This is a genomic window from Acidovorax sp. NPDC077693, from assembly GCF_044542805.1.
Classification (GTDB): Bacteria; Pseudomonadota; Gammaproteobacteria; order Burkholderiales; family Burkholderiaceae_C; genus Acidovorax.
The window spans coordinates 123739-288378 of the sequence record NZ_JBITVD010000009.1 but is presented as its reverse complement, the minus strand read 5'-3'; the positions used below and the strand labels follow the sequence as shown (position 1 = coordinate 288378).

The following is a 164640-nucleotide window of genomic DNA, read 5'->3' as shown; positions in this document are numbered from 1 at the left end:
AGCCTTCATCACCAACCAACCTCCTGAACTTCAACATCTCCTGCAATCTGCAGCAGCCGTCTCAGTAGCGAAGCCCTCGACTATAGCACCGTTTTGGAGGTCATCGCAAGACTCATGAAGAATTTGCACCATCGGCGTGATTTTCCAAGGGCCATGCCGGCAATGCTTCTAATGGAGGCGTCGAGCAGTCCCTGGGGGGCGCAATGCGCCGGGAGGTCTCCAGCAGAGGCTCCGCAAGGCCAGGACCGCACGCCCGCAACACGGGACGAAGTGACGCAATGCGCCCTCCACCGATAATCGTGCCCCTATGGCACTTATCACCCTACTCGACGCCCAACTTGCTTTTGGGCACGTCGCACTGCTGGATCACGCCGGCTTTTCTCTCGAAACGGCGGAGCGCGTCGGTCTCATCGGCCGCAATGGCGCAGGCAAGTCTTCCATGTTGAAGATTCTGGGTGGCATGGCCAAACCAGACGATGGCTCGCTGCAAGTGCAGCAAGGTGTGCGCATTGCGTTCGTGGCGCAGGAGCCCTCGCTAGACCCGTCCGCCACCATCTTCAAGGCGGCCTCCGAAGGGCTGCAGCGTGTCATTGCGATCCGGGACCAGTACCTTTCAGGCGCCGAAGGGCTGGACCTGGATGCCCTGCAGTCCGAGATCGAGGCCTACGATGCCTGGAACTGGGAGCAACGCGTGGAAGAAACGCTGCAACGCCTGCACCTGGACCCGGACGCCGTGGTTGGCACGCTGTCCGGCGGTACCAAGAAGCGGGTGGCCCTGGCGCAAGCCTTGGTGGCGCGCCCTGATGTGTTGCTGCTGGACGAACCTACCAACCACCTGGACCTGGATTCGATCGAGTGGCTGGAAGAACTGCTGATCGACTTCCCCGGCAGCGTGGTCACGATCACCCACGACCGCTCGTTCCTGGACCGTGTGGCGACGCGCATCGTGGAACTGGACCGGGGGCAACTGCGTTCCTATCCCGGCAATTTCGCGCAGTACCTGCTGCAGAAGGAAGAGCAATTGGCCCAGGAGGCGGTCATTGCCGCCAAGGCCGACAAGCTGCTGGCACAGGAAGAAGTCTGGATCCGCAGAGGGGTGGAAGCGCGGCGCACACGCAGCCAGAGCCGCATCAGCCGGCTGGAACAATTGCGCTCCAAGCGGGAAGCCCGCCGGGATGTCGTGGGCAGCGTGCGGATGGACGTTGCTTCAGGCGGCTCCAACGGCTACCAAGGGAAGATCGTTGCCGAACTCACGGATGTGAGCAAGTCGTTCGGCGAACGGGCCATCGTGCGGGGCTTCACGGGCACCATCCTGCGGGGCGACAAGGTGGGCCTGATCGGCCCGAACGGCGCTGGCAAGACGACCTTGCTCAAGTTGATCCTCGGTGAATTGCAGCCCGACAAGGGCACCATCCGCCAGGGTGCCAACCTGCAGGTCGCCTACTTTGACCAGATGCGGCACGCCATCAACCTGGACGCGACGCTGGAGGATTTCATCAGCCCTGGCAGTGAATGGATCGAGATCGGCAACCAGCGCAAGCACGTGAAGAGCTACCTGAGCGACTTCCTGTTCTCTCCTGCGCGCGCCCACTCGCCCGTGCGTTCACTGTCTGGCGGGGAGCGCAACCGCCTCCTGCTGGCGCGGCTGTTCGCACGCCCCGCCAATGTGCTGGTGCTCGACGAGCCGACCAACGACCTGGACATTGACACCCTGGACCTGCTGGAAGAGCTGCTGGAGAACTACGACGGCACCGTGTTCCTGGTCAGCCACGACAGAACCTTCCTGGACAACGTCGTCACCAGCACCATTGCCTTTGAAGGTGACGGCCTCTGGCGCGAATACGAGGGCGGGGTTCAGGACTGGCTGCTGCAATCCAAACGCAGCCGCGCGTTGAACGCTTCCGCAGCGGCGTCGGCGGCCACAGCCGCCAAGGCCGACAGCGAAAGTCCCGACAAGAATCCGGCCCAGCGCGCTTCCGGCGAGCCTGCGGCAGCACCCAGGAAGAAGCTCAGCTACAAGGAGCAGCGCGAGCTCGAACAGCTGCCTGCCCGCATCGCTGCGCTGGAAGAAGAACAAAAGACGCTGCAGGACGGACTGGCAGATGGGCGCCTGTACAGCACGGACCCTGCCCGCGCTGCGGCCATGGGCGTGCGGTCGGGCGAGATCGACGATGAACTGATGGAAGCGCTGGAGCGCTGGACGGCTTTGTCCGCGTGATGCATGTCCGGGGGCTCTCGGAGCGGCGCAGTGCCCCAAGAACTGCGCCAGGGCTCCGCAGGCGGCGCCCCGGCCATCGCTCAGATGCGGTGGTGCAGCCGGTCGGTCGCCCCGCGCAGGCGGCTGATCAATGCGGGCGCGATCTGCCCCAGCGGCAGCACCTCGTCCGCGGCGCCGTGGGCAATGGCCTCGCGCGGCATGCCGAACACGATGCAGGTCGCTTCGTCCTGCACATAGTTGTAGCTGCCCGCGTCTTTCATCTCCCGCATGGCGGCGGCGCCGTCGTTGCCCATGCCGGTGAGCATGATGCCGAACGCATTGCGCCCCACCACCGCGGCGGCAGACTTGAACAACACCTCGACCGAAGGCTTGTGCCGGTTCACCGGCGGGCCGTCGTCCACCACCGCCACATAGTTGGCTCCACTGCGCGCGACATGGAACTGTGTCCCGCCGGGCGCAATGTAGGCATGGCCAGGCAGGATGCGCTCGCCGTTGACCGCCTCTTTCACCGTGATCTGGCACAGGCCGTTCAGGCGCGCGGCAAAGCTCGTGGTGAAACCCGGCGGCATGTGCTGCGTGATCACGATCGCCGGGGAGTCGGCGGGCATGTGCACCAGCACTTCCTTGATCGCCTCGGTACCGCCGGTCGACGCGCCGATGCAGATCAGCTTCTCGGTCGACAACCGGCCCAGCAGGGCCGATGACGACGACGGCGGCGCCACGGCACTGCCGGCATGGCCCGGCACCGCGGCCTCCCGGGCCGGGGCCCGGCGCACCTGTGCGACCGCTGCGACGCGGATCTTCTCCACAATCAACGACGCCAGATCATTGAGCCCGCTGGCCAGGCCGACACGCGGCTTGGCCACGAAGTCGACGGCGCCCAGTTCCAGCGCCTTCATCGTCACCTCGGCACCGCGCTCGGTCAGCGTCGAGATCATCACGACCGGCATCGGGCGCAGCCGCATCAGGCGGCCGAGAAAATCGATGCCGTCCATGCGGGGCATCTCGACGTCCAGCGTGATGACATCGGGATTGAGCTCGCGGATCATCTCGCGTGCGATCAAGGGGTCATTCGCGGTGCCGATGCACTCCATGTCCCGCTGCCGGTTGATGATCTCGGACAGCAGACTCCGGACCAGTGCCGAATCGTCCACCACGATCACCCGGATTTTCCTGCTCATTCACTCACGCTTTCTTTAAAACAGATCCACAGAGCCGCCGGAAGTGGTCTTGGCCACGTTGGCGGCATTGCCCTTGACTTCCTGGGCCACCAGAGCCTCCGGATGGGCATGTGCCAGTCGCTTGACCATGGCTTTCCCGGTCACGGGAAAGAAGACCACCTTGCGCGGGTAGATGTCCAGCACGTCTTCGGAGACGATGGGAATGCGCTCGGTGTGCAGATAATTCAGAACAAAATTGGTGTTGCGCTCGCCCACGTTCATCGTGGTGAAGTTGTGCATGACCTGCGCGCCACCGAAGATCTTGGCCTGCATGGTCTCCCGCCGGGCACCCTGCTTCATCATCTCGTTGATGAGCAGTTCCATGGCGTACGAGCCATAGCGACCCGATGCATCCGCCACATCGCCGTCGGGCAGCATGAAGTGGTTCATGCCGCCGATGCGCGCACGGCTGTCCCACAGGCAGGCGGCGATGCACGAGCCCAGGACCGTCATGATGACCATGTTTTCGTCGGCAACGAAGTACTCTCCGGGCAGGACCTTGACCGCGTTGTGCTGGAAGTGGTGGTCCAGATAGAAGAACGAGGCCTCGCCCGGCTTGCGCGAACGTGCCTTGAGGTCCTGGAGCGACGACTCCCGGGCGGGTGCATTTCCGGCTGAATAGATGTCCGCGCTCAGCGGTGCAATGCGCGGTGCGCGCCGCCGCTCCGCCGAGCCGCCCGCGGCGGCTGCCAGAGAGGGGGATGATCCTGCTTGAATGTTGGTCATGGTGCTAGGTGCGGTGCGACAACATGGACAGGTCAACGGCGCTCGTACACCGTCTTGCCACGCAGCGTAAACAGGTCTCGGGACTCACTGAAGTTCTCCGCGTGGCCCACGAACAGCATGCCGCCGGGCTTGAGCACCCGGTGGATTCTCTCCAGCACGCGCCGCTGCGTGGGTGCATCAAAGTAGATCATGACGTTGCGGCAGAAGACCACGTCGAATGGTTCCTTGAACGGCCAGTCGTCGCGGATCAGATTCACACTCATGAAGTCGATGGCGCGGCGCAGCTCGGGCTTGGCCCGCACCATGCCCGTGTTGCCGGCCTTGCCGCGAAGAAAGAACTTCTGCAGGCGCTCCGGGCTCAGGCCCTTGAGGCCGTCCAGCCGGTACACGCCCTGCGCCGCGGTCGCCAGCACCCGCGAATCGATGTCGCTGGCCGTGAGCTTGAACGAACCATTGGCCCCCAGCGCTTCGAAAGCGGTCATGACGATGGAATACGGCTCCTCACCCGTGGAGGCGGCATTGCACCAGACGCGCCAGTTGGTGCCCGGCTTGCCTCGCAGATGCGAGGCAAAGATTTCGAAATGGTGCTGCTCGCGAAAAAAGGCCGTGAGGTTGGTGGTGAGCGCATTGATGAATTCCTGCCATTCAGGCCCATCGTGCGTCTCCAGCCAACCCAGGTAGTCGTGAAAACTCGAGTGGCCGGTGTCCCGCAGACGGCGGGACAGGCGGCTGTACACCATCGCGTGCTTACCGTCGTGCAGGCTGATGCCGGCGCGCTGGTAGATCAGGGCTTGCACCCGGGCAAAATCGGCATTGGTCCAGACGAACTCCCGCCCTTGCGCCAAAGGCCCCGATGGCGCGGCGGCCATGGCGGGCTCCGCCCGGGACGCTGGGGATCGGGCTGAAGCTGATGCGCTGATGGGTTGGGCCATATTGATCATCCGACGGGAAGTTCTGTTCACTCCAAGAGATCTACAAGCCACAGTGGCGAGCCGGCACCGGGCCGGCATCGCCAGTCCATGCCGGTATGCCTTATTCGTTGGCGGCCACCAGCCCCATGTCCAGGCCGGACATGAGTTTCTCGATGTCCAGCAGGATCAGCATGCGCTCGCCGACCGAGCCCAGACCCAGGATGCAGCTGGCGTCGATCGCGCTCTCGATGTCGGGTGCGGAACGGATGCTTTCAGGCGTCAGCTCCATCACGTCGCTCACGGAGTCCACCACGATCCCGACCACGCGGTTGCGCAGATTCAGGATGATGACCACGGTGAAGCTGTTGTAGTCGGCCTGCGCGCAATTGAACTTGATGCGCATGTCCACGATGGGCACGATGGTGCCGCGCAGGTTGACCACGCCCTTGATGAAGCTGGGCGCGTTCGCAATCCGCGTCGGCGGCTCGTAGCCACGGATTTCCTGCACTTTGAGGATGTCGATGCCGTACTCTTCCTGATCGAGACGGAACGTGAGGTATTCCCGCGTACCGGTTGGCACCGCTTCTGCTGTCTTTCCAATCACACTCATGGTGCACACTCCTTTTTAAGCCGCGCCGCCCGCTGCGGGCTGGCGCGCTCGAATCGCTTGAAACTAGTGGCGCGCCCTGCGCACCAGACCGCCTGTATCCAGAATCAGGGCCACCGTGCCATCGCCCAGAATGGTCGCGCCAGACACGTTGGGCACCTTGCGGTAGTTCGATTCCAGGTTCTTGACCACCACCTGGTGCTGGCCCAGAAGCTCATCCACCAGCAAGGCCACACGGCTGCCATCGGCCTCCACCACCACCATGATGTTGCTGGACTTGTTGGGATCGAAACGCGGCACCTGGAAGATCTTCTCCAGCGCGATCACCGGCATGTACTCGTCGCGCACCTTCACCAGCTGGGAGCCTTGGGCCACGGTGCTCACATCGTCCGCGTTGACCTGGAAGGACTCGACCACCGACGACAGCGGCAGGATGTAGACCTCGTCGCTCACCCCGACCGACATGCCGTCCATGATGGCCAGCGTCAGCGGCAGGCGAACGGAAACCTTCATGCCGTAGCCTTCGGCGGAATCGATCTCGACCGAACCGTTCAAGGCGGCGATATTGCGCTTGACCACGTCCATGCCGACACCGCGGCCGGACACGTCGGTGACCTCGTCGGCCGTGGAGAAGCCCGGCGCGAAGATCAGCTGCCATACCTCGGCATCGCTCATCTGCTCGGACACGTCCAGGCCGCGCTCCTGCGCCTTCTTCAGGATCTTCTCGCGCGACAGCCCGCGCCCGTCGTCGCGCACCTCGATCACGATGGAGCCGCCCTGGTGGGAGGCCGACAAGGTGATGGTTCCGTGCTCCGACTTGCCCTTGGCCAGGCGGTCCGCCGGCATTTCGATGCCGTGGTCGCAGCTGTTGCGCACCAGGTGGGTCAGCGGATCGGTGATCTTCTCCACCAGGCCCTTATCCAGTTCGGTCGCTTCACCCAGCGTGACCAACTCCACCTTCTTGCCCAGCTTGTTGGCCAGGTCGCGCAGCATGCGCGGGAACCGGCTGAACACGATGGACATGGGGATCATGCGGATCGACATGACCGATTCCTGCAGATCGCGCGTGTTGCGGTCCAGATCGGCCAGGCCTGCCAGCAACTGCTGGTAGGCACCCGCATCCAGGCCACGGCTGTTCTGGGCCAGCATGGCCTGCGTGATCACCAGCTCGCCCACCAGGTTGATGAGCTGGTCGACCTTCTTGACGTCCACGCGGATGGTGGTGGACTCCATTTGCGCCTGCATGGCAGCCTTGGGCTCGGCGGCCTTGGGCGCAGCAGCCTTGGCGGGCACGGGTGCCTGCGCCGCGGCCTGGGGGGCGTCCGAAGGTGCGCCGGGCGCGTCGTTGAAGAAACCGTAGGGGGCCTCTGCGCCCGATCCATCCACAGCCACCAGGACTTCTTCGTCATCTGCCGCGGGCTGCGCGCTGTCCGGCGCGGCCGCATCACGGATGACCACCTGCTCCTTCGAGACATGGAATGCGAACAGGTCCAGCAGGTCGTCGTTGGTGGAGGTGGTCTCCACGGCGAACAGACGGGTGTTCGGCTGGGCCGTTTCGAGGTCCTGGATGGCGCCGAGCCCTGGAATATCGCGGAACAGTTCCTTGATGGCGTCCGCCTGCTGCAGACGCTCCAGCGGGCCGATCTGGATTTCGAGCTTGCGCGCCTGCCCTGCCACCGCAGGCGTGGCCGGCTTGGGTGCAGGCGCCGGAGCCACGGCGGCCGGTGCGGGCGCGGGTGGCGGCGGGGGGGGTGGCGGTGCCGCAGCGGCGGGAGCGTCGCCAGGCACCTGCCCTGCGGCCAGGTCGCTGATCCGGCGCACCAGCGATGCGGTGGACACCGCCTCGCCCTGCCCACCCGCCTGATGGCGGGCCAGCAGGCTGCGCGAGGCGTCGGCAGATTCGAGCAGCACGTCCACCATCTGCGGGATCGGCTGCAATTCGTGGCGGCGCAGCCGGTCCAGCAGCGACTCCATCTGGTGCGTCAGTTCCGCCACATCGGAAAAACCGAAGGTGGCAGAGCCACCCTTGATCGAGTGGGCGCAACGGAAGATGCCGTTGAGTTCCTCGTCATTGGCATTGACCAGATCCAGGTTGAGGAGCATGTGCTCCATCTGGTCCAGGTTCTCCCCGGCCTCTTCAAAGAAGATCTGATAGAACTGGCTCAGGTCGAAGTCAGCGCCCCCGCCCGATCCTTCTTGGTAGGTATCCGCCATCGTAGGCTCCTGCTGTGTACTGGGTGATCCGGGCCGGGTCGGCTCAGCGGATCACTTTCTGGATGACTTCGATCAGGCGATTGGGATCAAAGGGCTTGACCAGCCAGCCCGTCGCACCCGCAGTGCGCCCTGCCTGTTTCATCTGGTCGCTGGACTCGGTGGTCAGGATCAGAATGGGAATGGTCTTGAATTTCGGGTTTTCGCGCAGTTTGCGGGTCAGGCCAATGCCATCGAGCCGCGGCATGTTCTGGTCGGCCAGCACGAGATCGATGTCGTGGCTCTCGGCCTTTTCCAGGGCATCCTGCCCATCCACCGCCTCCACAACGTGATAGCCGGCACCTGTCAGGGTGAACGACACCATTTTCCGCATGGAGGGTGAATCATCTACGGCAAGGATCGATTGCATGTATGGCTCCAACTGACTTGAATATATAGGTTAACCAGCGGTGTAAAGGTCAGAACAGGTCCACCGAACCTGCATCCATCTCGCTCTGCGTGACCGGGTTCGGACGGTCCGGCGCCATTTCGGCAAAGGGCGCCGCTTCCTCTCCGTCCTCATGGCCCATGGCCTCCGAGGCCAGCCGGAAAGCGCATCCTTGGAGCACCTTGGTGGTGTGCCAGATCAATTGGGACGCCATGTCCTGGAACTGAAGCTCGGTCACTGCATTGCGCAACGCAGCCCGCGCCGCCACCAGTTCCGGTGAATGGGCCACGGTCTCATCGGTCAGCACGGCATTGGCCTCGCCAAAGCGCTCCATGAGGTTGTCGGTGGCATGGCTCAGCAGTCCCTCCAGCCGGTGGAGGTCATGCATGACGACCAGCAAGGAGTCTTGCAACTCCGCCGCCACCATGACGGGAACCTGGACAGCAGGTCCTCCAGAGGTTGTTAGCGTAGATTGCATCGTTTCTCCATCGCAGCACGCAGCAGCACAGCACGCAAAAAACACAGGACTACGATACACGTACAGCAGCCAAAACCGGTGCACGCACCGCGGCGTTATCGTCCCATTGGACGCGTACGCTGAAACCGCCCCAACCGGACAAACACCCTTGTTTGTTCCAATTTGTATCCTATGATAGCGCCCCTATGGTCACCATAGCATCAGACCAGACCCTGAACATCCTGCATCTTGAAGATTCACTGACGGATCACGACCTCACGGCCAGGATCTTGCGGCGCTCCGGTCTCCAATGCCACCTCCAGAGGGTAGATACGCTCCCCGAGTTTCAAAAGGCCACCGATCAGCAGCCTTTTGACATCATCCTGGCAGATTACCGCCTGCCCGGGTTCACCGCACTGGACGCCTGGTCGCATGTGGCGCAAAAGCCGCAACACCCCCCCTTTGTGCTGCTGTCGGGTGCCATTGGCGAAGCCGCTGCGGTCGATGCCATGCGCCTGGGCATTGCCGATTACCTGCTCAAAGACGATCTGCAGCGCCTGCCCCATGTGATTGCGCGGGCGCTGGAAGTGCACGAAGCACGCCGGGCCCGCGAACAGGCGGTCGCGGACCTGGCCGCCTCCGAACGCCGCCTGGCGGACCTCACCGAGCACCTGCAACTGTCGATCGAGCAGGAGCGGGCCTCCATCGCCCGCGAGATCCACGACGACATCGGCGGCGCACTGACAGCCGTGCGCTTTGATGTGGCGTGGATCGGACGCCACAGCGCCGATCCGGCCATGCAGGAGCACGCCGCATCGGCGGCCGACATGCTGCAGCACGCCATCGGGGCCAGCCAGCGCATCATGATGAATTTGCGCCCTCCGATCCTCGAGCAAGGCTTGGTGGCCGCGGTGCAGTGGCTGGCCGACGGTTTCGAGCGCCGCACGGGCGTCCCCGCCCGGGTGGTCAGCAGCAGCGACACTCTGCACACCACGCCCGAGATCCAGCTGGTGGCCTACCGCACCGCGCAAGAGGCCCTGACCAACATTTCCAAACACGCCCACCCCCGCAAGGTCCACATCGAGCTGTCGGACAGGGAGGAGGTGCTCACCCTCGAAGTCACCGACGACGGGCGCGGCATCGATGCGCAGATGCGCGACAAGCCCAAGGCCTTCGGCCTCAAGGGCCTGCACGAGCGTGCGCGCACCGTGGGCGGGTGGCTCGATATCAGCAGCCGGCCGGGCCATGGAACGTCCGTGATCCTGTCCGTACCGCTAACATCACAGGCCATACCACCCGATTCTGGAGATGCTCAGTGATTCATGTGGTCCTGTGTGATGACCATGCCGTGCTGCGGCGCGGGATTCGCGACACACTGGCCGACGCGCCCGACATCGAGGTCACTGGTGAGGCCGGGGGCTACTCCGAGCTCAGGGACGTGCTGCGCACGGCCACCTGCGATGTGCTGCTGCTGGACTTGAACATGCCGGGCCGCAGCGGCCTGGAGGTGCTCACCAGCCTGCGCGAAACCCACTCGGCCATCAAGGTTCTGGTGGTGTCGATGTACCCCGAGGACCAGTACGCGCTGCGCTGCCTGAAAGCGGGGGCGCAAGGCTATGCCAACAAGGCGGGCGATCCGGTCGAGTTGATCGCCGCCGTGCGCACCGTCATGCAGGGCCGCAAGTACCTCACGGCAGAGGTGGCCCAGATGCTGGCGGACAGCCTGGCGCAGCCGACGCCCGAGCTGCCCCACACCACGCTGTCCGAACGCGAGTTGCAGACCCTGGTCAAGATCGCGTCCGGCAGGCGCCTTTCGGACATTGCCGAAGAGCTGATGCTGAGCCCCAAGACCGTGAGCGTCTACCGCTCTCGCGTGCTCGAAAAACTCAAGCTCTCCAACAACGCGGAGCTGACGGTCTACGCCATCCGCAACGGACTGGTGTAGCGCGCCCGGCGCCGCCACCTAACGGGCGAACAGATCGACCGCCTGCTGCATCAGTGCCAGCACGGGCTGCTCCAGCAAAGGCAGCGTCGCCACGATGCCCAGCATCCCGACCGTCAGCGTGACCGGGAAACCCACCGAATAGATGTTCATCTGCGGGGCCACCCGGGAAATGATGCCCAGCGTCAGGTTGACGAAGAGCAGCAGCGCAATCATGGGCAACGCAATCCACAGCGCGCTTGAGAACAGCGATGCGCCCAGCTCATGCACCCGCATCTGGCCCAGCGCCTGCATGAAGTTCCCGTTGACCGGGAACCGCTCGAAGCTCTTCACCACGGCCATGAGGATCAGCAGGTGCCCGTTGATCACCACGAAGAGCAGCAAGGACATGTGTCCGAAGAACCGCGCCACGGCGCTGATCTGGGTGTTGGACGATGGGTCGAAGAACGACGCGAAATTGAGCCCCATCTGCAGGCCGATGAGTTCGCCCGCCAGCTCCACCGCGGCAAACACGAGCCGGATCGCAAAGCCGATGGCCAGCCCCACGATCACCTGCTGGGCCACAGCCGCCATCGCTTCGCGCCCATTGACGCTGATGACCGGCTGCTCGCCCAGCACCCCCTGCGCGCACAGCGCCACCAGGAACGCCAGGCCCACCTTCACCCGCATGGGAATGACGCGCATGGAGAACACCGGTGCGACCGAGAACACGGCCAGGACCCGCAGAAAGGGCCACAGGATGGGCGACAGCCACGCCATCAGCTGGGCTTCCGAGAAAGTGATCACGCGCAGTCCTCAGCGGGCAAAGATGGCAAGGGCCCGGCGTCGCTCCGTACCAGGGGCACAGGCTGGCGCCTAGCCGATCACCGACGGGATGGACTCGATCGTCCGGCGAATGAAGTCCACCAGCGTGCTGATCATCCAGGGACCGGCAATGGCAAACACCACCATCGCGGCGATCAGCTTGGGCACGAACGCCAGCGTGGCTTCATGGATCTGCGTGACGGCCTGGAAAATGCTCACCACCAGACCGACCGCCATCACCACGCCAAGCACGGGCATGGAGATCATCAGCAGCAGCGTCAGGGCATCGCGCCCGATGGTCAGCACCATTTGCGAGGTCATTGCAGGCTCCTTCAGGGTACGAAGCTGGCCGCCAGCGACCCGATCAGCAGGTTCCAGCCATCGGCCAGCACGAACAGCATGAGTTTGAACGGCAGCGCGACCAGCACGGGCGACAGCATCATCATGCCCAGCGACATGAGGATGCTGGACACCACCATGTCGATCACCAGAAACGGGATGAAGATCATGAAGCCGATTTGAAACGCCGACTTCAGCTCACTGGTGACAAACGCCGGCACCAGCACGCGCAACGGCGCCGTCTCGGCCGTGACCTTGGGGTCCAGGCGGGCCAGGCGTGAAAAGAGCGCAAAGTCGGACTGCCGGGTCTGCTTGAGCATGAAGCTGCGCATGGGCGCCTCGGCCTTCTCCAGCGCCTGCTCGAAGGTGATGGCGTTGGTGGTGTACGGCACGTAGGCGTCCTGGTACACCCGGTCGAGCGTGGGCCCCATGACGAAGAACGTCAGGAACAGCGACAGCCCGATGATGACCTGATTGGGCGGCGCCGACTGCGTGCCCAGCGCCTGCCGCAACAGCGACAGCACGATCACGATGCGCGTGAAGCCGGTCATCATGAGCAGGACCGCGGGCAGGAAGGACAGGGCCGTGAAGAACAGCAGTGTCTGGATGGGCACGGAATAACTCGTGCCTGCCGGGCCGCTGCCCACGACCAGCGGCAACGCGCCACCGGCAGCCTGCGCCAGCGCCGGGCCGTGCAGCGACATGCCCAGAGCCCCGAGGCCCCCGATGGCCACCAGGCGGCGCAACGCAAGCCTGTCAACCATGGGGCGGCTTCCCGGTGCCCGCCACAGCCATCGCGACTTCCTGTGCAAACGAGTTGTCCGTGCGCACGGTCCCGTTGACGGGGCTCGCGCCCCCCGCCGGCACACCCTGGCCCACGGCGGCAGGAGCGCTTGGCAACACATGCAGGCAGCTCACGTTCTGGGCGGTCACGCCCAGCACCAGCCAGGTGCGTGCATGTTCGGGCCCCACCTCCACCGTGACCACGCGCTGCTGCGGCCCCACCGCCACCACCGACAACACGCGGGACGCGGTGCCTGCAGCCATCGAGCTGGCAGCGTGGCGCTGCTGCAAGCGCTTGACCAGCCACGGCAGGCAGGCCATGGCGCCCACGAAGAGCACCACGACCAGCAAGGTCTGGGTCATGCCGCTGCTATCCACGGCTGACACGGCGCAAGCGCTCGGAAGGCGTCACCACATCGGTCAGGCGGATACCGAACTTGTCGTTCACGACCACCACCTCGCCTTGCGCGATGAGGTAGCCATTGACCAGCACATCCATGGGCTCGCCGGCCAGCGCATCCAATTCGACGACCGAGCCCTGCGCCAGCTGCAGGATGTATTTGATCGGCACCTTGGTGCGGCCCAGCTCCACCGACAGCTGCACCGGAATGTCCAGCACCATGTTGATGTCGTTGACGGTATCGCCGCCACCACCGGCCCCGGAGAAAGGCCGCACGGGCTCACCCGACAGGGGCCCGCCCTGCTCGCCATCGGACGGCTTGGCGTCCGTGCTCTTTTGCTCTTCCAGCGCCTCGGCCCAACCCGCAAACGGGTCTTCCGCGGCCGCGTCCTTGTTGTCTTCTTCAGTTGCCATCTTTTTCTCCCAGCCAGCTCATGTCCGAACTACGCAGGCACTCTTCAATGCGAATGGCGTACTTGGAATTGTGGGTTCCGTACTGGCATTCAAAAATTGGAACTCCGCCGATCGACGCACGGATGCGCGGCTCACGGTCGAGTTCGATGAAATCGCCGGGCTTCATGGCCAGCAATTGCTCCACGGTGGCATCGGCTTTCGCCAGCTCTGCCACCAGGGTCACCTCGGCCGCCTGGATCTCGCGTGTCAGCACCCGCACCCAGCGGCGGTCCACCTCGATGGAGTCGCCCTGCGTGGACGAATACAGCACATCGCGGATGGGCTCCAGCGTGGCATACGGCATGCAGATGTGGATCGCGCCGGAGAGGTCGCCGATTTCCAGCTGGAACGCCGTGGACACCACGATTTCGCTGGGCGTGGCGATGTTGGCGAACTGCGGCTGCATTTCCGAGCGCTGGTATTCGAGCTCCAGCGGGTAGATGCCCTGCCAGGCCTTCTTGTATTCCGTGCAGATCACGTCGACCAGCCGGTTGATGACCCGTTGCTCCGTGGGCGAGAAATCCCGACCTTCGATCCGCGTCTGGAACTTGCCCACGCCGCCGTACAGCGTGTCGATGATGCCGAACACCAGGGAGGGCTCGCACACGATCAGCCCGCTGCCGCGCAGCGGGCGGATGGCCACGATGTTGAAGTTGGTGGGCACCGCCAGCTCGCGCAGGAATGCGCTGTAGCGCTGCACCGACACCGTGCCCACCGAAATCTCGGGGCTGCGGCGGATGAAGTTGAACAGGCCGATGCGGAAGTTGCGCGCGAACCGCTCGTTGACGATTTCCATCGTCGGCATGCGGCCGCGGACGATGCGCTCCTGGCTGGAGATGTCGTAGGTGCGGACGGAGCCCGCCTCGGCCACTTCCTCGACCGACTTCTGGCTTTCGCCCGTCACCCCCTCCAGTAGGGCGTCGACCTCTTCCTGCGAAAGAAACGAATCACTCATGACGGCTGGTCCTTGCGCGTGTCATTGGATGATGAAGTTGGAAAAAAGCACGCGGCGCACCGGGTTGCGCGGCTCCGCCCGGCGGCGCGCGGGGCGCTCTTCCTCATCATCGGCGGACCCCTTCTCGCGGGCGCGCTCTCGTTCGCGTTCACGCTCGGTGGGCACCGAGTAGCCCAGGGGCCGCGAGACTTCGCGCAACACATCGGTCGCCAGCTTTTCCTTGCCCTCGCGCTGCAGCAGTTCGCTGGATGTGCGCTGCGACACCAGCATGAGGATGCCGCTGCGGATGGACGGCAGGTACTGCTTGACCTGCTCGGCGGTCTTCGCATCGTCCACTTCCAGGGTGATGCCGATCTGCGCGAACCGGTCGCCGCCAGGGTCGGCCAGGTTGACCACCATGTTCTCCAGCGGCAAAAAAGTGGGCGCGACCTTGGGCGTCTCTTTTTCCTTGTGGGCGACCTTTTCTTCGCCGTCCTCGGCATCGGCGTGCGACCGGCTGGAGATGAACCACGCCGCAGCACCGCCACCGATCACCAGCACGGCCACCACCACGCCGATGATGATGATCAGCATCTTCTTGCTTTTGGCCGGAGGTGCTGCTGCGGGGGTATTGGCTGACACGATGCGGGTTCCTTGCGGTAGTGAGCAAGCCGCGCCTGCGCCATCAGGGGGCGGGCAAAGCTGGATGGCCCATTATTGGGCGAAGAGGCAACCAATAATAGCCAGAATAAAAGCCATAAACCATGGCATTCAGCACGCTCCCCCCGCCCCGCGGCCAGACCCGGGGGCGGCGGGCGGCCAGCGCCCGGCCCCAGGGCGCGCGCTAGCGCCCTACACGAAGATGTCGACCGCGCGCTCCGGCGAGCCGCCGCTGCGCTGCAGCGATGCCGTGCCCGCTGGCGCGGCGGAGATCACCTGCCCCTGGCGGGCGCCCTCGCGCTGGCGCTGCTGTTCACCCGAGCCCGAGCCCGCGCCCTGGCCGGCCGATGTGCCGACCGACATGCCCGACAGCACCAGGCCCTCGCTGCGCAGCAGGTCGCTCAACTGCGCCATGCTGCGGTCCAGCATGTCACGGGTCTGCGCCTGGTCGCTGCGGAAGGACACGTGGGCTTCGTTGCCCGAGAGCGACACGGACACCTCGACCGGCTGCCCATCACGGGTGAGCGTGAGTTCGGCGTTTTGTGTTTTCTGGTGGACCCAGTAAGCCGCCTGGTCCGCCACCTGCTCTTCCAGACCGGCCTGGGCCGGGTCGGTGAACACGGTGCCATCGACGGCGCCCGCCTCCTGCGGTCCACCGGTCGACATGCCGTCGCCCCATGTGGTCGCACCCTGCTGTCCGTCACCCGCACGGCCCCCCGAGGACTCTGCGCTGCGCGCGGACGCGGTGGCCGCGAGCAGGCCATCGACGGCCGGCGCACCCGCTTCCCAAGCCCCGAGGCCAGGCGTACCGGCAGTGGAACGCTCGCCCGCCGCGGCGCCGGTCACGCGCTCGCCCACGGCCTGGAAGGCGGCTGCGACCGTGGGCGTGAAGGCCTGTGGCGACAGTTGCAGCTTGCCGCCGTCGACCGCCGCCGACCGGCTGCCCAGGGATTCGATGGATTCCGCCTTCTGCGCCAGCGCATTGCTCTGCATGCGCGAGAAGGCCCGCCCGAACCCTGGCGCCGCACCTGGCTGCTGGCCTCCCTTGAGGTCACCGGAGGTGTCCAGCATCGTGGTTTCAGCGACCAGGCCTTGGGGGACGCCGTCTGCACCCATCAGCGCACCCGCCAGCGGATTGGCGCGCCCGCCCCCCCCCAGCACGGCGTCCGCGGCTGCAAGGCTTGCCGTGTCGCTGGCTGCGTGTCCTTGGGCCGATGGCCCCCCCAGCAAGCCCTGCCACGCCGCCATCGCGGCAGCATCGACCGCCTCCTTGCCTGCGTCAGGCAGCAAGGCGGTGGCGTCCTGGTCCGCGCCCACCGTTCCCAGCGGAGCCCCTTCCAGCGGCCCATCCCCCAGCGCAGCCAGCAGCGCCAGGAACCCGCCCGAGCCTGCGGCGTCCGTGGTGTCGGTCCCCTGCGCGGCAGACCGGGGCCGTGCAGCGTGGGCCGGCTGCGTGCCTTGCGGTGAAGAAATTTTTGTCGGTTCCATGCTTGCTACTCCTGGCCCACCGAACTGCGGCTCGCGCTGCTGTACTGCAGCGCGGCCCGCTCGTCGGTCTGTTTCTGATCTCTTCGTGTCTGCGCCAGCTCCAGGTCGTGGCGGCGCTTGTCGATGACTTTGCGCAGGCTGGCGAGCCGCAGTTCGGCGTCCAGCAAGGCGCGCCGCGCGGCCTCCACCCGGCCTGCGTGGTCCCCCACCACGCCCGTCTGCATGCCCGCGGCATGGCCCAGGCGGTCCATGAACTGGTAGTGGTGGTACATCACCTCCGGCTGCATGGCCGTGTCGGCCTTCATGCCCCAGCGTGCTTCGGTCTCGCGGGCGTAATCTTCCAGCTGATCCAGTTGCGCGCGCGCGGCCTGCTGCGCCGCCAGCGTGTCCTGCAGCACCTTGCGGGCGTCGTCACGCTTGCGCTCGGCAACGTCGATGGCCACGGCGAGGGAGTGGAGGTTGGACATGGTGGGCTACGCAGGGTGAGGGCGCAATGCGGTCAACGGTCCAGCACCGACGCCATGCCGCCGACGCTCTCGTCCATGGAGGCGGCCTCGAACATGTCCTGCTGCAAGAAGGCGGCCATCTCCGGCTGCAGGCGAATGGCCTCGTCCAGCGCCGGGTCCGATCCGCTCATGTACGCGCCCACCTGCACCAGGTCGCGGCTCTTCTGGTAGCGCGAATACACGGCCCGGAACCGCCGGGCCAGGTCGAAGTGGTCGCGCGACACGACGTTGTGCATCACGCGCGATGCGGACTGCTCGATGTCGATGGCCGGGAAGTGCCCCGTCTCGGCCAGCGCGCGCGACAGCACGATGTGGCCGTCCAGAATGGCCCGGGCGGCATCGGCAATCGGGTCCTGCTGGTCGTCGCCCTCCGACAGCACGGTGTAGAACGCGGTGATGGAGCCCACGCCGTGCAGGCCATTGCCGCTGCGCTCCACCAGCTGGGGCAGCTTGGCAAAGCACGATGGCGGGTAGCCTTTGGTGGCCGGCGGCTCGCCGATGGCCAGCGCGATCTCCCGCTGGGCCATGGCATAGCGCGTGAGCGAATCCATGAGCAGCAGCACATGCTTGCCCTTGTCCCGAAAATGCTCGGCCACCGCGGTAGCATAGGCCGCGCCCTGCATGCGCAGCAGCGGCGGCGCATCCGCCGGAGCGGCCACCACGACCGAGCGTGCGCGGCCGTCCTCGCCCAGGATGTCCTCGACGAATTCCTTGACCTCGCGGCCCCGCTCGCCGATCAGCCCCACCACGATCACGTCGGCGCGGGTGTAGCGGGCCATCATGCCCAGCAGCACGCTCTTGCCCACGCCGGAGCCGGCAAACAGCCCCAGCCGCTGGCCGCGCCCCACGGTCAGCAGCGCATTGATGGCGCGAACGCCGGTGTCCAGCGACTCGCGCACGGGGTCGCGGTCCATGGCGTTGATCTGGCGGCGGCCCATGGGCTCGGCCACCACGTCCTGCACGGGCCCGCCATGGTCCAGCGGCAATCCTTGCGAATCCACCACCCGCCCCAGCAGGCCTTCGCCCATCGGCAGGCGCAGCACGCCGGCGCGCTGGATGACGCGTGCCGGCTCGCCCAGGCGGGGAATGGGCACATAGGGGGCCGCAGGCACCACGCTCGCACCGCTGGAGAGCCCATGGATGTCGCCCGCCGGCATCAGGAAGGCGCGGTCGGCAGAAAAGCCCACCACTTCGGCCAGCACCGGTTCATGCCCGGGCATCTGCACCATGCACTGGGAGCCCACCGGCACGCGGATGCCGACAGCCTCCAGCACCAGGCCCGTCAGGCGCGTGAGCGTGCCACGGGTCTCCAGGGGCGCCGGCTCGGCCACGCGCTCGCGCGCGTCGTCCATGAACCGCGTCCAGGCAGAAGGAGCGTCAACGCTCATCGCCGCCCTCCTTCTCCTGCTGGCTCTCCGGCTCCTGCCACGGCGACTGCAGGCCCAGCGCCGCAATGGCCCGCTGCCAGCGCTTGTCCAGGCTGCCGTCCACCACGGTGCCGGCGGACTCGACCACGCAGCCGCCAGGCGCCACGGCGGCATCCGCCACCCACTTCACGCCCGGCCCGTCCAGGTCTTCGCGCAGCGGCTGCTCGAGCGCCTGCATGTCGGCAGGGTTCAGGCGGACCATGGCCGGGCGGCCTTCCGTGACGAGCATGTTCACCGCTTCGCGCACCACGGGCTGCAGTGCGCTGGGGTTGACCGAAAGCTCCTGCCGCACCACCTGGCGTGCGATGTCGCAGGCCAGCTCCAGCAGTTGCTGCGCCATCTGCTGCTGCATGTCGATCAGGCTCGCGTCGAACGCCTGCTCCACGCCCTTGAGGCGCTGGGCGGTCTCCGCGCCCTGCTGCGCGATGTAGGCGTCCATGCGGCGCTGCCACTCGAGTGCCGTCTCGGCCTGGGCTTGCGCGAACCCTTCGGCATAGGCATCGTCGCACGCTTGCTGGACGAGGGCCTGCTGGGCCGCTTCGTCCACCTCGGGCGGCAGCTCCGCCACCGCTTCGGCGGGCTCGGGCTCGAGCAGGTCGGAGCCATCCACGGCACCGAACTTCCATTGGGTGAAGTCGCCCACCTCTTCGCTGGGGATGAAGCGGGAATAAGAGCGGCTAGACGAATGCATCATCACCACCGCCTCCGATCACGATCTGGCCTTCGTCGGACAGGCGACGCACGGTCTTCAGGATTTCCTTTTGCTGCGCCTCGACCTCGGACAGGCGCATGGGGCCGCGCGACTCGAGGTCTTCGCGCATGGCTTCGGACGCACGCGAGGACATGTTGGACAGGAACTTCTCGCGCAGCTCGGGCACCGCGCCCTTGAGCGCGACGATGAGCGTCTCGGACGCCACTTCCTTGAGCACGGTCTGGATCGCCTTGTCGTCGAGCTTGAGCACGTCCTCGAACACGAACATCTTGTCCATGATCTTCTGGGCGAGGTCCGGGTCGTAGCCGCGGATCGATTCGAGCACGACGGCGTCCATGTTGCCGCCCAGCAGGTTGATGATCTCGGCCGCGGCCTTGACGCCGCCCAGCGAGCTCTTGCGGATCTTGTCGCCGCCGGCCAGCACCTTGAACAGCACCTCGTTCAGGTCCTTGAGCGCCGTGGGCTGGATGCCCTCCAGCGTGGCCACGCGCAGCAGGATTTCACTGCGCTGGCGGTCCGTCAGGTGCATGAGGATGCCGGACGCCTGGTCGCTGTCCAGGTGCACCAGGATCGCCGCCACGATCTGCGGATGCTCGTTGCGCAGCAGTTCGGCCACGGACAGCGGGTCCATCCACTTGAGGCTTTCGATGCCCGAAACGTCGCCGCCCTGCAGAATGCGGTCGATGAGCAGCCCGGCCTTGTCGTCGCCCAGCGCGCGCTTGAGCACGGCCCGCACGTAGTTGCCGGTGTCGGACACCAGCAGGCTCTGCGCGGACGCGGCGTTGGAGAACTTGTTGATGACCTGATCGACCTTCTCGCGCGACACCGACCGCATGCGGGCGATGGTCTCGCCCAGCTTTTGCACCTCCTTGGGCGAGAAGTGCTTGAAGACCTCGGCAGCCTCTTCTTCGCCGAGGGACATCAGCATGATGGCGGCGTCGTTGAGTCCTTGCTCGTCCATGGTGGTCGTCCGGAATGAATGGGTTTATCAGGCGGGGTCGCCGTTGAGCCACGACTTCAGGATGTTGGCGACGGCCACAGGATTTTCCTTGGCCAGCACGCGTGCATCGTCCAGGCGCAACTGCTCGGGCGTTGCAGGCAGCACCTCGTCCTTCTTGTTCGGCGCCGGCAGCGCGGGGCGCTCGGGCGTCTCCGACTCCAGCGCATCGAGCTGGCCACCGGCCGCAGCGACGGGCTGGGGCTTGGCGGCAGTGCCGCTCTTGAGCGCAGGCCGCACCAGGCCCAGCAGCACCAGGGCCGCGAAGAGCACGGCACCCACCGGCCAGGCAAAGGTCTTGGCCAGGTCGATCACCTCGGGCTGCTTCCACAGCGGGGTGTCGTTGACCGGTGTGGCGTCGACCAGGAACGGCGTGTTCATGAGGTTGACCGAGTCGCCGCGCTCCTTGTTGAAGCCGATGGTCTCGCGCACCAGGGCGGTCATCTGCTCGAGCTGCTCGGGTGTCAGCGCCTTGGTGATCGGCTTGCCCTTGTCCTCGGCCGTCTGGTAGTTCACCACCACGGCGGCGCTCAGGCGCTTGACGTTGCCGGTGCTGCCGCGGGTGACGCGCACGGTCTTGTCCACCTCGAAGTTCGTGGTCGACTCGCGCTTGCTGGTCTGCTCTTCGGTGCCCTGCTGGCTATTGCCGGCTGTGGGTGCAGGGTTGGCGCCATTGACGGGCGCTGTGGTCGGGGCCGGTGGCTGGTTCGACACGGCACCGGGCACGCCCGTGGCGGTCTTGTTGGCGCTGCCCTTGCTCTCGAGCACCTGCTGGCTGCGGATGGCGGTGGAATCGGGGGTCTGGTTGGGCCGGAACTGCTCGGACGTGGACTCGGTCTGCGTGAAGTCCACTTCGGCCGTCACCTGCGCCTTCACGTTGTTGCGGCCGACCACGGGCTCCAGGATGTCCATGATGCGGCGGGTGTACTGCTGCTCGAGCTGCTGCACGTGCAGCAGTTGCTGCGCATTGACCTCGGTGCCCGTGCCGCCACCGTCTGGCGACTGCGACAGCAGCTTGCCGGTGTCGTCGAGCACGCTCACGGCAGAGGGCGACAGCTCGGGCACGCTGGACGCCACCAGGTGCACGATGCCCGCCAGCTGGGCCCGGTCCAGGATGCGGCCGGGGTGCAGGCTGACCAGCACCGATGCCGACGGCTTTTGCTGCTCGCGGAAGAAACCATTCTGATTGGGCAGCGCCAGGTGCACGCGGGCACCCTGCACCGAGGACAGCGCCTGGATGGAGCGGGTCAGCTCGCCTTCCAGCCCGCGCTGGAAGTTCAGGCGCTCCTGGAACTGGGTCATGCCGAACTTGCTGGACTCCATGAGTTCGAAGCCCGTCACCGAGCCCTTGGGCAGGCCCTGGGTGGCCAGGCGCAGGCGCACGTCGTGCACGCGGTCGGACGGGATCAGGATGGCGCCGCCGCCGTCCGCGTACTTGTAGGGCACGTTCATCTGCGATAGCTGGGCGACGATGGCGCCGCCATCCTTGTCGCTCAGGTTGGCGAACAGCACCCGGTAGTCGGGCTGGCGGCCCAGCACGATCGCAGCAATGGCCACCGCGACCAGCAGCGCCACACCCACGCCCAGCCGCATGCGCTTGGCCCTGTCCAGCGTGGACAGCCGCTGCAGCCAGTTCGGGCTGGCGGGAGGATTGAGGGGTATTTCAGCAACTGCAGACATCTTGCGTTCCAGTAAGGAAGGCCCGACGAGGGACCAAAGCGTGGGGTCGATTATTCGGTCCCGCCTCCGAAATGTTCGCTGAATAAGCCGCGCGTTTGGCCATCAATTCCCAGCGATGAACCCCGGCGCGATGGCTAGGATACGCAGCATACCCCTATTCCCCACGGAACCACAGCCATGGACCTTCGCATCTCCAGCTCTACCGCCCCCCTGACGGGCGCAGGCGTGGCGCGCCGTGCTGCAGCGCCGCAAAACGACGCCAACGACGTGGGTTTCTCGGGCGCGCTCAAGGGCGCGCTGCAGTCGGTCAGCGCCGCACAGAACAAGTCGTCCAACCTGCAGACCGAAGTGCAGATGGAAAATCCCTCGGTCAGCCTGGAAGAGACCATGGTGGCCATCCAGAAGGCGCAGATCGGCTTCCAGGCCACGCTGCACGTGCGCAACCGCATGGTGCAGGCGTATACCGACATCATGAACATGCAGGTATAGCAGGGGCACTCCCCTGAGGCGCTGCGCGCCTTCCCCTCGCTCTCACAGCGCTGCGCGCTGTGGGCAAGGGGACGATGCCCTCGCTGCGGGGCGGCCCTTGCTGGGCATCCCTCGCGGGGGAGCGCGCCGGTATCGAACCGTGGGGGCCTACTCCTGATTTCGTAGCTGCTTGCGCTGGTTGGATAAGCGCTGCGGGCACTTTTTACCTCCCAAAATACACGCCACGCTCTTGGTATCGGGGACTTCGTTGCCCGTGGAGCCTTCGCGCCAGGAGTCAGGAGCTAATTGCTCTTAATTTTATAGCTGCTTGCGCTTGATAGACAAGCGGTAGAACCCTATTTGGCCCATGAAAAAGCCGACCTCGTAGGGTCGGCTTTGTCTTGGGCTTCAGCGCAGGGCTCAGTGCATCATCTGCGGCTGGCCTTCGAACAGGTGTTCGAACTGGGCGAGCCAGGGTTCTGCCAGGCAGCGGATCTGGGCGTCGTTGCGCAGGATGCGCTGCATGATGCGGCTTTTTTCGCGGCGGTGCTCGGGGAGCAGCTCGTGCTCTTGCGACTTGAAGCGCAGTTGCTCGATCAGCACGGCACAGGCGCCTTCGTAGCGCACCACGCCGTCCCAGTCCTTGAGCTTGGCAGCCTCCAGCATCTTGGCACTGCTGTCTTCAATCGCCTTGTAGTAATCAATCAGCATGTGGGACATGACTCAAGCCTCCACCAGCACGGGCTGGCCAGCGGCAGGGGAATTGGCGGGAGACGCGGAAGCCGCGCCGGTTTTCTTGATCTCGCCCCAGCCCTGGGCCACGGGTTCGATCAGGCGCATCACTTCCAGCATGATGGCGTCGTCGTTGCGGGCGTTGGCCAGGATCAGGCGGCGCATGCAGTAGTCGTACAGCGCACCGAGGTTTTCGGCCAGCTCACCGCCGTCCACCTTGTCCAGCGACGTGCTCAGACCTTCTTCGAGGATCCGCACCGCCTTGCCGATGGCGTTGACCTTGCCCAGCACGTCGCCACGGGCCAGGGAGCCCCGCGCGGTGGCGATGGCGTTGAGGACACCTTCATACAGCAATGCGACCAGCTGGTGCTGGTCCATCGTGTGCATGCTGGTCTCCACATTGATGCGCTGATAAGCGTTGGCTGCACGAGGGCTGTAGGCGCTGAACATGCTGACAATCCTTCCGAGGTATTACTTGAGTTATCGGCCTGCGCCAGAAAAACTGAAGCCTCTTTAGCCCGTCGATTTGTTCCAGGCGGCCACCTGCTGCGAGATATAGGTGTTCAGGCCGTTCAAGCTGCTCAGCTGGGTATCGAGCGCGTTGTAGCGCCGCGTGATCCGCTTCTCGAAGGAGTCGACCTTCTCGCTCACGCGGGTCTGGTCCTGCGAGTTGCGCTTGAGGTTCAGCTGCAGCGTGTCGTCCTTGGATTTGAAGAATCCGTCGTTGGACAGCAGGTTGGTGGTCAGCGCCTTGAGCTGCACGGCAATGCCGTCCGCCGCGCCGCCGCCGGTATTGCGAAACAGGTTCTTCACATCGTCCGGATTTTCGGACAGTGCCTTGTTCAGCTTGGTGGTGTCCACCGCCAGGTTGCCGCCCAGCTGCTGGGTGATGCCCACATCGGCCAGGCGCTGGAAGGCGCCGCCGCCCGTGGTGACCGACTGGATCGCGTTGCGCAGCGAGTTCTGCAGCGCCACGGTCGTGGAGTCGCCCTGCAGCAGGCCGGCCGACTTGGTCTTGGCGTCGTACTTGGTCGCATCCTGCAGCAGTTCGTTGATGGCGTTGTACGCCTTCACGAAGCCGTCGATGTTGGACTGGATCGCCGACTGGTCCTTGCCCACGGTGATGTCGATCGGCGCGGTGGTGACCTGCTCGGCCTTGAAGGTCACGCCGGACACCGTGGACGCGAAGGTGTTCGTCGCGGACGACACGGCAATGCCGTTCACCGTCGCCTTGGCGTCGGCGGCCACGGCCGTCACGGTGGAGCCGGCCACCAGGCGCGACAGGCCCGAGGCATCGGTGTTGCCCGCGCTCAGCGGATCGGTGTCGGCGCCTTCCATCACGCTCAGGCGAAAGCCGAACTCCTCGCCCGTGCTCTTGCTGCGCAGCAGCAGACGCTCGCCCGAGGCGTCCGTGAGGATCGACGCCGTCACGCCCGCATTGGAGCCATTGATCTTGCTGGCCACGTCGGACAGCTTGTCGCTCGCACTGACGGTGATATCGACCGGCTGGCCGGACCCGGGCGTGAAAGACGCCGGAGAGACGCTCCACTTGCCCAGCTCCAGGCGCAGCGTACCGGCGCCCAGCGCACCGCCGACCGGCAGCAGTGCCGCGGAGGCGGTGGCCTGGGCCTTGGCCAGGCTCTGCACCTCCACGCTGAACGTGGTGGGCAAGGTGCCACCGACAGCGGTGGCGGATACGAATTTGGAATCGGACGAGGTGGTGGAGACACCATTCCAGCCCGTCACGCTGGTCAGCTTGCTCGCGGCATCCTGCAGCGTGGACACCATCGACTTGATCTGGCCGAAGGCGGAAATCTTGGTCTTGACCGTGGCGGCCTCGACACCCAGCTTGGTCAGTGGCGCTTTTTCCAGTTCGACCAACTTGGAAATGATGTCTTTGACATTCAGCCCATTCGTGCCGACACCTACGGATGAAATCGTGGCCATAACAACCTCCTGAACTGGTCCAACGGAAATTATGGCGCCGAATGGCCGCCAGCATCGTCCGTATTCACACCAGGAAACCCGTCTTATCCAGCGGTCCTGGCACCCACTGGCTTGAAGTGCCCGATGGCAGCGAAGCAATCTGCCGCCAAAAAGCCAAATGGCGGCGACAGAAATCTGCCGCCGCCTGGTCCCGCCGGGGCGCTGCAACGCCCCGACCGCCCTACCCGCCGCTTAACGCAGCAGGGCCAACACACCCTGTGGCAGCTGGTTGGCCTGGGCCACCATCGCCGTGCCGGCCTGTTGCAGGATCTGCGAGCGCGACAGGTTGGCCGTTTCTGCGGCGAAGTCGGCATCCAGGATGCGGCTGCGCGAAGAAGACAGGTTTTCCGACGTCACTTGCAGGTTGCTGATCGAGGTTTCGAAGCGCGATTGCAGAGCACCGAGCTTGGCGCGTTCGCCGTTGATGAAGGCCAGGGCGGAGTCCACGGTCTTCAGGGCGTTGGTGGCGTTGCCGAACGTGGTCACGTCCAGGTTGGCCACCGTTTGCAGTGCCGAGCCGCCTGCATCCAGCTGGTTGCTGGCCGAGGTGATGGCGAAGGACTTTTCCGAGTCCAGCGTGATGTAACCGCCGGTGGACACGTTTTCTGCCGTGGTGTCGGCCGTCAGCGTGCGGGCGGTGCCGTTGCTGGCGCCGGCAGCGTCGTAGCCCGTCACCGTCACGGCGGCAGCGTTGGCATTGGCGGTGTCGCCCACCACGATGTCATTGCCGGTGGCGTTGGTCAGGATCACTTGCGTGCCGTCGGAGCTCAGCGACGCATTGATACCGGTCTTGGCGGTCTGGTCGTTGATGGCGGACACAGCGGCCGACAGGCGGTCGGTGCCGGTGGCGGACGTCAGCGTGAACGACACGGTGCGGGGTGCGCCGGCGTTGTCGCCTTCCAGGGTCAGCGAGTAGGAGCCGGTCGATGCCATGCCGCCCAGACGCACTTCGGTGCGGGCCGTGGCGGTCACGCCAGTGCTGGCCTTGATACCGTTGATCTGGTCGGCCGTGGCCTTGGCGGTGGCGCTGGACGCCACGGTCAGGCTGCCGGTGCCCAGGTAGCCGCTGATGGACACAGCGCCGCTGGTCACGCCGTTGTTCACAGCCGTCGTGCCGCTGGCAGGGGCTTGTGCGCCGATGCCGGAGCCGTTGGAGGCCACGTTCTGGTTGTTGCCGTACACGCTGGTGCGCAGGTTGGCAGTGGCAGCCACGATGGTCTGGTTGGCGTTGGCGCCCACTTGGAACTGTTGCGTACCGAACGAGCCGTCCAGCAGCTTGGCGCCGTTGAATTCGGTGGTTTGCGAGATGCGGTCCAGTTCGGAGACCAGTTGGCCCACTTCCTGTTGCAGGGCTTGGCGGTCGCCAGCGCTGTTGGAGGCGTTGGCCGATTGCACAGCCAGTTCACGCACACGTTGCAGGATGTCGCCCGAAGCCTTCAGTGCGCCTTCAGCGGTCTGCGCCAGGGAGATACCGTCGTTGGCATTGCGAACCGCCTGGTTCAGGCCGCGGATCTGGCTGGTGAAACGCTCGGAAATCGCGAGGCCGGCCGCGTCGTCCTTGGCGCTGTTGATGCGCAGGCCCGAGGACAGGCGCTGGATGGACGTGTTCAGCGACGTTTGGCTGGTGCCGAGGTTGCGCTGAGCGGTGAGCGAGGCGATGTTGGTATTGATGGTGGAAGCCATTGCAAATCTCCAGAAAGAACTGACTGAATATGGCGTTGCCGCCGGCCGGGGTCGCCAGCACCACGCTGGCCTCCTGGGTTCTCCAGCGCTCCTTAGCCTCTGGTGAACGGCGGGCCGCTTACGGACCGTTGCAAATGTTTTCGGGTCGCCGCCGGAAAACTTGAGGGTCAAACGCACAAGTTGTGCGACTTTTTTGCCGCTTATCTCCCCAACGCCAAAAAGTGGCGTCTCCACAATTCGTCCATCGTTCCCTCATTGACAGCCGGACGGGTGCGCTTGAACCGGCAAACAGATCCGTCTTGCGACGTTAAGGAGTTTCGCCATGGCAGCAACCATCAATACCAACATCAGCTCGCTCACCGCGCAGCGCAATCTGGGCACCAGCCAGGCCTCGCTGAACACCGCCATCCAACGCCTCTCGTCGGGCTTGCGCATCAACAGCGCCAAGGACGACGCGGCGGGCCTGGCGATTTCCGAGCGCTTTACCAGCCAGATCCGTGGCCTGAACCAGGCTGTTCGCAATGCGAACGACGGGATTTCTCTCGCCCAGGTGGCCGAAGGCGCCATGGGCTCCGCCGGCAACATCCTGCAGCGGGTGCGTGAACTGGCCGTCCAGTCGGCCAACGCGTCCAACAGTGCCGGCGACCGCCAGGCCCTGCAACAGGAAGTCGGCCAATTGGTGGCAGAACTTGACCGGATTTCGCAAACCACCGAATTCAACGGCCAGAAATTGCTGGACGGCACATTTGGTACGCAGCAGTTCCAGGTCGGTGCCAACGCCAACCAGACCATTGTGGCGGCCACCGCCAACCTGCGCACCAGCGTGTACGGCAACAACCAGAACATCGCCTCCAACGGTTCCGGCATCGGCGCGCAGGCGCCGGTCAGCGGCACCACGGCCGTCTCCAACGGCGTGACCAGCGGCGCTGTGTCCATCAGCGGCTACCTGGGCACCGGCACCATGACGGTGGCCTCCAACGCCACCGCCAAGGCCACGGCCGACCAGATCAACTCCCTGCAGTCCACCACCGGCGTCACCGCCACGGCCCGCACCGAAGTGCGCCTGGCCGGCATGGCATCGGCCGGTTCGTACTCGCTGACGCTGGAAGGCGACAACATCGGGGCCGCCCGCACCGTGTCGTTCACGCTGACGTCCGCCACCGGCACCGACCGCCTGTCGCCCGCGGTGTCGGCCATCAACGAGCAATCGGCCAAGACGGGCATCAACGCCTCGCTGAGCTCGGACGGCACGCAGATCATCCTGACCAACGCGACCGGCAATGACATCGTGATCGGCGACACCGCCAACGCCAACGCGGCCGCTGTCACCGTGACGGGCTACGACGCCGCCGGCGCCAGCAACGGCACGGCCCGCACGCTGACCGCCGACACCACGGCAGAGAACGTCTCCACCGGTGGCTACATCACGCTCGACTCCGAAAAGTCGTTCGCCCTGACCTCGGCCAGCAACCAGCTGGACAACGGCGGCTCGTCGCTGCACACGGTGGCCAACCTGGATGTGACCACCTTCACCAACGCGACCGATGCCCTGAAGACCGTGGACTCGGCCCTGGCCTTCATCAGCGGCGAACGCGCCAAGCTGGGCGCCATGCAGTCGCGCTTCGAGACCAGCATCGCCAGCCTGCAGATCACGTCGGAGAACCTCTCCGCCTCGCGCAGCCGCATCCAGGACGCGGACTTCGCGGCGGAAACCGCCAACCTCTCGCGCGCCCAGATCCTGCAGCAGGCCGGCACGGCCATGGTGGCCCAGGCCAACCAGATCCCGCAGGGCGTGCTCTCGCTGCTCAAGTAATTCACCAGCAGCCTGGTGCCAGCCCCTCAGGTGGTGGAACGATGACGACGACAAAGGGGCCCCGACGGGCCCCTTTGCCTTTGTGCGTGGCACACTGCCCCATTGAAGCCCCTTTGCCCGGAGATCGGCCGCAACGTGCAACCCAAACACACCGAACAGGACGACGCCCGCCTGCATGCGGCGCTCACCGCCGCTGACTGGCCGCTCCTCACCCGCCTGTGCCGCCAGACGCTGCGCAAGAACGGGCGACACCTCACCGCGCACCGCCTGCTGGGCTTCTCGCTGAACAAGCAGCGTGATTTCGATGGCGCGCTCAAGGCCTACAAGCAGGCGCGGATCTACTGGCCGGACGATGCCGAGTTGCTCGTCAACTACGCCAACATCCTGATCGAGCACGCCTACAACATCGACGCCCTGCCGCTGCTGGAGAAGGTGTGCGCCCTGCGCCCCCTGCAGGCCATCGCCTGGATCAAGCTGGCCGAGTGCTGCTACCTGATCAACCTGCACGACAAGGGTTTTGCCGCCAGCCAGGAAGCCGCCAGGCTGGCGGACACGCTCCACGACCAGGTGGCGGCCCTGATGCAGAGCGCCATCCACCGGCGCGAGCTGGGCCAGGTGCGCGAGGCCGTGCACGACTGCGAGAAAGCCATCGCGCTGCGCCCCAACGACCCGGGCAACTACACCAACCGGCTGCTGTTCATGCTGGCGGACCCCCAGGTGGATGCGTCCCAGCTGTCGGTGGCGGCGCGGCACTTCGGCAGCGTGTTCGAGCCCCCGCTGCGGCCCGAGTGGCCCCATTTCGACGCGCACCGCGGCCCGCCGTGGCGGCGCCTCAAGATCGGGTTCCTGTCGCCCGACTTCCGGGTGCACGCGGTGATGTACTCGGTGGAAGGCCTGCTGGCACAGCTCGACCGGCGGCAATTCGAGGTCTATGCCTTCTTCCTGTTCCCCCGCTCCGACCATGTCACGGACCGCGTGGAGCGCCATGTCGACCATTTCGTGCGGCTGGCCGGGTTCACGCCGGAGCAGCAGGCAAAAGCCATCCATGCGCACGACATCGACATCCTGATCGACCTGGCCGGCCACACCGGCAACAACGGGCTGCTGGCCCTGGCCCACAAGCCCGCCCCCGTCCAGGTGTCCTGGCTCGGGTTTCCGGCCACGACCGGGCTGGAGGCGGTCGACTACAAGTTCTCCGACGAGATCACCGACCCGCCCGGGGCCGAGACGCAATACACCGAGCACCTCTACCGGTTGCCGACGCTGTTCGCCTGCTACCGGCCCATGAGCCGCAACCCCCTGTGGCGCTACCAGCCCCGCTACCAGGTGCGCACGTCGCCCGCGGTGAGCAACGGCTTCGTCACCTTCGGCAGCTGCAACAACCTGGGCAAGCTCACGGACGAGGTGCTGGCGCTGTGGGGCAGGATTCTTGCGGCCGTGCCTGATTCCCGATTGCTGATCGAAGGCAAGAACCTCGACCGCCCCGAGTTCGCGCAGGCCTACCGCGACCGGTGCGAGCGGCTGGGGCTGCCCCCGGCGCGCGTAGACCTGGTGGCGCTCAGCCACGACAACCAGTACCTCACCTACCACCGCATCGACATCGCGCTGGACCCGTTTCCGCTGACCGGCGGCACCACCACCTTCGACGTGCTGTGGATGGGCGTGCCCATCGTTTCCATGGTGGGCGAGAGCTTCAAGAGCCGCATGGGCGTGGGCATGCTCACCTACCTGGGCCGCACCGAGTGGCTGGCCGAGACGCCGGACGACTACGTGCGCATCGCGGCGGGCCTGGCGGCCGACGTGCCGGCGCTTAACGACCTGCGGCTCAGCCTGCGCGGCGAGACGGAGAACTCGCCCCTGATGCGCGAGGACCTGTACAACCAGTGCTTCGGCGAGGGCCTGCGGGTCATGTGGCTGCAGTGGCTGGCCCGGGCCGAGCACCCGGACGACCCCGAGGCGCAGGAGCAGGCCATCCAGACCTGGGTGCAGCAGTATCCGCAGGAGTGGACGCAGCCCCCTGTGCCCGGCGTGGGCCTGAAGCCCGGCCACCGGGTGAGCCTGCACGAAGCCCACCAGCTCCTGCAGGACCTGGTGGAAAAAGCCAAGGCGGCGCCCCCAACGCCTGCGGCGCCGGGACCGGCGCAAGGTGTCACGGGCCGCCACTGGGTGGCCGTGACGGAACTGGCGGAGCTGGTGCTCAGCGCCGTGCCACACGACCCTGTGGCCCTGGCCTGCCTGGCCGAGGTGGAGCATGCCCATGGACATACCGAGTTTGCGGTGACCTACCTGCAGCACGCCACGCAGGCGATGGGGATGGGCGTCGCGGCCGGCTGATCGATGAGTTGATTGACAGACGACGCGCGTAGGTTCGCCGTCGCCGTCGCCGTGGTCGCGTCAGAGCCGGAAGATGTCCTGCAAGGCGTCGCGCCGGGTGGGCTTGAAGCTCACCTTGCCGGCGTCGGCCGGGTACACGGTGCAGTGCCCCGGCGTGCTGGTGTTGACCAGGCTCGTGCCCTGCGACAGCACCGTGGCATCGCCCACCTGGCAGCCGCCGATGATGGCGGTGCCGGGGTACATCACGACCCCCTCTCCCAGCACCGGCGCCACGCCGTGGTTCTTGCCCACCGTGGAGTTCTGGTAGATCACCAGGTAGTTGCCGTAGGTGGCCTTGGCAAAGACGATGCCGACGGAATGGCCGATGAAGAACACCGGCGGCAGCTCGATTTCATAAAAGAGGTCGATGCCGTTCAGCGCCTTGTTCAGCAAGAAGAGTCGCGTGGGCGTGTCGGCGTTGCCCGTGCTGCGCCAGATGGTGTGTGCCAGCAAGTACAGAAAGCTGCAGTACTGCGTGGAGTGCAGCGGGTCGAAGCAGTCCTGCCGCCAGGGCCGAACTGCATTGATGCACGTGTGCAGCCGGTGCAGCGCCTCGTCCAGATGCGCATCGATGTCGGGGCGCGGGTCGAAGTCGTCGGGCAGGGTGTTGTGCAGCTGCTGCACCACGTAGCGCAGCAACCGGTCGCGGTCCATCCGCAAGATGTCCATGGTGGGGTCTCCCAAGGCGGTGCGCCGCAGCCGCTTAATCAGTCAATCGGTCAGTCAGTCATTCAGGCCGCGGGCAGCTGCAATTGCATGTACACCAGGCTGGCCGGCGCGCCGACCGCCGCGGGGTCTTCGTTCCAGTCCACGCCGCCCGGCACGGTGGTCGCGACGATGGGCACGCGCTGGTATTCCTGAAAACCCACCTTGCGGTAGAACTCGACCGCCGGGTTGTCCGACCGCACCCGCACCGCCAGGGTCTGCAGCCCCAGCGCGTCGCGGGCCCAGCGCATCAGCACCAGCAGCGAGGCCTTCATCAACCCCGGGGGCGACGCCCCGCCGCTCACGATGGCGTCGGCCTCGCCGTACCCCCGCTGCCAGTCGATGAAGCCCAGGCCCACATGCCCCACGCGCGCGCCGTCCAGGGTCTCCACCATGAACAGCATCTTGCCCGGGTTGCCATGGACCGCTCCGGCCAGCCAGGCCGCCGTGCGCTCGGGGGTGGAGACGAATTCGGTCAGGAAGGATTTGACGTGGCGATTGCGCCAGTCCGTCAGCAGCTGCGCGTCCAGGGCATCGGTGTGCCCGGGCACGGTGGCGATGGGCCGCACGACCGCCGCCAGCGGTTGCCCCACCGGCAGCACCAGGCCGGGCTCGCCGGCGCGGGCCGTCTGCTTGATCGCAGCGAAAAGCTGCTGTCCAGGAGTGGGTGCTTGCATGGCCGCCCCCCGTTCGTCAGGCTTGCTCGAAGTAGCGGCGCACCTGCTCGGCCACGGCGTCCACCGTGTCCAGCGACATGCGCGAGTGCAGGGGCAGCGAGAGAATGCCCTTGCCCACGCTGTCCGTCACCGACAGGTCGCCGGCGCGGCAGTCCTTCCACAGCGAGAACCAATGGCCCGGCTGCCAGTGGATGCCCGTGTCGGCGCCATTGGCCTTCAGAAAGTCGCGCAGCGCATCGCGGTGCTCCGCCGGCACGCGGATGTAGTACAGGAACGGGTTCACATCGGCAAAGTCGGTCGCGGGCGTGCGCACCTGTGCGATGCCCTGCAGCTTTTCGTTGTAGCGGCGCGATGCCGCCTGGCGGCTCGACTTGATCACGTCGAGCTTGCCCAGCTGCGCCAGGCCGATGGCGGCGTGCATGTTGAGCATGTGGTAGCGAAAGCCTACCCGCTCGACGTCGAACGTCCAGGCGCGCTTGTTCTGGTACATCACCTCGGCAGGCTGCTGCATGCCGAGCAGGCGCAGTTCGTGCACGCGGCGAAGCTCCTCTTCAGTGCGCACGACCACGGTGCCACCGTCCAGGCAGGTCACGGTCTTGACCGGGTCGTGGCTGAACACGCAGATGTCCGAAAAGCTGCCGACCATGCGGCCCTTGTAGCTGGAGCCGAACGAGTGGGCCGCGTCGTGGATGACGCGCAGTTTGTGGCGTTCTGCAAACGCGGCAATCTCCTCGTGGTTGCTGATGATGCAGTCGTAGTCCATCACGATGATGGCCTTGGTGCGCGGGCCCACCAGGGACTCGGCCTTGGCGAGGTCCAGCTCGAGCGTGTCGTCGGTGCAGTCGCAGAACACGATGTCCGCCCCCACCCAGGTGATGGCCTGGTAGTCGGCCGAGCAGTTGAAGGCCGACACGATCACCTCGTCACCCGGGCCCACGCCCGCCAGCAGCAGCGCGATGTGCAGGCCCGCAGTGCCGGTGCTCACCGCGGCCACATGGCGGTCGGGGGCCTGCAGGATCTCTTTTACCTTTTTCTCGAAACCCGACACGTAGCTGCCCATGCCGAGCCATCCCAGCTCCAGCGACTCTCGGCTGGCATCGATTTCTTCCTGTTCGATCAAGGGCTTGAACATTGGGATCATGGTGGTCTCCTTCGGTTGTGTACGGTTCAGATGGGGCGTGGCGGGTGCGTTGCTTTGCGTCGCGGATGCGTAGGGAGCGCGTGAGGCGGCTACCAGACTTCCAGGCGGGGAACGGCCGTGACAAACTGCCCTCCCCATTCCCGTATGCCGCTCAGCTGCGCGCTGACTTCGTCCCGCAGGTTCCACGGCAGGATCAGCACGCGCTGGGGCCGGTGGGCGTGCAGGTGCGCCTCGCCCACCACCGGGATGCGGCTGCCGGGCAGGTACTGGCCTTGCTTGGCGGGGTTCTTGTCCACCACGTAGGCCAGCAAATCGGGCCGCACACCCGCGAAGTTGAGCAGGGTGTTGCCCTTGGCGGCTGCGCCATAGGCACCCACGGTGATGCCATCGGCCTGGCATTGCAATAAAAAAGTGAGCAGCTCGCGCTTGATGCGCAAGGCCTGGGCCTGGAAATCGCCATAAAAATCGGCACCCAGCAGCCCTGCAGCGGCCTCGGTGGCCAGCACCTGCCGCACATGGCTGGCGCCCTCGGCCGTGGCGTGCGGGTGGCCGGCCGCGTCGGCCCGGCCCGCGAACACGCGCAGGCTGCCGCCGTGGGTAGGCAGCTCCTGCACGTCCAGCACCACAAGGCCGTTGGCCGCGAAGATGCGCTCCACGGCGGTGAGCGACAGGTACGAGTAGTGCTCGTGGTAGGCGGTGTCGAACTGGCAGCCCTGCACCATGCGCAGCAGGTGCGGAAACTCGAACGTGGCCACGCCGTGGGGCTTGAGCAGCCGCGCAAAACCACCTACGAAGTCGTTGATGTCGGGCACATGCGCCAGCACGTTGTTCGCGGCGATCAGGTCGGCCTGGCGGCCGGCGGCGGCCAGTTCGTCGGCCAGGGCCACGCCGAAGAAGCGCTCGACCACCTCGATGCCTTTGGCGCGGGCCGCGGCTGCGGTGCTGGCCGTGGGCTCCACGCCGTAGCAGGGGATGCCCGCGGCCTGCACGTACTGCAGCAGGTAGCCGTCGTTGGAGGCGACCTCGACCACGCAGCTGTCGGCATTCAGCGCCAGGCGCTCGCGCATCGCGCCGACGTACGCATCGGCATGGGCCAGCCAGGACGACGAGAACGAGCTGAAGTACGCGTAGTCGTCGGTGAACAGCGCCTCGCGCCCGGCGTGGTCTTCGGTCTGCACCAGCCAGCAGGTCTCGCACACCAGCACGCGCAGCGGGAACCAGGTCTCGGGCGCGCGCAGCGCGGCCTCGGGCAGGTAGGCGTTGGACGGGGGCGCGCTGCCCAGGTCCAGGAACGGCAGTTGCAGCGGGCTGCCGCAGTGTCGGCACTTCACAGGCGCACTCCTTCGAATTCGGGGCCGGGCCCGTCGGTCAGCCAGGGCTGGCCCGCGTCGCGCGGCGACAGGCCCGCGGGCGGCAACGGCCAGGCGATGGCCAGGCGCGGGTCCAGCGGGTTCAGGCCCGCCTCGGCCCCTTGCACATGGGCGGCCGAGTGGCAGTACAGCAGCTCGGCCTGGTCGGTCAGGGCCTGAAAGCCGTGCGCGAAGCCCGGCGGGATGAGCAGCGCCGTGCCGTTGTCCGCCGACAGGCGCTCGGCATGCCACTGCAAGAAGGTGGGCGAGCCGTGGCGCAGGTCCACGGCCACGTCCAGCACCTCGCCGCGCAGGCAGGTCACGAGCTTCATCTCGGCATGCGGCGGGCGCTGGTAGTGCAGGCCGCGCACGGTGCCGGCGCGCGCCGTGTGGCTGTGGTTGATCTGCGCGATGGGATGCGTCCAGCCGGCGGCGGCCAGTTCGTCCGCGCAGAACAGGCGGGCGAAGAAGCCGCGCTCGTCGGCCAGCGGCTGCCGCTCTATGCGGAACAGCCCGGCCAGGGGCAAGGGTGTGCGGCCAAGGCGGCTCACGCCTGCGCCTCCCAGGCGGCGATGTCGGCCAGGCACAGCGTGCGGGCATCGGCGCCGCCGTGCTGCTGGCGGTACCAGTTCATGGTGCGGGCGACGGACGTGGTCAGCGCCCAGCGCGGCGCCACGCCCAGGGCCTGGCGGGCGTGGGCGGTTTCCAGCGCCAGCCAACCGGCTTCGTGCGGGCCATCACTATCATTTTCACAGCTTACGGCGCTTACTGGATAAGCGCCAGAGGCCATTTCGATCACATTTTTGACACTGGCTGCCTCGTGCGGCAGCGGCCCGAAATTGTAGGGGCCCGCCAGCGACGGGGCATCCCACAGGCGCTGCGCCAGCCGCAGGTAGGCGGCCAGGGGTTCGAGCACATGCTGCCAGGGGCGCGTGGCGTCCGGGCGGCGGATGTGCAGCGTCTCGCCCTTTTCCCAGGCGCGCACGGCGTCGGGCAGCAGGCGGTCCTGCGCCCAGTCGCCGCCGCCGATCACGTTGCCCGCCCGGGCCGTGGCCACGGCCACGCCCTGCGGCGCCAAAAAGGCGTCGCGGTAGCTGGCGGTGACCAGTTCGGCCGCGGCCTTGCTGGCGCTGTAGGGGTCGTGCCCGCCCAGCGGGTCGTCCTCGCGATAGGGGTAGGCCCATTCGCGGTTGCGGTAGACCTTGTCGGTGGTGACGACCAGGGCCACGCGCGCCTCGGGCAGGCCGCGCAGGGCATCGAGCACGTGGGCCGTGCCCATGATGTTGGTGGCCAAGGTGGCCAGCGGGTCGGCATAGCTTGCACGCACCAGCGCCTGCGCGGCCAGGTGCAGCACCACGTCGGGCCGCGCGGCGCGGATGCGCATCGCCAGGGCCTGCGGGTTGCACACGTCGCAGAAATGGCTGTCCATGCCCTCGTCCACCCGCGCCAGCGTGAACAGGTTGGGGTCGGCCGGGGGCGGCAGGGCCACGCCGGTGACCTGTGCGCCCAGGCGCTGCAGCCACAGGGCCAGCCACGCGCCCTTGAAGCCGGTGTGGCCCGTCAGCAACACGCGCTTGCCGCGCCAGAAGTCGGGATCAGGACGCATGGTGCTGCTGCCTTGGGGTTGTCGTCGTCGGGACTGCCGCCATCACCAGCGCTTCCAGGGCGCCTGGCCGCTTTGCCACAGGTCTTCGAGCAGGTTCTTCTCGCGCAGCGTGTCCATGGGCTGCCAGAAGCCGTGGTGCTCGTAGGCCATCAGCTCGCCGTCGCGCGCCAGCGTGTCCATGGGCTCGGCCTCCCAGGGGGTGGCATCGCCCTCGATGCGGCTGAGCACCCGCGGGGACAGCACGAAGAACCCGCCGTTGATCCAGCCGCCGTCGCCCCGCGGCTTTTCGACAAAACCTTCGACCCGGTCGCCGTCGCGCATCAGCGCGCCGTAGCGGCCGGGGGGCAGCACGGCGGTGACGGTGGCCAGCTTGCCGTGCGCGCGGTGAAAGGCGAACTGGGCGGGCATGTCGATGTCCGCCACGCCGTCGCCGTAGGTGAAGCAGAAGGGCTCGTCGGGCTCGAGGTATTCACCCACGCGCTTGAGGCGCCCGCCGGTCAGCGTGCTTTCGCCGGTGTCCACCAGGGTCACGCGCCAGGGCTCGGCGTGGCGGTGGTGCACTTCCATGCGGTTGTTGGCCATGTCGAAGGTCACGTCGGACATGTGCAGGAAGTAGTTGGCGAAGTATTCCTTGATGACGTAGCCCTTGTAGCCCAGGCAGATGATGAAGTCGTTCACACCATGGGCGGCATACATCTTCATGATGTGCCAAAGGATGGGCCGCCCACCGATCTCGATCATGGGCTTGGGGCGCAGGTGCGACTCTTCCGAGATGCGGGTTCCCAGTCCCCCCGCGAGCAGTACGGCTTTCATGCCCGCAGCATAGTGCAGCCCCCGCGGCGCCAAAAGGCCCAGTGGGCGCGCAAAAGCGCCCCAAATGCAGCGATTGATGCTGCCGCGAGGCAGGCGTGCGGGGCGCCCGCCCTGGCAAATGCTATCAAATAGATAGCTGCTGGCGCTTGCCAGAAGAGCGGCGCAGGCATGTTTGACTCCAATCTGCCGCCACAATGCCATGCAGGGACGCCGCCATGCCCTGCTGTCCTTCGCCGCGCCCGGGAGCAGTGGCCTTCCATCGCCCAGCCTCTGCATGGGCCGCGCCGACGCCGCCTTCTTGTGGCCGGCCGGCGGCGTGCCGGGCCGCAGTGTGACCGGGCGGCGGCATCGCTGCGCTGTTACACATTTCCGCCCATCGCACCCATGGCGCCGTTGCGTTGCAGCGCCATTTCCCCAAGAAGCCCTGTGATCTCCGCTCTCTTGATGCCATTTGGCGCTCTTCAATCCGATACATTTGCAGTAACCTTCGGTAAGCTGCACCGCCAGCCGCCGTGCCCCATCCGCCGTTCCCGGCCTCATCGCAGTTGCCGCCCAACACGTCCACAGCATGTTTGTCATCATCGGTTACGTCGTCTGCCTCGGCTGCATCTTCGGCGTGTACATCGTGCACGGGGGAAACATCAGCGTGATCCTGAAGGCGCTGCCCTTCGAGATCATCACCATCCTGGGCGGCGCCCTGGGCGCCTTCGTGGTGAACAACCAGCCCAAGGTGATCAAGGCCACCATGGCCGCCATTCCGATGGCACTCAAGGGCTCCAAGTACACCAAGGAGCGCTATATGGAGCTCATGGCGATGCTCTACGACATCCTGCAAAAGGCCCGCAAGGAAGGCCTGATGGCGATCGAAAAGGATGTCGAGGCGCCCCATGAATCCGAGATCTTCAAGAAATACCCCACGGTGGGCAGCGACCACCACGTGATCGAGTTCACCACCGACTACCTGCGCATGATGGTGTCGGGCAACCTTAATTCCCACGAGATCGAGGCGCTGATGGACAGCGAGATCGACACCCACCACCAGGAGGCGCACGCCCCCGTGGCCGCGCTGGCCCGGCTGGCCGGCGCCCTGCCCGCCTTCGGCATCGTGGCCGCCGTGCTGGGCGTGGTGAACACCATGGGCTCGGTGGGCCAGCCGCCGTCGGTGCTGGGCGGCATGATCGGCTCGGCGCTGGTGGGTACGTTCCTCGGGATCTTGCTGGCCTACGGCGTGGTCGAGCCCCTGGGCGGCCTGGTCGAGCAAAAGACCGAGGACGCCGCCAAGGAACTGCTGTGCATCAAGTCCACCCTGCTGGCCAGCATGCAGGGCTACAACCCCGCCACGGCCATCGAGTTCGGCCGCAAGGTGCTGTTCTCCAACGTCCGCCCGAGCTTCTCCGAGCTCGAAGGGCATGTGAAAGGCAAGAAGTAGCAGGAGCGGCACGCCCCCTCCCCTGATTCCCGAGCGCCATGGCAGAAAAGAAGCTCCAGCCCATCATCATCAAGCGCATCAAGAAAGGCGGCCATGCGGTGCATGGCGGCGCCTGGAAGATCGCGTACGCCGACTTCGTGACGGCGATGATGGCGTTCTTTTTGCTGATGTGGCTGCTGGGCTCCACCGCCAAGGGCGAGCTGCAGGGGATCGCGGCGTACTTTTCTTCGCCGCTCAAGGTGGCCATGACCGGGGGCGACGGGTCGGGCAACAGCTCCAGCGTGATTCCTGGCGGCGGCAACGACCTGGCCAAGGTGCACGGCCAGGTGCGCCGCTCCGACGTGGAAGAGGCCAAACAGCGCCGCATGAGCATCGACGCCGCCCGGGCCGAGCGCGCCAAGCAGGACCTGGACCGCATCAAGGCCCTGGAGGCCAAGATCGACGCGCTCATCACCGAAAACCCGCGCCTGAACGAATACAAGTCGCAGATCCGCATCGACATCACCCCCGACGGCCTGCAGATCCAGATCATCGACGACCAGAACCGCCCCATGTTCGACAGCGGCAGTGCGTTGGTGAAACCCTACATGCGCGAAATTCTGCGCGAAATCGGCGCCGCCCTGAACAGCGTCGAAAACCGCATCAGCCTGGCCGGCCACACCGATGCCGTGCCGTATGGCAACAGCGACCGCGGCTACAGCAACTGGGAGCTGTCGGCCGACCGGGCCAACGCGTCGCGGCGCGAATTGGTCTCGGCCGGCATGCCAGACGCTAAACTGGGACGTGTGGTGGGCCTGGCGGCCAGCGATCTGCTGGAGCCAAAAAACCCGCGCGCTCCCGCCAACCGGCGCATCACCATCACGGTGCTGACCCGCGAAGCCGAAGAACGTCTCATGGGTAAAGGGATCCCCGAAATCACTTCCACAGAACTGTTGAATGAAAAGCGGGAAAATCCCCCCCCAGGCAGATGACGGTTACGACTTGTCACCAACGCTGCCGCCCATGACAATACTTACAGATACTTCCGACCGAAAGGGTCCCACGTGACCACAGCCCTTCGTTTTTTGATTGTTGACGACTTCTCCACCATGCGGCGCATCGTGCGCAACCTGCTCAAGGAAAGCGGTTTTGCCGATGCCGATGAAGCCGAGGATGGCGTTGCCGCGCTGAACAAGCTGCGCAACAGCAAGTTCGACTTCGTGGTCACCGACATCAACATGCCCAACATGAACGGGTTCCAGTTGCTGGCGGAGATCAAGAAGGACGACAAGCTCAAGCACTTGCCCGTCCTCATGGTCACCGCCGAAGCCCGCAAGGAAGACATCGTGGCCGCAGCCCAGGGTGGCGCAGCAGGCTACATCGTCAAGCCCTTTACCAAGGCCACGCTGGAAGAAAAGGTGACCTTGATTCTCAAGAAGATGGGGCTATGACATCATGGACGCCACACCGGACCACAGCCAACAGCCCGCCGAAGTCCATCAGAAGATCGGCCTGCTAACCCGGCAACTGCACGACTCGCTCAACGAACTGGGCTACGCCGACAAGCTGCGCGGCTCCATGGGCGAGCTGCCCGACGCGCAAAGCCGCCTGTCCTACATCGCCCGCCTGACCGGCGAAGCGGCGGAAAAGGTGCTCAACCGCGTGGAGCAGGCCAAGGCCCAGCACGACTACATCGCGGCGGAAACGCGCCGGGTGGTGACGTCCCTGGTCAAGGACCCCGTGGCCGCCGTGGCCAAGGGCGAGATCATGAACTTCCTGACCGACGTGGAGCGGGTGACCAAGGAAGCGGACACCCACCTCACCGAAATCATGATGGCCCAGGACTTCCACGACCTCACCGGCCAGGTGATCGCGCGCGTGGTGAACCTGGCGGCCAATATCGAAGAGCAGCTGGTGCAGCTGCTCATCCAGACGGCGCCGCCCAATGCCCAGGTGCCCGCCGTCGAGGCCAAGCCCGCGCACCTGCAGGGCCCGGTGGTCGACCCCGAAAACACGCCGGACGTGGTCACCGACCAGTCGCAGGTGGACGACCTGCTCGCCAGCCTCGGGTTCTGACCTCCCCCTGAGTCGCCTTCGGCGGCGTCCCTCTGTGGGGGGCGCACCCAGTGGCCTGGCAAAGCCAGTTGCACGGGTGCGCTGGCTTCGGACGCGCGGGTTTCGGAGGGCGCGCCTGTAGCTGGTCGCGCTGGCGCTTGGCGGGCCTGCAAAGGCCTCGCGGCACGGAAAAGCGGGCATCGACGCCCCCTTATCCACCTTTAGATTTCCGGGTCGCTCACGACAATGGCATGGCACCAGCCGTCATGCCATCATGGAATCCAGCCAAGAGAAAAACCTACCCGCGTCAGAGCGCAAACTGCAAAAAGCGCGCGAAGACGGCCAGGGTGCGCGCTCGCGCGACCTCTCGCACCTGGCGATCCTGGGTGCCGGCGCCGGTTGCATGCTGCTCCTGGCCCCGGCGCTGATGGAGCACATGCAGCTGGCCATGAGCCGCCAGCTGGCGTTCAACTCCGCCATCGTGATGGCGCCCGGCACCATGCTCAAGCGGCTGTCGGACATGGTGATCATCGGCATCATCGCCAGCGCGGTGTTCGCCATCCTCACCAGCGGCGCGGCCCTGATCAGCGCCATCGGCGCGGGCGGCTGGATCATGAGCAGCAAGCCCATCTCGCCCCAGTTCAACCGCCTGAACCCGATCTCGGGCGTGGCCAACCTCTTTTCCAAGCAGCAGATGGCCAACGTGGCCAAGATGGTGCTGATGACCGTGATCCTGAGCTACGTGGCCTGGAAGTTCATGGGCAACAGCATCGACACGGTCGCCATGCTGGTGCTGCAGCCCTCGCCCATGGCCATCCGCCAGCTGGCCGACTGGCTGACCTCCGGCATGAGCCTGCTGCTGCTGGTCGTGTTCCTGGCGGCGCTGGTGGACGTTCCGCTGCAGGCCTACTTCTTCAAGGCGCGCCTGAAGATGTCGCACGAGGAAATCAAGCAGGAGCACAAGGAGTCGGACGGCAACCCCCATATCAAGGGCCACATCCGCCAGAAGCAGCGCGAGATCGCCGAACGCGCCAGCGTCGGCGCCGTGCCCAAGGCCGACTTCGTGGTCATGAACCCCACCCACTACGCCGTGGCGCTCAAGTACGACGAAAAGACCATGGCCGCCCCCCAGGTGATCGCGCGCGGCACCGACCTCATCGCCCTGCGGATCCGCGACGTGGCCAAGGAGCACAACGTGCCCGTGCTGCAGTCGCCCATGCTGGCCCGCGCGCTGTATGCCCACGCCGAGCTCGACCAGGCCATCCCCGCCACGCTGTACACCGCCGTGGCGCAGGTGCTGGCCTACGTGTACCGCCTCAAGGCCGCGCTGCGCGGCGAAGGCCGCATGCCCGACAGCCTGGACGAGCCCTTCGTTCCGCCAGAGCTTGATCCGCTGAACCGCACCACCGTGCAAGGCACCGCCGTATGAATACCTCTGTAAAGTCTGTCCGGCTCTGGGCGGGCAACCACTCGAGCGCCCTTCAAGGCATGTCGGCGCCGCTGCTGGTGGTCGCCATCCTGGCGCTGATGGTGCTCCCGATCCCGCCGTGGCTGCTGGACGCATTCTTCACGCTGAACATCGCCGTCGCCCTGATGGTGATGATGGTGGCGGCGTACATGCTGCGCCCGCTGGATTTCGCGGCATTCCCCGCCGTCTTGCTGCTGACGACGCTGATGCGCCTGTCGCTCAACGTGGCCTCCACCCGGGTCGTGCTGCTGGAAGGCCACACCGGCCCCGGCGCGGCCGGTGCGGTGATCGAGGCCTTCGGGCACTTTCTGATCGGCGGCAATTTCGCCGTGGGCCTGATCGTGTTCGCCATCCTGGTGGTGATCAACTTCGTGGTGATCACCAAGGGCGCGGAGCGCATTGCCGAAGTGTCTGCCCGCTTTGCGCTCGACGCCATGCCGGGCAAGCAGATGGCGGTGGACGCCGACCTGAACGCCGGGATGATCGACGAAAAGGAAGCCAAGCGCCGGCGCGCCGAGGTCGCGGAAGAAGCGAACTTCTTCGGCTCCATGGACGGTGCATCCAAGTTCGTGCGCGGAGACGCCGTCGCCGGCATCCTGATCTTGCTGATCAACATCGTGGGCGGCTTTGCCATCGGCATGCTCCAGCACGGCCTGTCGGCCGGGCAGGCGGCCGACAGCTACATCCTGCTGGCCGTGGGCGATGCGCTGGTGGCGCAGATCCCCGGGCTGCTGATCTCGGTGGCCGCCGCGATGGTGATCTCGCGCGTGGGCAAGGACCAGGACATGGGCCGCCAGATCGTGGCGCAGCTGTTCATGTCGCCCCGCGTGGTGGGCGTGACGGCCGCCATCTTGCTGCTGCTGGGCATGATCCCCGGCATGCCGCACCTGGTGTTCCTGACCATGGGGGGCATGATGGCCTACGGCGCCTGGCTGCTGTACGAGCGCCAGAAGGTGCCGCCCGAAGTCGAGGCCCCGCCCGCCCCCGTGGCCGACGGCGAAGCCACCTGGGACGACCTGCAGCCCGTGGACCTGCTCGGCCTGGAGCTGGGCTACCGCCTGATCAGCCTGGTGGACAAGAGCCGCCAGGGCGATTTGCTCACCCGCATCAAGGGCGTGCGCCGCAAGTTCGCGCAGGAGGTGGGCTTCCTGCCCCCGGCCGTGCACGTGCGCGACAACCTGGAACTCAAGCCCAGCGGCTACCGCATCACCCTGCGCGGCGTGGTGGTGGGCGAAGGCGAAGCCTTCCCCGGCATGTTCCTGGCCATCAACCCCGGCGGCATCACCACGCCCCTGATCGGCACCCCCACGACCGACCCCGCGTTCGGCCTGCCCGCGCACTGGATCGACGACCGCCAGAAGGAAGCCGCACAAATGGCAGGTTTTACGGTCGTTGATTCCGAAACCGTGATGGCCACCCATTTGTCACACTTGATGCAAGTGCAAGCCGCCAAGCTCCTCAGTCGCACGGAAACGCAGCAACTGGTGGAACACGTGGCCAAGCTGGCCCCCAAGCTCATCGAAGAAGTGGTCCCCAAAATGGTCTCCATCGCAACGTTCCAGAAAGTCCTCCAGCTGCTGCTGGAGGAATCTGTGCACATCCGCGATATCCGCACCATCATCGAAACGCTGGCCGAGTTCGCCGGCGGCATCAGCGACCCCGTCGAGCTGGCCCGCCGCGTGCGCATTGCCCTGTCGCCCGCCATCGTCCAGCAGATCTACGGCCCGACGCGCGAGCTCAACGTCATCGCCATCGAGCCGGGCCTGGAGCGCCTCCTGGTGCAGGCACTGGGCAATGCCGCCGGCCCGGCCCTGGACCCCGGCGTCGCCGACATCCTGACCCAGAAGGCCGCCGAAGTGGCCCTCAAGCAGGAAGAAATGGGGCTGCCAGCCTGCCTGCTGGTGCCCGACCAGATCCGCAATGCCATCTCCCGCCTGGTGCGCCGCGTCGCGCCCCGCCTGCAGGTGCTGGCGCACAGTGAAATCCCCGAGACCCACACCATCCGCATTGGGCCGATCCTTAGAGGTGCATCAGCATGAACATCAAACGCTTTACCGCCCCCACGTCCCGGGAAGCTCTGGCCAAAGCACGCATGGCCTTTGGTGACGGCACCCTGATCCTGTCCAACCGCCCCACGGCCAATGGCGTCGAGGTGGTGGCCACGGCCGAGGACACGCTCTCGGCCCTGGATGGCAGCGGTGCGGGAGGCGGCGCGTCGCCTTCCTCCAACCCGCCCCTGCTGGCGCCCACGCCCCCCCGCAGCGCACCGCAGCGCGCCAGCCAGGGCGCAAGCCACAGCCAGGCCACCCTGTCCGCGCTGTCGGCCATGAACCGCAACCCCGTGGAAGAAGACACCGAGCAGCTCGCGATGAGCACTCTGTCCTTCCAGGACTATGTGCGCGAACGCATGCTGCGCCGCCGCCACGAAGCGCTGAACGGCCCGTCGGACCCGCCCACCCTGTCCGAGCGCAGCCGTGACGAAGCGCCCGAGCGCGAGCGCATCAGCAGCGCACCGGCCGTGGCGCGCCACAACCCGCTGCGCAGCATCCCCATGGACCTGCCGCCCGAGCAGCCCCGCCGCCGCCCCGAGCCCGCCGTGAGCCACGCCGTGCAGTCCGCCGCCAACCAGCAAAGCGTGATGACCGAGCTGCACGCGATGAAGGAGCTGATCGAAGACCGCTTCAACACGCTGGCGTGGCTGGGGCAGGCGCGCCAGAACCCCATCCAGTCCAACCTGATGCTCAAGATGATCCGCGCCGGCTACTCGCCCTCGCTGGCCCGTGCCGTGCTGGAGCGCATGCCCGAAGAGCTGTCGGCCGCCGAATCGGTGCGCTGGCTGATGGAAGTGCTGGAGCGCAACCTCAAGACCGACCTGGCCGAGACCCCGCTGTACGAGCAGGGCGGCATCTTCGCGCTGGTGGGCTCCACCGGCGTGGGCAAGACCACCACCACCGCCAAGCTCGCGGCCATGTGCGCCCGCATCCACGGCCCCGGCAGCGTCGGCCTGATCACGCTGGACACCTACCGCGTGGGCGCCCACGAACAGCTGCGCACCTACGGCCGCATGCTGGGCATCGTGGCCCACCTGGCCCACGACCGCGCCGCGCTGCAGGACCTGCTGGGCCTGCTGTCGGGCAAGAAGATGGTGCTCATCGACACCACCGGCGTCGCCCCGCGCGACCCGCGCAAGCGCGACATGCTCGACGTGCTGGACCTGCCGCACGTCAACCGCCTGCTGGTGCTCAACGCCGGCTGCCATGGCGACACGCTGGACGACGTGCTCACCGCCTTCAAGACCGACGGCTCGCAGCAGGCCATCCTGTCCAAGGTGGACGAAGCCGTCAAACTCGGCCCCGCGATCGACGCGCTCATCCGCCACCAGATGGTGCTGCGCGGCGTGACCAACGGCCAGCGCGTGCCCGAGGACTGGGAGCGCGCCGATGCCCACAAGCTCATCAACACCTCGATGCGCGCACCGGTGAAGTCGGCGTTCGACCCCAAGGCCAGCGACCTGAACTTCTTCTTCTCGCACTCGCCGGACGGCATCAACGAGCGAGGGCTGGTCGATGCTTGATATCGGATTCCACCAGGGCGCAAGCCTGCACAGCTTCACGCCGCAGTCCGAACTGCGCGTGGTGGCGGTCGCCAGCCAGGACAACGCCGGCACGGGCCTCGAAGCCCTGTGGCAGGTCTGCGCCATCCTGCAGCGCCTGGGCCACCAGGTCGTGGTGCTGGACGGCACGGCGCACGAGACCGACGACAGCCCCGGCTTGCTGCACCTGCTGCAGCAGGCGCCGTGGAACGACGGCGCGCACCTGAACATGGGCGCCGCGGCCTCGTCGCTGGCCGTGATACCGGCCGCCAAGGGCCTGCAGCTCGCGGCCCGCCGCGCCCAGGCCAACGAGACCGCGCCGCTGCACGGCCTGCTGCCGTACTTCAGGACGTATGGCCTGATGGTGCTGCACGCTCCCGCGTCCACGCTCGGCCCATTGCTCACGCACACGGCGACCATTCCGCTCGTCGTGATGGGCAACGATGCCGCGGGCGTGCTCAAGAGCTACAAGAGCCTCAAGCAGATCGCGGTGCACACCGGCCTGCCCTGCATGGTGGCCGGCCTGCTGCACGGCAACACCGCCGCCGAGCGCAGAAAGACCCAGGGCGCCCTGCAGACCCTGCAGGAGTGCGCCGAACAGCACCTGTGCGGCCCCGTGCGCACCACGACCATCGCCACGCAAAGCCCGCAGGACCTGCAGCGCCTGGCCTTGCAACTGCTGGAAAATGCGGGCACTATCAGTGAATCGATGACCGCGCTCCCGCACCACAATCCGACAGGCATGCCTGCGCATTTCTTTGCTCGGAGCCACTGATCAGATGTACACCGCCAAAGGCCAGCTCGATCGTGACGCGATGATCCGCCAGCATGTTCCGCTGGTTCGCAGGATCGCGCACCACATGATCGCCAAGCTGCCCCCCAATGTGGAGCTGGACGACCTGATCCAGGTCGGCATGATGGGCCTGGCGGAGGCGCTGTCGCGCTACGAGGTGGCGCAGGGCGTGCAGTTCGAGACCTTTGCCACCCAGCGCATCCGCGGCGCCATGCTCGACGAGCTGCGCGAGGGCGACTGGATGAGCCGCAGCTCGCGCAAGAGCCAGAAAGACATCGAGCACGCGGTGCACCGCCTGGAGCAAAAGCTCGGCCGCAGCCCGCTCGAATCCGAGATCGCCGACGAAATGGGCATGGAACTGCCCGAGTACCAGACCCTGCTGGGCAAGGTCCGGGGCACCCAGCTGGTGTACCTGGAGGACATGACCCACAACGAGGACGACGACGGTTTCCTCGACCGCCACGTGGCGGACGGCGACGCCGACCCCATGGAGATGCTGCGCGACCAGCGGCTCAAGGTGTCCCTGGTCAACGCCATCAAGAGCCTGCCCGAGCGCGAGCAGCACATCATGGGCATGTACTACGAGCACGACATGAATCTCAAGGAGATCGCGGCCGTGCTGGGCGTGACCGAGTCACGGGTGTGCCAGCTGCACAGCCAGTCCATCGCCCGGCTGCGGGCGAAGATGAGGGCGCACTAGCCGCTCCCCCCTGAGCGGCTGCGCCGTTTCCCCCCTGAGGGGGACGCCACCCGTGGACTGGCGCGGAGCCAGATCCACGGTGGCACTGGTATTTGGGCTGCGACCGTATTTACGGGCATTGCGCAACGCCGAACTCCCACGTACTGAGCACCGGTTTGCTATCGATAAAATAGCTGCTGGCGCTTGGCTGGCGTTGGATTGAACCGGTTTTTCTTTTCAAACGCAGGCGCAGCAAGCGCGGGCAGCTATCTTGTTTGAGTTACGGCTCGACTCAACCCGCCGATTTGTAGATGCGTGCCACGCCAGCCTTGCCGGGCTGGGCGGCGCGGCCGTCGCCGTAGGTGGCGGGGGTGCCGGCCTGGGGGATCATGCTGGCGACCTGGCGGTCGGCATTGGCGGACAGGCGGGCGAGGCCGTCGCGGTGGTTGGCCAGCCTGTCGCTGATGGCGTCCACCCGTTTTTTCAATTGTGCAGGCAGGGGCAGGCCGCGCTGCGCGGACTGCTCCAGCGCATAGGTGAACTGCGCCGCTGCGTCCCGCAGGGCGATGCTGTGCTTTTCCAGGGTTTGGGGATCTGCCGCCAGGAGCGCGGCGGAGACTTTTTCGATCAGCTGTTCAACAGCCGAGAGGGATTCTTCCAGCGACATGGCGCATTGTGCGATGAACCGTGCTGGTATGCCAAGTGATGTTCAGTGCGCTCGTTGAACCCCGGCGTTCGTGGTGGGGTTCAACCGCGCGAGCGGGACAGGATCTCCTGGGCGTTGGAGAGCATCTTGTCGGCAATGGCTTCGGCATCCACCGAGAACGTGCCTTTTTCGATCGCCGTGCGCACGGCCTTCACCTTGCTGGCATCGAAATCGGCCGTGGTGCGGGCCGTCTGGTCGAGGGCACGGGCCGCGGTCGACACCGTGACAGGCACGCCGACGGCCGACGCCGTCAGTGCGTCTTTCGTGGCTCCTTCCGCAGCGGTTGCCGGCGGCTTGGCTTGCTTGGCAAGCCCTGTCTGCAGCAACCCGCCCGGGAGTTCCGGTTTTTGACCAATCTTCATCGCTCTCTCCACCACCCCGTTCGATGTGGGGCACAGTAGCAATGTTTTCGACCCATTTGGCGGGGACTTTAGCGATTTATCGCGGTCCGGTCATCAAAGAGTGACATCGATTGTCCCGTTTTCGCTCACAGTGCCACTGACTATTCGGCCATTGTCCATGCGGATACGGACAATCTGCCCCACCGACCCCGCCGACATGGCCTGCCCCGCGGACGTGACCGCATAACCCGGCCCCTGGGCCACCACCTTCACCTGGGCGCCTGCGCGAAACAGGTTGGGGGCACGCACCATGCTCTGGCGCAGCGCCTGCCCGGGCACCAGCTGGCGCGCCGCAATCTGCCCCACCCACAGGTCCGGGTTGGCCATGACCGGGGCGGACTCCGCCGCCCAGTCCACTTCCGCCTCGGTCGCGTCGGCAGCGGTCAGGACGGCGCCCGGCGCCACGGCGCTGGTCAGCACCCACGCGGGGCCGAAGGCCTTGACTGTAACCGGAAGATACACGTTCCAGGCCGTCTGGCCTTCCACGCACCGCAGCCCCAGGCGCGTGCGCCCCCACAGGCGCGAGCCCACCGGCAGATAGGGCTCGACCCGCGCACAGGGCGCCAGCCGCAGCCGGGAATCCAGCGAGCCCACGCTCACTTCCATGCGCAGCGGCAAGCCGGCGGGCTGGTTGCGCGCGAGGGCATCGTCCAGCCAGCGCTGGGTCAGCGGCCCCAGGTCCGCCGCAGGATCTGCCGCCGCCTGGGCGCGGGCCGAGCCCACGGAGCACAGCGCCGCGCCCAGCAGCACCGCAGCGGCCAGGGCGCCCCGCAGGGCGGAGCGCGCAGGCCGTGCCGGCACCGGGTGCAGGGCGGCGAATGAAAGGGAGGGAAAGCGGGGGGACGGTGTCGATGGCATGGGGGCCTCCTGGGCATCGCGGGGGGTCTTCGCGAGTCTTCACGGGTCTTCTCGCAGAGGGCGGCAAAGACTATTTCACGACTGGAACTATAGGCAGGCCCGGCCGGTGCAAAACCCGAAACTGCGCGCCCATTTCCGCGTTCTTCGCGCTTTAGAAAAAACCCACGCTCTCCACAATCGAGCCACGCCGGAAAACCCCCTGGACCGGCGTCTTTGCACTCCAGGGCCCGAGGCAAACATGCTCGACAAGATGACCAACCGGCTGGACTTCCACGGCAACGCACTGATCCTGCGTTCCGAGCGCCAGCGTGCCATCGCCAGCAACATTGCGAATTCGGACACCCCCGGCTACGTGGCGCGCGACTTCAAGTTCAGCGAAGCGCTGAAAGAAGCCACGGGCGAGAGCAGCACGGGCACCGGCTCGGGCTTCACCACCCGGCTCACCGCGGGTTCCGTGGGTACCGCCGGCACCACCGACGCGCGCCACATGCCCCTGCCCACCAGCCGCATGAGCGGCGAGCTGGGCGCCAAAGGCACGCTGGGCTATGCGGTGCAGACCCAACCCGCGCTGGACAACAACACGGTCGACCTGGACCGCGAACGCGCCAATTTCGTCGACAACGCCGTGCGCTACGAAGCCACGCTGCGGTTCATCAACGGCAACGCCAAAACCATGCTCAGTGCCATCCAGGGCCAATAAGCAGACGCCCCCCGCACCGAGCGCAGAAAGCGAGTCACCCCATGTCCATGTTCTCCATCTTCAATGTGTCGGGCAGCGCCGTCAGTGCGCAGTCGCAACGGCTCAACGTGGTGGCCAGCAACCTGGCCAACGTCGATGCGGTGGCCGGCCCCGACGGCAAGGCCTACAAGGCCCGCCAGGTGATGTTCCAGACGGAGCCCATGGGCGCGGACAGCTCGGCCGGCGTGCGCGTGACGGGCATCAACGAAAGCAACACCCCTGGCCGCAAGGTGCACGACCCGAGCCACCCGTCCGCCGACGAGCAGGGCTACGTCACGCACTCCAACGTCAACGCCGTGGAGGAGATGGTCAACATGATCTCCGCCTCCCGCTCCTACCAGAACAACGTCGAGGTCATGAACACGGCCAAGTCGCTGCTCCTCAAGACCCTGCAGATGGGCCAGTAACCCTAGGACGCCACCATGATCCTCAACTCCACCACCAGCGCACCCACGGTCACCGACGCGACCGGCGGCACCAAGGCGAACGCCGCCACCGACCCGGCGGCCGCGCAGGACCGGTTCCTCAAGCTGCTCGTCGCGCAGCTGAACAACCAGGACCCGATGAACCCGCTGGACAACGCCCAGATGACGTCGCAGATCGCGCAGATCAACACCGTCACCGGCATCCAGCAGCTCAACCAGACCATGCAGAGCATGTCCGAGCAGTTCAACTCGCTGCAGGTCATGCAGGGCACCACGCTCATCGGCCGCAACGTGATGACCGAGGGCTCGACCATCGCCGTGGCCGACAAGGTCGGCAAGGGCGGCTTCGAGCTGCCCTCGGCCGCCACGAACGTGAAGATCGAGGTCACCACCGCCGGTGGCCAGGTGGTGGACACGATCGACCTGGGCGCCAAGGGCGCAGGCCGCCACACCTTCGAGTGGGACGCCAGCAAGTACACCGGCGCAACCGACGCGCTGCAGTTCCGCGTCAGCGCCGTCAATGGCTCGGCCAAGCTGTCGAGCACGCCGCTGGCGCTGTCCAAGGTCACGGCTGCGGGCGCCGAGGACGGCCAGCTCATGCTGACCCTGGCCAACGGCAAGTCCATCAGCTACAGCCAGATCAAGGCCCTGGTGTAACGCCGGCCCGTCCCCCCTCTTTTTCTTCGCGTCCATAGGAGAACACCATGAGTTTCCAGCAAGGCCTGTCGGGCTTGAACGCCGCCAGCAAAAACCTCGATGTCATCGGGCACAACATCGCCAACTCCAACACCGTGGGCTTCAAGGCCTCGCGGGCCGAGTTCGCCGAGATGGTCGCGTCGGCGATCGGCTCGGCCGGTGGCACCAACGCCGGCATCGGTGTGGAAGTCGCCGCGGTGTCGCAGCAGTTCACGCAGGGCAACCTCACGATCACCGGCAACAGCCTCGATGTAGCCATCAACGGCAACGGCTTCTTCACGCTGACCATGCCCGATGGCACGCCTGCCTACACCCGCTCCGGCAACTTCAAGCTGGACAAGGAAGGCAACATGATCACCAACGACAACGCCAAGGTGATGGGCTACCCGGTGGACCCGACCACCGGCCTGCGGTCGGGCACCGACCCGATCCCGATGGTCTTCCCCACGGCCGAGCCGATTCCGGCCAAGCAGACCACCAAGATCACCGCCGCGTTCAACCTGCCGGCCACCGCCACCGACGCTGCCGGCGACCCGGCCGCCACGCCGCCCGTTCCGGCCACGCCGCGCGCCACCTACGGCACGTCGATCAACGTGTTCGACAGCCAGGGCGTGCCCAAGCCGGTCAACCTGTACTTCCAGAAGACCGCGACCGACAACACCTGGGACGTGTACGACGCGCTCGACGACCCCACGGCCGTGCCGCCGGTGGTGGCCACGCCGATCGGCCAGATCACGTTCGACAACAACGGCGCCATCACCGGCCCCGCCGCCACGCCGCCCGCCACCGGCTTCTCGCTGCCGCTGACCGTCAACCCCACGCCACCGAACCCCAACAACCTGCCCACCTTCACCGTGGACGTGGGCCTCGACAAGGTGTCCCAGAGCGGCAACAAGTTCGCGGTGTCCAACCTCAGCCAGGACGGCTACACCACGGGCGAGCTCACCGGCATCAATATCGAGAACAACGGGATGATCATGACCCGTTACTCCAACGGCGTGACCCGTGCCGAAGGCCAGGTCGCCCTGTCGAGCTTCCGCAACACGCAGGGCCTGGCCTCGGTGGGCGGCAACAACTGGGTGGCCACGTTCGAATCCGGCCAGCCGGTGGCGGGCACCGCGACCGACGGCAACTTCGGCTCGCTGCGCTCGGGGGCCCTGGAAGACTCCAACGTCGACCTGACCGCAGAGCTCGTGAACATGATGACCGCGCAGCGGGCCTACCAGGCCAACGCGCAGACGATCAAGACGCAAGACCAGGTGATGTCCACCCTGGTGAATTTGCGCTGATCGACCTGATCGACCTGATCACCCGCCACTGACCCTGCACTGGACTTCGGAAAGCACCTATGGACCGCATCATCTACACCTCGATGACAGGCGCCAACGCGGCCGCCCACCGGCAGTCCGTGCTGTCCAACAACCTGGCCAACGCGTCCACGCAGGGTTTTCGCGCGGAGATGTCCACCTTCCGCTCGGTGCCCATGCAGGGCGACGGCTCCAAGACCCGCGTCTTCGCGCTCGAAGCCACCTCGGGCTACGTGAACACACCCGGCCCGGTGCAGCGCACGGGCCGCAACCTCGATGCCATGGCCGCCGGCAACGCCTGGTTCGCGGTGCAGGGTCTGGATGGCACCGAGGCCTACACCCGCGCGGGCAGCTTCGAAGTCTCGGCCACGGGCCAGCTGCTCACGCCCACCGGGCTGCCCGTGCTGTCCGACGGCGGCGCGCCCATCGACGTGCCACCCGGGGCGGATGTCTCGCTGGGCAGCGACGGCACCATCACCGCCAAGATCGCAGGCCAGGCCGCGCAGAACATCGGCCGCCTGAAGCTGGCCACGCCCACGGCGGAAGACCCGCTCAAGCGCGGCGACGACGGGCTGTTTCGCGCCGCGTCGGGCGACCCCCTGCCCAACGACGCCAATGCCCGCATGCTGTCCGGCGCGCTCGAAGGCTCCAACGTGAACCCGGTGGAGAGCATGGTCGGAATGATTGCCGCATCGCGCCAGTTCGAGCAGCAGATGCGCCTCTTGCAGACCGCCGAGGCCAACGACAAGACCGCCAGCCAGTTGCTGAGCATGAACGGCTGAAGCGGCTCTGACCGCCGCCACGCCATAAGGAAGCACCATGATCAACTCCCTCTGGATCGCCAAGACCGGCATGTCTGCCCAGCAGACCCAGCTCGACGTCATCTCGCACAACCTGGCCAACGTCTCCACCACCGGCTACAAGCGCAACAACGCGGTGTTAAGACCTGATCTACCAGAACCTGCGCCAGGTGGGCGCCGCCACCACCGAGCAGAACCAGCTGCCCACCGGCCTGCACCTGGGCCTGGGCGTGCGCACCGTGGCCACCAGCCGCAACTTCGTGCAGGGCAGCCTGCAGGAGTCGAAGAACAACCTGGATGTGGCCATCAACGGCAACGGCTTCTTCGAAGTGACCATGCCCGACGGCACCATCGGCTACACCCGCGACGGCTCGTTCCAGGTCGATGCGCAGGGCCGCATGGTCACCTCCAGCGGCCTGCCCGTGGCCAACGGCATCACCGTGCCCGCCAACGCCACCAGCATCACCATCAGCGCCGACGGCGTGGTGTCCGCCACCGTGCAGGGCAACACCCAGCCCCAGCCCCTGGGCAACCTGGCGATGGCCGCATTCATCAACCCGGCAGGCCTGGAGCCCATCGGCCAGAACCTGTTCAAGGAATCCGCCGCCTCGGGCCAGCCCCAGCAGGGCACGCCCGGCACCAACGGCCTGGGCATCCTGAAGCAGGGCTTTCTGGAAGCCTCTAACGTGAACGTGGTGGAAGAACTGGTGACCATGATCCAGACCCAGCGCGCCTACGAAATGAATTCCAAGGCCATCCAGACCTCCGACCAGATGCTGGCCAAGCTCGCACAGCTGTGACGATGAAGATGAAGATGACGACAGGAGCCTTTGCCATGCTGCAGTTCAACCGCCTTCTCGCCCTGCCCGCCGCCCTCGGTGCGCTGGTGCTCACCGGCTGCGCCACCATGTCGCCGCCCCCGCCTGTGGACATCCTGCCCACCACGCCGCCGCCCATCGCCGCAGTGCAGCGCACACCAGCGCCGGTGACCGGCAGCCTGTTCCACAACGCCAGCTACCGGCCTGCGTTCGAAGACCGCCGCGCGCGCCTGGTGGGCGACAACGTGACGATCATGATCGTGGAGAACGTGACGGCCAGCCAGAAGTCGTCGTCCACGGTGGACCGCACCTCCGAAGCCAAGGCCGGCATCACCAACCTGCCCTTCGTGAAGAAGTCGCTCAGCGACGTGACCACGCTGGGCGCGGGCTCGGAGAACACCTTCTCCGGAAAGGGCGGCACGGAAAGCGCCAACACCTTCACCGGCTCGATCACCGCCACCGTGGTGGACGTGCTGCCCAACGGCCACCTGGTCGTGACGGGCGAAAAGCAGATCGGCGTGAACCAGAACGTGGATGTGCTGCGCTTCTCCGGCACCATCGATCCGCGCGCCCTGCAGCCCGGCAGCATCGTGAACTCGACCCAGGTGGCCAACGTGCGCGTCGAGTCGCGCGGCCGCGGGGCGCAGAACGAAGCCCAGGCCATGGGGTGGATGAACCGGATCTTCAATACCATCACGCCGTTCTAGAGTTCCACCCCCTGAGGCGCTGCGCGCCTTCCCCCTCTCTCTACGCGCTGCGCGCTCCGGGAGGGGGACGCCGCCAGCGCGGCGGGGCGGCCCTTGCGCGGCGGCCCTCGCCTGGGGCGCGCCAGTTTTTACGAGCGTTGTTTCTGGACGCGCCCGGGCTCCAATACCGGGGGCATGGAGACTTCGTACGTCTGGGCGCTGTAGCGCTCCCACTCCATCATTGCTACACAATTCATAGCTACTGGCGCTTATCCATCAAGCGGCAGAGGCTATTTTTATTCATATCCACCTCCCTCGTGCGGCACCGGCGCCTGCCTGGATTTCCGCGCGCCGCTGGCCGTTCCCCACCCATCCGGGAACGCACGCAATAAGCCGGTGAACCTGCTTCTTTTTGGGTTTTAGTTCCTGGCGGGGCCGACCACAATCGATGCCATGAAAGCCTTGTCCCATTCCCTCCTGCCACGCTCTGCGCGCGCGCTGTGGCTGCTGCTGGCCTTTGTGGCTGCTGGTGTGGCGCTGCCCGCCCATGCGCTGCGCATCAAGGAAGTGGCCGCGGTGCAAGGCGTGCGCAGCAACCAGTTGACGGGCTACGGCCTGATCGTGGGCCTGGACGGCACCGGCGACCAGACCACGCAGATGCCCTACACCACGCAGGCGATGTCGAACTACCTGCAGCAGATGGGCATCAGTCTGCCGCCCGGCTCGGCCAATCAACTGCAGCTCAAGAACGTGGCGGCGGTGATCGTCACGGCGCAGCTGCCCGCGTTTGCGCAGCCCGGGCAGATGATCGACATCAACGTGTCTTCCATGGGCAACGCCAAGTCGCTCAAGGGCGGCACGCTGATCGTCACGCCCCTGCGCGGTGCCGACGGCGAGATCTACGCGCTGGCCCAGGGCAACGTGGTCGTCGGTGGCGCAGGCGCCTCCGCCGGCGGCAGCAAGGTCCAGATCAACCACCTGAGCGCCGGCCGCGTGCCGCAGGGCGCGCAGGTCGAGCGGGCGGTGCCCACGCCGCTGAACGAGGGTGCCACCATCAACCTGGGGCTCAACGCCTCCGACTTCCAGGTGGCCCGCCGCGTGGCGCAGGCCATCAACACCAAGCTGGGCAACGGCCTGGCCACGGCGCTGGACGGCCGCACGGTGCAGGTGCGCGCCCCCATCGACCCGGGCGCCCGCGTCGGCTTCATCGCCGACCTCGAAGAGCTGCAGCTCGAAGCCATGACACCGGCCGCCAAGGTGGTCATCAATGCCCGCACCGGCTCCGTGGTGCTCAACCAGGCGGTCACCCTGGGCCCCTGCGCCATCGCGCACGGCAACCTGTCGATCACCATCAGCTCCACGCCCGTCATCAGCCAGCCCAACCCGCTCTCGCAAGGGCAGACCGTGGTGGCGCAGCAAAGCGACATCCGCATCAACCAGGAGCCGGGCAACATCATCCAGATGCCCCCGTCGCCCCAGTTGGCAGACGTGGTCAAGGCGCTGAACACGCTGGGCGCCACGCCCGGCGACCTGCTGGCCATCCTGCAGGCCATCAAGGCCGCCGGCGCCCTGAACGCCGAACTGGAAGTCATATGACCCCCCCTGAGCCGCTTCGCGTCTTCCCCCCAGGGGGACACCGCCAGCAGCCTGGCAAAGCCAGTTCTGCGGCGGTCGCTGGCCTGGGCCGTGCCTGTGCGACGCGCAACGGGCAAGAGACACCGCGCCAAGGAGCTTGACCATGGCCATGACCCTGCCCTCCTCCGGTAGCACCACCAGCACGTCGAACGCGCTGGCGGTGGACATCCGCTCGCTGAACTCGCTCAAATACGACGCGGGCACGGCCAACAACGCGCAGACCACGCGCGAGGTGGCCAAGCAGTTCGAATCGCTGTTCATGCGCGAGCTGATCAAGAGCATGCGCGACGCGACGATGAAGTCCGGCCTGATGGAAGGCGAGCAGGCCAACCTCGGCCAGGACATGCTGGACCAGCAGCTGTCGGTGAACATGGCCGGCATGCAGGGCGGCCTGTCCGAAGCCATCGCGCGCCAGCTGTCGCGCCAGATGGGCGGGGCCGACACCACCTTCTCCGTGCCGTCCACGCTGAGCCTGCAGCGCTCCCTGCCCGGCGCGGGCGCGGCTTCGGGCAGCGCGCCCGCAGAGGCCACCATGCAGGCGCCCAAGGGCCGCGAAGGCTTCGTGCAGCACCTCTCGGGCACGGCGGAGCGCGTGGCCCAGGACAGCGGCATACCGGCGAGCTTCATGCTCGGCCAGGCCGGCCATGAAACCGGCTGGGGCAAGAGCGAGATCCGCCACAAGGACGGCTCCAACTCGTTCAACCTGTTCGGCATCAAGGCCGGCAAGGGCTGGACGGGCAAGGTCGCCGAGATCACGACCACCGAATTCATCAACGGCAAGCCCCAGAAGGTGACGGCCAAGTTCCGCGCCTACGACTCGTACGAGGATTCGTTCCGCGACTACGCACGACTGATCAACGACAACCCCCGCTACGAAAAGGCCCAGGCCACGGCCAAGACCGGCTCGGCCGTGGCCTACGCCGCCGAGCTGCAAAAGGCCGGGTACGCGACGGACCCGGACTACGCCAAGAAGCTCAGCGGCGCCATCAACAGCGCGCTGCGCACTCAACGTGCCCAGGCATGAGAACGCGAGGTAAGCCATGAGCCTGCTCAACGTCGGCGCCCGCGCACTGCTGGCCAACCAGGTCGCCCTGCAGACCGCAGGCCACAACATCGCCAACGTCAACACGCCCGGCTATTCGCGCCAGACCGTGGTGCTGCAGACGGTGCAGGGCCAGTTCACCGGTGGCGGCTACATCGGCCAGGGCGTGGACGTGCAGACCATCCTGCGCAACCAGAGCGAGCTGCTCACGCGCCAGTCGGCCACGGCCGGCTCGGTGCAATCGGCCGACATCGTGCGCGCCGAGCGCCTGCGCCAGCTGCAGGAGGTCTTCAGCGGCGGCACCGCCGGCCTGGGCGCGGCCATCAACGACATGATGAACGCGTTCTCCGACGTGGTGAGCGCCCCCACCGACATCACCGCCCGCACGGTGGTCCTCACCCGCATGGACGAGACCGCCGCACGCATGCGCTCGGCCGCCGACCGGCTCAACGAGATTCAGTACACCGTCAGCGAGCAGCTGGGCAGCAGCGTCACCGCGGTGAACAGCCTGGCCAAGCAAATGGCCAGCATCAACGAGCAGATCGCCCGCGCCAAGGGCAACGGCCAGACACCCAACGACCTGCTGGACCAGCGCGACCAGGTCATCCGCGACATCAACCAGTACATCCAGACCACGCAGATCCCGGCCGACGACGGCACCGTGGGCCTGTTCGTGGCCGGCAGCCAGCCGCTGGTGCTGGGCACCACCGCCACCAGCCTCTCGGTGGACGACGCCACCGCCTTCCCGGGCAGCGGTCAGATCAAGCTGTTCTTCAACCGCCCCGGCTCGCCCGCCATCGAGATGGACGAGAACGTGCTGGGCGGCGGCTCCATGTCGGGCCTGCTGCGCTTCAACAACACCGACCTGGCGGAAGGCCGCAACCTGCTGGGCCGCATGGCGATGGCCATCGGCACGACGATGAACGACCAGCACAACCTGGGCCTCACGCTCGACGGCGCGCTGGGCAAGGACCTTTTCTCGCTGCCCGCCAGCATGCCCGGCCACACCAACGGCGCGGGCGTGGGCACCGTCTCCTTCACCGGCCCCACGCAGTTCGCCGCATCGGACTACGAGATCCGCTTCACCACCGGCACCGCTGGCCAGGTGGTGCGTCTGTCGGACGGCAAGTCCACCGCATTCACCAGCGCCGCCAACCTGGCCACGCTGCAGATCGACGGGCTCAACTTCAACCTGACCACGCCGGGCAACCCGGGCGAGCGCATGCTGTTCAAGCCGTTCAGCACGGCCGCCAGCAACATCCAGGCGCTGGTGTATTCGCCGCGCGACCTGGCCGTGGCCAACCCGGTCAACGCCGCCATGGGCACGTCCAACGGCGGCACCATGCAGCTGGCGGGCCTCAAGGCCACCGGTCTGCCCAACCCGCCCGGGCTGGTGCTGCCGCCCAACGCCAACCCTGCAGCCGTGCCCCCCATCCTGGGCGGCATCCAGCTGCAGTTCACCGCCGGCCCGCCCACCACGTACGACGTGCTCAACCGCGGCACCGCGCCGCCCACCACCGTGGCCACCGCGCAGCCCTACACCCCGGGCGCACCCATCAGCATCAACGGCTGGGAGATCAAGCTGCAGGGCACGCCCAACACGGGCGACACGGTGGTCATCGGCAATGCGTCGGACCCGCAGTACGGCGACACCTTCACCCGCAACTCGGGCAACGCCAGCGCGCTGATGGGCCTGCGCGACGTGAAGATGTTCGACGAATCCACACTCTCCGACGGCTACGCCGGCGCCATCGCGCAGGTGGGCACCCGCACGCAGAGCTCGCTGTTCGCGGCGGAGCTGTCCACCACCATCGCCTCCAACCTGGAGCGCGACCGCACTGCGATCTCGGGCGTGAACCTGGACGAAGAGGCCGCCCGCCTGATCCAGTACCAGCAGGCCTACCAGGCATCGTCCAAAATGATCCAGATCGCGCAGAACATCTTCGACTCGCTGATCCAGGGCCTGGGCCGCTGATGCCCGCACCGCACAGAGCTAGGAGCCTCCCATGAGCAGCAGCATCTACCGCATTGGCACCGCCAACATGTACGACAACGCCCTGCGCAACCTGGGCACGCGGCAGACCAACCTGTCCAACCTGCAGGAGAACCTCACCTCCGGCAAACGCGTGGTGCGCGCGAGCGACGACCCCGTGTCGGCCGCGCAGGCCGAACGCGCCATCAACCGCCTGGCCCGCATCCAGACCGAGCAGCGCGCGCTGGAAACCCAGCGCAACGCCGTCGCGCAGGCCGAGTCCGCGCTGGGCGATGCGGTCGACCTGGTGCAGAACTTCCGCGAACTGGTGGTGAACGCCGGCAGCGCCGCCCTGACCCCGAACGACCGCGCCACCATCGCCAACCAGCTGCAGGGACTGCGCGAGCAGCTGGTGGAGGTGGCCAACCGCAAGGACACCAACGGCATCCCGCTGCTCGGCGCACTGGGCAGCGCGCTGGCGCCGTTCCTCGGACCCCTGAGCAGCTCGCCCGACTACAACTTCAACGGCCTGCCCGGCCAGGCTGCCAGCTCCGGCGTGACCATCCCCGGCACACTCGACGGCGAAGCCGCCTTCATGTTCGACCCGCAGCGCGACGGCGTGTACACGGCCGGCGTGAGCACCATCCCGAGCAGCCGCTTCCTCAACACCACGGCCATCAAGCCCGTGGACGCGAGCCTGGTGACGGGCGACAACTACTCGATCGCCTTCAGCGCGGTCGGGCCCGGCGCCACGGCCGGCACCACCACGGCCACCTACACCATCACCAACACCACCACGGGTGCCGTGTCGGCCCCGGTGACGGTGCCCGATTTCCCGTCGGACAAGCCCATGAACGTCACGGTCGCCGGCATCCCCGGGTTGACCTTCGACATCAAGGGCACGCCGGCCAACGGCGACACCATCACGCTGCAGCCCAGCCCCAGCATGTTCAGCACCATGGACGCCGCGATCCGCGACATCCGCAACGCGCCGGACAGCAATGCGGCGGCGCAGGCCGTGGGCCAGGCGCTGGGCAACATGGACATCGGCCTCGAACGCATCCACAACATGCGCGGCTATGCGGGCGAGCTGCTCAACCGCGCGGACCGCATCACCGGCGACCAGGAGAAACGCTCCGTGCAGCTCGAAGGCGACCGGTCGCGGGCGGAGGATCTCGATATGATCCAGGGGATCTCGGACTTCCAGAACCAGCAGGTGGGCTACGAGGCCGCCCTCAAGTCCTACGCGCAGGTTCAGAAACTGTCCCTGTTCAACTTCATCAGCTAACGCGGGTCTGCCCACGGCTCACTGCGCCCCCAGCCGGGGAACGGACCCCACGAGACAACGCCTGAGAGCACATGGTCCAATCTGTCCTTGGCAGCCTGATTCTGGGCTACCGCCCCCTGTGGAGCCGGGCCCGCAAGCTCGCGGGCATCCAGCTCTATGCCCACAACGATGCATCGGTGGTGGTCGACGCCGCGCATTTGCTGCGCACGCTGCAGGAGCTGTGGTCCGCCAGCTCCCCGCCTATCCTGCTGTCGCCCCAGAACCGCCAGTTGCTGTGCGACATGCTCGAACACGCGCCGCGCGGCGCTCCGTGGATCGAGGTGCGCGGCGAATGGCTCGCCGACTCGGCCATCTACACCCGCGTGAAGGCAGCGCACCAGCGCGGCCTGCGGCTGGTGTGGCGCGGCGAGCTGGGCAAGCTGCCCGAGCCCGATGTGGCCCAGTGCTTTGACAACAGCCTGCTGAGCCTGCGGCCCGAAGACGCGGTGGCAGCCCTGAAGCCACCCGCCCCCGGCCGCCCCGGCGCCGCGGGCGCGCGCTCCGGCCCGCCCATCCTGGCCGGGCAGATGTACGAAGGCATCGCCAGCCGCGCGCTGATGGAGCGCTGCCTGGACGAGCACAACGCCATGGCGCTGGCCGGCTGGCCCGCCGAAGACGTGCTCTACAGCCTGCGCCACCACCCGCAGCAGCCGTCGCACGCAGTGATCTTCAAGCTCATGAAGGCCATCGACGCGGAGCAGTCGCTCGAGACCTTCGAAGCCATCATGGGCGAGGACCCGCTGCTGGCCTACCGCTTCATGGTCTACACCAACTCGGCGGCGCTGGGCCTGCGCACGGGCATCGACTCGCTGCGCCGGGGCCTGGTGATGATGGGCTACGGCTCCATCAAGCGCTGGCTGTCCGACCAGCTGCCGCACGCCAGCACCGACCCCAACATGCAGCCCGTGCGCGAATCCATGGTGATGCGCGCCGAGCTCACCGCCCACCTGCTGGACGCAGGCATCGAGAACGACCTGCGCCGCGAGATCTATCTGTGCGGCCTGCTGTCGCAGATCGACGACCTGATGGGCGAGCCCCTGGGCACCATCCTGCGCCGCCTGCCGCTGTCCGAACGCATCTACGACGCCACCGTGCTGCACACCGGCCCGTACGCCGCCGGCCTGCAGATGGCCTGCGCGCTGGAGACGGACGACGCCAGCGCCATCCGCCAGCTGTGCGAGACGCACGAGATGGACCTGGAAGAAGTCAACCGCGCGCTGCTGCGCGTGCTGTCCGACCTCGAAGTCGAGAGGAAATAAGTTTCCCCTCTGCGCCGCTTCGCGCCATCCCCCGAAGGTGACGCCACGGGTGCCCGGCAAAGCCGCATTCTCGGTGGTACTGGCCGTGGCAGCGCCCATGCACACGATGGCCGGGTTCCGGGTTTCGGGTTCCGGCTTCTTAACTCGTTGGTGGTGCGGTGGGGCCTCGCGCCAGCCCTCTCTACCGGCTCAGCGCCCCTGGTCATCGCGCACGCGCGCAAACGTCTTCCAGAACGCCGCCTCCTGCGTGGTCGCGAAGTTGATGCGCATAAGTGTGCTCGGCTTGCGCTCGGCATGGAACAGCGCGCCGGGCGCCAGCAGGTAGCCCTCGTCCAGCATGCGCTGCGCGAGCGCGTCGGTGTCCACGCCGGTCTCCACCCAGCCGAACAGGCCCACAGGCTCGGCGGCGAAGGTGCAGCCTGCGCCGAGCGCCAGCTTCACGCTGCGTGCACGGGCGGCGTCCAGGCGGGTGCGGATGCGCTCGGCGTGGCGGCGCAGCTGGCCTTGTTCGATGCACAGCGCCAGGGCTTTTTCCAACAGCGCGGGCGTGGTCAGCGTGGCCAGCAGCTTGGTGTCCAGCAGTTGCTCGATGAGTGACGACGGCGCGGCCAGAAAGCCGATGCGCCAGTTGGGCGCGAGGATCTTGGCGAAGCCGCTCACGTAGATGGTGCGCTGCAGGCCGTCGAGCGCGGTGAGGCGCGTCGCGTGCTCGGGTGCGATGTGGCTGTAGGTGTCGTCCTCGACGATGTGGAAGTTGTGCTGGTTGGCCAGCTGCAGGATGCGGTGCGCGCTGCCCGGCGACAGGCAGTAGCCGGTAGGGTTGTGGAACACGCTCACGCTCACATACAGCTTGGGCTGGTGCACCTCGCAGTACCGGGCCATGACCTCCAGGTCGGGCCCGTCGGCGCGGCGCGGCACGGGCAGGATGTGCATGCCCAGGGCCGCCAGCCGCGCAAACTCCACGGCCCAGCCGGGCTCCTCCACCATCACCGGGTCACCCGGACGCAGCAGCGTGCGGCTCACGATGTCGAGCGCGTGCGTCGCGCCCACGGTGGTGATGATGTTCTCGGGCGCGGCATGCACGTTCAGCGTGGCGAGCTTCTTGGACAGCACCCTGCGCAGCCCCGTGTCGCCCAGCGGCTCGCCGTACTGCAGCGAAAAGTCGTTCAGCGCGCGGGTGCTGGTCACCTTGCGCACGGCCGCGGGCATGAAGGTCGATTCGAGCCAGTCGGGCGGGAACACGCCCATGCCGGGCTGGGGCTTGTCGCTGATCTTGTGGAACATGCCGCGGATCAGCGCCGTGGCATTGACCGGCGGCGCCCCGCGCGCAGCGCCGCGCCCGGCGCTGCGGGCCGCAAACCAGTGGGCGGTGCTCCAGTTGCCCATGCCGCGCTCGGCCTCGGGGGTGTCGGCCTCGTCCTCGGGCGCGCGCTCGGCCAGGCCCGTGGCCATTTCGCGCACGAAGAACCCGCGGTTCTTGCGCGCCTCCACCAGGCCCTGCGCAAGCAGTTGGTCGTACGCCGCGACCACGGTCGACGGGCTCACGCCGTGCTGCTGCGCACACTGACGCACCGACGGCAGGCGCGCGCCCGGTGCCAGCAGCCGGTTGCGGATGCGCTCGCCAAAGCGCGCCGACAGCTGCTCGGTCAGCGACTGGGTGGTGGTTTTCATCAGCATGGCGGGGTCCTTGCGGTGTGCATGCGCAGTTCCTGCGGTGGGCTTGCAGGGCGCTTGTGTACTGTTATCGCGGCCAATACAGATTGCGAACTGCGTTGCTGAACTGTATTGGTTGTGTACTGACGCACAAGATTACATTGAAGCCTGATCGTTGACAAGTTTCCCCACCCGGAACACCGCCCCTCCCGCACCATGAGCGCCCCCGAACTGACTGCCCTGCTGCTGTTCTGCACCGCGATGAGCTTCTCGCCGGGGCCCAACACCACGCTGTCCACGGCCCTCGCGGCCAACCTGGGCCTGCGGCGCGCGCTGCGCTTTTGCTTTGCGGTGCCCACGGGATGGACGCTGCTCATGCTCGCCAGCGGCCTGGGCCTGGGTGCACTGATCACCGGCGTGCCCGCCCTGCGCTGGGGCGTGACGCTGCTGGGCGTGGCCTACATGCTGTGGCTCGCCTACAAGCTCAGCCGTGCCGGCCAACTGGCCGAAGTGGACAGTGCCCGCCTGAACGTGACCTTCTGGCAGGGCGTGGGCTTGCAGTTCGTGAACATCAAGGCCTGGATGCTGGCGCTCACGCTCAGCGCGGGCTGGGTGGTCAACGCGGCCGGGCAGCCGGCCGCCAACCCGGGCGAGCGCCTGGCGATCATCTGCGTGGTGATGATGCTGTTCGCCTTCGCCAGCAATTTCGTGTACGCCCTGGTCGGCTCGCTGCTGCGCCAGTGGCTGGCCCAGGGCACCCGCCTGCTCTGGTTCAACCGCGCCCTGGCCCTGGTGCTGGTGATCACCGCCGTGTGGATGCTCACCCTATGAACCACGCCCAGGAACGCGAAGCATTGGTCTGGGGCTTGGTGGGCGTGACCCTGTTCGCGGCCACGCTGCCGATGACGCGCCTGGCCGTGGGCCCGGTGGACGCACCGCAGCTGTCGCCATGGTTCGTCACCTTCGGCCGTGCTGCGGTGGCCGGGCTGCTGTCCGTTGCGTATCTCGCGTGGCAACGCGGCCGGGGGCAACTGAACGTGCCGCGGCGCGCAGAGTGGCCGCTGCTGGGCGTGACCGCGTTCGGCGTGATCGTCGGGTTCCCGCTGTTCCTGGCGCTGGCGCTGCGCCACGTTCCCAGCACGCACGGCGCGGTGGTCACGGCGCTGCTGCCCTTGTCCACGGCGGTGCTGGGCGCGCTGTGGTACCGCCAGCGGCCCTCGGCGGGCTTCTGGGTGTGCGCGGTGGTGGGCAGCGGCCTGGTGCTGGGCTTCATGGCCTGGCGTGCGGGCGGCTTCTACCTGGGCGCGGCGAACATCTACCTCATCATCGCGATGACCACGGGCGCCTTCGGCTACATCGGCGGTGCGCGCCTCACGCCCAGCCTGGGCGCCGAGCAGGTGATCTGCTGGGTGCTGGCCTTGAGCCTGCCGCTCACGCTGCCGGTGGCCTGGTGGTTCGCACCCGCCGTGCCTGGCGCGGTCAGCACAATGGCCTGGACGGGGTTTGCCTACGTGGCGCTGTTCTCGATGTGGATCGGCTTCTTTGCCTGGTACCGCGCGCTGGCGCTGGGCGCCGTGCGGGTCAGCCAGATCCAGCTGGTGCAGCCCTTTTTGAGCCTGCTGTTCGCCGTGCCGCTGCTGGGCGAGCGGCTGGACCTGATGACCGCCTGCTTCGCACTGGCCGTGATCGCCACCGTTTTTGTGGGCAAGAAGATGCCCGTCCACCAGGGAGCCGCCGCATGACCGCCAGCACCCCCTGTGCGCCGCGATCCAGGCCGCGGCGCGTTTGAAGGAGTCCAGAAGATGCAGATGCACAACATCCCGTTCGCCACCACCGACTGGTCGGCCCTGCCCCGCGAGGAAAAGAGCGCGCAGGCCGGCCAGGCGTTCTGGCGCACCCAGCAGCTCGGCGACCTGCGCGTGCGCATGGTCGAGTACACGCCGGGCTATGTGTCGGACCACTGGTGCGTGAAGGGCCACGTGCTGCTGTGCCTGAGCGGAGAATTGCACACCGAGCTGGAAGACGGCCGCACCTTCACGCTGACCCCCGGCATGAGCTACCAGGTGGCGGACAATGCGGAACCACACCGTTCCACCGCGCCGAACGGGGCCACGCTGTTCATCGTGGACTGACTGATTTTTTGAAGACGACCTAGCAACCTGGGCGGCCGCTGCGAGGCTGCCCGAAGGAGAACAACAGTGAAACTGAACGACCTTCCCACCACCGGCACCTGGACGCTGGCGCGCCGCGCCGAGCGCATGAACCCTTCGGTCATCCGCGAGATCCTCAAGGTCACCGAGAAGCCCGGCATCATCAGCCTGGCGGGCGGCCTGCCCTCGCCCAAGACCTTCCCGGTCTCGGCCTTTGCCGAAGCCTCGGCCGCCGTGCTGGCCAACGACGGCCCCGCCGCGCTGCAGTACGCCGCCAGCGAAGGCTACGCCCCGCTGCGCCAGGCCATCGCCGACTTCCTGCCCTGGGACGTGGATGCCGACCAGGTGCTGATCACCACCGGCTCGCAGCAGGCGCTGGATTTGATCGCCAAGGTGCTCATCGACGAAGGCAGCCGCGTGCTGGTCGAAACACCCACCTACCTGGGCGCCCTGCAGGCCTTCACGCCCATGGAGCCCACCGTGGTGTCCGTGGCCAGCGACGATGAAGGCGTGCTGGTCGACGACCTCAAGGCCAAGGTGGGCACCGGTGCCGACAAGGCCCGCTTCCTGTATGTGCTGCCCAACTTCCAGAACCCCACCGGCCGCACCATGAGCGATGCGCGCCGCGCCGAACTGGTGACGGCCGCGGCCGAGCTGAACCTGCCCCTGGTCGAAGACAACCCCTACGGCGACCTGTGGTTCGACAACCCGCCGCCCGCACCGCTCACGGCCCGCAACCCCGATGGCTGCATCTACATGGGCTCGTTCTCCAAGGTGCTGGCCCCCGGCCTGCGCCTGGGCTTCGTCGTGGCCCCGAAGGCGGTGTACCCCAAGCTGCTGCAGGCCAAGCAGGCGGCCGACCTGCACACCCCCGGCTACAACCAGCGCCTGGTGGCCGAGGTGATGAAGGGCAACTTCCTGGACCGCCACGTGCCCACCATCCGCGCGCTGTACAAGCAGCAGTGCGAAGCCATGCTGGCTGCGCTGACGAAGGAGATGCAGGGCCTGGACGTGCACTGGAACCGCCCGGACGGCGGCATGTTCCTGTGGGTGCGCCTGCCCGACGGCATGAGCGCGGTGGAGCTGCTGCCCAAGGCCGTGGAGCGCAACGTGGCTTTCGTGCCCGGCGCTGCCTTCTATGCCGACAACGCCGACCAGCGCACGCTGCGCCTGTCGTTCGTGACCTCCAGCGTGGAGCAGATCGCCACCGGCATCGCGGCGCTGGCAGGTGCGATCAAAGACCAGCTGGCGGCGCAGGCCAAGGGCTGACACATGCTGCGGCTCTGGGGACGCATGTCGTCCATCAACGTGCGCAAGGTGGTGTGGGCCGTGCAGGAGCTGGGCCTGCCGTCGGTGCAGCGCACCGATGCGGGCGGACAGTTCGGCATCGTGCGCGAGCCCCGCTATCTGGCCTTGAACCCGAACGGCCTGGTGCCGCTGGTCGAGGACGAGGACACGGGCGCGGTGCTGTGGGAGTCCAACACCATCGTGCGCTACCTGTGCGCCCGGCATTCGCTGGGCAACCTGTACCCCGAAGACCTGCCCGCGCGCTTCGTGGCCGAGCAGTGGATGGACTGGCAGCAGACCACGCTGAACCCCGCCGGGCGCGATGCCTTCCTGCAGTGGGTGCGCACACCCGCCGCTCAGCGCAATGACGCGCTCATTGCCGCATCGGTGGCCGTGACCGAGCCGCTCATGGCGATGCTGGACGCCCACCTGGCGCGCCAGCCCTTCATGGCCGGCGAGCGCTTCACCATGGCCGACATCCCCGTGGGCTGCGAGATCCACCGCTGGTGGGGCCTGCCGCAGGAGCGTCCTGCGCGGCCGCACCTGGAGCGCTGGTACCAGGCCGTGAGCAGCCGCACCGGCGCACTCGGCGTTCTCGACCAACCCCTGTCCTGAGCGCACACCCCATGCACCAGCGCCCTTTCAAGCAGATCGACGTGTTCAGCGACCGGCCCGGCTATGGCAACCCCGTCGCGGTGGTGCTGGATGCGCTGGACCTGAGCGACAGCGACATGCGCCGCTTCGCCGCCTGGACCAACCTGTCGGAGACGACCTTCCTGCTGCCCCCCACCGAGGCGGGGCGTGCGGCGGGCGCGGACTACCGGGTGCGCATCTTCAGCCCCAATGGCGAACTGCCGTTTGCCGGCCACCCCACGCTGGGCACCTGCCACGCCTGGCTGCAGGCTGGCCACGCACCGCGCGTGGCAGGCATGGTGATGCAGGAATCGGCGCTGGGCCTGGTGCGCGTGGAGCACAGCTGCAGCACGCTGGCCTTTGCCGCGCCGCCCTTGACGCGCAGCGCGCCCAGCCCGGCACTGGTGCCGCTGGTTGCCAGCGCCCTGGGCGTGCGCCCGCAGCAGATCCGCGGCGCGCAGATGCTGGACAACGGCCCGGTGTGGCTGGGCCTGCTGCTCGACAGCGCCCAGACGGTGCTCGGCCTCACACCCGACCATGCGCGCCTCAAGGACCTGGGCCAGGACGTGGGCGTGATCCACGTCGGCCCGCAGGCCAGCGACACGCGCCAGCCCGGCGCCGTGGTGCGCGCCTTTGCCGCGCCCATGGGCAACCCGGAGGACCCGGTCACCGGCACGCTGAACGCGAGCCTGGCGGAGTGGCTGATCGCGGACGGCCTGGCACCGCGAAGCTACCTCGTGGCCCAGGGCGAATGCCTGGGGCGCGCCGGGCGCGTGAACATTCGACAGGACGATGCCGGGCAAATCTGGGTCGGCGGCCAGGCCGTCACCTGCATCGAAGGGACCGTGCTGCTGTGAAATCACCTTCCATCGCCCCGCTCCCCAGCGGTTGATCCACCCGGCCCCAAGGGCCGACCGAACCCACAGCAGCAACGCCGCGAGAGTGCCGGTCGCGCCCCCGGCGTTTCCGTCCTCTGCCCCCTCTTCCATTTTTTTCATCACCCATCGACACCAGGACTTTGAGCACCATGCACCAGCGCCCTTTCAAGCAAGTCGACGTCTTCACCGACCAGCCCTACCGCGGCAACCCCCTGGCCGTGGTGCTCGATGGCACCGGCCTGACCACCGAGGCCATGCAGGAGTTCACCAACTGGACCAACCTGTCGGAAGCCACCTTTTTGCTGCCGCCCACGCCCGCAGGCCGGGCGGCCGGTGCCGACTACCGCGTGCGGATCTTCTGCCCGGGGCGCGAGCTGCCGTTTGCCGGCCACCCCACGCTGGGCAGTTGCCACGCCTGGCTGCAGGCCGGCGGCCAGCCGCAGGTGGCGGGCACCGTGGTGCAGGAATGCGGCGTGGGCCTGGTCACGCTGCGGCAGGATGGCGAGCGCCTGGCGTTCGCAGCGCCTGCGCTCATCAAGAGCGGCCCGCTGGCGGAAGACGACGTGGCCCTGATCGCACGCGGCCTGGGCGTGGCGCGCAGCGACATCCTGCACCACGCCTGGTGCGACAACGGCCCCAACTGGCGCGGCGTGATGCTGCGCAGCAGCGAGCAGGTGCTGGCGCTCAAGCCGGATGCGAGCATCCTGGGCAAGCTCGATGTGGGCGTGGTCGGCCCGCGCGGCAAGGTGGGCGTCATCGGCAGCACCGACGCCGAGGGCATCGCCTTCGAAGTGCGCGCCTTCTTCCCCGGCAACAACGGCCTGGCCGAAGACCCGGTGACCGGCAGCCTCAACGCCGCGCTGGCCCAGTGGCTCATCGGCGCGGGCCTGGCCCCCGCGCAGTACGTGGCCAGCCAGGGCACCTGCCTGGCCCGCGCGGGGCGCGTGTTCGTGGAGCAGGACGGCGACACCATCTGGGTCGGCGGCAGCTCGGTCACCTGCGTGTCGGGCGAGGTGCTGCTGTGACGGCCGCCTCAAGTTCCCCGGCAGATGTGGCACAGCCGCCCTGCGTGGACCACCTGGTCGTGCTGGCCGCGGACCTGGCGTCGGGCGTGGCCTGGTGCGAACGCACGCTGGGCATCGCCCCCACGGCGGGCGGCGAGCACCCGCTGATGGGCACGCACAACCGCATCCTCAATGTCTCCAGCCCGGCGCACCCGCGCGCCTACCTGGAGGTGATTGCTATTAATCCAGGAGCTGCCAGCGCAAGACCCGAAAGCGCCAGGCGGTGGTTCGACATGGACGATGCCACGCTGCAGCAGCAGGTGGCCGAACACGGGCCGCAACTCATCCACTGGGTGGCCGCGGTGCCTGACGTCGAGGACCGGTGCGCCGCCCTGGCCGCGCAGGACCTGGACCGCGGCGAGATCATCGCCGCCAGCCGCCCCACCGCACACGGCCTGCTGCAGTGGCAGATCACCGTGCGCGAAGACGGCCTGCGCCTGATGGACGGCTGCCTGCCCACGCTCATCCAGTGGGGCCCCGTGCACCCGTGCGAGAGCCTGCCCGCCAGCGGCGTGCAGTTGCAATCGCTGGCGCTGCAGCACCCGCAGGCGGCCACGCTGCAGGCGGCGTGCGACGCGATCGGCGTGGCAGCGCAGGTAGCGATCGCCGCAGGTGGCGCCCCCCGCCTCACGGCGCAACTGGCCACGCCACGCGGACCGGTCGCCGTATCGTCATTCACACCGGAGTAACCACGATGCTCTTTTCTGCACAGGAACTGCTGATCTTTGCGCTGGCCGCGCTGGTGCTGGTGCTCACGCCCGGGCCCAACATGGTCTATTGCGTCTCGCGCAGCCTCACGCAGGGGCCGCGTGCAGGGCTGGTCTCGCTGGGCGGTGTGGTGCTGGGTTTTCTGGTGCACTTGCTCGCGGCAGCACTGGGCCTGACCGCGCTGCTGGCCGCCGTGCCGCTGGCCTTCGACGCCATCCGCTACGCCGGCGTCGCCTACCTGCTGTGGATGGCCTGGCAGGCCGTCAAGCCCGGCGGCGCCGCGCCCTTCGAGGCCCGCAGCCTGCCGCACGACGGCCCCCGCACGCTGTTCCTCATGGGCTTCATGACCAACCTCTTGAACCCCAAGGTCGCCATGTTCTACCTGTCGTTCTTCCCGCAGTTTTTGCACCCCGAGCGCGGGCAGCTGCTGCTGCAGAGCCTGACGCTCGGCAGCGTGCAGATCGCCACCAGCGCGGTCGTCAACGCACTGCTCATCCTGTGCGCCGCGCGCGTGGCCGTGTTCCTCAATCGCAACGCCGCGTGGATGCGGGCACAGCGCTACTTCATGGGCACGGTGCTCGGCCTGCTCGCACTCCGACTCCTCACCGAAAAGAAAGCCGCCGAATGAACGCCCGCCTCGACCCCGCCACCGCGCTGCTGCCCACCCTGGCCGACATCGAAGCCGCCGCACAGGTGGTGTACCGCGACTTCCCGCCCACGCCGCAGTACCGCTGGGGCCTGCTGAGCGAACGCCTGGGCACCGACTGCTGGCTCAAGCACGAGAACCACACACCCGTCGGCGCCTTCAAGATCCGCGGCGGCCTCACCTACTTCGACCAGCTCGCAAAGCGCGGCGCCATGCCCCGCGAAGTGATCAGCGCCACGCGCGGCAACCACGGCCAGAGCATGGGCTGGGCCGCGCGCAGCCATGGCGTGGCTTGCACCATCGTTGTGCCACAGGGCAACTCGGTCGAGAAGAACGCCGCCATGCGCGCCCTGGGCGTCACGCTCATCGAGCACGGCGCGGATTTTCAGGAAGCGCGCGAATTCGCGATCCAGCTGGCCGCCGAGCGCGGCGCACACATGGTGCCCAGCTTCCACCCCGACCTGCTGCGCGGCGTGAGCACCTACTGGTGGGAATTCCTGCGCGCCGTGCCGCAGATGGACGTGGCCTACGTGCCCATCGGCCAGGGCTCGGGTGCCTGCTCGGCCATTGCCGCCAAGCTGGCGCTGGGCCACGGCGTGCGCGTGGTGGGCGTGGTCAGCAGCCACGCCACCACCTACGCCGACTCGCTGGCCGCCGGCCGCGTGGTCGAGGCGCCCGTGACCACGCACCTGGCCGACGGCATGGCCTGTCGCGTGGCCGACGCCGAGGCCTTGTCCATCATCGCGCCGCACATCGACCACATCGTGCAGGTGAGCGACGCCGAGGTGGCCGCAGCCATGCGCGCGATCTTTACCGACACCCATAACGTGGCGGAAGGCGCTGGTGCTGCAGCCCTGGCGGCGGCGCTTCAGGAGCGCGGTGCATTGACGGGGAAGGTCGTGGGGCTGGCGTTGACGGGGGGCAATGTGGATGCGCCCATGTTCGGGGAAGTTCTTCGCCATTAAAAAGCGCTGAATGCCTGCAATTTGGGGGCTCATTTCAGTCGGTCGGTGCTGCAATTCCTGGACGCAGCACCGCGACCTTCCACTGAGCACTTTCCATCCATGGCAGACCCCAAGACATACAGAGCCAACCCCCTCACCCCCGTCTCATTCGATGCGCTTTGGGGCCACTATCCCAGCAAGGATCCCTGCGTCAACCCCACGACCCGAACCAAGGCCTACGATAACCAATGCGCTATTCGCGTTGGCATGGCCCTTGAAAGATCAGGTGTCAATTTTGCGACCTTCAAAGGCCCACGCTGCCAATTCGGGCCCAGAGCCAACGGGATGGTCTTGAGGGCTCAGGAGTTGGCAAACTGGCTGAAAACAAGGCCTTTCCCAGGCTGCCCGGAGCCTCTGCAGTTCTCGGGAAAAGGGTTTCAAAAGAACCTTGCAGCCAGGAAAGGCATCGTCTTCTTTCAGGACTATTGGCTTCGCGCAGGTGAGAGACAACCCACCGGCGACCATATCGACCTGTGGAACATGGACCGATTGACGCCATCCTGGCAAACCTTTACCCGTTTCACCATCGGCATTGCCCGCATACCTTCTGTCTACTCAGACCTGGAGAATTCCAGGTCAGTCGTTTTTTGGCCTTTTGCCTGATGCGCGTCTCCGTTCGCAGCCTCGCCCGGCTCCTCATTGCCGCGGCCATTGCCAGCCTGGTCAGCGGCTACTTCATCCTGAGTGCTTTTCGCTCCGGCGACTGCGACAGCGGCTGCAATACGATGCAATTGCTGGCTTTCATTGGATGTCTCTTTGTGGCCTTCATCCTGATCGGTTGCGGACTGATGACCCGCGGCGACGGCCCTCGCCGCCTGCGGACTTCCGCAATGGTGTGGATGGCGTGCGTGCTTGTCATTCCAAGCGCCGCCATCTTCCTGTGGAAACAGACACAGCCCACGCCCCTGCAAGCCAACCAGGACCTGAGCTTCGTGATCGTCGCGGAGCACGCTGTGCCCGCGCTTGGCGTGTCAGCAGGCCAACGATGCATCTTCTCAGACATCCGCTGCGACCCGAGCCCACCCCGACTGCGGGCTTTCTGTGGCAGCGGCGAACTCAACATTGCGGCGTCCGACTGGCCGGCATTCAAGCGATTGCCATTGGAGGACTTCGGCGTCCCGCCATCGGATGCCATCAATGCTTTTCCAGCATCCTGTGCAAGACGCTTTTCTCGATAACCAGCAACGGGATGGCTGGTGTTGAGATGCCGGTAACCCATCGAATATGCGCAAGACGCCAAACAGCCATCGCACCGACAGCCTTGTCGCTTAGGTAACAAACCACTGCTGTCATCCTGGCCACAATCCGCCGCATGGGAACCCTCTACCTCGTGCGCCATGGCCAGGCCTCGTTTGGCGCCGATGACTACGACCAGTTGAGCCCGCGCGGGCGCGAGCAGGCGGTGCGCCTGGGCGAGTACTGGCGTGCGCGCGGCCTGGTGTTCGACGCCGTCATCACCGGCACGCTGCGCCGCCACACGCAGACGCTGGAGGGCATTGCCGAAGGCCTGCAGACCGCACCCGAGGCGCTGCAGCTGCCGGCCCTCAATGAGTACGACAGCCATGCGCTGATCGCCGCCATCCACCCCCAGCCCCTGGGCCCCGCCGATACGCCCGAGAAGTACCGACAGCACTTTCGCATCCTGTGCGACGCGCTGGCGCAGTGGATGGCCGGTGTCATCAGCCCGCAGGGCATGCCCAGCTGGAACGATTTCTCGGCCGGCATCCGCGCCACGCTGGACCACGTGCGCCACCACCATGCGGGCCAGAACGTGCTGATGGTGAGCAGCGGCGGGCCCATTTCTGCTGCGGTGGGCGAGGTGCTGGGCACAGCGCCCGAGGTCACCATTGCGCTCAACATGCGCATCCGCAACAGCGCAGTGACGGAGTTCTCGATCGCGCCCAAGCGGCTGATGTTGCAGACGTTCAACACCCTGCCGCATTTGAATGAAGGCCCGCACCTGGACTGGATCACGCACGCCTGAGCATTGCGCGGACTTGCAATAAATTTCTGTAAAACAATAATTTTTTACTGTTTAATAGCAACTCTCAAACAACGGGAGTTGCCATGCGCCGTCGCGAAGTCCTGGGCCGTGCCCTGGCGGTGTCTTCTTTTCCGCTGGCGGGCTTGAATGGCTGCGGCGGATCGCTGGGCCTGGGCGCAGAGGCGCAGGTGGTGCCGCCGCCCGGCCCCTTCACCGTGCCCCTGGAGCGCCGGCAAACCCATGTGTCGCTGGCCGTGCGCGTCAACGGGCAGCCCCTGCGGTTCTTGCTCGACACGGGCGCGGACCACAACGTGCTCACGCCCCGCACCGCACAGCTGCTGGGCGTGCCCTTGTCCACCGAGAGGGTGCCCAGCTCGGGCGCCGAAGCCTCCGACGAGCCCGTTCCCTGGACGGTGGTGGATAACCTTGCCGTGGGAGAAGCGCTGCACCTCAAGCGCGAAGTTGCGTTCGTGGTGCCCATGCCGGCCGAGTTCGACTACGACGGAATTCTGGGCGCCACGTTCTGGCGCGCGTTCTCGGTGCGCCTGGACTACGGCCGCGCGCAGGCCACGCTGGCCGCACCCGGCCGTCTTGCCCCATCGCCTGCAGCCGTGCTGCTCCCGCTGCGGGTGCTGCCCGGCGGCAAGATGCTGGTGCAAGCCACCGCAGCCGGGCAGGCAGGCTGGTTTTCTGTCGACACGGGCGACGCCGGCGCCGTGACGCTGTTTCGCCCGGTGGTGGAGCGGCTGGGCCTGCGCGCTGCGCTGCAGCCCTCGGTGCGCATGCTCACCGGCGTGAGCGTGGGCGGCACCACCTGGGCGGATGTGGCGCGCCTTCCCACGTTCGACGTCGGGCCTTGGCAGCTGCCGCGCGTGCCGGTGCACCTGTCTCTCGCCACGGGCGGGCTGTTCGGCAGCGACGCCTGGATGGGCAACCTGGGGGGCGCACTGTGGCAGCGCTTCGCCGTCACCATCGATGCGGCGGGCGGTGCGCTGTATCTGGAGCCCCAGGCCGCTCTGGCCGAGCCCTTTGCCGGCCCCCGCAGCGGCCTGGTGGCGCGGTGGACGGGCGAGCGGTTCGATGTGCTGGACGTGGTGGGCGGCAGCCCGGCCGACGAAGCGGGCGTGCGCCGGGGCGAATCACTGCTGGCCGTGCAGGGGCGTGAACTTGCAGCCACCGATGCGATCTGGCTGCGCACCCAGCTGGCGGGCGAGCCGGGCACGTCCGTTGCGCTGCGCCTGCGCGGTGCCAGCGCGCAGGAGCGGGTGGTGACGATGGTGCTGCGGGAGTTGGTGTAGCCGCCGGTGCGGCCTTTCATGCTCCCGGCGGGCGGCACCCCGGTGCGAGAATCTCGCCCCATGCTCACAGCGACCTGCCACGACAACCTCCTCCAACATATCGCGGAGAGGCGACCCGCATGACCTGGGCAGACATTGCTTTTCGGTTCGGACCTGCAGAATATGCGGCCACCTTGACCCTGCTGCTGATGGGGGTCTGCCTGGCTGCGCCACAGCCACTGCCCCGCTCCAGCGGTATGGCAGTGCTGGGCCTGTTGCTCGGCACCCAAGTACAAGACCCAGCCGGTGACCTGCGCGGTATGACAGGTCTTGCACTGCTGCACGAAGACCCGTCCGTGGTTGTGGCCTGCCTGGGAATTTTCGCACTGCTTGTTCCCCACATCGCGCAACACCTCATCCCCAGACCGGACGCCCCACCGCCGCCACCGCACTCCAAAGCGACCACCCGAAGCACAAGACTCTGGAGCACGGTGTATCTGTGCCTGGGCTTTTGGCCTGCTTCAGGCGCTTTCATTGCCACCGCGGGATGGCTGCAGCGCCCGGCGTGGACGGGCCCTTTCGCGACAGCGTGGTGTGCGGGGCTGCTGGCATGGTATGGGTTGACGCCCGACCTGCTGTGGCCTTGTGTAGCGCTGGCGGCCTTGGGCATGCTTTTCTTGCAACTCGACTGCCCCGTCGTGCCCCTGCTGGTCGGCCTGTCTGCATCTGCCATGCTGGAAGAAAACCTGAGGCGAGCGTTGCTGCTGAGCCGGGGTGAATGGTTGCCACTCGTGCTGGACCGGCCCATCGTGGCAAGCATGTTCGCTGTGGGTGTGCTGGGGGTGGCTGTACGTCTGCTTTTGCTGAGGCGCGGAAAAAGACCTCGCCCAGCCCGAGAGACTTGGGAACCAGCACAAGGTTGAAGCTGACAGGCGCTAAGGGCGCAAGGCCCAAAGACTCATAAAGCCTCTGCGCTGCAACGACATCGCGCGACATGTGCAACTCATGTCGCGCGTGCTCAGCGCGGTGGAACCCGGACAACCCCAGCTTTTGGTGACCCATTCCATGCCCTGTTAGATACCTTGGCGCAAACAGGGGCAGAAAAAAGAAAATCTCTCATGAATCTCAACCAGATCACGTTGCCTGTCGCGGACCTCGACGAAGCTGTGGCGTTCTATCGCCACATGGGCTTCCTGCTGATCGTTCACGCGCCACCCCGGTACGCCCGCTTCGAGTGCCCGGAGGGCGACGCTACTTTCTCGCTGCACGCAGACAACGTCGGCCCGCGTGAGACCGGCGTTGTCGTGTACTTTGAATGCGCCGACCTCGACGTGAGGGTGGCGGCTTTGCAAGCCGCGGGATTCCAGTTCACACAGCTCCCCAAAGACGAGCCTTGGCTTTGGCGCGAAGCACGCTTGGCGGACCCGTCCGGCAATGTGATCTGCCTGTTTCGGGCCGGTGACAACCGCAAGAACCCGCCGTGGCGCTTGGCGTAGCGGGGCACTCGCACGCTCCCTACCATCTGCCCGACGTGCGCAGCGAACAGACGCCGTCAGTGCCTGCGCGGCCGTCCTGTCACCACAGCTAGGGCGCGCCCACCTCGTCCACCAGCGTTGACAGGGGAAGCGCATACACCTCCTGCAGCAGCGCCACGAGCTGCTGCGCCGCAGCCGCCACCACGGCCTGTCCCTTGTCCGCAGAGGCGGCCGCAGCATTGCCCACCGCGCCGGCGGGGTGGTAGTCCTGCATCTGCCAGCCCAGCTTGGCGCTCTTGCCGTTGCCCAGAATGGCGTACTGCTCCGACCGGTCCTGCGAGGTGGAGCGGAAGTCCCGCGCGTGCTCCATGTGCACGGTGCCAGGCGCCAGGTGCAGCATCATCGACGTCTCGATCTCGCCCGCATGGATGCCGAAGCGGTGCTCCTGCGCGCTGAACTGCCCGGCCACTGCATCGGGCAGCGGCAGGCTGAACCAGCTGGCGCTGTAGACGATGAGGTCGCAGCGGGTGCGCAGCTCGCGCGCCACGATGTCCATCACGCTGACCTGGCCGCCGTGGCCGTTGAAGAGCAGCAGCTTCCGGATGCCGGCGCGCGCCACGCATTCGCCGATCTCCGTCCACAGCGCGATCACCGTGGCGGGCGATAGAGTGAGCGTCCCGGGAAAGCGGATGTGCTCCGGACTCAGGCCCACGTTCTGCGGCGGCAAAAACAGCACCGGCAGGTCGGCGGGCAGCTGCGGCAGCGCGGCGTCGATCACGCCCTGCAGCAGGGTGGCATCCACCGACAGCGGCAGGTGCGGCCCGTGCTGCTCGATGGCGGCCACGGGCAGCACGGCCACGGTGTGCGCGGCCTGGCCGGAGGCTTTCAGCTGCGCGAAGTCGCGCGTCGAGAGGTCGGCCCAGAAACGCGAGGGCAGTGGCGGCATGGCGGATAGGGGAGCGGCAGCGGCAGTCATGCCCGCCATGGTAGCCGCGCGGGGGCCGTGGCGGGGCCCCGGCGCTACCATTGCACCCATGACCCACGACCTCTTTCGACAAGACGCCTACCTGCGCGAATGCAGCGCCCACATCACCGCCATCACCGATGCTGGCATCGTGCTGGACCAGACCGTGTTCTACCCCCTGGGCGGCGGCCAGGCCGGGGACAGCGGCGTGCTGGTGCTGGCGGATGGCACCGAGATCGCGATTGCCGACACCCGCAAGGGCAAGGACGCCGAGGGCAAGCCCACCAGCGACATCGTGCATGTTCCAGCCCCCGGGCAGGAAGACCGCCTGGCGAAGCTGGCGGCTGGCACTGCGGTCACCGCCCGCATCGACTGGGAGCGCCGCCACCGCATGATGCGGCTGCACACCACGTCGCACCTGCTGTGCCATGTGGTGCCGCAGTTGGTCAACGGCTGCTCGATCACGCCTGACTATGCGCGGCTGGACTTTGCGATGACCGACCCGCTGGACAAGGACCAACTGACCGCCGCCATCGCCACGCTGGTGGCCGCCGCGCACCCGCTCACCGTGGCATCGATCAGCGACGAGGAGCTGGACGCCAACCCCACGCTGGTCAAGAGCATGAGCGTGCAGCCACCGCGCGGCACGGGGCGCATCCGCACCATCCGCATCGGGGGTGACGGCGGTGACGGCGGCACACCGCTGATCGACCTGCAGCCCTGCGGCGGCACGCACGTGGCCAACACGGCAGAGATCGGCGCCATCGTGGTCACCAAGATCGAGAAGAAGAGCGCCACCACCCGCAGGGTGGTGCTGGGCTTCGCCCAGTGAGGCCACGCCAGAAGCACGCCCGGTGAGGCTGCTCCAGAAGCACAGCACCCGTTGCCCCCGCTGCGCGGTGCAGAGGGCTTCGAAGCGCGAGAAGGCCCAACGTCAACAATCGTGAACCGGGCCCGCGCCTTCGTTGCAATGGCTTACCCAGGCTTTTGCACAACAGGGACAATAGCGACCCACGCGCGCGGCTGTATTGCCTGTTGTCTGTCTTGCCTTCCAGGCCTCTGCCTGGGCCGCGGCGCCCCCTGAATCTGCCGCCATGCCGCCTGCCCTGCGCCCCGCCTCTCTCGCTTCCATCCGCCAGCACCGCTGGTTCCGCCCTGCGGCCTGCACGCTGGCGGGGTTGATCGGCGTGTGGGCGGTGGCCTGGCTGGCCGTGCCGCCGCTGCTCAAGGGCCCGCTGGAGCGTGCGGCCACCGCGCAACTGGGCCGTGCGGTCACCGTGGGCGCCATCGATTTCAAACCCTGGACGCTGGAACTCGCGCTGCGCGATATCGCCGTGGCGGGCGCTGCGGGCGCGCCGCCGCAGCTCACCATCGGCCGCGTGTATGTGGATGGCGAGCTGCAGTCGCTGCTGCGCTTCGCGCCGGTGGTGGACGCCTTCACCGTCGAGAACCCGGTGCTGCGTGTCACGCACCTGAGCGACGGCCGGTACGACGTGGACGACATCATCGCCAAGGTCACAGCGCCCACGGGCGAGCCCGACAGCGGCCCGGCGCGCCTGGCGCTCTACAACCTGGCGTTGACGGGCGGCAGCATCGACTTCAACGACCAGAGCGTGGGCAAGACGCACGAGGTGCGGGACCTGGCGCTGAAGGTGCCGTTCATCAGCACACTGTCCACGCAGCACGAGGTCAAGGTCGAGCCCCACCTCTCCTTTGCACTCAACGGCAGCCGCTTCGACTCGTCGGCAGCGGGCACGCCGTTTGCGCAGACGGGCCGGGGTGATGCGAGCATTCGCCTGGACGGCCTGCGGTTGCCCCCCTACCTGGGCTACCTGCCCGCCAGCCTGCCGGTCAAGGTGCAGGACGCCACGCTGGATGTGGACGTGAAGGTGGCCTTCGAGCAGGCGCCACGCATGTCCGTGAAGCTGACCGGCACCGTGCAGGCGCGCGATGTGCGGCTGACCGACCGCCACGGCGGCGACCTGCTGTCGTACGAGCGACTGAAGGTGGACATGGCCGATGTGCGCCCGCTGGAGCAGGTGGTGCACCTGAGCCAGGTGGAGCTGACCGCGCCCGTGGTGACGGCGGCGCGCGATGCGTCGGGCCGGATCAATTGGGCGCAGCTGGCGCCGAGCCCGGCAGCCACCAGCGCGCAGACAGCATCGACGACCACCGGCCCCACATCGTCAGCAGAGCCGTCGGCATCGACGGCGTCGGCATCCGAGACCACCGCCAGCGCCGCAGCTTCTGCGCCATCCCCCAGTGCAAGCCAGGCGGCCTCTGCGCCACGCGCTGGTGCCAGCAAGGCTGTCAGCAAGCCAGCCGCCGCACGACCCGCCTGGGCCGTGCGCGTGGACCGCGCCGCGATGCGCGGCGGCACCGTGCGGTGGTCGGACCAAGGCACCCGGCCCGCCGCCACGCTGCAGGCCACGGACTTCACGCTCGACATGGCGGACCTGGCGCTGCCGCTCGTCAAGCCCTTCAGCTTCAAGGGCGGGCTCAAGCTGCAGGACGGCGGCTTGCAGTTCACCGGCGAGGCCACCGACCAGAAGGCGCAGGTGAACGCGTCGGCGCAGGCGCTGTCGCTGCAACTGGCCGCGCCTTACCTGGCGCAGGTGCTGGAGCCCTCCGTCGCAGGCCTGATCACCGGCGACCTGGGCGTGGCATGGGAGGCGCCCGGCGCCAAGGCGGCGCAGGCCGGTGCCACCGGCGTGACGCTGACCGCCGGCCCGCTGGCGCTGGAGCAACTGGCCGTGAAGCAGGGCCGCACCACGGTGGTGGGCCTGACCAAGCTGGCGGTCGAAGGCGTGCAGGTGCCGCTGGATGCGCGCACGGCCACGCTGGCCAGGCTGACCCTGTCCCAACCCCTGGCGGCGGTTGAGCGCGGCACGGACGGGCGGTGGATGTTCGAGCGCTGGACGAAGGCCGCCAGCCCCGCGCCGACACCAGCCGTCGACAGCAGTGGCAGTGGCAGTGGCAGTGGCAGTGGCAGTGGCAGTGGCAGTGGCAGTGGCAGTAGCAGTAGCACCAGCAGCACGAGTACCGCCACCACGAACGCCACCAGCGCCAGCACCTCCACCCCTGCGCCCTGGAAGCTGCGCGTGGCCGACCTCGCGGTGGAAGGCGGCACCGTCACGTTCGCCGACAACGCCCAGGCCCGCCCTGTGGCGCTGGACCTGTCGGCACTGAACATCACCGCCAAGAACCTGGCCAGCGACGGCAGCAAGCCCGAGGCGTTCCAGCTGTCCGCACGCGCTGCCGCACCCCGCAAAGGCAACGGCAAACCCGAGGCCGGCAAGATCGACTACCAGGGCACGCTGGCCCTGCAGCCGCTGTCGGCGCAGGGCAAGCTCGACCTGGCGCGGGTGCCGCTGCATGCGCTGGATGGCTATCTGGCCAGCCAGCTGTCGGTGGAGTTGCTGCGGGCCGATGTGGGCTTCAAGGGCCAGGTTGCACTGGCACTGGGCGACAAGGGCCCCAGCCTGCGCCTGGCGGGCGATGTCGCCATCGATGAGCTCACGGCCAACAGCACCGCCGCCTCCACGCCCAAGACCGAAGCCCAGGTGGGCGAGGAACTGCTGGCCTGGAAGAGCCTGAACCTGCGCGGCCTGTCCGTGGCCACGGCGCCCGGCACTGCGCCCCGCGTGGAGGTCAAGGAGACCAGCCTGGTGGACTTCTTCGCGCGCATCACGGTGAACGAGGCGGGCCGCATCAACCTGACCGACATCGCCAAGACGCCCGCCGAGGCGCAGGCAGCCAACGCGGCCAGTGCAGCGAATGCGGCCACCGCCGCAGCCTCGGCCAGCGGGCCTGCCGCCGCGTCAGCAGCCGCTGCCAGCACACCCGCCAGCGCTGCCGTCGCCAAGGCCGACCCGCTGGCACCTGTGGTGCAGTTCGGGCCGGTGAGCCTGGTCAACGGCAAGGTGCTGTTCTCGGACTTTTTCATCAAGCCCAACTACTCCGCCGACCTGTCGGAGCTGACCGGCAAGCTGAGCGCCTTCTCGTCCGAGACGCCCGGCGGCGAGCCCGTGCTGGCGGACCTCGAACTGCGCGGCCGGGCGGAAGGCTCGGCGTCGCTGGAGATCACCGGCAAGCTCAACCCGCTGGCCAAGCCGCTGGCGCTCGACATCGTGGGCAAGGTGCGCGACCTGGAGCTGCCGCCGCTCACGCCCTACGCCGTGAAGTACGCCGGCCACGGCATCGAGCGCGGCAAGCTCAGCATGGACGTGAACTACAAGGTGCTGCCCAGCGGCCAGCTCACCGCCAGCAACCGGCTGGTGCTCAACCAGCTGACCTTTGGCGAGCCCGTGCAGGGCGCGCCCAACAGCCTGCCGGTGAAGCTGGCCGTGGCCCTGCTGGCCGACCGCGACGGCGTGATCGACCTGGACCTGCCCATCAGCGGCTCTCTGAACGACCCGCAGTTCCGCCTGGGGCCGGTCATCGGCCGGGTCATCGTCAACCTGATCGGCAAGGCGCTGACTGCTCCGTTCAGCCTGCTGGCCAACGCCTTTGGCGGCGGCAGCGAGATGAGCCATGTGGCCTTTGCGCCCGGCAGCGCGGCGCTCTCGGCGGATGCGAAGCAGAACCTGGACAAGGTGGTGAAGGCCCTGGCCGACCGGCCTGCGCTCAAGATCACCGTGACCGGCATGGCCAGCCTGAAGGACGAGCGCGAAGGCCTGCAGCGCGAGCGCCTGCAGCAGCAGGTGCTGGCCGAAAAGCGCCGCGCCAACCCTGCCGACAGCAGCCCGGTGTCGGCCGCCGAATATCCCGCCCTGCTCAAGGAGGTGTACCGCCGCGCCGACATGGCCAAGCCGCGCAACCTGGTCGGCCTGGCCAAGGAGCTCACGGTGCCCGAGATGGAAGCCCTGCTGCTGGCCAACCAGAGCGCCACCGAGGCCATGGCGGCCGACCTGGCCCACGACCGCGGCCAGGCGATCCGCAGCTATCTGGTGGCGCAGAAGCTGCCGGCCGAGCGGCTCTTCGTGGCGGCGCCCAAGTCGGGCAACCAGCCCGACAAGTGGACGCCGCGGGCGGATCTGAGCCTCGAGGCTCGGTAGCCTCGCTGAGCCGCTGCGCGGCTTCCCCCTTCATAGGGACGTCCCCGGTGAACCGGCAGCCAGATCACAAGGTGCACTGGCGGTGGCCCAGCGCCGGTTGGAAGGGGGATGACCGGGGATTACATCCCCCCAGCACATCGGGGCCGTGGCGCGCCGATTTTCAACGGCCGGGCTGCCCCGCGCACAATGGCGGACCACCGGAATCGACGGAGCGGGCCGGAACCAACGGCGCCGCGCCCGCTCCCACACTGCAACCATGCCTTCACGCCTGCTCAACCGCCTTGCAGTTACTCTGCTTTTGATAGCTGCCAGCGCTTTCTGGACAAGCGCCAACGCCCAATTCAGCCCCAAAACGACAGGCCAGGGGACCAGCGTGGTCACCACGCCGTACGTCCGGGCCGAGCTGATGGCCCATGCGCCCCAGGGCGTGGCGCCGGGGCAGCCGCTGTGGCTGGGGCTGCAGATCACCCACCAGCCCGAGTGGCACACCTACTGGAAGAACCCGGGCGATTCCGGCCTGCCCACCGACCTGGCCTGGACGCTGCCCGCCGGGCTGGACGCGGGCGAGATCGCCTGGCCGCTGCCCAGGAAGATCCCCATCGGCACGCTGGCCAACTACGGTTATGAAGGCACGGTGCTGCTGCCCGTGCCCGTCACGGTGGCCAGCACCTTTGCCGCCGGCCCGCTCGCCAAGGACGCCGTCATCCAGCTGCGCGCCTCCTGGCTGGTGTGCCGCAAGGAGTGCATTCCCGAAGAGGGCGATTTCACCCTGCAATTGCCGCTGCGCAGCACCACGGCGCTCAACGGCGCCGCGTTCGAGGCGGCGGCCAAGGCGCAGCCCCAGCCGGTGCTGGCGGGCACCAACGGCATCGTGCCGGACAGCCAGGCGCAGATCGCCGACGGCAACGCGCTGCAGGTCAGCGTGCACGGCCTGCCGGTGGCGCTGCGCGGCAAGACCCTGGATTTGTTCCCGGAAACCAGCGAAGTCATCGAGAACGCAGCGCAGTGGACGCAGGCCTGGAACGGCAGCGTGTGGACGGCAAAAATTCCGCTGGCCGCCCAGCGCAGCAGCAGCCCCAGCCTGATGCCCGTCGTGCTGGCCGAACGGGCTGCGGAGCAAGGCGCAGCCGCCCACGGCACGGGCCCCGACACCCGCACCGGCTACCGCGCAGAACTCAAGGTGCTGGGCACCTGGCCGCAGGGCGCGGCGGTGGCCAGCGTCTCACCCGCGCTGGACGCCGCGCTCAAGGCCAATGCGGCGCAGGCAGCCCAGGCCACAGGCGGCGCGGGAGGAGCGCCGCTGGCGGGCTCCGGCGCCTCCACCCTCACCCTGTCGGCCGCGCTGCTGGGGGCCTTGCTGGGCGGGCTCATCCTGAACCTCATGCCCTGCGTATTTCCGGTGCTGGCGATCAAGGTCGTGGGCTTTACCCAGCACGCGCAGGACCGCCGCGCGCACCGCCTGAGCGGTCTGGCCTACACGGCCGGCGTGGTGCTGTCGTTCCTGCTGCTGGGCGCGCTCATGCTGGGCCTGCGCGCTGCGGGCGAGGCGGTGGGCTGGGGCTTTCAGCTGCAGTCGCCCGCGGTGGTGGCCGCACTTGCCGCGCTGTTCACGGTGATCGGGCTGAACCTGGCGGGGGTGTTCGAGTTCGGGCACCTGCTGCCGTCGTCCGTGGCCAGCCTGCAGGCGCGCCACCCGGTGGCCGACAGCTTTCTGACCGGCGTGCTGGCCGTGGCCGTGGCCTCGCCCTGCACCGCGCCGTTCATGGGTGCGTCGATGGGTCTCACGGCCACGCTGCCGGTGCCCCAGGCGCTCGCGGTGTTCGCGCTGCTGGGCCTGGGCCTGGCGCTGCCGTATCTGGCCGCGAGCTTCATCCCCGCCGTGGCGCGCGCCCTGCCCCGCCCCGGCGCATGGATGGACACCTTCCGCAAGTTCATGGCCTTCCCCATGTTCGCCACTGTGGTGTGGCTGGTGTGGGTGCTGGGGCAGCAAAGCGGTATCGACGGCGCGGGTGCGCTGCTTATATTGCTGGTGGGCGTGGGCCTGGTGGCCTGGTCGCTGTCGCTGGCGGGCCGCGCACGCCGCTGGATGGCCACGGTGTCGGTCGCCGCGTTCGCGCTGCTGGCCTGGTCGTTCGGGCCGCACATCACCAACGCATCGCCCGCACACACCGCAGAGGCCACCCGCGCCGGCGGCGCGCAGTGGCAGGCCTGGGCGCCGGACGCGGCCGAGCAGATCGTGGCCAGCGGCCGCCCCGTGTTCGTGGACTTCACCGCCGCGTGGTGCGTGACTTGCCAGTACAACAAGAAGACGACGCTGGCCGATAGCGACGTGCTGGCCGACCTGTCCGCCAAGAACGTGGCCTTGCTGCGCGCCGACTGGACGCGCCGCGACCCGGCCATCACCGCCGCGCTGGCCCAGCTGGGGCGCAGCGGCGTGCCGGTGTACGTGTTCTACCGGGCCGGCAAGCCGCCCGTGGTGCTGACCGAAGTGCTGAGCGTGCAGGAGGTGCGCGCCACCATCGCCCAGCTGTAAAGGCAATGAACAGCGCGGCCACGCGGCGGCGCTGGGTTCCGTGCGGCGCGTTGTTCGTCGTGTTGTCGTTGTTCACCTTAGCCATCTACCGAAGGAGATTCCGCCATGAAGTTGCTTCGCCGTACGCTGATTGCCTCTGCCGCCGCGCTGTTCGCCACCGGCGCCGCGCAGGCCGCCACCACCGTGGGCCAGCCCGCCCCCGACTTCACGCTCAAGGACGCCACCGGCAAGACCGTGAAGCTGTCGGACTTCAAGGGCAAGCATGTGGTGCTGGAGTGGACCAACCCCGGCTGCCCCTTCGTGCGCAAGCACTACGACAGCGGCAACATGCCCGCGACGCAAAAGGACGCCACCGGCAAGAACGTGGTGTGGCTGGCGGTCAACTCCACCGAGAAGGCCAGCAGCGACTACCTGGAGCCGGCCCGGCTCACGGCCTGGCTCACCGAACGCAAGGCCCAGCCCACCGCGGTGCTCATGGACGAGGAAGGCACCGTGGGCAAGAGCTACGGCGCACGCACCACACCGCACATGTACATCGTCAACCCGCAGGGCGTGCTGGTGTACGCGGGCGGCATCGACAGCATCCCCTCGGCCCGCCCGGCCGACATCGAGAAGGCCACCAACTATGTGAAGGTGGGGCTGTCGGAAGCGTTGGCGGGCAAACCGATTTCAGCGGCGACGACGCAGCCGTATGGGTGCAGCATCAAGTACAAGTCGTAGGCGCCGCCCGACGAATCGACAGGCTTCAGAGTCCAAGCTGGATTCATCAATGCATGGCCAGCTTCGAGCACCCCGCCTCCAGTGCTTTGAACAGGTCTTTGGACGTTTCCACTTCGCCTCTCACGTCCATGTACTGAGCAGCGATCCGCTCGCCATCTTTTGACGAGAAGAACAAGACGGGCTCGTGGCTGATATTGACTGTGCCGTCCAGCATTTCTATTCGACCCAGGAATATAGGGAATAGGGTCGTCATGTCCTTGGCCTCGACCAATTTTTTGGGCTTGAGGGAGGACATTTGCTCAATGAAGCCGCCCAGATCCGGGCTGCCGAGGCAATGTTTGGACTTGCCATTGGCAACGACATGCAGATAAAAGAAATCTTCGTGGCTGGCTCGGTGGGCCACCAGTGAAGTGCGATCACTTTTGAAGTAGTACACCAGCCCGGGAGATCTCTCGAAATTCAAAACTTCCATGTCGCCAACCCCGGGATATCCGCCCGGCCACATTGCAGAATAGAAGACCATGGAACCCGCCCCAAAGGCAAAGCCGAAAAAAAGCAAAGCTGAATAGACAAAGGCTTTTTTCATTAGAAAACATGCACCATGGTGCCTTTCGGAGCCCAGTCAAACAGAGACCTGGCATCGTTTTCTGACAATCTTACGCACCCATGCGAGCCAAACCATTCGCCCAACTTGCCCCTCGCTGCGCGAACCACGGATAGCGGCACTGCACCGTGGTATTGATGAAATGCTTTCTTATCACTGGTAAAGAACATGGCGTAGTTCATTTGCACGTTGTAAGTGCGGCTTCTATAAATTTTGCTTTTCTCGTATATTTTAAAAGTCCCACGGTCGGTCGGATGACTTTCGTCTCCAGTCACGCAGTCAAAAACAAAGACCCTTTTCAAGCCCTCCATCGCCTCAACGGTCTGGAGCGATAAATTGACTTTGATTGTTTTTGAAACCTTACTGGGATTCTTCTTTGGCGGCACCATGCTTACCCTCGAGATTAGAGGACCAGAGTTTAGGCACAGGTCAAACAGAACGCACTGCCCATTCCGCCAACATTTACACAGTTACGGCCATCCGCCAATTACCGCTTTCTTTCGCCAGTCCTCCGCTCGGTTGATGTGGCAATTTAAATTCAAAGAGAATAATATTTTTTAGCCAGTTACAGCGGCCCCCAGCCTCTGCGACAAACTCCGCGCCGCCTCGCGCAGATGCTGCGCCGACGCGCTGCTTGGCCCCGTCTGCAGCGTGGCACTGGGTCCGATCACCGCCAGGCACAGCACCAACTGGCCGAACCCGTCGAACACCGGGGTGGCCAGCGCGCTGATGCCGGGCAACAACTGATCGGTCACTTGGGCCACCTGGTGCGTGCGCACTAGTTCCAGCTCCGCTGCGAACGCAGGATCATCCAGCGCCCCTGCAAAGCCCTCGGCCGCCAGCGCGGCAGCGGCACGCTCGCGCGGGCCGAAAGCCGCGAACACCTTGCCCGTGGCCGTGTGGCGCACCGACGCGGTGGTGCCGTGGCGCATGGCCACGTACACCGCGGTGGGGCCTTCTTCCACGCGGATGATGGTGGGGCCGTTGTCGCCCCAGACCGAGGCCGACACGGTGTAGCCGATGCGCTGGGCCAGCGCGGGCAGCTCGGCGATGGCCAGGCGCACCGGGTCCACCTGCTGCAGGCTGATCAGGCCCAGCTGCATGGCCAGCGGGCCCAGGCCGTAGTGGCCGCTCACGGCGTCCTGCTCGATGAGGCCCAGCTTGCCGAAGCTCACCAGGTACGGGTGCGCCTTGGCGGGCGTCATCTCGGCGGCGCGGGCCAGGTCCTTGAGCGCCATGCGGCGGCCGGTGCGGGCCAGCACCTTGAGCAGTTGCCCACCCACTTCCACGCTCTGTATGCCACGCGGCGTGCGCGGGCTGGTGTCGTCTTCGTCGTCGGGGCGGGGCGGGTCGATGGGGGAGGAAGGCATGGCTGCGATTGTCCACGGCAAGCGCTGGCGTCTGAATCTCCGGGTTTTCACCTAAGCAAATGCGTTAGACATTGGCGAATTTATTGCCTAACATCAAAACATTCCGTTTAGATAAACGCATTCACCCATAACGAATTTCACACCATGACCACCAAGACCTTTGCCTCCGCCGCCGACCTGGACGTCAAGAAGGTGAGCTTCGACAAGCTTTCCGACCATGCGTACGCCTATACGGCCGAGGGCGACCCCAACACCGGCATCATCATTGGCGACGACGCCGTGATGGTCATCGACACCCAGGCCACGCCCGTGATGGCGCAGGACGTGATCCGCCGCATCCGCGAGGTGACCGACAAACCCATCAAGTACGTGCTGCTGTCCCACTACCACGCGGTGCGCGTGCTGGGCGCGAGTGCCTATGGGGCGGAGCACATCATTGCCAGCGAGGACACGCGCGATTTGATCGTCGAGCGCGGCCAGTTCGACAAGGACAGCGAGATCGGCCGCTTCCCGCGCCTGTTCCAGAACGTGGAGAGCGTGCCGGACGGCCTGACCTGGCCCACGATGACCTTCAACAAGAAGATGACGCTGTGGCTGGGCACGCTGGAGGTGCAGATCCTGCAGCTGGGCCGCGGCCACACCAAGGGCGACACCGTGGCCTGGCTGCCGCAGGAAAAGATCCTCTTCAGCGGCGACCTGGTGGAGTTCGACGCCACCCCGTATGCGGGCGACGCGTACTTCCAGGACTGGCCGCAGACGCTCGACAACATCGCGGCCCTGAAGCCCGAAAAGCTCGTGCCCGGCCGCGGCGCCGCGCTGCAGACGCCCGACCAGGTGCAGGCCGGGCTGGCCGGCACGCGCGCCTTCATCAGCGACCTGTACGAGAGCGTGAAGGCCAGCGCCGCCCAGGGCGAAGACCTGCGCAAGGTGTACGAGGCCACGTTCGCGAAACTGCAACCCAAGTACGGCCACTGGGTGATCTTCAACCACTGCATGCCGTTCGACGTGACCCGCGCCTACGACGAAGCCACGCAGTACCCGGACCCGCGCATCTGGACGGCCGAGCGGGATGTGCAGATGTGGAAGTCCCTGGAAGGTTGAATAGAGAACAACACCCTGAGGCGCTGCGCGCCTTCCCCCTCCTCTCGCACCGCTGCGCGCTGTGGGACGGGGGACGACGCCCTCGCTGCGGGGCAGCCCTGGCTTGGCGTCGCTCGCTGGGGGGCTGCGCCAGTTGCACAGGTCCGTTCCCAGAGCAGCGCCCGGTTCGATCCAAGACACAAAGGTCATGACGCCATGAACCCCAGAGACATCCCTCCCGAGGCCTTCCACGCCAGCGGCGCCGAGGTGCAGGCCATTGAATTCGGCTACGTGCGCTCGCCCGACCAGGACAGCGCCACGCCCGCGCAGCACCCCGTGGTCATCGTGGGTGCGGGCCCCGTGGGCCTGTCGCTCGCCATCGACCTGGCGCAGCGCGGGCAGCGCGTGGTGGTGCTGGACAACGACCACAAGCTGTCCACCGGCTCGCGCGCCATCTGCTTTGCCAAGCGCACGCTGGAGATCTGGGACCGCCTGGGCGTGGGCCAGCGCATGGTGGACAAGGGCGTGTCGTGGAACGTGGGCAAGGTCTTCCTGCAGGACGAGCAGCTGTACGAGTTCAACCTGCTGCCCGAGGCCGGCCACGAGCGCCCGGCCTTCATCAACCTGCAGCAGTACTACGCCGAGGCCTACCTGGTGGAGCGGGCGCTGCAGCTGCCGGGCATCGACATCCGCTGGCACAACCGGGTTACCGCCGTGGCGCAGCACGGCGACGGCGCGCTGCTGACCGTCGACACGCCCGAGGGCGACTACCGCATCGGCGCGCAGTGGGTGGCCGCGTGCGACGGCTCACGTTCGCCCCTGCGGCAGGCCCTGGGCCTCGAGAGCAAAGGCCGCATCTTCAAGGACCGCTTTCTCATCGCCGACGTGAAGCTCGCAGGCGGTGCGGAGTTTCCGACCGAGCGGTGGTTCTGGTTCGACCCGCCGTTTCACCCCGGCCAGAGCGTGCTGCTGCACCGCCAGCCCGACAACGTGTGGCGCATCGACTTCCAGCTGGGGTGGGACGCCGACCCCGAGGAAGAAAAGAAGCCCGAGAACATCCTGCCCCGCGTGCAGGCGCTGTTGGGGCCCCACGCGCAGTTCGAGCTGGACTGGGCCAGCGTCTACACCTTTGCCTGCCTGCGCATGGACCGCTTCGTGCACGGCCGCGTGGTGTTCGTGGGCGACAGCGCCCACGGTGTCTCGCCCTTCGGCGCACGCGGCGCCAACAGCGGCGTGCAGGACGCGGAGAACCTGGCCTGGAAGCTCGATGGGGTACTGCAAGGCCGGGCCAGCGCTGCACTGGTGGCCACCTACGGCCCCGAGCGCGAATATGCGGCCGACGAGAACATCGCCAACTCCACACGCGCCACCGACTTCATCACGCCCAAGAGCGAGATCAGCCGGCTGTTCCGCGACGCCGCACTGCACCTGGCCCGCGACCATGCGTTTGCACGGCGCATCGTCAACAGCGGGCGCCTGTCGGTGCCGGCCACGCTGCATGCGTCGCCCTTGAACACGCCCGACACCGACGCCTTCGCGGGCCCGCAGGTGCCGGGCGCCGTGCTGCTGGACGCGCCGTTGACGCGGCAGGGCCAGCCCACCTGGCTGCTGCGCGCGCTGGGGCCGCAGTTCACGCTCATCGTCTTTGGCGCGGCGCCTGGCTGGGCGCTCGAAGTACCGCAGGTGCAGGTGCTGCAGATCGGCGTGGAGGTGCAGGACAGCGAGGGCCTGGCCGCGCAGCGCCTGGACGCCCTGCCCCACACCGCCTACCTGGTGCGCCCCGACCAGCACGTGTGCGCGCGGTGGCGCATGCCTACCGAAGCCGCCGTGCGCGCCGCCCTGGCCCGCGCCACGGCCGCCCACGCCTGACACCACGGAGCCCCCAACCATGCTCAACACCCAGCCCCACCTGCAGGCCTGCGACGATTTCTACGAAGCGCTGATCAACGCCCACCAGGGCCTGTCCACCCCCGACAGCCACGCCATGAACGCACGCCTGGTGCTGCTGCTGGCCAACCACATCGGCGACCACGCCACGCTGTGCGACGCGCTGCGGCTGGCACGCGGCGCGGCAGGCCTGAAGACGGCCACCGCAACGCCAACCGCAACACCCACCGAGGCAGACCACCAGGCCATCACACCGGTCCTGCCTACGCACGCCATGGCCTGAACGCCGGCCCGCACAGCACCCTTTCCCCCGGCCGCAGCAGCATCGCAAAGACGGTGCACTGCGGCCTCTGCCCCGACCGCATCACAACAACCCGGAGACAAAACCATGCTGCGCAAACACTTCCTCGCCACCCTCGGTGCCCTGGCACTCACCACGCTGGCCCTGCCCGCCACGGCCCAAGACACCAAGCCGCTCGAATGGGTGGTGGGCTATGCGGCCGGCGGCGGCTCCGACATCGTGGCGCGCACGATTGCCGAGTCGATGTCGGCCACGCTGGGCCGCCCCATCATCATCAACAACAAACCCGGCGCGGGCACCAACATCGCGGCCGAATACAGTGCGCGCCACAAGGACTACGGCAACCTCATCTTCTCGGCCGACTTCGCCACGCTGGCGGCCAACCCGTTCCTTTTCAGCAAGCTCAGTTACAACGCCGAGAAGGACTTCCAGCCCGTGGGGCTGCTGGTGCGCTTCCCCATGTTCCTCGTGGTGTCCAACAACGTGCCCGCCAAGACCTTGAAGGAGTTCATGGCCTGGGCCAAGGGCCTGCCCGACGGCGTGAACTGGGCGTCCGCCGGGCCGGGCAGCCCGCACCACCTGGTGGGTGAATTGTTCCGCGAACAAAGCGGCCTCAAGCTCACGCACGTGCCCTACCGCGGCGCCGCCCCGGCCATCCAGGACGTGATCGGCGGCCAGGTGCCCGCGATGTGGATCGACAGCGCCACGGTGTACCCCTTCCTCGCGACCGGCAAGGTCCGGGCCATCGGCGTGGCCAGCCCGCAGCGCGTGGGCACCATGCCCGATGTGGCCACCATCGCAGAGCAGGGACTGCAGGGTTTCGAGGGCTATGCCTGGCAAGGCGTGGTCGCCCCCACCGGCACGCCGCCCGAGGTGGTGGCGAACTTCAGCAAGGCCTTGCAGGCCGCGCTGGCCGACACGCGCACCAAGGCGCGCCTGCAGGCCCTGGGCGTGGAGCCCATGCCCGGTACCGCGGCTCAGATGGGGAGCTTTGCGCGTGCCGAGCGGGAGAAGTGGGGGCGGGTCATCACCAAGGTGGGCGTAAAGCTTGACTAACCCCACTGATTGAGCCCCCTGAGCGGCTGCGCCGCTTCCCCCTCAAAGGGACGCCTCCAGCGGCCCGGCGAAGCCGGTTCCACGGTGGCACTGGCGATGGCCGGGCGCCAGTTTCGCAGCTTGTGGACTTCAGGATCTGCGGTTTAGCGCTTCGGAAAGTGGGCAGCGCCGATTCGCCCGTTACGCAGCGGCTGATCGGCAGCGTGCCAGCCGGCGCTTGCGCTGCAAAGCAGGGGCCAGCCACATCAGTTGCACCGCGGCATAACCCAGCGCCGCGAGCAGCAGTCCCAGTGTGGGCAGGCCGACGAGCAGCGGCGTGCCCAGGGCCTGGATCCACGCCGCCATCGCCTGCACCGAGAAATCGCCGCCCGGTGCGACGCTGCTCCACGGCGGCAGGGTTTGCGTGCCGGGCATCACCAGCGCCCCCAGGTAGAACGCCAGCGCATACAGCGGCACGGTGGTGAACGGGTTGGTATAGAAGGTGGCCACAGACCCGGCCACCACGTTGCCGCGAATCCCGGCGCACACCACCAGCGTGCCCGGGATCTGCAGCGGCCCGGGGATGAGCCCGCAGAACATGCCCGCTGCCACACCGCGCGCCAGCGGCTCGCGCTGAAAGCGGAACAGCGCGCGCTGCTCCAGCCAGGGCCGCAGGCTGGCCAGCCAGCTGCGGTCCAGGTGGGTGCGGGCCCGCGGTTCCAGGCCGCGCAGCCAGCGGCGCAGGGAGCACAGCATGGACATCATCGCGCGGTCAGTTCCAGGCGAAGGCCGCTGCCGTGCCCGCGCCGCACAGGGCCGACAGCCCCATCAGCAGGCGCACATCACGCTTCTCGTTGCCCGCCCGGTGGGCGATGACGGTGGCGGCGACGAGGCCGCCCAGGAGAAACAACAGTACAGAGTCCAGCAGTTCCATGGTGTGCGCTTCCTTGCGGTCAGTCCTTGGGTGGCAGGGCTGGCGCAGGCTGCTGGGTGTTGCCACCCGAGCTGCGCAGCGACAGGAAGATGGAGCCTGCGATCAGGCCGGCCGTCACCAGCAGGGCGTAGCCGATCGGGATCTTGACCAGGTCGATGAGCAGCATCTTGCCACCGATGAAGATCAGTACCAGCGCCAGGCCGTAGGCCAGCAGGTGGAAGCGGTCCGCCAGGTCGGCCAGCAGGAAGTACAGCGCACGCAGGCCCAGGATGGCGAAGATGTTGGCCGTGAGCACGATGAACGGGTCGTTGGTGATCGCGAAGATGGCAGGGATGCTGTCCACCGCGAAGATGATGTCGGTGGTGCCGATGAGCACCAGCACCACGAACAGCGGGGTGTAATGCTTCACGCCGTTGACCAGCGTGGAGAGCTTCTCGCCGTCGAACTGGTCGGTGATGCGGATGCGCTTCTTCAGGAACTTGAGCACCGGGTTGGTCGCGATGTCAGGCTCCTGGCCTGCAGCGAACCACATCTTGGCACCGGTGACGACGAGGAACGCGCCGAACACGTAGAGCAGCCAGTGGAAGGTGGCCAGCAGCCAGGCCCCCGCCAGAATCAGCAGCGTGCGCAGCACGATGGCGCCGATGATGCCGATGATGAGCGCGCGCTTTTGGTACTGCGGCGGCACGGCGAAGTAGCTGAACAGCATCAGGAAGACGAAGATGTTGTCGATCGACAAGCTCTTTTCCACCAGGTAGCCGGTGATGAACTGCATCGACACCGTGTTGGCCACCTCGCGGCCCTGGCTGCTGTCGAGGTACCACCACAGGATGGCCACGAACACGAAGGCCAGCGAGAACCACAGCAGGCTCCAGCGCAGCGCCTCTTTCATCGTGACCTTGTGCGCCCCCTGGCGCTCCATCACCAGAAGGTCGACGCCGATGGCGACGACCACGAAGACGGCGAATCCCGCCCACATCCACCAGGTTCCTATTGTTTCCATGAATCTTTGCTCCGAAGGGAATTGGTTCGTCTGCCGGGCGCCCCACCCGGCAACAGCCCGCACTGTAGGGATGCAAGAGATTCTTAAAAACCTGTCATATTGATACCATTGGTTCGGTTTTTACGAACCTTTGCGATTTCTCCCAGGAAACCCCATGAGCCAGAGCTTCAACTACCGCCATCTTTTCTACTTCTGGGTGGTGGCCAAGGAGGGTGGCATCGCGCGCGCCGCCGAGCGGCTGGACATGGCCGTGCAGACCATCAGCGCCCAGGTGCGCGAGCTGGAAAAGGCCCTGGGCGTGAGCCTGCTGCGCTCCGAGGGCCGCAACCTGGTGCTCACCGACGCGGGCGTGGCCGCGCTGCACGAGGCGGACCACATCTTTGCCCTGGGCGAGCTGCTGCCGGTGCGCGTGCGCGAGGCCGCCACCGGCCAGACGCTGCGGCTGAACCTGGGCATCTCCGACGGCATCGCCAAGCTGGCCGTGCACCGGCTGCTGACCCCCGTGCTGGACGAACCCCACCTGCGCCTGCTGTGCCACGAGGGCGAGTTCCAGCCGCTGCTGGGCGAGCTGGCGCTGCACAAGCTCGACGCGGTACTGGCCGACCGCGCCGCCCCGCCCAACCCCGCGCTGCGCACCACCAGCCAGCTGCTGGGCACGAGCGCCATCGCCTGGTATGCCCCGCCGCTGTGGGCCGAGGCTGCGGCCACGGACTTCCCGCACAGCCTGGCCGTGGTGCCCGTGCTGCTGCCCACCGACCACGCCGCCATGCGCGCCCGCATCGACCACTGGCTGGAGCGCGAGCGCATCCGCCCGCGCATCGCCGGCGAGTTCGAGGACAGCGCCCTCCTGAGCACCTTCGCCGCCACCGGCATGGGCGTGATGCCCGCCCCCGTGTCGCTGGGCGAGCACCTGGAACACACCCACGGCCTGGTGCAGGTGGGCACCACGCCGGATGTGCAGGAACAGTTCCACCTGATCTACAGCGCCCGCAAGGTGATGCACCCGCTGCTCACGCGGCTGCTGGAGGCGGGGAAGAGCGGGACGCTATTGAATCAATAGCTGGTGGCGCTTGTCTATCAAGCGGTAGGGGCCTGAAACGCTTAAAAACATTTCACCCGCATCGCCCCATCCGGTTGGGGTGAGCGCGTCGAAGCCAGGGCCTGGAAGGGGCCGCCCTTCGGCCAACTCGGCGGGAGCGGGCATGGGCTCCAAGATTGCGCAGTTCGTGCAAGGCTTCGACAGGCTCAGCCCGAACGGATGTTGGTTGAACGGCGCTCCGGCTGCCAAAACTGGCGCGCCCCCATCCCAGTGCCACCGAGGCGCGCAGCGACTCAGGGGGATTACCTCCCCGGCATGTCCTTGACCGAATAACCCAGGCTCACCGTCGCATCTTCGGGAATCGCAGGCATCGACGCATTCCACGCCTCCCACGCCGCGCGCATGGACTGCAAACGCTCCGGTTCCACCGGCGCGCGGTTGGCGCGCTCGCGCTCGTCCTGGGCCAGATTGAACAGGTAGTCGTTGCCGTCCACGCGCAGGTACTTCCAGTCGCCCTGGCGCATGGCGCGCTGGCCGCGGTGGTTCATTCGCCAGAAGAGCGCGGGTTCGTGCAGCACCGACGGGTCGCGCAGCAGCGGCATCAGCGAGCGGCCGTCGAGCGGGTAGTCGGGCGCAGCGGCCACGCTCGCTGCATCGAGCATCGTCGCGGACCAGTCCATGGTCATGCAGGTCTGCGGGCTCACGCTGCCCGGCGCGATCACGGCGGGCCAGTGGGCGATCCAGGGCACGCGGATGCCGCCTTCGGTCAGGTCCATCTTGCCGCCGACCAGGGGCCAGCTGTCCGAGAAGCGCTCGCCGCCGTTGTCGCTGGTGAAGACGACCAGCGTGTCGCGGTCGATGCCGTGCCGCTGCAGCGCGGACATGATGCGGCCGATGCCTTCGTCCATATGGTGGATCATGCGGCGGTAGGTGTCGATGTTGCCGCCGTGCAGGTGGAACAGGTTGCCCTTGACCTCTTGCGCCAGCGCATCGTCGTCACGCGTCTCCCACGGCCAGTGGGGCGCCGTGTAGTGCAGGCTCAGGAAGAACGGCGTGCCGGCCTGCGCGCCTGGCGCCATGCGCTCCACGTAGTCGAGCGCGTGGTCGGTGATGAGGTCGGTGAGGTAGCCGTCCTGCTGCTTTTCCTCGTCGCCCAGGTACAGGTCGTGCTGGCCGCCCGAGCTGCAGTGCGTGAAGTAGTCCACCCCGCCCGACATGGGGCCGAAGAACTCTTCGTAGCCCGAGCGCAGCGGCCCGAATGCGGGCGGGTAGCCCAGGTGCCACTTGCCCATCAGCGCCGTGCGGTAGCCCGCTGCGCGCAGCAGCGACGGCAGCGTGGGGTGATCGGGCGGCAGGCCCAGCGTGGTGCTGCCGCGGCTCTTGCTGTTGATGGGTTCCTCGGCCGCGCCGCGCAGGCGGTACTGGTAGCGCGCGGTCATCAGCGCAAAGCGCGTGGGCGAGCAGACCGGTGAATTGGAGTAGCCCTGCGTGAGCTTCAGGCCGCGGGCGGCCAGGCCGTCGAGCACAGGCGACACGGCACCGAAGCTCGCGTCGCGCCCGCCGTAGCAGCCCAGGTCGGCATAGCCGAGGTCGTCGGCGACGATGAAGATGATGTTGGGGCGGTGGGGCATGGGGCTGTACCGGGTTGTCGGGTCGCAATCCATTTACTGCCACCACACCGACCGTTCGGGCTGAGCTTGTCGAAGCCTTGCGCAGCGCTTCGACAAGCTCAGCGTGAACGGGTAAATGGTGTTGGGAGGTGGCGGCGAAGGTGGTGGCAGAGGCGGGGTGTATGTGGGAGCTTGTCGGTAGCGCTCGGCGATATCGTCAATACCGTTCGGGCTGAGCCTGTCGAAGCCTTGCGCGGCGCTTCGACAGGCTCAGCGTGAACGGTTGGTGGTGGTGTGTGGTGCGCGGCGTTTGACGTTTGGCGCTTGGCGGAAGCGCAGTTCCCTCAAGGCTTGAAGCCCGAGCGCTGCACCACCGGCGCCCACTGCGCGCGGTACGCCTTGAGCATCGCTTCGGTCTGCGCCATGGTCGCCACCACCGGCTCCATCTTGGCCGCCTCGAACTTGCGCTGGGTGTCCGGGTCCTTCATCACCTCCACGATCAGCCCGGCCAGGCGTTCGGCCTGGGCCTTGGGCATGCTCATCGGGGCGAAGAAGGTGTTCCAGCCGGTGGCGGCCAGGTCCATGCCGCTTTCCTTGAAGGTGGGGATCTTGGTGTCCAGCGGGCTGCGCTTGGCGCTCGACACGGCCAGGATGCGGATCTTGCCGGCTTCGTGCTGGGGCAGCAGGGTGTCGAAGGTGTCGAACGCCACCGGAACCTGGCCGCCCAGCAGGTCGTTGAGCAGCGGGGCGGAGCCGCGGTAGCCCACCACCTCGGCGCGCACCTTGGCCGCGTCGCCCACCATCAGGCCGAAGAAGTGCGGCAGGCTGCCCGTGGCCGGCACGCCGAAGTTGGCCTTGTCGGGGTTGGCGCGCAGCCAGGCCATCAGGTGCGGCAGTTCCTTGACCGGCACGGCGCTGGCCACGGCCACGCCGAACTCGTAGCTGTTGACATGGCTCACGGGGCGGAAGTCGCGCTCGGGGTCGTAGCCCGCGTCGGGGAACACCAGGGGCGCCACCAGCATGACGGCGGGGTTGGCCAGCAGCAGCATGGGCTGGTTGGCGGGCGCGGCCTTCACGGCCTGGGCCGACAGGCGGCCGCCCGCGCCGGTCTTGTTCTCCACGATGACGGGCGTGCCGAGCTTGGAGCCCAGCTTGTCGGCCACGATGCGGGCCACGCGGTCGGTCGCGCCGCCGGGGGCGTAGCCGACCACGATGCGCAAGGGCGTGTCCTGCGCCTGGGCCAGGGTGGCGCACAGGGCGAGCGCGGCGGTCAGCACGAGGGCGAGGGGTTTTCGCATGGTCGGGTCTCCAGGCAGGGGCAGTGGCAAAGGACAGGCAGGCAGCGCGCGAAAGAGCATCGCCGCGCGGCCCACTGTATTGGGCCCACAATCGATTGATCTAATCAATTCATGCCCGGAGATACCCTGATGCCCGCGCCCTCCCCGGCCACGCCAGCGGCCAGCCGGCTGGCCGACCCGCTGGTGGCCCACGACCTGCTGATGTACCGCCTGAACCGCCTTCTGGCGGTGGCTGGCAGCCTGGTGGTGCGGCTGTGCGAAGGCGGCTACGGCATCACCCGGCGCGAATGGGGCCTGCTGATGGTGCTGGCGCAGCACCCGGGCCTGCCGCCGGCGGAGCTGGCCCTGCGCCTGGGGCTGGACCGGGCCCGCACCTCGCGCGCCATCACCTCGCTGCTGGCCAAGAAGCTGCTCATCCGCGAGGCCATGCCGGGCGACCGCCGCCAGGCCGTGCTGTCGCTCACGCCTTCCGGGCAGGCGGTGCACGATGGGCTGTTCCCGCAGGTCAAGGCGCTCAACCAGGAGCTGCTGGCCGGGCTGGACGCGCACGCGGTGCAGAGCCTGGACCAGGCCCTGGCCGACATGCAGCAGCGCGCCGAGGCGCTGGTCGCCACCCGCACCGACGTGCCGCGCACCTACCGGCTGCGCGGCGGGCGGCACACAGATTGAAGGGGATGCGCGCCACACTGCCCCAAAACAGGGAACCGGCGATATCCTCCAGAGCGGGGCTCGCGGCCACAAGCTGCTGAGCGCACCCCACGACGATAGACGACCGCACCACGACGAACCCGCGGCCGACCCCGGCCTGCCCACACCCACCGCCCCACCCTCCATTCATGTCGCAGCCATCAACCTCTTTGTGGAGCCCCTTGCGCCAACCAGCATTCCGGGGCCTGTGGGTCTGCGGTGGCGTGTTCTTCATCGGCAGCGGCATGCAGACCATGGCCGCGGCCTGGCTGATGGTGGAGCTCACGGGCTCCTCGTTCCTGGCGGCGCTGGTGCAGACGGCGGTGTTCATGCCGATGTTCCTGCTGGCGCTGCCGGCGGGCGTGCTGGCCGACACGACGGACCGGCGGCGCCTGATCTCGGGCGCGCTGCTGGCGCAGGTGGGTGCCAGCGCGCTGCTCACGCTGCTGGTGCTGGGCGGCTGGGGCGGGCCGGCGTCGGTGCTGTTCCTGGTGTTCATCTGCGGCTGCTGCACGGCGGTGCTGACGCCCGCGTGGAACTCATCGGTCATCGACCCGGTGCCGCGCGACGAATGGCCGCAGGCCATCACCGCCGTGAGCATTGCCTACAACGCCGCGCGCGCCATCGGGCCCACGCTGGCGGGGCTGGTGTTTGCCCAGCTGGGCGCGGGGTGGGTGTTTGCCGTCACCGTGACCACCACGCTGGTGATGTGGGAGTCGATCCGCCGCTGGCCGCCCAAGGCCCACCCGCCCTCCAAGCTGCCCGCCGAACGCCTGTGGGGCGGCACGCTGAGCGGCCTGCGCTTTGCCTGGCACTCGCGCATCATCCTGGCCCAGCTGGTGCGCGTGATGGCATTCAGCGCCGCGGGCTCGGCCCTGTGGGCGCTGCTGCCCGTCATCGCACAGCGCCTGGGCACCGGGGCGCCGGGCTTCGGCCTGCTGATGGGGTGCCTGGGCACCGGTGCCGTGGCGGTGGGCCTGGTGCTGGGGCGGCTGCGCGCGCGCTTTGGCATGGAGATCATCGTGGGCGTGGGCGGCGTGGTCTTTGCCGCGGCCATGCTGGTCGCCGCCATGACCAAGATCGCGTGGGTGGTGTACATCGCCATGCTTTTCGCGGGTGCGGCGTGGATGTCGGCCATGTCCACCTTCAACACTGCCACCCAGGCCAGCGCGCCGCAGTGGGTGCGCTCGCGCGCGGTGGCCATGCACATGGTGGCGGCGCTGGGTGCGTTTGCGATGGGCTCGGCCTTCTGGGGGGCGGCGTCGGACATCGTGGGCCTGGCCCCCACGCTGTACACGGCCGCCGCGCTCATGGGGGCCGGGCTGCTGCTGGCACGGCCCATGCCGCTGCGCATGGGCGCGCTGCACGAGGTGACGCAGGCCACGCCCTGGGACGAACTCTTCATCGAGGCCGAGCCCCTGCCCGAGGCCGGCCCGGTCGCCGTGGAGGTGGGCTACCGCATCGCGCCCGGCACGGACGCCGAGTTCCTGGACACCATCAGCCGCATGAAGGCCCCGCGCCGCCGCGACGGCGCCACCTTCTGGCGCGTGTACAAGGACCTGGGCGAGCCATCGCGCTATGTGGAGCGGTTCATCGTCGAGTCCTGGGCCGACTACCTGCACCAGCGCGCCCGCGCCACCATGGCCGACCAGGCGCTGGAAACCGAGGTGCGCGCCTTCCTGGCGCCCGGCGAAGTAGTACGCATGTCGCACTACATCGCTGAAAGATAGCTTCCCCCTGAGCCGCTTCGCGTCTTCCCCCGAGGGGACCCCACCCGTGGACCGGCAAAGCCGGATCCACGGTGGCGCTGGCCTGGGGCGCGCCAGTGTCAGCCGCAGCACACTTTGCCGGGCCTTGCCGTCCACCCTGCGACAATTGCAGGATGAGCTTTGCCCCCCTCTCCAACGACACCTTCCTGCGTGCCTGCCGCCGCCAGGCCACCGACTACACGCCCTTGTGGCTCATGCGCCAGGCGGGGCGCTATCTGCCGGAGTACAAGGCCACGCGTGCCAAGGCGGGCAGCTTCATGGGGCTGGCCACCAATGTGGACTACGCCACCGAGGTCACGCTGCAGCCCCTGGAGCGTTTTCCGCTCGATGCGGCCATCCTGTTCAGCGACATCCTCACCGTGCCCGACGCCATGGGCCTGGGCCTGTCGTTCGCCGAGGGCGAAGGCCCGCGCTTTGCCAAGGTGGTGCGTGACGAGGCCGCTGTGGAGCAGCTGGCCGTGCCCGACATGGACAAGCTGCGCTATGTGTTCGACGCCGTCACCAGCATCCGCAAGGCCCTGAACGGCCGCGTGCCGCTGATCGGCTTCTCGGGCAGCCCCTGGACGCTGGCCTGCTACATGGTCGAGGGCAAGGGCAGCGACGACTATCGAATGGTCAAGAGCCTGATGTACGCGCGGCCCGACCTGATGCACCGCATCCTGGCCATCAACGCCGACAGCGTGGCCGCCTACCTCAATGCCCAGATCGACGCGGGCGCCCAGGCCGTGATGGTGTTCGACAGCTGGGGCGGCGTGCTGGCCGACGGCGCCTTCCAGGAGTTCAGCCTGGCGTACACGAAACGGGTGCTGGCACAGCTCAAGCGCACCGGCGTGGACGGCACCGACGTGCCGCGCATCGTCTTCACCAAGGGCGGCGGCATCTGGCTGCCGGACATGAACGACCTGGACTGCGAAGTACTGGGCCTGGACTGGACGGCCAACCTGGGCCATGCCCGTGCCATCGTCGGCGGCCAGGCGGGCGGCCCCGGCAAGGCGCTGCAGGGCAACATCGACCCGAACGTGCTGTTTGCGCCCCCCGCGCAAATCGCCACCCAGGTGCGCCACGTGCTGGACAGCTTTGGCAAGCCCCACACCGACCGCACCACCACCGGCCCCACGCACATCTTCAACCTGGGCCACGGCATCAGCCAGTTCACCCCGCCCGAGCATGTGTCGGCCCTGGTCGAGGCCGTGCACAGCCACTCGCGCGCGCAGCGGCAGGGCTAGCCTGCCCGGCGGTGCTTCGGCGGCGGCCTGCTGGGCGCCGCCCTACCCCCAAGCCGGGCATCAAGCGGGGCCAGGCGCTACTTATGCACAAAACTGGAGCAGCGCACGCACCCCCTGCACGCTACGGCCAGGCGTGCGAGAAAAAGCGAAAAGATTCTCAACCGCCACGTAAGTCATTGATTTCAAAGGAATGCACTGCGTTGCATTTTTTGCAGGCAATCCACCGAAAGCACGGCGTTTCAAGGGCTTGCGAGGCAAACACAGGGGATATCAACAAAGTTATCCACAGAAATTCTGGATTTCTTACAAATTCCCAGTCAAATCAAGCACTTGCAGGCCAAACCGCACAAAACGTCGAGCATGCGCCACCGCCGCTAGCACAAAAATGGGGCTGTTCCGGGGCTTGACGCCGGATCGATGTTCGACTTATGCACACAAATCTTGATGCGGCGCAGCATTGCGCAGTAGCCGGGCCATAGCACAGAAAATGCGGTCAAAATTCTTCAGATGATTGATTCATAACGATTTTTTCGAGCTGCCAATTTTGTGGGCAATGTGTTCCGGGCCAGTATTCATGCGGCTTGGCGGGGCGTCCAGGCAGGATGTCAACAAAGTTATCCACAGAAAGTCGGGATTACTCCCCACCCACAGCAAATCAAGCACTTAGCCGTCAAACCTCTACATCGCCTGCACAAGCACGTGTAACTGTCCAACACCCGTGACCACCCCTTCCACCATCGTCCATGTCGCGCTGCACACGCCGTCCCATAGCGGCGTGGGGGACCTGCTCAGCTATGCCAGCGAGCGGCCCTTGCCGCCTGGCACGCTGGTGCGGGTGCCCCTGGGCAAGCGGGAGGTGCTGGGCGTGGTGTGGGACGCGCAGGATGCGACCGGAGAGCTGCCCGAAGGCGCGGCGATGCGCTCGATTGCGGGGGTGCTGGAGGGTGTGGAACCCCTGGGCCTGCCCTGGCGCCGGCTGGTCGCCTTTGCGGCGCGCTACTACCAGCGCGCCCTGGGCGAGGTGGCCCTCGCAGCCCTGCCGCCGCAACTGCGCGACCTGCAGCCCGATCAACTGGCGCGGCGGCTGCGGCGCCCGGCCAAGAGCACGGCAGGCGGCGACGCCGCCAACGCTATTGAAACCATAGCACTCACCGCAGAGCAGGAAAGCGCCAGGGCCCGAATTTCATCCGAATCCGGCCCGTTTTTGCTGTTCGGCAGTACCGGCAGCGGCAAGACCGAGGTCTACCTGCGCTGCGTGCAGGAGGCGCTGGAGGCCGACCCCACGGCGCAGGCGCTGGTGATGGTGCCCGAGATCAACCTCACCCCGCAGCTCGAAGAGCGCTTTACCTCCCGCTTTGCGCCGCGCTTTGGCAGCCAGGCGGTGGTGTCGCTGCACAGCGGCATGAGCAACCCGCAGCGCCTCAAGAGCTGGCTGGCCGCGCACAGCGGTGTTGCCCGCATCGTGCTGGGCACGCGCATGGCGGTGTTCGCCAGCTTGCCGGGCCTGAAGATCATCGTCGTGGACGAGGAGCACGACCCCAGCTACAAGCAGCAGGAAGGCGCCCGCTACTCGGCGCGCGACCTGGCCATCTGGCGCGGGCGCGAGCAAGGCGCCAAGGTGCTGCTGGGCTCGGCCACGCCGTCGCTGGAGACCTGGCACGCCAGCCGCCCGCCCACGGCGGAGGACCCCGAAGGCGGACGCTACGTGCGCCTGGCCATGCCCAGCCGAATCGGCGCCGGCGCAGGGACAGATGGGGGCGCGGGCGCCCCGGCCCGGGTGCGCCGCGTGGACATGAACCAGCAGCCGCGCCGCGCGATCTTCAGCGCGCCGCTGCTGGCCGCCATCACCGAGCGCGTGGCGCGCGGCGAGCAGAGCATGGTGCTGCTCAACCGCCGGGGCTACGCGCCCGTGCTGCACTGCGCCGACTGCGGCTGGAAGAGCGACTGCCCGCACTGCAGCGCGCACCAGGTCTTCCACAAGGCCGACCGCACCCTGCGCTGCCACCACTGCGGCTACACGGTGCGCGTGCCCCGCGCCTGCCCCACCTGCGGCAGCCCGGACATCCATTCCATGGGCCGGGGCACCGAGCAGCTTGAAGAACAGCTCGGCGACCTGCTGTCCGAGGTGCTGCGGCCCGACCGCACCCCCGCCCGTATCGCCCGCATCGACGCCGACACCACCAAGGCCAAGGGCTCGCTCGAAGCGCAGCTGGCCCAGGTGCATTCGGGCGAGGTGGATGTGCTGGTGGGCACGCAGATGATCGCCAAGGGGCATGACTTTCGGCGCATCACGTTGGTGGCGGCTGTGCAGCCCGACGGGGCGCTGTTCAGCAGCGACTTCCGGGCCCCCGAGCGCCTGTTCGCCCTGCTCATGCAGGCCGCCGGCCGCGCGGGGCGCGACGCGGCCTACATGGCGGCCCAGGGCACGCAGTGCGAGATGTGGGTGCAGAGCTTTCACCCGCAGCACCCGGTGTACGAGGCGCTGCGCACCCACGACTACCCGGCCTTTGCCGCCCAGCAGCTCCAGGAGCGCGAAGAAGCCGCCATGCCGCCGTTCGCCTTCCAGGCCCTGGTGCGCGCCGATGCCCGCACGCAGGAGGTCGCACAGGGCTTTCTGACCGCCGCCACGGCTGCGGCCCATGCCGCCGCATTGCCGGGGCTGGAGGCTGTGACGCTGTTCCCGCCCGTGCCGCTGACCATCCAGCGCGTGGCCAACGTGGAGCGCGCCCAGATGCTGATGGAAAGCAGCAGCCGCGCCGCCCTGCAGCGGTTTCTGGCCGCGTGGCAGCCCGTGCTTCAGGTCACGCGCAGCGCACCGGAACATAAGGGGTTGGTGCGATGGCTGGTGGATGTGGATCCGCTGGTGATCTGATTGTTCATTTTTATGTTTTGTTCACGTTTCACGAACAGAACAATATATTGAACAAAACAATGCGTTCAGTTATTCTCGATGTTCACACTGCGTGAACACTTTAAAAATATGAACACCCAGACGACCCTGAGCGACGCCATCGCCGCACTCCAAGCAGAAACAGGGGTGCGCATGGAGCGGGCTGCCATCCACCAGGTCAGGGAAGAAGCCCCCGGCGACGCATCGCCCGATGCCTGGCTGGACGTGATCTCGCCCCAGGCTCAGCCCGTCCGCTTTGCGGCCGAGATCAAGGCCGTCGACCGTTTCCACACACTGGGCACGCTCCAGGCCAGGGCCCGCCAGCGGCGCGAGCCGACGGTGCTGGTCGCGCCGTTCGTCACCGCCGAGGCCGCCCGGCAGTGCCGCAGCCTGGGCCTGAACTTCATCGATGCGGCAGGCAACGCCTACCTCGACGTACCGGGGTGCTTCGTGTACGTGACCGGCAAGCCCCGCCCCGAGAGCGCGCGGCCAGTGGGGCGGTTCAAGTCCCTCACACCAGCCGGACTGCGCATCGTCTTTGCGCTGCTGACCCGGCCTGCCCTCGCCACCGGAACCTACCGCGACATCGCGACCGCCGCCGACGTGGCGCTGGGCACCGTGGGGGACGTGCTGGCCGACCTGCAGGCACGCGGGCACCTGGCGCCGACCGAGCCGCGCCGCCTGCTGGCGCCCGGCGCGTTGCAGGAAGAGTGGGCCACGCACTTTCCGGTCAAACTGCGTCCCCGGTTGCACGCCCGGCGCTTCGCAGCGCCAGCCGCAGACTGGTGGAAAGGCGTGGACTTGCGCACGCAACAGGCCGTGTGGGGCGGCGAAGTCGCGGCCTACCACCTGACCGGGTATCTCGACCCCGAGCAACTGACTATCTACACCGCCAAGCCCGAAGCGCTGATCCTGAAACACCGGTTGCGCCCCGACCCCACCGGCGCCATCGAAGTGCTCGACACCTTCTGGCCCCTGGCCGAAGAGGCCGACGCTGCGAGCGCCACGGTGCCGCCACTGCTCGTCTACGCAGACCTGATGGCCAGTGCCGACCCGCGCAACATCGACACCGCCCAGCGCATCCGCGCGCAGTATCTGGACACCGGCCGCGATGCTCGAGACATCGCCTGAGCGCCCTATCGACCCGCTGCTGCGCGAAATCCTGCAGCAGGCCAGCACCGCAGCGCACAGCCTGGGCATCGACTTCTTCGTCGGCGGCGCGCTGGCCCGCGACCTGATGCTGTGGCATGTGCACGGCCAAAACACGGGTCGCGCCACACGCGACGTGGACCTGGGCCTGCACCTGACCGACTGGGCCGCCTTCAGCGCCATCAAGGACCAGTTGCTGGCACAAGGCACCTTCCACGAGCAAAACGGCATCGCCCACCGCCTGCTGTACCGGCCAGCCGGGTCGGCTTCGCACGGCGTTCCGCTCGACCTGCTGCCCTTCGGCGCCGTGGCAAGCCCGCAGGCCACCATCGCCTGGCCGCCGGAGCATGCGGTGGTGATGAACGTCGCGGGCTTTGCCGAAGCGCACCGCGCCGCCGTCGAAGTGGAGCTGGACGGAGCCTTGGTGGTGCGCGTGGCATCGCTGCCGTCGCTGGCGGTGCTCAAGCTGATCGCATGGCGCGACCGGTATCTGGACACCGCCAAGGACGCCACCGACTTTCTGCTGATCACGCGCCGCTATGCAGAGGCGGGCAACATGGACCGCCTGTACGAGACCGGCACCGCCCTGCTGCTGGCCAGCGACTACGACCCCGACCTGGCAGGCGCCATGCTGCTGGGCCAGGACGCCGCTGCGGCCACAACGCAAGCAACCACCGCGCAGGCCGTGGCCGACATCCTGGACCGACGAGGACGCTGGCGCCAAAAGCTGGACGACCAGTTGCAAAGAGCCCTGCAACTGGCCGGCACCATCCCCGAGCGCGGGCCGCACCCGCTGCAGCATGTCGATGCGTTCCTGCAAGGATTTCTGCAAAGCCAGGGCCCGGCGCCGGATTGACCAACGCTCCGGCAGACACGCACCGCCAGCGTTGTGCGACGGCCCCTCGACTGCCTACACTGGAGCCTCACCACACAGACAAGAGACATCGATGGACCACCCCGATACGTTCACCCGCGCCCTGGCCGATGAAGGCTTCGAGCCCCCAGTCACCGTCACACGCGAGCCTGATGGCAGGCTGGACGACCACACGCACCCGTTCGAGGCCAAGGCGCTCATCCTGTCGGGCGAGATCCGCATCGTGACCGCAGGGTCGGACCGGCTGTACGGCGTGGGCGATGTGTTCCATCTACAAGCCCACGAACCGCATTCGGAGTTCTACGGCCCCGACGGGGTGAGCTACCTGGTGGGGCGCAAGCCGGCAGCGCCCTGAACACGCGGCACCGCCTGGCTGGCTTAACGGCTTCTGTGCGCCCCTCTGAGGCCGCTTGAGCCCGAAAGCGATGCCCCAGGCTGGATAGTCCACGGCGAGCACCGGGACTGTCTGGCATGCAAAAAATTGCCCCTCCCGCTCACCCCGCCTGCGCAAGCAGCTATACAAACAATAGCATTCAGGTCAGCAGCGCCACCGCAGCCGAAAAGCTGAGAAACGCGAGCGCCGTCGACACCAGGATGATCCGCGCCACGCGCCCGTTGTTGGCGCCGAACTTCTCGGCCAGCAGCGAGACATTGCTGGCGCTGGGCAGCGCGGCCAGCAGCACCAGCACCGAGAGCGCGAACGGCGTGAGCGGCACGCCCAGTGCGATGGCCGCCGTGCCCACAGCCCACACCAACAGCGGGTGCACCAGCAGCTTGGCCAGCGCCAGGGGCACGTAGTCGCGCGGGGGCACCTGTTCGTGCTGGTTCATCTGCGAGCGCGCCAGCACCGCGCCGATGGTGAACAGCGCCACGGGCGAGGCCGCGTCGGCCAGCATGGCGATGGTCTTGTCCACCGGGCCGGGCAGCTCAAAGTGCAAGGCCGAGGCCAGCGCACCCAGCGCAATCGACCAGGGCATGGGGTTGGTTGCCATGCCCCGGAAGGCGCTGCGCAGCGCCACGCCCACACCGTGGGTGCCCGCACCATCCAGGCGCGACAGCGCGATGCACAGCGAGCTGGTGACGACCATGTCCACCACGATGGTCACGATGGCGGGGCCCGCACTCTGCGCGCCCAGCAGCGCCACCAGGAGTGGCACGCCCATGAAGCCGGTGTTCGGAAAGGCGGCCACCAGCGCGCCGAAGGCCGCGTCGTTCCAGCCGATATGCGCCTTGCGCGTGAGGGCCACCGAGGCCCCCACCATGACCAGCGCGCACAGCACGTACACACCCGCCACGGCGGGGTCGAGCAACTGGCCGATGGGCGTGCTGGCGCCAAAGCGGTACAGCATGCAGGGCAGCGCGAAGTACAGCACGAAGGCGTTGAGCCCCGGGATGGCCGGCTGCGGCAGCACGCCGCGCCGCGCGGCCAGGTAGCCGCACAGCACCAATGCGAAGAAGGGGAAGGTGATGAGAAGGACGGAGAGCACGGGGGATATTGTCCGTGCTGGGCCGCGCAGCCGTGCAGGGCGCCCGCGCGGTGGTCAGCGCAAAGTCAGGCGGGTGCCATCACGCGCGGCGAAGCGGTTCTGGCCAGGCGCTGCGTCGCAGGCAGTACGAGTAAGTACTACGACAAGACGCGGCAACCACGCCAGAAGCGTTTTGTGAGCCGCTCTTACTGCTTGCGCTGGATGATCAGGTTGCGCTTGGCGTCCTCGGGGTAGGCGAAGGTGATGGCGCCGTTCTTGACCATTCCGATCACCAGCATGTTGCGCGTGATCGCATCCTTGTCCTGCAGGCTGAAGGGCTTGTCGTAGGTGGCGACGACGCCGTAGTAAGTCTTCATCTTGCCCTCCAGCGAATCCTTGACCGCCTGGCCCGACAGGTTGCCGTCGCGGATGCCGAGGAAGGAGTACATCAGCAAATACGTGGCGTCGTACGCGTTGGCCGCCGCCATGGGCACCGCCACCTTGCCCTGGTACTTGCGGGTGTAGCTCGACAGGAACGAGGCCCGGCGCTCGTTGCTGGGCTCGGCGATGAAGGTCTGCACCATGAGCGCGCCCTCGGCGGCGTCCTTGGCCCCTTCGAGGAAGAACGGGAAGGACAGCGGCCAGGCGCCCACCTGGGGCACCTTCCAGCCCATGGCCTTCTTGCCGTTGGCAATGGTCGCGTTCTCCGGCCCTACCGTGTAGCTGTAGACCACGTTGGCACCCGCTGCGCGGGCGGCGGTGAGGTCCGCCGTGAGGTCCTTCACGCCCAGGTCGAACCGCGCCACGTGCACGGGCTTGAGGTTCCTGGCGGCCAGGGCCGCCACCACGTCGTTGTAGCCACCCTCGCCGTAGCCCGTCTTGTCGGCAAAGATGGCCACCTTGTCCCAGCCGCGCTTGACGATGTCGTCCACCATGAACGGAGCCTGCAGCGCGTCGCGGGCCTGCACGCGGAAGATGTAGCTGTCGGCAGCCGGGTACTTGGTCGTCACCGCCGTGCCGGTGGAGCACGGCACGATGAGCGGGCTCTTGGCGTCCTGGAACAGGTCGATGGCCTTCATCGCCACGCCGGTGTTGCAAAAGCCGATGGTGGCGACGACTTTGTCGGCCAGCAGCTCCTGTGACACCTTGCGGCCCTGGTCGGGGTTGGCGGCGTCGTCCTTGACCACCAGCTCCAGCGGCCGGCCCAGGTAGCCGCCCACCGCGTTGATCTCGTCCACCGCGAGCTTGATGCCGTTGAGCATGGGCACGCCAAAGTCCGCCGACGGCCCGGTGAAAGGCCCCACCACCCCGATGCGCACCGCAGCGCTGTTGCCGCCCTGCGCCTGGGCCCGGGCGGGCTGCGCCAGGAAGGCCCCCGCCAGCAGGGCGCAGGCGGTCATCAGCAGGTACAGGGCACGCGAGGCACGGGTGCGCGTGCGAGCACTGGTGCGCGTGCGAGCACTGGTGCGCGGGGCAAAAGGCAGGGGCACGAGCAGGCGCGCAGGGGTCGATGCAGAGGGGGTCATGGTGTGGGCTCGTGATCTGATCGGTGGATGGAGCTGCCGCGCCAGTATCAAATTGTGTGCAGGCGCGCCCTAGCGGGGTTTCCCGCAGCCAGCAGGCCTGGCGTGCCCGGGCGCAGCTGCCCGTCAGGGCCGTGTCAGCCGCGGCGACGGCCCCTCCCTCCCGGGACGGCCGGTATCATTGCGCCCCTGGCCTGCGCATTGCGAGGCCCAGCCCCGCGGCGGCCCCCGTGCCCCCTTCTCCTGGTTTTTCTTCGCCCCCCTCCCTCCCCATGTCGTTCGGTCTCAATCTCGCCCAGCTTCAGGCTGTCCACTACACCGATGGCGCGTGCCTGGTGCTGGCCGGTGCGGGCTCCGGCAAGACGCGGGTGATCACCCAGAAGATCGCCCACATGATCGAAAAGGGCATGGAGCCCAAGCGCATCGCGGCCATCACCTTCACGAACAAGGCGGCGTCCGAAATGCGCGAGCGCGCACAGCACCTGATCGGCCGGCGCGCCAAGGACGTGCTGATCTGCACCTTCCACGCCCTGGGCGTGCGCATGGTCCGCGAGGACGGCTCGGTGCTGGGCCTCAAGCCCCAGTTCAGCATCCTGGATGCCGACGACGTGACGGGCATCCTGAAGGAAGCCTCGGGCGGCACCACCGACATGGCCACGGCCCGCCAATGGCAGTGGGTCATCAGCAAATGGAAGAACATGGGCCTGACCTCCGCAGAGGCGCTGGCCCAGGCGGCGGACGACAACGAACGCATCATCGCCACGCTCATGGCGCGCTACGAGGAGCGCCTGGCGGCCTACCAGAGCGTGGACTTCGACGACCTGATCGGCATGCCGCTGCGCCTGTTGCGCGACTTCCCCGAAGTGCGCGCCAAGTGGCAGGCGTCGCTCGGCCACGTGCTGGTGGACGAGTACCAGGACACCAATGCCACGCAGTACGAGCTCTTGAAGCTGCTGGTGGGCGCAAACGGGCACTTCACGGCCGTGGGCGACGACGACCAGTCCATCTACGGCTGGCGCGGCGCCACGCTCGACAACCTGAAAAAGCTGCCGGTGGACTTCCCCCACCTCAAGGTCATCAAGCTGGAGCAGAACTACCGCTCCACCAGCGCCATCCTGCGCGCGGCCAACAACGTGATCGGGCCCAACCCCAAGCTGTTTCCCAAGACGCTGTTCAGCGAACTGGGCGAGGGCGAGCCCGTGCGCGTGGTGGACGCCGACAACGAAGAGCACGAGGCCGACCGCGCCGTGGCGCGCATCCAGAGCCTGCGTGCGGCCAGCAACCCGCCGCCGGACTGGAAGAACTTCGCGCTGCTGTACCGCGCCAACCACCAGGCCAAGCCGTTCGAAAAGGCGCTGCGCAAGGCCAACATTCCGTACAAGGTCTCGGGCGGCACGAGCTTCTTCGACCGGGCGGAAATCAAGGACCTTTGCGCGTGGTTCCGCCTGTGGATCAACAACGATGACGATCCAGCGTTTTTGCGCGCCATCACCACCCCCAAGCGCGGCATCGGCCACACCACGCTGGCAGCCCTGGGCGCATTTGCCACGCAGCACAAGCAAAGCATGTTCGGCGCGCTGTTCAACGGCATGCTGCCGGCGGCCGTGCCCAAGCGCGCCATGGACGGCCTGCACGAGTTCGGCCGCTACATCAACTACCTGGAGTACAGCGCACGGCGCGTGCACGGGGCCGAGGAATCGCGCACCTTCCTGAACGACTGGCTGAAAGAAATCGGCTACGAGCAGCACCTGTACGACAACGAAGACAGCGAGAAGGTGGCGGCCGCGCGCTGGAGCAACGTGATGGAGTTCTGCGACTGGATGGCCCAACGTGCGGGCGGCCAGATCGACGACACCGCCGGCGCCGTGGTGGCCAAGGAAACCAAGAGCCTGCTGGAGGTGTCGCAGACCATCGCGCTGCTGTCCACCATCAGCGAGCGCGAGAAGGACCAGGACATGGTCACGCTGTCGACCCTGCACGCCAGCAAGGGGCTGGAGTGGCCGCACGTGGTGCTGGTGGGCGTGACCGAGGGCATGCTGCCCTTCAAGCTCGACGACGACGAAGGCCGCCAGCAAAAGGTGAGCGACGACACGCTGCAGCGCCTGCAGGAAGAGCGCCGCCTGATGTACGTGGGCATTACCCGCGCCCAGCGCACCCTGGCCGTGAGCTGGACCAAGAAGCGCAAGAAGGGCCGGGAGATGGTGTCGGCCCAGCCCAGCCGGTTCATCGCCGAAATGGGACTGGACAAGGCCACGGTGCGCGAAGACCCGCGCGAAAAGCTCAAGGCACTGCGCGCCGAGTTCGCCGCCAAGAAAGCCCTGGCCGACAGCACCCCGCCCGCGCAGTGAGAGGCCGGGCACCGAAGCGAGCCCTCACCACCGCCTGTTGCGGCAGGCCCACACCGCGGCACGCGGCGGCACGGGCGCTTTGCTTTTGATAGCTATCAGCGCTTATCCTACAAGCGCCAGCAGCCCAGGCACACCACAATCCAGCGCGGCCTGACCAGCAGCCACGAGCCAGAACCGCGCACCCAGCCAGCCCGTTGGCGCGCGTTTTTTGAGCCTGCGGCAGCCAGGAATGCATCTGCCGCAGACCAGAGCGGCAGGGCGCAAAAGGCTGCTGCGGCAAAAGCTGGCACAAGAAAGCTGGCACAAGGCGTGCGTGGTACCGTGCAGCGCGACTGCAGCACGGTGGCCGCAAGCGGGCCTGCCGGCAGCGGCAACCTGAGAACCTGTTCTCACACTGGATGGATCGATCAACGGCACCCACGTCAGTGCCCCCGGACAGGCCGGGTGGCGGGCGGAGGTTGCGGCAAGGACATATGCGGAACATGGAACATCGCCCACACCCACACCTGGGCTCCAGCAGCCCGCTGCGCAGCACCTGGCGTGCTGCACAGGCCGACGCCCCCGCATCGGGGCGCTGGACACGGCACCACACTGCGGCGCTGGTGCTGGCCACGCTGGCTCCGGCTGGCGCAGCCTTCGCGCAGGCCGCACCCGCGGCAACTGCCGGTGCTGCGGCGGGTGCCGACGCCGGCTGGCGCCGCTGCGCTGCGCTGTCCACCGACAACCAGGCCCGCCTCGCCTGCTTCGACCAATTGGCCGCCGAGCAGACCTGGAAGGCGCCGGGAGCCTCGGCCGGCGGCTCCGCCGACGCCTCCGCCGTGCCACCACCCGTGGACACCACCCTGCCTGCCACCCGCATCATCGACGTGGCCCGCACCGACGGCTGCCGCGACGCGCAATACAGCGACCTGTCTCGCTTCTGGGAACTGGAGTCGGGCACCGACTGCGGCACCTTCCGCTTCCGCGGCTACCGGCCGATCACGCTGTCGGTGGTGGCGGGCAGCAACGTCAACCGCCAGCCCACATCGGACGCGGCGGACCATTCGGCCACCGAATCGACGCCCTACCGCCGCGCCGAGAACCGCATCCAGCTGTCGGTGCGCACCAAGGTCGCGCAGGGCCTGCTCACGCAGGGCCATCCCACGCTCAAGGACTCGGTGTGGTTCGGCTACACCCAGCAGTCGTACTGGCAACTGTTCACGCCCGAGATCTCGCGCCCCTTCCGCGCCACCGACCACGAACCCGAAGTCATGTACGTCTACCCCACCACGGCCGAGCTGCCGTTCGGCTGGAAGTGGCGCTACAGCGGCGTGGGGCTGGTGCACCAGTCCAACGGCCAGAGCAAGCCCCTGTCGCGCAGCTGGAACCGCGTGTACATGATGACGGGCCTGGAGCTGTCCAACAGCGTGAGCGTGAACGCCCGCATCTGGAAGCGCATCCCTGAAAGCTCGGGCAGCGACGACAACCCGGGCATCGCCGACTACATCGGCCGTGGCGAGCTGTCGGCGTTCTGGAACATCAACAAGGACAACACCCTGTCCGCCACGGTGCGCCATTCGCTGTCCAGCACCGACCGCGGCTCCGTGCGCCTGGAATGGCTGCAGGCCGTGGGCTCGACCCTGGGCGGCAAGAGCAACCTGCGCCTGCACACCGCATTGTTCAGCGGCTACGGCGACAGCATGATCGACTACAACCGCAAGCGCACCGTGTTCAGCGTCGGTGTGAGCCTGGTGGATTTCTAGAGGGCATCCCCCTGAGGCGCTGACGCGCCTTCACCCCTTCTCTCGAATGGCTGCGCCATTCGGGAAGGGGGACGACGCCCTCGCTGCGGGGCGGACCTTGGCTTGCCGTCCCGCGCATGGGCAGCGTCAGTTTTGTACGCCGCGCTCGTTGTGCGAGTGAGCGGCTCCGGTGCCACTGTCGCAATACCGCTGGCCCGCATGTCGGCGTAGATATCCATCACAACTCGTTACCAGAACGCTCTCAAGTTTTGCGCCATGCTGCCGGCGCGCCGCCACAATCGCACGCGCACCGACGCTGGCATGGTGGCCGCCGCAGCCTGCGATAAGGGCGGCTTTTCTGCCGTTTTACTGACCACTGCCCTGCGTGTGCACCCTCGAAAATGCCGACAGAGAGGAACACCCATGGACATGCAATACCAGCTCAAGGCAGGCAGCTACTACCTGTACGACATGCGCGACGCGCCCAGTGCCGTCACGGGTGAGCGCAGGTTCAAGCTCAAGACCGACACCGTCGCCATTGCATTCGATGTGCACACCGGCGAGGTGCACCAGCACGGCAGCCCCACGCGCATCCAGTCCTGGGCCAACAACACCCGCCGCCGCCTGCGTGCCGCCGGTGCCCAGGAGGCCGCCAACGACATCGTCGTGGTGTCGGGCCCGCTGCCGGTGGACGAGCTCAACAAGTGTCTGTGGATCAGCGGCTACTGCCGCCGTATGTTCACCCGCCTGGCCACGCTGCCGCACGGCAAGCTGCAGCGGCCTTCGGAGCCGTTCCGCAAGGCTGCCTGAGACCTGCGCCAGCTCTCTGCCCCACCACCCCGCCCAGGGCCGCTGCACGCGGCCCTTGTCGTTTCTGCCGACCTGCGGCGCGCAGGGTGCATGCAGGCAGTGCGGCTCCCGCCGGCGCGGGAACTGCGAGGCCTCAAGCCTCGGCGTCTTCCACCAGATCGCCGTCCACCGCCTCCAGCACGTCGGTGTGCTTCACGATGGTCACGGGCACGGGGCTCGCATGGGCCACCTCCTGCGACACCGATCCCAGCAGCGCGGTGGTGATGGCGCCCTGCCCCTTGGCGCCGATGACCACCATGTCGCAGCCCGAGCGTTCGATCATGTCCACCAGCGTATGGGCGACATCGCCCACGCCCACATCGGTCTCGTACTGCACCCCCGCCGCGTCGAGCAGCGCGCGCGCCGGGGCCATCAGGTGCTCGCCCGCCTCCAGGCTGGCGGCGGCGATGAGGTCGGGGTCGCGCGTGGTCACCAGTTCATACAGCGTGGCGGGCTCCTGCACATGGGCCAGCACCACGCTGGCCTGCAGGCCCTGACGCACCAGCGAGAGGGCATGGTGCACACCGTCCAGAGAGAGTTCCGAGCCATCCACGGCGATCAGGATCTTGAGCATGAAGGTCTCCTTTGAGCGGGTTGTCCGCGTGTCACGGATCAGTGTAGCCACGCACCGCGCCAGCGCCAGCCCTTGTCCCTGCGTGCCGATGGGGCGTCTGCCCCCCATGAAAGACCGCTGAAACCTCCGTAGCTCGCGAGGGCCGCGCCGCTGCGGCAGAGCGCCCCGGGCCGTCTGGGACAATACGGCCCATCATGCTGCAGTTTGACCTTCTCAAGACCGACCCCTCCAGCCACGCACGCCGCGGCACGCTCACGCTCAACCATGGCGTGGTGCAGACCCCCATCTTCATGCCCGTGGGCACCTATGGCACCGTCAAGGGCGTGATGCCGCGCAGCCTGCACGACATGGGCGCGCAGATCATCCTGGGCAACACCTTCCACCTGTGGATGCGCCCCGGCCTCGATGTGATGCAGAGCTTCGGCGGGCTGCACGGCTTCGAGAAATGGGACAAGCCCATCCTCACCGATTCGGGCGGCTTTCAGGTGTGGAGCCTGGGCGCGATGCGCAAGATCACCGAAGAAGGCGTGACGTTCGCCAGCCCGGTCAACGGCGACAAGCTCTTCATGTCGCCCGAGGTGAGCATGCAGATCCAGACCACGCTCAACTCCGACATCGTGATGCAGCTCGACGAGTGCACGCCCTACGAGACCAAGGGCCACCTCACCACCGAGGCCGAAGCCCGCAAGAGCATGGAGATGAGCCTGCGCTGGGCCCAGCGCAGCCACGACGAGTTCCACCGCCTGAACAACCCCAACGCGCTCTTCGGCATCGTGCAGGGCGGCATGTTCAAGCACCTGCGCCAGGAATCGCTCGAGCGCCTGATCGAGATGGACTTCCCCGGCTACGCGGTGGGCGGCGTGAGCGTGGGCGAGCCCAAGGACGAGATGCTGGACATCATGGCGCACACGCCGCACCGGCTGCCCGCCAACAAGCCCCGCTACCTGATGGGCGTGGGCACGCCCGAAGACCTGGTGCAGGGCGTGGCCGACGGCGTGGACATGTTCGACTGCGTGATGCCCACGCGCAATGCACGCAACGGCACCATCTTCACCCGCTATGGCGACCTCAAGATCCGCAACGCGCGCCACAAGGCGGACCACCAGCCGCTGGACACCAGCTGCACCTGCTACGCCTGCGCGGGCAGCTCGGGCGTGTCGTGGGATCAGGGCGGCCGCGAGGGTTTCAGCCGCGCCTACCTGCACCACCTGGATCGCTGCGGCGAAATGCTCGGCCCCATGCTCACCACCGTGCACAACCTGCACTACTACCTGAACCTCATGCGCGAAGTGCGCGAGTCGCTGGACGCCGGCGCCTTCGCGCAGTTCCGTGCGCTGTTCAAGACCGAACGGGCGCGGGGCGTCTGAGCCCTACCACCGACCGCCTCCACCCATGACGACCCTCCCCACACGCGACAGCACAAACGGCGCCACGGCGCGCCCGCACCCCGACCGCAGCGCCTTCGCAGGCTGTCGGCTGGGTGCTGCGCTCGCGGTCGTCCTGGTCCTGGGCGGCTGCGCCACGCGCATCGACCGTGATCCCGACAACGGCCTGCCGACGCTTCAGGTGCAAAACCGCCTGCTCCTCACGCCCGCCAATGGCGGACAGGCCATCGGCGGCAGCGATTTGCGGGCGGGCGACATCATCCTGTCGGCCACCCACGGCATCAGTTCGCTGGGCATCCGCATGGCCACGCTGTCGCCGGTGAGCCATGCGGCGCTGTACCTGGGCGACGACCAGGTCATCGAAGCCGTGGGCTCGGGCATCCGCATCCGCAGCACGGCCGATTTCATCGCCGACGAAGCCACCATCGTCGCTTTCCGCCACCCCGGCATGACCAATGCGCACGCCGATGCTCTCCGGTCTTTTGCCCAGGCACAGGACGGCAAGAAGTACAACACCGCCGGCATCGTGCTGCAGGCGCCTTTCACGCTGCAACGCGCCTACTGCGAACTGCCGCTGGTGCCGGGCGTGGTGCGCGACGCGTGCCTGCGCGGCATGGCGGCCATCCAACTGGGAGCGGCCCGCAACGACCGCTTCTTCTGCTCGCAGCTCGTGCTGGAGGCCTACCGCGCGGCCCGGCTGCCGCTGACCGATGCCTCTGCGCTGATGGTGAGCCCTGCCGATCTGCTGCACATGCGCGAAGGCGATGTGCCGTCGGTGCAGATCAAGCAGGCGCTGCAGTACGTGGGGCATCTCAAAGGGGGCGAGCGAGACACCGACGTCGCAGCCGCCGGGCAGCCCGCCCCTTGAGCGCGTGCGGCGTCAGCCGCCCACGTGCATGGTGAACAGCGCGCCGCTGGACAGGCGGCACGAGCCCATGCCCAGCGTGGACGAGTTCATCGCGTACTGGCAACTGAGGTAACTGCCCCGGCTGCCCGCGCCGCTGGCAAGCCCCTCGCGGGAGGAGCCGGCCTTGCGCGTGGCTTCACCCATGAATGACTCCCCCTGGATCGTGGCCTGGAAGGTCCCCCGGCCATGCAGATCGTTGGTCACCACCGCGTGCACCACACCGAGTGCGGTCGCCTGATCGTTGGCGGGATACAGACGCACGGCCAGCGTGAGAGGCGCCGGTGGTGCCGGTGCCTGCACCACCACAGGGACCGGCGCGGGCTGCATGGGCGCCACGTAGCAACCACTGAGGGCCGCCACGGACGCGGACAGGACCAGGCCGGTCAGGGCGCGGCGGCGGATCGAAGGCAAAGACAGCAAGCCCATAAGGCTCCTTGAGACCCAAGCACATGCTTGTGGCGCCGATGATTCGCGCACCGCACGGCGGGCGAGCGACATTCCAGGGGCGGTGGCGTGGCGCGGGCCCTCGGGTATCGCCGACGGATACTTCAGCGCCGGCAGCGGCCCACGCCCACCGCGCCATCCGCACCGCACACAGAGCGGTATGCTGCCTGTCCAGAGACCGTCCGCGGGTCCGGGGGCGTCAAGGCGGCCGCTGGCCGCTGATGCGCCCATTCGCGATCCATCACCCACCATCGCTGCCAGGGTCGAAGCGCCCAGGCTGGAGGCCCACATCATTCACAACCTGCTGCACCAACTGCTGCGCTGGCCCGGCCGCGCGATGGCGGGCCTTGCCAGCGGCCTGCTGGCGCTGATCATCCTGTTCGAGGAATGGGGCTGGGTGCCGCTGCAGCAACTGCTGGCGCGCATCGGCCGCTGGCCGGGGCTGCGCTGGATCGAAGGCTGGGTGCGCTCCCTGCCGCCCTGGGCGGCGGTGGCGCTGTTCGCACTGCCCACGGCGCTGCTGCTGCCCTTCAAGCTGCTCGCGCTCTGGGCCATGGGGCGCGGGCATGTGGTGCTGGGCATGCTGGTGATCGCGCTGGCCAAGGTGGTGGGCACGGCCGTGGTCGCGCGCCTGTTCACGCTCACCCAGCCTGCACTGATGCAGTTGCGGTGGTTTGCCTGGGCGTACACGCACTGGATCAGCTTCAAGCACCGTGTGCTGGAGCGCGCCCGCGCATCCTGGGCCTGGCGCATGGCGCGGGTGGTGCAGCGCCACTGGGTGCAGCGCTGGCGCAGGCGGTAGCGCCGCGCGCGCCCCCGGGCCGGGACGTTCCAGGCACGGCACGGCCTGCAACACCCAAGCCCGCTGCCAGCGCCGCTGGGCAGTGCGCTTAGCACAGCCCAGCGACGGCCTGCGGGCTCCTACCGCCTTCGTTACATTTTGTTGGAGAATGTCAACAGAAGTTTCTGATAGGTGCAGCGAAATGGCCTGCGAGGCCGCCGACAGAGACAATCGAGGGGACGCTGTCGTCCTTGCCGGCCCCTCCCATTCCACGCATGCTCCGCACCCTTGCCCCCTACCGGCCCCTGGCACCGCCGCTTGTCTGGTCCGGCCTGGGCATGCTGGTGTTTGCGGCCTGCCTGGTGGGCATCTTCGCGCGGCCCATCGGCTTCCTGTCGGCCTTCTGGCCCGCCAATGCCCTGCTACTGGGCCTGCTGGTGCGCTACCCCACCCTGGCGCGGCCACCCGCGTGGATCGCCGCCGGGCTGGGCTATGTCGCGGCCGACCTGATCACGGGAAGCCAGTGGGGCATGGCGCTGTGGCTCAACGCGGCCAACCTGCTCAGTGCCACCGCCGGCTGGCTGGTGCTGCGCCGGCTGGACGAGAACACCCTGCGCCTGCGGCGCACCGTGTCGGCCCTGTACCTGCTGCTGGCGGCCCTGGCGGCCAGCACCGTGGGCGCCCTGGCGGGCTGCGGCGCCGCGCCGGTGTACTTCAACGCTCCGTGGTACGACCTGCTGTCGCTGTGGTTCAGCACCGAGCTCATGAACTACATGCTCATCCTCCCCGTGGTGCTGGCAGCCCCGCGCGCCGACGACCCGCCCCCACCCCCCCAGGGTGCATCGGGCGGCTCGCTGTTCTGGCGCGTGGCGCCGGTGAGCTCGCTGCTGCTGGCCGAGGGCGTCCGCACCGTGATCGGCGGGCCCGGCATGCTGGCCTTCGTGGTGCCCGGGCTGCTGTGGTGCGCCCTGAGCTACAGCACCTTCACCGCCAGCCTGCTGTCGCTGGTGGTGTGCCTGTGGACCATGGCGGGTGTCGCGACCGGGGTGCTCAACTTCACGCCGGCGCACGCCAGCGATGTGTTCTCGCTGCGCGTGGGCGTCACGCTGCTGGCCCTGGGGCCACTGGCCGTGGCCTGCGCCAGCGCGGCCCGCGCCCAGGCCTTGCGCCGGCTGGACCACGCCGTGCGCCACGACGACCTCACTGGCGTGCTGGCGCGCCGCGCGCTGCTCAAGCAGGGCGAGCGCCTGCTGGCACGCCACCAGCGCGGGTGCGCCGGTGCAGCCGTGATGATGCTCGACGTCGACCACTTCAAGCAGGTCAACGACCAGCACGGGCACGGCGCCGGGGACCAGTTGCTCATCGGCATCGCCAGGACCCTGGCGGACACACTGCGCCCCCAGGACCTGCTGGGCCGCATGGGCGGCGAGGAGTTCGCGGTGGTGCTGCCCGGCGTATCGCCCGGCGAGGCGCAGGCCATGGCCGAGCGCATGCGCTCTGCGGTGCAGCAGCAGCACTTCGGCACCGGCCCCGGAACGCAGCCGCACGCCACGGTCAGCATCGGGCTGGTGCACAGCTCCACCATGGGCGGGGACGCCGACCTGGAGGTGCTGCTGCTGGCGGCAGACACGGCGCTGTACCGGGCCAAGGCCGAGGGGCGCAACCGGGTGGCGGTTGGCTAGGTCCAGAGCGCCTGCGCCCGGTTGCTGTGCGGGGCATGCAGGCTGGGCGGCCGCCACGCTGACGACCACTCCAGACTGCTCGGACAACGGCAACGGCAACCGCGCGGCCTCAGGCTACAGATACTGCTTCCACAGCATGTTGGTCATCCGCCCTTCCGGGTCCCACAACGCCTTGATGGCGCGAAACCGGTCGGCCTGCGGGTACGCTGCCGCGAACTGTGCCTGTGTGGCATGGCGCTGGTAGGGCAGGTAGTAGGTGCCGCCGTGCTGCAGGGCCCAGTCGATCAGCGCACGCGTCCACACGGCCACTGCTTCACAGGCCTCGGGGCTGGTGCCCTGCTTGTAGTACAGCACCCATGAAAACACTTCCTCGCGCGCCCAGGCCATGACGGCATCGGGGTCGGGCGGCGCGTGGCGCACCGAGATGTTGAGCACCTGCGCCCCGTGCTGCGCCAGGATGCGGGCCAGGCCCCGCGTGAAGGTGGCGAACTGGGCCACGGGCACGAAGTACTCCTGCAGCACGTAGGTGGACTGCGCGCGGCTCGCGGGCTCGAGCGAGGCGGCATCCAGGCTCGCCTCATGGTTGCGCCACACCACCGGCTGCCCACGCAGCAGCGCCGGGCGCACCACCTTGTGCTGCAGCTGGTGGCCTCCCGGCAGCTCCGTCACTGCCCAGATCACGCTTTTGTCCAGCGTGTAGGGCAGCCCGCGCGGCACCAGCCGGTCGGGCACGGTCACGGGCTTGTCGGTGCGGGCCCAGGTCACGGCGGTGGCGCGGTCGAAGGCCGGGGGCAGCAGGTCTGCGTTGTGCATCACGGCCTGCGGGTTCGCGGCCACCTTGGCGGCAAAGAAGCCTCGGTAGTCCTCCAGGGCCACGTGGGCCACGGTGCGCTCCATGGCGGTATTGGCATCCAGGTCCAGCTCGACTTCGGTGATCACGCCCAGCCCACCGTATCCGCCCAGTGCAGCGCGGAACAGGTCGGGGTGCTGCAGGCGGCTGGCCTCGCGCACCTCGCCGCTGGCCAGCACGATCTGCAGGGCCCGCACGGACGCGCCGATCGGCCCATGCCCCACATAGCGGCCATGCACGTTCACCGACACCGACCCGCCCACCGTGAAGTTCGCGTAGCTCTGCATGGTGCGCACCGCCAGGTCGTGGGGGTCCAGGTGGTCCTGTACATCGCGCCAGCGCATGCCGGCCTGCACACGCAGCTTGCGGGCGCTGGTGTCGAGCCACACCAGCGCATTCATGCGCCGCATGTCGACATGCAGCCCGCCCTCCACACCCACCTGCCCGCCCATGCTGTAGCGCGCGCCCCCCACGGCCACTGCGCCGGGCCATTGCCTCACTGCCCGCACCACGTCCTGCAAGCCTGTGGGTACCACCACCCGCGACACGCGCACGGCGTACAGGCGGCTCACGTTCTCCACCAGCACACCGGGCGCGCTGTGGGGCGCCACTGGCCACGCAGCACTGCCAAGGCCTGCAGCGGCCAGTGCGCCCAGCGTGCCTAGCAGTTGTCGGCGGCGCAGCCCCTGCACGGCGGTCACGCGGGGGCCCGCTCAGTCATCGCGCGCCAGCTTGACCCCCGCCCCTGTCCCGCACGCGTGGCAGAACCTCGCGAACGCACTCTTGCGCGTGGTGCAGGTGCCACAATGGTCAAACAGGCCGATGCCGCAGTGCGGGCAGAAATCGATCGTCTCGTTCTTCAGGTCCACCGGCCGCTCGCAGCCGGGGCACACGCTCTTGGCCAGGCGGGCCAGGGCGACGTCGTAGCTCAGCTCCTTGCGGCGCTCCTGGTCGGGCAGGGCCTCGGCCAGCTTCTGGCGCTCCAGGTAGCGGTTGAGCGCCAGGATGGCGTAGCGCCCCACCAGCGCCGTGACGCCGATGCCCACCACGTAGCGCACATAGCCGCCGTAGCTCGGCAGGTAGGGCACCAGCTCCACGAAAAACGCGAACAGCGCGAAGAAAATGAAGCCCCACACGAACGGCCAGTAGGTGCCCTTGCGCTTCTTCACGAACAGCCAGCCGGCCACAACCAGCAGCGGCAGTGTGAGCGCCAGGCGGTACAGGAACACGCGCAAGTCGACCTTGCGGCGCTCGGCCTCCAGCTTCACGTAGCCCTCGGCCTCCATCGCGTTCAGTCGCTCCTGCGTGGCTGCGGCCCCCTGGCGCGCATCCAGCGCGGCCTGCTGTTGCCGCTCCACGGCCTGCTGCGTGGTGCGTTCTGCGAGCTTGAGCCCATCGAGCGCCTGGGTGCGGGCGATGACCTCGGGGTCCTGGTCGGCGCGCTGCGTGGCGGAGCGGGTGGCGAGCCAGTTGTTGAACGTCTCGCGCGCGGCCTGGGTCTCGCTGCGGGCCTTGCTGCGCTGCAGCTGCGCCTGCTCCAGCGCGGTCTGCGCATCCTGCTCGGCCTGGCGCGCCTCCTTGACCTGCGCGCGCAGCTTCTCGGCGGCGGCGCGGTCGAGGAAGTCGTCCACCAGCAGCGGCGTCTCGACCTTGGGCAGGTCGCCCACGATGGTGCCGCCCAGCCCGATCAGGAAGCTGGCGAACACCACCGCCACCAGCCACAGGCCGCGGCGAAACCACTTCTCCGACAGTCGCAGGGATTTGCTCATGGTCGTCTGCTCCTCACGGGTGCCTGAAGCGCAATGCTTCTTTTTTGATAGCTGCCAGCGCTTGACCATCAAGCGGTAGCAGCACTTTTATTCAATTTTTGATGGTCACCGGGGCCGACGCCAGCTGCGCACGCTGCAGCCACGCCAGCACCGAATCGACAGTGACGGTCTCGATGCGGTCCGAGAAGCGCTTGTCGCTGGGGTGGTCGTCGAACGCGATGTTGGCCGAGCCCACGCGCCCGCCCATGCGGGTGAGCGGCCCGAGCTTGAGCGTGGTGGGCTCATAGCCCTTGAACTGCAGCCAGGCCTGCGCCTGCTCGCGGCTGCGCACCGTGGCGGGCTCCATGGCCACGGCCAGGGTCTCCAGCGCCCACTGGTTGGACTGCTGGTACTTGCGGCCCCACGCGTAGCTGACCATGCTGTAGGGCTGGTGCTGCAGCGTCTTGGTGCGGGCGGTGTCCTGCAGCACGGCCAACAAGCGCTGCTGCACCTCGGGCGTGGGCACGGCGTAGACGGCCTCGTAGCGCCACAGGTCGTCCAGGAAGAACTCGCCCAGCCCCTGGCGGTACAGATAACCCACGGCCGTGCCGCATTCGTTGAGCTTGTGGGCCACGCGCCAGGGGCCCTCGGGCGTCTTGTAGGCCCAGCCCAGGTGCGAATAGCGCAGGCCGTACTTGGAGAGGTCCTGCCCCGCGCGGCCGAGCACCACCACCTGCGCGCCGGACTTCGCATGCTCCGCATCCAGCGCGGCCGAGGTCTGCTGGGCCAACTGCATGCCGCGCTCGATCACCTTGGCCGGCACGGGCTTGGCGGCCTCGCAGGAGCGGCCTGCGTGGGCCGCAGGTGCAGCCAACAAGGCCGCGCCCGCCACCAGGGCCAGGCCGAGCACGGCGGGGTTGAAAGAAGAGCGCACGCGGGCCTGCGCAGGGGTCGTCACGGTCATCAGCTGCATATTCATGGCGGAGCCCTTACAGACGCTCGTTGTGCAGCAGCGCACGGCCGATGGCGTTGGGCACGAAGGCGATCGCCTCGCCCGCCACCGACAGCACCACCCCCGTGCCGATCACGCTGCAGGTCACCACGGTGCCCACGGCGTGCGCCGATGCGCCCACGCCCCGGCCCGCCACCTCGACGCTGACCCGGGCGCCGTCCGATGCGCGCTCCAGCAGGTACACCGTGCCGGTGGCCGATGCCTCCACCGTCTTCACCGTCAGCACCGCACCGGCGACCGACAGGGCCGCGGGCACCGTCACGACCGCGCCAGCGGCGGCAGACGCCACCGAGGCCGTGCCCACCACCGACGCGATGGGCAGCAGCGACAGTGCGGCCGAGGCCTCGCTCTGCGCCCGTGCGGGCAGGGCAGCCAGCGTGCACAGCAGGCCGGCGGCCAGGGCAAGGGTCAGGATCTTGGGCAATGTCTTCATGGTTTCACTCCTCGCGGAAGGTGCTGCGCAGTAGCGCGGCAGCACCGGATTTTTCAGGGCAACCTCCGAGCATCCGCCATGGCTTCATGGCGGACGCCGGAAACTCAGCTGGCGTTGTTACCAGACGTAGCAGGATGTGCTGCGGCCGCTTCGCGGCGGCCTTGCAGGCGCGCTTCGAGCAGGTCCGCCTCGTGGCGGTCGCGCAGCATCTTGGCCAGCGTGAACGCGGTGGTGATCAGGTACAGCCAGCTCACACCCAGAAAAGCCTTGTAGGTCACGTTGATCTCCATGCCCAACAGGCCCCATCCGGTGAGGCCCATGGCCACCACGAAGCCGCCCCAGACCACCAGCTTCCACATCGGTGTGTCGCCCGCGCCGCGGCGCGCGGCGCTCTCGTTGTCCCGCACGAACTTGGCCAGCACGAACGCGGCCGAGAGGCAGAACACATAGCCCATCACCATGAACGCCTGCTCCAGCTGCTCGCCCGGCAACCAGGCCAGCCCCACGGCGCACAGGAAGACAGCCAGGCCGAACGAGACCCACACCTGGAGCTGCCATGCACGGGTGTCACGCTGGATGAGGGTGGAAGAAGACGACATACAAGTGGGGTGGCCTGAACGGGCCGTGGTTGAACACGGAGCGGATAGTGCCGCGCCGGCCCGCCGCGACCGCCAACGGGTTGCGCCAGTGGCGGCTGCCCGGCTCGTCGGTATCGAATGGCGATACTTTCATCGCATGGACCGGGGCACCTGGGCGACATCACTGCACCGGCTTGTCTTTGACAATCGCAGCCTTTGACTGCTGCAACGCCCGCACGGAGACCGCCCCATGACCACCGCCAAACCCTTTGACATCGTCGTCCACGGCGCCACCGGCTTCACCGGCCGCCTCGTCGTCGAATACCTGCTGCAGCGCTACCCCGCCGGCAGCGGCCTGCGCTGGGCCATGGGCGGGCGCAGCGCCGACAAGCTGGCCGCCGTGCGCGACGAAGTCGGCGCCCCTGCCGACACCCCGCTCATCGTGACCGACAGCACCGACCCCGCCAGCCTGCAGGCCCTGATGGCCCAGACCCGCCTGGTGCTGACCACCGTGGGCCCCTACCAGCTGTACGGCAACGAACTCGTGGCCGCCTGCGCCGCGGCCGGCGTGGACTATGTGGACCTGTGTGGCGAGCCCGCCTGGATGCGCCAGATGATCGACGCGCACGAAGCCGCCGCCCAAGCCAGCGGCGCGCGCATCGTGTTCTCGTGCGGGTTCGACTCCATCCCGTTCGACCTGGGCGTGTTCCTGCTGCAAAAGGAATTCGGCCAGCGCTTCGGCCACCCCGCACCGCGCGTGCGCGGCCGGGTGCGCAAGATGAAGGGCACCTTCTCGGGCGGCACCGCCGCCAGCCTGAAGGCCACCATGGCCGCCGCCGCCGGCAACCCCGCTGTGCTGGACTTGCTCAAGAACCCGTTCTCGCTCACGCCCGGCTTCGAAGGCCCGCGCCAGCCCACCGGCCACAAGCCCATGGTGGACGAGGCCCTGGCAGGCCCGGGCGGTGAGGGGGTGTGGGTCGCCCCCTTCGTGATGGCCGCGATCAACACGCGCAACGTGCACCGCTCCAACTTCCTGCTGCAGCACGCCTATGGCGCCGATTTTGTCTACGACGAGATGCTGATCACCGGCACCGGCGAAAAGGGCGAAGCCATCGCCAATGCCGTGGCGGGCGACAAGTCGCTCGGCTCCGACAAGGGCCCCAAGCCCGGCGAAGGCCCCTCGCGCGAAGAGCGCGATGCGGGTTTCTACGACGTGCTGTTCCTCGGCACCGACGCGGCAGGCAACACCCTGCGCGTGGGCGTGAAGGGCGACCGCGACCCGGGCTACGGCTCCACCTCCAAGATGATCGCCGAGGCCGCCGTGTGCCTGCTGCAGGACGCCACAGGCACCCCCGGCGGCATCTGGACCACAGCCCCGGCCATGGGCGATGCGCTGATGAAGCGGCTGCAGGCGAACGCGGGGCTGAGCTTCGAGGTCGAAGCCGGCTGATGGATTGCGCCGCCGGCGCAGTGGCACCGGCTGTCCGTTTCTAACCGAAGCCCGGCCCGCCACGCCCGGCGCGCGCCCTGCGGCTGGCCGACAATTCCGGCCAGTCCTGCTGCCGCTGCTTCGCCACCATGAACACCTCCACCCTGCGCCCCCGCGACCTCTGCCTCGCACTGCTCGTCATCGTGGTCTGGGGCCTCAACTTCGCCGTCATCAAGGTGGGCGTGGCCGACATCCCGCCCATGCTGCTGGGCGCGTTGCGCTACCTGCTGGCGGCCTTCCCGGCGTTGCTGTTCGTGCGGCCGCCCAAGGTGCCGCTGCGCCTGTACCTGCTGTACGGCATGACGATGGCCGTGGCCCAGTTCGCGCTGCTGTTCACCGCCATCCACATCGGCATGCCCTCGGGCCTGGCGTCGCTGGTGCTGCAGGCGCAGTCGTTCTTCACCCTGCTGCTGGCCGCATGGTGGCTGCGCGAGCCGTGGCACGGCAACCAGGTGGCGGGCCTGGCGCTGGCGGCCGTGGGGCTGGTGCTGATCGGCAGCGCGCACGGCGCGTCCATGCCACTGGCGGGGTTTGCGCTCACCGTGGCGGCGGCGGCGATGTGGGGCTGCGGCAATATCGTGACGCGCGCCGTGGGCCGGCATGGGCCGATGAACCAGTTCGCCTTCATCGTGTGGTCCAGCCTGGTGGCGCCCCTGCCCTTCGTGGCGCTGTCGCTGTGGATCGACGGGCCCGGCGCGGTGCTGGCGGCCGTGCAGCACCTGTCTTGGAAGTCGATGGCCGCAGTGGCGTACATCGCGTGGATCTCCACGCTGCTGGGCTTCGGGCTATGGACGTACCTCATGTCGCGCTACCCCGTGAACCGCGTGGCACCCTTCACGCTGCTGGTGCCGGTGGTGGGGCTGACCACGGGCTGGCTGGTGTTTGGCGAGGCGCTGCAACCCGTGCACTTTGCGGGCGCGGGGCTGCTGATGGCCGGGCTGGCGGTGAATGTGTTCGGTGGGGCGGTGTGGGACCGGCTGACGGGGCGTGCGCGGGAGTCAGCGCGCTGAGGCCTTCCGATTGCCGCAACAATCCCAGAACCCCACACCCGTTCACGCTGAGCCTGTCGAAGCGCCGCGCTAGACTTCGACAGGCGCAGCCCGAACGGTATTGCGTTTTGGGGGGAGCACTCTGGCAGCGCGAGTTGGCGAATCACACCGCCAGCGGTAACTCCGTCGTCGACAGCACATTGCGCAGCACCATGAACGAGCGCACCTGGCGCACGCCCGGCAGGTAGAGCAACTGCTCGGCGTGCAGGCGGTTGAAGCTGTCGTTGTCACGCGTGCGCACCAGCATGAAGTAGTCGAACTCGCCGGTGACCACATGGCATTCCATGCAGCCGGACACCTTGGCCGCGGCCTTCTCGAACGCCGCGAACGAGTCGGGCGTGGAGCGGTCCAGCACCACGCCGATCATCACCAGCATGCCCGCGCCCACCGCACGCGGGCTGAGCAGCGCCACCACCTTGTCGATGAGCCCCAGGCGCTTGAGCCGCTCCACGCGGCGCAGACAGGCGGGCGGGCTCAGGTGCACCTTGGCGGCCAGTGCCACGTTCGACAGCGATGCGTCGCGCTGCAGCAGCCGCAGGATGGCCTTGTCGGTGCGGTCCAGGGCCTCCAGCGTTTCCTCCGTGGCATCCACATTCTTTGCACGAACTTTTGTTGCGCTCATTTGCTCATCACCAAAATTTCTATCACCTATTATTCATTGAGCAGCATCAAAACGCCAAATTTCACGCAGAGTTCACAACCCCGTTAAGTGCGTGTTTTCCTACGATGGATGCACGGCAGACGCCCCGGTCTGCGCCCCATCACCGCTTGAGGAAACCGCCATGAACCTGCAGAAATTCGCCCGCCATCCGCTCACCTTCGGGCCCTCGCCCATCACCGCGCTGCCGCGCCTGTCGGCCCACCTGGGCGGCAAGGTGCACCTGTACGCCAAGCGCGAGGACTGCAACTCGGGCCTGGCCTTTGGCGGCAACAAGACGCGCAAGCTCGAATACCTCATCCCCGAGGCGATCGCGGGCGGCTACGACACGCTGGTCTCCATCGGCGGCATCCAGTCCAACCAGACGCGCCAGGTGGCCGCGGTGGCCGCGCACCTGGGCATGAAGTGCGTGCTGGTGCAGGAGAACTGGGTCAACTACTCCGACGCGGTGTACGACCGCGTGGGCAACATCGAGATGAGCCGCATCATGGGCGCCGACGTGCGCCTGGATGCTGCGGGCTTCGACATCGGCATCCGCCCCAGCTGGGAGCAGGCCATGGAAGACGTGAAGAAGGCCGGCGGCAAGCCCTTCCCCATCCCGGCCGGCTGCTCCGAGCACCCGTACGGCGGCCTGGGCTTCGTGGGCTTTGCCGAAGAAGTGCGCCAGCAGGAAAAAGAGCTGGGCTTCCAGTTCGACTACATCGTGGTGTGCTCGGTCACGGGCAGCACGCAGGCCGGCATGGTGGTGGGCTTTGCGGCCGACGGCCGGGCGCGCAAGGTGATCGGCATCGACGCATCGGCCAAGCCCGAAAAGACCCATGCCCAGGTGCTGCGCATCGCGCAGAACACCGCCAAGCTGGTGGAGCTGGGCCAGGAGATCACGGCCGAGGACGTGGTGCTGGACACGCGCTACGGCGGCCCGGAATACGGCCTGCCCAACGAGGGCACGCTCGAAGCCATCCGCCTGTGCGCTCGCCAGGAAGGCATGCTTACCGACCCGGTGTACGAAGGCAAGTCCATGCACGGCATGATCGACATGGTGCGCAAGGGCGAATTCCCCGAAGGCTCTCGCGTTCTGTATGCGCACCTGGGAGGGGTGCCGGCGCTCAACGCCTACAGCTTTCTTTTTCGCAACGGCTGACGCGCCGCGCGAGGAGACGGACCAGCAGCGCCTGTGCCGGCTGGCCGGGCTCTCCGTGATCTGAGCACCTCCGCCTTTTTTCCTTTGCGTTTCCTCAGACCCGTGCACGCCGCCGGGTCCCGCCGCCATGGCACCGGGCCTTCCCGGGTCCATGGCGGCTGACCGAACTTCCGTGGTAGCGACAGGCCCTGGCGGGCCGCCAGAGCGAAACGAAGACTGGCGCATCCTGGACCCTGTCCGCAGGTAGCAACGGCTGAACACAACCAGCCCTCATCCGAAGGATCGCCGAATGAACCGCTTGCCTCTGACGCGACGCACTGGCGTCGCCCTGTCCCTTGCTGCGATCGCAGCCACCGCAGGCCTGGGTCTATCGCCGCTGGCCCGCGCCGACGGGTACCCCGCCAAACCCGTCCAGCTCATCGTGCCCTTCCCGCCCGGCGGCGCGGTGGACATCGTGGGCCGGCTCATCAGCAAGAAGCTGGGCGAACGCCTGGGCCAGGCGGTGGTGATCGAGAACAAGGCGGGCGCGGGCACCATCGTGGGCGCATCGTTCGTGGCCAATGCCCCGGCGGACGGCTACACGCTGCTGATCAGCTCGGGCTCCACCTTCACCGTCAACCCCGCCCTCAACAACAAACTGCCCTACGACCCGGTCAAGAGCTTCGAGCCCATCGGCATGGTGGCGCGCGTGCCGCTCATCCTGCTGGCCCACCGCGATGTACCGGTGAGCAACCTGAAGCAGCTGGTCGCCGCGGTGAACCGCGCGCCGGACAAGTTCTCGTACGGCTCGTTCGGCAGCGGCACCACCGGCCATTTCGCAGCCGAGCTGATGTGGTCGGCCACCGGCGTGAAGCTGATGCACGTGCCCTACCGCGGCAGCGCGCCCGCCATGAGCGATTTGATCGGCGGGCAGATCCCGTTCACCATCGACACGGTGGCCGCCGCGCTGCCGCAGCTCAAGGGCGGCAAGATCAAGCCCATCGTGGTCACGGGCGCCACGCGGGCCACGCAGCTGCCCGATGTGCCCACGGTGGCCGAAAGCGGCTTTGCGGGCTTTGCTGCGGATTCGTGGCTGGCGGTGGTGGCGCCGCGCGGCCTGCCTGCCGATGCCAAGGCCAAGCTGGGCAAGGCGCTGGCCGAGACCATGGCCGATGCCGAGATCCGCAGCAAGCTCATCGCCAGCGGGCTGGAGCAGGCCTACGCCAACGGCGACGCGGTGCAGGCGCAGATCGAGGACGAGCTGCCGCGCATGCGGGCGATTGCCCAGCGCGCGAACATCAAGGCGGAGTGAGCGGGACCGCGGCGCGCGTACCCACCGTGGGCGCGGGCCGTTGACGGCAAACCAGGCTCAGAGCAGGCGCGCCACCTGCTCGCGCAGCGTGGCCGGCTGCACGTCGCGCGCAGCAATCGGCGCGCCGACATTCAAACCCACGCGGCTGTAGAACCCGCGGCGGAACGGCCGCACCATGGCGCCGCCTTTTTCGATGCGGCTGAAGTACGAGCCCCACAGGTTGATCAGCGCCATCGGGATCACGGGCGCCTCGACGCCTTCTTCGCGCGCACGTTCGATGATCTTCATGATGCCGCCCTTGAACTCCTGCAGCTGGCCGTCCTTGGTGATGCCGCCTTCGGGGAAGATGGCCAGCAGATCGCCCTCGCGCAGCACCTGCGCCGCGCGCTCGAAGGCCGCGTCGTAGGTCGCGGGGTCTTCCTTGTACGGCGCGATCGGGATCGCCTTGGCCAGGCGGAACAGCCAGCCCAGCACCGGCACGCGGAAGATGCGGTGGTCCATCACGAAATAGATGGGGCGCGGGCTGGCGGCCATGAGCAGCACCGCGTCGATGAAGCTCACGTGGTTGCACGCCAGGATGGCGGCGCCGGTGGTGGGCAGGTGCTGGTCGCCCTGCACCTTGAAGCGGTACACGAAGCGCGAGGACACCCAGGCCACGAAGCGCAGCAGGTATTCGGGCACCAGCATGAAGATGTAGAACGCCACCACCGCGTTGGCCAGGCCGGTGAACAAGAAGATCTGCGGCACCGTGAAGCCCGCGCCCAGCAGGGCCCCGGCGATCAGCGAGCTGCCGATCATGAACAGCGCATTCAGGATGTTGTTGGCCGCGATGATGCGCGCGCGGTGCGTGGGCTGGCTGCGCATCTGGATCAGCGCGTACATGGGCACGCTGTACAGGCCCGCGAACAGGCTCAGCAGCGCCAGGTCGATCATCACGCGCCAGTGCTGGCTTTGCGACAGGAAGGTGGCCAGGCCCATGATCTCGGACGCAGGCAGGCTGCGCGACGCGAAGTACAGGTCGATGGAGAACACGCTCATGCCGATGGCCCCGAGCGGCACCAGGCCGATCTCGACATGGCGGCGCGAGAGCACCTCGCACAGCAGCGAGCCGATGCCGATGCCGATGGAGAACACCACCAAGAGCAGCGATGCCACCTGCTCGTTGCCGTGCAGCACCTCCTTGGCCAGGCTCGGAAACTGGCTCAGAAACACCGCACCGAAGAACCACATCCAGCTGATGCCCAAGAGCGAGCGGAACACCACGACGTTCTGCCGCGCCAGCTGCAGGTTGCGCCAGGTTTCGGTGAAAGGGTTCCAGTTGATGGTGAGGCCCGGGTCGGTGGCCGGCACCGACGGGATGAACTGCGCCACCACCCGCCCCACCAGCGCCAGCGCCACACAGGCGATGGCCACCGTGGTGTGGCCGATGCCGGGCAGCGCCACCAGCAGGCCGCCCGCCACGTTGCCCAGCAAGATGGCCACGAAGGTGCCCATCTCGACCATGCCGTTGCCGCCGGTGAGCTCGCGCTCGCTCAGCACCTGGGGCATGTAGGCGAACTTGACCGGCCCGAACAGCGTGGAGTGCACGCCCATCAGGAAGGTGCACAGCAGCAGGATGGGCACGTTGCCCGCGACGAACCCGGCGGCCGCCACGAGCATGATGGCGATCTCCAGGTTCTTCACGAAGCGGATCATCTTCGTCTTGTCGTACTTGTCGGTCAGCTGGCCCGACGTGGCCGAGAACAGCAGGAACGGCAGGATGAACAACGCGCCGATCACCAGCCCGGCCATCGCCGGCGGCAGCCAGCCCACGCTGAGCTGGTAGGTCACCATCACGGTGAAGGCGAACTTGAAGAGGTTGTCGTTGGCCGCGCCGGAGAACTGCGTCCAGAAGAACGGGGCGAAACGCCGCTGGCGCAGCAGCGCGAACTGGTTCGGGTCCTCATGACCATGTTGCCCGTGGGCGGCGTGGCCTGGGGCCTGCGCGGCGGGCACGCTCGATGCGGTGGTCTCGGCGGGGGTCATGCGTTTCTCCTCGTAGCCGATGGATCGGCGGTGGCCGCTGCGCCTGTCGCGGCGACAGGGGCAGTGGCCGTGTTCTGGTAGGGACCGGCGCGCACAATGCGCGCGACACCCACGGTGTGGGCGCCATTCTGCCCGGTGCGGATGATGAACATGGTGTCGGGCGTTGCTTTGTGGCGCAAAGCCTCCACCGCCATCAGCACCGGCCACGCGGCGCCTGCCGCCAGCACGTGCTTGAGGCTGTGGCCCGACACCCACTGCGCCGTAGCGTCGAACACCGCGTGGTCTGCCGCTTCGAAGAGCTTGGCCAGCCCGTACATCGCGATCACGGCCCCCAGGTGCACCGGCAGCGTGCCCGCACGCCGGGGCAGCACGGCCAGCACCAGCACGACCAGCATGCCGCCCAACTGCACCACGGCCCAGGGCAGCAGGTTGGCGGTGTGCGCCCACCACAGCACGGCAGCGGGCCCGGCCAGCAGCACCGCGCCCATCGCGGCCCAGCCAGCGCGGCCGCTCACCCGGCCCGCAGCGGCCAGGCCCAGCAGCCCCACGAACGGCAGCACCATGCCCAGCCGGTCCCACAGCAGGCCCGCATCGTTGGGCCACAGGTGGTACAGCGTGGAGCCGATGGCGGTGAACACCAGGCCGGCGAAGAAGAGGTGTGCGCCGACGCGGGAGGCGCCGTCGATGGCGCGCCGCTCCACACCGCGCAGCCACCACAGGCCCCACACGCCGGCGGCGGCGAACGGCAGGTTGCTCAGCACATCGAGCGCGCAAGGGATGCCCCACAGCAGGCGCTGGTCGGCAAAGTCGTGCTGGTGCACGCTGGCGGGCAGCACCGGGCCGAACAGCGCCAGCGCCGCCAGCAGCATGGCAAGCCCTAGCAGGGCCGCTTCGGTGCGCGACAGGCCGGGCCTGCGCGCGGTGGATGACAGGTAGGAGGGGGACATGCGGGACCGTCTTTCAGGGGTTGGATGAACGAGATGGAGCGCAGTGTCGGGAGCCCGGCCCTCGTTACCCACCCCAAAGTCGCGCAAGGCGCCACTTCGACCACCGCGGGTATTGATAATCGATACCCAGGAGGACCCCACCCATGAGCACCACTGCCGACCTCGTCACCGCCCTGAAGAAAGAACTCAAGAGCGCCCAGATGACCTACGCCGACCTGGCCGTGGCCCTGGGCATGGCCGAATCCAGCGTCAAGCGCATGCTGGCCAAGGGCGACATGCCGCTGTCGCGCATCGACGCCATCTGCCGCGCGCTGGCGCTGGACTTTGCCGACCTGGCGCGCCGCGTGGCCGAGAGCCAGCCCCTGCTCAAGGAACTGACGCAGGAGCAGGAGCGCGCCGTGGTGGCCGACAAGAAGCTGCTGCTGATGGCGATCTGCGTGCTGAGCCAGTGGACGCTGGAGCAGGTGACCACCACCTACCGCCTGTCGGAAGCCGATGGCATCAAGTACCTGGCGCAGCTCGACCGCATCGGCATCATCGAGCTGCGGCCGCTGAACCGCTACCGCCTCAAGCTCGCCAAGACCTTCCGCTGGCGGCCCCACGGCCCGGTGATGAACTACTTTCGCGAGCACGCGCTGCTCGACTACTTCGCGGGCAGCTTCGACGGATCGGGCGAAGGCGTGCTGCTGGTGCACGGCACCATCAGCCGGGGCCTGGCGCCCGCGTTCATGGAGCGCATGCAGCGCGTGGCGCAGGACTTTGCGCAGCAGCACCTGGCCGACCAGAAGCTGCCGCCGCGCGAGCTGGAGGGCTACACCTTGCTGCTGGCGATGCGCAGCTGGGAGTTCGAGGCTTTCACGAGCATGCGGCGGCTGCCCCCGTGATGGGTTGCCCCTGAGCCGCTGCGCGTCTTTCCCCAAAGGGGGACGCAACCGGTGGCCCGGCGAAGCCGGTTCCACGGGAAGGATTGGTAGTCCCCCTGAGCGGCTGCGCCGCTTCCCCCGCAGGGGGACGCACCCGGTGGCCCGGCAAAGCCGGTTCCACGGGTGCATTGGCGTGGGGGCGCGCCGGTTTGTGGGGGTAGTGAGCGCGCACGGCGGGGAGCACGGGTCAGACACTACGTTTGCTATATTTTTAATAGCTTCTTGCGCTTTACCAGTCGGCGGTAGAGGGCAAAACGATGCTCAAAACGCTGGTTCTGACAGCACTGGACGCCCATTTCGGGCGCTGTTGACTCTTTAATGTGAATCCACTATTCTTTAAATCGTCAATTCGACAAATTTAAAGATAGCAAATGAAAACCACCCGCCAGCAGCAAGACGCCACCCGCCGCCAGATCGTGGCCAGCGCGGTGGACCTGATGACCCGCCAGGGGTTCGACGGCACGACGATGAAGGACATCGCCCGCGCTGCCGGCATTGGCGACGCCACGATCTACAAGTACTTCCCCACCAAGGACCGCATCGTGCTGGGGTACCTGGACGAGGTGGTGCATGCGTCGCTGGCCGACACCTTGCAGGCCCCCGGCTTTTCCAGCTACACGCTGCAAGAAAAGCTGCAGCGCCTGACCGATGCGGTGCTGGAGCGGCTGCTGGCCGACCGCGAGTTCGTGGCCGAGATGCACAAGGTGGCCCGGCGCTCGCCGCTGGCGCTGATGGCCGAACCGCTGCCGGCACGTGCCGCGCTGCGCGATGCGGTGGCGAGCTTCCTCGAGGCCGCGGAGGCCAGCGGCGAGATCGAGCCCTGCGACTTCAAGGGCCTGGCGGGCGGGTTGTACACCGACTACCTGGGCGGTGTGGTGGCCTACTGGCTGGCCGACGAGTCCGACGGCTTTGCCGACACCACGCAGCTGGTGGACCTGTCGCTGGGCGTGCTGGTGCTCACGCTGCGCACGGGCCTGGTCAGCCGCGCGCTGCAGCTGGGCGGCTTCGTGCTGCGCAGCCAGATGGCGCGCTTCATGCAGCGCGGCAGCGGGCTGGTGGGCGTGCTGCGCGCCGCGCAGCAGACGCTGGACGACATGGGGACCGTGCCCGTGCGCCGCGCACCTGCCACGGCCCCTACAGCGCCGCCCCCACCCGGGGCGGCTGCCGGGCCGAAGCCCCGCAAGGCGCGCACAAAGGCCGGTGGCCCGTCACCCGCGGCAGCCACCCCGGCAGATGCTGCCCCAGCAACCGCCGCTGCCCCAGTCCGCCGCACCCGCAAGGCCGCGCCATGAGCGCCGCCATCCTGCGCAACGTGCACGCCGTGCCCCTGCCCGAGGGCACCGTGATCCACGCAGCCCTGCCCGGTGCGCAATACGCCGACGCGTACCAGACGCTCGACCCGCACCCCGACGCCAGCGCACTGCAGGCCTGGCTCGATGTGGTGGCGCGCACGCCCCACTGGACGCGCGCGCTCATGGCGCTGCGCAACCGGCTGGTGCGGCTGGTCGGCCTCAAAGACGTGGGCCAGCTGCACGATGTGCACAACCAGCGCAGCGACCCGCACGCCGATCCCCACAACGCCGCCAGCTACCGCCAGGGCGACCGCGTGGGCATCTTCATCCTGCGCCACCTGGGCGAGCGCGAGGTGGTGATGGGCCAGGACGACAAGCACCTCGATGTGCAGGTGTCGCTGTGCAAGCGGCTCGTGGCCGGGCAGCCCATGCTGGTGCTCAGCACCGTGGTGCACATCCACAACACGCTGGGCCATGCCTACATGGCGGTCATCACGCCGTTCCACTGCGCCATCGTGCGGAGCATGCTGCGTCGCGTGGCGGCCGTACCCACACACACCGGGCACTGACATGGCCCGCAACACCCCGCCCCGCACCAGCCGCCTGGCGCGCGGCGCCATCACCAGCGTGGCGGCGGCGCGCATCGGCCTGGCGCGCATCGGGCACAGCGTGCGCACGCCGTCCGAGCAGGTGCAGGCCGACCACGAGGCCGCGCTGGGCCGCATCCTCTTCGGCGCGCTGGGCCAGCTGCGCGGCACCGCCCTCAAGGTGTCGCAGATGCTGAGCATGCACCCGGGCCTGCTGCCCGACGGCGTGCGCCGCGAGCTGGCGCGCGGCCAGCACCAGGCGCTGCCGCTGAACCGCGCGCTGGTGGGCCGCGTGTTCCGCCAGGCGTTCGGGCAGGAGCCCGAGGCGCTGTTCGACCAATTCGAGCCCACGGCGTTTGCCGCGGCCAGCCTGGGCCAGGTGCACCACGCCCAGCTGGCGGGCCACGGGGCGGTGGCGGTGAAGGTGCAGTACCCGGGCATCGCCGCCACCATTGCCAGCGACATGCAGCTGATGCGCACCGCGCTCAGGGCACTGGCGCATACCGACATGCCCCTGCCCGCTGCGCCCATCGTGGACAGCGTGATGGACGAGATCGAGGCCACGCTGCTGCGCGAGGTCGACTACCTCCAGGAGGCCGAAGAGCTGGCCTGGTTCGCCGAGCACGCCGCGTGGCCCGGCGTGGCGATGGCGCGGCCCATCGCGTCGCACACGCGCGCCCAGGTGCTCACGCAGCAGCATCTGCCCGGCCTGCACCTCGATGCCTGGCTGGCCACCGGCCCCACGCAGGCGCAGCGCAACCAGGCCGGGCAGCGGCTGTGGGACTGGTACCTGCACTGCATCTTTGCGCTGGGCCGCGTGCACGCCGACCCGCACCCGGGCAACTTTCTCTTCCTGCCGGTGGGCGATGGCGACTGCCACCTGGGCGTGCTGGACTTCGGCTGCACACGCGCGCTGTCACCCGCATTTCGCGCCGGCGTGCTGCAGGCCTGGTCGGCGCTGCTGCAGCCTGCCAGCGCCGCGCGGGACCTGCAGGTGCTGCAGGCCTACCAGTCGCTGGGGCTGGTCGGCAGTGGCCTGAGTGCACAGGAGTTCAGCACCACCATGCCGCTGCTTGCAGGGATGCAGGACTGGCAGCTGGAGCCCTTCACTGCCGAGGTCTTCGACTTCCGCCACAAGCGGCCGCCGCCCCTGCCCAACGCCGAACAGCAACGCGTGCTCGGCCGCCACATGGCGGGCGTGCCGCCCGAGATGCCGTCGTTCGAGCGCCTGTGGATGGGGCTGATGCACCTGCTCACGCGCCTGGGCGCGCAGGTTCGCACCACCAACCCCTGGGTCCACAGCCTTCCCCTCACTACAGGCCACACACATGTCACCACCACTCGCCGCTGACCGCCCCCTGCCAAACCCGCTGCGCGACCGCTGGAAGGGCCCATGGCTGCTGGCCGTGGCGGCCCTGCACATGGGCTATGCGCTCGTGGTGTTCACCGAGCCCCTGCGCGAAATCGTGCGGCGCGGCGTGCTGGCCAGCGTCCGCCACGACCCGCAGATCGGCGCCGTGGTGTGGTTCGTGCTGTTCGGCCTTCTGTTCGCACTGCTGGCCTGGGTCGTGCTGCAACTGGAACGCCATGGCGGCGCAGCCGCCGCCGCCACGCAGCGCCCGCTGGGCGTGGGCTTGCTGGCGCTGGCGGTGCTGGGCATCGTGCTGATGCCGCCGTCGGGCTTCTGGCTGGTGCTGCCGCCCGCGTTGGCGCTGTGCGCAGCGCGGCCCACCGCTTTCACGCCGGACTTCAGAGATTCAGGAAAGGCTGCGCCATGAACCCCCTCTTCCTGCTTGCCGCCGCGGTGCTGGCCGTGGTGGCACTGGCCCACGCTGTGCTGGGCGAGATCCTGGTGTTCCGCGGGCTGCGCACGCAGGGCGTGGTGCCCACCGCGGGCCGGCCGGTGCTGCGCGAGCCGCAGGTCCGGATCCTGTGGGCCACCTGGCACCTGACCACCGTGCTGGGCCTGGCCCTGAGCGCGCTGCTCTGGCGCCTGGGCAGCATGCCGTGGACCGATGCCGCACTGGCCGCATGGGTGGCCGATGTGGCGGGCGTGGCCACGCTGGCCAGCGGATTGCTGGTGTTCTACGCCACGCGCGGCAGGCATCCGGCATGGGTGCCGTTGATGGCGGTGTCCGCGCTCGTGTGGTGGCGCTGAGGGGTCAAGACAGGTGAAGACAGGTGCAGGGGGCCGTTTGCTGCACTGCACCCAGGGTGAACCGTGACGGAGTTCACATTTGCGGGGGCGTACAGCCGGGCAGGAAACACAACTTCACAAGACTTCGCAAATCCCCTACACCGGCTTGACGCAGGATGATCACCATCGAGTCCTCGGTTCTGCAAAGAATCATTTTGAGGAGATCGTCATGGCCCGTCATGCACTCGCCGCTGTTTCCATCGCCCTGCTGTCGCTGGGCGCCGCAACGGTGGCGCAAGCACAAAACAGTGCCACCGTTGTCATTCAATCGGGGCAGCACCAGTACCACTCAGGTGCGCCCGTCGTGGTCCAAGGCGCGCCCGTCCTGGTTCAGTACGGCCCCCCACCACCACCCCGCCACGAAGCCGTACCGCACCCCCGCCGCGGCATGGCATGGGTGCCCGGCCACTGGGAATGGCGTGGCAACCGCCACGTGTGGATGCAGGGTTACTGGGTGAAGGCCCGCCCCGGCTACGCCTACCGTGAACCCCGCTGGGTGGAGCGCGACGGCCGTTGGGAAATGCGCCGCGGCGGCTGGGACCGCGACGGTGACGGCGTCCCGAACCGCCACGACCGCCGCCCGGACAACCCGTACCGCAACTGATCTGCACCACGAACCGGCCCGGGGCAGGCACCATGCGCCACCCCGACCCGGCCTCCGGCTTCATGCCGAATGCTGCGTGCCCCGTTTTCAAGCTGCCACCGTGCAGCAGCGGGCACGCCAGCCACCAGGAGTAGACAATGAACCATCGCCACACCTTGACCGCCGCATCGCTGGCCTTCGCAGCGCTGATGCCCCTTGCCTTTGCACAGGCTGCGCAGCCGGGCACCGTCATCGTGCAGACAGACCGCGGGTACACGCCCACGCAGACCTACCAGGTCATCCCTGCGCCACCGCCCCCACGCCGCGAAGCCGTGCCACGCCCTCGCCGTGGCCAGGTCTGGGAAGAAGGCCACTGGGAGTGGCGCGGCAACCGCTACCAATGGGTGCGGGGCCACTGGGTCCAGGCCCGCGCCGGCCACCAATACCGCCAGCCGCACTGGGCTGAACGCGATGGCCGCTGGGAATTCCAGCGCGGTGGCTGGGACCGGGACGGCGACGGCGTCTCCAACCGCCATGATCGCGACCGTGATGGAGACGGCGTCTCCAACCGCCGCGACCAGCAGCCCGACAACCCGCGCCGCAATTGATGGACGACGGATCGTTGATCCGCTGATCCGCTGATCCACCGACCGGCTGATCGCAGCCTCCGCAGCGCGGCGTGCCTGGCACGCCGCGCTGTTGCGTTTTCAACGGCACGGCAACGCGGCCCTGCACGGGGCGGCCATATGCATATACGACGTCGCACATGTTGGATTTCCCACAATAGCGCATCCCTGCTGCACACCCATTGAAGGATTTCTCCATGCGCGCCCTGCCCTCTCTCCGCTGGATTCCAGCCGTCGCGCTCGCCTGCGCTTCGTGGCTCGCCGCCACGGCAGTGCACGCCGCCGGCCCCGCCACCTGGCCCCAGCAACCCATCACGCTGATCCTCGGCTTCCCGGCCGGCTCGGGCGTGGACGTGATCGCCCGTTCCGTGCAGGAGCCCCTGGCCCAGCGCCTGGGCCAGCCGGTCATCATCGACTACAAGTCCGGCGCGGCCGGCAACATCGCCAGCGAATACGTGGCCCGCGCCAAGCCCGACGGCTACACCTTCGCCTTTGGCACTGCGGCCACGCATGGCAGCAACGCCGCGCTGTACAAGAAGCTGCCGTTCGACGTGGAAGAGGACTTCGTGCCCGTGGCGCCGTTGATCGACGTGTCGAACGTGCTGACCATCAACCCCACGGTCATCGACGTGAAGACGCTCAAGGAGTTCGTGGACCTGGTCAAGGCCAACCCGGGCAAGTACAACTTCGCGTCCACCGGCAACGGCGCAGGCACGCACATGGCGTTTGCCGAGTTCAACGCCCGCCTGGGCCTGAACATGGTGCACGTGCCCTACAAGGGCGGGCCCGAGGCCATTGCGTCGGTGGTGCGGGGCGAGACCTGCTGCATCATGAACCAGGTGCAGACGGTGCTGCCGCACTACAAGGCCGACAAGGTGCGCCTGCTGGGCGTGACCACCGCCAAGCCGGTGAACGCCGTGAAGGAGGTGCCGACCATCGCATCGAGCGGGCTGCCGGGCACCAAGGGTTTCGACAGCTCGATCTGGTTCGGCATCTTCGCGCCCAAGGGCACGGACGCGGCCATCGTGAAGAAGCTCAACACCGCCGTGCGCGAAGTGCTGGAGCTGCCGGACGTGCGCGCCCGCTTCGAGGCCAACGGCAACACGGTGCGCATCGAAACACCCGAGCAGTTCCGCCAGACGGTGCACACCGACCGCAACAAATGGGCGCAGGTGGTGAAGGACGCGAAAATCAGCATCGACTGAACTGCTGGCTTCGCACCGCGGCACCACCGCCGCTGGCAAACCTTTGACTCCATGCCACTGAACGAAGAAACCAACCCCCCTTCCCCAGCCAGCACCGGCCTGGCTGCGCTGGAGCAGCGCCTGAAGGACGACCTCTCCACACTGGGCTGGCCCGCGCGCAGCTGGGTGCCGCCGCGCAACCACGCGGGCCAGGCCGTGGTCGATGTGCTCATCATCGGCGCGGGCCAGGCGGGCCTGGCGGCCTCTGCCGCGCTGGCGCAACTGGGCATCCGCGCCGTGCTGCTCGACCGCGCGCCGCGCGACCATGAAGGCCCCTGGGCCACCACCGCGCGCATGGAAACCCTACGCTCGCCCAAGGAGCTGACGGGCCCCGCGCTGGGCCTGCCCAGCCTGACCTTTCGTGCCTGGTTCGAAGCGCAATGGGGGCGTGCTGCGTGGGCTGCACTCGACAAGATCCCGCGCCTGCAGTGGATGGACTACCTGCGCTGGTACCGCCGCGTGACCGGGGCCGACGTGCGCAACGAGCACGCCGTCACCGCCCTGCGCCCGCGGGCCGATGCGCTGGTCGAGGTGAATGTGCACAGCCCCGAGGGCGCCGCCACTTGGCTGGCGCGCCGCGTGGTGCTGGCCACCGGCCGCGACGGCCTGGGCGGCCCGCAGATCCCGGCCTTCATGCAGGGCGTGGACCGCAGCCGCTGGGCGCATTCGTCGGACGTGCTCGACTACGCCACGCTGCGCGGCCTGCGCGTGGGTGTGGTGGGCGCGGGTTCATCCGCCATGGACAGCGCGGCCACGGCGCTCGAGAGCGGCGCCGCCAGCGTCGACCTGCTGGTGCGCCGCAACGACCTGCCCCGCATCAACAAGTCCAAGGGCTCGGGCGTGCCGGGGCTCACCCACGGCCACTACGACCTGCCCGATGCCTGGAAATGGCGCCTGCGCCACTACATCAACGAGCAGCAGGTGCCGCCGCCGCACGGCAGCACGCTGCGTGTGTCGCGCCACCCCAATGCGCACTTCCACCTGGGCTGCCCGGTGGAGCGGGTGGAGCAGCAGCGCAACACCCTGCGCGTGGCCACGCCCCGCGGCACCTTCGTGCTCGACTTCCTGATCGTCTCCACCGGCTTTGCCATCGACTGGCTGCAAAAGCCCGAGTTCGCGCACATCGCGCCGCACGTGCGCGCCTGGAGCGCCCGCTACCAGCCCGCACCGGGCGATGAAGACCAGGAGCTGGCCGACTCGCCCGACCTGGGCCCGGTGTTCGAGTTCCAGCAAAAGCAGCCTGGCAACTGCCCGGGCCTGGAACGCATCCACTGCTTTTGCTACCCCGCGGCGCTGTCGCACGGCACCGTGTCGGGCGACATACCGGCCATCAGCGACGGCGCGCGGCGGCTGGCGCAGGGGCTGGCCAGCCTGTTCTACCGCGAAGACATCGAGCAGCACTTTGCCAACCTGCAGGCCTATGCCGAGCCCGAACTGGTGGGCGACGAATGGACGGTGGCTGATACGGCGCAGCGCGTCGAGCAGCTGCAGGCCCAGCCCCACGTCGCGCTGAACGCTCAGCCTCTGCCCCAACCCGACCGCGCCTGACGCGCCCGGCCGCCTGCGCGCGGCCTCCTCCTCTGGATTGCACACCCCATGACCACCACCTCTGATACCAATCCAACCACGTCCAGCCAAGACACCATCGACACCCTGCTTGCCCTCTCCCCCGAGCGGCCCGCGTTCGCCACGCGCCATGCGCGCGACAAGGTGGCCGTGGCCACGCAGGGCTGCTACGACGCCCTGTTCAGCGCCGACCTGTCCGGCACGCTGAGCCATACCGAGCGCCTGTGGGTGGCCAGCGATATCGCCGAGGCCAGCGGCATGCCCCTGCTGGCAGCGCACTACCGCGACCAGGTGCTGAAAAGCACCGCCCACACCGTGCTCTCGCAGCCACTGCAGGAATTGCTGCAACACCCCGGAAGCAACCCCACCGATGCGCGCCTGCAGGCGGTGGCCCAGTTCACCCGCACGCTCGCCACCCACCCGGACCGCAGCGACCGCGCCGCCCTGCTGGCCCTGCCCGCCGCCGGCCTGTCGGTGCCGGACACGGTGCTGCTGGCGCAGCTCATCGGCTTCGTCACGTACCAGCTGCGCTTGGTGGCGGGCGTGGCGGCCCTGGACGCGCTCGGTGGCGAAGGCGATGCGCCTGCAGCGCCGGCCCCATCTGCAGCCGCTGACGCAGCCCCTTTCGTACACCCCGCCAACCTGCCCGCCCCCGGTGAGCCGCTGCGCCTGAACGGCTACACCAGCGAGACGCTGGGCTGGACCGCCTGGCTGCCCGTGGTGAACCCCGCCACCGCCACGCCCGAGCAGCAGGCCGTGCTGGACCTGAGCCACCCCAAGGCGCGCAGCTCGGACTTCTACCTGCTGCTGGTGCACCACGCGCGTGTGCTGTCGGAGCGCTCGCAGGCCTTCAACGCCATCATGTACGCGCCCGGCGGCCTCTCCCGCGCCGAGCGCGAGGTGGCCAGCACGGCGGTGTCGCGCGCCAATGGCTGCGTGTACTGCGCCTCGGTGCATGCCCAGCGCTTCGAGCAGCTGGCGCGGCGCAATGACGTGATGGCGCAGATCTTTGCCGACCCCGACCAGGCGGGCACCAACGCCCGCGAGCGCGCCATCGTGCAGGCCGCGCTGGCGCTCACCCGCAGCCCCGGCAGCTTTGGAGCACAGCACCTGCAGCCACTGCGTGCGGCGGGCTTGTCGGACCTGGAGATCCTGGATGCGCTGCACGCGAGCGCGCTGTTCGCCTGGGCCAACCGGCTCATGCTCAACCTGGGCGAGGCCGTCTTCCCGCAGGGCGTCTGAACCGCTGCGGGCCGGCTTCAGCGGCCCGTTGCATCAGCAAACGTTGCGGTGCATTAGCGCTCGCGGCCCGGCCATGTGCGCGGGGCCGCCCCTAGAATCCGCCCAGCAGGAGAGCACGGCGGGCACCACCCGCTGCTGCACCGAAGGCGCAAACTCCCATACACGCTCAGGTCCCGTACTGCCCATTCATCAAAGCCGTCTGGAGAGCCGCCACGCCACGTGGCGCACCGAAGGAGCAAACCGCACGCCATGTGGGCGCGGCGGTGAATCTCTCAGGTACCAAGGACAGGGGGAGCGGCAGCCTGGCAGACGTGCGCCAGCTGCATTGCTATTGAATTCATAGCTGGTAGCGCACGCCTGGCAGGCGGTAGACCTTCAAAAGGTTCTGAACCATGCGCGTGATCGTTCTTGGCGCCGGCTTGCTCGGCGTGACTTCGGCTTACTTCCTCTCGCAACTCGGCCACGACGTGACCGTCATCGACCGCCAGGGCGCGCCCGGCGCCGAGACCAGCTTTGCCAACGGCGGGCAGATCTCGGTGAGCCACGCCGAGCCCTGGGCCAACCCGAGCGCACCGCTCAAGGTGCTGCAGTGGCTGGGCCAGGAAGACGCGCCGCTGCTGTTCCGCCTGCGCGCCGACATGCGCCAGTGGCTCTGGGGCCTGGCCTTTCTGCGCAACTGCACGCCGGCGCGCACGCGCCACAACATCGAGCAGATCGTGAGCCTGGGCACCTACAGCCGCAGCGTGCTGCAGCAGCTGCGCGCGGCCACCGGCATCCAGTACGACCAGCGCACCCAGGGCATCCTGCACTTCTACACCAACGCCAAGGAGTTCGACGGCGCCCTGGCCCCCGCGGAGCAGATGCGCGCCCTGGGCTGCGAGCGCCAGGTCATCAGCGCCGACGAGGCCGTGCGCATCGAGCCGGCCCTGGCCCACATCCGCCCACAGCTCGCGGGCGCCACCTTCACCGCCGAGGATGAATCGGGCGACGCGAACCAGTTCACGCGCGCGCTGGCCGCCCTCTGCGAGGCGGCGGGCGTGCAGTTCCGGCTGGGCCACCACATCACCGCGCTGCGCGAGGCCGGGGGGCGCATCGACCATGTGGAGGTGACCACGCCCGAGGGCCGCTTCGAGCGCGTGCAGGGCGATGCCTTCGTGCTGGCCATGGGCTCGTTCAGCCCGCTGCTCGCGCAGCCGCTGGGCATTCGCCTGCCGATCTACCCGGCCAAGGGCTATTCGGTGACCATGCCGGTGAAGGACGCGGCCCGGGCCCACCAGGTGAGCCTGACGGACGACGAGTTCAAGCTCGTGTTCTCGCGCTACACCAGCGCGCAGGGCGACCGGCTGCGCATCGCAGGCACGGCGGAGTTGAACGGCTACGACCGCCACCTGAACCAAGTTCGCTGCGACGCCATCGTGCGGCGCGTGGAGCAGCTTTTTCCCGGTGCGGGCGACGCCAGCCAGGCGCAGTTCTGGACCGGCCTGCGCCCCGCCACGCCGAGCAACGTGCCGCTGATCGGCAAGACGAAGCTCGCCAACCTGTTCCTCAACACCGGCCACGGCACGCTGGGCTGGACGCACGCCTGCGGCTCGGGCCAGGCGCTGGCCGACATCGTGAGCGGGCGGGTGCCGCAGGTGGACTTCGACTTTCAGGGACTGGAGCGCAGCCCTCGCCCTGCGGCGCTGCTGCCGACGCGCACCACGGCCTGAGCACGGCTAGGGCACAGCATGACCACGCCGCGCGGCCCCGTGAGGTCGCGCGGTTGCCTTGCACGGCGGTGAAAAGCACCGAGGGCGGCAACCGAATGCCGTCGCGCCTCGTCTACTTGGCAGCCCCGGTGGCGTGCGCCACGAAGCTCGCCACCGCCTTCATGTCCTTCTCGCTCATGCGCTCGGCATACGAAGGCATGACACCGATGCCCGCCTTCAGCGCCCGAAGCACGCGCGGCGCATCGGGCTTGAGCTCGTCGAGCACCGGGCCCACCTGGCCTTCGGCACCCGCGGCCTGCAGCGTGTGGCACACGGCGCAGGCGGGCTGGATCTTGGTGAAGAGCTCCTTGCCGCGCGCCAGCTCGGCGGCATCGGCGGCCCAGCCGGCGCCCGCCCCCAGCCCTAAGGGCAAGGCTACAGCCAGCGTCGCAAACAGGCGCCCCATCATGCTGCCGTGATGGTCACGGCGTGGTCGCGCCAGCTGGCGTTGTTGTAGCCGCCCACGTTCTCGTCGCGCTGCTCGGACTGCACCGTGCCCGCCGCGTCGGTGGCGCGGCTGGCCAGCACATGGGTGCCCGCGCCCAGTTGCACGGGCAGCACGAACTGGCGCCAGGCGAACTTGCCCAGGTCGGGGCCGATGAGGCGCGCGGCCTGCCAGGTCTTGCCGCCGTCCACCGACACTTCCACGCCCTTGACGGCCTGCGTGCCGCCGAAGGCCACGCCGTGCACCTGCACCAGCCCGGCCTTGAGCGTGCCCTTCTCGGGCAGCGGGCCGTTGATCCAGGACTTCACGCCCATCTCCCACACCGAGGGCTGGTCGGGCGCGGCCTTGGTGCCGGGGGGCGACATGCGGTAGCCGTGCGACATGATGCGCGCTTGCGACTGGGCGCTGGTGAACGCCACGCGCTGCACGTACTTGATGTTGTTCACGCCCTGGTAGCCCGGCACCACCAGCCGCAGCGGGCCGCCGTGGGCCAGCGAGATGGGCTCTCCGTTCATCTCCCAGGCCAGCAGCGCGTCGTCGGTCGCCTTGACGGGCACCGATCGCTCCACCACCACCGACAGCGGGTCCACGCCCTCGGGCAGCTTCTCGCCGCCCGTGCCGGTGAGGTACACCGCGCCATCGGCCAGCCCGCCCAGGGCGGCCACCACGTTGCGCAGCGGCACGCCGCTCCACACCACGCAGCCTGCAGCGCCCACGGCCCAGGGCGTGCCGCTGGGCTTGCTGGGGAAGAAGCCGCGCCCGTTGCCCGAGCACTGCAGCACGGTGGCCACGGTCTCCACGCCCAGGGTCTTGAGCTCGGCCAGCGTGAGGCTGCGCGGGTTCTTCACCCCTTCAAAGGCCACGGTCCAGGCGTCGCGGTCGTTCAGGATGGCCGCGTCGGGCGCGGGCAGGTTGTTGCGCACGTACAGCTGGTTCGACGGCGTGATCACGCTGGTGCCGAACGCGGAGCGCTTGGTCTCCAGTGTGCTGCTGCTGTGCACGATCAACGCGTCGGAAGACTTCCACCCCGCGTAAGCCGGCAAGGGCTTGGGGGCCGCAGCCTGGGCCGCGGCACGCCCGCTCCAGCCGGCAAGGCCCAGTGCACTCAGGGCGGCGGCACTCCCGGCCAGCAGGTGCCGGCGCGGAAGGGTCATGGAATCTTTCATGGGTTCGGTCTCCGGGAAGTTGTAAGTCGAACAACACAAACAGCAACACACATGGCGGGGAGCGCACGCCTCCTGCCGCGGGCCTTTGCGGATGGAAGCCGCATTCTGTGCGCCGAAACCCCACCCCAGCCATCCGATACATTGTCAAAAGATGTAATAGTAATAAGCATATGGAAACATTCGTGCATCCCGAGATGGCCTGAGGCATATTGGCCTTTCCAAGGAAAGGAGAGGGCGCCATGAACCACGGGCGAAGATCGATCGGGACCAGCAAGCTCTGTGCGGCCTGGCTGCTGGCCACCGCTGCATTCGGCGCCCAGGCGCAGCTCACGGCACTGGTGGCCGTGGAGCCCACCGCCAAGAAGGCGGCGAACACCATCCTGCGCAGCGCGGCCGAGTCCGGGCTGGCCAAGGCCGCCGGCCAGGCCGTCACGGTGACCACCAGCGAAGACCTGTCCGATGTGATGCGCGCCACGCGCAGTGCGGGCTTCGACATCTTCATCGGGCCGCCCCAGGTGGCCGCGTCGGCGCTGCAGCGCGGCTACGAGCTGGTGGGTGCCACGCAAAAATCCGACAAGTACCTGCTGGTGGGCGTGCAGCAGGTCGACGCCGTGGCGGCCATGAAGGGCCGCCGCCTGTACCTGCCGCAGCAGGACTCGGTCTACACCTACATGGCGCGCGGCATGCTCAACGAGGCCGGGCTGTCGTTCCAGGACCTGCGCAGCGTGCAGTACGAAAAATTCCCCCAGGCGGGCCTGACCGCGCTGACCCTGGGCTCTGCCGACGCGACCGTGGTGCGCGAGGACGAATGGGCCGAATGGTCGGCCGCCCACCCCAAGACGGCCCGCGTGCTCGCCACCTCGCAGCCGGTGCCCGGCGGATTCTCGGTGGTCGTGAAGAAGGACCTGCCCGCCGAGACGCGCAACAAGCTGGCGCAGTGGTTCGGCACCTCGTCCACCACCGCAGGCCTGCCGGCCGTGGCGGTGCGGCCCGAGGGCACCGAATACAAGCGCCTGGCCGAGCTGGGCCTGTTCACCCCCAGCAGCCTGCCGGGCGTGAACCGCGTGAGCGCCAAGGAGGCGCGCGACCTGCTGGCGCGCGGTGCCACGCTGGTCGACACCCGCACCGAAAAGGAATACAAGGCCAAGCGCATCCGCGGCGCAGTGTTTGCAGCCTATGTGGAAAAAAGCCTCAAGGATGTGGCCTTCAACGCCGCGCAGGACGACTTTGCCGCACTGGACAAGGTCCCGCAGCTGGACAAGGGCAAACCGGTGATCTTTGCCTGCAACGGCGCCGAGTGCTGGAAGTCGTACAAGGCCGCCAAGGTGGCGGCGGGCAAGGGCTTCACCTCGGTGTACTGGCTGCGCGGCGGCCTGCCGGAGTGGGATGAAAACGGGCTGCCCACCGAGGGCGGCTAGCCCCGGCGCAGCGCCTCGAGCCCTTGGCTGCGAGCCGCTGCACCGGCGCCGGCACACCAAGCACCGGGCCAATTCCCCACGGCCCTGCCCCACCATCTCCGGGGTGTCACCGGTTGTGTCCCTACAATCGTCAGCTTCTCAACACCCAAGGGCGCGCAAGGCGCCCTTTGTATGGAAATAGCAATACTGTTCGCCCTCATCTTTCTCAACGGCCTGTTTGCCATGTCGGAGATCGCCCTGGTCACCGCACGCAAGGCCCGGCTGCAAAAGCTGATAGACGAGGGCGATAGCGGCGCCGCCGCCGCCGTGAAGCTGGGTGAAGACCCCACGCGTTTTCTCTCCACCATCCAGATCGGCATCACGTCCATCGGCGTGCTCAACGGTATCGTGGGCGAGGCCGCGCTGGCCGCGCCGCTGGCGTCGTGGCTGTATTCGCTGGGCATGCCCCAGCCCTACGGCAACTATGCCGCCACCGGCCTGGTGGTGGTGCTGATCACGTACTTCTCGATCGTGGTGGGTGAACTGGTGCCCAAGCGCATCGGCCAGTCTTACCCCGAGACCTTTGCCCGCCTGGTGGCGCGGCCCATCAACTTCCTGGCGCTGGCGACCAAGCCGTTCGTGTTGCTGCTGTCCACGTCCACGCGCACGCTGCTGCGCCTGTTGGGCGTGAAGGAAACCAGCGGCAGCCCGGTGACCGAGGAAGAGATCCACGCCATGCTGGTGGAAGGCACGACGGCCGGTGTGATCGAGTCGCACGAGCACACCATGGTGCGCAACGTGTTCCGGCTGGACGACCGCCAGATCGGCTCGCTGATGCTGCCGCGCGGCGATGTGGTGTGCCTGGACATCGAAGCGACGTTCGAGGAGAACTTGGCGCGCATCGAGGAATCGGACCACGCGCGCTTCCCGGTGGTGCGTGGCGGCATGGACAACATCGTGGGCGTGATCAACGCGCGCCAGTGGCTGTCGCGCGCGCTGCGCGACCGCCAGCAGAGCCTGGCCGACCAGCCGCTGCAGACGGCGCTGTACGTGCCCGAGACCATCACCGGCATGGAGCTGCTGGACAACTTCCGGCTGCAGGACGTGCACATGGCGTTCGTGATCGACGAGTACGGCGAGGTGCAGGGCATCGTCACGCTGCAGGACCTGATCGAGGCCATCACCGGCGAGTTCCAGCCGCGCGACCCGGAAACGTCCTGGGCGCTGCAGCGCGACGACGGCAGCTGGCTGCTGGACGGCCACATCCCCGTGCCCGAGCTCAAGGACCGCCTGAACCTGGACACCGTGCCCGAAGAAGAGCGCGGCCGCTACCACACGCTGAGCGGCATGATCATGCTGCTCACGGGCCGCCTGCCCAAGGTGACCGACACGGTGCAGTGGGAGAACTGGAAGCTCGAGGTGGTGGACATGGACGGCAAGACCATCGACAAGATCCTGGCCACCAAGCTCACCGACGAAGAGCGGGACGAACCCGAAGGCCTGCCGGCGGGTTGATGCGCCGCAGCGCGTAGCCATGGCGAAGGCGACCCGAGGGTCGCCTTTTTCTTTGGGGCCTGCGGAGCCTGCGCCCGGCGTGCCTTCCGCCCTAGTCCCCCACGAACACCGTCAGCACGCCGGTGTAGCCATACAGGTGGTGGTGCGCGATCTCGCCGCCGGCAAAAAAGCCCACCAGCGGCACGTCGCCCAGCGCGTGGCGCACGATCTGCAGCTCGGCGCTGGGCCCGCCGAAATGCGGACCGCCGCGGCCCGAGCAGCTCACGTAGACGGCGCCGCAGATGCGCTGGCCGGGCTTGGGCGCCGGGCCCGTGGCCGCGCTGGGCGCCAGCGACGCGGGCTGCGTGTCGCTGTCGGCGTCCGACACCACGTGCAGCGGCTCCAGTTCCTCGGGCTCCAGCTCTTCGCGGATCTCGGCGCAGATGCGCATGAGGTCGGCGCGGGCGGCGGCCACATTGCGCTGGCAGAACGCCAGGTGCATGCCCGTCTCCACGCGGTCGGCCAGGGCCACGCCCCGGCGCGAGCCGTCGAGCCCCACGATGTGGCGCACGCGCGTGTCGGTGCCGAAGTGGCCCGTGCGGCGCTGGCCCTGCGGCTGCTCGCCCGCATTGACCAGGCCGGCCAGCGTGGCGCGCACCTTGCGCAGCGCGGGCTGCGGGTCGCCCTCCAGAGAGACTTCCAGCGTGTCCAGCAGCACGTCGAGCGCGGGCTCGCCGTCGAGCTCGAGCACCACGTTCTCCTGCGCAGCAGTGACCGCGCGCAGCGCACCCACCGGCTGGCAGCCCTGGGTGACGCGCGAGACCAGCGCCACGCCGGGCCCGAAGGCCACGCCCGACAAGCCGCCGTCGAACACGCCCGTGGCCGCGCCCTGCCCCGCCAGGTTGCCGTTGCCGCCGACCGCGAACTGCACGCTGGCGCTGCGGCTGGCAGTCAGCCCGCCAAAGAGGTAGCCCGTGTCGGTGCGCTCGGCCACCTCGTGGATCAGCTCGGCCAGCTCGGGCGTGTGGCCGTCGGCGTGGACCAGGGCCGTGTGCGCGGTGAATCCGCCGGCCGCATGCGGCGGGTGCGTGGGCAGGGGCGCCACGCCCGAGAACACGCGGTACTGGTCTGCCGGCACGTCCAGCAGCATGACCGACAGCGCAGGCTCGTCGAAGTATTCGGCGTTGTTGGCCGACACGCCCACGCCCACCGTGCCGCTCCAGTCGGTGACCTCGGGCAGCTCGCCGCTCAGGTAGTCGAGCAGCGCCTGCGCCTCGTCGGCGTAGTGGTCGGTGATGTACAGCAGGCCCAGCGTGGGCGCTGGCGCGTAGCCGGGCAGCGCCATCTGGGCGCGCAGCTGGGCCAGCACCAGCGCGGCGGCCATGCGCCACTGCGGGTGTGTGGCATGGCCGGAGGGAAATAGTTTCATCATGGTCTCTCTGGGGGCAGGCCAGCCGGCGAGCGGGTTCGTTGCACCCGCCGCGCCCGGCCCCGTCAGCCCGCGCGCTTGCGCGGCGAGGCGCTGGCGCGGGCGGTGGATTTCTTGGCGGCGGGCTTGGCAGCGGCCTTGCGGGGTGCGGGCTTCTTGGCAGCAGCCGGCGCGGCTTTCTTGGCGGCGCTGGACGCGGGGGCGCGCTTGCCAGTGCCCTGCACCGTCTGCATGCCCTTGGCGGCGAACTGGCTGGCCATGCCGGAGGCCGTCTTGAACGCCTCCTTGGCCAGGCCGGTGGCCATGTTCTTGGTGGTGTCGATGGCGGTCTGCTTGGCCGCATCCTTCATCGCGTTGGTGGCGATCTGCTGGAACTGGCTGGTGAGCGCGCCCCACCATTGCATGGGGTCGACCACATTGGGCTCGGCGCTTGCGGCCTTGGCTTTGTCAGCCTTGCCAGCCTTGGACTTGGAGGCCGCGGCGGGGGCGTCGTCTTCCTCTTGGGCTTCTTCGGCGTCATCGGCCTGCGCTTCGGCAGCACGGCTGGCCACGCGGGCTGCGGCACCTACCACGGCGTCGGCTGCGCCGCTCACGGTGCCGGCGGCCTTCTGCACGCCGCTCATCACGGTGTCGGCGGTCTTGAGCTTGAAGGCATTGGCCACGTCGCCCATGCTGAAGTTCATGCCCTTGAGCGTGGCCAGGGTCATCTTCTGCACTTCCAGCGCCTGGATGGTGGCGGCCAGCGCGCGCGAGTTCTGCTCCAGCCAGAACTGCACCGCCTTGAGTTCATCGATGCGCTTTTCCAGCTCTTCCACGCTGATGGTGGGGGCCACCCAGTTGGAGAGGTTGGGCAGTTGGGGAATGCTGCTCGACGCGCCCTTGGCCAGGCTTTGCAGAAAGTCGAAACCGGGGACGAATTTGCCGAAACCGAAGTTGGATGTGTCGCTCATGGCCGCTCCGCAAGAGGTGGGGACTGGGTGATTCTGTGGTGGAGGCACAGCTTACTCCAATGCCTGCCCTGCGGGCGTACGGTCTTTTCCGGGTGGCGCGCCGGGCTATCGCGCCGCGTGCGCGGCCTGAAGCCGCCACACGATGGGCGGCCGCGGTGCGTTGCGCCGGTCAGTGCTTGTGCCCGTGTGCCGCAGGCGCGGCGCCCGGTGCCGACGTGCCCACGGGCACGCTCAGGTTCAGCTGGCTTTCAGCGCCCTTGGCGTCCTGGAACACCAGGGTGATGGGCACGGTGCTGTCCTTGGCCAGCGGGGCCTTCAGGTCGAGCAGCATGACGTGGTAGCCGCCGGGCTTGAGCTCCACCGTCTTGCCTGCGGGCAGGTCGAGCGACGGGACGGCGCGCATCTTCATCACGTCGCCCTCCATCTTCATCTCGTGCACTTCGGTCACGCCCGCGGCCGGCGACTCGGCGCGCACCAGGCGGGCGCCGTCCTTGGCGGTCAGCTGCATGAAGGCGCCGGTGCCCTTTTGGCCCTGCACGCTGGCGCGGGCCCAGGCACCCTCGACCTTGACGGCGGCAGCGGTCTGCGCCCAGGCATGGGCGCCAGCGAGCGTGGCAGCCAGGATGCAGGCGCGGGCGGCGGTGTGAAAGCGTGTGGATGTCATGGTGTGTTGTCCTTCAGTTCAGAAAAGGTGCAGCGCCACGCACGGTGCGGCGTGGCAAGAAAAGAGATAGCTAGAGGCAAAGATGAGGAACGCGGCCACTGTCAGTGATTGTGGCCACCCGCGCTGCCGCCGGGAAGAATCTCCAGTGCGGCCGCAGGGGACTTCAGGTCCGACAGCTTCTGGCCGGGCTTTGGCACCTCGGTCCAGTCGCTGCGGCCTTCGGTGCAGACCTGGCGCACGGGCCAGTACACGGTGCCCGCCTGCTCGGGCGTGGTGGCGACCAGCACGAACTCGTCGTAGTGCGCGCTTGGCAGCACGTCGTCCGGCGTCTTGGCGGTCCAGGTGATGCGCACCACGTCTTCGGTGACGCTGCGGCCGTGGCTGGTGTAGGGCTGGGCCAGCTTGTCGCGCTGCACGTCCAGCGCCCAGCCCGGCTTGGGCATGGGCCGCGCGCTGCGCATGCCGGCCGGAATGTCCACCACGATCTGCCGCGTGGGCGCCGCGCCGCAGCCATGGCCCACCTTGAAGGTCGCCTTGTAGCTGCTGGCGGCCGGGGCCACCTGGTATTCGAGCACCACGTGGGCGGATGCAGGCGCAAAAAGGGCGCTACCGCTGATCCATAAAGCGCCAGCAGCTATCTTTTTCATAGTATTCACATTCATTTCCGTAACCTTTCTTTCTCAGGGGGTGACCTTCAGTTCAGCCATGTACGTCCGCTGCGGATATGGATGGAAATTCCAGTAGCGGTAGTTGTTGAGGTTGTCGATGCCCACCGCCACGCTCACCTGCTGGCTGACCTGGTAGCGCACGCGCACATCGGTGGTGAAGTAGCGGCTCGTGCCCTGGTAGGCAAAGCCGTTGGTGTCGGTGTTGTCCAGCGTGCCGTACTGCTTGCCGCTGTAGCGCGCGCCCAGGGTGTAGGACCAGGTGGCGTCCGGCCGGTAGGTGGCCACGGCACTGGCGCGCCACGCGGGGATGCGCGGTTGCCACTTGCCGACGCTGGCCGGGAACTTGTCGTTGCGGGTGATCTTCGAGTCGGTCCAGGTCAGGCTGCTGCCGATGTCCAGCCCGCGCACGAACACGTTGGCGGCCTGGTAGGACGCTTCCAGGCCTTTGGTGCGGATGGCGTCCACGTTCTGCACGTTGGTCACGTTGGGGGTGACGAGCACGTTGGTCTGCGAGTACAGCGCGTCGCGCGTGCGCTCGAAGAACGCGGTGAGGCGCAGCAGGCCCTCGCCGCCCCAGCCGGCCAGGTCGCGCTCGGCGGTCAGCTCGGTGGTCCAGGACTTTTCGGGCCTGAGGTTCGGGTCGTTGTTGACCAGCACCCCGCTGCCGCTGATGCCGCCCTGGTAGAGCTCGGACACCGTGGGCATGCGCACCGCGCGGCCGGTGGAGGCCTTGAGCACCCACTGCGCGCTGGCCTGGTAGGCCACGGCGGCCTTGGGCGAGAGGTAGTTCTCGGTGCGCTCGGGGTGGCCCAGCACCGTGCTGGCATTGGCCGTCTGCCCGTGGCTGGCGCTCCAGCGCTCGGCGCGCGCGCCCAGCACGGCCTTCCACCGGGGCGCGATCTTCCAGGTGTCCTGCGCCCACAGGCCGATCAGCTGCGTGTCGCCGTTGAACGCCTGGTTGCGCGCACCGGCGGTGCCGCTGATCCAGTCCGTGGTCGCGTTCTCGACGCTGCGCAGCTGGTAGCTGTCGCGCTGCAGGCCGAAGTCCACGATGTGCGCGCCCTGCACGCCGTCGGGCCGCCACGTGCCCTTGGCGGCCAGCGTGGTCCAGCCGGTGCCCTTGCCGTCGACGATGCGGCCCGCGCCGCCTTTCAGTGCGGCGGGCAGGGCCACGGTGGCTGCGCGCAGCGTGTCCTGGTGGTAGTCGTAGCGGCTGGCGGCGACCTCCCAGTCGAACACGCCCTGCGTGCGGCTCTTGACCGACAGGCCGTGCATGAAGTGCGTGAGCGCCTCGTTGGACACGTTGAAGTCGGTCGGCATGAGCATGAACGAGCGGCCGTTGATGTTCACGCTGCCGCTGTAGACCGCGTTGCCGCCTGCATCGCGCAGGTAGCTGGCGGGGCGGCCTTCGGACTCGTTGTGCCACCAGCCGAAGGTGTAGGCCGCGCGCACCGTGGGCGAGAGGTCGTAGGCGAGCTTGGCCTTGATGTGGTCCTGCTGCGTGCGGTACTGCGTGGCGGTGCCCAGCAGGTACCACGGCTGGTTGCTGCGGTTGTTGCCCGATACGGCGCCGGTGACCGGTGTGCCCGCATTGCCCGGCGCGCCTGCAGAGACCAGGCGCGTGGGGAAGGTGAGCGGCTGGCCTTCGCTGTCGGTCTTGCTGAAGTTGAGGAACCACGACCAGTCGCCGTTCTTGTTGCCCACCGAGGCACTGGCCTGCTGGCCGCCGTAGCTGGCACTGGTGTTGTACAGGTCGAACGGCTGGTGCTGCACGCTGACCTTGCCGTGCGCCTCGAACCGGGTGGGCATGCGGGTCACGTAGTCCACCACCGCGCCCACCGAGTTGCCGGCATACGCGGCGGAAAACGGGCCGTAGAGCACGTCCACGCGCTCGATCTCCTCGGGCGTGACCAGCATCCAGCGCGGCGCGTTGGTGGGGCCGTTGCCCAGGTAGTTGCTGAGCAGGATGCCGTCGGCAAACACCATCGACCGCGCCGGGTTGCCCGTGCCCGAGGCGCGCGTGGACAGCACGGCGTGGTTGTAGTCGCCGATGTAGCGCTTGCGCACCAGCAGGCTGGGCAGGTACTTGAGCGCGTCTTCGCTGTCGGTGGCGTTGATCGAATGCTCGATCTGCTCGCGCGTCACGCCTTCGATGGTGGTGGGGATCTGCGTGGGCAGCGAAGTGGGCTGGCCGCCGGTGATGGTGACGACGCCCAACTCCTTGACGGGCGCGCCGTCGGCGGCCTGGGCCTGCGCGGGCGCAGCCCCGAACAGGGCGAGAGGAAAGGCACCGGCCACGGCCAGCACCCTGCGGCTTTTGCGCATGGAAACTCCTGAAATACAAGCCAAAAAGGCTGCTACCGCTTGATGGACAAGCGCCAGCAGCTATTGAATCAATAGCAAATCAGGAGAATGCAGGCGGCCCGCGCGGCGGCAGCGGCGCGGCGGTGCGCGCAGCGATGTGCGCGGCGGGGATGGGGCGCAGGGCGTGCGCCAGAGGATGAACGACCGGCAGCGGGGCCTGCGTGGCGGGCGGCGGTGCACCGACATGGGCGCACAGCGGGCAGTCGAGCGCGTGGCTCGTCACTTCCTGCACGCCGTCGTCGGTCTTGACCAGCAGCTTGATCGCGCCCGAGCCCGAGCAGATCAGCTCCATGGCCTGCGGGCTGACCAGCGGCGACGCCACCGCCACCCCGATGGACACCACAAACCACGCCAGCACACAGCGGGCGAGCCAGCGAAGGCTGCGGAGGGTTTGCAGGGACGGCACCATGGAGGCCCGATTGTAGATGCCGCACCTGCCGCGGCCTTGACGGGGGTCATCTGGGCGACGGGCGCCCTGGCGGGCGGGGCCTACGATCCGGCCTGGCGCCTGCCTGCACCGCCCCTTTCAACGACAACAACGGAGACACCACCATGCTCACGCTCTGCGGCTTTTCGGCCAGCAACTACTACAACAAGGTCAAACTCGCCCTGCTCGAAAAAGGCCTGCCCTTCACCGAGGAGCTGGCCTGGGTCGGCGAGACCGACCGCAGCGCATCGCCCCTGGGCAAGGTGCCCTACCTGCGCACGCCGCACGGCACGCTGTGCGAATCGGCGGTGATCGCAGACTACATCGAGTCGGCCCACCCCGAACACCCGCTGATCCCGGCCGACCCGCTGGCCGCTGCCAAGGTGCGCGAGCTGATCACCTTTCTGGAGCTGCACCTGGAGCTGGTGGCGCGCAACCTGTATCCGCAGGCTTTTTTCGGCGGCACGGTGAGCGAGGCCGCGCGCGAAAAGGTCGGTGCGCAGCTCACGAAGAACATCGCCGCGTTTGCCCAACTGGCCCAGTTCAGCCCCTACGTGGGCGGCGACACCTTCACCCTGGCCGACTGCGCCGCCATCGTGCACCTGCCGCTGGTGAGCTCGGCCACCAAGATCATCTACGGCCGCGACTACCTGGCCGACCTGCCGGTGCGCGAGTACCTCACCCGCATGGCCGAGCGCCCGCACGTGCAGCGCGTCAACGCCGATCGCAAGACCAACACGGCGGAGATGCTCGCGAGGAAGTGAAGCCCCCTGAGCCGCTGCGCGGCTTCCCCCCGAGGGGGACGCCACCGATGGCCCGGCAAAGCCGGCTCCACGGTGGCACTGCATGGGGTGCGCCAGTCTCACGGGGCCCGCGCAATGGGGCGGACGGGACGGCAGGGGCGCGGGCACCGGGCGCCGCGCGCAGCTGGTGGGTCAGAACTTGGGAGCGCGCTTTTCGCGCAGGGCAGTGACGCCTTCGCGGGCGTCGGGGCCGCCGAAGCCCATGAACTCCAGGGCCAGCGAGGTTTCGAACATCGGGCCCGCCTGGCGCAGCCACTGGTTGAGCGCGTGCTTGGTCCAGCGGATGGCGGTCTGCGAGCCCGCGGCCAGGCGGCCGGCCACCTCGTAGGCGCGCGGCAGCAGGTCGGGCTCGTCCACGGCCAGCGAGACGAGGCCGATGCGCTCGGCCTCCTCGCCGCTCACCGGGTCGCACAGCAGCAGGTAGTACTTGGCCTTGGCCATGCTGCACAGCAGGGGCCACACGATGGCCGCATGGTCGCCGGCCGCCACGCCCAGGCGGGTGTGGCCGTCCACGATCTTCGCGCCCTTGGCCGCGATGGAGATATCGGCCAGCAGGCCTGCCACCAGGCCCGCGCCCACGGCAGGCCCGTGGATGGCCGAGACGATGGGCTTGTCGCAGTGCACGATGTTGTAGACGAGGTCGCGCGCCTCCTTCCAGATGCGGCAGCGCACCCCGAAGTCCTCGGTCATGTCCTGCACCATGGCCAGGTCGCCGCCGCCCGAAAAGCCCGCGCCCTCGCCACGCAAAACCGCGCAGCGCACGCTGTCGTCGTCGTTCACATCGCGCCAGATCTCGCACAGCTCCCGGTGGCCCACATGCCCTGCGGTGGGCAGCTTGCCATTGAGCGCACGCATTTGAATGTCCAGCACGGCGCCGTCCTGGCCGCGGCGCGTGATGCGCAGGGTTTCATAACGCTGATAGTCGGGCGATGCGTTGGGCATGGCAGTGGGCGCAGCAAAGTGCGGTGGGGAAGATGGAGCATTGTGGCGTGGTGGCATGCCGTGGCACGCGGTGGGTCGCAGGAGGCGAACTGCGGTGCCCCGCGCAGGCCCGGACCAGTTGGGGCGCCGAGAAGCAGCCGGATCAGGCCGTGCCGGTGCGCCGCTGTGTCCGCTCCCTGTGCTGCCGCGCTGCTATCCTGCCGTCATGCGCAGCCTTTTTCATCTTGCTTTTCACGTCACCGACCTCGACGCCGCACGCCGCTTTTACGGTGGTGTGCTGGGGTGCCAGGAAGGCCGAAGCACCGACACCTGGGTGGACTTCGATTTCTTCGGGCACCAGATCTCCCTGCACCTGGGCGAGCCGTTCACCAGCGCGCGCACCGGCCATGTGGGCGACCACCTGGTGCCCATGCCGCACTTCGGCGCCATCCTTGAGCTGCCCGACTGGCATGCGCTGGCCGGCCGGCTGAAGGCCGCAGGCACCGCCTTCACGTTGGCGCCCCAGGTGCGGTTCGAAGGCCAGCCCGGCGAGCAGTGGACGATGTTCTTTCACGACCCCAGCGGCAATCCCATCGAGATGAAGGGGTTCCGGTCGCTGGACGAGGTCTACGCGGCCTGAGTCGCACGCTGCCCCGGCCGGGAGCGTGCTGCCGGCACGTCCTGCGCGTCAGCGCTCCCAATCCCCTCTTTGCCGCCCGCGCGTCCTTCGCACCGCTCGGCGCTCGTTGGCGCTCGTTGGCGCTTGCTGGCGCTCGCAGGGGCCAGCGCGGGCACCACGCTGCGCACGGCGCGGCACTCCCCAGGGGTACTGCAACTGCCTTCCGGCGGGCACGGCCGTCCCGGCAGCAGCTGCCTGCTGCCTCGACGCCCTGCCAGCCTTGGGGGCCCCTCCCCTGCCCGCATGCCCTGCTGACGGCGCACGCCGTCAGGCTGCATTGCCGACAGGGCCGTGAGGTCAGCGGCGCTGCAGCAGCGGGATGGTCCCGAGCGCGAACACCGAGTTGGGCACACCCACCCGTGCCATCAGCGGGCGCGGCTTGGCACTCAGCTTGGGGCGGGGAGCGGCCGCGGGGGCTGCGGCCTCTTCCGCCACCACACCCTTTTCAATCTGCTGGGCCACCAGGTCCTGCAAGGTCACGGACTGCAGATAGTCCATCACCCGTGCGTTGAAGGTGGACCACAGGTCGCCCGTCATCGACTTCACCTGCGCCGCCTGGCCGGCACCGAGGTTCTGCAGGTCATCGGCCTTGAGGTTCTCGACCGCCAGGATGATCTCGGCCACGGACACCTGGTCGGCGCGCCGGGCCAGCGTGTAGCCGCCACCGGGACCGCGCGTGCTGTCCACCAGCCCCGCGCGGCGCAGGGCGCTGAACAGTTGCTCCAGGTACGACAGCGAGGTGCCCTGGCGGGCGCTGATCGTCGACAGCGCCACCGGGCGAATCTTCTGGCGCAGCGCGAGGTCGGTCATCGCCGACACCGCAAGTTGTCCTCGGGTAGTGATTCGCATCGTTGTACTCCTTGTGTGAACACGACAGTTCCAAGCCGGGCAGTCGCCACGGAATGGGGCCAAGCGTTCAATGTAGACAGTTTGACACTTCGCGTATATTCGTTTTATCGATTCAAATACATCGGTTTTTTCGAAGCATAGGACGCCACATGAACTTCAAGCACCTGCGCTACTTCTGGACGGTGGCCAAGGCGGGCGGTGTGATGCGCGCCGGCGAGCAGCTGCACACCACCCCGCAGACGCTATCGGGGCAGATCAAGCAGCTGGAGGAATGGCTGGGGCACGACCTGTTCCGCAAGCGTGGCCGCGGACTGGAGCTCACCAGCGAAGGGCGCGTGGCGCTGGGCTACGCCGAGCAGATCTTTGCACTGGGCGACGAGCTGGAAAAATCGGTGCGACTGTCCCGCGGCCAGGCCAAGCCGCTGGAGTTTCGGGTGGGCGTGGCCGACTCCATCGCCAAGTCGGTGGCTTATCACCTGCTGGAGCCGGCGCTCGGCATGCCGCAGCAGGTGCACATGACCTGCCAGGAGGGCAAGTTCCCGGAGCTGATCGCCCAGTTGAGCCTGCACAAGCTCGACCTCGTACTGGCCGACGAGCCCGTGTCCAGGAAGATCGGCGTGAAGGCGTTCAACCACCCGCTGGGCACCAGTGGCATGAGCTTTCTGTGCGCCCCCGGGCTGCGTGCTGAGCTGCAGGGCGACTTCCCTCAGTGCCTGCAAGGCGCGCCCATGCTGATCCAGGGCCCCATGTCCTCGGTGCGCCAGCAGCTGGACCACTGGTTCAACAAATACCAGCTGCAGCCGCGCCTGGTGGGCGAGTTCGACGACAGCGCCCTCATGAACGCGTTCGGCCGCGAAGGCCGTGGCGTGTTCACCTCCCCCACCGTGCTGGACGACGAGACCACGGCGCAATTCGGCGTCGAGGTGATCGGCCGATCGAGCGAACTGGTGGAGGAATTCTTTGCGATTTCGGTGGAGCGGCGCATCACGCACCCCTGCGTGGCGGCCATCACCAAGGCGGCGAAGGCAGATCTGTTTGGGAAATGAAATGCTGGTGGGCGCGTCGCTGGGACCCGTACGCAGGTCGGAAACACCGTCTTGGTTAGCTTGGCAGCGCTGCCAAGCTACGGCGCCGTACCGCATGTAGACCACACAAGGTGGCCGCGACGTATCTCAGCGACCCGCGAGGCTGGGTGTGGCTTGCAGGCGCGGCCAACCCAACAATTGACCGCACAGTCAGCCAGTCAGCCAACCAACTACCCAACTACCCGCTACACCGTCAGCCAGGAAGGAATCGCTCAAGCCAGGTCAGCAGCCAGGCACTTCCTGCGCCAACGTTGCGCAGCCAACCGGGCACCGATAGCAAGCCCAAAAACAAAAACGCCCACATTGCTGTGGGCGTTTTGCTTTGACTGACTGAATCAGCCAATATTTGGTTGCGCGAGAAGGATTTGAACCTCCGACCTTTGGGTTATGAGCCCAACGAGCTACCAGACTGCTCCATCGCGCGGTAAGAAATAAATTATACCCTATTATTCAGCTGCTGCCGAATTATTTTCGGTTTCTGCTGCGCGGTCGACCAATTCGACCAGGGCCATGGGCGCATTGTCGCCCACGCGGAAGCCCATCTTCAGAATGCGGGTGTAGCCACCGGGACGCGCATTGAAGCGGGGGCCCAGTTCGTTGAACAGCTTGGTGACGCTGTCACGGTCGCGCAGGCGGTTGAACGCCAGGCGGCGGTTGGCGACGGTGTCGACCTTGGCCAGGGTGATCATGGGCTCGATCACGCGGCGCAGTTCCTTGGCCTTGGGCACCGTGGTCTTGATGGCCTCGTGCTCGATGATCGAGTTCATCATGTTCTGCAGCATCGCAAGGCGGTGCGAGCTGGTGCGATTGAGTTTGCGGAGTCCGTGTCCGTGGCGCATGGTGCTTTCCTTCTACTGTCTATGTAATTAAATCGGGCAGCCGTGTCAGGTACTTCCCGAGGCACTGTTCCCTTTTTGGCAGTTCAGCCGCTTGGCCTCTTGCCTGTCAGGGAACAAAAAGTCCCCCTTGCGGAGGACTTGGAAACCGGGCTCCCCTGTTCGGGGAACCCAGGATTATAGCGGCTGATCAGCGCTTGTCCAGACCGGCTGGTGGCCAGTTCTCAAGCTTCATGCCGAGCGTCAGGCCGCGGGAGGCCAGCACTTCCTTGATTTCGTTCAGCGACTTGCGACCCAGGTTAGGCGTCTTGAGCAGCTCGTTCTCGGTGCGCTGGATCAGGTCACCGATGTAGTAGATGTTCTCGGCCTTCAGGCAGTTGGCAGAACGCACGGTCAGTTCCAGCTCGTCCACAGGGCGCAGCAGGATCGGATCGAACGTGGCATTGCCGCGTGGGCCTGCAGGTGCGTCGAACGCAGCCAGCTCGCCACCTTCCAGCTGTGCGAACACAGCCAGCTGTTCCACCAGGATCTTGGCCGATGCGCGCACTGCGTCTTCGGCAGTGATGGCACCATTGGTTTCGATCTCGACGACCAGCTTGTCCAGGTCGGTACGCTGCTCCACGCGAGCGCTTTCCACGGTGTAGCTCACGCGCTTGACGGGCGAGAACGAAGCATCCAGCACGATGCGGCCGATCGACTTGGTCGACTCGTCCGCATAGCGGCGCAGGCTGCCAGGAACGTAGCCACGGCCCTTTTCCACCTTGATCTGCATGTCCAGCTTGCCGCCTTGCGACAGGTTGGCGATGACATGGTCAGGGTTCACGATTTCGACGTCGTGGGGGGTCTGGATATCACGGGCCGTCACGACGCCCTCGCCGTCCTTGCGCAGGCTCAGCGTGACTTCATCGCGGTTGTGCAGCTTGAACACCACGCCCTTGAGGTTCAAGAGGATGTTGACCACATCTTCCTGAACGCCATCGATGGACGAGTACTCGTGCAGAACGCCTGCAATGGTGACTTCCGTCGCTGCGTAACCCACCATGGACGAGAGCAGGACGCGCCGGATGGCGTTGCCCAGCGTGTGGCCGTAGCCACGCTCGAACGGCTCCAGCGCGACCTTGGCACGGTTGTGGCCAAGCTGCTCGACATTGATAGCCTTGGGTTTCAGCAAATTGGTTTGCATTCAGACTTCCTCTCAATACCCCCAGCTCGTTACACCGGTAAGGCTGGTGAAGCGCCTAAACCGCGATGCCTCGCGGTTCAGGGACGGTTTTCTTGAATTACTGACTCGACCGATTAGCGCGAGTACAACTCAACGATCAGCGATTCGTTGATGTCGGCACCGAACTCATCACGGTCAGGCGCCTTCTTGAAGATGCCTTCTGCCTTGTCGGCATTCACTTCCACCCATGCAGGCATGCCGACTTGGGCAGCCAGTTGCAGGGCTTCGACGATACGCGCTTGCTTCTTGGACTTTTCACGCACGGCCACCACGTCGCCAGCCTTCACGAGGTAGGACGCGATGTTCACGGACTTGCCGTTCACGGTGATCGCCTTGTGGGACACCAGCTGACGCGCTTCAGCGCGGGTCGAGCCGAAACCCATGCGGTACACCACATTGTCCAGACGCGATTCCAGGAGGAACAGCAGGTTGGCGCCGGTGTTGCCCTTCTTGCCGTCAGCGGCTTCGAAGTAGCGGCGGAATTGCTTTTCCAGCACGCCGTACATGCGCTTGACCTTCTGCTTTTCACGCAGTTGCAGGCCGTAGTCGGACGTGCGCGCACCGGAGGTACGGCCGTGCTGACCCGGCTTGGAGTCGAACTTGGACTTGTCGGCGATCGAGCGGCGTGCGCTCTTGAGGAACAGGTCCGTGCCTTCACGGCGGGAGAGTTTGGCCTTGGGGCCGAGGTAACGTGCCACTTGAGCTTCCTTTGTGTCATCTACCGCAAACCATTGCGGGAGCCGCCTGAGGCGCTTGCGCGTTCACAGGCGGCGGTGGGCTTAGAGAGATTAGATACGGCGACGCTTTTGAGGGCGGCAACCGTTGTGGGGCACCGGGGTCACGTCGGAGATCGACGTGATGCGGATGCCCAGTGCGCCCAGAGCGCGCACCGAGGATTCACGGCCAGGACCAGGACCCTTGATTTCGACGTCGAGGTTCTTGATGCCTTGGTCGATGGCAGCGCGGCCGGCCACTTCCGATGCCACCTGGGCAGCGAACGGGGTGGACTTGCGCGAGCCCTTGAAACCTTGGCCACCGGACGATGCCCACGACAGGGCATTGCCCTGGCGATCGGTGATCGTGATGATGGTGTTGTTGAACGAAGCGTGCACGTGGGCAATGCCGTCGGAAACGTTCTTGCGAACCTTCTTGCGGACGCGCTGGGCTGCGTTATTGGCAGGAGACTTAGCCATGATGATCTTTCAATCTCTTTATTTCTTCAGTGCAGCTGCGCCCTTGCGCGGACCCTTGCGGGTGCGGGCATTGGTACGGGTGCGCTGACCACGCATTGGCAGACCGCGGCGGTGGCGGAAGCCACGATAGCAGCCGATGTCCATCAAACGCTTGATGTTCATCGTCGTTTCGCGGCGCAGGTCACCTTCGATGGTGAACTGTTCGATTTGCTCACGAATTTTTTCCAGATCGCTGTCCGTCAGATCTTTGATCTTCTTGGAGTAAGCGATACCAGTTGCTTCGCAGATCTTGCGAGCGCGGGTGCGACCGATACCAAAAATGGAGGTCAAACCGATTTCCGCGTGCTTGTGCGGCGGAATGTTAATGCCAGCGATACGTTCCATATGCGTCCTCTAATACTTTCCAAACAACCTAGGCGCTGCTTGAGACGCAGGT

Annotated in this window: 157 protein-coding genes, 1 tRNA gene, 1 pseudogene and 1 riboswitch; of the genes and pseudogenes, 87 read left to right on the top strand and 72 right to left on the bottom strand. The window is 67.6% G+C overall.

Annotation, left to right across the window (positions count from 1 at the left end; genetic code table 11):
- The first annotated feature begins 307 nt into the window (after positions 1-307).
- Entirely contained in the window at positions 308-2218 is a 1911-nt protein-coding gene (locus ACIGHN_RS15120; protein WP_396505015.1) for an ATP-binding cassette domain-containing protein, read from the top strand.
- An 80-nt stretch (positions 2219-2298) separates the two neighbouring features.
- Here ACIGHN_RS15120 and ACIGHN_RS15115 read toward each other — a convergent pair whose 3' ends face one another.
- The 7 genes from ACIGHN_RS15115 to ACIGHN_RS15085 form a co-directional block, all read right to left on the bottom strand.
- Complete coding sequence (locus ACIGHN_RS15115) at positions 2299-3399, bottom strand: chemotaxis response regulator protein-glutamate methylesterase (RefSeq protein WP_056419970.1); 1101 nt, start codon at positions 3397-3399, stop codon at positions 2299-2301.
- A gap of 15 nt (positions 3400-3414) precedes the next feature.
- Positions 3415-4164, bottom strand: a complete 750-nt coding sequence (gene cheD / locus ACIGHN_RS15110; protein WP_056419974.1) for a chemoreceptor glutamine deamidase CheD — start codon at positions 4162-4164, stop codon at positions 3415-3417.
- 32 nt (positions 4165-4196) lie between these two features.
- Positions 4197-5033 (bottom strand): CheR family methyltransferase, encoded by an 837-nt coding sequence (locus ACIGHN_RS15105; RefSeq protein ID WP_396505014.1) that lies wholly within the window; start codon positions 5031-5033, stop codon positions 4197-4199.
- Positions 5034-5196: 163 nt separating this feature from the next.
- Complete coding sequence (locus ACIGHN_RS15100; protein ID WP_056419977.1) at positions 5197-5685, bottom strand: chemotaxis protein CheW; 489 nt, start codon at positions 5683-5685, stop codon at positions 5197-5199.
- Positions 5686-5748: 63 nt separating this feature from the next.
- Complete coding sequence (locus ACIGHN_RS15095) at positions 5749-7896, bottom strand: chemotaxis protein CheW (protein WP_396505013.1); 2148 nt, start codon at positions 7894-7896, stop codon at positions 5749-5751.
- A 43-nt stretch (positions 7897-7939) separates the two neighbouring features.
- Positions 7940-8302 carry a response regulator gene (locus ACIGHN_RS15090; protein ID WP_056173069.1) on the bottom strand — a complete coding sequence of 121 codons (363 nt, stop codon included), beginning with the start codon at positions 8300-8302 and terminating at the stop codon, positions 7940-7942.
- A gap of 49 nt (positions 8303-8351) precedes the next feature.
- Complete coding sequence (locus ACIGHN_RS15085; RefSeq protein WP_056172971.1) at positions 8352-8798, bottom strand: hypothetical protein; 447 nt, start codon at positions 8796-8798, stop codon at positions 8352-8354.
- Positions 8799-8983: 185 nt separating this feature from the next.
- Here ACIGHN_RS15085 and ACIGHN_RS15080 point away from each other — a divergent pair, with 185 nt between their 5' ends.
- Positions 8984-10096 carry an ATP-binding protein gene (locus ACIGHN_RS15080; RefSeq protein ID WP_396505012.1) on the top strand — a complete coding sequence of 371 codons (1113 nt, stop codon included), beginning with the start codon at positions 8984-8986 and terminating at the stop codon, positions 10094-10096.
- Positions 10093-10722: a response regulator transcription factor gene (locus ACIGHN_RS15075; RefSeq protein WP_056172965.1), complete on the top strand. Its 630-nt coding sequence runs from the start codon at positions 10093-10095 to the stop codon at positions 10720-10722. Before ACIGHN_RS15080 ends, ACIGHN_RS15075 begins: the two co-directional genes overlap by 4 nt.
- 18 nt (positions 10723-10740) lie before the next feature.
- Here the strand turns inward: ACIGHN_RS15075 and fliR are convergent, their stop codons facing one another.
- From fliR to fliF, 13 genes are all read right to left on the bottom strand, one after another.
- Positions 10741-11505, bottom strand: coding sequence for a flagellar biosynthetic protein FliR (gene fliR, locus ACIGHN_RS15070; RefSeq protein WP_056419985.1), 765 nt, complete (start codon positions 11503-11505; stop codon positions 10741-10743).
- A gap of 69 nt (positions 11506-11574) precedes the next feature.
- Complete coding sequence (fliQ, locus tag ACIGHN_RS15065) at positions 11575-11844, bottom strand: flagellar biosynthesis protein FliQ (RefSeq protein WP_056419989.1); 270 nt, start codon at positions 11842-11844, stop codon at positions 11575-11577.
- Between the two features lie 11 nt (positions 11845-11855).
- Positions 11856-12566: a flagellar type III secretion system pore protein FliP gene (gene fliP / locus ACIGHN_RS15060; RefSeq protein ID WP_235504102.1), complete on the bottom strand. Its 711-nt coding sequence runs from the start codon at positions 12564-12566 to the stop codon at positions 11856-11858.
- Between the two features lie 52 nt (positions 12567-12618).
- Positions 12619-13008, bottom strand: coding sequence for a FliO/MopB family protein (locus ACIGHN_RS15055; RefSeq protein ID WP_396505011.1), 390 nt, complete (start codon positions 13006-13008; stop codon positions 12619-12621).
- A gap of 7 nt (positions 13009-13015) precedes the next feature.
- Complete coding sequence (gene fliN, locus ACIGHN_RS15050) at positions 13016-13459, bottom strand: flagellar motor switch protein FliN (protein ID WP_396505010.1); 444 nt, start codon at positions 13457-13459, stop codon at positions 13016-13018.
- Entirely contained in the window at positions 13449-14453 is a 1005-nt protein-coding gene (gene fliM / locus ACIGHN_RS15045) for a flagellar motor switch protein FliM (protein ID WP_396505009.1), read from the bottom strand. The genes fliN and fliM overlap by 11 nt, the downstream gene beginning before the upstream one ends.
- A gap of 21 nt (positions 14454-14474) precedes the next feature.
- Positions 14475-15074, bottom strand: coding sequence for a flagellar basal body-associated protein FliL (fliL, locus tag ACIGHN_RS15040; protein WP_056420005.1), 600 nt, complete (start codon positions 15072-15074; stop codon positions 14475-14477).
- Between the two features lie 210 nt (positions 15075-15284).
- Positions 15285-16580 (bottom strand): flagellar hook-length control protein FliK, encoded by a 1296-nt coding sequence (locus tag ACIGHN_RS15035; protein ID WP_396505008.1) that lies wholly within the window; start codon positions 16578-16580, stop codon positions 15285-15287.
- A 5-nt stretch (positions 16581-16585) separates the two neighbouring features.
- A complete protein-coding gene (fliJ, locus tag ACIGHN_RS15030; protein WP_056420008.1) occupies positions 16586-17047 on the bottom strand; it encodes a flagellar export protein FliJ in 462 nt (153 codons plus the stop codon).
- 32 nt (positions 17048-17079) lie between these two features.
- On the bottom strand, positions 17080-18474 hold the full coding sequence (fliI, locus tag ACIGHN_RS15025; protein WP_056420010.1) for a flagellar protein export ATPase FliI: 1395 nt from the start codon (positions 18472-18474) through the stop codon (positions 17080-17082).
- Positions 18464-19207, bottom strand: a complete 744-nt coding sequence (locus ACIGHN_RS15020; protein WP_396505007.1) for a FliH/SctL family protein — start codon at positions 19205-19207, stop codon at positions 18464-18466. The genes fliI and ACIGHN_RS15020 overlap by 11 nt, the downstream gene beginning before the upstream one ends.
- On the bottom strand, positions 19191-20186 hold the full coding sequence (gene fliG / locus ACIGHN_RS15015) for a flagellar motor switch protein FliG (protein WP_056420012.1): 996 nt from the start codon (positions 20184-20186) through the stop codon (positions 19191-19193). The genes ACIGHN_RS15020 and fliG overlap by 17 nt, the downstream gene beginning before the upstream one ends.
- A gap of 27 nt (positions 20187-20213) precedes the next feature.
- Positions 20214-21902, bottom strand: a complete 1689-nt coding sequence (gene fliF, locus ACIGHN_RS15010) for a flagellar basal-body MS-ring/collar protein FliF (RefSeq protein WP_056420015.1) — start codon at positions 21900-21902, stop codon at positions 20214-20216.
- Between the two features lie 177 nt (positions 21903-22079).
- On the opposite strand from fliF, the gene fliE reads away from it, so the two are divergent.
- Positions 22080-22391: a flagellar hook-basal body complex protein FliE gene (gene fliE, locus ACIGHN_RS15005; RefSeq protein ID WP_010466044.1), complete on the top strand. Its 312-nt coding sequence runs from the start codon at positions 22080-22082 to the stop codon at positions 22389-22391.
- A gap of 399 nt (positions 22392-22790) precedes the next feature.
- Here fliE and ACIGHN_RS15000 read toward each other — a convergent pair whose 3' ends face one another.
- From ACIGHN_RS15000 to ACIGHN_RS14985, 4 genes are all read right to left on the bottom strand, one after another.
- Positions 22791-23090 carry a flagellar protein FliT gene (locus ACIGHN_RS15000; RefSeq protein ID WP_056420017.1) on the bottom strand — a complete coding sequence of 100 codons (300 nt, stop codon included), beginning with the start codon at positions 23088-23090 and terminating at the stop codon, positions 22791-22793.
- Between the two features lie 3 nt (positions 23091-23093).
- Complete coding sequence (gene fliS, locus ACIGHN_RS14995) at positions 23094-23552, bottom strand: flagellar export chaperone FliS (protein WP_056420020.1); 459 nt, start codon at positions 23550-23552, stop codon at positions 23094-23096.
- A 63-nt stretch (positions 23553-23615) separates the two neighbouring features.
- Positions 23616-25049 (bottom strand): flagellar filament capping protein FliD, encoded by a 1434-nt coding sequence (gene fliD, locus ACIGHN_RS14990; RefSeq protein ID WP_056420022.1) that lies wholly within the window; start codon positions 25047-25049, stop codon positions 23616-23618.
- Between the two features lie 231 nt (positions 25050-25280).
- The gene (locus ACIGHN_RS14985) at positions 25281-26771 is read right to left on the bottom strand and encodes a flagellin (protein ID WP_056420025.1); all 1491 of its coding nucleotides are present in this window, start codon (positions 26769-26771) and stop codon (positions 25281-25283) included.
- A gap of 322 nt (positions 26772-27093) precedes the next feature.
- On the opposite strand from ACIGHN_RS14985, the gene ACIGHN_RS14980 reads away from it, so the two are divergent.
- Positions 27094-28584 (top strand): flagellin, encoded by a 1491-nt coding sequence (locus ACIGHN_RS14980; protein WP_056420029.1) that lies wholly within the window; start codon positions 27094-27096, stop codon positions 28582-28584.
- Positions 28585-28719: 135 nt separating this feature from the next.
- Positions 28720-30918: an acetylglucosamine transferase gene (locus tag ACIGHN_RS14975; protein WP_396505006.1), complete on the top strand. Its 2199-nt coding sequence runs from the start codon at positions 28720-28722 to the stop codon at positions 30916-30918.
- Between the two features lie 60 nt (positions 30919-30978).
- Here ACIGHN_RS14975 and ACIGHN_RS14970 read toward each other — a convergent pair whose 3' ends face one another.
- From ACIGHN_RS14970 to rfbF, 7 genes are all read right to left on the bottom strand, one after another.
- Positions 30979-31626 carry a hypothetical protein gene (locus tag ACIGHN_RS14970; protein ID WP_396505005.1) on the bottom strand — a complete coding sequence of 216 codons (648 nt, stop codon included), beginning with the start codon at positions 31624-31626 and terminating at the stop codon, positions 30979-30981.
- Positions 31627-31688: 62 nt separating this feature from the next.
- Entirely contained in the window at positions 31689-32339 is a 651-nt protein-coding gene (locus tag ACIGHN_RS14965) for a GNAT family N-acetyltransferase (RefSeq protein ID WP_396505004.1), read from the bottom strand.
- A gap of 16 nt (positions 32340-32355) precedes the next feature.
- Complete coding sequence (locus ACIGHN_RS14960) at positions 32356-33480, bottom strand: DegT/DnrJ/EryC1/StrS aminotransferase family protein (protein ID WP_056420036.1); 1125 nt, start codon at positions 33478-33480, stop codon at positions 32356-32358.
- Between the two features lie 89 nt (positions 33481-33569).
- Positions 33570-34811 carry a class I SAM-dependent methyltransferase gene (locus ACIGHN_RS14955; protein WP_396505003.1) on the bottom strand — a complete coding sequence of 414 codons (1242 nt, stop codon included), beginning with the start codon at positions 34809-34811 and terminating at the stop codon, positions 33570-33572.
- The gene (locus ACIGHN_RS14950) at positions 34808-35380 is read right to left on the bottom strand and encodes a dTDP-4-dehydrorhamnose 3,5-epimerase family protein (RefSeq protein WP_396505002.1); all 573 of its coding nucleotides are present in this window, start codon (positions 35378-35380) and stop codon (positions 34808-34810) included. The genes ACIGHN_RS14955 and ACIGHN_RS14950 overlap by 4 nt, the downstream gene beginning before the upstream one ends.
- On the bottom strand, positions 35377-36435 hold the full coding sequence (gene rfbG, locus ACIGHN_RS14945; protein ID WP_396505001.1) for a CDP-glucose 4,6-dehydratase: 1059 nt from the start codon (positions 36433-36435) through the stop codon (positions 35377-35379). Before rfbG ends, ACIGHN_RS14950 begins: the two co-directional genes overlap by 4 nt.
- 42 nt (positions 36436-36477) lie before the next feature.
- A complete protein-coding gene (gene rfbF, locus ACIGHN_RS14940) occupies positions 36478-37248 on the bottom strand; it encodes a glucose-1-phosphate cytidylyltransferase (RefSeq protein ID WP_056173053.1) in 771 nt (256 codons plus the stop codon).
- A 568-nt stretch (positions 37249-37816) separates the two neighbouring features.
- Between rfbF and motA the strand changes: the two genes are divergently transcribed.
- The 9 genes from motA to ACIGHN_RS14895 all read left to right on the top strand — a co-directional run bounded on the left by motA (position 37817) and on the right by ACIGHN_RS14895 (position 47264).
- Positions 37817-38677 (top strand): flagellar motor stator protein MotA, encoded by an 861-nt coding sequence (gene motA / locus ACIGHN_RS14935; protein ID WP_056420049.1) that lies wholly within the window; start codon positions 37817-37819, stop codon positions 38675-38677.
- Between the two features lie 38 nt (positions 38678-38715).
- The gene (gene motB / locus ACIGHN_RS14930) at positions 38716-39648 is read left to right on the top strand and encodes a flagellar motor protein MotB (protein ID WP_056420052.1); all 933 of its coding nucleotides are present in this window, start codon (positions 38716-38718) and stop codon (positions 39646-39648) included.
- 72 nt (positions 39649-39720) lie between these two features.
- Entirely contained in the window at positions 39721-40107 is a 387-nt protein-coding gene (gene cheY / locus ACIGHN_RS14925; protein ID WP_010466076.1) for a chemotaxis response regulator CheY, read from the top strand.
- A 4-nt stretch (positions 40108-40111) separates the two neighbouring features.
- Positions 40112-40732, top strand: coding sequence for a protein phosphatase CheZ (locus tag ACIGHN_RS14920; protein ID WP_056420054.1), 621 nt, complete (start codon positions 40112-40114; stop codon positions 40730-40732).
- Between the two features lie 253 nt (positions 40733-40985).
- A complete protein-coding gene (locus ACIGHN_RS14915) occupies positions 40986-42140 on the top strand; it encodes a flagellar biosynthesis protein FlhB (protein ID WP_056420057.1) in 1155 nt (384 codons plus the stop codon).
- Positions 42137-44218, top strand: coding sequence for a flagellar biosynthesis protein FlhA (gene flhA, locus ACIGHN_RS14910; protein ID WP_056420060.1), 2082 nt, complete (start codon positions 42137-42139; stop codon positions 44216-44218). The genes ACIGHN_RS14915 and flhA overlap by 4 nt, the downstream gene beginning before the upstream one ends.
- Positions 44215-45753 carry a flagellar biosynthesis protein FlhF gene (flhF, locus tag ACIGHN_RS14905; RefSeq protein ID WP_056423170.1) on the top strand — a complete coding sequence of 513 codons (1539 nt, stop codon included), beginning with the start codon at positions 44215-44217 and terminating at the stop codon, positions 45751-45753. Before flhA ends, flhF begins: the two co-directional genes overlap by 4 nt.
- The gene (locus tag ACIGHN_RS14900) at positions 45746-46546 is read left to right on the top strand and encodes a hypothetical protein (RefSeq protein WP_396505000.1); all 801 of its coding nucleotides are present in this window, start codon (positions 45746-45748) and stop codon (positions 46544-46546) included. Before flhF ends, ACIGHN_RS14900 begins: the two co-directional genes overlap by 8 nt.
- Before the next feature lie 4 nt (positions 46547-46550).
- Positions 46551-47264 carry an RNA polymerase sigma factor FliA gene (locus ACIGHN_RS14895; protein ID WP_056420068.1) on the top strand — a complete coding sequence of 238 codons (714 nt, stop codon included), beginning with the start codon at positions 46551-46553 and terminating at the stop codon, positions 47262-47264.
- A gap of 271 nt (positions 47265-47535) precedes the next feature.
- Here ACIGHN_RS14895 and ACIGHN_RS14890 read toward each other — a convergent pair whose 3' ends face one another.
- The 3 genes from ACIGHN_RS14890 to flgA form a co-directional block, all read right to left on the bottom strand.
- Positions 47536-47910 (bottom strand): hypothetical protein, encoded by a 375-nt coding sequence (locus ACIGHN_RS14890; protein WP_056420071.1) that lies wholly within the window; start codon positions 47908-47910, stop codon positions 47536-47538.
- A gap of 80 nt (positions 47911-47990) precedes the next feature.
- Entirely contained in the window at positions 47991-48311 is a 321-nt protein-coding gene (gene flgM, locus ACIGHN_RS14885; RefSeq protein ID WP_396504999.1) for a flagellar biosynthesis anti-sigma factor FlgM, read from the bottom strand.
- 93 nt (positions 48312-48404) lie between these two features.
- Positions 48405-49208, bottom strand: coding sequence for a flagellar basal body P-ring formation chaperone FlgA (gene flgA / locus ACIGHN_RS14880; protein WP_396504998.1), 804 nt, complete (start codon positions 49206-49208; stop codon positions 48405-48407).
- 238 nt (positions 49209-49446) lie between these two features.
- On the opposite strand from flgA, the gene flgB reads away from it, so the two are divergent.
- The 12 genes and pseudogenes from flgB (at position 49447) to ACIGHN_RS14820 (ending at position 61914) form a co-directional block, all read left to right on the top strand.
- Positions 49447-49908 carry a flagellar basal body rod protein FlgB gene (gene flgB, locus ACIGHN_RS14875; RefSeq protein WP_056420080.1) on the top strand — a complete coding sequence of 154 codons (462 nt, stop codon included), beginning with the start codon at positions 49447-49449 and terminating at the stop codon, positions 49906-49908.
- Between the two features lie 41 nt (positions 49909-49949).
- Positions 49950-50354 carry a flagellar basal body rod protein FlgC gene (gene flgC / locus ACIGHN_RS14870; protein WP_056420084.1) on the top strand — a complete coding sequence of 135 codons (405 nt, stop codon included), beginning with the start codon at positions 49950-49952 and terminating at the stop codon, positions 50352-50354.
- 15 nt (positions 50355-50369) lie between these two features.
- Entirely contained in the window at positions 50370-51029 is a 660-nt protein-coding gene (locus ACIGHN_RS14865; protein WP_056420088.1) for a flagellar hook assembly protein FlgD, read from the top strand.
- 47 nt (positions 51030-51076) lie between these two features.
- A complete protein-coding gene (flgE, locus tag ACIGHN_RS14860) occupies positions 51077-52357 on the top strand; it encodes a flagellar hook protein FlgE (protein ID WP_056420091.1) in 1281 nt (426 codons plus the stop codon).
- A gap of 59 nt (positions 52358-52416) precedes the next feature.
- Positions 52417-53157, top strand: a complete 741-nt coding sequence (gene flgF, locus ACIGHN_RS14855; protein ID WP_056420094.1) for a flagellar basal-body rod protein FlgF — start codon at positions 52417-52419, stop codon at positions 53155-53157.
- A 37-nt stretch (positions 53158-53194) separates the two neighbouring features.
- Positions 53195-53975: pseudogene (flgG, locus tag ACIGHN_RS14850) on the top strand (flagellar basal-body rod protein FlgG).
- Between the two features lie 8 nt (positions 53976-53983).
- A complete protein-coding gene (locus ACIGHN_RS14845; protein WP_396505020.1) occupies positions 53984-54700 on the top strand; it encodes a flagellar basal body L-ring protein FlgH in 717 nt (238 codons plus the stop codon).
- 432 nt (positions 54701-55132) lie between these two features.
- Positions 55133-56275: a flagellar basal body P-ring protein FlgI gene (locus ACIGHN_RS14840; protein WP_056420103.1), complete on the top strand. Its 1143-nt coding sequence runs from the start codon at positions 55133-55135 to the stop codon at positions 56273-56275.
- Positions 56276-56417: 142 nt separating this feature from the next.
- Positions 56418-57338 carry a flagellar assembly peptidoglycan hydrolase FlgJ gene (gene flgJ / locus ACIGHN_RS14835; RefSeq protein WP_396504997.1) on the top strand — a complete coding sequence of 307 codons (921 nt, stop codon included), beginning with the start codon at positions 56418-56420 and terminating at the stop codon, positions 57336-57338.
- A gap of 16 nt (positions 57339-57354) precedes the next feature.
- The gene (flgK, locus tag ACIGHN_RS14830) at positions 57355-59331 is read left to right on the top strand and encodes a flagellar hook-associated protein FlgK (protein WP_056420108.1); all 1977 of its coding nucleotides are present in this window, start codon (positions 57355-57357) and stop codon (positions 59329-59331) included.
- Between the two features lie 31 nt (positions 59332-59362).
- A complete protein-coding gene (flgL, locus tag ACIGHN_RS14825; RefSeq protein ID WP_056420110.1) occupies positions 59363-60616 on the top strand; it encodes a flagellar hook-associated protein FlgL in 1254 nt (417 codons plus the stop codon).
- A gap of 71 nt (positions 60617-60687) precedes the next feature.
- Positions 60688-61914, top strand: a complete 1227-nt coding sequence (locus tag ACIGHN_RS14820; protein WP_396504996.1) for an HDOD domain-containing protein — start codon at positions 60688-60690, stop codon at positions 61912-61914.
- A 189-nt stretch (positions 61915-62103) separates the two neighbouring features.
- On the opposite strand, the gene ACIGHN_RS14815 is transcribed toward ACIGHN_RS14820, so the two are convergent.
- Complete coding sequence (locus tag ACIGHN_RS14815) at positions 62104-63591, bottom strand: PLP-dependent aminotransferase family protein (protein ID WP_396504995.1); 1488 nt, start codon at positions 63589-63591, stop codon at positions 62104-62106.
- Between the two features lie 192 nt (positions 63592-63783).
- Between ACIGHN_RS14815 and ACIGHN_RS14810 the strand changes: the two genes are divergently transcribed.
- From ACIGHN_RS14810 to ACIGHN_RS14735, 16 genes are all read left to right on the top strand, one after another.
- Positions 63784-64398, top strand: coding sequence for a LysE family translocator (locus ACIGHN_RS14810; protein ID WP_056420118.1), 615 nt, complete (start codon positions 63784-63786; stop codon positions 64396-64398).
- Entirely contained in the window at positions 64395-65309 is a 915-nt protein-coding gene (locus ACIGHN_RS14805; RefSeq protein ID WP_396504994.1) for a DMT family transporter, read from the top strand. The genes ACIGHN_RS14810 and ACIGHN_RS14805 overlap by 4 nt, the downstream gene beginning before the upstream one ends.
- A gap of 60 nt (positions 65310-65369) precedes the next feature.
- A complete protein-coding gene (locus ACIGHN_RS14800) occupies positions 65370-65699 on the top strand; it encodes a DHCW motif cupin fold protein (RefSeq protein ID WP_056420580.1) in 330 nt (109 codons plus the stop codon).
- A 66-nt stretch (positions 65700-65765) separates the two neighbouring features.
- A complete protein-coding gene (locus ACIGHN_RS14795) occupies positions 65766-66986 on the top strand; it encodes a PLP-dependent aminotransferase family protein (protein ID WP_396504993.1) in 1221 nt (406 codons plus the stop codon).
- 3 nt (positions 66987-66989) lie between these two features.
- The gene (locus tag ACIGHN_RS14790; protein WP_056420126.1) at positions 66990-67619 is read left to right on the top strand and encodes a glutathione S-transferase; all 630 of its coding nucleotides are present in this window, start codon (positions 66990-66992) and stop codon (positions 67617-67619) included.
- 11 nt (positions 67620-67630) lie between these two features.
- The gene (locus ACIGHN_RS14785; protein WP_396504992.1) at positions 67631-68494 is read left to right on the top strand and encodes a PhzF family phenazine biosynthesis protein; all 864 of its coding nucleotides are present in this window, start codon (positions 67631-67633) and stop codon (positions 68492-68494) included.
- A gap of 170 nt (positions 68495-68664) precedes the next feature.
- Positions 68665-69540, top strand: a complete 876-nt coding sequence (locus ACIGHN_RS14780; protein ID WP_396504991.1) for a PhzF family phenazine biosynthesis protein — start codon at positions 68665-68667, stop codon at positions 69538-69540.
- 26 nt (positions 69541-69566) lie between these two features.
- Entirely contained in the window at positions 69567-70268 is a 702-nt protein-coding gene (locus tag ACIGHN_RS14775; RefSeq protein ID WP_396504990.1) for a VOC family protein, read from the top strand.
- 5 nt (positions 70269-70273) lie between these two features.
- Positions 70274-70915 (top strand): LysE family translocator, encoded by a 642-nt coding sequence (locus tag ACIGHN_RS14770; protein ID WP_396504989.1) that lies wholly within the window; start codon positions 70274-70276, stop codon positions 70913-70915.
- Positions 70912-71898 (top strand): threonine dehydratase, encoded by a 987-nt coding sequence (locus tag ACIGHN_RS14765; RefSeq protein ID WP_396504988.1) that lies wholly within the window; start codon positions 70912-70914, stop codon positions 71896-71898. The genes ACIGHN_RS14770 and ACIGHN_RS14765 overlap by 4 nt, the downstream gene beginning before the upstream one ends.
- A gap of 99 nt (positions 71899-71997) precedes the next feature.
- Positions 71998-72540, top strand: coding sequence for a type VI secretion system amidase effector protein Tae4 (locus ACIGHN_RS14760; RefSeq protein ID WP_396504987.1), 543 nt, complete (start codon positions 71998-72000; stop codon positions 72538-72540).
- Positions 72540-73115, top strand: a complete 576-nt coding sequence (locus ACIGHN_RS14755; protein ID WP_396504986.1) for a hypothetical protein — start codon at positions 72540-72542, stop codon at positions 73113-73115. Before ACIGHN_RS14760 ends, ACIGHN_RS14755 begins: the two co-directional genes overlap by 1 nt.
- A 134-nt stretch (positions 73116-73249) precedes the next feature.
- Entirely contained in the window at positions 73250-73921 is a 672-nt protein-coding gene (locus ACIGHN_RS14750) for a histidine phosphatase family protein (RefSeq protein ID WP_396504985.1), read from the top strand.
- An 83-nt stretch (positions 73922-74004) separates the two neighbouring features.
- Positions 74005-75219 (top strand): aspartyl protease family protein, encoded by a 1215-nt coding sequence (locus ACIGHN_RS14745; RefSeq protein ID WP_396504984.1) that lies wholly within the window; start codon positions 74005-74007, stop codon positions 75217-75219.
- A 119-nt stretch (positions 75220-75338) separates the two neighbouring features.
- Complete coding sequence (locus ACIGHN_RS14740) at positions 75339-76121, top strand: tripartite tricarboxylate transporter permease (protein ID WP_396504983.1); 783 nt, start codon at positions 75339-75341, stop codon at positions 76119-76121.
- Positions 76122-76316: 195 nt separating this feature from the next.
- Positions 76317-76694 carry a VOC family protein gene (locus tag ACIGHN_RS14735; protein ID WP_396504982.1) on the top strand — a complete coding sequence of 126 codons (378 nt, stop codon included), beginning with the start codon at positions 76317-76319 and terminating at the stop codon, positions 76692-76694.
- Between the two features lie 88 nt (positions 76695-76782).
- Here ACIGHN_RS14735 and ACIGHN_RS14730 read toward each other — a convergent pair whose 3' ends face one another.
- Positions 76783-77649: a creatininase family protein gene (locus tag ACIGHN_RS14730; protein ID WP_056420147.1), complete on the bottom strand. Its 867-nt coding sequence runs from the start codon at positions 77647-77649 to the stop codon at positions 76783-76785.
- Positions 77650-77707: 58 nt separating this feature from the next.
- On the opposite strand from ACIGHN_RS14730, the gene ACIGHN_RS14725 reads away from it, so the two are divergent.
- The 4 genes from ACIGHN_RS14725 to ACIGHN_RS14710 all read left to right on the top strand — a co-directional run bounded on the left by ACIGHN_RS14725 (position 77708) and on the right by ACIGHN_RS14710 (position 85947).
- A complete protein-coding gene (locus ACIGHN_RS14725) occupies positions 77708-78469 on the top strand; it encodes an alanyl-tRNA editing protein (RefSeq protein ID WP_396504981.1) in 762 nt (253 codons plus the stop codon).
- A gap of 262 nt (positions 78470-78731) precedes the next feature.
- The gene (locus tag ACIGHN_RS14720; protein WP_396504980.1) at positions 78732-82694 is read left to right on the top strand and encodes a DUF748 domain-containing protein; all 3963 of its coding nucleotides are present in this window, start codon (positions 78732-78734) and stop codon (positions 82692-82694) included.
- 256 nt (positions 82695-82950) lie between these two features.
- Positions 82951-85227, top strand: coding sequence for a protein-disulfide reductase DsbD family protein (locus ACIGHN_RS14715; RefSeq protein ID WP_396504979.1), 2277 nt, complete (start codon positions 82951-82953; stop codon positions 85225-85227).
- A gap of 105 nt (positions 85228-85332) precedes the next feature.
- Positions 85333-85947, top strand: a complete 615-nt coding sequence (locus tag ACIGHN_RS14710; RefSeq protein WP_056420160.1) for a thioredoxin family protein — start codon at positions 85333-85335, stop codon at positions 85945-85947.
- 46 nt (positions 85948-85993) lie between these two features.
- Here ACIGHN_RS14710 and ACIGHN_RS14705 read toward each other — a convergent pair whose 3' ends face one another.
- The 3 genes from ACIGHN_RS14705 to ACIGHN_RS14695 all read right to left on the bottom strand — a co-directional run bounded on the left by ACIGHN_RS14705 (position 85994) and on the right by ACIGHN_RS14695 (position 87921).
- On the bottom strand, positions 85994-86533 hold the full coding sequence (locus tag ACIGHN_RS14705) for a hypothetical protein (RefSeq protein ID WP_396504978.1): 540 nt from the start codon (positions 86531-86533) through the stop codon (positions 85994-85996).
- Positions 86533-86940 carry a L,D-transpeptidase gene (locus ACIGHN_RS14700; RefSeq protein ID WP_396504977.1) on the bottom strand — a complete coding sequence of 136 codons (408 nt, stop codon included), beginning with the start codon at positions 86938-86940 and terminating at the stop codon, positions 86533-86535. Before ACIGHN_RS14700 ends, ACIGHN_RS14705 begins: the two co-directional genes overlap by 1 nt.
- Positions 86941-87108: 168 nt before the next feature.
- Positions 87109-87921 carry an IclR family transcriptional regulator gene (locus ACIGHN_RS14695; protein ID WP_396504976.1) on the bottom strand — a complete coding sequence of 271 codons (813 nt, stop codon included), beginning with the start codon at positions 87919-87921 and terminating at the stop codon, positions 87109-87111.
- Positions 87922-88065: 144 nt separating this feature from the next.
- Here ACIGHN_RS14695 and ACIGHN_RS14690 point away from each other — a divergent pair, with 144 nt between their 5' ends.
- The 4 genes from ACIGHN_RS14690 to ACIGHN_RS14675 all read left to right on the top strand — a co-directional run bounded on the left by ACIGHN_RS14690 (position 88066) and on the right by ACIGHN_RS14675 (position 92245).
- The gene (locus ACIGHN_RS14690; RefSeq protein ID WP_056172744.1) at positions 88066-89022 is read left to right on the top strand and encodes an MBL fold metallo-hydrolase; all 957 of its coding nucleotides are present in this window, start codon (positions 88066-88068) and stop codon (positions 89020-89022) included.
- A gap of 195 nt (positions 89023-89217) precedes the next feature.
- Entirely contained in the window at positions 89218-90870 is a 1653-nt protein-coding gene (locus ACIGHN_RS14685) for an FAD-dependent oxidoreductase (protein WP_396504975.1), read from the top strand.
- Positions 90871-90889: 19 nt separating this feature from the next.
- The gene (locus ACIGHN_RS14680) at positions 90890-91171 is read left to right on the top strand and encodes a DUF2783 domain-containing protein (protein WP_396504974.1); all 282 of its coding nucleotides are present in this window, start codon (positions 90890-90892) and stop codon (positions 91169-91171) included.
- Between the two features lie 105 nt (positions 91172-91276).
- Positions 91277-92245, top strand: coding sequence for a Bug family tripartite tricarboxylate transporter substrate binding protein (locus tag ACIGHN_RS14675; RefSeq protein WP_396504973.1), 969 nt, complete (start codon positions 91277-91279; stop codon positions 92243-92245).
- A gap of 180 nt (positions 92246-92425) precedes the next feature.
- On the opposite strand, the gene ACIGHN_RS14670 is transcribed toward ACIGHN_RS14675, so the two are convergent.
- Genes ACIGHN_RS14670 through ACIGHN_RS14660 form a run of 3 tightly spaced genes read right to left on the bottom strand, consistent with a single transcriptional unit; the run spans position 92426 to position 94161 of the window.
- Complete coding sequence (locus tag ACIGHN_RS14670; protein WP_396504972.1) at positions 92426-92989, bottom strand: DUF2062 domain-containing protein; 564 nt, start codon at positions 92987-92989, stop codon at positions 92426-92428.
- A 7-nt stretch (positions 92990-92996) separates the two neighbouring features.
- Entirely contained in the window at positions 92997-93158 is a 162-nt protein-coding gene (locus tag ACIGHN_RS14665; protein ID WP_200912460.1) for a hypothetical protein, read from the bottom strand.
- A 19-nt stretch (positions 93159-93177) separates the two neighbouring features.
- Positions 93178-94161 carry a TerC family protein gene (locus ACIGHN_RS14660; RefSeq protein WP_056172726.1) on the bottom strand — a complete coding sequence of 328 codons (984 nt, stop codon included), beginning with the start codon at positions 94159-94161 and terminating at the stop codon, positions 93178-93180.
- 154 nt (positions 94162-94315) lie between these two features.
- Here ACIGHN_RS14660 and ACIGHN_RS14655 point away from each other — a divergent pair, with 154 nt between their 5' ends.
- Positions 94316-95221 carry a LysR family transcriptional regulator gene (locus ACIGHN_RS14655; protein WP_396504971.1) on the top strand — a complete coding sequence of 302 codons (906 nt, stop codon included), beginning with the start codon at positions 94316-94318 and terminating at the stop codon, positions 95219-95221.
- Between the two features lie 281 nt (positions 95222-95502).
- Here ACIGHN_RS14655 and ACIGHN_RS14650 read toward each other — a convergent pair whose 3' ends face one another.
- Together ACIGHN_RS14650 and ACIGHN_RS14645 are read right to left on the bottom strand one after the other, a co-directional pair.
- A complete protein-coding gene (locus ACIGHN_RS14650) occupies positions 95503-96831 on the bottom strand; it encodes a sulfatase (RefSeq protein WP_396504970.1) in 1329 nt (442 codons plus the stop codon).
- Between the two features lie 323 nt (positions 96832-97154).
- A complete protein-coding gene (locus ACIGHN_RS14645) occupies positions 97155-98108 on the bottom strand; it encodes a tripartite tricarboxylate transporter substrate-binding protein (protein ID WP_396504969.1) in 954 nt (317 codons plus the stop codon).
- A gap of 129 nt (positions 98109-98237) precedes the next feature.
- Between ACIGHN_RS14645 and ACIGHN_RS14640 the strand changes: the two genes are divergently transcribed.
- The 7 genes from ACIGHN_RS14640 (at position 98238) to ACIGHN_RS14610 (ending at position 107058) form a co-directional block, all read left to right on the top strand.
- Positions 98238-98777 (top strand): MarR family winged helix-turn-helix transcriptional regulator, encoded by a 540-nt coding sequence (locus tag ACIGHN_RS14640; RefSeq protein ID WP_056172716.1) that lies wholly within the window; start codon positions 98238-98240, stop codon positions 98775-98777.
- Between the two features lie 167 nt (positions 98778-98944).
- Complete coding sequence (locus ACIGHN_RS14635) at positions 98945-100525, top strand: MFS transporter (protein ID WP_056420180.1); 1581 nt, start codon at positions 98945-98947, stop codon at positions 100523-100525.
- A gap of 152 nt (positions 100526-100677) precedes the next feature.
- On the top strand, positions 100678-101790 hold the full coding sequence (gene hemE / locus ACIGHN_RS14630) for a uroporphyrinogen decarboxylase (protein WP_396504968.1): 1113 nt from the start codon (positions 100678-100680) through the stop codon (positions 101788-101790).
- Positions 101791-102508: 718 nt separating this feature from the next.
- Positions 102509-104662: a primosomal protein N' gene (priA, locus tag ACIGHN_RS14625; protein ID WP_396504967.1), complete on the top strand. Its 2154-nt coding sequence runs from the start codon at positions 102509-102511 to the stop codon at positions 104660-104662.
- Positions 104663-104770: 108 nt separating this feature from the next.
- On the top strand, positions 104771-105811 hold the full coding sequence (locus ACIGHN_RS14620; RefSeq protein WP_396504966.1) for a type IV toxin-antitoxin system AbiEi family antitoxin: 1041 nt from the start codon (positions 104771-104773) through the stop codon (positions 105809-105811).
- A complete protein-coding gene (locus tag ACIGHN_RS14615) occupies positions 105792-106685 on the top strand; it encodes a nucleotidyl transferase AbiEii/AbiGii toxin family protein (RefSeq protein WP_396504965.1) in 894 nt (297 codons plus the stop codon). Before ACIGHN_RS14620 ends, ACIGHN_RS14615 begins: the two co-directional genes overlap by 20 nt.
- A gap of 91 nt (positions 106686-106776) precedes the next feature.
- Entirely contained in the window at positions 106777-107058 is a 282-nt protein-coding gene (locus ACIGHN_RS14610; RefSeq protein ID WP_396504964.1) for a cupin domain-containing protein, read from the top strand.
- Between the two features lie 178 nt (positions 107059-107236).
- On the opposite strand, the gene ACIGHN_RS14605 is transcribed toward ACIGHN_RS14610, so the two are convergent.
- Both ACIGHN_RS14605 and ACIGHN_RS14600 read right to left on the bottom strand, forming a co-directional pair.
- Positions 107237-108190, bottom strand: a complete 954-nt coding sequence (locus ACIGHN_RS14605; protein WP_396504963.1) for an AEC family transporter — start codon at positions 108188-108190, stop codon at positions 107237-107239.
- Positions 108191-108375: 185 nt separating this feature from the next.
- The gene (locus ACIGHN_RS14600) at positions 108376-109569 is read right to left on the bottom strand and encodes an ABC transporter substrate-binding protein (protein WP_082486058.1); all 1194 of its coding nucleotides are present in this window, start codon (positions 109567-109569) and stop codon (positions 108376-108378) included.
- Positions 109570-109964: 395 nt separating this feature from the next.
- On the opposite strand from ACIGHN_RS14600, the gene ACIGHN_RS14595 reads away from it, so the two are divergent.
- The 3 genes from ACIGHN_RS14595 to ACIGHN_RS14585 all read left to right on the top strand — a co-directional run bounded on the left by ACIGHN_RS14595 (position 109965) and on the right by ACIGHN_RS14585 (position 114571).
- On the top strand, positions 109965-112040 hold the full coding sequence (locus tag ACIGHN_RS14595; protein ID WP_056420203.1) for an ATP-dependent helicase: 2076 nt from the start codon (positions 109965-109967) through the stop codon (positions 112038-112040).
- 482 nt (positions 112041-112522) lie between these two features.
- Positions 112523-113782, top strand: a complete 1260-nt coding sequence (locus tag ACIGHN_RS14590) for a phospholipase A (RefSeq protein WP_396504962.1) — start codon at positions 112523-112525, stop codon at positions 113780-113782.
- A 402-nt stretch (positions 113783-114184) separates the two neighbouring features.
- Positions 114185-114571: a hypothetical protein gene (locus ACIGHN_RS14585; RefSeq protein ID WP_056420206.1), complete on the top strand. Its 387-nt coding sequence runs from the start codon at positions 114185-114187 to the stop codon at positions 114569-114571.
- 133 nt (positions 114572-114704) lie between these two features.
- On the opposite strand, the gene ACIGHN_RS14580 is transcribed toward ACIGHN_RS14585, so the two are convergent.
- A complete protein-coding gene (locus ACIGHN_RS14580) occupies positions 114705-115184 on the bottom strand; it encodes a universal stress protein (protein WP_056420208.1) in 480 nt (159 codons plus the stop codon).
- Positions 115185-115378: 194 nt separating this feature from the next.
- Between ACIGHN_RS14580 and tgt the strand changes: the two genes are divergently transcribed.
- Entirely contained in the window at positions 115379-116551 is a 1173-nt protein-coding gene (gene tgt / locus ACIGHN_RS14575; protein ID WP_396504961.1) for a tRNA guanosine(34) transglycosylase Tgt, read from the top strand.
- A 25-nt stretch (positions 116552-116576) separates the two neighbouring features.
- On the top strand, positions 116577-117437 hold the full coding sequence (locus ACIGHN_RS14570; RefSeq protein WP_396504960.1) for a distant relative of cell wall-associated hydrolase: 861 nt from the start codon (positions 116577-116579) through the stop codon (positions 117435-117437).
- A gap of 12 nt (positions 117438-117449) precedes the next feature.
- Here the strand turns inward: ACIGHN_RS14570 and ACIGHN_RS14565 are convergent, their stop codons facing one another.
- Complete coding sequence (locus ACIGHN_RS14565) at positions 117450-117902, bottom strand: hypothetical protein (protein WP_056420213.1); 453 nt, start codon at positions 117900-117902, stop codon at positions 117450-117452.
- Positions 117903-118080: 178 nt separating this feature from the next.
- Here ACIGHN_RS14565 and ACIGHN_RS14560 point away from each other — a divergent pair, with 178 nt between their 5' ends.
- A complete protein-coding gene (locus ACIGHN_RS14560; protein ID WP_396504959.1) occupies positions 118081-118722 on the top strand; it encodes a hypothetical protein in 642 nt (213 codons plus the stop codon).
- A gap of 254 nt (positions 118723-118976) precedes the next feature.
- The gene (locus ACIGHN_RS14555) at positions 118977-120383 is read left to right on the top strand and encodes a diguanylate cyclase (RefSeq protein ID WP_056420217.1); all 1407 of its coding nucleotides are present in this window, start codon (positions 118977-118979) and stop codon (positions 120381-120383) included.
- Positions 120384-120497: 114 nt separating this feature from the next.
- Here ACIGHN_RS14555 and ACIGHN_RS14550 read toward each other — a convergent pair whose 3' ends face one another.
- From ACIGHN_RS14550 to ACIGHN_RS14530, 5 genes are all read right to left on the bottom strand, one after another.
- Positions 120498-121934: an FAD-binding oxidoreductase gene (locus ACIGHN_RS14550; protein ID WP_396504958.1), complete on the bottom strand. Its 1437-nt coding sequence runs from the start codon at positions 121932-121934 to the stop codon at positions 120498-120500.
- Positions 121935-121946: 12 nt separating this feature from the next.
- Complete coding sequence (locus ACIGHN_RS14545) at positions 121947-123002, bottom strand: serine endopeptidase (RefSeq protein ID WP_396504957.1); 1056 nt, start codon at positions 123000-123002, stop codon at positions 121947-121949.
- 91 nt (positions 123003-123093) lie between these two features.
- Complete coding sequence (locus ACIGHN_RS14540; protein ID WP_396504956.1) at positions 123094-123960, bottom strand: DUF2145 domain-containing protein; 867 nt, start codon at positions 123958-123960, stop codon at positions 123094-123096.
- A 10-nt stretch (positions 123961-123970) separates the two neighbouring features.
- Complete coding sequence (locus ACIGHN_RS14535) at positions 123971-124426, bottom strand: hypothetical protein (RefSeq protein ID WP_396504955.1); 456 nt, start codon at positions 124424-124426, stop codon at positions 123971-123973.
- A gap of 104 nt (positions 124427-124530) precedes the next feature.
- The gene (locus ACIGHN_RS14530; protein ID WP_396504954.1) at positions 124531-125025 is read right to left on the bottom strand and encodes a YiaA/YiaB family inner membrane protein; all 495 of its coding nucleotides are present in this window, start codon (positions 125023-125025) and stop codon (positions 124531-124533) included.
- Positions 125026-125254: 229 nt separating this feature from the next.
- Here ACIGHN_RS14530 and ACIGHN_RS14525 point away from each other — a divergent pair, with 229 nt between their 5' ends.
- A complete protein-coding gene (locus tag ACIGHN_RS14525; RefSeq protein WP_396504953.1) occupies positions 125255-126454 on the top strand; it encodes a saccharopine dehydrogenase family protein in 1200 nt (399 codons plus the stop codon).
- A gap of 143 nt (positions 126455-126597) precedes the next feature.
- A complete protein-coding gene (locus tag ACIGHN_RS14520) occupies positions 126598-127503 on the top strand; it encodes an EamA family transporter (protein ID WP_056420608.1) in 906 nt (301 codons plus the stop codon).
- A gap of 142 nt (positions 127504-127645) precedes the next feature.
- Here the strand turns inward: ACIGHN_RS14520 and ACIGHN_RS14515 are convergent, their stop codons facing one another.
- Complete coding sequence (locus tag ACIGHN_RS14515) at positions 127646-128164, bottom strand: Lrp/AsnC family transcriptional regulator (RefSeq protein WP_056420232.1); 519 nt, start codon at positions 128162-128164, stop codon at positions 127646-127648.
- Positions 128165-128324: 160 nt separating this feature from the next.
- On the opposite strand from ACIGHN_RS14515, the gene ACIGHN_RS14510 reads away from it, so the two are divergent.
- Both ACIGHN_RS14510 and ACIGHN_RS14505 read left to right on the top strand, forming a co-directional pair.
- On the top strand, positions 128325-129341 hold the full coding sequence (locus ACIGHN_RS14510; RefSeq protein ID WP_056172646.1) for a 1-aminocyclopropane-1-carboxylate deaminase: 1017 nt from the start codon (positions 128325-128327) through the stop codon (positions 129339-129341).
- Positions 129342-129630: 289 nt separating this feature from the next.
- Positions 129631-130632: a Bug family tripartite tricarboxylate transporter substrate binding protein gene (locus ACIGHN_RS14505; RefSeq protein WP_396504952.1), complete on the top strand. Its 1002-nt coding sequence runs from the start codon at positions 129631-129633 to the stop codon at positions 130630-130632.
- 57 nt (positions 130633-130689) lie between these two features.
- On the opposite strand, the gene ACIGHN_RS14500 is transcribed toward ACIGHN_RS14505, so the two are convergent.
- Positions 130690-132657 (bottom strand): MFS transporter, encoded by a 1968-nt coding sequence (locus ACIGHN_RS14500; RefSeq protein WP_056420239.1) that lies wholly within the window; start codon positions 132655-132657, stop codon positions 130690-130692.
- Positions 132654-133604 carry a hypothetical protein gene (locus ACIGHN_RS14495; protein ID WP_396504951.1) on the bottom strand — a complete coding sequence of 317 codons (951 nt, stop codon included), beginning with the start codon at positions 133602-133604 and terminating at the stop codon, positions 132654-132656. Before ACIGHN_RS14495 ends, ACIGHN_RS14500 begins: the two co-directional genes overlap by 4 nt.
- A gap of 143 nt (positions 133605-133747) precedes the next feature.
- Between ACIGHN_RS14495 and ACIGHN_RS14490 the strand changes: the two genes are divergently transcribed.
- The 12 genes from ACIGHN_RS14490 to ACIGHN_RS14435 all read left to right on the top strand — a co-directional run bounded on the left by ACIGHN_RS14490 (position 133748) and on the right by ACIGHN_RS14435 (position 145573).
- Positions 133748-134488, top strand: a complete 741-nt coding sequence (locus ACIGHN_RS14490) for a helix-turn-helix domain-containing protein (RefSeq protein ID WP_396504950.1) — start codon at positions 133748-133750, stop codon at positions 134486-134488.
- Positions 134489-134898: 410 nt separating this feature from the next.
- Positions 134899-135819: a TetR/AcrR family transcriptional regulator gene (locus ACIGHN_RS14485; RefSeq protein WP_396504949.1), complete on the top strand. Its 921-nt coding sequence runs from the start codon at positions 134899-134901 to the stop codon at positions 135817-135819.
- The gene (locus ACIGHN_RS14480) at positions 135816-136388 is read left to right on the top strand and encodes a DUF2867 domain-containing protein (protein WP_396504948.1); all 573 of its coding nucleotides are present in this window, start codon (positions 135816-135818) and stop codon (positions 136386-136388) included. The genes ACIGHN_RS14485 and ACIGHN_RS14480 overlap by 4 nt, the downstream gene beginning before the upstream one ends.
- Position 136389: 1 nt before the next feature.
- Entirely contained in the window at positions 136390-137757 is a 1368-nt protein-coding gene (locus tag ACIGHN_RS14475; RefSeq protein WP_396504947.1) for an ABC1 kinase family protein, read from the top strand.
- Positions 137735-138184, top strand: a complete 450-nt coding sequence (locus tag ACIGHN_RS14470; protein ID WP_396504946.1) for a DUF6463 family protein — start codon at positions 137735-137737, stop codon at positions 138182-138184. Before ACIGHN_RS14475 ends, ACIGHN_RS14470 begins: the two co-directional genes overlap by 23 nt.
- A complete protein-coding gene (locus tag ACIGHN_RS14465; protein WP_056420251.1) occupies positions 138181-138564 on the top strand; it encodes a hypothetical protein in 384 nt (127 codons plus the stop codon). The genes ACIGHN_RS14470 and ACIGHN_RS14465 overlap by 4 nt, the downstream gene beginning before the upstream one ends.
- A 208-nt stretch (positions 138565-138772) precedes the next feature.
- Positions 138773-139207, top strand: coding sequence for a YXWGXW repeat-containing protein (locus ACIGHN_RS14460; protein ID WP_056420254.1), 435 nt, complete (start codon positions 138773-138775; stop codon positions 139205-139207).
- Positions 139208-139344: 137 nt separating this feature from the next.
- Positions 139345-139794 (top strand): YXWGXW repeat-containing protein, encoded by a 450-nt coding sequence (locus tag ACIGHN_RS14455; RefSeq protein WP_056420258.1) that lies wholly within the window; start codon positions 139345-139347, stop codon positions 139792-139794.
- A 215-nt stretch (positions 139795-140009) separates the two neighbouring features.
- On the top strand, positions 140010-141017 hold the full coding sequence (locus tag ACIGHN_RS14450; protein WP_396504945.1) for a Bug family tripartite tricarboxylate transporter substrate binding protein: 1008 nt from the start codon (positions 140010-140012) through the stop codon (positions 141015-141017).
- Positions 141018-141068: 51 nt separating this feature from the next.
- Positions 141069-142604, top strand: coding sequence for an NAD(P)-binding domain-containing protein (locus ACIGHN_RS14445; RefSeq protein ID WP_396504944.1), 1536 nt, complete (start codon positions 141069-141071; stop codon positions 142602-142604).
- Between the two features lie 48 nt (positions 142605-142652).
- Entirely contained in the window at positions 142653-143864 is a 1212-nt protein-coding gene (locus tag ACIGHN_RS14440; protein WP_396504943.1) for a CMD domain-containing protein, read from the top strand.
- Positions 143865-144053: 189 nt separating this feature from the next.
- Positions 144054-144163: riboswitch (glycine riboswitch) on the top strand.
- Positions 144164-144256: 93 nt separating this feature from the next.
- Entirely contained in the window at positions 144257-145573 is a 1317-nt protein-coding gene (locus ACIGHN_RS14435; RefSeq protein WP_396504942.1) for a D-amino acid dehydrogenase, read from the top strand.
- Between the two features lie 112 nt (positions 145574-145685).
- Here the strand turns inward: ACIGHN_RS14435 and ACIGHN_RS14430 are convergent, their stop codons facing one another.
- Entirely contained in the window at positions 145686-146021 is a 336-nt protein-coding gene (locus ACIGHN_RS14430; RefSeq protein ID WP_326938742.1) for a cytochrome c, read from the bottom strand.
- A complete protein-coding gene (locus ACIGHN_RS14425; protein WP_396504941.1) occupies positions 146018-147223 on the bottom strand; it encodes a sulfite oxidase in 1206 nt (401 codons plus the stop codon). The genes ACIGHN_RS14430 and ACIGHN_RS14425 overlap by 4 nt, the downstream gene beginning before the upstream one ends.
- A 239-nt stretch (positions 147224-147462) precedes the next feature.
- Here ACIGHN_RS14425 and ACIGHN_RS14420 point away from each other — a divergent pair, with 239 nt between their 5' ends.
- On the top strand, positions 147463-148641 hold the full coding sequence (locus tag ACIGHN_RS14420; RefSeq protein ID WP_082486049.1) for a rhodanese-like domain-containing protein: 1179 nt from the start codon (positions 147463-147465) through the stop codon (positions 148639-148641).
- A gap of 171 nt (positions 148642-148812) precedes the next feature.
- Positions 148813-150135, top strand: coding sequence for a hemolysin family protein (locus tag ACIGHN_RS14415; protein WP_056420272.1), 1323 nt, complete (start codon positions 148813-148815; stop codon positions 150133-150135).
- Between the two features lie 91 nt (positions 150136-150226).
- Here the strand turns inward: ACIGHN_RS14415 and ACIGHN_RS14410 are convergent, their stop codons facing one another.
- The 6 genes from ACIGHN_RS14410 to ACIGHN_RS14385 form a co-directional block, all read right to left on the bottom strand.
- Positions 150227-151543 (bottom strand): FIST N-terminal domain-containing protein, encoded by a 1317-nt coding sequence (locus ACIGHN_RS14410; protein WP_056420622.1) that lies wholly within the window; start codon positions 151541-151543, stop codon positions 150227-150229.
- 65 nt (positions 151544-151608) lie between these two features.
- Positions 151609-152493 carry a PhaM family polyhydroxyalkanoate granule multifunctional regulatory protein gene (locus tag ACIGHN_RS14405; RefSeq protein WP_396504940.1) on the bottom strand — a complete coding sequence of 295 codons (885 nt, stop codon included), beginning with the start codon at positions 152491-152493 and terminating at the stop codon, positions 151609-151611.
- 169 nt (positions 152494-152662) lie between these two features.
- Positions 152663-153157 (bottom strand): copper chaperone PCu(A)C, encoded by a 495-nt coding sequence (locus ACIGHN_RS14400; RefSeq protein WP_056420278.1) that lies wholly within the window; start codon positions 153155-153157, stop codon positions 152663-152665.
- Positions 153158-153258: 101 nt separating this feature from the next.
- On the bottom strand, positions 153259-153804 hold the full coding sequence (locus ACIGHN_RS14395; protein ID WP_396504939.1) for a YcnI family protein: 546 nt from the start codon (positions 153802-153804) through the stop codon (positions 153259-153261).
- Positions 153805-153837: 33 nt separating this feature from the next.
- Complete coding sequence (locus ACIGHN_RS14390) at positions 153838-156150, bottom strand: TonB-dependent receptor (RefSeq protein WP_396504938.1); 2313 nt, start codon at positions 156148-156150, stop codon at positions 153838-153840.
- Positions 156151-156229: 79 nt separating this feature from the next.
- On the bottom strand, positions 156230-156598 hold the full coding sequence (locus ACIGHN_RS14385) for a DUF2946 family protein (RefSeq protein WP_200912461.1): 369 nt from the start codon (positions 156596-156598) through the stop codon (positions 156230-156232).
- 143 nt (positions 156599-156741) lie between these two features.
- Between ACIGHN_RS14385 and ACIGHN_RS14380 the strand changes: the two genes are divergently transcribed.
- Positions 156742-157380 carry a glutathione S-transferase gene (locus tag ACIGHN_RS14380; protein ID WP_056420627.1) on the top strand — a complete coding sequence of 213 codons (639 nt, stop codon included), beginning with the start codon at positions 156742-156744 and terminating at the stop codon, positions 157378-157380.
- 171 nt (positions 157381-157551) lie between these two features.
- Here ACIGHN_RS14380 and ACIGHN_RS14375 read toward each other — a convergent pair whose 3' ends face one another.
- Complete coding sequence (locus ACIGHN_RS14375) at positions 157552-158361, bottom strand: enoyl-CoA hydratase/isomerase family protein (protein WP_396504937.1); 810 nt, start codon at positions 158359-158361, stop codon at positions 157552-157554.
- 205 nt (positions 158362-158566) lie between these two features.
- On the opposite strand from ACIGHN_RS14375, the gene ACIGHN_RS14370 reads away from it, so the two are divergent.
- Positions 158567-158980 (top strand): VOC family protein, encoded by a 414-nt coding sequence (locus ACIGHN_RS14370; RefSeq protein WP_396504936.1) that lies wholly within the window; start codon positions 158567-158569, stop codon positions 158978-158980.
- A 336-nt stretch (positions 158981-159316) separates the two neighbouring features.
- Here the strand turns inward: ACIGHN_RS14370 and ACIGHN_RS14365 are convergent, their stop codons facing one another.
- Complete coding sequence (locus ACIGHN_RS14365; RefSeq protein WP_396504935.1) at positions 159317-159868, bottom strand: Rrf2 family transcriptional regulator; 552 nt, start codon at positions 159866-159868, stop codon at positions 159317-159319.
- Between the two features lie 149 nt (positions 159869-160017).
- On the opposite strand from ACIGHN_RS14365, the gene nhaR reads away from it, so the two are divergent.
- Positions 160018-160914, top strand: coding sequence for a transcriptional activator NhaR (gene nhaR / locus ACIGHN_RS14360; protein WP_396504934.1), 897 nt, complete (start codon positions 160018-160020; stop codon positions 160912-160914).
- Positions 160915-161300: 386 nt separating this feature from the next.
- Here the strand turns inward: nhaR and ACIGHN_RS14355 are convergent.
- From ACIGHN_RS14355 to rpsM, 6 genes are all read right to left on the bottom strand, one after another.
- Positions 161301-161377, bottom strand: a tRNA-Met gene (locus ACIGHN_RS14355).
- 22 nt (positions 161378-161399) lie between these two features.
- The gene (gene rplQ / locus ACIGHN_RS14350) at positions 161400-161792 is read right to left on the bottom strand and encodes a 50S ribosomal protein L17 (protein WP_056420297.1); all 393 of its coding nucleotides are present in this window, start codon (positions 161790-161792) and stop codon (positions 161400-161402) included.
- Positions 161793-161979: 187 nt separating this feature from the next.
- Complete coding sequence (locus tag ACIGHN_RS14345; protein WP_056420300.1) at positions 161980-162972, bottom strand: DNA-directed RNA polymerase subunit alpha; 993 nt, start codon at positions 162970-162972, stop codon at positions 161980-161982.
- Positions 162973-163085: 113 nt separating this feature from the next.
- Complete coding sequence (gene rpsD / locus ACIGHN_RS14340) at positions 163086-163709, bottom strand: 30S ribosomal protein S4 (protein WP_056420303.1); 624 nt, start codon at positions 163707-163709, stop codon at positions 163086-163088.
- A gap of 90 nt (positions 163710-163799) precedes the next feature.
- Complete coding sequence (gene rpsK, locus ACIGHN_RS14335) at positions 163800-164204, bottom strand: 30S ribosomal protein S11 (protein ID WP_005793662.1); 405 nt, start codon at positions 164202-164204, stop codon at positions 163800-163802.
- 18 nt (positions 164205-164222) lie between these two features.
- The gene (rpsM, locus tag ACIGHN_RS14330; RefSeq protein ID WP_396504933.1) at positions 164223-164588 is read right to left on the bottom strand and encodes a 30S ribosomal protein S13; all 366 of its coding nucleotides are present in this window, start codon (positions 164586-164588) and stop codon (positions 164223-164225) included.
- Positions 164589-164640 lie beyond the last annotated feature (52 nt).

Bases quoted from the DNA above. Each gene is read 5' to 3' on its own strand.
- ACIGHN_RS15120 (WP_396505015.1), top strand. From the start codon at position 308: ATGGCACTTATCACCCTACTCGACGCCCAACTTGCTTTTGGGCACGTC.
- ACIGHN_RS15115 (WP_056419970.1), bottom strand. From the start codon at position 3,399: ATGAGCAGGAAAATCCGGGTGATCGTGGTGGACGATTCGGCACTGGTC.
- cheD (WP_056419974.1), bottom strand. From the start codon at position 4,164: ATGACCAACATTCAAGCAGGATCATCCCCCTCTCTGGCAGCCGCCGCG.
- ACIGHN_RS15105 (WP_396505014.1), bottom strand. From the start codon at position 5,033: ATGGCCGCCGCGCCATCGGGGCCTTTGGCGCAAGGGCGGGAGTTCGTC.
- ACIGHN_RS15100 (WP_056419977.1), bottom strand. From the start codon at position 5,685: ATGAGTGTGATTGGAAAGACAGCAGAAGCGGTGCCAACCGGTACGCGG.
- ACIGHN_RS15095 (WP_396505013.1), bottom strand. From the start codon at position 7,896: ATGGCGGATACCTACCAAGAAGGATCGGGCGGGGGCGCTGACTTCGAC.
- ACIGHN_RS15090 (WP_056173069.1), bottom strand. From the start codon at position 8,302: ATGCAATCGATCCTTGCCGTAGATGATTCACCCTCCATGCGGAAAATG.
- ACIGHN_RS15085 (WP_056172971.1), bottom strand. From the start codon at position 8,798: ATGCAATCTACGCTAACAACCTCTGGAGGACCTGCTGTCCAGGTTCCC.
- ACIGHN_RS15080 (WP_396505012.1), top strand. From the start codon at position 8,984: ATGGTCACCATAGCATCAGACCAGACCCTGAACATCCTGCATCTTGAA.
- fliQ (WP_056419989.1), bottom strand. From the start codon at position 11,844: ATGACCTCGCAAATGGTGCTGACCATCGGGCGCGATGCCCTGACGCTG.
- fliP (WP_235504102.1), bottom strand. From the start codon at position 12,566: ATGTCGCTGCACGGCCCGGCGCTGGCGCAGGCTGCCGGTGGCGCGTTG.
- ACIGHN_RS15055 (WP_396505011.1), bottom strand. From the start codon at position 13,008: ATGACCCAGACCTTGCTGGTCGTGGTGCTCTTCGTGGGCGCCATGGCC.
- fliN (WP_396505010.1), bottom strand. From the start codon at position 13,459: ATGGCAACTGAAGAAGACAACAAGGACGCGGCCGCGGAAGACCCGTTT.
- fliM (WP_396505009.1), bottom strand. From the start codon at position 14,453: ATGAGTGATTCGTTTCTTTCGCAGGAAGAGGTCGACGCCCTACTGGAG.
- ACIGHN_RS15035 (WP_396505008.1), bottom strand. From the start codon at position 16,580: ATGGAACCGACAAAAATTTCTTCACCGCAAGGCACGCAGCCGGCCCAC.
- fliJ (WP_056420008.1), bottom strand. From the start codon at position 17,047: ATGTCCAACCTCCACTCCCTCGCCGTGGCCATCGACGTTGCCGAGCGC.
- fliI (WP_056420010.1), bottom strand. From the start codon at position 18,474: ATGAGCGTTGACGCTCCTTCTGCCTGGACGCGGTTCATGGACGACGCG.
- ACIGHN_RS15020 (WP_396505007.1), bottom strand. From the start codon at position 19,207: ATGATGCATTCGTCTAGCCGCTCTTATTCCCGCTTCATCCCCAGCGAA.
- fliG (WP_056420012.1), bottom strand. From the start codon at position 20,186: ATGGACGAGCAAGGACTCAACGACGCCGCCATCATGCTGATGTCCCTC.
- fliF (WP_056420015.1), bottom strand. From the start codon at position 21,902: ATGTCTGCAGTTGCTGAAATACCCCTCAATCCTCCCGCCAGCCCGAAC.
- fliE (WP_010466044.1), top strand. From the start codon at position 22,080: ATGGACCTTCGCATCTCCAGCTCTACCGCCCCCCTGACGGGCGCAGGC.
- ACIGHN_RS15000 (WP_056420017.1), bottom strand. From the start codon at position 23,090: ATGTCCCACATGCTGATTGATTACTACAAGGCGATTGAAGACAGCAGT.
- fliS (WP_056420020.1), bottom strand. From the start codon at position 23,552: ATGTTCAGCGCCTACAGCCCTCGTGCAGCCAACGCTTATCAGCGCATC.
- fliD (WP_056420022.1), bottom strand. From the start codon at position 25,049: ATGGCCACGATTTCATCCGTAGGTGTCGGCACGAATGGGCTGAATGTC.
- ACIGHN_RS14985 (WP_056420025.1), bottom strand. From the start codon at position 26,771: ATGGCTTCCACCATCAATACCAACATCGCCTCGCTCACCGCTCAGCGC.
- ACIGHN_RS14980 (WP_056420029.1), top strand. From the start codon at position 27,094: ATGGCAGCAACCATCAATACCAACATCAGCTCGCTCACCGCGCAGCGC.
- ACIGHN_RS14970 (WP_396505005.1), bottom strand. From the start codon at position 31,626: ATGGACATCTTGCGGATGGACCGCGACCGGTTGCTGCGCTACGTGGTG.
- ACIGHN_RS14965 (WP_396505004.1), bottom strand. From the start codon at position 32,339: ATGCAAGCACCCACTCCTGGACAGCAGCTTTTCGCTGCGATCAAGCAG.
- ACIGHN_RS14960 (WP_056420036.1), bottom strand. From the start codon at position 33,480: ATGATCCCAATGTTCAAGCCCTTGATCGAACAGGAAGAAATCGATGCC.
- rfbG (WP_396505001.1), bottom strand. From the start codon at position 36,435: ATGCGTCCTGATCCCGACTTCTGGCGCGGCAAGCGCGTGTTGCTGACG.
- rfbF (WP_056173053.1), bottom strand. From the start codon at position 37,248: ATGAAAGCCGTACTGCTCGCGGGGGGACTGGGAACCCGCATCTCGGAA.
- motA (WP_056420049.1), top strand. From the start codon at position 37,817: ATGTTTGTCATCATCGGTTACGTCGTCTGCCTCGGCTGCATCTTCGGC.
- motB (WP_056420052.1), top strand. From the start codon at position 38,716: ATGGCAGAAAAGAAGCTCCAGCCCATCATCATCAAGCGCATCAAGAAA.
- ACIGHN_RS14920 (WP_056420054.1), top strand. From the start codon at position 40,112: ATGGACGCCACACCGGACCACAGCCAACAGCCCGCCGAAGTCCATCAG.
- ACIGHN_RS14915 (WP_056420057.1), top strand. From the start codon at position 40,986: ATGGAATCCAGCCAAGAGAAAAACCTACCCGCGTCAGAGCGCAAACTG.
- flhA (WP_056420060.1), top strand. From the start codon at position 42,137: ATGAATACCTCTGTAAAGTCTGTCCGGCTCTGGGCGGGCAACCACTCG.
- flhF (WP_056423170.1), top strand. From the start codon at position 44,215: ATGAACATCAAACGCTTTACCGCCCCCACGTCCCGGGAAGCTCTGGCC.
- ACIGHN_RS14900 (WP_396505000.1), top strand. From the start codon at position 45,746: ATGCTTGATATCGGATTCCACCAGGGCGCAAGCCTGCACAGCTTCACG.
- ACIGHN_RS14895 (WP_056420068.1), top strand. From the start codon at position 46,551: ATGTACACCGCCAAAGGCCAGCTCGATCGTGACGCGATGATCCGCCAG.
- ACIGHN_RS14890 (WP_056420071.1), bottom strand. From the start codon at position 47,910: ATGTCGCTGGAAGAATCCCTCTCGGCTGTTGAACAGCTGATCGAAAAA.
- flgM (WP_396504999.1), bottom strand. From the start codon at position 48,311: ATGAAGATTGGTCAAAAACCGGAACTCCCGGGCGGGTTGCTGCAGACA.
- flgA (WP_396504998.1), bottom strand. From the start codon at position 49,208: ATGCCATCGACACCGTCCCCCCGCTTTCCCTCCCTTTCATTCGCCGCC.
- flgB (WP_056420080.1), top strand. From the start codon at position 49,447: ATGCTCGACAAGATGACCAACCGGCTGGACTTCCACGGCAACGCACTG.
- flgC (WP_056420084.1), top strand. From the start codon at position 49,950: ATGTCCATGTTCTCCATCTTCAATGTGTCGGGCAGCGCCGTCAGTGCG.
- ACIGHN_RS14865 (WP_056420088.1), top strand. From the start codon at position 50,370: ATGATCCTCAACTCCACCACCAGCGCACCCACGGTCACCGACGCGACC.
- flgE (WP_056420091.1), top strand. From the start codon at position 51,077: ATGAGTTTCCAGCAAGGCCTGTCGGGCTTGAACGCCGCCAGCAAAAAC.
- flgF (WP_056420094.1), top strand. From the start codon at position 52,417: ATGGACCGCATCATCTACACCTCGATGACAGGCGCCAACGCGGCCGCC.
- ACIGHN_RS14845 (WP_396505020.1), top strand. From the start codon at position 53,984: ATGAAGATGACGACAGGAGCCTTTGCCATGCTGCAGTTCAACCGCCTT.
- ACIGHN_RS14840 (WP_056420103.1), top strand. From the start codon at position 55,133: ATGAAAGCCTTGTCCCATTCCCTCCTGCCACGCTCTGCGCGCGCGCTG.
- flgJ (WP_396504997.1), top strand. From the start codon at position 56,418: ATGGCCATGACCCTGCCCTCCTCCGGTAGCACCACCAGCACGTCGAAC.
- flgK (WP_056420108.1), top strand. From the start codon at position 57,355: ATGAGCCTGCTCAACGTCGGCGCCCGCGCACTGCTGGCCAACCAGGTC.
- flgL (WP_056420110.1), top strand. From the start codon at position 59,363: ATGAGCAGCAGCATCTACCGCATTGGCACCGCCAACATGTACGACAAC.
- ACIGHN_RS14820 (WP_396504996.1), top strand. From the start codon at position 60,688: ATGGTCCAATCTGTCCTTGGCAGCCTGATTCTGGGCTACCGCCCCCTG.
- ACIGHN_RS14815 (WP_396504995.1), bottom strand. From the start codon at position 63,591: ATGCTGATGAAAACCACCACCCAGTCGCTGACCGAGCAGCTGTCGGCG.
- ACIGHN_RS14810 (WP_056420118.1), top strand. From the start codon at position 63,784: ATGAGCGCCCCCGAACTGACTGCCCTGCTGCTGTTCTGCACCGCGATG.
- ACIGHN_RS14805 (WP_396504994.1), top strand. From the start codon at position 64,395: ATGAACCACGCCCAGGAACGCGAAGCATTGGTCTGGGGCTTGGTGGGC.
- ACIGHN_RS14800 (WP_056420580.1), top strand. From the start codon at position 65,370: ATGCAGATGCACAACATCCCGTTCGCCACCACCGACTGGTCGGCCCTG.
- ACIGHN_RS14790 (WP_056420126.1), top strand. From the start codon at position 66,990: ATGCTGCGGCTCTGGGGACGCATGTCGTCCATCAACGTGCGCAAGGTG.
- ACIGHN_RS14785 (WP_396504992.1), top strand. From the start codon at position 67,631: ATGCACCAGCGCCCTTTCAAGCAGATCGACGTGTTCAGCGACCGGCCC.
- ACIGHN_RS14780 (WP_396504991.1), top strand. From the start codon at position 68,665: ATGCACCAGCGCCCTTTCAAGCAAGTCGACGTCTTCACCGACCAGCCC.
- ACIGHN_RS14770 (WP_396504989.1), top strand. From the start codon at position 70,274: ATGCTCTTTTCTGCACAGGAACTGCTGATCTTTGCGCTGGCCGCGCTG.
- ACIGHN_RS14765 (WP_396504988.1), top strand. From the start codon at position 70,912: ATGAACGCCCGCCTCGACCCCGCCACCGCGCTGCTGCCCACCCTGGCC.
- ACIGHN_RS14760 (WP_396504987.1), top strand. From the start codon at position 71,998: ATGGCAGACCCCAAGACATACAGAGCCAACCCCCTCACCCCCGTCTCA.
- ACIGHN_RS14755 (WP_396504986.1), top strand. From the start codon at position 72,540: ATGCGCGTCTCCGTTCGCAGCCTCGCCCGGCTCCTCATTGCCGCGGCC.
- ACIGHN_RS14750 (WP_396504985.1), top strand. From the start codon at position 73,250: ATGGGAACCCTCTACCTCGTGCGCCATGGCCAGGCCTCGTTTGGCGCC.
- ACIGHN_RS14745 (WP_396504984.1), top strand. From the start codon at position 74,005: ATGCGCCGTCGCGAAGTCCTGGGCCGTGCCCTGGCGGTGTCTTCTTTT.
- ACIGHN_RS14740 (WP_396504983.1), top strand. From the start codon at position 75,339: ATGACCTGGGCAGACATTGCTTTTCGGTTCGGACCTGCAGAATATGCG.
- ACIGHN_RS14735 (WP_396504982.1), top strand. From the start codon at position 76,317: ATGAATCTCAACCAGATCACGTTGCCTGTCGCGGACCTCGACGAAGCT.
- ACIGHN_RS14730 (WP_056420147.1), bottom strand. From the start codon at position 77,649: ATGACTGCCGCTGCCGCTCCCCTATCCGCCATGCCGCCACTGCCCTCG.
- ACIGHN_RS14725 (WP_396504981.1), top strand. From the start codon at position 77,708: ATGACCCACGACCTCTTTCGACAAGACGCCTACCTGCGCGAATGCAGC.
- ACIGHN_RS14720 (WP_396504980.1), top strand. From the start codon at position 78,732: ATGCCGCCTGCCCTGCGCCCCGCCTCTCTCGCTTCCATCCGCCAGCAC.
- ACIGHN_RS14715 (WP_396504979.1), top strand. From the start codon at position 82,951: ATGCCTTCACGCCTGCTCAACCGCCTTGCAGTTACTCTGCTTTTGATA.
- ACIGHN_RS14710 (WP_056420160.1), top strand. From the start codon at position 85,333: ATGAAGTTGCTTCGCCGTACGCTGATTGCCTCTGCCGCCGCGCTGTTC.
- ACIGHN_RS14705 (WP_396504978.1), bottom strand. From the start codon at position 86,533: ATGAAAAAAGCCTTTGTCTATTCAGCTTTGCTTTTTTTCGGCTTTGCC.
- ACIGHN_RS14700 (WP_396504977.1), bottom strand. From the start codon at position 86,940: ATGGTGCCGCCAAAGAAGAATCCCAGTAAGGTTTCAAAAACAATCAAA.
- ACIGHN_RS14695 (WP_396504976.1), bottom strand. From the start codon at position 87,921: ATGCCTTCCTCCCCCATCGACCCGCCCCGCCCCGACGACGAAGACGAC.
- ACIGHN_RS14690 (WP_056172744.1), top strand. From the start codon at position 88,066: ATGACCACCAAGACCTTTGCCTCCGCCGCCGACCTGGACGTCAAGAAG.
- ACIGHN_RS14685 (WP_396504975.1), top strand. From the start codon at position 89,218: ATGAACCCCAGAGACATCCCTCCCGAGGCCTTCCACGCCAGCGGCGCC.
- ACIGHN_RS14680 (WP_396504974.1), top strand. From the start codon at position 90,890: ATGCTCAACACCCAGCCCCACCTGCAGGCCTGCGACGATTTCTACGAA.
- ACIGHN_RS14675 (WP_396504973.1), top strand. From the start codon at position 91,277: ATGCTGCGCAAACACTTCCTCGCCACCCTCGGTGCCCTGGCACTCACC.
- ACIGHN_RS14670 (WP_396504972.1), bottom strand. From the start codon at position 92,989: ATGATGTCCATGCTGTGCTCCCTGCGCCGCTGGCTGCGCGGCCTGGAA.
- ACIGHN_RS14665 (WP_200912460.1), bottom strand. From the start codon at position 93,158: ATGGAACTGCTGGACTCTGTACTGTTGTTTCTCCTGGGCGGCCTCGTC.
- ACIGHN_RS14660 (WP_056172726.1), bottom strand. From the start codon at position 94,161: ATGGAAACAATAGGAACCTGGTGGATGTGGGCGGGATTCGCCGTCTTC.
- ACIGHN_RS14655 (WP_396504971.1), top strand. From the start codon at position 94,316: ATGAGCCAGAGCTTCAACTACCGCCATCTTTTCTACTTCTGGGTGGTG.
- ACIGHN_RS14650 (WP_396504970.1), bottom strand. From the start codon at position 96,831: ATGCCCCACCGCCCCAACATCATCTTCATCGTCGCCGACGACCTCGGC.
- ACIGHN_RS14645 (WP_396504969.1), bottom strand. From the start codon at position 98,108: ATGCGAAAACCCCTCGCCCTCGTGCTGACCGCCGCGCTCGCCCTGTGC.
- ACIGHN_RS14640 (WP_056172716.1), top strand. From the start codon at position 98,238: ATGCCCGCGCCCTCCCCGGCCACGCCAGCGGCCAGCCGGCTGGCCGAC.
- ACIGHN_RS14635 (WP_056420180.1), top strand. From the start codon at position 98,945: ATGTCGCAGCCATCAACCTCTTTGTGGAGCCCCTTGCGCCAACCAGCA.
- hemE (WP_396504968.1), top strand. From the start codon at position 100,678: ATGAGCTTTGCCCCCCTCTCCAACGACACCTTCCTGCGTGCCTGCCGC.
- ACIGHN_RS14620 (WP_396504966.1), top strand. From the start codon at position 104,771: ATGAACACCCAGACGACCCTGAGCGACGCCATCGCCGCACTCCAAGCA.
- ACIGHN_RS14615 (WP_396504965.1), top strand. From the start codon at position 105,792: ATGCTCGAGACATCGCCTGAGCGCCCTATCGACCCGCTGCTGCGCGAA.
- ACIGHN_RS14610 (WP_396504964.1), top strand. From the start codon at position 106,777: ATGGACCACCCCGATACGTTCACCCGCGCCCTGGCCGATGAAGGCTTC.
- ACIGHN_RS14600 (WP_082486058.1), bottom strand. From the start codon at position 109,569: ATGACCGCCTGCGCCCTGCTGGCGGGGGCCTTCCTGGCGCAGCCCGCC.
- ACIGHN_RS14595 (WP_056420203.1), top strand. From the start codon at position 109,965: ATGTCGTTCGGTCTCAATCTCGCCCAGCTTCAGGCTGTCCACTACACC.
- ACIGHN_RS14590 (WP_396504962.1), top strand. From the start codon at position 112,523: ATGGAACATCGCCCACACCCACACCTGGGCTCCAGCAGCCCGCTGCGC.
- ACIGHN_RS14585 (WP_056420206.1), top strand. From the start codon at position 114,185: ATGGACATGCAATACCAGCTCAAGGCAGGCAGCTACTACCTGTACGAC.
- ACIGHN_RS14580 (WP_056420208.1), bottom strand. From the start codon at position 115,184: ATGCTCAAGATCCTGATCGCCGTGGATGGCTCGGAACTCTCTCTGGAC.
- tgt (WP_396504961.1), top strand. From the start codon at position 115,379: ATGCTGCAGTTTGACCTTCTCAAGACCGACCCCTCCAGCCACGCACGC.
- ACIGHN_RS14570 (WP_396504960.1), top strand. From the start codon at position 116,577: ATGACGACCCTCCCCACACGCGACAGCACAAACGGCGCCACGGCGCGC.
- ACIGHN_RS14565 (WP_056420213.1), bottom strand. From the start codon at position 117,902: ATGGGCTTGCTGTCTTTGCCTTCGATCCGCCGCCGCGCCCTGACCGGC.
- ACIGHN_RS14560 (WP_396504959.1), top strand. From the start codon at position 118,081: ATGCTGCCTGTCCAGAGACCGTCCGCGGGTCCGGGGGCGTCAAGGCGG.
- ACIGHN_RS14555 (WP_056420217.1), top strand. From the start codon at position 118,977: ATGCTCCGCACCCTTGCCCCCTACCGGCCCCTGGCACCGCCGCTTGTC.
- ACIGHN_RS14545 (WP_396504957.1), bottom strand. From the start codon at position 123,002: ATGAGCAAATCCCTGCGACTGTCGGAGAAGTGGTTTCGCCGCGGCCTG.
- ACIGHN_RS14540 (WP_396504956.1), bottom strand. From the start codon at position 123,960: ATGAATATGCAGCTGATGACCGTGACGACCCCTGCGCAGGCCCGCGTG.
- ACIGHN_RS14535 (WP_396504955.1), bottom strand. From the start codon at position 124,426: ATGAAGACATTGCCCAAGATCCTGACCCTTGCCCTGGCCGCCGGCCTG.
- ACIGHN_RS14530 (WP_396504954.1), bottom strand. From the start codon at position 125,025: ATGTCGTCTTCTTCCACCCTCATCCAGCGTGACACCCGTGCATGGCAG.
- ACIGHN_RS14525 (WP_396504953.1), top strand. From the start codon at position 125,255: ATGACCACCGCCAAACCCTTTGACATCGTCGTCCACGGCGCCACCGGC.
- ACIGHN_RS14515 (WP_056420232.1), bottom strand. From the start codon at position 128,164: ATGAGCGCAACAAAAGTTCGTGCAAAGAATGTGGATGCCACGGAGGAA.
- ACIGHN_RS14510 (WP_056172646.1), top strand. From the start codon at position 128,325: ATGAACCTGCAGAAATTCGCCCGCCATCCGCTCACCTTCGGGCCCTCG.
- ACIGHN_RS14505 (WP_396504952.1), top strand. From the start codon at position 129,631: ATGAACCGCTTGCCTCTGACGCGACGCACTGGCGTCGCCCTGTCCCTT.
- ACIGHN_RS14500 (WP_056420239.1), bottom strand. From the start codon at position 132,657: ATGACCCCCGCCGAGACCACCGCATCGAGCGTGCCCGCCGCGCAGGCC.
- ACIGHN_RS14495 (WP_396504951.1), bottom strand. From the start codon at position 133,604: ATGTCCCCCTCCTACCTGTCATCCACCGCGCGCAGGCCCGGCCTGTCG.
- ACIGHN_RS14490 (WP_396504950.1), top strand. From the start codon at position 133,748: ATGAGCACCACTGCCGACCTCGTCACCGCCCTGAAGAAAGAACTCAAG.
- ACIGHN_RS14485 (WP_396504949.1), top strand. From the start codon at position 134,899: ATGAAAACCACCCGCCAGCAGCAAGACGCCACCCGCCGCCAGATCGTG.
- ACIGHN_RS14480 (WP_396504948.1), top strand. From the start codon at position 135,816: ATGAGCGCCGCCATCCTGCGCAACGTGCACGCCGTGCCCCTGCCCGAG.
- ACIGHN_RS14475 (WP_396504947.1), top strand. From the start codon at position 136,390: ATGGCCCGCAACACCCCGCCCCGCACCAGCCGCCTGGCGCGCGGCGCC.
- ACIGHN_RS14470 (WP_396504946.1), top strand. From the start codon at position 137,735: ATGTCACCACCACTCGCCGCTGACCGCCCCCTGCCAAACCCGCTGCGC.
- ACIGHN_RS14465 (WP_056420251.1), top strand. From the start codon at position 138,181: ATGAACCCCCTCTTCCTGCTTGCCGCCGCGGTGCTGGCCGTGGTGGCA.
- ACIGHN_RS14460 (WP_056420254.1), top strand. From the start codon at position 138,773: ATGGCCCGTCATGCACTCGCCGCTGTTTCCATCGCCCTGCTGTCGCTG.
- ACIGHN_RS14455 (WP_056420258.1), top strand. From the start codon at position 139,345: ATGAACCATCGCCACACCTTGACCGCCGCATCGCTGGCCTTCGCAGCG.
- ACIGHN_RS14450 (WP_396504945.1), top strand. From the start codon at position 140,010: ATGCGCGCCCTGCCCTCTCTCCGCTGGATTCCAGCCGTCGCGCTCGCC.
- ACIGHN_RS14445 (WP_396504944.1), top strand. From the start codon at position 141,069: ATGCCACTGAACGAAGAAACCAACCCCCCTTCCCCAGCCAGCACCGGC.
- ACIGHN_RS14440 (WP_396504943.1), top strand. From the start codon at position 142,653: ATGACCACCACCTCTGATACCAATCCAACCACGTCCAGCCAAGACACC.
- ACIGHN_RS14435 (WP_396504942.1), top strand. From the start codon at position 144,257: ATGCGCGTGATCGTTCTTGGCGCCGGCTTGCTCGGCGTGACTTCGGCT.
- ACIGHN_RS14430 (WP_326938742.1), bottom strand. From the start codon at position 146,021: ATGATGGGGCGCCTGTTTGCGACGCTGGCTGTAGCCTTGCCCTTAGGG.
- ACIGHN_RS14425 (WP_396504941.1), bottom strand. From the start codon at position 147,223: ATGAAAGATTCCATGACCCTTCCGCGCCGGCACCTGCTGGCCGGGAGT.
- ACIGHN_RS14420 (WP_082486049.1), top strand. From the start codon at position 147,463: ATGAACCACGGGCGAAGATCGATCGGGACCAGCAAGCTCTGTGCGGCC.
- ACIGHN_RS14415 (WP_056420272.1), top strand. From the start codon at position 148,813: ATGGAAATAGCAATACTGTTCGCCCTCATCTTTCTCAACGGCCTGTTT.
- ACIGHN_RS14410 (WP_056420622.1), bottom strand. From the start codon at position 151,543: ATGAAACTATTTCCCTCCGGCCATGCCACACACCCGCAGTGGCGCATG.
- ACIGHN_RS14405 (WP_396504940.1), bottom strand. From the start codon at position 152,493: ATGAGCGACACATCCAACTTCGGTTTCGGCAAATTCGTCCCCGGTTTC.
- ACIGHN_RS14400 (WP_056420278.1), bottom strand. From the start codon at position 153,157: ATGACATCCACACGCTTTCACACCGCCGCCCGCGCCTGCATCCTGGCT.
- ACIGHN_RS14395 (WP_396504939.1), bottom strand. From the start codon at position 153,804: ATGAAAAAGATAGCTGCTGGCGCTTTATGGATCAGCGGTAGCGCCCTT.
- ACIGHN_RS14390 (WP_396504938.1), bottom strand. From the start codon at position 156,150: ATGCGCAAAAGCCGCAGGGTGCTGGCCGTGGCCGGTGCCTTTCCTCTC.
- ACIGHN_RS14385 (WP_200912461.1), bottom strand. From the start codon at position 156,598: ATGGTGCCGTCCCTGCAAACCCTCCGCAGCCTTCGCTGGCTCGCCCGC.
- ACIGHN_RS14380 (WP_056420627.1), top strand. From the start codon at position 156,742: ATGCTCACGCTCTGCGGCTTTTCGGCCAGCAACTACTACAACAAGGTC.
- ACIGHN_RS14375 (WP_396504937.1), bottom strand. From the start codon at position 158,361: ATGCCCAACGCATCGCCCGACTATCAGCGTTATGAAACCCTGCGCATC.
- ACIGHN_RS14370 (WP_396504936.1), top strand. From the start codon at position 158,567: ATGCGCAGCCTTTTTCATCTTGCTTTTCACGTCACCGACCTCGACGCC.
- ACIGHN_RS14365 (WP_396504935.1), bottom strand. From the start codon at position 159,868: ATGCGAATCACTACCCGAGGACAACTTGCGGTGTCGGCGATGACCGAC.
- nhaR (WP_396504934.1), top strand. From the start codon at position 160,018: ATGAACTTCAAGCACCTGCGCTACTTCTGGACGGTGGCCAAGGCGGGC.
- rplQ (WP_056420297.1), bottom strand. From the start codon at position 161,792: ATGCGCCACGGACACGGACTCCGCAAACTCAATCGCACCAGCTCGCAC.
- ACIGHN_RS14345 (WP_056420300.1), bottom strand. From the start codon at position 162,972: ATGCAAACCAATTTGCTGAAACCCAAGGCTATCAATGTCGAGCAGCTT.
- rpsK (WP_005793662.1), bottom strand. From the start codon at position 164,204: ATGGCTAAGTCTCCTGCCAATAACGCAGCCCAGCGCGTCCGCAAGAAG.
- rpsM (WP_396504933.1), bottom strand. From the start codon at position 164,588: ATGGAACGTATCGCTGGCATTAACATTCCGCCGCACAAGCACGCGGAA.